This window comes from Agrobacterium sp. LY4 (genome assembly GCF_001526585.1).
Classification (GTDB): domain Bacteria; phylum Pseudomonadota; class Alphaproteobacteria; order Rhizobiales; family Rhizobiaceae; genus Agrobacterium; species Agrobacterium leguminum.
Map to the genome: position 1 here is coordinate 343785 of NZ_ASYA01000012.1, position 214170 is coordinate 557954.

General features: G+C 59.9%; 203 protein-coding genes, 3 tRNA genes, 10 pseudogenes and 1 other annotated feature (1 of these 217 cut by a window edge). Of the genes and pseudogenes, 104 read left to right on the forward strand and 112 right to left on the reverse strand.

Going from position 1 to position 214170, the window contains the following annotated elements:
• The 3 genes from uppF to L904_RS12620 form a co-directional block, all read left to right on the forward strand.
• Positions 1-716, forward strand: the 3' portion of a protein-coding gene (gene uppF / locus L904_RS12615; protein WP_035261763.1) for a polysaccharide biosynthesis O-antigen ligase family protein UppF. It extends 526 nt beyond the left edge of the window; only the last 716 of its 1242 coding nucleotides appear in the window; its start codon lies beyond the left edge, outside the window; it ends in the stop codon at positions 714-716.
• Between the two features lie 79 nt (positions 717-795).
• Positions 796-945: a hypothetical protein gene (locus tag L904_RS27755; RefSeq protein ID WP_003521552.1), complete on the forward strand. Its 150-nt coding sequence runs from the start codon at positions 796-798 to the stop codon at positions 943-945.
• 172 nt (positions 946-1117) lie between these two features.
• Positions 1118-1768, forward strand: a complete 651-nt coding sequence (locus L904_RS12620) for a hypothetical protein (protein WP_031234055.1) — start codon at positions 1118-1120, stop codon at positions 1766-1768.
• A 71-nt stretch (positions 1769-1839) separates the two neighbouring features.
• Here the strand turns inward: L904_RS12620 and L904_RS12625 are convergent, their stop codons facing one another.
• Positions 1840-2367: a DUF1269 domain-containing protein gene (locus L904_RS12625; RefSeq protein WP_020811147.1), complete on the reverse strand. Its 528-nt coding sequence runs from the start codon at positions 2365-2367 to the stop codon at positions 1840-1842.
• Positions 2368-2586: 219 nt separating this feature from the next.
• On the opposite strand from L904_RS12625, the gene L904_RS12630 reads away from it, so the two are divergent.
• The 3 genes from L904_RS12630 (at position 2587) to L904_RS12640 (ending at position 3369) form a co-directional block, all read left to right on the forward strand.
• A tRNA-Pro gene (locus L904_RS12630) sits at positions 2587-2663 on the forward strand.
• A gap of 138 nt (positions 2664-2801) precedes the next feature.
• Complete coding sequence (locus tag L904_RS12635) at positions 2802-3062, forward strand: hypothetical protein (RefSeq protein ID WP_020811146.1); 261 nt, start codon at positions 2802-2804, stop codon at positions 3060-3062.
• Positions 3063-3165: 103 nt separating this feature from the next.
• On the forward strand, positions 3166-3369 hold the full coding sequence (locus tag L904_RS12640) for a hypothetical protein (protein WP_020811145.1): 204 nt from the start codon (positions 3166-3168) through the stop codon (positions 3367-3369).
• A gap of 69 nt (positions 3370-3438) precedes the next feature.
• On the opposite strand, the gene L904_RS12645 is transcribed toward L904_RS12640, so the two are convergent.
• The 7 genes from L904_RS12645 to L904_RS12675 form a co-directional block, all read right to left on the reverse strand.
• Positions 3439-3936 carry a ferritin gene (locus L904_RS12645; protein ID WP_031234054.1) on the reverse strand — a complete coding sequence of 166 codons (498 nt, stop codon included), beginning with the start codon at positions 3934-3936 and terminating at the stop codon, positions 3439-3441.
• Positions 3937-4009: 73 nt separating this feature from the next.
• Entirely contained in the window at positions 4010-4465 is a 456-nt protein-coding gene (locus L904_RS12650; protein ID WP_020811143.1) for a pseudoazurin, read from the reverse strand.
• Positions 4462-5283, reverse strand: a complete 822-nt coding sequence (locus L904_RS12655; protein WP_020811142.1) for an ABC transporter ATP-binding protein — start codon at positions 5281-5283, stop codon at positions 4462-4464. Before L904_RS12655 ends, L904_RS12650 begins: the two co-directional genes overlap by 4 nt.
• Entirely contained in the window at positions 5280-6332 is a 1053-nt protein-coding gene (locus L904_RS12660) for an iron ABC transporter permease (RefSeq protein ID WP_020811141.1), read from the reverse strand. The genes L904_RS12655 and L904_RS12660 overlap by 4 nt, the downstream gene beginning before the upstream one ends.
• Before the next feature lie 112 nt (positions 6333-6444).
• Positions 6445-7557 (reverse strand): ABC transporter substrate-binding protein, encoded by a 1113-nt coding sequence (locus L904_RS12665; RefSeq protein WP_031234053.1) that lies wholly within the window; start codon positions 7555-7557, stop codon positions 6445-6447.
• 297 nt (positions 7558-7854) lie between these two features.
• The gene (locus L904_RS12670) at positions 7855-8409 is read right to left on the reverse strand and encodes a dual specificity protein phosphatase family protein (RefSeq protein ID WP_003521565.1); all 555 of its coding nucleotides are present in this window, start codon (positions 8407-8409) and stop codon (positions 7855-7857) included.
• 138 nt (positions 8410-8547) lie between these two features.
• Positions 8548-9135 carry a YqaA family protein gene (locus tag L904_RS12675; RefSeq protein WP_020811140.1) on the reverse strand — a complete coding sequence of 196 codons (588 nt, stop codon included), beginning with the start codon at positions 9133-9135 and terminating at the stop codon, positions 8548-8550.
• A gap of 511 nt (positions 9136-9646) precedes the next feature.
• Between L904_RS12675 and L904_RS12680 the strand changes: the two genes are divergently transcribed.
• Entirely contained in the window at positions 9647-10291 is a 645-nt protein-coding gene (locus L904_RS12680; RefSeq protein ID WP_003521567.1) for an exopolysaccharide biosynthesis protein, read from the forward strand.
• A gap of 3 nt (positions 10292-10294) precedes the next feature.
• On the opposite strand, the gene L904_RS12685 is transcribed toward L904_RS12680, so the two are convergent.
• Positions 10295-10573 (reverse strand): hypothetical protein, encoded by a 279-nt coding sequence (locus L904_RS12685; RefSeq protein WP_020811139.1) that lies wholly within the window; start codon positions 10571-10573, stop codon positions 10295-10297.
• A gap of 176 nt (positions 10574-10749) precedes the next feature.
• On the opposite strand from L904_RS12685, the gene L904_RS12690 reads away from it, so the two are divergent.
• Positions 10750-10824: transfer RNA gene (locus tag L904_RS12690), tRNA-Asn, on the forward strand.
• Between the two features lie 85 nt (positions 10825-10909).
• Here L904_RS12690 and L904_RS12695 read toward each other — a convergent pair.
• Entirely contained in the window at positions 10910-11269 is a 360-nt protein-coding gene (locus L904_RS12695) for a DUF2934 domain-containing protein (RefSeq protein WP_020811138.1), read from the reverse strand.
• A 168-nt stretch (positions 11270-11437) separates the two neighbouring features.
• Here L904_RS12695 and L904_RS12700 point away from each other — a divergent pair, with 168 nt between their 5' ends.
• Entirely contained in the window at positions 11438-11677 is a 240-nt protein-coding gene (locus L904_RS12700; protein WP_020811137.1) for a hypothetical protein, read from the forward strand.
• A gap of 69 nt (positions 11678-11746) precedes the next feature.
• On the opposite strand, the gene L904_RS12705 is transcribed toward L904_RS12700, so the two are convergent.
• The 3 genes from L904_RS12705 to L904_RS12715 all read right to left on the reverse strand — a co-directional run bounded on the left by L904_RS12705 (position 11747) and on the right by L904_RS12715 (position 13268).
• Positions 11747-12190 carry a TIGR02594 family protein gene (locus L904_RS12705; RefSeq protein WP_003521571.1) on the reverse strand — a complete coding sequence of 148 codons (444 nt, stop codon included), beginning with the start codon at positions 12188-12190 and terminating at the stop codon, positions 11747-11749.
• Between the two features lie 113 nt (positions 12191-12303).
• Positions 12304-12861: a methylated-DNA--[protein]-cysteine S-methyltransferase gene (locus L904_RS12710; protein ID WP_020811136.1), complete on the reverse strand. Its 558-nt coding sequence runs from the start codon at positions 12859-12861 to the stop codon at positions 12304-12306.
• Between the two features lie 137 nt (positions 12862-12998).
• A complete protein-coding gene (locus L904_RS12715) occupies positions 12999-13268 on the reverse strand; it encodes a DUF982 domain-containing protein (protein WP_003521573.1) in 270 nt (89 codons plus the stop codon).
• Between the two features lie 189 nt (positions 13269-13457).
• Here L904_RS12715 and L904_RS12720 point away from each other — a divergent pair, with 189 nt between their 5' ends.
• The 4 genes and pseudogenes from L904_RS12720 to sseA all read left to right on the forward strand — a co-directional run bounded on the left by L904_RS12720 (position 13458) and on the right by sseA (position 18244).
• Entirely contained in the window at positions 13458-14897 is a 1440-nt protein-coding gene (locus L904_RS12720) for a deoxyribodipyrimidine photo-lyase (RefSeq protein ID WP_020811134.1), read from the forward strand.
• Positions 14898-15019: 122 nt separating this feature from the next.
• Positions 15020-16057 (forward strand): cysteine synthase A, encoded by a 1038-nt coding sequence (locus tag L904_RS12725; RefSeq protein WP_003521575.1) that lies wholly within the window; start codon positions 15020-15022, stop codon positions 16055-16057.
• A gap of 12 nt (positions 16058-16069) precedes the next feature.
• Positions 16070-16806, forward strand: a pseudogene (locus tag L904_RS12730) (alanyl-tRNA editing protein).
• Positions 16807-16822: 16 nt separating this feature from the next.
• A complete protein-coding gene (sseA, locus tag L904_RS12735; protein WP_020811131.1) occupies positions 16823-18244 on the forward strand; it encodes a 3-mercaptopyruvate sulfurtransferase in 1422 nt (473 codons plus the stop codon).
• A gap of 163 nt (positions 18245-18407) precedes the next feature.
• Here the strand turns inward: sseA and L904_RS28125 are convergent.
• Positions 18408-18521, reverse strand: a pseudogene (locus L904_RS28125) (DNA-binding protein); the annotation flags it as partial.
• Between the two features lie 54 nt (positions 18522-18575).
• On the reverse strand, positions 18576-19463 hold the full coding sequence (locus L904_RS12745; RefSeq protein ID WP_020811129.1) for a DUF4344 domain-containing metallopeptidase: 888 nt from the start codon (positions 19461-19463) through the stop codon (positions 18576-18578).
• Positions 19464-19627: 164 nt separating this feature from the next.
• Between L904_RS12745 and L904_RS12750 the strand changes: the two genes are divergently transcribed.
• From L904_RS12750 to L904_RS12760, 3 genes are all read left to right on the forward strand, one after another.
• The gene (locus L904_RS12750) at positions 19628-20095 is read left to right on the forward strand and encodes a DUF1203 domain-containing protein (RefSeq protein ID WP_020811128.1); all 468 of its coding nucleotides are present in this window, start codon (positions 19628-19630) and stop codon (positions 20093-20095) included.
• A gap of 97 nt (positions 20096-20192) precedes the next feature.
• Positions 20193-20528, forward strand: a complete 336-nt coding sequence (locus L904_RS12755) for a PilZ domain-containing protein (RefSeq protein WP_003502271.1) — start codon at positions 20193-20195, stop codon at positions 20526-20528.
• Positions 20529-20735: 207 nt separating this feature from the next.
• Positions 20736-22724, forward strand: a complete 1989-nt coding sequence (locus tag L904_RS12760) for a bifunctional 2',3'-cyclic-nucleotide 2'-phosphodiesterase/3'-nucleotidase (protein WP_020811126.1) — start codon at positions 20736-20738, stop codon at positions 22722-22724.
• A 44-nt stretch (positions 22725-22768) separates the two neighbouring features.
• On the opposite strand, the gene L904_RS12765 is transcribed toward L904_RS12760, so the two are convergent.
• Both L904_RS12765 and L904_RS12770 read right to left on the reverse strand, forming a co-directional pair.
• Positions 22769-23311, reverse strand: a complete 543-nt coding sequence (locus tag L904_RS12765; protein WP_020811125.1) for a DUF2087 domain-containing protein — start codon at positions 23309-23311, stop codon at positions 22769-22771.
• Between the two features lie 272 nt (positions 23312-23583).
• Positions 23584-24552, reverse strand: a complete 969-nt coding sequence (locus L904_RS12770) for a LysR family transcriptional regulator (RefSeq protein WP_003521584.1) — start codon at positions 24550-24552, stop codon at positions 23584-23586.
• Between the two features lie 149 nt (positions 24553-24701).
• Here L904_RS12770 and L904_RS12775 point away from each other — a divergent pair, with 149 nt between their 5' ends.
• The gene (locus tag L904_RS12775; RefSeq protein ID WP_003521585.1) at positions 24702-25319 is read left to right on the forward strand and encodes an FMN-dependent NADH-azoreductase; all 618 of its coding nucleotides are present in this window, start codon (positions 24702-24704) and stop codon (positions 25317-25319) included.
• A gap of 43 nt (positions 25320-25362) precedes the next feature.
• Here the strand turns inward: L904_RS12775 and L904_RS12780 are convergent, their stop codons facing one another.
• The 3 genes from L904_RS12780 to ilvA all read right to left on the reverse strand — a co-directional run bounded on the left by L904_RS12780 (position 25363) and on the right by ilvA (position 28407).
• Positions 25363-26628 carry a diguanylate cyclase gene (locus tag L904_RS12780; protein ID WP_020811124.1) on the reverse strand — a complete coding sequence of 422 codons (1266 nt, stop codon included), beginning with the start codon at positions 26626-26628 and terminating at the stop codon, positions 25363-25365.
• Positions 26629-26745: 117 nt separating this feature from the next.
• Positions 26746-27057, reverse strand: a complete 312-nt coding sequence (locus tag L904_RS12785) for an HlyU family transcriptional regulator (protein WP_020811123.1) — start codon at positions 27055-27057, stop codon at positions 26746-26748.
• A gap of 75 nt (positions 27058-27132) precedes the next feature.
• Positions 27133-28407, reverse strand: coding sequence for a threonine ammonia-lyase (gene ilvA, locus L904_RS12790; RefSeq protein ID WP_020811122.1), 1275 nt, complete (start codon positions 28405-28407; stop codon positions 27133-27135).
• A gap of 80 nt (positions 28408-28487) precedes the next feature.
• Between ilvA and L904_RS12795 the strand changes: the two genes are divergently transcribed.
• Together L904_RS12795 and L904_RS12800 are read left to right on the forward strand one after the other, a co-directional pair.
• Positions 28488-29945 (forward strand): TrkH family potassium uptake protein, encoded by a 1458-nt coding sequence (locus L904_RS12795; protein WP_020811121.1) that lies wholly within the window; start codon positions 28488-28490, stop codon positions 29943-29945.
• 106 nt (positions 29946-30051) lie between these two features.
• On the forward strand, positions 30052-30306 hold the full coding sequence (locus L904_RS12800) for a heavy-metal-associated domain-containing protein (RefSeq protein ID WP_003521591.1): 255 nt from the start codon (positions 30052-30054) through the stop codon (positions 30304-30306).
• 430 nt (positions 30307-30736) lie between these two features.
• On the opposite strand, the gene L904_RS12805 is transcribed toward L904_RS12800, so the two are convergent.
• The 16 genes from L904_RS12805 to L904_RS12880 form a co-directional block, all read right to left on the reverse strand.
• Positions 30737-32230: an ABC transporter substrate-binding protein gene (locus L904_RS12805; RefSeq protein ID WP_020811120.1), complete on the reverse strand. Its 1494-nt coding sequence runs from the start codon at positions 32228-32230 to the stop codon at positions 30737-30739.
• A gap of 230 nt (positions 32231-32460) precedes the next feature.
• A complete protein-coding gene (locus tag L904_RS12810; RefSeq protein ID WP_003520823.1) occupies positions 32461-33471 on the reverse strand; it encodes an ABC transporter ATP-binding protein in 1011 nt (336 codons plus the stop codon).
• A gap of 12 nt (positions 33472-33483) precedes the next feature.
• Entirely contained in the window at positions 33484-34566 is a 1083-nt protein-coding gene (locus L904_RS12815; RefSeq protein WP_020810436.1) for an ABC transporter ATP-binding protein, read from the reverse strand.
• Positions 34567-34705: 139 nt separating this feature from the next.
• A complete protein-coding gene (locus L904_RS12820) occupies positions 34706-35611 on the reverse strand; it encodes an ABC transporter permease (protein WP_020810437.1) in 906 nt (301 codons plus the stop codon).
• On the reverse strand, positions 35601-36545 hold the full coding sequence (locus tag L904_RS12825; protein WP_020810438.1) for an ABC transporter permease: 945 nt from the start codon (positions 36543-36545) through the stop codon (positions 35601-35603). Before L904_RS12825 ends, L904_RS12820 begins: the two co-directional genes overlap by 11 nt.
• 73 nt (positions 36546-36618) lie before the next feature.
• The gene (gene cueR, locus L904_RS12830; protein WP_003520818.1) at positions 36619-37107 is read right to left on the reverse strand and encodes a Cu(I)-responsive transcriptional regulator; all 489 of its coding nucleotides are present in this window, start codon (positions 37105-37107) and stop codon (positions 36619-36621) included.
• A gap of 11 nt (positions 37108-37118) precedes the next feature.
• On the reverse strand, positions 37119-38129 hold the full coding sequence (locus L904_RS12835) for a 2Fe-2S iron-sulfur cluster-binding protein (protein ID WP_031233938.1): 1011 nt from the start codon (positions 38127-38129) through the stop codon (positions 37119-37121).
• 12 nt (positions 38130-38141) lie between these two features.
• Positions 38142-40646, reverse strand: coding sequence for a heavy metal translocating P-type ATPase (locus L904_RS12840; protein WP_020810440.1), 2505 nt, complete (start codon positions 40644-40646; stop codon positions 38142-38144).
• A 166-nt stretch (positions 40647-40812) separates the two neighbouring features.
• Positions 40813-40898, reverse strand: a tRNA-Leu gene (locus L904_RS12845).
• 234 nt (positions 40899-41132) lie between these two features.
• Positions 41133-41861 (reverse strand): hypothetical protein, encoded by a 729-nt coding sequence (locus L904_RS12850; RefSeq protein WP_020810441.1) that lies wholly within the window; start codon positions 41859-41861, stop codon positions 41133-41135.
• Positions 41862-42024: 163 nt separating this feature from the next.
• Complete coding sequence (locus tag L904_RS12855) at positions 42025-42558, reverse strand: MerR family transcriptional regulator (RefSeq protein ID WP_003520813.1); 534 nt, start codon at positions 42556-42558, stop codon at positions 42025-42027.
• A gap of 274 nt (positions 42559-42832) precedes the next feature.
• Positions 42833-43171 carry an integration host factor subunit alpha gene (locus tag L904_RS12860; protein ID WP_035260182.1) on the reverse strand — a complete coding sequence of 113 codons (339 nt, stop codon included), beginning with the start codon at positions 43169-43171 and terminating at the stop codon, positions 42833-42835.
• Between the two features lie 244 nt (positions 43172-43415).
• The gene (locus L904_RS12865) at positions 43416-44387 is read right to left on the reverse strand and encodes a beta-ketoacyl-ACP synthase III (RefSeq protein ID WP_059752548.1); all 972 of its coding nucleotides are present in this window, start codon (positions 44385-44387) and stop codon (positions 43416-43418) included.
• A 4-nt stretch (positions 44388-44391) separates the two neighbouring features.
• Positions 44392-45453, reverse strand: coding sequence for a phosphate acyltransferase PlsX (plsX, locus tag L904_RS12870; protein ID WP_035261625.1), 1062 nt, complete (start codon positions 45451-45453; stop codon positions 44392-44394).
• 98 nt (positions 45454-45551) lie between these two features.
• Positions 45552-46115, reverse strand: a complete 564-nt coding sequence (locus L904_RS12875) for a DUF177 domain-containing protein (RefSeq protein ID WP_035261636.1) — start codon at positions 46113-46115, stop codon at positions 45552-45554.
• 8 nt (positions 46116-46123) lie between these two features.
• Positions 46124-46663 carry a ubiquinol-cytochrome C chaperone family protein gene (locus L904_RS12880; protein ID WP_035261628.1) on the reverse strand — a complete coding sequence of 180 codons (540 nt, stop codon included), beginning with the start codon at positions 46661-46663 and terminating at the stop codon, positions 46124-46126.
• 271 nt (positions 46664-46934) lie between these two features.
• Here L904_RS12880 and L904_RS12885 point away from each other — a divergent pair, with 271 nt between their 5' ends.
• Positions 46935-47465 carry an outer membrane protein assembly factor BamE gene (locus tag L904_RS12885; RefSeq protein ID WP_003520808.1) on the forward strand — a complete coding sequence of 177 codons (531 nt, stop codon included), beginning with the start codon at positions 46935-46937 and terminating at the stop codon, positions 47463-47465.
• 76 nt (positions 47466-47541) lie between these two features.
• Here the strand turns inward: L904_RS12885 and L904_RS12890 are convergent.
• The 10 genes and pseudogenes from L904_RS12890 to L904_RS12935 all read right to left on the reverse strand — a co-directional run bounded on the left by L904_RS12890 (position 47542) and on the right by L904_RS12935 (position 58359).
• Positions 47542-49696 (reverse strand): annotated as a pseudogene (locus L904_RS12890) (sodium-translocating pyrophosphatase).
• A gap of 201 nt (positions 49697-49897) precedes the next feature.
• Positions 49898-51121, reverse strand: coding sequence for an MFS transporter (locus tag L904_RS12895; protein ID WP_020809941.1), 1224 nt, complete (start codon positions 51119-51121; stop codon positions 49898-49900).
• 21 nt (positions 51122-51142) lie between these two features.
• Entirely contained in the window at positions 51143-51640 is a 498-nt protein-coding gene (gene nusB / locus L904_RS12900) for a transcription antitermination factor NusB (RefSeq protein ID WP_004441180.1), read from the reverse strand.
• A gap of 4 nt (positions 51641-51644) precedes the next feature.
• A complete protein-coding gene (locus L904_RS12905) occupies positions 51645-52091 on the reverse strand; it encodes a 6,7-dimethyl-8-ribityllumazine synthase (protein ID WP_020809943.1) in 447 nt (148 codons plus the stop codon).
• 164 nt (positions 52092-52255) lie between these two features.
• Positions 52256-52888: a LysE family translocator gene (locus L904_RS12910; RefSeq protein WP_020809944.1), complete on the reverse strand. Its 633-nt coding sequence runs from the start codon at positions 52886-52888 to the stop codon at positions 52256-52258.
• A gap of 299 nt (positions 52889-53187) precedes the next feature.
• Complete coding sequence (locus L904_RS12915) at positions 53188-53799, reverse strand: riboflavin synthase (RefSeq protein ID WP_003520802.1); 612 nt, start codon at positions 53797-53799, stop codon at positions 53188-53190.
• Positions 53799-55043: a bifunctional diaminohydroxyphosphoribosylaminopyrimidine deaminase/5-amino-6-(5-phosphoribosylamino)uracil reductase RibD gene (gene ribD / locus L904_RS12920; RefSeq protein WP_020809945.1), complete on the reverse strand. Its 1245-nt coding sequence runs from the start codon at positions 55041-55043 to the stop codon at positions 53799-53801. The genes L904_RS12915 and ribD overlap by 1 nt, the downstream gene beginning before the upstream one ends.
• Before the next feature lie 2 nt (positions 55044-55045).
• Positions 55046-55525 (reverse strand): transcriptional regulator NrdR, encoded by a 480-nt coding sequence (nrdR, locus tag L904_RS12925; RefSeq protein ID WP_003496675.1) that lies wholly within the window; start codon positions 55523-55525, stop codon positions 55046-55048.
• 14 nt (positions 55526-55539) lie between these two features.
• Positions 55540-56829 carry a serine hydroxymethyltransferase gene (gene glyA, locus L904_RS12930; protein ID WP_020809946.1) on the reverse strand — a complete coding sequence of 430 codons (1290 nt, stop codon included), beginning with the start codon at positions 56827-56829 and terminating at the stop codon, positions 55540-55542.
• A 198-nt stretch (positions 56830-57027) separates the two neighbouring features.
• Complete coding sequence (locus L904_RS12935) at positions 57028-58359, reverse strand: murein L,D-transpeptidase (protein ID WP_003520799.1); 1332 nt, start codon at positions 58357-58359, stop codon at positions 57028-57030.
• Between the two features lie 295 nt (positions 58360-58654).
• On the opposite strand from L904_RS12935, the gene L904_RS12940 reads away from it, so the two are divergent.
• Complete coding sequence (locus L904_RS12940; RefSeq protein ID WP_020809947.1) at positions 58655-58870, forward strand: hypothetical protein; 216 nt, start codon at positions 58655-58657, stop codon at positions 58868-58870.
• Between the two features lie 8 nt (positions 58871-58878).
• Here the strand turns inward: L904_RS12940 and L904_RS12945 are convergent, their stop codons facing one another.
• From L904_RS12945 to L904_RS12955, 3 genes are all read right to left on the reverse strand, one after another.
• Positions 58879-59628, reverse strand: coding sequence for a hypothetical protein (locus tag L904_RS12945; RefSeq protein ID WP_155246251.1), 750 nt, complete (start codon positions 59626-59628; stop codon positions 58879-58881).
• Positions 59629-60668: 1040 nt separating this feature from the next.
• Entirely contained in the window at positions 60669-61178 is a 510-nt protein-coding gene (gene ldtR, locus L904_RS12950; RefSeq protein ID WP_026363448.1) for a transcriptional regulator LdtR, read from the reverse strand.
• A gap of 234 nt (positions 61179-61412) precedes the next feature.
• Positions 61413-61850 carry a DUF6163 family protein gene (locus L904_RS12955; RefSeq protein ID WP_003496683.1) on the reverse strand — a complete coding sequence of 146 codons (438 nt, stop codon included), beginning with the start codon at positions 61848-61850 and terminating at the stop codon, positions 61413-61415.
• Positions 61851-62023: 173 nt separating this feature from the next.
• On the opposite strand from L904_RS12955, the gene hemB reads away from it, so the two are divergent.
• From hemB to L904_RS12970, 3 genes are all read left to right on the forward strand, one after another.
• A complete protein-coding gene (gene hemB / locus L904_RS12960; protein WP_035260412.1) occupies positions 62024-63037 on the forward strand; it encodes a porphobilinogen synthase in 1014 nt (337 codons plus the stop codon).
• Between the two features lie 97 nt (positions 63038-63134).
• Complete coding sequence (locus tag L904_RS12965) at positions 63135-63593, forward strand: RDD family protein (protein WP_035260406.1); 459 nt, start codon at positions 63135-63137, stop codon at positions 63591-63593.
• A gap of 178 nt (positions 63594-63771) precedes the next feature.
• A complete protein-coding gene (locus L904_RS12970) occupies positions 63772-64530 on the forward strand; it encodes an arginyltransferase (RefSeq protein ID WP_003520795.1) in 759 nt (252 codons plus the stop codon).
• Between the two features lie 90 nt (positions 64531-64620).
• Here the strand turns inward: L904_RS12970 and parC are convergent, their stop codons facing one another.
• The gene (gene parC, locus L904_RS12975; protein ID WP_059752521.1) at positions 64621-66873 is read right to left on the reverse strand and encodes a DNA topoisomerase IV subunit A; all 2253 of its coding nucleotides are present in this window, start codon (positions 66871-66873) and stop codon (positions 64621-64623) included.
• A 229-nt stretch (positions 66874-67102) separates the two neighbouring features.
• Between parC and L904_RS12980 the strand changes: the two genes are divergently transcribed.
• A complete protein-coding gene (locus L904_RS12980) occupies positions 67103-68293 on the forward strand; it encodes a hypothetical protein (RefSeq protein ID WP_003520791.1) in 1191 nt (396 codons plus the stop codon).
• 42 nt (positions 68294-68335) lie between these two features.
• Here the strand turns inward: L904_RS12980 and L904_RS12985 are convergent, their stop codons facing one another.
• The 4 genes from L904_RS12985 to aspS form a co-directional block, all read right to left on the reverse strand.
• Positions 68336-69817 (reverse strand): SulP family inorganic anion transporter, encoded by a 1482-nt coding sequence (locus L904_RS12985; RefSeq protein ID WP_031233447.1) that lies wholly within the window; start codon positions 69815-69817, stop codon positions 68336-68338.
• 74 nt (positions 69818-69891) lie between these two features.
• Positions 69892-69947 (reverse strand) — a sequence feature (sul1 is cis-regulatory element that is thought to sense ions involved in sulfur or methionine metabolism; They are found in Alphaproteobacteria).
• Between the two features lie 78 nt (positions 69948-70025).
• Entirely contained in the window at positions 70026-72131 is a 2106-nt protein-coding gene (locus L904_RS12990) for a methyl-accepting chemotaxis protein (protein WP_020808971.1), read from the reverse strand.
• A gap of 312 nt (positions 72132-72443) precedes the next feature.
• On the reverse strand, positions 72444-73889 hold the full coding sequence (gene creD / locus L904_RS12995) for a cell envelope integrity protein CreD (RefSeq protein WP_020808972.1): 1446 nt from the start codon (positions 73887-73889) through the stop codon (positions 72444-72446).
• Between the two features lie 256 nt (positions 73890-74145).
• Positions 74146-75933, reverse strand: a complete 1788-nt coding sequence (gene aspS, locus L904_RS13000; protein ID WP_031233448.1) for an aspartate--tRNA ligase — start codon at positions 75931-75933, stop codon at positions 74146-74148.
• Positions 75934-76124: 191 nt separating this feature from the next.
• Here aspS and L904_RS13005 point away from each other — a divergent pair, with 191 nt between their 5' ends.
• The 8 genes and pseudogenes from L904_RS13005 (at position 76125) to L904_RS13040 (ending at position 83574) form a co-directional block, all read left to right on the forward strand.
• Entirely contained in the window at positions 76125-77396 is a 1272-nt protein-coding gene (locus L904_RS13005) for an MFS transporter (RefSeq protein WP_020808973.1), read from the forward strand.
• 81 nt (positions 77397-77477) lie between these two features.
• Complete coding sequence (rnd, locus tag L904_RS13010; protein ID WP_020808974.1) at positions 77478-78638, forward strand: ribonuclease D; 1161 nt, start codon at positions 77478-77480, stop codon at positions 78636-78638.
• A 30-nt stretch (positions 78639-78668) separates the two neighbouring features.
• Positions 78669-78929 (forward strand): annotated as a pseudogene (locus L904_RS13015) (hypothetical protein); the annotation flags it as partial.
• Between the two features lie 207 nt (positions 78930-79136).
• Positions 79137-80165 (forward strand): adenylate/guanylate cyclase domain-containing protein, encoded by a 1029-nt coding sequence (locus L904_RS13020; RefSeq protein ID WP_020808976.1) that lies wholly within the window; start codon positions 79137-79139, stop codon positions 80163-80165.
• A 153-nt stretch (positions 80166-80318) separates the two neighbouring features.
• Positions 80319-81677, forward strand: a complete 1359-nt coding sequence (locus L904_RS13025; protein ID WP_020808977.1) for an esterase-like activity of phytase family protein — start codon at positions 80319-80321, stop codon at positions 81675-81677.
• 240 nt (positions 81678-81917) lie between these two features.
• Positions 81918-82264 (forward strand): annotated as a pseudogene (locus L904_RS26995) (hypothetical protein).
• 174 nt (positions 82265-82438) lie between these two features.
• Complete coding sequence (locus L904_RS13035; protein WP_020808979.1) at positions 82439-82786, forward strand: hypothetical protein; 348 nt, start codon at positions 82439-82441, stop codon at positions 82784-82786.
• A gap of 155 nt (positions 82787-82941) precedes the next feature.
• Positions 82942-83574 (forward strand): DapH/DapD/GlmU-related protein, encoded by a 633-nt coding sequence (locus L904_RS13040; protein ID WP_020808980.1) that lies wholly within the window; start codon positions 82942-82944, stop codon positions 83572-83574.
• 47 nt (positions 83575-83621) lie between these two features.
• Here the strand turns inward: L904_RS13040 and ppx are convergent, their stop codons facing one another.
• From ppx to L904_RS13060, 4 genes are read right to left on the reverse strand one after another with little or no spacing between them, the layout of a single operon-like run.
• On the reverse strand, positions 83622-85145 hold the full coding sequence (gene ppx, locus L904_RS13045; RefSeq protein ID WP_003520777.1) for an exopolyphosphatase: 1524 nt from the start codon (positions 85143-85145) through the stop codon (positions 83622-83624).
• Positions 85142-87445, reverse strand: coding sequence for an RNA degradosome polyphosphate kinase (locus L904_RS13050; RefSeq protein ID WP_371259433.1), 2304 nt, complete (start codon positions 87443-87445; stop codon positions 85142-85144). The genes ppx and L904_RS13050 overlap by 4 nt, the downstream gene beginning before the upstream one ends.
• A complete protein-coding gene (gene hdaA / locus L904_RS13055; protein WP_020811530.1) occupies positions 87442-88170 on the reverse strand; it encodes a DnaA regulatory inactivator HdaA in 729 nt (242 codons plus the stop codon). The genes L904_RS13050 and hdaA overlap by 4 nt, the downstream gene beginning before the upstream one ends.
• Positions 88171-88172: 2 nt before the next feature.
• Positions 88173-89330: an AI-2E family transporter gene (locus tag L904_RS13060; RefSeq protein ID WP_003520774.1), complete on the reverse strand. Its 1158-nt coding sequence runs from the start codon at positions 89328-89330 to the stop codon at positions 88173-88175.
• A gap of 243 nt (positions 89331-89573) precedes the next feature.
• On the opposite strand from L904_RS13060, the gene L904_RS13065 reads away from it, so the two are divergent.
• The 6 genes from L904_RS13065 to L904_RS13090 all read left to right on the forward strand — a co-directional run bounded on the left by L904_RS13065 (position 89574) and on the right by L904_RS13090 (position 94053).
• The gene (locus tag L904_RS13065; protein WP_020811533.1) at positions 89574-90368 is read left to right on the forward strand and encodes a class I SAM-dependent methyltransferase; all 795 of its coding nucleotides are present in this window, start codon (positions 89574-89576) and stop codon (positions 90366-90368) included.
• 123 nt (positions 90369-90491) lie between these two features.
• Positions 90492-91565 carry a phosphoribosylformylglycinamidine cyclo-ligase gene (gene purM / locus L904_RS13070; protein ID WP_059762571.1) on the forward strand — a complete coding sequence of 358 codons (1074 nt, stop codon included), beginning with the start codon at positions 90492-90494 and terminating at the stop codon, positions 91563-91565.
• A complete protein-coding gene (gene purN, locus L904_RS13075) occupies positions 91562-92236 on the forward strand; it encodes a phosphoribosylglycinamide formyltransferase (RefSeq protein ID WP_059762573.1) in 675 nt (224 codons plus the stop codon). Before purM ends, purN begins: the two co-directional genes overlap by 4 nt.
• A gap of 131 nt (positions 92237-92367) precedes the next feature.
• Entirely contained in the window at positions 92368-93303 is a 936-nt protein-coding gene (locus L904_RS13080; RefSeq protein WP_035261644.1) for an omptin family outer membrane protease, read from the forward strand.
• A 112-nt stretch (positions 93304-93415) separates the two neighbouring features.
• The gene (locus tag L904_RS13085; RefSeq protein ID WP_035261672.1) at positions 93416-93655 is read left to right on the forward strand and encodes a type II toxin-antitoxin system Phd/YefM family antitoxin; all 240 of its coding nucleotides are present in this window, start codon (positions 93416-93418) and stop codon (positions 93653-93655) included.
• On the forward strand, positions 93655-94053 hold the full coding sequence (locus L904_RS13090) for a type II toxin-antitoxin system VapC family toxin (protein ID WP_035261647.1): 399 nt from the start codon (positions 93655-93657) through the stop codon (positions 94051-94053). Before L904_RS13085 ends, L904_RS13090 begins: the two co-directional genes overlap by 1 nt.
• 7 nt (positions 94054-94060) lie before the next feature.
• Here L904_RS13090 and L904_RS13095 read toward each other — a convergent pair whose 3' ends face one another.
• Together L904_RS13095 and L904_RS13100 are read right to left on the reverse strand one after the other, a co-directional pair.
• The gene (locus L904_RS13095; protein ID WP_035261649.1) at positions 94061-94678 is read right to left on the reverse strand and encodes an NUDIX domain-containing protein; all 618 of its coding nucleotides are present in this window, start codon (positions 94676-94678) and stop codon (positions 94061-94063) included.
• A gap of 55 nt (positions 94679-94733) precedes the next feature.
• Positions 94734-96956, reverse strand: coding sequence for a molybdopterin-dependent oxidoreductase (locus tag L904_RS13100; RefSeq protein ID WP_035261652.1), 2223 nt, complete (start codon positions 96954-96956; stop codon positions 94734-94736).
• A 41-nt stretch (positions 96957-96997) separates the two neighbouring features.
• Here L904_RS13100 and L904_RS13105 point away from each other — a divergent pair, with 41 nt between their 5' ends.
• A complete protein-coding gene (locus tag L904_RS13105; RefSeq protein ID WP_035261654.1) occupies positions 96998-97861 on the forward strand; it encodes a 23S rRNA (adenine(2030)-N(6))-methyltransferase RlmJ in 864 nt (287 codons plus the stop codon).
• 4 nt (positions 97862-97865) lie between these two features.
• Here the strand turns inward: L904_RS13105 and L904_RS13110 are convergent, their stop codons facing one another.
• Positions 97866-98813 (reverse strand): lysylphosphatidylglycerol synthase domain-containing protein, encoded by a 948-nt coding sequence (locus tag L904_RS13110; RefSeq protein ID WP_035261656.1) that lies wholly within the window; start codon positions 98811-98813, stop codon positions 97866-97868.
• Positions 98814-99020: 207 nt separating this feature from the next.
• On the opposite strand from L904_RS13110, the gene L904_RS13115 reads away from it, so the two are divergent.
• Positions 99021-99794 carry a ribonuclease gene (locus L904_RS13115; protein ID WP_035261659.1) on the forward strand — a complete coding sequence of 258 codons (774 nt, stop codon included), beginning with the start codon at positions 99021-99023 and terminating at the stop codon, positions 99792-99794.
• 112 nt (positions 99795-99906) lie between these two features.
• Positions 99907-100503 (forward strand): glutathione S-transferase, encoded by a 597-nt coding sequence (locus L904_RS13120; protein WP_035261662.1) that lies wholly within the window; start codon positions 99907-99909, stop codon positions 100501-100503.
• Positions 100504-100619: 116 nt separating this feature from the next.
• On the opposite strand, the gene L904_RS13125 is transcribed toward L904_RS13120, so the two are convergent.
• Complete coding sequence (locus tag L904_RS13125; RefSeq protein ID WP_035261664.1) at positions 100620-101276, reverse strand: outer membrane protein; 657 nt, start codon at positions 101274-101276, stop codon at positions 100620-100622.
• A 350-nt stretch (positions 101277-101626) separates the two neighbouring features.
• Between L904_RS13125 and L904_RS13130 the strand changes: the two genes are divergently transcribed.
• The 5 genes from L904_RS13130 (at position 101627) to L904_RS13150 (ending at position 105862) form a co-directional block, all read left to right on the forward strand.
• The gene (locus L904_RS13130; RefSeq protein WP_035261666.1) at positions 101627-102415 is read left to right on the forward strand and encodes an SDR family oxidoreductase; all 789 of its coding nucleotides are present in this window, start codon (positions 101627-101629) and stop codon (positions 102413-102415) included.
• The gene (gene uvrC / locus L904_RS13135; RefSeq protein WP_035261669.1) at positions 102412-104457 is read left to right on the forward strand and encodes an excinuclease ABC subunit UvrC; all 2046 of its coding nucleotides are present in this window, start codon (positions 102412-102414) and stop codon (positions 104455-104457) included. Before L904_RS13130 ends, uvrC begins: the two co-directional genes overlap by 4 nt.
• A 103-nt stretch (positions 104458-104560) precedes the next feature.
• The gene (pgsA, locus tag L904_RS13140; protein WP_003520759.1) at positions 104561-105148 is read left to right on the forward strand and encodes a CDP-diacylglycerol--glycerol-3-phosphate 3-phosphatidyltransferase; all 588 of its coding nucleotides are present in this window, start codon (positions 104561-104563) and stop codon (positions 105146-105148) included.
• Positions 105148-105402, forward strand: a complete 255-nt coding sequence (gene moaD, locus L904_RS13145; RefSeq protein ID WP_020813413.1) for a molybdopterin converting factor subunit 1 — start codon at positions 105148-105150, stop codon at positions 105400-105402. The genes pgsA and moaD overlap by 1 nt, the downstream gene beginning before the upstream one ends.
• Before the next feature lie 4 nt (positions 105403-105406).
• On the forward strand, positions 105407-105862 hold the full coding sequence (locus L904_RS13150; protein ID WP_020813412.1) for a molybdenum cofactor biosynthesis protein MoaE: 456 nt from the start codon (positions 105407-105409) through the stop codon (positions 105860-105862).
• A 111-nt stretch (positions 105863-105973) separates the two neighbouring features.
• Here the strand turns inward: L904_RS13150 and L904_RS13155 are convergent, their stop codons facing one another.
• Positions 105974-106870 carry a branched-chain amino acid ABC transporter permease gene (locus L904_RS13155; RefSeq protein WP_020813411.1) on the reverse strand — a complete coding sequence of 299 codons (897 nt, stop codon included), beginning with the start codon at positions 106868-106870 and terminating at the stop codon, positions 105974-105976.
• Positions 106871-106922: 52 nt separating this feature from the next.
• On the opposite strand from L904_RS13155, the gene L904_RS13160 reads away from it, so the two are divergent.
• Positions 106923-107483: a CGNR zinc finger domain-containing protein gene (locus L904_RS13160; RefSeq protein ID WP_020813410.1), complete on the forward strand. Its 561-nt coding sequence runs from the start codon at positions 106923-106925 to the stop codon at positions 107481-107483.
• Positions 107480-107992, forward strand: coding sequence for a hypothetical protein (locus L904_RS13165; protein WP_020813409.1), 513 nt, complete (start codon positions 107480-107482; stop codon positions 107990-107992). Before L904_RS13160 ends, L904_RS13165 begins: the two co-directional genes overlap by 4 nt.
• A 318-nt stretch (positions 107993-108310) precedes the next feature.
• Here the strand turns inward: L904_RS13165 and ndk are convergent, their stop codons facing one another.
• Entirely contained in the window at positions 108311-108733 is a 423-nt protein-coding gene (gene ndk / locus L904_RS13170; RefSeq protein ID WP_003496769.1) for a nucleoside-diphosphate kinase, read from the reverse strand.
• Between the two features lie 103 nt (positions 108734-108836).
• Positions 108837-109532 (reverse strand): glutathione S-transferase family protein, encoded by a 696-nt coding sequence (locus L904_RS13175; protein WP_020813408.1) that lies wholly within the window; start codon positions 109530-109532, stop codon positions 108837-108839.
• Positions 109533-109790: 258 nt separating this feature from the next.
• On the opposite strand from L904_RS13175, the gene L904_RS13180 reads away from it, so the two are divergent.
• Positions 109791-110837, forward strand: coding sequence for a GGDEF domain-containing protein (locus L904_RS13180; protein ID WP_020813407.1), 1047 nt, complete (start codon positions 109791-109793; stop codon positions 110835-110837).
• 69 nt (positions 110838-110906) lie between these two features.
• Positions 110907-112790, forward strand: a complete 1884-nt coding sequence (locus L904_RS13185; RefSeq protein WP_031234554.1) for an ABC-F family ATP-binding cassette domain-containing protein — start codon at positions 110907-110909, stop codon at positions 112788-112790.
• A 134-nt stretch (positions 112791-112924) separates the two neighbouring features.
• Here L904_RS13185 and L904_RS13190 read toward each other — a convergent pair whose 3' ends face one another.
• From L904_RS13190 to L904_RS13210, 5 genes and pseudogenes are all read right to left on the reverse strand, one after another.
• Positions 112925-113407, reverse strand: a complete 483-nt coding sequence (locus L904_RS13190; protein WP_020813405.1) for a heme-binding protein — start codon at positions 113405-113407, stop codon at positions 112925-112927.
• An 88-nt stretch (positions 113408-113495) separates the two neighbouring features.
• Positions 113496-114104: a response regulator transcription factor gene (locus L904_RS13195; protein WP_020813404.1), complete on the reverse strand. Its 609-nt coding sequence runs from the start codon at positions 114102-114104 to the stop codon at positions 113496-113498.
• Positions 114101-115809: pseudogene (locus L904_RS13200) on the reverse strand (sensor histidine kinase). Before L904_RS13200 ends, L904_RS13195 begins: the two are co-directional and overlap by 4 nt.
• A gap of 107 nt (positions 115810-115916) precedes the next feature.
• Complete coding sequence (locus L904_RS13205; protein ID WP_031234553.1) at positions 115917-117857, reverse strand: GGDEF domain-containing phosphodiesterase; 1941 nt, start codon at positions 117855-117857, stop codon at positions 115917-115919.
• A gap of 110 nt (positions 117858-117967) precedes the next feature.
• Entirely contained in the window at positions 117968-119026 is a 1059-nt protein-coding gene (locus L904_RS13210) for a GGDEF domain-containing protein (RefSeq protein ID WP_245267404.1), read from the reverse strand.
• Positions 119027-119492: 466 nt separating this feature from the next.
• On the opposite strand from L904_RS13210, the gene L904_RS13215 reads away from it, so the two are divergent.
• Complete coding sequence (locus tag L904_RS13215) at positions 119493-120419, forward strand: Gfo/Idh/MocA family protein (RefSeq protein ID WP_020813400.1); 927 nt, start codon at positions 119493-119495, stop codon at positions 120417-120419.
• A 31-nt stretch (positions 120420-120450) separates the two neighbouring features.
• Here the strand turns inward: L904_RS13215 and L904_RS13220 are convergent, their stop codons facing one another.
• The 3 genes from L904_RS13220 to L904_RS13230 form a co-directional block, all read right to left on the reverse strand.
• Positions 120451-121479, reverse strand: a complete 1029-nt coding sequence (locus tag L904_RS13220) for a sensor domain-containing diguanylate cyclase (protein ID WP_031234552.1) — start codon at positions 121477-121479, stop codon at positions 120451-120453.
• A 205-nt stretch (positions 121480-121684) separates the two neighbouring features.
• On the reverse strand, positions 121685-122134 hold the full coding sequence (locus L904_RS13225; protein WP_020813398.1) for a DNA polymerase III subunit chi: 450 nt from the start codon (positions 122132-122134) through the stop codon (positions 121685-121687).
• A gap of 25 nt (positions 122135-122159) precedes the next feature.
• Positions 122160-123653 carry a leucyl aminopeptidase gene (locus L904_RS13230; RefSeq protein WP_031234551.1) on the reverse strand — a complete coding sequence of 498 codons (1494 nt, stop codon included), beginning with the start codon at positions 123651-123653 and terminating at the stop codon, positions 122160-122162.
• Positions 123654-123951: 298 nt separating this feature from the next.
• On the opposite strand from L904_RS13230, the gene L904_RS13235 reads away from it, so the two are divergent.
• The 7 genes from L904_RS13235 (at position 123952) to L904_RS13265 (ending at position 132434) form a co-directional block, all read left to right on the forward strand.
• Complete coding sequence (locus tag L904_RS13235; RefSeq protein WP_035263025.1) at positions 123952-125121, forward strand: LptF/LptG family permease; 1170 nt, start codon at positions 123952-123954, stop codon at positions 125119-125121.
• Complete coding sequence (gene lptG, locus L904_RS13240) at positions 125118-126206, forward strand: LPS export ABC transporter permease LptG (protein WP_035263022.1); 1089 nt, start codon at positions 125118-125120, stop codon at positions 126204-126206. The genes L904_RS13235 and lptG overlap by 4 nt, the downstream gene beginning before the upstream one ends.
• Positions 126206-128587 carry an LPS-assembly protein LptD gene (locus L904_RS13245; RefSeq protein WP_035263019.1) on the forward strand — a complete coding sequence of 794 codons (2382 nt, stop codon included), beginning with the start codon at positions 126206-126208 and terminating at the stop codon, positions 128585-128587. The genes lptG and L904_RS13245 overlap by 1 nt, the downstream gene beginning before the upstream one ends.
• 297 nt (positions 128588-128884) lie before the next feature.
• Positions 128885-129832 carry a peptidylprolyl isomerase gene (locus L904_RS13250; RefSeq protein WP_003520739.1) on the forward strand — a complete coding sequence of 316 codons (948 nt, stop codon included), beginning with the start codon at positions 128885-128887 and terminating at the stop codon, positions 129830-129832.
• A 25-nt stretch (positions 129833-129857) separates the two neighbouring features.
• Positions 129858-130880, forward strand: coding sequence for a 4-hydroxythreonine-4-phosphate dehydrogenase PdxA (gene pdxA / locus L904_RS13255; protein WP_031233979.1), 1023 nt, complete (start codon positions 129858-129860; stop codon positions 130878-130880).
• Entirely contained in the window at positions 130880-131710 is an 831-nt protein-coding gene (rsmA, locus tag L904_RS13260; RefSeq protein ID WP_020810685.1) for a 16S rRNA (adenine(1518)-N(6)/adenine(1519)-N(6))-dimethyltransferase RsmA, read from the forward strand. The genes pdxA and rsmA overlap by 1 nt, the downstream gene beginning before the upstream one ends.
• Before the next feature lie 73 nt (positions 131711-131783).
• The gene (locus tag L904_RS13265) at positions 131784-132434 is read left to right on the forward strand and encodes an alpha/beta hydrolase (protein WP_020810686.1); all 651 of its coding nucleotides are present in this window, start codon (positions 131784-131786) and stop codon (positions 132432-132434) included.
• A 32-nt stretch (positions 132435-132466) separates the two neighbouring features.
• Here L904_RS13265 and L904_RS13270 read toward each other — a convergent pair whose 3' ends face one another.
• From L904_RS13270 to fabD, 9 genes are all read right to left on the reverse strand, one after another.
• Positions 132467-132865: a type II toxin-antitoxin system VapC family toxin gene (locus tag L904_RS13270; protein WP_020810687.1), complete on the reverse strand. Its 399-nt coding sequence runs from the start codon at positions 132863-132865 to the stop codon at positions 132467-132469.
• Positions 132865-133098 (reverse strand): type II toxin-antitoxin system VapB family antitoxin, encoded by a 234-nt coding sequence (gene vapB / locus L904_RS13275; protein ID WP_031233980.1) that lies wholly within the window; start codon positions 133096-133098, stop codon positions 132865-132867. The genes L904_RS13270 and vapB overlap by 1 nt, the downstream gene beginning before the upstream one ends.
• A gap of 93 nt (positions 133099-133191) precedes the next feature.
• Complete coding sequence (gene gmk / locus L904_RS13280) at positions 133192-133854, reverse strand: guanylate kinase (RefSeq protein ID WP_003502089.1); 663 nt, start codon at positions 133852-133854, stop codon at positions 133192-133194.
• Positions 133855-133859: 5 nt separating this feature from the next.
• Positions 133860-134747, reverse strand: a complete 888-nt coding sequence (locus tag L904_RS13285) for a YicC/YloC family endoribonuclease (protein ID WP_031233981.1) — start codon at positions 134745-134747, stop codon at positions 133860-133862.
• A gap of 68 nt (positions 134748-134815) precedes the next feature.
• A complete protein-coding gene (mltG, locus tag L904_RS13290; protein ID WP_020810689.1) occupies positions 134816-136036 on the reverse strand; it encodes an endolytic transglycosylase MltG in 1221 nt (406 codons plus the stop codon).
• A gap of 329 nt (positions 136037-136365) precedes the next feature.
• Positions 136366-137628 (reverse strand): beta-ketoacyl-ACP synthase II, encoded by a 1263-nt coding sequence (fabF, locus tag L904_RS13295; RefSeq protein ID WP_035261994.1) that lies wholly within the window; start codon positions 137626-137628, stop codon positions 136366-136368.
• A gap of 248 nt (positions 137629-137876) precedes the next feature.
• Complete coding sequence (locus tag L904_RS13300) at positions 137877-138113, reverse strand: acyl carrier protein (protein ID WP_003502080.1); 237 nt, start codon at positions 138111-138113, stop codon at positions 137877-137879.
• A 350-nt stretch (positions 138114-138463) separates the two neighbouring features.
• Positions 138464-139201 carry a 3-oxoacyl-[acyl-carrier-protein] reductase gene (gene fabG / locus L904_RS13305; protein WP_003520726.1) on the reverse strand — a complete coding sequence of 246 codons (738 nt, stop codon included), beginning with the start codon at positions 139199-139201 and terminating at the stop codon, positions 138464-138466.
• Positions 139202-139283: 82 nt separating this feature from the next.
• Positions 139284-140228, reverse strand: coding sequence for an ACP S-malonyltransferase (gene fabD / locus L904_RS13310; RefSeq protein ID WP_020811982.1), 945 nt, complete (start codon positions 140226-140228; stop codon positions 139284-139286).
• 224 nt (positions 140229-140452) lie between these two features.
• Here fabD and L904_RS13315 point away from each other — a divergent pair, with 224 nt between their 5' ends.
• The 5 genes from L904_RS13315 (at position 140453) to rplI (ending at position 144267) form a co-directional block, all read left to right on the forward strand.
• Positions 140453-141496, forward strand: coding sequence for an aldo/keto reductase (locus L904_RS13315; protein ID WP_031234235.1), 1044 nt, complete (start codon positions 140453-140455; stop codon positions 141494-141496).
• Between the two features lie 292 nt (positions 141497-141788).
• Positions 141789-142250 carry a 30S ribosomal protein S6 gene (gene rpsF / locus L904_RS13320; protein ID WP_003520723.1) on the forward strand — a complete coding sequence of 154 codons (462 nt, stop codon included), beginning with the start codon at positions 141789-141791 and terminating at the stop codon, positions 142248-142250.
• 16 nt (positions 142251-142266) lie between these two features.
• Complete coding sequence (gene rpsR / locus L904_RS13325) at positions 142267-142515, forward strand: 30S ribosomal protein S18 (RefSeq protein ID WP_003502063.1); 249 nt, start codon at positions 142267-142269, stop codon at positions 142513-142515.
• 187 nt (positions 142516-142702) lie between these two features.
• Positions 142703-143677: a membrane protein gene (locus L904_RS13330; RefSeq protein WP_031234311.1), complete on the forward strand. Its 975-nt coding sequence runs from the start codon at positions 142703-142705 to the stop codon at positions 143675-143677.
• 14 nt (positions 143678-143691) lie between these two features.
• A complete protein-coding gene (gene rplI / locus L904_RS13335) occupies positions 143692-144267 on the forward strand; it encodes a 50S ribosomal protein L9 (protein WP_035261991.1) in 576 nt (191 codons plus the stop codon).
• A gap of 260 nt (positions 144268-144527) precedes the next feature.
• Here the strand turns inward: rplI and L904_RS13340 are convergent, their stop codons facing one another.
• The 3 genes and pseudogenes from L904_RS13340 to L904_RS13350 form a co-directional block, all read right to left on the reverse strand.
• Positions 144528-145595: an HlyD family secretion protein gene (locus tag L904_RS13340; protein ID WP_059762576.1), complete on the reverse strand. Its 1068-nt coding sequence runs from the start codon at positions 145593-145595 to the stop codon at positions 144528-144530.
• A gap of 19 nt (positions 145596-145614) precedes the next feature.
• Complete coding sequence (locus tag L904_RS13345) at positions 145615-147360, reverse strand: MFS transporter (protein WP_035261828.1); 1746 nt, start codon at positions 147358-147360, stop codon at positions 145615-145617.
• Positions 147357-147811: pseudogene (locus tag L904_RS13350) on the reverse strand (MarR family winged helix-turn-helix transcriptional regulator). The gene L904_RS13345 and the pseudogene L904_RS13350 overlap by 4 nt, the downstream one beginning before the upstream one ends.
• 312 nt (positions 147812-148123) lie before the next feature.
• Between L904_RS13350 and L904_RS13355 the strand changes: the two are divergent.
• Positions 148124-149620: a replicative DNA helicase gene (locus tag L904_RS13355; RefSeq protein WP_003520716.1), complete on the forward strand. Its 1497-nt coding sequence runs from the start codon at positions 148124-148126 to the stop codon at positions 149618-149620.
• A gap of 67 nt (positions 149621-149687) precedes the next feature.
• Here L904_RS13355 and L904_RS28390 read toward each other — a convergent pair whose 3' ends face one another.
• The 6 genes and pseudogenes from L904_RS28390 to L904_RS13375 form a co-directional block, all read right to left on the reverse strand.
• Positions 149688-149837: a hypothetical protein gene (locus L904_RS28390; protein WP_020810630.1), complete on the reverse strand. Its 150-nt coding sequence runs from the start codon at positions 149835-149837 to the stop codon at positions 149688-149690.
• A gap of 75 nt (positions 149838-149912) precedes the next feature.
• Positions 149913-149960, reverse strand: a pseudogene (locus L904_RS28620) (hypothetical protein); the annotation flags it as partial.
• Positions 149957-151381: an ABC transporter ATP-binding protein gene (locus tag L904_RS13360; RefSeq protein WP_020810631.1), complete on the reverse strand. Its 1425-nt coding sequence runs from the start codon at positions 151379-151381 to the stop codon at positions 149957-149959. The gene L904_RS13360 and the pseudogene L904_RS28620, both read right to left, overlap by 4 nt.
• Positions 151382-151570: 189 nt before the next feature.
• Complete coding sequence (locus L904_RS13365; RefSeq protein WP_003520714.1) at positions 151571-151873, reverse strand: AzlD family protein; 303 nt, start codon at positions 151871-151873, stop codon at positions 151571-151573.
• Complete coding sequence (locus tag L904_RS13370) at positions 151870-152574, reverse strand: AzlC family ABC transporter permease (RefSeq protein ID WP_020810632.1); 705 nt, start codon at positions 152572-152574, stop codon at positions 151870-151872. The genes L904_RS13365 and L904_RS13370 overlap by 4 nt, the downstream gene beginning before the upstream one ends.
• A gap of 138 nt (positions 152575-152712) precedes the next feature.
• Positions 152713-153570: an AraC family transcriptional regulator gene (locus tag L904_RS13375; RefSeq protein ID WP_020810633.1), complete on the reverse strand. Its 858-nt coding sequence runs from the start codon at positions 153568-153570 to the stop codon at positions 152713-152715.
• Between the two features lie 195 nt (positions 153571-153765).
• Here L904_RS13375 and alr point away from each other — a divergent pair, with 195 nt between their 5' ends.
• The 15 genes from alr (at position 153766) to rarD (ending at position 166583) form a co-directional block, all read left to right on the forward strand.
• Positions 153766-154941 (forward strand): alanine racemase, encoded by a 1176-nt coding sequence (alr, locus tag L904_RS13380; protein ID WP_020810634.1) that lies wholly within the window; start codon positions 153766-153768, stop codon positions 154939-154941.
• Between the two features lie 65 nt (positions 154942-155006).
• Positions 155007-155318 (forward strand): type II toxin-antitoxin system ParD family antitoxin, encoded by a 312-nt coding sequence (locus L904_RS13385; protein ID WP_020810635.1) that lies wholly within the window; start codon positions 155007-155009, stop codon positions 155316-155318.
• Entirely contained in the window at positions 155275-155565 is a 291-nt protein-coding gene (locus tag L904_RS13390; RefSeq protein ID WP_020810636.1) for a type II toxin-antitoxin system RelE/ParE family toxin, read from the forward strand. Before L904_RS13385 ends, L904_RS13390 begins: the two co-directional genes overlap by 44 nt.
• A 6-nt stretch (positions 155566-155571) precedes the next feature.
• Positions 155572-156978 carry a DNA repair protein RadA gene (radA, locus tag L904_RS13395; RefSeq protein WP_003520708.1) on the forward strand — a complete coding sequence of 469 codons (1407 nt, stop codon included), beginning with the start codon at positions 155572-155574 and terminating at the stop codon, positions 156976-156978.
• 89 nt (positions 156979-157067) lie between these two features.
• Entirely contained in the window at positions 157068-157655 is a 588-nt protein-coding gene (locus L904_RS13400; protein ID WP_035261832.1) for a CvpA family protein, read from the forward strand.
• 138 nt (positions 157656-157793) lie between these two features.
• Positions 157794-159302: an amidophosphoribosyltransferase gene (gene purF, locus L904_RS13405; RefSeq protein WP_020809108.1), complete on the forward strand. Its 1509-nt coding sequence runs from the start codon at positions 157794-157796 to the stop codon at positions 159300-159302.
• 145 nt (positions 159303-159447) lie between these two features.
• Positions 159448-160188, forward strand: a complete 741-nt coding sequence (locus L904_RS13410) for an SDR family NAD(P)-dependent oxidoreductase (protein ID WP_020809110.1) — start codon at positions 159448-159450, stop codon at positions 160186-160188.
• A 321-nt stretch (positions 160189-160509) separates the two neighbouring features.
• Positions 160510-160890, forward strand: a complete 381-nt coding sequence (locus L904_RS13415; protein WP_020809111.1) for a hypothetical protein — start codon at positions 160510-160512, stop codon at positions 160888-160890.
• Between the two features lie 191 nt (positions 160891-161081).
• Positions 161082-162467 (forward strand): cysteine--tRNA ligase, encoded by a 1386-nt coding sequence (gene cysS, locus L904_RS13420; protein ID WP_020809112.1) that lies wholly within the window; start codon positions 161082-161084, stop codon positions 162465-162467.
• A gap of 313 nt (positions 162468-162780) precedes the next feature.
• Complete coding sequence (locus L904_RS13425; RefSeq protein WP_020809113.1) at positions 162781-163089, forward strand: endonuclease domain-containing protein; 309 nt, start codon at positions 162781-162783, stop codon at positions 163087-163089.
• Complete coding sequence (locus L904_RS13430) at positions 163086-163559, forward strand: GFA family protein (RefSeq protein ID WP_003520697.1); 474 nt, start codon at positions 163086-163088, stop codon at positions 163557-163559. Before L904_RS13425 ends, L904_RS13430 begins: the two co-directional genes overlap by 4 nt.
• A complete protein-coding gene (locus tag L904_RS13435) occupies positions 163559-164023 on the forward strand; it encodes a GFA family protein (RefSeq protein WP_020809114.1) in 465 nt (154 codons plus the stop codon). Before L904_RS13430 ends, L904_RS13435 begins: the two co-directional genes overlap by 1 nt.
• Positions 164020-164505 (forward strand): GFA family protein, encoded by a 486-nt coding sequence (locus L904_RS13440; RefSeq protein WP_020809115.1) that lies wholly within the window; start codon positions 164020-164022, stop codon positions 164503-164505. The genes L904_RS13435 and L904_RS13440 overlap by 4 nt, the downstream gene beginning before the upstream one ends.
• Positions 164502-165458, forward strand: a complete 957-nt coding sequence (gene pip / locus L904_RS13445) for a prolyl aminopeptidase (RefSeq protein WP_020809116.1) — start codon at positions 164502-164504, stop codon at positions 165456-165458. Before L904_RS13440 ends, pip begins: the two co-directional genes overlap by 4 nt.
• 216 nt (positions 165459-165674) lie before the next feature.
• The gene (gene rarD, locus L904_RS13450; protein WP_031233488.1) at positions 165675-166583 is read left to right on the forward strand and encodes an EamA family transporter RarD; all 909 of its coding nucleotides are present in this window, start codon (positions 165675-165677) and stop codon (positions 166581-166583) included.
• A gap of 54 nt (positions 166584-166637) precedes the next feature.
• Here rarD and L904_RS13455 read toward each other — a convergent pair whose 3' ends face one another.
• Complete coding sequence (locus tag L904_RS13455; RefSeq protein WP_020809118.1) at positions 166638-168398, reverse strand: penicillin-binding protein 2; 1761 nt, start codon at positions 168396-168398, stop codon at positions 166638-166640.
• 251 nt (positions 168399-168649) lie between these two features.
• Positions 168650-169270 carry a TIGR00730 family Rossman fold protein gene (locus L904_RS13460; protein WP_003520687.1) on the reverse strand — a complete coding sequence of 207 codons (621 nt, stop codon included), beginning with the start codon at positions 169268-169270 and terminating at the stop codon, positions 168650-168652.
• Between the two features lie 156 nt (positions 169271-169426).
• Between L904_RS13460 and L904_RS13465 the strand changes: the two genes are divergently transcribed.
• From L904_RS13465 to L904_RS13485, 6 genes are all read left to right on the forward strand, one after another.
• Positions 169427-171433: a LysM peptidoglycan-binding domain-containing protein gene (locus tag L904_RS13465; protein ID WP_020809119.1), complete on the forward strand. Its 2007-nt coding sequence runs from the start codon at positions 169427-169429 to the stop codon at positions 171431-171433.
• A 110-nt stretch (positions 171434-171543) separates the two neighbouring features.
• Positions 171544-173430 carry an ABC transporter ATP-binding protein/permease gene (locus L904_RS13470; RefSeq protein ID WP_020809120.1) on the forward strand — a complete coding sequence of 629 codons (1887 nt, stop codon included), beginning with the start codon at positions 171544-171546 and terminating at the stop codon, positions 173428-173430.
• Positions 173431-173593: 163 nt separating this feature from the next.
• Positions 173594-174292 (forward strand): phosphatidylserine decarboxylase, encoded by a 699-nt coding sequence (locus L904_RS13475; protein WP_003520681.1) that lies wholly within the window; start codon positions 173594-173596, stop codon positions 174290-174292.
• Between the two features lie 22 nt (positions 174293-174314).
• Positions 174315-175184: a CDP-diacylglycerol--serine O-phosphatidyltransferase gene (gene pssA / locus L904_RS13480; RefSeq protein ID WP_035237101.1), complete on the forward strand. Its 870-nt coding sequence runs from the start codon at positions 174315-174317 to the stop codon at positions 175182-175184.
• 172 nt (positions 175185-175356) lie between these two features.
• Positions 175357-175488, forward strand: a complete 132-nt coding sequence (locus L904_RS28530) for a hypothetical protein (protein WP_003496883.1) — start codon at positions 175357-175359, stop codon at positions 175486-175488.
• 388 nt (positions 175489-175876) lie between these two features.
• On the forward strand, positions 175877-177169 hold the full coding sequence (locus L904_RS13485; protein ID WP_020811513.1) for a PleD family two-component system response regulator: 1293 nt from the start codon (positions 175877-175879) through the stop codon (positions 177167-177169).
• Between the two features lie 225 nt (positions 177170-177394).
• Here the strand turns inward: L904_RS13485 and L904_RS13490 are convergent, their stop codons facing one another.
• Both L904_RS13490 and L904_RS13495 read right to left on the reverse strand, forming a co-directional pair.
• Positions 177395-178156, reverse strand: coding sequence for an SOS response-associated peptidase (locus L904_RS13490; RefSeq protein ID WP_020811514.1), 762 nt, complete (start codon positions 178154-178156; stop codon positions 177395-177397).
• Positions 178157-178191: 35 nt separating this feature from the next.
• A complete protein-coding gene (locus L904_RS13495; protein ID WP_031234127.1) occupies positions 178192-178515 on the reverse strand; it encodes a YnfA family protein in 324 nt (107 codons plus the stop codon).
• 132 nt (positions 178516-178647) lie between these two features.
• On the opposite strand from L904_RS13495, the gene L904_RS13500 reads away from it, so the two are divergent.
• From L904_RS13500 to L904_RS13540, 9 genes and pseudogenes are all read left to right on the forward strand, one after another.
• Positions 178648-179064, forward strand: coding sequence for an NUDIX hydrolase (locus L904_RS13500; RefSeq protein ID WP_003520673.1), 417 nt, complete (start codon positions 178648-178650; stop codon positions 179062-179064).
• A 113-nt stretch (positions 179065-179177) separates the two neighbouring features.
• Positions 179178-179615: a TIGR02301 family protein gene (locus L904_RS13505; protein ID WP_035260763.1), complete on the forward strand. Its 438-nt coding sequence runs from the start codon at positions 179178-179180 to the stop codon at positions 179613-179615.
• 105 nt (positions 179616-179720) lie between these two features.
• Positions 179721-179978, forward strand: coding sequence for a hypothetical protein (locus tag L904_RS13510; RefSeq protein WP_003501987.1), 258 nt, complete (start codon positions 179721-179723; stop codon positions 179976-179978).
• Between the two features lie 14 nt (positions 179979-179992).
• Positions 179993-180759: pseudogene (locus tag L904_RS13515) on the forward strand (hypothetical protein).
• 122 nt (positions 180760-180881) lie between these two features.
• On the forward strand, positions 180882-181730 hold the full coding sequence (locus tag L904_RS13520) for a folate-binding protein YgfZ (protein WP_035260759.1): 849 nt from the start codon (positions 180882-180884) through the stop codon (positions 181728-181730).
• Between the two features lie 2 nt (positions 181731-181732).
• Complete coding sequence (locus L904_RS13525) at positions 181733-182356, forward strand: YfbR-like 5'-deoxynucleotidase (protein WP_035260757.1); 624 nt, start codon at positions 181733-181735, stop codon at positions 182354-182356.
• Positions 182353-182871, forward strand: coding sequence for a tyrosine phosphatase family protein (locus tag L904_RS13530; RefSeq protein WP_035260753.1), 519 nt, complete (start codon positions 182353-182355; stop codon positions 182869-182871). Before L904_RS13525 ends, L904_RS13530 begins: the two co-directional genes overlap by 4 nt.
• Positions 182872-182946: 75 nt before the next feature.
• Positions 182947-183768 (forward strand): mechanosensitive ion channel family protein, encoded by an 822-nt coding sequence (locus L904_RS13535; protein ID WP_035260750.1) that lies wholly within the window; start codon positions 182947-182949, stop codon positions 183766-183768.
• A 165-nt stretch (positions 183769-183933) separates the two neighbouring features.
• Complete coding sequence (locus L904_RS13540) at positions 183934-184620, forward strand: metal-binding protein ZinT (protein ID WP_035260747.1); 687 nt, start codon at positions 183934-183936, stop codon at positions 184618-184620.
• A 52-nt stretch (positions 184621-184672) separates the two neighbouring features.
• Here the strand turns inward: L904_RS13540 and L904_RS13545 are convergent, their stop codons facing one another.
• The 3 genes from L904_RS13545 to L904_RS13555 form a co-directional block, all read right to left on the reverse strand.
• Entirely contained in the window at positions 184673-185491 is an 819-nt protein-coding gene (locus tag L904_RS13545; protein ID WP_035260745.1) for an ABC transporter permease, read from the reverse strand.
• Entirely contained in the window at positions 185488-186276 is a 789-nt protein-coding gene (locus L904_RS13550) for an ABC transporter ATP-binding protein (RefSeq protein ID WP_003520663.1), read from the reverse strand. Before L904_RS13550 ends, L904_RS13545 begins: the two co-directional genes overlap by 4 nt.
• A gap of 209 nt (positions 186277-186485) precedes the next feature.
• Positions 186486-187529 (reverse strand): ABC transporter substrate-binding protein, encoded by a 1044-nt coding sequence (locus L904_RS13555; RefSeq protein WP_035259422.1) that lies wholly within the window; start codon positions 187527-187529, stop codon positions 186486-186488.
• A gap of 290 nt (positions 187530-187819) precedes the next feature.
• Between L904_RS13555 and L904_RS13560 the strand changes: the two genes are divergently transcribed.
• The 6 genes from L904_RS13560 to L904_RS13585 all read left to right on the forward strand — a co-directional run bounded on the left by L904_RS13560 (position 187820) and on the right by L904_RS13585 (position 195858).
• On the forward strand, positions 187820-189379 hold the full coding sequence (locus tag L904_RS13560) for a VOC family protein (RefSeq protein WP_059762575.1): 1560 nt from the start codon (positions 187820-187822) through the stop codon (positions 189377-189379).
• A 264-nt stretch (positions 189380-189643) separates the two neighbouring features.
• Positions 189644-192415 carry a DUF2339 domain-containing protein gene (locus L904_RS13565; protein WP_035260331.1) on the forward strand — a complete coding sequence of 924 codons (2772 nt, stop codon included), beginning with the start codon at positions 189644-189646 and terminating at the stop codon, positions 192413-192415.
• Positions 192412-193056, forward strand: coding sequence for an HD domain-containing protein (locus L904_RS13570; RefSeq protein ID WP_035260329.1), 645 nt, complete (start codon positions 192412-192414; stop codon positions 193054-193056). The genes L904_RS13565 and L904_RS13570 overlap by 4 nt, the downstream gene beginning before the upstream one ends.
• An 11-nt stretch (positions 193057-193067) precedes the next feature.
• Positions 193068-193910, forward strand: coding sequence for an MOSC domain-containing protein (locus L904_RS13575; RefSeq protein WP_035260326.1), 843 nt, complete (start codon positions 193068-193070; stop codon positions 193908-193910).
• Positions 193911-193983: 73 nt separating this feature from the next.
• On the forward strand, positions 193984-194490 hold the full coding sequence (locus tag L904_RS13580; protein WP_035260323.1) for a hypothetical protein: 507 nt from the start codon (positions 193984-193986) through the stop codon (positions 194488-194490).
• 153 nt (positions 194491-194643) lie between these two features.
• The gene (locus tag L904_RS13585) at positions 194644-195858 is read left to right on the forward strand and encodes an MFS transporter (protein ID WP_003521135.1); all 1215 of its coding nucleotides are present in this window, start codon (positions 194644-194646) and stop codon (positions 195856-195858) included.
• Here the strand turns inward: L904_RS13585 and recO are convergent, their stop codons facing one another.
• The 11 genes from recO to rpoZ all read right to left on the reverse strand — a co-directional run bounded on the left by recO (position 195859) and on the right by rpoZ (position 205434).
• Positions 195859-196623 (reverse strand): DNA repair protein RecO, encoded by a 765-nt coding sequence (gene recO / locus L904_RS13590; RefSeq protein ID WP_035262666.1) that lies wholly within the window; start codon positions 196621-196623, stop codon positions 195859-195861.
• A gap of 56 nt (positions 196624-196679) precedes the next feature.
• Entirely contained in the window at positions 196680-197057 is a 378-nt protein-coding gene (locus tag L904_RS13595; RefSeq protein ID WP_035262668.1) for a response regulator, read from the reverse strand.
• A gap of 138 nt (positions 197058-197195) precedes the next feature.
• Positions 197196-197948, reverse strand: coding sequence for a Crp/Fnr family transcriptional regulator (locus L904_RS13600; protein WP_035262671.1), 753 nt, complete (start codon positions 197946-197948; stop codon positions 197196-197198).
• Between the two features lie 260 nt (positions 197949-198208).
• Positions 198209-199159, reverse strand: coding sequence for a GTPase Era (era, locus tag L904_RS13605; RefSeq protein WP_035262674.1), 951 nt, complete (start codon positions 199157-199159; stop codon positions 198209-198211).
• Between the two features lie 77 nt (positions 199160-199236).
• Complete coding sequence (gene rnc, locus L904_RS13610) at positions 199237-199956, reverse strand: ribonuclease III (RefSeq protein ID WP_035218055.1); 720 nt, start codon at positions 199954-199956, stop codon at positions 199237-199239.
• On the reverse strand, positions 199953-200699 hold the full coding sequence (lepB, locus tag L904_RS13615) for a signal peptidase I (RefSeq protein ID WP_003496938.1): 747 nt from the start codon (positions 200697-200699) through the stop codon (positions 199953-199955). Before lepB ends, rnc begins: the two co-directional genes overlap by 4 nt.
• 208 nt (positions 200700-200907) lie before the next feature.
• Entirely contained in the window at positions 200908-201312 is a 405-nt protein-coding gene (acpS, locus tag L904_RS13620) for a holo-ACP synthase (protein ID WP_003521129.1), read from the reverse strand.
• Positions 201309-201887, reverse strand: coding sequence for a DUF2062 domain-containing protein (locus L904_RS13625; RefSeq protein ID WP_035262677.1), 579 nt, complete (start codon positions 201885-201887; stop codon positions 201309-201311). The genes acpS and L904_RS13625 overlap by 4 nt, the downstream gene beginning before the upstream one ends.
• Before the next feature lie 443 nt (positions 201888-202330).
• On the reverse strand, positions 202331-202477 hold the full coding sequence (locus L904_RS13630; protein WP_003496944.1) for a hypothetical protein: 147 nt from the start codon (positions 202475-202477) through the stop codon (positions 202331-202333).
• A 197-nt stretch (positions 202478-202674) separates the two neighbouring features.
• Entirely contained in the window at positions 202675-204909 is a 2235-nt protein-coding gene (locus L904_RS13635) for a bifunctional (p)ppGpp synthetase/guanosine-3',5'-bis(diphosphate) 3'-pyrophosphohydrolase (RefSeq protein ID WP_003521127.1), read from the reverse strand.
• Positions 204910-205041: 132 nt separating this feature from the next.
• Positions 205042-205434 (reverse strand): DNA-directed RNA polymerase subunit omega, encoded by a 393-nt coding sequence (gene rpoZ, locus L904_RS13640; RefSeq protein ID WP_035262680.1) that lies wholly within the window; start codon positions 205432-205434, stop codon positions 205042-205044.
• Positions 205435-205826: 392 nt separating this feature from the next.
• On the opposite strand from rpoZ, the gene L904_RS13645 reads away from it, so the two are divergent.
• Both L904_RS13645 and L904_RS13650 read left to right on the forward strand, forming a co-directional pair.
• Positions 205827-206396: an NYN domain-containing protein gene (locus L904_RS13645; RefSeq protein WP_003521125.1), complete on the forward strand. Its 570-nt coding sequence runs from the start codon at positions 205827-205829 to the stop codon at positions 206394-206396.
• A 218-nt stretch (positions 206397-206614) separates the two neighbouring features.
• Positions 206615-208114 carry a methyl-accepting chemotaxis protein gene (locus L904_RS13650; RefSeq protein ID WP_035262683.1) on the forward strand — a complete coding sequence of 500 codons (1500 nt, stop codon included), beginning with the start codon at positions 206615-206617 and terminating at the stop codon, positions 208112-208114.
• 148 nt (positions 208115-208262) lie between these two features.
• Here L904_RS13650 and smpB read toward each other — a convergent pair whose 3' ends face one another.
• Positions 208263-208745, reverse strand: coding sequence for an SsrA-binding protein SmpB (gene smpB / locus L904_RS13655; RefSeq protein WP_003524122.1), 483 nt, complete (start codon positions 208743-208745; stop codon positions 208263-208265).
• 161 nt (positions 208746-208906) lie between these two features.
• A complete protein-coding gene (gene dapA, locus L904_RS13660; protein WP_003524121.1) occupies positions 208907-209791 on the reverse strand; it encodes a 4-hydroxy-tetrahydrodipicolinate synthase in 885 nt (294 codons plus the stop codon).
• Positions 209792-210153: 362 nt separating this feature from the next.
• Here dapA and L904_RS13665 point away from each other — a divergent pair, with 362 nt between their 5' ends.
• Positions 210154-212226, forward strand: coding sequence for a lytic transglycosylase domain-containing protein (locus L904_RS13665; protein ID WP_035262688.1), 2073 nt, complete (start codon positions 210154-210156; stop codon positions 212224-212226).
• A 326-nt stretch (positions 212227-212552) separates the two neighbouring features.
• Here L904_RS13665 and L904_RS13670 read toward each other — a convergent pair.
• A pseudogene (locus L904_RS13670) lies at positions 212553-213616 on the reverse strand (porin).
• Positions 213617-214170 lie beyond the last annotated feature (554 nt).

The window sequence follows — 214170 nt, forward strand, 5'->3', positions numbered from 1 at the left end:
CCTCGCTCTACCTCATTTACGGTCTTCTCACCGGCAAGGCGATGCATGCGCCCTGGCGGATCGCCGGGCTGCTCATCCTGTCGCTTGCTGTGTTCCTGTCGTTCTCGCGCGCGGCCTGGGGCCTGTTTCTGTTCGCCACCATCCTCCTCGTCTTCGTGATGCTGCTGAAGGAGCGGACGGCCGCGTTTCGCCTGAAGATCCTCGTGCTGTTTCTCGTCGCCGCCGGGCTGATGGTCGCGGCTGTCATCATTGCGCTGCAGTTCAAGCAGGTGGCGGATCTGTTCTCCAGCCGCGCTTCGGCGGTGCAATCTTATGATGGCGGCCATCTCGGGCGTTTTGCCCGCCACTATCTCGGCTTCCTGCTCGCCATGGAACACCCGCTCGGTATCGGCCCCATGGTGTTCGACAATATCTTTCCCGCCGCCGAACATAATATCTGGCTGAAGAGCCTGACGACGCATGGCTGGTTCGGTTTCGTGATCTATCTGGTTCTGATCTGCTGGACCATTGCCTCCGGGTTCAGGCACCTGCTGCGGCCACGGCCCTGGCAGCCGTTCCTCATCATTTCCTGGGTAACTTTCGTGGGACATGTGATGATCGGCGCCGTCATCGATACCGACCACTGGCGACACTTCTTCCTGCTGCTCGGCATATTGTGGGGATGCATGGCGCTTGAAAAACGCGAAAGCCTGCGCCGCCGCACGCGTGCCGCCTAAAACACTTGCCCTTACGGAACCTTACGCCATTTCATGCGTTTAGCCCCGGATTCTGATTGTCAAACGGGGAGACATCTTAATGACGCAGACCAATAATCTCTATCTCATCATCGGCGCGCTCATCGTGGTCATCGCAGGCCTCGGCATCTATGTCTGGCACGAGGAAAGCAAACCGAAGGGGATCGAGATGAATATCGGCCCGAACGGCGTCTCCGTTCAGGAGAACTGATCCGCAAGCGTCGCGCAAAGTCCGGCCATTAAGACCGGGTGCATCCCAAGCCGAACACGGCCGGGATTCGCCCGGTCTTCTTATGAGAGGAGACGAAAGGCGGGATCGATGCCCGCCGAGCCGGTTCGATACGAATGATGCGTATCGCCCGATCAAGGAAACAGCTAGCGCAATGGTCTCCTCCATCGACCTGTCCACACGCCTCACCGCCACCAGACTGGCCCTCAAGGCCATCAAGGAGCAGGAAGACAATTCCGCCGCCACATCCTCCTCCTCGACGCGGACATCTCTCCTCGATTCCTACGGGCTGGACACCTCCTCCTCGTCTTCCACCAACACGCGGCTCACGCAGCTTCTGGCGCAATATGCCCAGACCTCGAACGAGGATACGCAGACCGACGACACGGATACCCAGCTTTCTTCCGGCGATATTACCAAGGCCGATTTCATGAAGGCGCTGAAGGAGACGCTGGAAGACCTGACCGCGGATCCGGACAAGGCTTCGCAGGCCAAGGCCATGCTGGAGGCTTTGACGGCCGGTACGCTGACCGTCTCCGATCCCGCCGAGGGTGCGCAAATCAAGGCCTGGGATGTGGCCTCCGATACAGAAACCACCTCCAGACCGGCCACGGATATCGCCATGACGGGGTGGAGCGACTTTCTGAAAGACCATCTCAAGCGCGACGGCTCTGCCTATGCGAGAAGCGAGACCGGCGCCTATGTCGATACTATTTCCGGAGACAACGCGTTTTTCGGCAGCGTCGGCAGCCGCTATTATTATCTCACCTGGCCGCAGGCGAAAAACGGCACTTTGACCGTATAAGCCGAATTTCCCGATGCCCGAGCGGATGGCTGCGACATGGAACCTGCCGCAGCCTCGCTTTCATCGTCTGCTCAGACGGCAGCCGGTTCGGCTCCGCCGGAAAGCGCCTTTTGCAATTGCGCTTCCTGCGCCGGCGACAGCGACGTCTTGATAACCCGCCCGCGCAGGCCTTCGAATTCCGCCAGCACCTTTTCCGGCTGTACCTTGCGGATCAGCACGAACAGCGCCGAAGAACCGTTGGGAATGGTCTCGCCGAGCGATTTGATGAAATCGTCATCGATACCGAAATCCGTCAGCGAACCCGCAAGAGCGCCCGTGCCGGCACCGATGGCGCCGCCGATGGCAAATCCCGCCAGCGGATTGAGGAACAGCAGGCCGACGAGGCCGCCCCAGAGACCGCCGGACAGGAAACCGGAGCTTGCGCCGATCGCCGTCAGATTGACGCTCTGTTTCAGATGCACCTTGCCATCTTCATCGCGAACGACAACCACGGCATCTTCCAGATCGACCAGATATTCCTTTTTCAGGCCTGCAAGCTTCAGAAGCACCCTGTCGGCCACTTCCGTTCCGTCAAAACCAACAACGACGAGTTCGGACATAGTTCGTCTCCCTGAGTTTCAATTCCGCTGCGATTGAACGCCGAAGCGGGCGGCTTGTTCCGGCAATGATGGAAAGAGGATGTGTCATGCGTTTGACGGCCGCCCATCCGGGCTGCTTAGTCCCCTTCTGCGCCATCCACACCCTTTGCTCCTTTTTTTATGAAAAGACCATTTTCCGCTTGCGCCCTAACAGGCTTATATATAAACGGCTTTCAGGTTCGGAGCGTAGCGCAGCCCGGTAGCGCACTTGACTGGGGGTCAAGGGGTCGTGGGTTCGAATCCCGCCGCTCCGACCATTAAAATCAGATAGATAGCCAGTTCCCCCAGAGCTGGCTATATTTGTTTCAGCTATCTGGTAACCCGCGCCATGCGCGAATTTAAAAGCCCGGATTGGGCTATACGTTTGTCCAGGCCTGAGAATGAGGTGTGCCGCGATGGCCAAAAAAACGAAAATAGAACACTCAGAATTCTCGGGCGAGTTTGAAGACGACGGCATCACGGTTCTGGTTGATATCTACCGGCCCGCTGGCACCCAGCAGGATTGGACGCTCGAAGTCATCAGCGAGCACGACGATGTCACCACCTGGGACGAACCCTTCGCGACCGACAAAGACGCCTGGGAAGAATTCCTGGCCACGTGTGAGAAAGACGGGATTCGCAGCTTTCTGGATGGCGAGGATCCGTCGGTCCATTAACGTTCAATTCCGCAGTGCCGGACTGTAAAGGGCGACGCCCATTGCCTTGTTGACTCTCTGCTAAAATTAGAACATTTAGTGAACAAAAGAGAGGTCATCCACTATGTCCGACGCTGAAAAAATCACCCCCATACGGCCCGACGACATAGCCGGATATGTCATCCAGTGTCATGACGGCGATGCGAAGGCGGCTGTCGAAGCTCTTCTTGGCGAAATCGAGCATCTGCAGGAACAGCTTTCCCTGGCGGTCGCCATTATGGGAAAGGGATATACGCGCGGATGGACGCCGGATATCGGACGCGATTGAGCCGACGGCCTCCACTCCACAAGCCGTGTTCGATGCAGCTTGTGGAGCGCAAGAAAACTGGCGCAGCAATCAGCCCTTGTCCGCCAGCAGACCGATTTCGCGGTCGATCAGGTAAAGGGCATTGGGGCCGTCGCCGATCAGCTCGATCTTGCCGAGTATGGTGCGGCAAAGGCTGTCTTCCTCATGCTGTTCATCCACAAACCATTGCAGGAATGAGGTGGTAGCGTGGTCTTTTTCCACGTGGGCAAGATCGACTGCCGCGTTGATGGCGGCGGTGACACGGGATTCGTGCTCCGTCACGATGGTGAACAGCCCCTTGATGTCGTTTGCCGTGACCTGCGGCGCCGGCAGTTCGGAAAAGGTGACGCGCGCGCCGAGATCGTTCAGGAAGCCGAAGATGCGGTGCATGTGCTCCAGCTCTTCCGCCGCGTGGCCGAGCAGGAATTTATAGCAACCGTCGAGATTGCGTTCCGCCGCCCATGCGGCCGCCTGAAGATAGGCGTGATGGGCGCGCAGCTCGCCATTGAGGAGATCGTTCAACGTCGTTTCGATCACTTTGTTTGCCATGGTTTCATCCTTGGTTTCGGGGTTGAAGAAACGGGTTTGCGGTGCGGATTGGCGCAACCTGAAAGGCGGGGCGTTATTGTGCGAGCGTCACCTGTCCCAGCGCCGCCTCCAGCCTTTCGCCCTTCATGACGAGCTTGGGCCGCAGCTTCTCGGCCTTTTGTCTGACGGCTTCGAGATTGACGGGCTTGCCGACCTGAATGATGCCGATCATCGCCATCATCAGATGCGGCGGGCAATAATAGAGATAGACGCCCTCCTTCTCGACGGTGACGGTGAAAGCCTCATCGAGCTTGCTTTTCCAGGGGCTAACGCCTTCCGGAACCGCATAGGAATGCACATAGTGGCTGGAATTTTGCGGTACGAAGGTAATGGTGTCGCCCGGCTCCGCCTTCACATAGGAAGGCTCGAACACCATGCCGCCATCCTTGCCGTAATTGAGCATCAGGATATTGTGTTCGGCGGAAAGGGATGGCGTGACGGGCAGGATTACGGCCAAAGCCGTGGCAAACGCCATCAAAAATCGTTTCATGCAATTGTTCCTTCAAGGGTTTTGAAATGTTCGAGCGGTGGGTCGCCCGCCGGCTGGATGACGGGATTGCCGCGCCGGTCGCGCAACACCTCCACGGCAACGCCATAGGTTTCGGAAATGAGCTTCGGCGTGACGATATCGCCCGGTGCGCCGGTCGCCTTCAACGCGCCATCCGAAATCACCAGCAGGTTGTCGGCATATTGGCAGGCGAGGTTGAGATCATGCAGCACGACAAGCGTCACCCGGCCATTGGCGCGGGTTTCCTGCCGCACCAGATCGAGAAGCGCCACCTGATGCTTGAGGTCCAGCGCGCTGACCGGCTCATCGAGCAGCATTGCCTGCGGCTCTCGCATCAGAACCTGCGCGAAAAGCGCCATCTGCCGTTGCCCGCCGCTGAGCGAGGCGATCTCCCTGCCCGCCAGATGGGCTATTCCGGCCTGATGCAGGCGTGTCATGGCCAGATCGAGCGTTTCGTCGTCGATGTGCAGCGAAAGCCGGCCGAAGCGGCCGAGCGCGACCACCTCCAGCACGCTGAGCGCTATATCGGCCGCCGTATCCTGCGGCATATAGGCGAAACGATCCCGCCAGTCCCTTCTGTGCCGCGCTGCCCTTTCCCCGGCCTGAAGGCGACGATCGCCGAGGCTGATCGCGCCGGCGGCGAGCGGCAGGTCGCCGAAGATCGCTCTGAGAAGCGTCGTCTTGCCCGTTCCGTTCGGGCCGATGACGGCGTGGATTTTCCCCGCCTCTAGCCGCGCTGAAAGGTCTCTCACAATAGCCTGCCCGCCCCGTTGGACGGAAATTTTATCCAGAACCATCATCGGCCGCGCCTCTTCGGAGCGAAAATCAGCCACAGGAGAAACGGCACGCCGACAATGGCGGTGACGATGCCGACCGGAAACAGAGCGCCGGGAATGATCGATTTGGAGAGAATCGAGGCTGCCGAGAGCATCAGCGCGCCGCTCAGCACCGACATGGGCAAAAAGAAGCGCTGATCCTCGCCCACCGTCATGCGGGCGATATGCGGCGCGACCAGCCCGATGAAACCGATGACCCCGACAAAACTCGTGGCCGTCGCGGTCATGATGGCGACGATGATGAGAACCTTCATGCGCAGCCGGCGCACATTGATGCCGAGGCTGGCTGCCCGCATTTCTCCCATTCTGAGCGCCGTCAGTTTCCAGCAATCCGCCATAAGCAGGGCGCAGCAGAAGGCGGTGACGGTGGCTGTCAGGCCGAGCGTTGGCCAGGTCGCCTTGGTCAGGCTGCCGAACAGCCAGAAAAGAATCTGCTGCGACAGTTCGGGCGAGGACAGGAACTGGATGAGCGACAGCAGCGACTGAAACAGAAAAAGAAGTGCGATGCCGCCGAGAATGATGGTTTCGGCCGTCATCTGCCGCATGGAGGCCAGCATGAAAAGGAAAAGCGCGGCGAGCATGGAAAAGACGAAAGCGCCGAGCGGAACGGCAATCATGGCATCCAGCCCGAGACCGCCGAGCGCAAGCACCAGCGCGGCGCCAAAGCCCGCCGCAGCCGCCATGCCGAGCGTATAGGGGCTTGCCATGGGATTATTAAGCAAGGTCTGCATCTGCGCGCCGCCGGCGCCGAGCGCCGCCCCGACGGCGAGCGCCATCAGCGCCATGGGCAGGCGGAGGCCGCGCACGATGGAATCGGTCATCGCCGCCCGTTCGCCAAGGCCCGTCAGCGACTTCACCACTTCGGCGGGCGACAGCAGCGAGGGACCGGTGGCGATATCGAGAACGAGGCTTACCGCCATCAGCACGAAAAAGACCAAGACGACGCGCCAGCGACGACGTTCACGCAGCCGGTGCGCACCGATGGCTTCGGCATTGCGGGCGGCAATTGTCATGGAAAACCTGTTTGAAAAAGACGCTGAAAAGCGGACGCCGTGCAGTGGCGTCCGCAGAATTTAACCTTCAGCGGCAAGCAAATGTGCTTTTCCGCCGCCGGCAATAGAACCATCAATCCTTGACGGCGATGGCAAAGGTGCCTTCAGGCGTGACCGGCAGGTATTTCCTGTAATAGCCGAGATAGTTGGCGATCGGATCGACATCCTTGAACTGCTCGGGATAAAGCTGCTTGGCGATATATTGCACCATGGCGAAATCGGAGAGCGTGCGCGACGCGCCCTGATAGACACCGAACAGCTGCCCCTTCTTGATGGCCGGCAATTCGCTCCAGCCCTGACGGGTTTCGAAGGCCTTGAGCTTTTCGCGGGCATCCGCAGCCTTCACCGCCTGCCCCATCGGCAGCGCCGCGGGGTTCTTGTTGTTTTCACGGCCGGAAATGAAGATGGCGTCGGGCTTCGAAGCCAGAACCTGCTCGGGATTGATCGGTCCCCACCACTCGACGAAGGGTGCTGCGATATTGTCGCCGCCAGCGGCGGTGGACATGGCGCCCCACATGTTCTTGCCATAGGTGAAGGAATATTCGGCCGGTCCCTTATTGCCGAATTCGACATAGACCTTTGGTTTCGGCTGACCGGATTTCGCCACCCGTTCGGCGACATCCTTCAGCGAACCGGCGTAGAATTCGGCAATTTCCTTGCCGCGCTGTTGCTGGCCGGTGAGTTCGCCGAACAGCCGGGTGGAGACGACATGGCGCTCGACCGTCTGGGCGTTATAGTCGACGACAACGACGGGAATGCCCTCTTCTTCCAGACGGTCGGCATCGAGACCGAGCGCCTTGTATTGCCAATCCGCCAGGATCACCAGATCGGGATTGAGGCTCAGCACTTTTTCGACCGAGAAGGTCTGGGCTTCGACTTCGCCGACATCGGCAATATCTGCAAGCGAAGCGCGGTGGGCGAGATGCATTTTCCAGTTGGCGGGAACCCAGCCTTCCCACGCTTCGCGGGAAATGCCGACGACGGAATCATAGGCCTTTTCGCCACCGACCGCCATGTAGTCCTCGAAATAGAAACCGAGAACGACGCGTTTTGCAGGAAGATCAACCTTCACTTCGCGTCCGATGACGTCGGTGATGGTCTTCTCTGCGGCGGTGGCGGAAGGTGCGATAAAGAAAACGGATAAGAACGATACGGCAAGGCCGCCGATAAATGTTTTGCGGGTCATGATGCGATCCAGAAGTTGAAACAATGTCGCTGTATAAAAGGTGACACTATGAGTCAACTTAAATCGCAAGATCACATAAGTTGCTAATATAAAAATGAAAATTGTCATTTTCGGCAAAAATGCATGCCGTGAAATATTGCGCTGGGCGACGGCAATAGATGCTGCGCCGCCGCGCCCTCCGCCGGCCACGATCTGTGGGTTGCGCCCGTCCCGATAACCTCCGTCATCGAGACAGGACGCAAGATCCCATTCAGATCATGAAAGTGCTGCCCTGCGGGAAATGTGCCCGAGCCAACTTCAGAACTCGTTGGAGGCGATGGCGAAATCGTCGACGACGGGCATCTTTTCCGCGTTTTCCCAGGTCCGGTCCATGGCGTAGGTTTCGGAGAGATAGGGAATGCCGATATGGCCGAAGCGGAAGGAAAGCTGGCTTTCCGCCTGTTCCTCATCAAGCTTTGCCACGCGGCTGAGATAGAGCGCGGTGGCGAGGCCTGTCCTGTCCGCACCGGCCTTGCAATGAATGAGAATGGGCTTCGGCGCATCGCGCATGATGGCGACCAGCTCGTTGACCCTGTTCATGTCAAGCTCCTGGCTTGCCGACATGCCGAAATCGATATGATTCAGCCCGAGCTCGCGGGCGGTTTCGACCTCATCGCGATACCAGGCCTTGGATTCGTTCGCGCCGCGCAGATTGATGACCGTCCTGATACCGTGGTCCTTGGTATAGCGGACGAGCTGCTCATTGCTCGGCTGGTTGGAGCGATAGAGCTGCCCCGCGACAACCTCGTGAAAATTGCCCAGGAGCTGAATGGCGTAGAGGTAACCGCCTGCGGCAAGCACAGCAATACCCATGCCCCAAAAGGAGCACTTCCAGAATCTTCTCATAATAAAACGGTTCCCTCATTCGACGAGAGAACCGATACAGGCGGATTCTGACAGTAAGCTGAAAGTTATGCGACAGTATTGTAAGAGTAGAAAATTTGCGCTCGATCAACGCACGAAAACGTAAACCGCATAGACCGCGATGAGCGCGGCGGCCGCCGCTGCGGTGATGGCGCCAAGGCGTTTTTCGATGAAATGGCGCACCGATTCCCCGTATTTCTGCAGCAATCCGGCAAGGATGAAAAAGCGCGCGCCGCGCGTGGCGACCGCCGAAAGAATGAATAGGCCAAGGCTGATATTGGCCGCGCCGGAAAGGATAGTCACGACCTTGATCGGCGGCAGATGCGCAAGCCCCGATGTCACCAGCAGGAGAACGATGGTTTCGTAGTCGACCGAGTTCTTCAGATGCTCGAAGCTGTCGAGCTTGCCGTAGAATTCGAGAATGGGCCGCGCGATGCTTTCAAAGGCATAATGACCGAGGAACCAGCCGGCGATGCCGCCGAGAACCGAGGCGACAGTTGCCACGAGCGCATAAAACATCGCCTTTTTCGGCCTGGCCAGCACCATGGGCAGGAAAAGCACATCGGCAGGCACGACGAAGATGGAGCTTTCCACGAAAGCCACGATTGCCAGCCACCACACGGCGGTTTTGCGCGCGGCGAGCGCCATCGTCCAGGCATAGATGTTTTTCAGCATGTCGTGTCCCCGGGGAAGAGTGTTGCGGAGTGAAGGCAAGCGGGAGCCAAGGCATATCGGCGGTGATTCATGCGGTTGCCGGCGAGCCGGAGAGACCGGCCCCGAATGAGGATTAGAGACAACGCAAGAGAATGGCAAATGTTGGAAAATTTATTTTTGCATCGCAAAAAATCATAAAGACAAGCATTTCCAGCCCTCACCGCAAGCCGGTTGTTGCAATGCGAAATTTCACCCTGCGGTAGATGAACTCGCCTTTTTGCTGTAGAATAAGAGGTGGAGGAATGAGGAGGAAGTTATCATGGACTATGTAAACTTCGTTACATCGATCAATCCGGTCATACTTGTCATTCTGCTGGTGGTTCTTCTTGCAGGCGCCTACAGCAACTGGGTTTCGCACTGATCCAGGCGAACCGCACGACCAAATGTGATGAGGCTCCTTTTCTATCGGCGATAGGCATCGGGCCGGATGGATGTTATCAATCCCGGAGTTAAACAACTTCCGGGAAGCCGCATGACGAACGAATTCGCATTCACTGATACGTCTGAAAAGCTCAGCACGACGCTTGAGAAGCTGATAGGAAAGCTGCAGGGTCAGACGATCACGTTGCGCGAGTTGATGGAAGCAATCGGCGAACAGGGCCTTTTGCTTATCTGCGCAATCGCCTCCCTGCCCTTTCTCATCCCGGTTTCCATTCCCGGCGTCAGCACGGTCTTCGGTGCGGCGATCATCCTTGTCAGCCTGGCAATCACCCTCAACCGCCTGCCATGGCTGCCGGCAAAAATCCTCGACCGGCAGATGGAGACGGCAAAGCTCGTTCCAGCCCTTCAAAAAGGCGTCGCCATCGTCTCCAAGCTCGACGGTTTCATTCGCCCGCGCATTCCCGCGCTGACGACCGGCATTATCGCCAACCGCATAAACGGGCTTGCGCTGATGACGGCGGGCGTATTGCTGATGATGCCGCTCGGCTTCATTCCCTTCTCCAACACCCTTCCAGGCGTTGCGATCCTGCTTTTTTCAGCCGGGATGATTCAGAGGGATGGCGTCACCGTGCTCGGCGGCTACCTGTTTCTGGGGCTGACGGCGATTTATTTCGCGGCGCTCGCCTATGCGGCCTTCTGGGCCGGCCAGGGCATCAGCAGCTCCATCGGCGCATAAAACCTACTGCCGGCCGCCATTGCGGGTGTCGCGGCGGTTCTGCCGCGATGCCCACCAGACCGCCAGCCGTCGCCGCTGGCGGCGAACCGCCGGCAGATCGTGGGAAAGCACGACAAGACCGAGCGGAATCATCCAGAAGCCGAGAACGGGCAGGAAACCCAGCGTTCCGCCCACCACCAGCGCCGAGCCGGTCGCAATCCTGCCGACGCGCGAACGCGGCATGGCAAAGCTCCATTTTCCGACATGGAGGCGGTGCGTTCTGTGGTCGATACCGAATTTCATTCCATCCTGCCCTTTTGCATCTGGCCTGTGGATAATTTTTTCACCGGCGATAAGCCCGGAAAATCGGGACTCTGGAGGGATAAAACAAGAGGAATGCGTTTTTTTTGAAAAAACCGCTTGGCAAATCGGAAAAGCATTTGTATTACCCCGCTCACACCGCGCCAAGCGGTGGACGTTCCCTGGTAGCTCAGCGGTAGAGCATTCGACTGTTAATCGACAGGTCGCCGGTTCGAATCCGGCCCGGGGAGCCATTTCTCTCAAAACATGTGACGAAGAGCGTAAGACGGCTTTCTTCCCGGCCGGATTGACGTATCGCGCTTTTTGCGCCTGAAGACTTCAGGCTTTCTTCGGTGCGCGTTTCGTTGCCCGTGTTGTATTGGTGAGCGCCGGTGGATCGCTTGCGGGGAAACTTTCTTCAAGGCTCTCGGTCAAATCGTCATCCTTCTCGGGATGAGATGCTTTCTGCTCTTTCTGAAGCGACTTTACGGCTGGTGACTTCGGTTTTTTGGCCGGTGCTTTGGCGGCGGGGGATTTTTTTGTGCCGCTTTTGCTGGCCGATTTCGTCTTGCCTGCGTTACTGGAGACTTCCTGCTCCGCTTCCATCCAGTGCCGCTCGTGGTGTCCCTCCGGTCTTCCTTCCTTCTCCCATATTGCGCGGGCTCTTTCCCGGATTTTGGCTTCGCGATCGTGGTCCATAACGGCCTCCCTCTTTTCGTGGCACCGGCTTTATTCTGCCCATGGAAAACCCGAAAAAGCCAGAGTTTGTTCCGCCTTCGACAGCCGTAAATGCGGATTTCGCGAGGAGTGAAGGAACCGCCCCTGCCGGCCGATCGTTTGCTCCCCGACAACAGCAGGAGAATTCCGATGACCGGCACCAGGCACAGAAGTCCCGAACCTCTCGATATTCAACAAAAAGACGTGGCGGATTTTGAAACCGACAGCGAGCTGAAGTCCAAAGACAGTGAAATCTATCCGGATGAATCGATCAGCCTTCGGGCCAGCAGGCAGGCGGCGCGGCAGCATGAGGATGCCTTTATCGTGGCAACCGATCTGGAAGACGACGATCAGCGCGACGCAGCACCTGGCACCAGAGAGCAGTCCTAGGCCCAAAATGGAAAAGGCGGGTCCAAGCCCGCCTTTATCAAAAAAATGCCGTCAAAAATATCAGGAGATTTATCGGCGGACCGAAACGATGGCCTTGCGGTTGAAGTTCGACACCTGCACCCGGCCGGACTGGTTGCCGCCGAGGATTTGGGCGGTCTTGCCGCTCATGCTCTTCAAAATGCCGGCGTGGTAACCACGGCCGTTGCGAATGACGACGACATCGCCCGGCTTCGCCTGACTGACGGGCACTGCATAACCGAAGGATGTCCAGGACTTCGCAAATCCATAGGATTTGGGAGATTGCCGGCCGGCCTTGCTGGCGACCGCATGCAGGAAAAGGCCGCACCATGGGGTGCTGCGGGGATTTGCGCCAAGAATGTTCTTGAGGCTCTTGTTGTTCTTGGACTCGTGCAGCCCGGTGTATTTTTCTGCCTGGTTCAGCATGCCGGCAGAGGCCGATGCAGCAACTGTAAAAGACAAGGCAACCGATAGAATTAACGCGGATACTCTCAAACGTCTCGCCCTTATGTTAGAGGGCGCCCGTGTATTGTGACAATTTAGCGACAATTTGACGAGAAATGGGCAGAAATCAGACGCCTATTCATGTGCGCTGATCTGTCATTGCTTCAAAACAGGCTGCCCTGCGCCTCATCGACGCGGCTGCGGCCGGCATTTTCAAGATCCAGCATACGCAATTTGGTGGTGGTTCCGCCCGGTGCGGAGAAGCCGCCAAGCCTGCCGCCGGCGGCGAGAACCCGGTGGCAGGGAATGATCAGCGGCACCGGATTTTTCGCCATGGCCTGACCGACATCGCGGGCCTTTTCCATGCCGAGACCGAGGGTCTTTACGATGCCGCCATAGGTCGTCGTATCGCCCCAGCCGATCTGCCGCGCAACGGCGTAAACATCGAGAAAAAAACGCTCCTGCCCGGCGAGATCGAGTTCGACGGCGGTAAAATCGATCTCCTCGCCGCCGAAATAACGGGTGATCATCGCAATCACCTCACGCGTGCGTGTTTCGGGAACGGCGATTGAGGCGGATGGCAGGCGCTTCTGGAGAAGTTTTTCGGTCTCGCCGGCATCAGAACCGGGCAATTGCAGGCGCACAATGCCCCGCCCCGCCCATGCGAGGCCGCAATGGCCGAGGGCTGTGGGAAAAACAATATAGCCGTAGTGGTTGCTCATTGCCGTCGCTCATCCGCTTTTTCGCATGCACGATGCCATATCCCGCATTCGAAACAACCCGTTTCCTGCTCCTCAACAAACAAGGCCACCCGTTTTTTTGGCGGGTGGCCTTATACGCATCAGTTCCGAAAATCCGTTCAGGACGCGATTTTGCCCGGTTCTTCCACAAGGCACTGCGCCTGCCGGCTGGCGGCAACGAAGGCCGTGCGGGCAATTTCCCCCGCCACGTCGCCCATCAGCGAGGCGCGGCACAGACGCAGCGCCTGTTCATGCACCTTGTCGCCACGCTCAGGCCATTCGTGCTGGAGAAAATCGAAGGCTTCGTAAACGCCATTGAAAATCCTGGGAGCACCGTTTTCAAGGGAGATGGTAACGGGCTTTTCCCACTTAACGTCATTCAGCAACATTGATTGCACTTCCATGCTCTATTAACCCGCGACAAACGCCGGCTCCTCCAGTTGGTTCCCTTTATCAGCGGTTTCAAGGGCGAAAAAATAACCCTCGAAAAACCATGCGCCTCCATCTTTCCATTCTAGCCGATTTGCGGAACAAAGCGTTTCAACACTCGTTCAAGCGGAAGTGAACCGGGTCCTTTCATGCCGACAACAGCCTCCCCCGCCATCGTCTGGTTCCGCAAGGACCTGCGCCTTTCGGACAATCTCGCCCTGCTTGCCGCCGTGGAGCATGGCGGCCCCGTCATCCCCGTCTATATCAGGGAAAAATCATGCGGCCCGCTGGGCGGCGCACAGGAATGGTGGCTTCATCACTCCCTCACGTCCCTCACCGCCGCACTGGAGAAAATCGGCAGTCGCCTCGTGCTTCTCAGCGGCGACGCCGGCGAGACATTGCGCCATCTGATATCGGAAACCGGCGCGGAGGCGGTATTCTGGAACCGCCGATACGATCCCGCCGGTATGGCGACGGACAAGGCGCTGAAACAGACGCTTCGGGATGACGGCCTGACCGTTCACAGCTTCTCCGGCCATCTGCTGCATGAGCCATCGAGGCTGCAGACGAAATCCGGCGGTCCCTACCGGGTCTATACGCCCTTCTGGCGGGCGCTGGAGGGCGGCGAGGAGCCGCATGCGCCGGCGGATGCGCCGAAGGGTCTGAAGGCGCCGGAGACGTGGCCGAAATCGGAAAAGCCCGGCGATTGGAAACTGTTACCCACCAAGCCGGACTGGGCGAAACACTTCGGCGACATATGGTCTCCCGGCGAAAGCGGGGCGCGGGAAAAACTTGACGATTTCATCGATGGCGCTTTGAAGGGTTATGAAGAAGGCCGCGACTTTCCGGCAAAGGACGCCACCTCTTTGCTTTCGCCGCATCTGGCGTCCGGCGAAATATCGCCTTCTACCGTCTGGCACGCGACGAAGGGGCTTTCCCGCCATATCGCCTCAAACGATATCAGCCGTTTTCGCAAGGAAATCGTCTGGCGCGAATTCTGCTACCACCTGCTGTTTCATTTTCCCGAACTGGACGAAAAGAACTGGAACGACAGTTTCGACGCCTTCCGCTGGCGAGACGATGAAAAATCCTTCACGGCGTGGACGCGCGGCATGACAGGTTACCCCATCGTCGATGCCGGCATGCGGCAATTGTGGAAACACGGCACCATGCACAACCGGGTGCGTATGATCGTGGCCTCCTTCCTCATTAAACATCTGCTGATCGACTGGCGGAAGGGTGAGAAATGGTTCCGCGACACGCTTGTCGATGCGGACCCGGCCTCCAACGCCGCCAACTGGCAATGGGTGGCGGGTTCGGGCGCGGACGCCTCGCCGTTTTTCCGCATCTTCAACCCCATATTGCAGGGCGAAAAATTCGACGCCGATGGCGACTATGTGCGCCATTTCGTGCCGGAGTTGGAAAAGCTTGAGCGAAAATACATCCACAAGCCGTTCGAAGCGCCGAAAGAGGCCTTGAAGAAGGCGGGCATCGAACTTGGCAAGACCTATCCGCTGCCGATCGTCGACCATGGAAAAGCGCGGGAAAGAGCGCTTGCGGCCTATGCCGACGTCAAGAAGAACGCATAAAATTGGGTATCGGCAAAATTTTGCGTGGCTAAGCCAAAGCCGGGAAGATAATTTCTTGCCTTGAGGCGGTTGTAACGGGACATAACGGCACCTAATTTCCGCTCAGACAAGAAGGCTCAATCATGACCATTCACTCCTCTGCGCTCAGTGCTATCGGCAACACGCCGCTCATCCGTCTGAAAGCCGCCTCTGAAGCGACGGGGTGTGAAATCCTCGGCAAGGCGGAGTTCCTCAATCCCGGCCAGTCGGTGAAGGATCGCGCCGCACTCTATATCATCCGCGACGCCGAGCGGCGCGGTCAGCTGCGGCCGGGCGGCACCATCGTGGAGGGTACTGCGGGCAATACCGGCATCGGTCTTTCGCTGGTCGCCAATGCGCTGGGCTATAAGACGGTCATCGTCATTCCCGAGACGCAGAGCCAGGAAAAGAAGGACGCGCTGAAGCTTCTCGGCGCCAAACTGGTCGAAGTTCCGGCCGCTCCCTATTCCAACCCGAACAATTACGTGAAGGTCTCCGGGCGGTTGGCAAAACAGCTTGCAGCGACTGATGAGAACGGCGCGATCTGGGCCAACCAGTTCGACAATATCGCCAACCGTCAGGCCCATATCGAAACGACGGCCCCTGAGATCTGGGACCAGACGGATGGCAAGGTCGATGGCTTCATATGCTCGGTCGGTTCCGGCGGGACGCTTGCGGGCGTGGCCGATGGCCTTCGCGATTTCAACCCCGACATCAAGATCGGCCTTGCCGATCCCGAGGGTGCGGCTCTCTATGAATTTTACAAGCACGGCGTGCTGAAATCCGAAGGCTCGTCCATCACCGAAGGCATCGGACAGGGGCGCATCACCGCCAATCTGGAAGGTTTTACGCCTGACTTCTCCTATCGCATTTCGGATGCGGAAGCGCTGCCGGTTCTGTTCGACCTGGTGACGAAGGAAGGCCTTTGCCTTGGCGGCTCCTCCGGCATCAACATTGCCGGCGCAATCCGCCTTGCCCGCGAGCTCGGTCCGGGGCATACAATCGTGACGATACTGTGCGACTACGGCAATCGTTATCAGTCGAAGCTTTTCAATCCGGATTTCCTGCGCTCCAAGGGGCTTCCGATTCCGCAATGGCTGGCGACGAAAAGCGAGATTGCGGTTCCGTACGAAACCGTTTGAGGACATGCCGAAATGCCTGTGAATGCCCTGTTCCGTGACGATTTTTATCTTTCCACCGCAGAAGCGATCGTCACGGCGGTGCATGAGGATGGCGGCATAGAGCTTGACCAGACCTGCTTTTACGCCACTTCCGGCGGCCAGCCGGGCGATAGCGGTTTTCTCGAGCGGGCCGATGGTTCGCGCATCGAACTCGGCATCACCAAAAACGGTGCCGACAAGAGCGTGATCGTCCATGTGCCGCTTGAAGGCCAGTCTTCCCCCGAGATCGGCGAAAAACTGACCCTGCATGTGGACTGGCCGCGTCGCTACAAGCTGATGCGCATGCACACCGCCTGCCATCTGCTATCCGTCGTCTGCCAGTGGCCGATCACCGGAGCCGCCGTCGGCGAGGATGAATCGCGTGTCGATTTCGACATGTCAGAAACCATCGACAAGGACGAAGTGACGGCAAAGCTGATGGAGCTGGTAAAAGCCAACCATCCGGTCTTCCTTCAATGGATCACCGACGGGAATTGCAGGCCAATCCGGGCATCGTCAAATCCAAGAATGTGCGCCCGCCAATGGGCCTTGGCCGGGTCAGCCTCGTCTGCATCGGCGAAAATTCCAGCATCGACAGCCAGCCCTGCGGCGGCACCCATGTTTCCGAAACGCAGGAAGTGGGCGATATTCACATTGCCAAGATAGAAAAGAAGGGCAAGGAGAACAGGCGGTTCCGCATTCGTTTCGGCGCGCCTGAAGCTGTTGCCTGAGATTGGGAGAAACATCGTGAGCACGGATAAGAGCCGTTTCGTCGTTTCGGCGGACTGGGTGGAAAAGCAGCTCGGCACGGCCGGGTTTCGTGTCGTTGATGCCTCCTGGTATCTGCCGGCGCACAAGCGCAACGGTGCGGAAGAATTCGCAGCCGGCCATTTGCCCGGCGCGGTATTTTTCGATCAGGACAAAATCGCCGATCATACCACCGGCCTGCCGCATTCCCTGCCCTCGCCGGAATTCTTCGCGGAACAGGCTGGCGCGCTTGGCCTCAGCGACACCGATACGATCGTGGTTTACGATGGTCCCGGTTTCTTTTCCGCGCCGCGCGTGTGGTGGATGCTCCGGGTGATGGGCGTGCGCAAGGCCTATGTGCTGGATGGTGGTCTCGACGGCTGGAAGCGCGAAGGCCGGCCGCTTGAGGCGGGTACGCCGGAAATCGAGCCGGCAACCTTTACGCCTGACTTCAACGAGAAGCGCGTAACCTCGCTTGGCGCCATGCGCGGCATCGTCGACAGCGGTGAAAAGCAGATTGCCGACGCCCGTGGCGCCGGACGCTTTACCGGCGACGAGGCCGAACCGCGTGCCGGCATGCGTTCCGGCCACATGCCCGGCGCGCGCAGTCTGCCCGCGACAGCCTTTTCCGAAAACGGCCACTTCAAGGACCTCACCGCCATCCGCAAGATGGTGACCGATGCCGGTATCGATCTTTCGAAGCCCGTCGTCACCAGTTGCGGTTCGGGCGTCACCGCCGCCGTCATTACGCTGGCGCTGGAATCGCTCGGTCACAAGGATAATTCGCTTTACGACGGCTCATGGTCGGAATGGGGCGGATTGCAGGATACGCCGGTGGTTACCGGTCCGGCGGATGCAATCCCCACATTGTCGCACGGACCGCTGAAGGCGCATGTGACGCAGCTGGAAATGACGGCGCCGCCGAAGGTCAGCCTGCCGATCCCCGTGAACATCCAGACGGCGCTGATGCGGGTCAACAATATTCCCCTGCATTTCTACCGCTATCTTTACTGGCGGGTGGGGAAACGCTGGCACTGGCAGAAGCGCATGCGCATGAGCGATGCGGAGCTTTCCGCCATTCTGCGCGATCCGAAAAACAGCGTTACGGTTCTCTATATGAACGGTGCGCCCGCCGGTTTCTTCGAACTGAACAAGGCGAGCGACGAGGTGACCGAGCTTTCCTATTTCGGGCTGCTCGAAGAGGCGATCGGCGCAGGCGTCGGCAAATGGTTCCTGTTGCAGGCGCTTTACGCCGCCTGGCAGGACAATCCGCAACGGGTGACGGTGACCACCAACACGCTCGACCATCCGCGCGCGCTGCAGCTTTACCAGATGATGGGCTTTTCGCCCGTCGGCACCTATGAGGCCTGGGTAGAGCCGCTTGCCGATACAGAGCTTCTGGAGATATCGCTGCGCAACTGAGTAGCGCCATTGAGAGCAACGCGTGCCATTCTCCGATAAGGAGTGTCTGGTCCCCACCCCCTCATTCCTGTGCTCGTCACAGGAATCCAGTCAGCCCAAATCCTTGGGCTGAAAAGGACTCTCTCGCCGCGCAGACGCGCGTCGGCTAGATTCCTGTGACAAGCCATTGGTGCAGCTCTTCGCCGTTTACACCCAGCGGGTTCTGCAGGCTCTGGTCTGGCCCCGCGCCGTATCCGTCAAGCGAGATGGCGAAATTGCGAACGACAACCTTCGGCATGGCACTCTCCTCCCATATCGGGAAGCCAGATTGCCAGCGTCCGGCAATCCGGCCTCAGATTTCCCGTTCCAGATTAGCGGCGGCGGTCGGGATTTGCCCGCCGGCAGCGCCCTTGTCTTCCGTGACGGTGTTCAGCAGGTGATCGGCAATCAGTTCCGCCTGGAACTTGCCGAGTTCATAGCAATAGGTGATCTCGCGCTTTTCCGCCGACCAGTAGACATCGGGACGGCCGCAGGACTTGGCCGTCAACTTGACGTCCCCCTTCAGGCCATAGCTGCTGAAACTGCGGCTGATGAGATCGAGAACCTTCGATTCCTTGATCATGATGGCGTAGGGCTCAAGGTCCGGGTCGCGCGGCGGCACGTAGCTGACGGAAAATCTGGAAGGCGTCTGGCTGCGGTGGGGCGCGAGAAAACTCTCCCAGGCCGAAGCAACGCCCGGATAGGCGGCGGCGCATTTGTCGAATTCGGCATTGTTGAGCCCCATCATGGCGGCCAGATCGCCATAACCGTCCTTGTCACGGCCGACCATCAGGCAGGCCATGTTGCGATCGCGGCTCCTGTCGGGCACCAGCGCAGAGAAGACCGGGGCTTCGTGCTCAGGCAAGGTCTCCGCCTCACGCGCCAGATACCAGCTGTCCGTGGCATTGACGAGCGCGGTGTCGAGCCATTCCTCGTTGGCCTGGAGGATGAGCGTGCCAGCCAGTTGATCGGCCGGCGCCTGCACACTTGCCGTGTCCGCCGTTCCGAAATCCGAAATCAGCATGCGCGCGCCCTCGTGATATAGCGAGAAGATCGCATTGCCGATGACGAAATTGACCGCCTGCTGAAGCTGTTCGTCGGACAGGCCATCGAGACCGGAGACGACCTGCGCCTCGGCCTCAAGCGGAGCCGTCAACGAAACGAAAGCCAGCGGAACGGCGGCCAGAAAACGACGTAACATAAAATCAGACCTTCCGGGAACGAGGAGCGTCACTGATTCCCGAAGCTAACGAGTCACGCAATGGGCTGGTTGCATCGCCTGTCAAGAATCGGGTGGATAGTGATCCGTTTCGGGACCATAGCTGCAAAGAAGCAACGCCGATCCCAACCAAGGAGGTCTCCGCCATGACCGATCTCGTTTTCACTGCAATGCCGGCTAAGGAAGCCGAAGCCTACCGGGCGGGAGCCGCCGACGCCTATGGCAATCCGCCGGAGAAAGCCGTTTCTCCCGGCGGCATGCCCTGCCGCCACTGCCTTTGTCAGATCGGGGAAGGCGAAGGGATGCTGATCCTCGCCTACCGGCCCTTTCCCTCGCTGCAGCCCTATGCGGAAACAGGGCCGGTGTTTCTGCATGCCGACGCCTGTGAGCGCTATCCGCAGACGCAGGCCATTCCGCCGATACTGAACAGCCCGGATTACATCGTGCGCGGTTATGGAGCCGATGACCGCATCGTCTACGGCACCGGCGCGGTGACGGCGACAGGCGAGATCGTTTCGCGCGCGCGGCACCTTCTGGAGCGCGCGGATGTCGCTTATGTGCATGTGCGCTCCGCCCGCAATAATTGCTATCAGTGCCGTATCGACACAGCATAATCGGCAATTACATGCAATTTTAAGAGAAGAACTAAACGGCTCTCAAGTTTTCCGCGCCATGATGCAGGTATCGGAAACAATTGATTTGAGCAGCAAAATGACAAACAACCTCAATATGGCGACACGGACCGCGCCCCGCAGCAAGACCAGGATTTTTGCGACCGTGCATTATTTCAGCCAGTCGACCAGAGGGCGTGTGGTCGATCTTTCCGCCACCGGAATGGCGCTCGAGCTGGACGGGCCTTTCGCCGCCGCCAAGGGCAGCCGGGTCAAGGTGCAAAGTGAGGATCTGGGCTTCATCGAGGGCGTCGTGCAATGGCAGCACATGAACCGCCTCGGCCTGCAGCTTAAGCTTTCCACCAACACGCTGGCGCAGCTTTCCTCCTATTTCCGCTTCTTCCACGAAGAAGTGAAACCGACCCTCGCCCGCTGATCCAGGGCACGGGAATGCACAGAACGGAGGATGCGCATTCTCCGGTGCGGCGACACCTGCGCCGCACTCCCGTGATAAAAAATTTATCAAACGGTTGAAAACCGGCCCATCTGTCACGGGCCTGTCATTTTGGTGATGGACTCCTCTGCGATTGCTTCTACCCTGTCATTTTTCAAGACAGAGCAAGCTTCATCCGAAGGAGTTCCCATGTCGTCGCTTCTCGCTCTCCATCCCATTACCCGGCGTTCGCTTCTGGGCGGCATCGCAGCCTCCTCGGCGCTGGTGATGCTGCACCCTTTTGCTGCGCGTGCGGCGGCCAACCAGGCGCATCTGCGCATCATGGAAACGACCGATATCCATGTTCACGTCTTTCCCTATGACTATTATGCCGACAAGCCGAACGACACGATGGGACTGGCGCGCACCGCCTCGATCATAGACACCATCCGCGCCGAAGCCGGAAACTCGATGCTGGTGGACAATGGCGACTTCCTGCAGGGCAACCCGCTCGGCGACTATATCGCCTATGAGCGCGGCATGAAGGCCGGCGACAAGCACCCCGTGATCAACGCCATGAACGTGCTGGGTTACGATTGTGGCACGCTCGGCAACCACGAATTCAATTACGGTCTCGACTATATGTCGAACACGCTGGCGGGTGCGGGTTTCCCTTACGTCTGCGCCAATCTCACCAAGGGCCAGCTTGCTTCCGATCCGAAGAACGACGAGCTGTTCTTCAAGCCCTATGTCATTCTGGAAAAGCAGATCCGCGACGGCGGCGGCGTAACGAGCCCGGTCAAGGTCGGCATCATCGGCTTCGTGCCGCCGCAGATCATGATGTGGGATTCCAAGAACCTCGAGGGCAAGGCGCAGACGCGCGATATCGTCGAGGCGGCGAAAGCCTGGGTTCCGGTCATGAAGGAGGAAGGTGCGGATATCGTCATCGCCCTTTCCCATTCCGGTATCGACGGCAAGGGCCAGACCGAGCGCATGGAAAACGCCTCGCTTTATCTGGCGGGTGTCGAAGGCATCGACGCGATCTTCACCGGCCACCAGCATCTGGTCTTCCCCGGCCCGAAGACCTGGGACGGCATCGAGGGTGCGGATGCCGTCAAGGGCACGCTGATGGGCAAGCCGGCGGTAATGGCCGGTTTCTGGGGCTCGCATATGGGCCTCATCGACCTGCTGCTCGAAAAGGACGGCAAGAGCTGGAAGATCGTCGACTTCACCTCCGAAGCCCGGCCGATCTACCACCGCGACGAAAACCGCAAGGTCGTCGCCGATTTCACGGACAAGGCGGAAGTCCTCGCCGCCGCCAAGACCGATCACGAGGCTGCCCTTGCCTATGTGCGCCGTCCCGTCGGCAAGACCTCCGCGCCGCTCTATTCCTATTTCGCGCTGGTGGCCGACGACCCTTCCGTGCAGATCGTCTCCAATGCCCAGACCTGGTACATCAAGGACATGCTGAAGGAAGGGCAATATAAGGATCTGCCCGTGCTTTCGGCAGCAGCCCCCTTCAAGTCCGGCGGCCGCGGCGGTGCGGATTATTATACCGATGTCCCCGCCGGTGACATCGCCATCAAGAATGTCGCCGATCTTTACCTCTACCCCAACACGGTGCAGGCGGTGCTGATCAACGGCGCGCAGGTGAAGAACTGGCTGGAAATGTCGGCGGGCATGTTCAATACGGTCGAGGCCGGCGCAAAGGATGCGCCGCTGCTGAATGCGGACTTCCCGTCCTATAATTTCGATGTCATCGACGGTGTCACCTATCAGATCGACATTTCCAAACCGGCGAAATTCGACAAGGACGGCAAGGCCGTCAACCCGGACAGCAACCGCATCGTCAACCTGCAATTTGAAGGCAAGCCGATCGATCCCGAACAGAAATTCGTGGTGGCGACCAATAATTACCGGGCCAGCGGTGGCGGCAAATTCCCCGATATCGCAGGCGACAAGGTGATCTTCGTCGCCCCCGATACCAACCGCGACGTGATCGTGCGCTATATCATCGATCAGGGCACCATCAACCCGTCTGCGGATGCCAACTGGTCCTTCGCGCCGGTGGCCAATACCACGGCGATCTTCGAGACCGGCCCCAAGGGCCGCCACTATGCGGCCGATATCAAGGGCGCAAAGATCGAGGATGCCGGCGACGGCGCGGAAGGTTTCGCGAAGTTCCGTCTGGTTCTTTAACGATAGAGGCCCTCCCGCCGACTTGTCGTCGGGAGGGCATTTCCCTATTCGCGCCCACCGAGCGCTCGCAGCAGAAGCGGCAGTTCCAATGGCGGTTTCTGCTCGATGCGCCGATAATCGCTGCCGTCACGGTTACGGCGGATGAGCTTGAGGCCGACCATATCGCGCCTCAGCATGGCCGCATCCCCGAACAGGTGCAGACTATCCAGAAAGCTGCTGAATTCGCGCTCGGAAAAGCTCCGCCCGGCGGGAATTTTTGCCCATAGATACCAGAGGCACAGTTCCTGCTGGGAGCGGCGGGCCGGCCATTGCATCAGCCGGCCTGCGGCGTCGAAGACACGAACGGTCTTCAGCACCCTGCCCTCATTAGCTGCCGGCAGCATCTCAGGCCGGGATGGTCCGCTGTCATCGGATGGCTCGCGCGAGGCTCGCAAGTGCTGGAAATTTCGGAACCCGGCAGCCCGGCTCAGAAGATTGAGCATCTCCACATGGCTTGGCTTTCGGTCCAGCCTGCCGATCTGTTCGCGGACGGATTTGGCGAAAGTCGAGAGGTCGGCGATATCAATGGAAAGGATCGAACGTGGCATGACTTACCCTCAAGTGCCATTCCGAAAAGGTGTCGCTGATCGCCGGCTTCCGACATGGCACGGGATAAGTGCTGTCAAACTTTAAAAATGCAGGTTTAGCTTCCCTTGCGGGACGGCGATGCCTCGGTGAACTGCTGACCGTGATTTAGGTATAGGCAGGCGACCCGCCCACGTCAATTGGCCTTGCTGGCATAGCGCCGAGGTTGCCGCACGTTTCTTCTCCCCGCCGGGGAGAAGGTGGCCACGCTCGGTCCAGATATAATTTGACAATGTCACTCAGCGGCGACAGAAATGCTCCTCTGCTTGTGCGCCGCAAGCATCCCGTTGAAATCCTTGTGGTTCGGGCAGGCAGAGAGGCGTTGCTGAAATGCTTCGGCAAGCCATTGGCCGGCAGGGCCAGCAGGTGAATCGACCCGCCGCAGCGCAAAGAGCGGATATTCGCCCTGTTCATAGGCTTCGAGTTCAAGCGCCTTGAGGCTGCCATTGGTGATGTCGTTCCGCACGATCGATGCGGGCAGGCCGCCCCAACCCAGACCGCCCTTGATGAGCTGGTATTTTGTGGCGATATCGCTGACCCGCCATGTCTTGTAGGAAAGCACATTGAAATCGCGGCCCTTGGTCAGGCCGGATGCATCGGTGACGACAAGCTGAACCTCCTCGCGCACATCGGCAAGCCCCAGCGGCCGCTCGATCTGCGCCAACGGGTGATCCGACGCGACGACCGGCAACATGAAGGAATGGCCGACCTTTTCGACGACGAGTTCATCGTCCTGGCGCAGCATCGCCCCGCCAATGCCGATACCTGCCTTGCGGGAGAGCACCATCTCCATGACCATGCCCAGCTCGCCGACATTGAGGCTTAGGGTGACGGTTGGGAATTGCTGGCGAAAATCCCGCAGCACGGCCACCATGGCCTCCGCCGGCACCATGGTGCTGATGGCGACCGAGAGTTCCGCCTCAAGCCCCTGCTTCAGCCCCTTGGCGCGGGCGCGCATCTCCTGCAGGCCGGCGACGATGCGCCTTGCATCCTCCAGCATGGCGCGGCCTTCATCCGTCAGCTTCGGCTGGCGCACGCCGCTGCGCTCGAACAGCGTCACTTCAAGCTGCGCCTCGAGATTGGCGATGGTGTAGCTGACCACCGACTGGGCACGATTGAGCGCCCGTGACGCGGCGGAAAAACTGCCGGTCTCGGCAACCGTCAAAAACACCTGCAATTGATCGAGTGTTGGGTTCGCGTCCATGTCCCATCCATTTCATCGATAGATTGCTTCCACATTATCACAGTTTTCTTGATGGCAGTAATTTTTCATATAGAGCGCAAAGGAAGGGCATCGTGCTCTCCCGCCCTCCCAAGGCGCCCGTCAATTCATCGCATATGCAAGGAAAGACCATGTCCAACATTCTTCTCATCACCTCCAGCCCGCGTGGCGACGAATCGGTTTCGAACAAGTTTGCCGGTGAACTCGCAAACAAGCTGAAGGCCAAGTCGGCTTCCAACACCCTTGTCCACCGCGATCTCGCTGCTGACCCGATCCCGCATCTCGACACCGTCAAGACCGCCGCCATTCGCAAGGCGCCCGACCAGCGCACCGCCGAAGAAGCGGTTGCCGCCGATTATTCCGACAAGCTGGTGACCGAGCTTCTGGCAGCCGACACCGTCGTCATCGGCACCGGCCTCATCAATTTCAACATTTATTCCGGCCTGAAGTCGTGGATCGACAATGTCGCCCGCGCCGGCCAGACCTTCAAATACACCGAAACCGGCCCGGTCGGCCTCGCCACTGGCAAGAAGGTCTACATCGTTCTGGCCGCTGCCGGCGTTTACTCCGAAGGCCCGGCCGTATCGATGAACCATGCCGTTCCTTACCTGAAGACCGTTCTCGGCTTCATGGGCATGACGGATGTGGAAGTCATCTATGTCGAAGGCCTGGCATTCGGTCCGGAAGCCGTCGAAAAGGCTGTGGCTGCCGCTGAAGCCAAGGTTGCCGAGCTGGCGCAGGCCGCCTGAGGCACATCGAATGTCGGGCTGATGCCGGCCAGGATTGCCGGTATCAGCCGACCCACATTCCGTAACGGCCGTGGACCTGATCCCGGCCGTTATTTTTTGCCGCATAGAGCCGCGCATCGGCCTCCGACAAGAGCGCACGGAAAAGCTGTCCATCCTCGAAAGCGGTGGCGACGCCGATACTGACGGTCAGCGGCGAACCGTCCGGCCGCTGCAGGTCCGCAAGGATCGCGGCCCGGAGACTGTCCGAAAATGCCAGCGCCGTTTCATGCGTCATCGCCGGCAGGAGGGCCACGAATTCCTCGCCGCCGAAGCGGTAAAGATGCCCCAGCGGCTGCACGGCACGCTTCAGGACGGCGGCGAATTCCCGCAAGATCTCATCGCCCTGCAGGTGCCCGAACGTATCGTTGACGGTCTTGAAATGATCGATATCGACAATCAGCACGCTCACCGGCCGCTTTTTCTCCAAGCACTCCACGACGACGGACGGCGCATCGAGCTCCATGCGGGCGCGGTCCGATACGCCGGTCAGCATATCGCGTCCGGAGCGGGACAGCAGTTCCTCGTAACGTTCCCTGAAAGTGAGATCATTGAAGACATCGGCAACGCTGCGGCGTGTCAGAAAGCGGCCCTTGGCCGATGTTAGCCAGAGATAGGTGGCAAACAGCAGCGAATAGATGCCGACTGCCGCCATCTTCGCCTTCCAGCCATCGTAAAAGACATCGAGAGGTGCGTTGAACAACAATCGCAGCGCCCCATAAAAACCCGCCTGATCGAAGCTCAGGATAACGACGCCGCAGATCGCGAAGCGCAGCACGATATGGCGCTGCAGATAACGCCCCAGCTTTTCGTAAAACAGGATGATGGCGATGGCGTCGATATAAAGCAGGCTGGTTCCCCAGACCATCAGCACACCCATCTCATCCAGAAATGCGGTGCTGACCGATTGCCCGGGAACGATCGCCACCGTCTGATGGAAACGGATGATCTGCGCCATGGCGACTGTCACTATATTGCCGAGAAACAGCCCGTAGATCGGCTGTCGAACGACCGCCGCGTCCTCCCGCATATAGAGCATGAGGATCATCATCAGCTTGCCGGCAAAAAGGATCGAGGAGCCGGGCGACGCCACACCGAACGGCAGCTGCACGTAAAAGACGGCCGCCAGATAGGTCTCCAGAAAATGCATGACGCCCAGCGCGGTGAGAAAAACACCAATGCCGAGAATATGCCGGTAATGAAGGAATGCCGTCATTACCGAAAAATAGACGATGGCCTCCGTCAGAAAGAGGGCCAGATTTGCCCATTGCATCGGCACATGCCCTATCGATCCACATCGCGCGGGTTGATTGGCGCGACTCCATGCTCTCTAGAGACGATAGGCCGAAGCAAACAACGGAATCTTAATATCCGCGGCAAGAATGCGTCATCATTTTCCTGGGAAAAGCGAAGCGCCGTTCTGGTCGATGATGAGCTTCGCCTTGCGGATCGTGAACTCAACCGCATCGTCCATGCTGGTGAAGACGTCGGCGCGCACGAATTCATGCACCAGCACTTCATCGCCAGCCTTTTTTTCGATGCGGCCCGCCAGGCGGAACTGGCCGCCTTCCTTGATCGGCGTCGCATAGATCAGATAGTCGCCATGCGCATGCGGCTCCGCCTGGGCCGTCTTCTGCGGCGCGTCGGAGGACGGCTGGCCGGAGCCGAAGGCCGAGAGGATTTTGGAAAAAAACGATGCCATGGCTTTCACTCCCTCAATCTGTGTCACGTTTGAAGGGCGGAGGCGATCCGCCCTTCCCTGCCTTTCGCTCCCCGATCAGATGATCAGGTTCGACAGGATGTCGTTTTCGGTGATGTCCTCATAACCGAGACCGGCGGCTTCGAAGCGCTCCAGCAGCCCGGCGAAGTTTTCCTTCGCGCTGGTTTCGATGCCGATCAGGATCGAACCGAAATTGCGGGCCGATTTCTTCAGATATTCGAAACGGGCGATATCGTCATCCGGGCCGAGCAGGTTGAGGAAATCGCGCAGCGCGCCGGGGCGCTGCGGCAGGCGAAGGATGAAGTATTTCTTCACACCCGTATAACGCATGGCGCGTTCCTTCACATCCGGAAGACGCTCGAAATCGAAATTGCCACCGGAAACCACGGCGATGACCGTCTTGCCTTCCAGCCTCTCGCGGCCGAGCTTTTCCAGCGCGGCAATCGCCAGTGCGCCGGCCGGCTCCAGCACCACGCCTTCGAGGTTCAGCATCTCGATGATCGTCACGCAGATGGCGTTTTCCGGGATGAGCATGACCTGCTCGGCCGGAAAATCCTTCAGGGCCTTGAAGTTCAGGTCGCCGATGCGGGCGACGGCGGCGCCGTCGACGAAATTGTCGACCTTGGTGAGCGTCACCGGTTCGCCGCGTTCGAGGCTTTTCTTCAAGCTCGGCGCCCCTTCCGGCTCGCAGAACACGAAGTTCTCCTTGCGGACCGTGCCGGCGAGAAAGCCCGAAAGACCGGCAGAAAGACCGCCGCCGCCAACGGGCATGACGACGATATCCGGCTTCGTGCCTTCCGGAAGCTGATCCATGATCTCGGCGGCGACGGTCGCCTGGCCTTCGATGATGTCCTCATGATCGAAGGGCGGCACCATGTAGCCGTCATTGTCCTCAACATATTTGCGGGCGGCGGCATAACACTGGTCGAATATATCGCCCACCAGACGGATGCTGATGAATTCGCCGCCGAAGATGCGGGTCTTTTCGATCTTCTGCTGCGGTGTCGTCACCGGCATGAAAACAACGCCGTGAACACCGAAATGACGGCAGGCGAAAGCAAAGCCCTGAGCATGGTTGCCGGCCGAAGCACAGACGAAAACCTTGTTCTTGCCGGCCTTGGCCACCGCCTTGCGCAGGAAGTTGAATGCGCCTCTAATCTTGTAGGAACGAACCGGGGACAGATCCTCACGCTTCAGCCAAATCGACGCGCCATACCGACGGCTGAGATGTTCATTCAACTGCAACGGCGTTTCCGGGAATATTTCCCGCACTTCTCGCCGCGCTGCTTCCACAAGCTGCTTGTCCACGATAGTCAATCCATTGAAATTCATAATGGCACCCGCTATGCCATAGGAAGACGTCCGAGACAAAGACTCATTTCAGCGCGGCAACAAACTCCGGGTTTCATTTCTTGAACAGCAACCTTCTGCGCTCGGTCATATATGTGGCGTCCATCTTCGGGCTTTACATGGCGACGGCCATGTTCCTGCCGGCGCTCACCGATCTTTATTACGGCAATGACGACTGGATGGTGTTTGCGCTGTCGGGTTTCATGTGCGGGGGCTTTGCGCTTGCCTGCGCGCTGGCGACGCGCGGGCCGATTGCGGCCTTCAACAAACGTTTCGGCTTTCTGCTCGTCAACCTGCTCTGGCTGGTGTTTTCCATTGTCGGCGCGGTTCCGCTTTACCTGTCCGAACTCAACCTGACGCTCGGTCAGGCGCTGTTCGAATCCGTTTCCGCCATTACGACGACGGGATCGACAGCCATTGCCGGTCTCGACAACGCGCCGCAGGGCATCCTTCTCTGGCGTTCGCTGCTATGCTGGCTTGGCGGTATAGGTATCGTGGCGCTCGGCCTCTTCATCCTGCCGCTGCTGCGCGTCGGCGGCATGACCTTCTTCCGCATGGAATCTTCCGATACCGGCAACGACCGGCCTTTCGCGCGGCTGGCGAGCTTCACCCGGGCTTTCGTGGCCATTTACATCATCATGACGCTTGCCTGTACGATCGCTTACGATTTTGCCGGCATGTCGCATTTCGATGCGCTGAACCATGCCATGTCAACGGTCGCGACCGGCGGTTTCTCCACCCATGACGCTTCTTTCGCCTATTTCGACAATACGGCGCTCTTGTGGATCGCCACCATCTTCCTGATCTTCGGCAGCCTGCCCTTCTCGGTCATGATCCTGCTTGCGGTGCGCCGCCGGCTGGAAACGCTGCGCGACCCGCAAATCGCCGTCTTCCTCGGTTATCTCTGTGCGATCTCGATTGCGGTTGGCGTCTACCATCATTTCAGGAACGGCGTGCCGCTGGATGACGCGCTCAGCCATTCCTTCTTCAATATGACCTCGATCCTTTCGACCGGCGGCTTTGCCAGCGACGATTATACGCTCTGGGGGCCTTTCGTCGTCGTCGTCGCCTTTTTCGCAACCTTCATGGGCGGCTGTTCCGGCTCGACGGCAGGCGGTATCAAGGCCTATCGTTTTCTCATCATGTTCAACGTGGTGCGCGCCGGGCTGAAGAAGCTGATCTATCCGAACGCGGTCTATTCGGTGCGTTACGGCCAGCAGGTGGTCGATCCCGATACGATCCGGACGATCTTCCTGTTCGTCAGCTGCTTCATCGCCCTGTGGATCGCCGGCAGCCTTGCCATGAGCCTGATGGGTTACGATTTCCTGACCGCCACCTCGGCCGTTGCGACCTCGCTCGCCAATGTCGGACCCGGCATCGGCCCGATCATCGGCCCGGCGGGCAATTTCTCCACTATCAGCGATCCCGCCCTTTATCTCCTCTCGGTCCTGATGCTGCTCGGACGTCTGGAAATCCTGACGGTTCTGGTGCTGCTGATGCCGATCTTCTGGCGCAGCTGATGTCATGGCACACTTGTTGAGCGCCAGCGAATAAAGCGCTTGACCTTCCCACGTTGGAATAGTCCAGGCTGCTCCTGTTAGAATTCCAAACCATGGAGAACCGCCTATGTGCACCGCTCACCAGCATCACGCCGAAACCACCACGGCACCGGTTGATGCAGACCTTTCTTTTCACGTTGAAGACATGACCTGCGGTCACTGCGCCGGAGTGATCAAGGGTGCGATCGAAAAGACCGTTCCCGGCGCTGCCGTGCATGCCGATCCGGCAAGCCGCACGGTTGTGGTTGGCGGCGTCTCCGATGCAGCACGTATTGCCGAAATCATCACCGCTGCGGGCTATACGCCGGAAGCGCGCGCCTGATCCGAAGAGATACCGGCGGCGCTTCATCCCTGCAGCCGCCGGATCGCCCCACCTGCCCCGCTTCACGCTGCATTATGTGACGGGTTTTGGACGGCATCCGTCCCTGTTTCCTCCCCGATGGCGAATGCCCTCTCCCTTTCGATCAGGGATAACGGAGGAGATTTTTCCAGTTTAATAAAGCGAATCATCCACATGCCGTCACACCGGCCTTGTGAAGCTGTCTGTTCCCCTCCTCCGTCATTCCGGCCTTGAGCCGGAATCCAGCCAGCCCAAGTCCTTGGGTTTAAAGGAGTCTTCCCGCCGTACAGACGCACGTCGGCTGGATTCCGGCTCAGGGCCGGAATGACGGAGGAGAGGGTCAGGGGCTTTATCACAAAAAGACCCGGCTCTTGCGAGCCGGGTCCCTCTCAATCAGCACCATCACACCAACTTACTTCGTTGCCAGATCCTTGGTCATGACAAAATAGTTCAGCGGATGCGGCTTGTAGTTTTCGAGCTTTGCCGAATAGGCGTCGAACACGGTCTCGTGGATGAGGAAGACGGAGACGGCTTCGTCATAAATCTTCTTCGCCGCTTCGCCGTAAATGGCGTAACGCTTGGCGGGTTCACCCGCCGAATAGGCGGATTTGATCAGCTTGTCCGTCTCCGCATTGCAATAATGCGAAATGTTGTAGCTGCCGCCGCAGGTGTAGTCGGCATTCAGGAAACCGGCCGGTTCGGCGACATCGGTGGCGTAACCGCGAGACAGCAGCGCCATGTCGAAGTTGCCGGCCAGCATATCGGGCTCGATGGCGCTGTAATCGGCAACGCGGACATCGACCTTGATGCCGATTTCCTGCAACTGCGCCTGGATGATCGCCGCGACGTCCTTGAGTTCGGTCTTTGCGGTATAGGCAAGGAGCGTCACCTTCAGGCTGCCGGGTGCAACGCCCGCCTCTTTCAGCAGATCCTTGGCTTTTTCCACGTCATAGGCGGGTTTGGTTTCCTTTGCAGCCCATGGTTCGCCGGCCGCAAAAGGCATGGTCGCGCCCTTGACCACGCCTTCATAGATACTCTCGGCGATACCACCCGTATCGATGGCGGCCTGGATCGCCTGGCGCACCTTGATATTGTTGAAAGGCGGCTTTGAATTGTTCAGCAGCAACTCGGTGATACGCGGCGACGGGATTGGCGCGACCTTGACGCCATCGGTGGATTCGATGGTCTTGACCGTCCATGGCGGCACGAGCCGCGAAACCTGCGCTTCCCCGGTTCGAACCTGGGTGGCGCGTGTGTCGGCATCGGGCACGAAATTGACACGGCCGCCGGAAAGTTTCGGCATACCGCCCCAATAGTCGTGATTGGCCGTCAGAACCATATGCTGGCTGGGATCGACCTCGCTGATCTTGAAAGGTCCGGTGCAGGTTCCGATCGGATCGACCTTGCCGTCCTTATAGGCGGATGGAGCAAGGATGGAGGTGGCGGGGCTTGCCATCTGCGCCGGCAGCAGCACAGAGGGTTCGATCGTCGTGATCTTCACCACATCATCGCCGCCAGCTTCGACGGCGGCAATCAGCTTCGGAGAGAAGGCACGGGCGGGCACGGGTGCTTTTAAGAGATTGCTGAGTGCATTGACCGCGGCCTTGGCATCGAGCGGTTCGCCGTTCTGGAACTTGACGCCCTTGCGCAGCTTGAATTCCCACACCTTGGGATCAGTCTGCTTCCAGGACTCGGCGAGGCTTGGCTCCAGCTTCATGTCATAACCGACACGCACCAGGCTTTCGAAACAACCCGCACGCGAGCCGAGATAGGCGTCGTCGGAAGCCATCTGCCAGCCGGTCTTCACACCGAAATTATCGTCATAGGTAATCGTGGCGGCCTCTGCCGCATGCGTTCCAAACGAAACCACAATGGCGCATGACGCCAAAAGTGCGTGCTTCATCATAGAATATTCCCCTTTTATTTTTGATGACAACGCTCACAATTCGTATATTTTCACGAAATTTCACTCAATCATTACAAAGGCAATAAGAATACCCTATGGATATCTCTCGATTATCCATTCGAATATTATCTATTTTACGTTTTGTACTCGGAATTTTATTCCGATATTAATCCGCAAACACACAATTCATCTGTTTTTACGGCAACAGAAAACTGTAACTGCGTTGTCCGTCAGCCCCATTCCCGCCAGCGATGGCAGCGCGCGAAATGCTCGCCGGAAACGCCTTCCAGAACGGGTTCCACCTCGCCGCATATCTCGGTCGCATATTTGCAGCGGGTATGGAATTTGCAGCCGTTCGGAGGATTGAGAGGGCTCGGCAGATCGCCGTCCAGAAGCATCTCCGGTGCATATAACCCCGTCTCGTCCAGCATCGACGATGCTATGAGAGCCTTGGTATAGGGGTGCTTCGGCGCCCGGAAAAGTTCCTCCCGGTCGGCGATTTCAACGACGCGTCCGAGATACATCACGGCGATGCGATCGCAGAGATAACGCACCACGCGCAGATCGTGGGAAATCATCAGAACCGTCAAACCGTGACGGCGCTTCATGTCCATCAGAAGGTTCAGGATCTGCGTGCGCATCGAGGCGTCGAGCGCCGATGTCGGCTCGTCGCAGACAAGGAAGCTCGGATTGAGGAGCAGCGCACGGCCGATGACGACGCGCTGCAACTGGCCGCCGGAACACTGGCTCGGATACCGATCGTAAAAAGAGCCATCCAGGCCGACCTCTTCCAGCATCCGGAAAACCCGGGCCGTGCGCTCCTCACGCGTGCCGATGCCATGTTGGGCAAGCGGCGCTTCCATGCTCTGGCCGATACGCATGCGCGGATCGAGTGCGGAATAAGGGTCCTGAAACACCAGTTGCACGACCCGGCGCATACGCCGAAGCGCCTCGCCCTGCATGTGCAGCATATCGTTCTGCCCGATGCTGACCTCGCCTTTCGTTGCGTGGGTCAGCCGCGTAATCAGCCCGGCAACCGTGCTTTTGCCGCATCCGGATTCACCGACGAGACCAAGCACTTCCCCCTCGCCGATCGTCAGGGAAACATCGTCGACGGATTTCACCACACGGTGACCGAAGCCCGATATGGGATAATATTTGCAGAGGTTCTTCGCGACCACGAAGGGCCGCTTGCCGTTTTCCGCCGATGGCGGGGTCTGTGTCGTCGCTGTCGCTAGCATCGTCGCCCTCCCTCAGCAGACCGTGTGACCGGCATGATCGTGACCGGTATGATCGTGGTTGGCATGGTCGTGACCGACCGCCCAGCACCGCGCCTTGCGCCCTTCGGGCAAGGCATTCAGATCCGGTTCCGAGGCCATGCAGCGGCCGCTCATGCCTGCCGAATTGGCAAGCGCGCAGCGCGGATGAAACCGGCAGCCGCAGGACATGTCATGGGCCTGTGCACTGGAGCCGGGGATCGTCAGTAATTGCCCCTCGCTGTCGGTGGTCAAAAGCGAACAGCTGATGAGCGCCTTGGTATAGGGGTGCTGCGGCGCCTTGAGGATCGCCTGGGTCGGCCCCTCCTCGACGATGCGGCCGGCATACATGACCGCGATCCGGTCCGCGAAGGCGGCAACGACCGAGAGATCGTGCGTGATGAGCAGCGTGGCAAGCCGGCGCTTGCGGCGCTCGTCGTCGAGCAGGCGCAGGATTTGTGCCTGGACGGTGACATCAAGCGCCGTCGTCGGTTCGTCGGCGATCAAAAGCTGCGGATTGCCGGAGAGTGCGGCCGCAATCATCACACGTTGTGCCATGCCGCCGGAAAGCTCATGCGCAAAGCACTGCGCCCGCGCCGAAGGATCGGGAATGCCGACGTCCGACAGCAGACCGACGACCCGGTTAAGTGCGGCGTGCCGGCTCATTTTACGGTGAATCCAGAGCGGCTCCGCCACCTGCGTCCTCACCCGACTGGTCGGGTCGAGCATGGCCTGCGGCTGCTGGAACAGCATGCTGATATCTGCGCCGCGCAGCGCATCGAGTTCGGAAGATGAAAGAGCGAGAATATCGCGCCCGGCAAAGGAAATACGGCCGGAATTGATTTCCGCGCCCTGCGGCAAAAGCCGCATTAGCGACAGCGCCGTCATGCTCTTGCCCGACCCGGATTCGCCGACGAGAGCGACGACTTCTCCGGCGTTGACGGAAAGCGTCAGGCCCGAAATAACAAACTTGCGGCCATTTTGCGCCGGCACGGAAACGTGCAGGTCTTCTATCTCCAGAAGCGGTGCGCATTCAGGGGACATGGCCGTATTGGCAAGCGTTTGTCCTTCGATATTCATAAGAGTTCCCCTTATTTTTATTGAATCGGAGGCATTGCGTATTCTTCATGCGGCTTCAGACGATATTACTCTCCTTCCGGTTCCGTTGCGTCATCTATGTTTGACAATCGTCAAATCGACCATTGCCCGTTGGCAGGCGTCAATGACCGTTGGTTTTTTTCGTTTCCAGGTTAAGGCCATGGCCGATCCACGTCACGCTGAGCGCCGCCAGGAAAATCGCCAGACCCGGTGCGATGACGAGAACGGGCATCCGCTCCGCGTAAGCCTGCGCATCGGCCAGCATCAGCGCCCAGTCGGCGGCCGGCGGCTGTACGCCAAGGCCCAGAAACGACAATCCGCCCACCGTGATCAGCTTGTGGCCAAAGCGCAGGAACGCCACGGCCGCAATGGGCCAGATCGTGTTGGGAATGATATGCCGGAAGATGATGAAGCGCCGTGTGCAGCCGAGCACCTCTGCCGCGCGGATATATTCGCGGGAATTGATCGAGAGCGTCAGCCCCCGCGCCAGCCGCGCAAAAGGTGTCCAGCCAACGATGGTCAGCGACGCGATCAGCGTGCCATATCCCGGACCGAAAATGGCGACGAGGAAAATCGCGATCACCACGTCCGGTATGGCGATGAGCAGGTCCACGATGCGCATCAGCACTTCGTCGAGGATGCCACGGCTGCGGCCGCTGATGATGCCGATGAAGGTTCCGATCACGACCGACAGAATGACGGTGATGGCGGCAATCGTGACCGTGAAGCGGCCGCCGATCAACAGCCGGCTCAAGACATCGCGCCCGAGATGGTCCGTCCCAAGCCAATAGGCGGCGCTCGGCGCATTCAGCCTGAGCCGAAGGCTCTGCTTTGCCGGATCATAGGGCGAAATCCACGGTGCGATCACCAGCAGCAGGATGATGACGAGAAAAATCGCCGATCCCGCATAGAAGGTCCAGTGCCGACGTCGGATGAAATCCGTGAACCGGGCGAGGTTCGAAGGGCGCTTGGGCGTGGTCATCGGCATGGCGGCGGCAGACGCGCTCGGGAAGTGGCTAATGGTCATGGTGAGCTCGCATTGCTGGATTGATCAGGACATAAAAGCTGTCGGCCAGGGTATTGATCAGGATGGAGAGCGCCACGATGCAAATGAAACCGCCCTGCAGCATCGGAATATCGCGATTGACCACGGCGTCGTAGAGAAGCCGGCCCATGCCGGGAATGGCGAAGATCACCTCCACGACCACCGATCCGCCAAGCAGGCCGGCAAGCCACAGGGCGAAGAAGGTGACCACCGGCAGCGAGCCGTTGCGGATACCGTGGCGCATGACCGTGCCATGCATGCCGAGACCGCGGCTGCGGGCCGCCGTGATATAGGGCGCGCGCAGCACCTCGGCCATTGCCGCGCGCGTCACCTGGGTGAAATAGGCAAGCGGCCGCAACGTCAGGGTCAGGGCGGGAAGCACCAGCGAACGCCAGCTATCCCATCCGGCCGAGGGTAACCAGCCGAGATAGAGCGCGAAGACCAGCGCCGACATGGGCGCAAACCAGTATTCGGGCGTTGCAACGAAGGTCTGGATCATCAGCGTCGCAAAATTGTCCAGCCGACCGCCGGGACGCATCGCCGCCAGGGTGCCGAGCGGCAGGGCGACGGCCACCGCGACCGCCAGCGCCGTCAGCGCCAGCGTCACCGACACCCAGAGCGATCGCAAAAGCTCGGCGGCGACCGGCTGGCTGCTGGTGAAGGAAAATCCGAGGTCGCCCCGCAGCGCGCCCGACAACCATGCGAAATATTGCACATAGAGCGGGCGGTCCAGCCCGAGGCTGACCCTGAGCGCCTCGACCGCATGCGGATCGAGCGCCGTATCGCGCATGCGCGACATGAGAATGGTGCGGGCCGGATCGCCGCCCGCCATATAGGGCAAAAGAAACGCGATGACGGACACGATCGCCAGCATCAGGCACAGAATAAGGAAGCGCTGTATTATCTGTATCCACATGGCTTGGTCTCCTTCACCACAATTGGCGTCTGCACTGCAATCCACGCCCGTTTCCCAAACGGAAAACGGCCGCTTATTTCACCGGGCGCTGTAGATCCATCACCGGACCGGAGGTGCCCTTCAGCATTCCGGTGCGCTTGGGCACGATGGCCACGGTCGTAAAATCGATATCCTCGGCATGGGCGAGATCATGGATGATCGGGCAATCCGGCTCACCGTTGTCAGGGCAATAGGTTGCAAGATTTCGCAGCGTGTCGGCCATCTCGCGAAGCGTATGCATCTTTGCTTCCAGATCGACGACATGTTCCATGACGATGCGTTTGACATCGCAGGAGGCGCCGCCCGGATCGCGCCAGAGCGTCATGAGCTGCCTGATCTTTTCGATGGAAAAACCGAGATCTCGTCCGCGCCGGATGAAACGCAGCGTTTCCAGATCATTGGCCGTATAGACCCTGTATCCGGACTCCGTACGGTTTGCCGATTTGATCAGGCCGATTGTCTCGTAATGCCTGATCATCTTCGCAGAAACACCGGATGCGGTGGCGGCTGTGCCAATATTCATCGATCCTGCTCCTATCTTTCCGGGGTGAAAAACACGTCTGCATGAATGTCGGCGGTGCGCATGCCGCGCGCCAGAAGCTGCGGCACCGTCGCCTCGATCATGGCCGGCGGGCCTGCAATATAGGCTTTCCAGCCATCGAGATCGTCGAAATCATCCGCCACGGCCGCACCGACATAACCGCACCGGATATCGGCATGTTCCTCATGCGAGAGAACCGGAACGAAACTCAGATTGCCATGCCGCGCGACAAGATCGCCGAAGCGGTCGAGCATATAGAGATCACGCTCGGCGCGCGCGCCGAAATAGACATGAACCGGTCGTTCGCGGCCCGTTGCGAGCGCCGCCTCGACAACCGCTTTGACGGGAGCGAGCCCCGAACCGCCGGCAATACCGAGGATCGGCCCGCAATGTTTTTCCCGCAGGAACGAAGAGCCGAAAGGCCCGACTATCGTGACGGGATCACCCGCGCTTGCGAGCGAGAAGATGCGGCCGCTCGTCATGCCGCCGGGAACATGCCGGATGTGGAATTCAATCAGTTCCTCATCCACCCTGCTGGCAATGGAATAATCGCGCGGCGAACAGTCAGGATAAAGCAGGCGCACATATTGTCCGGGTTTGAAGGTAAACTGCCCGCGATCGTCAAGCCGGATGCGGATGAGCTTGATATCATGCGTGGCATCCACCGCCTCCGCAACCACGCCCTCAAAGCGGCCGGTCGGAATATCGGCGATCTCATCCGCCCCGTCGAGCCAGCTGATCGTCATGTCGCTCAACGGCACGGCCCGGCAGGCGAGCGTCAGGCCATCGGTTTTCTCCTCTTCGGTCAAGGAGAAGGGCGTATGCTTGAGAAGGTCGATTTCGCCGGAAATGAGATGCGACTTGCAGGCGCCGCAGCGGCCCATGCGACAGCCATGCGGATAAGTAACCCCTGCGGCCAATGCGGCCTGAAGCACGGTCTCACCCTGCGCCGCCATGATGCTGCGTCCGATCTGCGGCAGATAGATTGTGTTGCCAGGCGTCATCATGTCCGCCTCCTATTCGGCCGCTGCGAGCTGCATGCCGGACGATCTGTCCGTCAGCGGCGCGCGGAAGCTTTTCAGGCGCAGCGCATTCGTCAATACGAAGACGCTGGAAAGCGCCATGGCTCCGGCGGCAAGGACAGGCGACAGCAGAACGCCATTGACAGGATACAATATTCCGGCCGCCACGGGAACGAGAGCGGCATTGTAAGCGAAGGCCCAGAACAGGTTTTGGCCGATATTGCGGATCGTGGCCTTGGAGAGCGCGATGGCGTTGGCGACGCCGCGCAAATCGCCGGACATCAGCACCACATCGGCGCTTTCAATGGCGACATCCGTGCCCGTGCCGATGGCAAGGCCGACATCGGCGGCGGCCAGCGCCGGCGCATCGTTGATGCCATCGCCGACAAAGGCGACACGTCGCCCGCCGGCGGCAAGCCTCTTGACGGCCTCCACTTTGCCGTCGGGCAGCACTTCCGCAACAACCTCGTCAATGCCGAGGCGGCGGGCGATGGCTTCAGCGGTGCGGCGATTGTCACCCGTGATCATCGTGACCTTGAGGCCGAGCGCATGCAGCGCCGCAATCGCCTCCGGGGTCGTCTGCTTGACCGGATCGGCAACCGCGACGATCGCGGCCAGCCTGCCGTCGACGGCGGCATAAAGCGGCGACTGCCCTTCCCTGCCCAGCCGCTCGGCATCGTCTGCGAACATCGCGACATCGTAACCGAGCTTCGCCATGAACCGGTCCGCGCCCGCTTCCACCCTGCGGCCGTCGACCATGGCTGCAACACCAAAGCCGGGGGTCGCCTCGAAGCCTTCCGCATCGGCAAGCGTCAGGCCGCCATGTTTCGCAGCCTCGACGATCGCTTCGGCAATCGGATGTTCGGAATGGTTCTCCAGCGAGGCGACGAGGCGCAACACCTCATCCGCATCGAAGCCCTCTGTCGTGGTAAAATGCACCAGTTTCGGCTTGCCGAGCGTCAGGGTGCCGGTCTTGTCGACGGCGATCACATCGGCATCGCGGAGCGTCTGGAGCGCATCGCCACGGCGGAACAGCACGCCCATTTCGGCGGCGCGGCCGGTGCCGACCATGATCGAGGTCGGCGTGGCAAGGCCCATGGCGCAGGGACAGGCGATAATGAGCACCGCAACCGCATTGACGAGCGCAAAGGTCAAGGCCGGATCGGGCCCGAACATGAACCAGACGATGAAGGTGGCGAGCGCTGCCAGCATCACCGCCGGCACGAACCAGTTGGTCACCTTGTCCACCAGCGCCTGAATGGGCAGCTTGTCGGCCTGCGCCTCCTCGACCATGCGGATGATCTGGGCGATCAGCGTATCGGCGCCGACCTTGGTGGCGCGGAAGGTGAAAGAACCGTTGCGGTTGACCGTGCCGCCGACGACTTCGGAACCCGTCGCCTTGGTGACCGGCACCGGTTCGCCCGTGATCATCGATTCATCGACATAGGAAGAGCCGCTGAGGACCAGCCCATCGACCGGTACTTTTTCGCCGGGGCGAACGACGATCACATCGCCGGTGCGCACGTCCTGCAACGGCACATCGATGGTTTCGCCATCGCGCAGCACGCGGGCGGACTTGGCCTGCAGGCCGACGAGCCGCTTTATCGCCTCGCTGGTGCGGCCTTTGGCGCGGGCTTCGAGGAACCGTCCGAGAAGGATGAGCGTGACGATGACCGCCGCCGCCTCGTAATAGACATTGGCCGTGCCGCTCGGCAGGATTTTGGGCATGAAGGTTGCGACAACCGAAAATCCCCAGGCGGCGGCAGTGCCCAGCACGACGAGCGAATTCATGTCCGGCGCCAACCGCAGAAGTGCGGGTATGCCCTTTTTGAAGAAACGCAGGCCGGGCCCGAACAGAACCAGCGTCGTCAGCGCAAATTGCAGATACCAGCTTTCCTGCATGCCGACCGTTTCCATCACGAAATCATGGATGGCGGGCACCAGATGCGACCCCATTTCCAGCACGAAAACCGGTAGCGTCAGAACAACGGCGACGGCGAGGTTGATTTTGAGGCTGCGCAGTTCCGCCTCGCGCTTGTCCTGCTCTCCATCCGTGGCTTTGTCGGCGACAACCTCGTTCGCCCTATAGCCCGCCCGCTGGATGGCATCCGCCAGATTGGCCGCAGAGGCGGCGTTGCCGGCGACGCGGACGGTGGCGCGTTCCGTCGCCAGATTGACGCTTGCACCGGAAACACCGGATACGGCCTTCAACGCCTTTTCGACACGTCCGACACAGGAGGCGCAGGTCATGCCCTCAATATCGAGTTCGATGGTTTTCTCTTCGACGCTATAACCGGCCTGCCGCACCGCCTCGATAACGGCCGGCACATCCGGCGGCCCGGAAAAGGAAATGTCGGCACGTTCCGTTGCCAGATTGACCGATGCTTTCAGAACGCCCGGCACCTTGGCAATGGCCTTTTCCACGCGTCCGACACAGGAGGCGCATGTCATGCCATCGATCGCAATCTGATGGCTCGCCCGGATCTCCATTTGTGACATGCGTATGACCCCTCTTTTCTTGTGTTAAAAAAAAGATAGGGCTTCCCATCGTGGCAAGGTCAATAGGTTCTTTTTGATGATTTTCAAGTGACGATGCCGTGCACGTGAACGGGTGTTTTACGCCGGCTCAGGAGGTGGACACAGACGACAAGTCAGGGGAAAAAAGTGGTGCGGACGGCGGGACTTGAACCCGCAAGACCAATGGTCGGCAGATTTTAAGTCTGCTGCGTCTACCGATTTCGCCACGTCCGCATTGCCGCGCCGCGTACCGTTCTGGCCGGGGCGCTGCAAAAAATCGTCATGCTTCTGGCGCCCGGCACTGGGGCCGGTCCCAAACACGACTGAGCCTCATCTACACAGGCCGAACCGTTTCGGTCAACGGGGCCTCGGAGCATTTCCGGGAAAAGTGGGCCCGGTTTTCCGTCCGGAAATGCGGCGAACAAAGAGCTGGAGCGTTTTCGCGATTCGAAGAAAAGCGAGAACGCTTTAGCCACACCAGGACTGATTTTTTGCCGATGCCGGATGCGCGAGCCCTTCCCGCACGAGTTGATCGGCGAATGATACGCCCGAACGCGAAAGCCGTTTGCGGTCCGTGGCTTGGCCGCCCGCAGCACCGGAGGACGCCACATCGAAGGCGCCGGCATTCAGCATGTCGCGAAGCCTTACCTTCGCTACGAAACCGCGCTGGCGCTCTTCCATGCAGCGCGCCCGGTCGATCTGCGGCACTTCTATGCCGGCAAGCTGCATTTTCACGCCCTTCATCCAGAAAGTGTTGCCATCGGCCACGCAATTGTTGAGGCCGGAACGACCGCAAAAGGCAAAAGTACCGCTTTTTTCAGCGAGCGAGATTTTTTCGACCGAAGGGCGCGTTTCCGGCAGGATAGCAGCGACCTGGCTCGGTTGCGAAGCGGACGGCATGGCGATCGGGCGCGGCGGCACCGGGCCATTGCCGGGCAGAGCCGGCGATGCGGGGCGAATGGACGCCACTTTTTCCGGCGTGACGGAATCGCGCTTGGCCGCTGTCGCGACTTTCGAAGAACTCGTGGCCGGAGATGTCGCCTTTGCAACATGCCGCTGCGGCAAAAGACTGTCGCGATGTTCGTAAGCCTGAATGCCGCCGGCAACGACGCCCAGCATCAGCACCCATGGCCAAACGCTGCCGCCACCCGATTTCTTCGCCGTGCGGCGTCGTGCTGTCGATTTTCGATTGCTCACGATCGGACTCCTTTTTACGGAGCCGCATTATCGGCCAAAGGAGTTTCCGAAAGGTTGGCATTGCCGGGCGTTTTCGTTTTTCAGAGAAGCGGGAAAACGCCCTAACCCCTTGTTTTCCCGATTTTCCGAATGGAACGCACGCAAATGAGCTGTGGATAAACCCTCAGCGAACCTGATCGAGAAGGCGCTTGCATTCGAGGAGATCGAACAGGGCTTCCTGCAAAAGCGCCTGATCGTCCTTGCCGATGCTCGACTTGCCGACCGATATTTCCGCATCGCCGCCGCCACCGCCGAAGCCGAAAAAACGGCCGCTTGGCTTGGCCTTCGGGCGACCGACGACCTCGTCCCCATCGGTATCGACGACACGCGGTTCGGCGACTTCCTTTTCACCGCTCGCCGCCATGATGGCTTCCATGGTCGCAAGATCACCGGAGGCGATTGCCGCCACGAAGCGGTTGCCATTGGCTTTCAGCAGCTTCTGCACGCCCTTGATGGTGTAGCCATGGTCATAAAGAAGATGACGAATGCCCTTCAGGAGATCGATATCGTCAGGGCGGTAATAACGGCGGCCCCCGCCCCGTTTCATCGGCTTGATCTGCGGAAAGCGTGTTTCCCAGAAACGCAGCACATGCTGCGGCAGGTTCAGCTCATCCGCCACTTCACTGATCGTCCGAAACGCGTCGGGGCTTTTATCCAAATTTCCACTCCCATCCGAACCGGAGCGCCATGCATCCGGCCGGACACTGAACGAGAACGCTTTTCACCCGCCGGTCAAACACCGCGCAAAGTCGGTTACGACCCCGCGCCGACGCCGTTGCGGCGAGATACAAATCACTAAAATTGATTATGATGTGAGTCGACCGGATTTCAACGGCTTGCACGTTGAAATTCAAGTATGTTCACAAGAAGAATGGGGAAAAAGGCTTGCGATACGGCAAAAAAGGCGTCTCGCTTAGACCTTGAGAGCGGGATTACGTCCCGGCCTTCTGGCCCTTCTGCTTGGCTTTGCGGGCCGTATGGGCCTTCAGAATGCGCTGCTTCAGCACGTTCGAGGCCTTGAAGGTCATGACGCGACGTGGGGAAATCGGAACTTCCTCACCCGTCTTCGGGTTGCGGCCGATACGCTCGTTCTTTTCCCGTATCTGGAATGTCGCGAAGGACGAAAGCTTGACGACTTCGCCGCGGGTGATCGCGTTGCATATTTCGTCGATGATCGTTTCGACCAGTTCGGCGGATTCGGTGCGGGACAGCCCGACTTTACGAAACACAGATTCTGCAAGATCTGCGCGTGTCACTGTCTTCCCGGCCATTTTTCCCCGCAAACCGTGTCTGAACTCTTCTCTAGGAGCCGCCGAGATTATTTCCCTTGTGGCGACCGGTCAAGGGATTGTTCCAGATTCATTTGAGGCTTTCGGCAATCAGTGCAAGGGCTTAGAGCGAGTGATACGGTTTTGACACAGGCTCGGGCCGCTCCGGCGCTTCCGATCGGGGCGTGAGCGCGAAAATCACAACCGATTTCGCGCCATCGCCCCGGCAAACGCGGAAATCAGGCCTTTACCAGCGCAGCAGCACAGCGCCCCAGGTGAAGCCGCCGCCCATGGCCTCCAGCATGACCAGATCGCCCTTCTTGATGCGTCCGTCACCGGCGGCAACGGCGAGCGCCAGCGGAATGGAGGCTGCCGAGGTATTGCCGTGCTGATCGACGGTGATCACGACCTTTTCCGGGTCGATGTTGAGCTTCTTTGCCGAACCGTCGATGATGCGCTTGTTGGCCTGATGCGGAACCAGCCAGTCGAGATCGTCGGACGTCGTGCCCGTCGCCTCGAAGGCCTGTTCGATGACATCGGTGATCATGCCGACGGCGTGCTTGAACACTTCCCGGCCTTCCATGCGCAGATGACCGACGGTGCCTGTGGTGGAAGGTCCGCCATCGACATAGAGCTTTTCCTTGTGCGAGCCGTCGGAGCGAAGCTGCGCCGTCAGAATGCCGCGATCGGCGGAGGTGCCCTCGCCTTCACCGGCCTCCAGAACCAGCGCACCGGCGCCGTCGCCGAAGAGAACGCAGGTGGTGCGGTCCTTCCAGTCGAGGATGCGCGAGAAGGTCTCGGAACCGATCACCAGAACGCGCTTGGCCATGCCGCCGCGAATATAAAGATCGGCGGTCGATACGGCATAAACGAAACCGGAGCAGACGGCCTGCATGTCGAAGGCGAAACCATGGGTCATGCCAAGACGGTTCTGGATGTTCACCGCCGTTGCCGGAAAGGTGTTATCCGGGGTCGAGGTGGCCAGAATGATGAGGTCGATATCGTCGGGCGTCAGGCCGGCATTATCGAGCGCGGCGCGCGCCGCCGCTTCGCCGAGAGACGCGGTGGTTTCACCTTCGCCGGCGATATAGCGCTGCTTGATGCCCGTGCGCTGCACGATCCATTCGTCGGAAGTCTCGACGACCCCTTCGATTTCGCTGTTGGTCATGACACGCTTCGGAAGCGCTGCCCCGAAACCACGGACTATAGAGCGGATCATTCCCTTATTCCTCGTCAGCCACGAGAGCTTCGGGCGCCGGGGGCGGAAGCCGTCTTGCGTGGTAAATCTTCAGATCATTTTCAATCTTGGCCGTCAGACCGTTGTGGACCATGTCGTAGCCGACATCGACGGCGGAGGCAAAACCGATGGCATCCGTGCCGCCATGGCTCTTGATGACAATGCCGTTCAGGCCGAGAAACACACCGCCATTGACCTTGCGCGGGTCCATCTTTTCACGAAGCACATCGAAGGCGCTTTTCGCCAGGATATAACCGATCTTGGCGAAGAAGCTGCGGGAGATCGCCTCACGCAGCAGCGTGGTGATCTGGCGGGCGGTGCCTTCGGCGGCCTTGAGCGCAATGTTGCCGGTGAAACCTTCGGTCACCACCACATCCACCGTGCCCTTGCCGATATCGTCGCCTTCGACGAAACCGCGATAATCGATGGTGGCGAGATCGGCCTCGCGAATGAGACGCCCGGCCTCACGCACCTCTTCCTGACCCTTGACCTCCTCGACGCCGACATTGAGCAGGCCGACGGTCGGACGGTCGATATCGAAAAGCGCACGCGCCATGGCGCCGCCCATCAGGGCGAAATCCAGAAGCTGCTGGGAATCGGCGCCGATGGTCGCGCCGATGTCGAGCACGATGCTTTCGCCCTTCAGCGTCGGCCAGATGCCGGCGATTGCCGGGCGTTCCACCCGCGCCATGGTGCGCAAACAGAATTTCGCCATGGCCATCAACGCGCCGGTATTGCCGGCGGAAACGGCGACATCCGCCTCGCCGAGCTTCACGGCTTCGATGGCACGCCACATGCTGGAGACGTAGCGGCCACGGCGCAGCGCCTGGCTCGGCTTCTCATCCATGCTGACCGAGACTTCACAATCGTGAAAGACCGACTTTTCCCGAAGTGCGGGATATTGTGCCAGAATGGGGTCGCATTTGCTCTTCTGCCCGTAGAGCAGAAAAGTTACATCGTTGTGCCGTTCAAGCGCCTTGGCGGCACCGGGTATGGCAACATCTGGGCCGAAATCGCCACCCATGACGTCAATTGCAATTCTGATCACTCGTCCCTTATCCTTCTTCCCGCCAATCAGCGGTTTTGCGCGAAAATACCTTTTCCGGCCTTCGTTACAATAAAATTATTTCAGCCCGGCTGGGCCATTCAGTCTTTTTTCCAATCTTTCAGCACGGCAAAAGGCGATGGACGCTTCTCTTCCCCAGGCTGCCTGTCGGCCGTTTCGGGAAATTCCGCATCCGGTTTGCGCGGATAGGGATCGATCGCGAGCGCCGCAAATTCGGCAACCACAGCACCGACATCGATGCTGTCGCCGGTGAACTGGTCGGGAATATCCGGGCCGTCGGGGTCGAGCACGATCTCGCCTTCCTCATTGGTCACCATCCGCGCCAGTTTCGAACCTTCCGGAACGAAAATCTGCTCGACTGGCTCGTCGATCTTGCTCGAGATCGGCTCCAGCGTGACGACGCAGGATTGCGTTACCGCCGCATGCACTTCGCCCTTGATCTTAACGCCATCCTTCTTCCAGCGGGAAACCTGCAGCTCCGCCTTCAGATATTCGACGGAAACCACATTCCAGAATTTCGCCAGCGCCTTCAGTTCCTCGGCACTGGCTTCGAGACCAATCCTGACCGGATTGGCGGAAATATGGCCTACCTTTACGGGATAGGAAAAAGGCAGGTCGTCATTTGCAGGGTGTCGCGCGTTCATCGTGAACCTCATCGTCCAGGCAAGGGCAGCGTCAGGCTTCCGGTTGCTATTGTGTCTTCGGACTGGGCGGCAAGTTGCGTGGATGCGTCCATCATCCAGCCTGCCAGCCCCTCCATCTCGGGCGCCTTCTCATCTACCTGCGGATATATATTGCGCCGGAGCGCCGCGGCAAGGGCAACGCGGTCGGAAGCATCCAGCGCCGCCGCATAGGATTCGAGCCGCCCATAGAACATGCCGGCGAATTTCTTCATGCGCTTCGGCACGCCCTGATCGCCGATTCCCAGTTCGCGGATGGAATGATCGAGGTCCTGAAAAAAGGCGTCGACGATCTCCTGGGCAATTTCCTGCCCGCTGACATCGGAGGATTTGGTGCGGCGGAAATAGAGAATCATGATGACCGACAGCATCTCGAAGCGGCCCATGACCGTATCGGGAACACCGAGATCGAGATAGAAAGCGGGCGTCCGGGCAGCGGCGGTCAAAGTCGCATATTGCCGGTCGACAATGGCGCGATTGTTGTTTTTCTTCTTGAACAGCCCGAATATCATCGTTTTTTTTCCGAACGGGACGGGTGAATTCGCTTACCGCCCATCGCACTTGTTGCATGATCGTCAAAGCTGGTTTACCGAAGCATCCACGAATTGCAATGCTGTCGCGGTCACGTTCGTCTTTCGCCTGAAACAGTCGAAGAGAACCGGAGGAGTTCCAAAAGACCGGGAAAGCATTGAATTTGGGGAGTGACCGGGATTTTCCGTCCCCGGATTGACACAATCATGTGCACAGACACTGTGCACCACGCAATGCCGGAAGGTGCCATTCATGATCGCAGTCGGGGAAAAGCAGTTGAGCAAGCAGAAATCCGCAAGTCACGGCAATGTTCTGAGCAAGACCGCCATCGCAATCGTGCTCGCATCCGGCCTGCTTTCCGCCTGCAGCAGCACGACCGATGTGTTCCATAACGGCTACGTCATGGACGAGCAGTCGCTCCAGCTGATCCCGGAAGGTTCGAGCCGCGAGCAGGTTCTGCTGACCATGGGCACGCCCTCCACCACCGCGACCTTCGGCAACGAGGTTTTCTATTACATCTCGCAGAAGCGTGTGCGCCGCGCGGCCTTCATGAAGCCGGCGCTGGTCGAGCAGAACATTCTCGCGATCTACTTCAACAAGGACGGCGTGATCGAGCGCAAGGCCAACTATACGCTGCAGGACGGCAAGGTCTTCGACACGATTTCGCGCACCACACCGACGGGCGGCAAGGACCTCACCTTCCTGCAGCAGCTGCTTTCCGGCGGCACCTCCGGCGCCAATATCGCCAAGAGCATTCTGGGTCAGGGCAACAACACCCCCTGATCGGAAGAAGAAACGGAAAATTCAAAGGCCCGGGGATCGCTCCCCGGGCCTTTTTCATTTGTCGGAACCTAAGCCCTCAGTGGGCAAGAACCGCCAGCAGCAGCAGCGCCACGATATTGGTGATCTTGATCGCCGGGTTGACGGCTGGACCGGCGGTATCCTTGTAGGGATCGCCGACCGTATCGCCCGTCACCGACGCCTTGTGGGCGTCCGAACCCTTGACGTGGCGCACGCCGTCCTTATCGATGAAACCGTCTTCGAAGCTCTTTTTGGCATTGTCCCATGCGCCGCCACCGGAGGTCATAGAAATCGCCACGAAGAGGCCATTGATGATGACGCCAAGCAGCGATGCGCCAAGTGCTGCGAAGGCCGACGCCTTGGAGCCGGAAATGGCCAGCACGCCGAAATAAACGACAAGCGGCGCCAGAACCGGCAGGAGCGACGGGATGACCATTTCCTTGATCGCCGCCCGTGTCAGCAGATCCACGGCCTTGCCGTAATCAGGCTTTTCCGTTCCGGCCATGATGCCGGGCTTTTCGCGGAACTGGCGGCGTACTTCCTCGACGATCGAGCTTGCCGCCTTGCCCACCGCCGTCATGGCGATGCCGCCGAAGAGATAGGGGATGAGGCCGCCGAACAGCAGGCCCGCAACGACGTAAGGATTGGCGAGGCTGAAGGAAATCTCGCCCATATCCTTGAAGTAGGGATAGGTGTCGCCATTGGCGGCGAAATAGGAGAGGTCATTGGCATAGGCGGCGAACAGCACCAGTGCGCCGAGACCGGCAGAACCGATGGCGTAACCCTTTGTGACGGCTTTGGTGGTGTTGCCGACAGCGTCCAGGGCATCGGTCGCCTTGCGCACGTCAGGATCGAGACCGGCCATTTCGGCGATACCGCCAGCATTGTCCGTGACCGGGCCGAAGGCGTCGAGGGCCACGATCATGCCGGCGAGGCCGAGCATGGCGGTGACCGCGATGCCAGTGCCGAACAGGCCGCCGAGCTGGTAGGTTCCGATGATGCCGCCAACGATGACGATGGCCGGCAGCGCCGTCGATTCCAGCGAGACCGCAAGGCCCTGGATGACGTTGGTGCCATGGCCGGTGACAGACGCCTGGGCGATGGAGTTGACCGGCCGCTTGTTGGTGCCGGTATAATATTCGGTGATGACGACGATCAGCGCCGTCACGACGAGGCCGACCAATCCGCAGAAGAAGAGATTGGTGCCGGTGATTTCCATGCCGGCTACCGTGCCCACCACTCCCCAGCCGACCGTGGCATGAGTGGCGACCGCAAGACCCGCAACCGAGAAGACACCGGTGGCGATCAGGCCCTTGTAGAGCGCCCCCATGATGGAATTGTTGGTGCCGAGCTTCACGAAGAAGGTGCCGGCAATCGAGGTCAGGATGCAGGCGCCGCAGATCGCCAGCGGATAGACCATGGCGCTTTCCAGTATCGGCGTTCCGGCAAAGAATATCGCGGCGAGAACCATGGTCGCGACGACAGATACGGCATAGGTCTCGAAGAGGTCGGCGGCCATGCCGGCGCAATCGCCGACGTTGTCGCCGACATTGTCGGCGATGGTTGCCGGGTTGCGCGGATCGTCCTCGGGAATACCGGCCTCCACCTTGCCGACGAGATCGCCGCCGACATCCGCACCCTTGGTGAAGATGCCGCCGCCGAGGCGGGCGAAGATGGAGATCAGCGATGCGCCGAAGCCGAGCGACACCAGCGCATCGATCACCTCACGCGAGCCGGCCGGATGGCCCATCACCGAGGTGAGGATGAAATAATAGATGGAGACGCCGAGCAGCGCGAGACCCGCCACCAGCATGCCGGTGATGGCGCCCGACTTGAAGGCGTATCGAGACCGGCGGAAAGGCTGTGCGAGGCGGCCTGCGCGGTGCGCAGATTGGCGCGCACGGAGACATGCATGCCGACGAAGCCGGCGACGCCTGAAAGCACCGCGCCGACGAGGAAGCCGATGGCCGCCATGGATGACAGAAGATACCAGGCCAGAATGGCGACGATCAGTCCGACGATGGCGATGGTGAGATATTGACGGGTGAGATAAGCCTGCGCACCTTCACGGATAAAACCTGCTATTTCACGCATACGCTCGTTGCCCTGATCGGCATCGAGAACGCTTTTGGTGGCCCATACCGCGTAAACCACGGACAGGACACCGCATAAAATTACTATGGGTATTACGGTCATGCGCACTTACCTCCCAAAAGGCCGGGTCTCACTCCCTCCCCGGCGTGGCGAAACCTTGTGCAGGGAGATGCGGACGGCCTGTCCCAAATCCCGTCTTGGGCATTTGTTCCCCTCCCAAGGAAAAATGTCCTCGGAGCGGAGATTGCGTTGGCGCGAGGTGCCGCGTCAAGCCCACAAATTTGCCTGAAACTTGAAAGGAGTAGAGTGCGGCGCGCGACTCAGGCTGCTTTTTTGCGGCTTGTCAGGACAAGTGACAGGACAAGCAGGAGGCAAAGCCCGGCAACCGGCCAGATGACGAGGTTCATCACCGACCAGCCCCAGGCCGTAAACACCTTGCCGGAAGAGAAGGATGACAGCGCCACGGTGCCAAATAGCACGATATCGTGGAAACCCTGCACCTTGTCCGCCTCATGCGGGCGGTAGCTGGAGGTGATGATGGCGGTTGCGCCGATGAAGCCGAAATTCCAGCCTAGGCCGAGCAGGATGAGCGCCGCCCAGAAATTCCACAGCTCTATGCCCATATGGGCGACGATGGCGCAGGCCATCAGCACGATGAGGCCCGCCGCGACGATTTTTTCCGAACCGAATCGGGAAATCAGCATGCCGGTGAAGAAGCTCGGGCCGAACATGGCGAGCACGTGCCACTGGATGCCGAGCGTGGCGAGTTCGGTGGGGAAACCGCAGCCGACCACCATGGCGAGCGGTGCGCCGGTCATCATGAAGGTCATCAGGGCATAGGAACCGATGCCGCAGATCATGCCGGTGACGAAACGCTGCGTGCGGACGATTTCCGACAGCGGCCTTACCGATTCGACATGGGCGGCAGCCGCCTTGGGATCGGGCAATTTCAGAAACGCCAGAATGGCGATCGAAACGAGGCCGAGCGGAACGAGCGCCAGAAAAGCGCCGGCAAAGGTGACCGGCGCAAGCAAATCCTTGCCGAAGATGGCGAGTTGAGGCCCGACGATAGCGGAAATGATGCCGCCCGCCAGAATCCAGGAGATCGCCTTCGGCTTGTAGAAGGATGGAGAGGCGTCGGCCGCTGCGAAGCGGATCTTCTGGGTAAAACCGCCGGAAATGCCGATCAGCAGCAGGCCGACGGCAAACAGCCAGAAATCCGAACGGAAAAGCGCCACGGCGGCAATGCCGCCGCCGATGGAGCACATCAGCGCGCCGACCATGAAGCCTGCCTTGCGGCCAAGGAAGCGGGATGCAGCCGCCACGCAGATCGCGCCGAGCGCAACGCCGATATTGAAACCGGTGAGAGGCGCGGTCGCCAGCGACTTATCCGCGCCGAGCAGCTGATAGCCGGCAAGAGCGCCGACCGAAAAGCTCAGGGGCGCAGCCGATCCCATGATCGCCTGCGCGATGGTGAGGAGAAAGACGTTGCGCTTCGCCTCGTCCAGTTGAACTTCAAGTCCGGGGACGGAAACGGCGCTCATGTCTTCCTCACCTAAGTTTTTTTAGCGTTTTGCCTCGCCGCGCACCTGCTTGGCAATGCGGTCAAGTACCGCATTCACCAGCTTCGGCTCGTCGTGTTCAAAGAAAGCACGGGCGATTTCGACATATTCCGTGACGATGACGGCGACCGGCACGTCCTTGCGCTCCAGAATCTCGAAAGTGCCTGCACGCAGGATGGCGCGCACGGTGGCATCGAGGCGCGACAGCGGCCAGTCTTCCAGAAGGGCGGAGCGAACCAGCGGGTCGATCTTCGTCTGATCGCGGACGACGCCGGAAACGATGGAACGGAACCAGGACGGGTCGGCCTTCAGATAGGTATCGCCGTCGACTTCCTGCCCGAGACGGTGCGCCTCGTATTCGGCCACGACTTCCATAACGCCGGTTCCGCCGACATCCATCTGGTAAAGCGCCTGCACGGCCGCAAGGCGGGCCGCGCCGCGCTGGTTGGCGGGCTTTACCGAAGGCTGGCGCGGTTCGCCGCCATTTTCAACATTCGACATGCGTTCAGCCACCCAGTTTTTTCTTCAGCTCGATCATCGTCAGCGCCGCACGCGCCGCGAAACCGCCCTTGTCCTTGTCGGAACGGCGCACGCGCGCCCATGCCTGTTCGTCATTCTCGACGGTGAGGATGCCGTTGCCGATCGGCAGCGATTCGCTGACGGCGAGATCCATCAGGGCGCGGGAGGATTCGTTGGAGACGATGTCGAAGTGGTAGGTCTCGCCGCGGATTACCATGCCGAGCGCAACGAAACCGTCATATTCCGTGCCGTCATTGTCAGCACCGTCAAGCGCCATGGCGATGGCGGCGGGGATTTCCAGCGCGCCGGGAACGGTGATGACATCATAGGTGGCGCCAGCCTCATCGAGCGCGAATTTCGCGCCTTCGAGAAGGGCATCCGCCATATCGTCGTAAAAACGTGCTTCCACGATAAGAAGATGGGGTTTGGACATGATATTTTCCTGAAAAGCTTAATGCCGGATCATACCGGCTTTTGCGGCGGTCAAACCACGGCTGGCCATTTTTGGCAAGTAATTTCATGTGTCAGCGGCGCAAGAGGCCGCGTTTGCGGGGCATTTGGCCGGGTTTCACGCCTCCCGGCGCGGCTTCGCGACAATCAGGTTTTCTGGAAGGCGAGATGGACGCCAAGCCCCATCAGCACCGTTCCGGCAGCGCGTCGAGCGAGCACCTGCACCGCCCCGGAACGCTTCAAACGCCCAACCATGGCGCCTGCGAGAAGCACGCCGACAAGATCGGCCGAGGAAAAAATGAAATTGACGGCGATGCCGAGGATCAGCAATTGCAGCCAGACCGGAAAGGCCGCCGCAGGGTCCACGAATTGCGGCAGGAAGGCCAGAAAGAACAGCGCTGTCTTCGGATTGAGCACATCGACAATGATGCTGTCGATAAAGGCGCGGCGGGCCGATTTCGGCTCGATGGTCAGATTGACCGCCTCGCCTTCAAGCTTGCTGCGCAGCATCGAGAAGCCGAGCCAGACGAGATAAAGCGCGCCGCAGAGCTTCACAGCGAGATAAAGCCACGGGACGGCCTGAAACAGCACCGAAAGCCCTGCCGCAGAGGCGAAAATGTGGAAATAGCAGCCGACATGGATTCCAAGCACCGCCATCAGCCCGGCAAACCGTCCGCGCGCCATGGTCTGCGCCGCCGCATAAAGCATGGCCGGACCGGGGATATAGGCGAACAAGGCGGTGGTTATGAAAAAGGCTGTCAGCAATTCGAAGGACGGCATGATGTATTTCCCCTACCCCGTTTGGCTCGCGGTCGATATCAAACGGCCTAAAAAGTCTTATAGCGTTTCCAGCTTCATCGGAAGCGGGGTGCTTGAGAACAATTGCAATATGCCGCGATTTCAGGTGTTGACCACTCCCCTTTCCGTCATTCCGGCCTTGAGCCGGAATCCAGTCGACGCGCGTCTGCGCGGCGGGAAAAGTTCTTTCAGCCCAAAGACTTGGGCTGGCTGGATTCCGGCTCAAGGCCGGAATGACGGAGGAGGCGTCGGTGCGTCATCCTCTCCAAAGCATCGTCACATTACGCCGAGGGAAATTCCGCAAGCCTTGCGGCATAACGCGCCATGGTATCGACTTCGAAATTGACGAAATCGCCCGGCTGGCGTTCGCCCCAGGTGGTGACAGTTAGCGTGTGGCGGATCAGCAGCACGTCGAAATCCGTGCCTTCGACGGCATTGACGGTGAGCGACGTGCCGTCGAGCGCCACGGAACCCTTGGGCGCCACGAATTTCGCCAGATGCTCCGGCGCGCGCAGGCGGATGCGCACCGCCTCACCTTCCGATTCCACCGAAAGGATTTCCGCCCTGCCATCCACATGCCCGGAAACGATGTGGCCGCCAAGCTCATCGCCGATCTTGAGCGCCCGCTCCAGATTGACGTGGGTGCCCTTTTGCCAGCCGGCAATCGTCGTCAGGCGCAGCGCCTCTTCCCATGCCTCGACCTCGTACCAGCGCTCATTGCTGCCGTCTTCCGGCAATCTCGTCACCGTCAGGCAGACGCCGCCATGGGAGATGGACGCGCCCATATCGATGGTCTTGGGGTCGTAATTGGTCGCCACCCGCAGACGCACGCCTTCGGCCAGAGCTTCCAGCTCGGAAACGGTTCCGACGTCGGTGACAATTCCGGTAAACATCAAATCGGCCTTTCATAATCGAAGCAGCGATCCCGCCCATAGGCGGTCTCGCTGACCAGAGCATAGTCGCCCGGAATATCGGCACGGTTGAGCGGCGTTTCAATGCCGCCCTCACCGATCACGACCGGGCTTTCGAACAGCATGATACGGTCCACCAGCCCGGCTTCAAGGAATGATTTTGCGGCAAAGGCGCCGCCTTCGACCAGAAGTTCCGACATGCCGCTTTCGGCGAGAATGTGGAGGAGGTTTTCGAGCGTTGAGGCTTCGAGGATCTGGACGCCGGCGTTTTCCAGAAGTTGGCGGCGGCGGTCGCGGCTACCCCCCTCTGCCCTGCCGGGCATCTCCCCCTCAAGGGGGGAGATCGGCAAGGGGCTGTCCGCTCGGTCAAATTGCGCTTGTGGTGCACCCTCTCTGGCCGTCGATGCGGGGCGGAGCGGCGCTCCATCGATCTCCCCCCTTGAGGGGGAGATGCCCGGCAGGGCAGAGGGGGGTATAGCCGCGACGACCACCGGCACCTCCCGCGTAGTCCTCACCAGCTTCGATGTCAGCGGCAACTCAAAATGCCGGTCCAGCACGATCCGCACCGGGGAACGCTGCTCCATGCCGGCAATTCGCACCGTCAGTTCCGGATCGTCAGCAATCGCCGTGCCAATCCCCACAAGAATGCAATCGCAACGCGCCCGAAGTTCATGCACGGCATGGCGTGCCTCGGGACCGGTAATCGCCACCTGCCCTTCGCCTTTGCTGCCAATCATGCCATCGGCGGAAATGGCAAGCTTCAGAATCACATGCGGGCGTTTTTTCACCTGACGCGTGAGGTAACCGGCCAGCGCTCTCTTACCTTCATCCCGCAACAGGCCGGTTTCCACGACAATGCCGGCATCCCGTAAAATCGCATAACCACGGCCGGAAACACGCTCGTCCGGATCATCCACCGCCACCACGACGCGGGTGACGCCGTATTCCACCAGGGCATTGGCGCAGGGCGGGGTCTTGCCCCAGTGGGAACAGGGTTCGAGCGTCACATAGGCGGTCGCGCCGCGCGCCGCCTCGCCGGCGATTTCCAGCGCCTGCCGTTCGGCATGCGGGCGGCCGCCGATGGCGGTCACGGCTTCGGCGATGATTTTCCCGTCTTTGACGAGCACACAGCCGACGGAGGGATTGGTGAGCGTCTGGCCCTGATGGCGAAGCGAAACCTCGATTGCCCGAGCCATGAATCTTTCGTCATCGGCGCGGGTGGTCACAGCTAGACTCCGGCGTCCGTATCGCGGGCGATCTTGGCGTTGATTTCGGCAATCACGTTCTCGAAATCCTCGGCATGGCTGAAATCGCGATAGACCGAGGCGTAACGCACGAAGGCCACGTCATCGAGGCTTTTCAGCGCTTCGAGAACCTGAAGGCCGATTTCTTCCGAGGGGATTTCCGTCTCGCCGGAACTTTCCAGACGGCGGACGATGCCGGAGACGGCACGCTCTATCCGGTCGCGATCGACCGGGCGCTTGCGCAGGGCGATCTCGAAGGATCGCACCAGCTTTTCCCGGTCGAAGGGCAGCTTGCGGCCGCTTTTCTTGATGACCATCAGCTCGCGCAGTTGCACGCGCTCATAGGTCGTGAAGCGGCCGCCGCAATCGGGGCAGATGCGCCGCCGGCGGATGGAGGTATTGTCCTCCGCCGGACGCGAGTCCTTGACCTGCGTGTCTTCAGAACCGCAAAAAGGGCAGCGCATCTTCGTCCTTTCTCTTACATGTACGGATACATGGGGAAACGGTCCGTCAGGCCGACGACCTTTTCACGCACCGCAGCTTCGACGGCGGCGTTGCCCTCATCCGAATTGGCAACCTTCAGACCATCGAGAACCTCGACGATCAGCTTGCCGATTTCGCGGAATTCCGCTTCCTTGAAACCGCGCGTCGTGCCGGCTGGCGTGCCGAGACGGACACCGGAGGTGACGAAGGGCTTTTCCGGATCGAAAGGAATGCCGTTCTTGTTGCAGGTGATGTAAGCGCGGCCGAGCGCTGCTTCCGCGCGCTTGCCGGTGGCGTTCTTCTTGCGAAGATCGACCAGCATCAGGTGGTTATCGGTGCCGCCGGAGACGACATCCAGACCGCCTTCGACCAGCGTTTCGGCCAGCGCCTTGGCGTTCTTGACGACCTGAGCGGCATAGTCCTTGAACTCGGGCTTCAGCGCTTCACCGAAGGCGACGGCCTTGGCGGCGATGACATGCATCAGCGGGCCGCCCTGCAGACCGGGGAAGACGGCCGAGTTGAACTTCTTGGCCAGATCCTCGTCATTGGTGAGGATCATGCCGCCGCGCGGGCCGCGCAGCGATTTGTGCGTGGTGGTGGTGGCGACATGGCAGTGCGGGAACGGCGACGGATGCTGGCCACCGGCGACGAGGCCGGCGATGTGCGCCATGTCGACCATCAGGTAGGCGCCGACTTCATCGGCGATCTCGCGGAAGCGCTTCCAGTCCCAGACACGCGAATAGGCGGTGCCGCCGGCGAGAATGAGCTTCGGCTTGTGTTCCTTGGCCTTGCGCTCCACCTCGTCCATGTCGAGCAGGTTGTCGCCTTCACGCACGCCGTAGGAGACGACATTGAACCACTTGCCGGACATGTTGACCGGCGAACCATGCGTCAGGTGGCCTCCCGAGTTCAGATCGAGACCCATGAAGGTATCGCCCGGCTGCAACAGCGCGAGGAACACGGCCTGGTTCATCTGCGAACCGGAGTTCGGCTGGACGTTGGCGAAGTTGACGCCGAACAGCTTCTTGGCGCGTTCGATGGCGAGTTCTTCAGCGATGTCAACGAACTGGCAGCCGCCGTAATAACGCTTGCCCGGATAACCTTCCGCATATTTGTTGGTCATGATCGAACCCTGCGCTTCGAGCACGGCGCGGGAAACGATGTTTTCCGAGGCGATCAGTTCGATCTCGTGGCGCTGGCGACCCAGTTCCTTCTCGATCGCGCCGAAAATTTCCGGATCGACATCGGCAAGCGGACGGGAGAAGAAAGCATCTGTGTTCGACATGGTGAAGGCTCCTGAAACAGTAATGCGATGGCGTCTTAGCGCCCTGCCCCGACAAGAGCAATACGGGCAGCGAGATTTGCCCGTCAAACTGCGACGTTGCGACAAAAAACGACAGATGTTTTCAGAAAATCGCCAAGAAAAAAGCCGCACCCGAAGGTGCGGCTCATGGTGATGGAATGAAATGGCGGCGATGCCGGATCAGTTGCGCGGCAACAGATCGTCATCCACCGGGCCGGCGGGCTGTTCCATGCCGCTCGTGGTGTTGAGCGCCAGTTCGGCGTTGCCGTCCTTTTCATAGATATCATCGCGGAACTGCACCACGCCGTCCTTCGCCGACCAGGCGGTGATGTAGACGAAATAGACCGGGATTTCCTGCGCCAGCTTGATCGGCGTGTTGACGCGGGTGGCGATGACGCGCTCCATTTCCTGACGCGACCAGCCGGGCGTGTCGCGCAGCAGCCAGCTCGTCAGGTCGCGCACGTTCTGCACGCGCACGCAGCCGGAGGATTCGAAACGCATCAGCTTGTTGAACAGGCCCTGCTGCGGCGTGTCGTGCATATATTCATTGTTCGGATTGTGGAAGTTGATCTTCGTGGACGACATGGCGTTGATCTTGCCGGGGTCCTGACGGAACATCAGGTTCGGCGCCTTGGGCGCAAACCAGTCGACCGCGGTTGGCGAAACTTCCTGCCCCTTGCCGTCGATGAGGCGGATGTTGTTCCGCTCCAGATAGGTCGGGTCCTTCTGCATCAGCGGCACGATGTCCTTTTCGACGATCGAGCGCGGCGCGGTCCAGTAAGGGTTGAGGATGACCTCGTAAATCTTGGAATTGATCACATGGGTCGGGCGGCTGGCGCGGCCGACGACGGCCGTGTTGCGCAGCACGACGCGTTCATTTTCAACGGCTTCGATGGCGGCGGCCGGGATATTCACCATCAGGTGACGCTGACCGAGATCGCCGGACATGGACTGGATGCGAACGAGGTTGGTCTGCAGCTGCGCCAGACGGATTTGCGCGGAAACATTGAGCGCCTTCGTGGTGTATTCGCCGCTGACACCATCGGCCGGAAGGCCATGACGGGCCTGGAAACGCTTCAGCGCGCCATCGACGTAACTATCGAAGGCGCTGGAAATGCCGGCTTCACGCGGCAGGTCGCCGGACACCATCAGTCGCTGGCGCAGCGCCTGTACGGAAGGATCCGAGACGCCGATCTGGAGACGCTGCTGGGACGCGGGCACTTCCGGCCAGCCGCCATTCTGCACGATCTGCTGATATTGCATGATCGCCTGCTGCATGTAGACCGGCGCTTCGCGTCCGAGAACCGGATTGTTGGAAACCACGCCCACGGCCGAACGCGACGTATTGGCGTCGAACTGGTCATCCCAGTTGCCGCGGCGCGAAGAGCCCATGAGATCGTTGAGCGCGTTCTGCGCAAAGGCCGGCGCGGCAAGCGCGGCGGCACCAACGGAAACGGCCGAACGCAGAAGCGCGCGGCGCGATACGGAATCGGAAACGGATTTCTTTGTCATTCTACCTACCAGCCACTCTCTTCGGCATTCTCAACAATGCCTAAATCAATATGATTAACAAACACGTACAACGTGTCTGCCGGCTGGTAATACTCGACACCCATCCATTGGGCGCCATTGTCTGGCAGAACGGTCGGGACTTGCCGCGACAGCAGGAGAAACAGCCGGCTCCTTCACCCTTGCCGGTCCCATATCAATATGGCCGATTCGTGTCACGGCTCTCATCTCACGAAGCTTTGTTCGCCTGAGAAATAGGGCAAAGGCGGTCTAGCAAGTCCGCCTCGGCACGCAAAAGATGAAACAGTTTCAACGCGAATCCATAAGCCGGGGAAAAACCGATGCCCTCGACCTTAACCGTGAAACCGCCGCAGAAATTACAGACGGCATGAATCGAGTCGTCCTGATGATCGTTGAGCTGGCTGTTACATGGTGGGTGGATGGCTTTGAGGGAAAGCGATTGCCAATCTCGATGCTGTTTAAACACGCACAGGAAAATCAAACTAAATCATGAATACTGCGCTAGGCTGCAAAATAGGTTGCCAGTGCTTGAAGTATTCCGACAAAAATCACGACCAAAGTCAATTTGCCGACAAGCTTCTGCTGGCCGATACTCTCTTTGAATCTGCGTTCCTCAAGCTCATATTGGGCGAGCGTTGCAACACCTTGTCCGGTTAGGGAATATTTCCCGTTGGTGAAGGCTAAATCACCCGTTTCAGAGAAAGATTTGAGGATTAAGCGATAGTGATTTGTGACTGACTGCCGCTGAGGATGTCCGAACCCCCTGTAGCTGTAGAGGTCTTGAAGCAGAGAAATTGTATCGACCGCGTAATTGCGGTTGTCGGTCGTCTTCTGAACGAAAACCCTGAGAAGTTCAATCCGATCATAGCGAACCAGGGTCTTTCGGTTGAATAGATATTGACGAGCCTTGTCCTTCGTTACCGCCCAGAATGGATACCTGACGGATTGCTGCAGAATGAATAGAAGGGCCGAGTGCGTGGAAATTTCATATCCATGGTAATAATGCCGGACTTTAAACCGTAGGCGGCTCACTTGCGGCTTGAGAATGCTGCAGTGATGTCCACCGCCGAACGCCTCGTTGAAAAATATGCCTTTGTAAGCGTGACCCAAGTCAGCCTCAACCAAAGCATGCCTTCTATCTGTTTCGTCATAGAAAAGCTCGACTGCAAAATAGTTGTTAGCACGGGAAGCTGGAGGCGATGTCGGAATCATGCGCGGCAAAGGATGCCGTAGAGCAATCTTGATTGCCATTCTATAGATGAAATTCCTCAGCATGCCTTACCCCGTCCAACTGTTCACTTCATATCAGAGGTTGTTGCCGAGATTCGAGGGTACGCCGTCAAAATCATCAGTCGTAGCAAGTCAGATTGAATTCTAAATCTTCCTTCGTGATGCCCCTCCCTTTGAGGACGCAGCTCCGACCATTGCTCCCAATGATATTCGCGGAACGTCCTTCCTGTACGATTACATCCTTGCCATCCACCTGAACTGTTGCGGAGGCGGGCCTGCTATGAACCTTCGCGTATGTCGTGTACCAGAATCCGATCCCTCTTATGTTAATTCGGCCCTCACGCGAAAGAGGAATCCATTCTTCTGGCTTTAATTCAGGGGTCTGAGCCACAGGAGTGGAAAGTGGCGCCGTGACGGCAGAGGCTTGCGGTGTTGTTACGGACCCCGACTTCTCATGAGCGGTAGCTGCTGGCGGATTTGCCGGAGGTTGTGGGGCGTCAGAAGGCAGTGCTCGGTAAGCAATATACAGGGTCAAGACGGCACCGATGAACCCTACTATCGTTTTCACTGTTTTATGGTGAATGAAGGCTTCAAAAACCCTCAAAATCGCGCTTAAAAATGCTCTCATGAATGCCACCGTGGTCCCAATGCTGCGCGGTACTTAACAGCTTCCGGTTGCCAACCGGTAAAAGCTGCGGCTTGATTCGAGTGTGAGTAAGACTAGCAGTCAGGCAGCAGCTACTAGGCTGAGGAAAAGCAACCGTTCGGAACATACGAGAATGGCGAATTTATCGACCTCACGCTTCATGATCGCAATTTGGTCAACGCGATTACGCTAGACATACAGAGAGAGGATAGATCTAAACGGAACAAGGTCCGCTATATAGGGCGCATCGTGGAGTGGATACCACGGTACGCAAAGAAACTGGCGGTCAATTGATCTTTCAGGCACGTACCTGCAACGCAAACAGGCGCAACGAAATGCATTCTAGTGCCCCGTTGCGCATCTGCGTGCCATTCAGTCAACTCTAATATCGCAGCGGAAACAATCCGCTAAGATACTAGAGACGGTAAGCGATCGAGTCGTTCCAGAAGCGATCGAGGCGCTGCAGCAGCTTGTTCATTTCGGAGAACTCGCCGGTGCCGATGCCGCCGACCTTTTCGATCGAACCGACGTGGCGTTCATAAAGGCGGGCAACCGTTTCGGCGATTTCCTGGCCCTTTTCGGTCAGGCTGATGCGGACCGAACGGCGGTCGACACGCGAGCGCTGGTGGTTGATGAGGCCGAGATCGACCAGCTTCTTGACGTTGTAGGAGACGTTCGAGCCGAGGTAATAACCGCGGGAACGAAGCTCGCCGGCCGTCAGTTCGGAATTGCCGATGTTGAACAGCAGCAGGGCCTGAACGGCGTTGACGTCATCGCGACCCTGACGGTCGAACTCATCCTTGATGACATCGAGGAGGCGGCGGTGGAGACGTTCCACCAGGTGCAGCGACTCCATGTAGAGCGAGCGGATGGTATCTTCATGTGCATCGGCAACAACGGCCTGGGGCTTAACTTTGCTATTGATCATGACTGCCTCACTGTTTTGTTTGGCGGTGTGTTTGTTTGTCTCCCGCCTTGAGTGAGAACCTAATCAATGCGCATAAAATTCTACTTAAAAGCTACGATTAACAAATGGTTACCTGCATTTTCCCCGGAGGGCCCAACTTGTGGCGAAGCGGGAACGGTCCAAAGTCATCTATTATAAATCAATGACTTAGCCATGAAATACGGCCCAAAATCAGGCCGAATTGCTTTATTCTTATGGTAAATCAATTCTTGCGCGTTCTTCATTCTGGCGCTGATCCAGCCAGAAAGCGACCAGGAATAGTATATAAATGGTTGCCACAAGGCCGTGCATGACGGGTACGAGCGTGTTGGCGCCGAAGATATGCGGCCACACCTTATACATGGCGATCTGCGCGCCCGCGCCCATGACCCACATGACCGCGCCCCAAGAGGCCCCGAGCCACAGACCGAGTGCCGCGACAGGAAAAATAACCGCCAGCGCGCTGCCGGCCACGCGCCAGGGCAGGTTCAGCATATCGAACCGCCCATGGCCCCCAAGCGAATAGCCCGTCAGCATCGCCCAATATTGCAGGCCGAACCAGAAACAGGAAACCGCGACCAGCCTCATGAAGACCAGAAAGAGGATTTCCGTAAGCGGGCGTTTCGGCAGAGGTTGAGAATCAGGTTCCATGGCCGGAAGATACGGTCTCGACGAACGGGCGACCAGCCCATATTGAATCCCGCCGCCTGCCTTGTCAAAGCATCATCGTCATCGCAGGACGCCGATGAGGGAAGATTGTCGCATTCGCATGGGCCAAGCTTCATGCTATGCAGCTTTCAAATTTGATCGAAGGACATTCTTACATGCAGGACAAAACGCATCTGGTCGACGAGATCACCGGCCATCGTCGCATGCGGCGCAATCGCAAAGCGGATTGGACGCGCCGTCTGGTGCAGGAAAGCCGCCTCACCGTCGACGATCTCATCTGGCCGGTCTTCATCGTGCCGGGCAGCAATATTCTCGATCCCATTCCGGCGATGCCGGGCGTCAACCGCATGAGCGTCGACAACCTGGTCGAAGCCGCGAAAGAAGCAGCCGATCTCGGCATTCCGGCAATCGCGACCTTCCCGAACATCGAAATGGAGCTGCGCGACGAGACCGGTTCCAACGCGCTCGAGGCGAATAACCTCATCAATCAGGCAACCATCGCCGTCAAGAAAGCCGTTCCCAATATCGGCATGATCACCGATGTCGCGCTCGATCCCTTCACCAGCCACGGTCATGACGGCATTCTGCGCGGCGACGAGATCGTCAATGACGAGACCGTGGAACAGATTATCAAGGCGGCGATCCTTCAGGCGGAAGCCGGATCGGACATTATTTCTCCATCGGAGATGATGGATGGCCGGATCGGCGCCATCCGTCGCGGCCTCGATGCCGCCGGACACCAGAATGTCGGCATCATGTCCTATGCGACGAAATTCGCTTCCGGTTATTACGGTCCCTATCGCGAGGCCATCTCCACGGCCGGCCTGTTGAAGGGCGACAAGAACAGCTATTACATCAGCCCTGCCAACGGCATGGAGGCGATCCGCGATGCGGCGCTCGATGTGGAAGAAGGCGCGGATATGCTGATGGTCAAGCCCGGCCTGCCCTATCTCGACATCTGCTGGCGGCTGAAGGAAAATTTCGGCCTGCCGACCTTCGCCTATCAGGTGTCCGGCGAATATACCCAGATCAAGGCAGCCGCCATGAATGGCTGGATCGACGGCGAGCGGGTGATGATGGAAACGCTTCTCTGTTTCAAGCGCGCGGGTTGCGATGGCGTTCTGACCTATTTCGCCATCGAGGCCGCACGCAAACTGGCAAAGGGCTGAGACCCGCACTTATTGTATTCGGTCGTTTTCTTCCCATATTGTCTGCTGACACGGCACTCATGCCGCGCTGTCATGTCCTCTCAGGAGAAAACGACCGATGAGCCTCGACCAGAACCCCACTTATGCCGCACCGGATGACTGGCGCGCCTATAGCGGCGTCCTGAGCCGGCGGATTTTCGCATTCCTGATCGATTATGCGATCGTTCTCCTGCTGTGCATTCCGGCGGCGGTCATCGTCTTCTTTCTTGGCGTGATTACCCTTGGCCTTGGCTGGTTCCTCTATCCGGCGCTGTTCGTCATCGTTGCGGTACTTTATTTCGGCATGACGCTCGGCGGCCCCTCGCAGGCCACCCCCGGCATGCGGGCGATGGGGATCGCCATGGCGCGGATGGACGGACGGCGAATCGATTTCCTGCTGTCGACCGTTCACATCGTGCTTTTCTGGGTCATCAACTCGGTTTTGACGCCGCTGATCCTGCTTGCAGGCCTGTTTACCGAGCGCTCGCGCCTCGTTCACGACTTCCTGCTCGGCACCGTCATCGTCAGAACGCGCTGATATTGCGGAAAGCTACGCAAACGTAGCTTTCAACCCCCGCAAATGCCGCATCTCGCAGTTGACGTTTTCCGGCATTTTGCCATTCTGTGACATTATGCATGTCGCTTGAAGCGCCGCCGCCAACCCCGTGAAATCGCGGCGCGCTTTCATAACAGACGCAGGAGGCGATCACGGTTCGATGAACACGCAGGCGACGCCCTCTCCCCAATTCTATCTTACGGCGCCGGCCACCTGCCCCTATCTGCCGAACCAGATGGAGCGGAAGGTCTTCACCCATCTGGTCGGCCCGCGCGCTTCGGAAATGAACGATCTGCTGACTCAGGGCGGTTTCAGGCGCTCGCAGAACATCGCCTATCGCCCGGCCTGCGAAAACTGCCGCGCCTGCGTCTCCGTGCGCATCCTGACCGAGCAGTTCCAGCCGACGAAATCGATGCGGCGCGTTCTTGCCGCCAACAGGGATGTCGTCGCCACCGTTCACGCCGCCGAGCCCTCCACCGAACAATTCGCCCTGTTTCGTCGCTATCTCGACCACCGCCACCAGTCGGGCGGCATGTCCGACATGTCGGCGCTGGACTATGCGATCATGGTGGAAGACACGCATGTGAACACCCGCATCATCGAATACCGCGTACGCGAACCCGGCTCCGGCATCGATTCCAGCAAGCGCGGCGAACTGCTGGCCGTGGCGCTCAGCGATGTGATGAGCGACGGCCTGTCGATGGTCTATTCCTTCTTCAATCCCGATCTTGAAAAGCGCTCGCTCGGCACCTTCATGATCATCGATCACATCACCCGCACCCGCGCCCTTGGCCTGCCGCATGTCTATCTCGGCTACTGGGTCGATGGTTCGGAGAAGATGGGCTACAAGACCCGCTACCATCCGCAGGAGCATCTGACGCCGCGCGGGTGGGAAGTTTATACGCCGGAAGAAAAATGAGCTGTCGTCAACGCCTCAGCGAATGCCGAGCTCTTGTAAGTAAGGCAGGAAAGACATCCCGGCTTTGCCGCCGGGAACGTCATTCACATATTACCCACCAAACTTCCCGCTACGCGGAAAGCCCTTCGGCACGGTGCGGCCCGCTGTTGCGCGGTCGGCCAGCCATTCGCGCAGTTCTTCGCCCACCTTGTTGAAGAGACGCCCGGCCGTGTCGGACCATGACAAGCCTTCGGCAAGCGCGAAACATTTAACGTCGACAACGCCGCCATCCTTGTAGCGCTGCAGGCGCACGCCCTTGCCGCGCGACATTTCCGGCACCTGCGCCAGCGGGAAGGCCAGGAGCTTGCGGTTTTCGCCGACGACGGCGACATGGTCGCCCGTGACCGGCACGGCAAGCTTGGCTTCATCCGGCATCGAGACGTTCATGATCTGCTTGCCCTTGCGGGTATTCGCGACCATTTCGCTCTCGGGTACGATGAAACCGTTGCCGGCCGTGGAGACGAGCAGCAGCTTGCGCGACGGATCATGCACGAAGGCGGTCAGGATGTCCTGATCGTTCTCCATATCGACCATGATGCGGATCGGCTCGCCATGGCCGCGACCGCCCGGCAGCTTGTCAGCGCCGAGCGTATAGGCCTTGCCGCCTGTCGTCAGCAACAGCAGCTTGTCGGTCGTCTGCGCCGGGAAGGCCAGCTTCGGGCCATCGCCTTCCTTGAAAGTGAGCGACGAGGTGTCGGACATATGCCCCTTCAGCGCCCGGATCCAGCCCTTCTGCGAGATGACGATGGTGACCGGTTCCTTTTCGATCATCGCCTGCTGGATGGCCTCGATATCGGCATCCGGCGCATCGGCGAACTGCGTGCGGCGGCGACCGATCTCGGTTGCCTTGGCATATTTCTTTTTGACCTCGCCGATTTCCCAGGCGACGGTCTGCCATTGCTTGTCATCGGAAGCGAGCAGCGCCTCGATCTCGGCCTTTTCGTTGCTGAGGTCGTCGAACTCCTTGCGGATTTCGAATTCCTCGAGCTTGCGCAGGTTGCGCAGCCGCATGTTGAGGATGGCTTCGGCCTGATTGTCGGTGAGCGACCACTTGGCCATCATCACCTGTTTCGGCTCATCCTCCTCGCGGATGATGCGGATGACCTCATCGAGATTGAGATAGGCGACGAGCAGGCCGCCCAGAATTTCCAGCCTGCGGTCGATGGCCGCCAGACGATGGCGGGAACGGCGGACCAGCACGTCCTTGCGGTGCGCCAGCCACTCGCTCAGCACCTCGTTCAGCGCCATCACCTTCGGCACCTTGCCGAGCGACAGCACGTTCATGTTGAGCGGCAGGCGGCTTTCGAGGTCGGACAGGCGGAACAGCGATTCCATCAGCAGCGTCGCATCGACGGTGCGGCTCTTCGGCACCAGCACGATGCGCACATCTTCGGCCGATTCGTCGCGAATATCCTCGAGAAGCGGCAGCTTGCGGGCAATCAGCAGCTCGGCGATCTTCTCGATCAGGCGCGATTTCTGCACCTGGAAGGGAATTTCGGTGATGACGATCTGGTAACCGCCACGGCCGAGATCTTCCGTCTCCCATTTGGCACGCACGCGGAAACCGCCACGACCGGTCTTATAGGCATCGAGAATATTCTCACGGCTTTCGACAATCACGCCGCCGGTCGGCAGGTCGGGGCCGGGAATGAATTCCACCAGCTTTTCCACCGTCGCATCGGGATGCTTGATGAGGTAAAGCGCCGCGTCGCAAAGTTCATGCGCGTTGTGCGGCGGGATCGAGGTCGCCATGCCCACCGCGATGCCGGAGGCGCCGTTGGCGAGCAGATTGGGGAAAGCGCCCGGCAGGACGACGGGTTCCTCGTCTTCCTCGTTATAGGTGGCACGGAAATCCACCGCATCCTCGCCGATGCCCTCGAGCAGCAGTGCCGCAACCTCGGTCATGCGCGCTTCGGTGTAACGATAGGCGGCGGCGCCGTCGCCATCGATATTGCCGAAATTGCCCTGCCCGTCGACGATCGGATAACGCTGCGAGAAATCCTGCGCGAGACGCACCAGCGCATCATAGACAGACTGGTCGCCATGCGGGTGGAATTTACCGATCACGTCACCGACGATACGGGCGCATTTCTTGAAGGCCGAGTTGGGGCGAATGCCCATTTCACTCATGGCGTGAATGATGCGGCGGTGAACCGGCTTCAGGCCGTCGCGCACATCCGGCAGCGCACGATGCATGATCGTGGACAAGGCGTAAGCGAGGTAGCGCTCTTCAAGCGCCGCCTTCAAATCGACCGGATGAATGTTATCGTCTCCGCCGGACGGAGGTACAAGATTTTTTCCCATGGTGCTTGACTAGCGGAAATGCCGATTCCCGGCAAGAAATTCGGGGGTCGCGCCTGTGGATGAACGCAACCCTTTCATGCGATTTTTTGTTAACCGCGTTGCAAATGCCGCAATGCCGCCGTCATGGGAATCGATCTAAATCCTATAGACCTTTGAATAATCGCGAATATAAGTATCAGCATTCGAATTCGAACACGGTACACAGCCGTACGTTGAGGGAAGAAACATCATGAGACTGAAATCCACCCGGCAGGTTCTTTTCGCGAGCGCCGCGCTTCTTACGCTTTCGGCGCCGGCTTTCGCGCTGGATGGCGGGGATGTGCTGAAGAAGATCAATGCGGCCTATGCCGCGCAGGGCGGCGAAATCGCCGCCGGTTCCGTCGCCGTCAACGGCTCGACGGTGACCCTGAACAGCGTGACCTTCAACGCGGTCGCCGATCCGGCCAAGAAGATCCCGGTCGGCAATGTGACGCTCGAAGGCGTCGAGGAAAACAACGGCGGCTACAAGATCAAGAACGCCCGCTTCGACAATATCGACTACAAGCAGGAAAATGTAGAGATCAAGGCAAGCGACATTTACATGTCCGGTCTCGTCATTCCCGCAGACTCCACCACCGGCACCGTCGATGCGCTGATGTTCTACGACGAAGCGCATAGCGGTCCGGTTTCCGTTTCCATCGACGGCAAGCCGGCTTTCTCGCTTGAGGAAACCAGCGCGACGATGTCGGTCAGCGATGACAAGAACTCTATCGGCTTCGAACTCGACGCATCCGGCTTCAAGGCCGATCTCAGCGAAGTGACCGATCCTGCGACCAAGGACGCGATCGAAAAGCTGAAGCTGCAGGCGCTCTCCGGCGACATGACCATGAGCGGCAGCTGGGAAGTGGCCTCCGGTACTATCGATGTTGAAGAATACGCCATCGACCTCGATGATGTCGGCCGCCTGAACATGTCGTTCGGTTTCTCCGGCTACACGCTCGCCTTCATCAAGTCGATGCAGGAGACGGTGAAGGCGCAGGCCGCCAATCCGAACAAGGAACAGGCGGACCAGGCGGCAAGCCTCGCCATGCTCGGCCTGATGCAGCAGCTCTCCTTCATCAACGCTGAAATCAGCTTCGAAGACGCCAGCATCACCAAGCGCGCCATCGACTATGCCGCAAGCCAGCAGGGCATGACGGGCGATCAGCTTGCCCAGACCATCAAGGGCATGGCCCCGATCATGATGGCCTCGCTCAATGTGCCAGAACTGCAGAACATGGTGTCGGCGGCCGTCAACGCCTATGTCGACAATCCGAAGAACTTCTCGATCACGGCGGAGCCGGAAAAGCCGGTTCCGTTCCCGATGATCATGGGCGCTGCCATGGGTGCGCCGAACACCCTGCCGAAAATGCTCGGCGTCACGGTGACGGCAAACGAATAAAACTAAAAAAGCCCCGGTCATGCCGGGGCTTTTCTTTTGCACTCAGTGCAGCGGCGCGACAGCACCATCCTGTTTATCGTGCAGGGCGAAGCGGTCGATCATGTGGGCGCTCGCCTCGTTGACGCCGATCACCTCGACCCGCCTGCCGGCCTTGCGGAATTTCAGCACCACCTTGTCCAGTGCACCGACCGCGGAAATGTCCCACAGATGCGCCTGCGTGACATCGATTGTCACCGCCTCAACCTCCTCGGCGAAATCGAAGGCGGCGATGAAGCTTTCCGTCGAGGCGAAGAAAATCTGGCCATCGACGCGATAGATCCGCTCCCGGCCATCGGCCGAAAGCTCCGGCCGGACATGGAAAAGCTTTGAGACCTTGCCCGCGAAAAACACGCCGGAGAGAAGGACGCCGGCCAACACGCCCTTTGCGAGATCATGGGTCGCAAGCACCGTGCCGACCGTCACCAGCATGACGATGCTGGAGGATGGCGGGTTGCGGCGCAGATCGAGGATGGAGCGCCACGAGAATGTGCCGATGGAGACCATGATCATCACCGCCACCAGCGCGGCCATGGGAATGATGCGCACGAGATCATCCAGCACCAGTATGAGGAACAGCAGAAACGCACCCGCCACGAAGGTGGACAAGCGGCCCCGACCACCCGAACTGACATTGATGACGGACTGGCCGATCATGGCGCAGCCGCCCATGCCGCCGATGAGGGCGGAGGCGATGTTGCTCGTCCCCTGCCCGATGCATTCCCGGCTCTTGTTGCTGCCCGTATCCGTCATATCGTCGACGATCTGCGCCGTCAGCAGCGATTCCAAAAGACCGACGGCGGCGAGCGCGACGGAATAGGGAAAGATGATCTGCAGCGTCTCGAAGGTCAGCGGCACCTGCGGCAGGGCGAATATCGGCAGCGTCGAGGGCAACTCACCGAGATCGCCGACCGTACGGATATCCATGCCGGAGAAGACGGCGACACAGGTGAGAACGATGATGGCGACCAGCGGCGATGGCACGATCTTCGTGACCAGCGGGAAGAGATAGATGATCGCAAGACCGGCCGCAATCATGACGTAGGTTTCGACCGGCACGCCGATCAGCTCGGGCAATTGCGCCATGAAGATCAGGATCGCCAGAGCATTGACGAAGCCGGTCATGACCGAACGCGAGACGAAGCGCATCACCCGGCCGAGTTTTACAAGGCCCGCCAGAATTTGCAGCACGCCCATGAGAATGGTGGCGGCAAAGAGATATTGCAGCCCGTGTTCCTTGACGAGCGTGACCATCAGGACGGCGGTGGCGGCGGTGGCCGCCGAGATCATGCCCGGTCTGCCGCCGGTAAAGGCGGAAACGCAGGCAATGGCGAAGGAGGCGAACAATCCCACCTTCGGATCGACGCCGGCGATGACGGAAAAGCCGATGGCTTCGGGAATGAGGGCGAGTGCCACGACGATGCCGGAAAGGAGATCGCCGCGAATATTGGAAAACCACTCACGTCTGTAAGTTTGAAATCTGTTCATTTGATTTTTTCGCAAAGAATGACGCACCGGCCGGAGCCATGTCCGGTAGATTGAAATGAAATGTCGGTGCTTTGCGTTGTCTGGCGGATCGGCGGCCAGAAGAGCCACCCGGAATTTCACCGGGTCCGTGGTGAGTAACTCACCTATAAACAGCAAAAAAGCGGGCCGCAAGTTGCACGCCCGCTTTCGATGTCTGCGATCGTATGCCTCAGGCCGCTTCGCGCCCGCCATACTCCCGCATTTCTGCATCGCCCAGACGGAACTGATGGACCAGTTGCTTGAGACGCGCCGTCTCGCCCGCCAGCATGGCGCTGGCGGCATTGTTTTCCTCGACCATGGCGGCGTTCTGCTGCGTGCCCTGATCGAGATGATTGACCGCGGTGTTGATCTCGGAGAGCCCCAGCGACTGCTCTTTCGTCGCGGCGGCGATGGCTTCGATATGGTCGTTGATCGTCTTTACAGAGCCGCCAATGCGCGACAGGGCCGCGCCGGTTTCCCGCACGAAGCGCGCGCCGTCCTTCACCTCTGTACCGGAGGCATGGATAAGCAGCTTGATTTCGGCAGCGGCCTTCGCAGAGCGCTGCGCGAGTTCCCTGACCTCCTGCGCGACGACGGCAAAACCGCGCCCCGCCTCGCCTGCGCGCGCCGCCTCCACGCCGGCATTGAGCGCAAGAAGGTTGGTCTGGAAGGCAATCTCGTCGATGACGCCGATGATATTGCCGATCCGGCCTGACGATTGCTCGATCTTCTCCATCGCCATGATCGTATCGACAACGAGGTCGGCCGTGCGGCTGGCGTCCTCGTCGGTCGAATGGGCGACCGCGCGGGCTTCCACCGCACGTTCCGCCGAAATGCGGATATTCGCCGTCAGTTCATCCAGCGCGGCGGCGGTTTCCTCCAGCGAGGCGGCCTGCTGCTCGGTGCGGCGCGCGAGATCGGCGGCACTCTGGCTGATTTCCTGACTGCCGCCATCGATGGCCACGCTCGACCGCACGACGCCGGACATGGCGGCATCGAGCTGGCGGATCGTCCGGTTGAGATCGTGACGCAGGGCTTCGAAATCCGGGGCGAAAGGCTCGTTCAGTTCGAAGGAGAGATCGCCGTCGGCAAGGTGGCGAAGTGCGGCCGCAAGGCCGGTCGTCGCCTGCATCAGCCTTGCCTGCGCTTCGGTTTCCGCCTCGCGCTGGAACCGCGCCTTTTCGGCTTCGGCCTGCTGTCGGGCCGCAAGCGCCTGCGTCTCCAGTTCGATTTTTGCGATTGCCGCCTGCCGGAAGATTTCCAGTGCATGGGCCATGGCGCCGAATTCGTCCCGGCGGTGCAGACCGGGAACGGCAAATTCCGTTTCGCCGTCGGCCAGACGGCGCATCGCTCCGGTAATCGCGGTCGCCGGGCGGGTTATCGAACGGCCGATGAGATAGACCCCGGCAAAAAGGCTCGCGACGGTGAGCGCGATAAGGGCGACGACAATCGAAACCGTTCTATCCGCTGCGGCGCTGTTCTCGAGAGCGCTTGCTTCCCGCTCCTGCCGGTAAATGGTGGAAATCTCCGCGACCACGGGCAGCAGCGCATTATAGGCGGAGGCGACGGTTTCGCGCGCCTTCTCCTCCTCCAGCACGGCCTGAGCATAAAAGCGGAAGGAGGCGGTATATATTTCCAGTGCATCCATGATGCGCTGACGCTCGGCACCCGGCCGATATTCCAGCTTCACCAGCGCCTTGAAGGTCTCTACCTCGGCTGCGTGTTTTGCGACATAGGCCTCATCCCGCCGCAGGATGAAATCCTTTTCGTGCCGGCGCATCATCAGCATGCTGGCGCGGATTTCGGCATTGGCGACGACGTCGATCAGTTTTTCGATGGAATGCACGCCGTTGCGCATGGCGCGCTCAAGGCCTTCGGCAGGCGTGAGGCCAAGCTCCGCGTTTTTGGCGACCAGCGCCTTCATGCGATCATCATAGGCAACGACACCCTGCGCCAGCACGTCGAGTTTCGCACGCGTCTGCGGTGCGGCACCGCCGTCAAGGGAAGCGACGGACCGCTCGACCTTCCCCATCGTCTGGTCGAACTGCGCGACGGAATTCATATCTTTCGACAGCAGGAAATCCTTCTGGTTCAGGCGGCTTTCATGCAGGGCATCCACCAGTGTGATCAACACGCCGTCCCTCTGGATCAATGCATCTTCAGCGACGCGATAACGCGCCTCCATCTGTCTTTGCCAGAGCAGCATGCCCGCGATGACGGCGATACCGCACAGCGCGGCCAGCGCCAGCATAGACACGCGATGCGCTATTTTGAACGTCGAGACCAGCGAAAACATTCAACCCTCGTTTGTGAAATTTCATGAGGGCGATGAATGATCGACAAGACTTAAGAAGTCCTCTACCGGATTTGTCAGTTTGATTAAGTTTTTGTGACAACCCGCAGATCAAATGGAAGAAGCTTACGACACTTGCAAGCAACAGGCCTGCGCGAGCAAGATGTCTGCAATAGAAAAGAACGGATAAGAGGTGGGAAAGCAATGCTTTCCCACCTCGCCCCATGCTCCCCGCTCTTCACCCCGGATACCAAGCCGGATAAGGAAAAGCCGGCGTTTTGGCCGTCCGGACGGTCCCTTCGGAGCGAACGGAAACTATGCCATATTGTCCGAGGTATTGCCTGCGCGTGAGGATGCGGTGCCCGACCAGTCGACCTGCCTGGTGGCGTACATGGTTGCTGCAATGGCAATGAAGGAAATCACCGCACCGGCCAGCAGCGCATATTCATCTTCATTTAGAACCAGATACATGACGCCATAGGCGACCGCCAAAACCGTAAACAGCGCCACGCCACTCTTGCGACTATTGGTTGCGCTTCCGAGATAGGAGGCGATCAGCGCCGCCGTCGACATCGATGCCGCGGCATAGGCGATCGCAAAGCCCGTATGCTCGGAGAGTGCAAGCAGCAGAACATAGAATATGACCAGAGCCAGCCCCGTCAGCACGTATTGTATCCAGTGCACGACATTGCCGCCCTTGAGTTCGACGATGAAGACGGCGAGGAAAACCAGCGAGATAAAACCGATCGAATATTTCAGCGTCCGCGCAATGATCTGGTAGAACTTGACGGGTTCGACGAGATTGATCGTCATCAGGCTGCTCGACAGCGGTAGGCGCGTCCCCTCCACCACGCGGTCTATGCCCCTTGCAAGATAGGGAATTGTCCAGCTGGCCTTGAAATCCGTGGCAGTGACAGTCTTTTGCTCGGGCAGGAACAGGCCTTCGAAACCCGGATGCGGCCAATCGGCGTTCGCTGCAAAACTCGTCGTCTGGCCCGCCGGCGCAACGGCGAAACTGCCCGAGCCATTCAGGGAAAAGGCGATGTCGAAGGCGAAGCCCGTTTCGATGAGGTTTTTCTCAATCGGCCTGTGCACACCGGCATCGGACCGGATCGATACTTCCGGACCGGCGCGGTTGGTCATGACCGAGATATCCCGCATACCGGGATCAAAGGGCAGAACCGGGCCGCCATCGATTTTGACGCCGGCGCTGGACCGGATGCCGGTAATATCCTGAATGCTGAGAACGAGAATGGCGTTGTCCAGTCGCGGCGTGCCGGAGAAGCGCGCAAGGTCCTGCAGGATACCGGAACCGAAGCGGCCTTTCAGCAAGAGGTTGCCGTTATAGACCGGCAGGCTGTAGATCGACAGTTGCTTCTCCTCCGTCTTCAGGTCGGCCGTGACATCAAGCGTTTCCGGCATGACCAGCACCCACTCGGTGACGCGGTCGACGATGCTGCGACCGTCCACCTCGCGGCGGCGCTCCACATCGAAGGGCACGGCAAGATAGGGACCGTTCACGACCTGATCGCCGCCCCAGCCATTCGCGATCCGTCCGGAAACCTCTTCCGCTCGCGAGGCACGCTCTTCCGTCAGCCCCCAGACCAGCAGGAGCGGCACGAGCAGAACCATCGATATGAAGCCGATCATCAGGAACTTTGCGCCCGGCGAGCGCAGACTGACAGCGAAATTGCCGCGCGGATGGGCTGGAGGAACCTGCCCGCTCGCCGGGGCATTATCTTTTCCCGTTTCATGTACCATTCTGAAATCCTTCTAAATATGATCGCACCGGAACCGAAAGCGAAGTTCGGCCGGCGCTGTCCCAAGTTTAAAACCCCTGATAGTCTTGCGTCCCCCAAGTGAACGCGGGACCTATACTGGGATCGGATTTCGGCTGATTATGTGCGGAATTCGGTTCGACTCGCGGTAAAATTGTGGCTTTGCCGCGTTCGTTGTAAAAAACGCAAAGGGCCGGCGTTGCCGCCAGCCCTTTGTTCGAAACCTGAATAGTTCCAGATCAGTCCTTCTTGGACGGAACGACGCGCAGCGCCAGCTCACGAAGCTGGGTCGGCGTTGCCGGCGACGGCGCGTTCATCAGGAGGTCCTGCGCCTGCTGGTTCATCGGGAACAGCGTGATTTCGCGCAGGTTCTTGGCGCCGACCAGCAACATGACCACGCGGTCGATGCCGAAAGCGCAACCGCCATGCGGAGGCGCGCCATACTGGAAGGCGCGGTAGAGACCGCCGAAGCGCTCTTCCACATCGTTCTGCGACAGGCCCACCTTTTCGAAGGCCTTGACCATCAGCTCGGGCGACTGGTTACGGATCGAGCCGGAGGCGATTTCGAAGCCGTTGCAGACCGCGTCATACTGGAACGCCTTGATGGAGAGCGGATCCTGCCCTTCCAGCGCTTCCAGACCGCCCTGCGGCATGGAGAAGGGGTTGTGGGCGAAGTCGATCTTCTTTTCTTCCTCGTTATATTCGAAGAAGGGGAAATCGACGATCCAGCACATTTCGAAACGGTCGCGGTCGATCAGGTTCAGCTCGTCGGCAGCGCGGGTGCGCGCCTCACCGGCGAATTTGTAGAACTTGGCGGGATCGCCGGCGACAAAGAAGCAGGCATCGCCCGCCTCAAGACCGAGCTGCTGGCGCAGCGCCTCGGTGCGTTCCTCGCCGATATTCTTGGCGAGCGGGCCGGAACCGCCGACCTTGCCGTCCTCTTCCTTCCAGAAGATGTAGCCGAGGCCGGGCTGGCCCTGAGACTGCGCCCATGCGTTCATGCGGTCGCAGAAAGCGCGCGAGCCGCCGGTCTTGGCCGGGATGGCCCAGACCTGAACCTTGGGGTTGGAAGCGATCATGTTGGCGAAGACCTTGAAGCCCGAACCGTCGAAATGTTCTGTCACGGCTTCCATGACGATCGGGTTGCGCAGGTCCGGCTTGTCGGAACCATATTTGCGGATCGCCTCGTCATAGGGAATGCGCGGCCACTGTTTCGTAACCGGCTTGCCTTCGGCGAATTTCTCGAACACGGCCGTCATCATCGGCTCCATCGTGGTCCAGACATCTTCCTGGGTCACGAAGCTCATTTCGACGTCGAGCTGGTAGAATTCGCCCGGCAGGCGGTCGGCGCGCGGGTCTTCATCGCGGAAGCACGGCGCGATCTGGAAATAACGGTCGAAACCGGCCACCATCAGAAGCTGCTTATATTGCTGCGGCGCCTGCGGCAGGGCGAAGAACTTGCCTTCATGGATACGCGAGGGCACGAGGAAGTCGCGCGCGCCTTCCGGCGAGGAAGCGGTGAGGATCGGCGTCGTATATTCGGCGAAACCGGCATCGGCCATGCCGGTGCGCATGGCGGAGATGATCTGCGTGCGCTTGACGATGTTCTTGTGCAGCGTTTCGCGGCGAAGATCGAGGAAGCGGTATTTCAGGCGAACGTCTTCAGGATAGTCAGGCTCGCCGAAGACCGGCAGCGGCAGTTCCTTGGCAACGCCGAGAACCTCGATTTCCTGCGCATAAAGCTCGATCTCGCCGGTCGCCATGCCCTTGTTGACGGTGTCTTCCGAACGCGCCTTGACGAGGCCGTCGATGCGGATGACCCATTCGCCGCGCACGGTTTCGGCAACCTTGAAGGCCGGGCTGTCCGGATCGGCGACGACCTGGGTGATGCCGTAATGGTCGCGAAGGTCGATGAAGAGAACGCCGCCATGATCTCGCACGCGATGAACCCAACCGGAAAGGCGAACGGTTTCGCCGACGTCGGACTTGCGGAGAGCGGCACAGGTGTGGCTGCGGTAACGATGCATTTTTTTATCCTGGAACGTGTCGTGGGCCTGATGGAGGCCAGATGGGCGGCACTGTCGAAATTTGCCGGAAAAGCGCATGGCCAGCCTGATTTGTCAAGGCAAAGCACAACAATGTCGCCTTCAGCCTGTCCTTTCCCCTGCCTTCGCTTTAGATAGGACTAATCCAGCCCGCCAAACCGAGTCGGCCCGCAATGAGCCAGATCAGACCTCTTATCCCGCTTCTCGTCACCGCCGGTATCCTGATCGGCGGCAACGGCCTGCAGGGAACCTATATAGCGCTGCGCGGTCTCTCCGAAGGGTTTTCCGCCAGCACCATCGGCCTCATCAGCGCCGCCTACAGCTTCGGTTTCGCGCTTGGCTGCATTTCGGTGACGCGCCTTCTGCGCAAGATCGGCCATATCCGCACCTTCGCCACCATGGCGGCCGTCGCATCCGCCGCAGCGATCGCCATGCCGCTCCTCATCCATCCCCTGTTCTGGATGCTGATGCGCTTCGTCACCGGCATTGCCGTCGCCTGTCTTTTCGCGGCCATCGAAAGCTGGATCAACGCGCAGGTCACCAATTCCAATCGGGCGCGCACGCTCTCCATCTATCGTTTCGTCGATCTCGGCTCCGTCACGCTTGCGCAATATATCATTCCCGTCGCGGGCATCGACGGACCGGTGGTGTTTTCGCTGATTGCCATGGCGCTGACGCTATCGCTGGTGCCGATCTCGCTTGCCGACAAATCCAACCCTGCGCCGCCGAAACAGATACCCTTCAATCTCTTCGCGGTGTGGCGCATCTCGCCACTTGCCGTCGTCGGCTGCGTGGCCGTCGGCCTCAGCATGGCGGCGTTTCGCAATATCGGCCCGATCTATGCCGAACAGATCGGCCTTTCCGTCACCGCCATCGCCACCTTCATGAGCGCCGGCATCATCGGCGGCGTGGTGCTGCAATATCCGCTCGGCGTCTATTCCGACCGTTATGACCGGCGCATCATCATTCTCGCCACCACGGCGGGCTCCGTCGTCGTCGGCCTGTTTCTCGCCTTCTTCGCCGGCACGGATGAATGGAGCAACATCATCGGCGTCTTCATCTTCGGCGCCTTCGCCCTGCCGCTCTATTCGCTGAGTTCCGCCCATGGCAACGACCATGCCAGGGAAGGCGAACACGCCATGATGTCGGCCGGACTGCTGTTCTTCTGGTCGGTGGGCGCAACCGTCGGGCCGCTGCTCGCTTCCGTGCTGATCGACCAGTTCGGCCCGAAGGCACTGTTCAGCTATACGGCCGCGATCCAGATCGTTTTCATCGCCTATACAATCTACCGGCTGCAGGTGCGCGAAGGTGTGCCCGTGGAGGAGCGGAACTGGCGGTTCAGCTCGCTTTTGCGCACCTCAGCCTATTTCCAGAAGCTCGCCGCGGCTCCGCCACTCAAAAAGGATGAAGCGGAGCCCCATCCGCCCGAGAAAAACGATCCTTGAGCCTTCAAAAGCGGGCTTGTATTGACATGCGCCCGGCAAAGGGAAAGTAAGACGGATAATTTTCACGATTGGCCAATAACAATGATTGAAACGACTGCCGCCCTCGCCGAAGCCTGCACGGAACTGGCGAAATCGGAATTCATCACCATCGACACCGAATTTCTGCGGGAAACGACCTTCTGGCCGGAACTCTGCCTCGTGCAGATGGCAAGCCCGACGCTCGAAGTACTGGTCGATCCGCTGGCCAAGGGTCTCGATCTGACCCCTCTTTTCGAACTGATGGCCAATCCTGCTGTCGTGAAGGTTTTCCATGCGGCGCGACAGGATATCGAGATCATCTACCATCTCGGCGGGCTTATTCCGCACCCGATCTTCGACACGCAGGTCGCAGCCATGGTCTGCGGTTTCGGCGATTCGATCTCCTACGACCAGCTGGTGCAGAAGATCAAAAACGTGCAGATCGACAAATCCTCGCGTTTCACCGACTGGAGCCGTCGTCCGCTGACCGAAAAGCAGCTGGATTACGCGCTGGCCGACGTGACCCATCTGCGCGATGTCTATCTCTCGCTGAAAGCCCAGCTCGAGCGCGAAGGCCGCTCGCTGTGGCTGACCGAAGAGATGGATATTCTCGAGTCTCGCGACACCTATGACATGCATCCCGACGATGCCTGGCTGCGGCTGAAATCGCGTCTGCGCAAGCCGACGGAACTCGCCATCCTCAAATTCATCGCCGCCTGGCGCGAGCGTGAGGCACGCTCCCGCAACGTGCCGCGGTCGCGCGTCCTGAAGGACGATGCGATCTTCGAAATCGCCCAGCAGCAGCCGAAGGACGCCGAGGCGCTGTCGCGGCTTCGCACCATTCCCAAGGGCTGGGAGCGCTCCGCCTCCGGCACCGCCATCGTCGAAACGGTGAATGCGGCGCTGGCGCTGCCGAAAGAGGAAATGCCGAAGGCGCCGCGTCACAGCCACGCACCGGAAGGCTCCGGCGCTGCCGTGGAACTTTTGAAAGTTCTGCTGAAGCTGACGGCGGACAAGCATGGCGTCGCCGCCAAGGTCATCGCCAATAGCGACGATCTGGACAAGATTGCCGCCGAGGGCGAAAAGGCAACCGTGGCGGCGCTGACCGGCTGGCGGCGGGAACTCTTCGGCGATGTGGCCCTGAAGCTCATCAATGGCGAAGTGGCCCTGCGTTTCGCCGGCAAGAAGGTCGAGGCCGTGGAGGTTGCGGCAAGCGAGCCGTAACGGCCCGCCGTTTTCCACCCCAACGGCGACGTCGTCGACCGCTATAATCGCGATCCGAAAGGCATGGGTTGCGGATTGAGCGGCTGGAAGGAGAACATTCCCTTCGATGTCGACGGCCGCACCTGCGCCGCCATCACCTTCTCCCGCAAGGGAGAAACCCTGTTCGACCGGGCTTGGATCGACGGCAACCGGCTGCGTTTTTCCGCCTTCCCTGTCAAATGGTCGAACCGCTCGCCGGACGACCGGCCGCAATCCCCGCTTGAAACCGTCTATTACAGAACATCCTATTAGGCGTATAAGGGCGGCAACGCCGATTTTGCGGCAACAGCGCAACAGCCTTACCAATCCTTCATGCAACCTTACCGATTGCTCACTTTTTGCGGCGCTTTTTCCACATTAATGTCGCATATGACCTGAACAGAAGCTTCGCCCGAAGGGAGCGGCCTGCCCTTCTTTCCCGAGACCAAAGCCTTCCCTTCCCGAGACCCAAGAACCGACATGAGAAAATTGCTGCCCATTCTGGATTACGTGGTGCTCTTCGTTGCCGTGGCCGGCAGTGGCGTGGCCTACGCCTTTCTGGAATATGGCGGCGGTGCATTGATCGGCGCGACCTATGCGCTGTTTGCATGCGCACCCATCCTCGCCTTCGAGCGCGGTTACATCATGCCCGGCCTGTCGCGGCAGGTGAGCGCCCTGCCGACGCCGGCCTATATCGCTGTCGGCCTCGTCATCTATGCCATCCTCGTCTTTTGCGGCTTCGGGCTTGGCGGCACGATCCTGTGGTTGAGCGGGATATTTCCCGGCACCTGGAAACGCGCCGTCCATGCCGAGGTGCAGACGCTGATCTTCACCCTCATTGTCTGCGGCATCATCGTCTTCATCATGCGAGTGCGCGAGCTTCTCGGCCGCGATATCTTCATCGACCTCATCCTGGGGCGTTATCGCCGGCCGGTCAGCGAAGACCGCGTCTTCATCTTCATCGATCTCGTCGGCTCCACCTCCTTCGCCGAAACCCATGGCGACCTGAAGGCCCAGGAGTTTCTCGGCGAAATCTTTGCAAGTTATGCCGCACCGGTCAGAAAACACGGCGGCGTCATCGACGACTATATCGGCGACGCCGCCATCATCACCTGGCCCTATCACATGGCGATAAGGCGGGCGGCCTGCGTGCGCTGCGTCTTCGATATTCAGGCGACCATTGAAAACACCCGCGACATGTGGCTTTCCCGCTTCGGCGAGGTGCCGCGCCTGCGCTTCGCCATTCATGGCGGGCCGGTCATCACCGCGGAAATCGGTGTCGATCACCACAAGATCACCTATTTCGGCGATACGGTGAACACAACCTCACGGCTCGAATCGTTGAGCAAGATGCTCGGCCACCCGGTGCTGATTTCCGCCGATCTCGCCCATCAGCTGGTGCTTCCGAAGGGCGTGCGCAGCGAATATCTGGGCGAACATGCGGTGAAGGGCCGCGGACAGACGCTCGGCGTCTGCATGCTCAGCCAATATCAGGCGCCCGCCGCATAAGGGCAATCGGCGGCAAAAAGCCGTGCGGCCCATCTGCGGATGATGGCCGTCATCAAAATTCATCAAAGCTTCAAACGGCAATCACCTGCCTGTCATGCGACGCCCCTATCGCGTCAATCCTGTCTTCAACAGGTATTGAGAGGGGTCTCCATCATGAAGCACATTCTTTTTGCACCTTTCGCGGTTCTCGCGCTCGCCGCCGCGGCGCATGCGGCGGAAAAGGAGTTTCCGGCAAAGCTGGTTTCGCACGCCATTCTGCCTGCCAACACCATGATCGCCGCACCTGCCGACGCGCCGGAGCACCTCAAGACCTCCGCCAAATTCACCACGGCCGACCGCAAGCGCGCCGAGGGCCTCGGTACCGTGCCCGGCAAGGACGGCGTGCGTCTGACCGGCCTTTCCATGCCGTTCAACGGCCAGCCGATGCAGGGCTTTTCCGGCATCAGGGCGATGCCGGACGGCAGCTTCTGGAGCCTTTCCGACAACGGTTTCGGTTCCAAGCTCAATTCCAGCGACGCCATGCTGATGCTTCACCATCTGAAGTTCGACTGGGACGCCGGCAAGGTCAACGCGCTTGAAACCGTGTTCCTCTCCGATCCCGACATGAAGGCGCCCTTCCCCATCGTTCTGGAAGGCTCGAGCAAGCGTTACCTGACGGGTGCGGATTTCGACGTCGAATCCATTCAGCCGGTCGCTGACGGTTTCTGGGTCGGCGAGGAATTCGGCCCCTACATCCTGAAATTCACCCGCGACGGCAAGCTGACCGATGTGATCTCGACCAAGGCCGGCGACATCGAGGTGAAATCTCCCGACCATCCGGCTCTTGCCCTGCCCGGCAATCCCACGCAGAAAATGCCCGCTTTCAACCTGAAACGTTCCGGCGGTTATGAGGGCATGGCGCTCTCCAAGGACGGCTCGAAACTCTACGGCCTGCTGGAAGGCCCGCTCTACATGGCCGACGGCCAGGTGGAAAAAACCGAAGACGGCGCGACCGCGCTGCGCATCATCGAACTCGACACCGCCAAGAAGGCGTGGACCGGCCGCAGTTGGCTTTATCCGCTGGCGGAAGGCGGCGAGGCAATCGGCGACTTCAACATGCTGGATGACACCACCGCCCTCGTCATCGAGCGCGACAACGGCGCCGGCACGGCCGACAAGGCCTGCGCCGACCCCAAGGCTCCGGCTGCGGACTGCTTCGCCCGCGCTGCCAAGCTGAAGCGCATCTACAAGATCGAATTCAACGACGCCAATGTCGGCAAGGCCGCCCGCAAGATCGGCTATGTCGACCTGATGAAGATTTCCGACCCGGATAACAAGAAGCGTCAGGGCGGCGGCAACGGCTATTACGACATGCCTTTCGTCACCATCGAGAATGTCGACCGCGTCGATGCCACCCATATCGTCGTCGGCAACGACAACAACCTGCCCTTCTCGGCCGGCCGTGCGCTGGACAAGGCTGACGACAACGAATTCGTCCTGCTGGACGTCAAGGACCTGCTCGAGGCGAAGTAAGACCACGGCTGCTGTCACTTGCTTTGACGGCCGCGAATGATCCGGACGGAGCGCCCGGCAGACACAAATGTCTGCATGGCGCTCCGTTCCGATTTTCCAGAGCTAGAGCAATTCCGGTGAGAACCGGTTCACCTACATTGCTCTAACTCTTTGTTTTTACGCATTTCCGGACGCAAAACCGAGCGCACTTTCGCTGGAAATGCTTTAACCGAAACATGCTTGCGGAAAAGAAGACGTTTCATGCAGGACCATGCAGAAAGACTTTATTACGCCCTGAAGAAAAGCTGGTCGGGCGAGACGAGCGGCCTCTGGTCGCGCGAAAACCCCGCCAAGGGCCAAGGCAGCGTCACCGCGCTGGTGGTGCAGGATATTTTCGGCGGAGAGCTTGCCAAAACCGCTGTCAGCGTACCGACCATTTTTACAATATCGTCGAAGGCACCCGCTGGGATTTCACCTTCAGCCAGTTCGATATTCCGGTCGGCTATCAGGACAGGCTTGCCAGCCGCACCGAAGCCATGGCGACGATAACGCCGTTGCAATATGCCTATCTCAGCGCCTGCATCCGCAAGGCGCTCGGGCACGGCTGAGCCATTTGCAAAGCAGTGCCAGCCCATTACCGTTTGGATCCGCGCATCGCGGCACGGTGGCCAGCCAGGCTGTTGCGTTTCAAGACCACGATTTCAATCTTTCCCGCAAAGCGGACACAATCCTTGCGATAATATCGCCCGGTGGAATGGTTGCACCGACAGGAGAGATATTCGATGAGTGAGAGTTGCCCGGTCCTGACACCGGCGGAACGGCAGGTACAGTCCATATTGGAGCGCACGGAAGCAGCGATGATGGCCACCATTCACGCAGCGCTCGAGCGTGCCAGCAAAGAGGTCGATGAGGCATTCCGGGCCGTCGATTCAGACATGCAGCCGCCGCCCCGCGACTATTTTGCCGCTGTCGCCCATCAGCAGCTCTTCCTGATGTTATGCGGAGCCGACCCAAAAACCTTCGAGGGCGGAGACCCCGAAATCGCCGGCCACATCATTCGGAACGCGCAAAACATATCCGACCACTACTGGAAGAAAACGCCTGCCGCGGCGGATGTCCCCGGCAAGTGATACATTCCGCGTGAAGACAGGATTTCGCGTCACGTGGCATCGCGCGCGACCTGCGTTTTAGAAAGGAGGCCCGGCCCGGCCGGACTCCTTTGGCCATTCCACGTCACAGCACCTTCATCATCGCCGGTTAAGCAGGCGCAAATCCGGAGGCAGGAATGGATTCGACCGCACAGATCAAGCGCCCGAAAATCGCAGAGACCGTCATCCATGCGACGGCGAGCATAAGAGATTCCAATATCGGCGAATGCTGCGAAATTCTGGCTGACACCTCCCTGCACAATGCCGAACTCGGCAACTACTCCTACCTTGGACCCCGTTGCATGGTGGGCGATGCAACGATCGGAAAATTCTGCGCCATCGCCGCAGAGGTCAGGATAGGCGCTCCGAACCATCCGATGGACCGGCCATCCATGCACCGTTTCAGCTATTGCCCTGAATATTATTCTGCGGATGCCGTGCGCGATGACGCCTTTTTCGACCGGCGCAGGGAGAACCGCGCCGTCATCGGTCACGATGTCTGGATCGGTCACGGGGTTATCGTCTTGCCGGGTGTCACGGTTGGAGATGGGGCAGTGCTCGCCGCCGGCGCGGTCGTCACCAAAGATGTGCCGCCCTACACCATCGTCGGCGGCGTTCCCGCAAAGATCATTCGCGAACGATTTTCGCGGACCCTCGCGGAAAAGCTTGCATCAATCGCATGGTGGGACTGGCCATTCGAAACGATCATGGCGCGGCTTTCCGACTTTCAGTCGAGCGACATAGAAGCCTTTTGCGAGCGCTGGTCCTAGAGGACGCAAAAACCGTTCCTGCCACAAAACGGAAACGTCGCCGTTCGTTATTCGAACACGAACGCCAGCCGCTTGCCCGTCAGCTTCGCCAATTGCTGCAGGCGGCCATCCAGTCGCTCGCCGGCGAAATCGCAATAATCGTGCGGCACGACGAATTCCAGATCGAGATCGGGATTGCCGGATTTGCGGAATTTGAGGTGGTCGACGACGCCCGGCATCGAAGCCGAGAAGAGATAGACGACGCGCAGCAGCCCGCCGAGCAATTTACCAAGCTCCTGCAACCGGTCGCCCGCCATGGCGGCGAGCGGCTGCGTGGTGCCGTTGTCGTTCAGACCTTCGAAGCGATAATAATTGGCGAGCGCAATATAGGCGCGGCCGGGATGGGTGATCGCCACGAAAGAAGAGTGGGCGATGATGTTGAGCGCCTGCAATCCGCGATAATCGGGATGGGCGCGCCAGCTGATATCGGCGAGAAGGCAGGCCGCCTGCCGGTAACGGCTTTCCTCTTCGGTCTCGTCAACGCCGAAGACCGGGAAGGTGCGGCCGCTCCAGTCCGCCAGTTCGCGCGCATGTTCCGGCGAGCGGGCGCGCAGAATGGCAAGTTCATCGGCGGCAACCAGCAGCGGATCGGAATCCCGCTCTTCTTCCGTCAACAGCGAATAGAGATAACCTTCGCGCACGCCCTGCGCCGAGAAGGCGATCCTGGCCGGCTTCATCATTTTCAGAACTTCGCGCATGGCGATGGCGCCGAAGGGCAGAAGCGAGCGGCGGTTCTTGGAGACCGCCTGCCAGGCTGGATCCTTGCTATCCCGGGAGACGATGACCTCCTCGAGAAAATTCAGCATTTCCTCCAGCGGCAATTCATAGCCCTGCATCATATGCAGCGGATAGCCCGATATCTCCATATGCAGTTTGGCGATGTTTCGCCAGGTGCCGCCCACCGCGTAAAAGGTGCGCCCCTCACCCGCCGCCAGAAGCTTGGCGAAGGATTTGACGTGTTTTCTGGCAATCGTCGCCGCTTTTTCTAGCGAGCCGTCCGACTGCTCCGACAGCCGCAGGCCGCCGAGCGGCAGGGTGATGCCCTCGCCGCAGCTCTTACCCTTGATGTCGATGAGTTCGAGCGAACCGCCGCCCAAATCGCCGGCAATGCCGTCTGGATCATGGAAACCGCTGATCACGCCATAGGCGGAATAAAGCGCTTCCTTTTCGCCTGACAGCACCTCGATCTCGCAGCCGAGAATGGCTTCGGCCTCGCGGATGAAATCCGGGCCGTTTTCCGCCTCACGCGCCGCAGCCGTCGCCAGCACATAGAGCTTCTGCGCCTGCGCCTGCTCGGAAAGGACATGGAAACGCCGAAGCGCCATCAGCGCCCGGCTGACGCCTTCCTCATGCATACGGCCCGTCAGCGCCAGTCCCTTGCCAAGGCCGCACAGGACCTTTTCATTGAACAGCACCGCAGGCGCGCGGGAAAGACCTTCATATACGACGAGACGAACGGAGTTCGAACCAATATCTATGACGGAAACGGGGGCAAGGCCGGTCAGCCGCCCCTGTGCTTCTGATCGAGTCATTCAGCCTGTTTCTTGCGGGACGAAATCAACCCGGCAATCAATTTGGGCGCACTGGATTTCAAGGCTTCACCACGTCCGGAAAGGCTGGGATTGGTCATGAAATAGTGCTGCGCGTTGAACGGTTCTTCGCCTTTACGCACCTCGATGCGCCTCGACGTTCCGTCCGCAAGTATCTCGTAGCTCTGCTGGTTGTCAATGAGATTGCCCAGCATAATCTGTGAAAGAACCTGCTCATGCACGGTGGGATTGGTGAGCGGAACCAGCGTTTCCACGCGCCGATCAAGGTTGCGCGGCATCATGTCGGCCGAGCCGATATAGACCAGCGCCTTGTCCGATGGCAGGCCGAAACCATTGCCGAAGCAGAAGATGCGGCTATGTTCGAGGAAGCGGCCGACGATGGATTTGACGCGGATATTATCCGACAGACCGGGCACCTGCGGGCGCAGGCAGCAGATGCCGCGCACGACGAGATCGACCTCCACGCCCGCAGCACTTGCGCGGTAAAGAGAATCGATGATTTCAGGGTCGACCAGCGAATTCATCTTCATCCAGATCGCCGCCGGCGCACCGCGCTTGGCGTGCTCGATCTCTTCATTGATGTGCTTTACGATGCGGGCGCGCAGCGTATAGGGCGAAATGGCAAGCTTCATGCCCTCTTCCGGCTCGCCGTAACCCGTGATGAAGTTGAAGATATTCGCCATGTCATGGGCGATCTTCGGGTTGCAGGTGAAGAAGGACAGGTCGGTATAGATCTTGGCCGTGATCGGGTGATAGTTGCCGGTGCCGAGGTGGCAATAGGTTCTGAGCTTGCCGTCCTCGCGGCGCACCACCATCGACATCTTGGCGTGGGTCTTGAGTTCGATGAAGCCGAAGACGACCTGCACGCCGGCCCGCTCCAGATCGCGCGCCCAGCGGATGTTTGCCTCTTCATCGAAACGCGCTTTAAGTTCCACCAGCGCGGTCACGGATTTACCGGCTTCCGCCGCATCGATCAGCGCGCGAACGATCGGGCTGTCATTGGAGGTGCGGTAAAGCGTCTGCTTGATGGCGAGCACTTCGGGATCGCGCGCCGCCTGCAGCAGGAACTGCACGACCACGTCGAAGCTTTCATAGGGGTGGTGAACCACCATGTCCTTTTCGCGGATGGCGGCGAGGCAATCGCCGGCATGTTCGCGCACGCGCTCGGGGAAACGGGCGTTGTATGGTTCGAATTTCAGGTCGTCGCGCGGCGCGCGGACGATTTCCGAGATGGTGTTGAGCGCGAGAAGGCCGGGCAGAACGGCGACGCGATTATCAGGCACGCCAAGCTCATGCACCACGAACTGGCGCAGCGACTGCGGCATTTCGCTGTCGGTCTCGATGCGGATAACGGAACCGCGGCGGCGGCGCTTCAGCGCGCTTTCGAAGAAACGGACCAGATCTTCCGCCTCTTCTTCGACTTCGATATCGCTGTCGCGGATGATGCGGAACGTGCCGAATCCCTTGACGCTATAGCCGGGATAAAGCCGGTGAATGAACAGGCCGACCACATCTTCCAGCGTGATGTAACGGATGGCGTTCTTGTCATCCGGCAGGCGCACGAAACGGTCGAGCGCCGGCGGCAGGCGCAGGAGCGCCGTCATCGGCTCGCGGCCGTTGACGCTGTCGAGCTGCAGGCCCATCGAGAAACCGAGGTTCGGAATGAAGGGGAACGGATGCGCCGGATCGATGGACAGCGGCGTCAGCACCGGGAAAATGCGTTCCTCGAATTCGGTGCCCAGCCAGGTGCGGTCCGCATCCGAAAGTGCGGCCGGCCGCACGATGAAGATTTCTTCCTTGGCGAGATATTGCTGCAGAACGGCAAGCGAGGCCTGCTGCTCCATCTGCAAATTGTCGATTTCCTTCAGAATATCTTCGAGCTGCTCGGCCGGCGTCTTGCCGTCCGGCGTTTTGACGGTGATCTTCTGGCGCACCTGCCCTTCGAGGCCGGCAACGCGGACCATGAAGAATTCATCGAGGTTGGCGGCCGAAATGGAGAGGAAGCGCAGCCGCTCCAGCAGCGGATGATCCGTGTTCAGCGTTTCTTCGAGAACGCGGCGGTTGAACTGGAGCCAGGAAAATTCGCGGTTGATGAAACGCGCCGGGCTGTCCCACAGGCTCTCGCCTTCGGTCACCGGCTGAACCTTGTTGAAGTCTTCCTGCGCGATAGCGTCCATTCCCTGTTCCATCCCCTGACCGATTTCCGTCCCGTGATCCTGCTGCATCGCGCGATCGTCCTTCTTGCCCGTATAACAGTTTGACGACGGAACTGTGACAGTCAATCGATGTCCAGTCCGCTGCCCGCTGCTGCGTTGTCCATCGCGTTGAGGACCTCCGCCACCAGCGGCCGTGTAATTCTCGTTCCACGCGAAAGCGCCAGCCGGTCGATCCGGTCCACGATCGTCTGCGCCGTATCGAGCGAACGCTCCATTCTATTGACGATGTAACCTATGAGTTTGTCATCCATGTAAAGCTGCCGGTCGGCGAAGAGTTTCACCAGCACCTGCGCCAGCAGCCCCTCGTCCGGCTCGCCGGTTTCCACCACCGTTACGGCTTTGAGGCGCGAGCGCAGGTCTGGCAGCGTCACCGGCCATGCGGCGGGCCATTGCCGGCTCGTCATCAAAAGCGTCGTGCCGTGCTGGCGCACGCTGTTGATGACATGGAAGAGTTCCGTTTCGTTAAAACCGCGCCGGTCGGCGTCCTCGAAAAGAACCGGTCCCGTTTCGGCAGCACGCGCGGCATCGGAGCCCGTCTCGGGGTGAATGTCGCGCGCATCGCTGATATTTTTCCAGATATTGGCGAGATGCGATTTTCCCGAACCCGGCGGCCCGGCCAGCACGACAACAGGCGAGCGCCAATTCGGCCATTCATCGATGAGGCTGACGGCAGCCGCAAGCGAGGCGGAGACGAGGAGATCATCCCTGCCGGAAGCGGACTGGTGTGAGAATGCGAGCGGCAGCTGCTCGGCCTTCGACCGGGCGTTGTCGGTTTTGATTTGGTCAGTCATCGTCAGCTCTGAGAGTCAACCTTGCCGGAGGACGTTTCCCCTTCTTCCAGGGCAGGGTTTGTGTCCCAGGGAAGGTTGGCGGCATGCCCGTGGTAAAGATCGCTTTCAAGATACCGCGACAGGGCGAAGCGGACAAGCACGCCGACCGCCGCCGCCGCCGGCACCGCGACGAGAAGCCCGACGAAACCGAAAAGCGCACCGAAGGCGAAAAGGGCGAACATGAGCCAGACCGGATGCAGGCCGACGCTTTTGCCGACAAGCTTCGGTTGCAGGATGTTGCCTTCGATGAACTGGCCGGAGAAGAACACAACGAGCGTCAGAAACACATAGATGTAATCCGGCCAGAACTGCACGATGGCGACGCCGACGGCAAGGATGAGGCCGACCATGGAGCCGATATAGGGAATGAAGCTGATGAGGCCTGAGAAAAGGCCGATCAGCAGGCCGAAATTCAAGCCCACCAGCGACAGGCCGACGGCGTAATAAACGCCGAGAATGATGCAGAGCGACCCCTGCCCGCGCACGAAACCGGCAATGGTCTTATCCATGTCGCGGGCGATCTGGCGGACGGTATGGACATAATCGCGCGGTATCCAGCTGTCGACCTTGTCGATCATCCGGTCCCAGTCGAGCAGCAGATAGAAGGCGACCACGGGCGTGACGACCAGCAGCGACATGACATCGACCAGCGATTTGCCGGAATTCCATATCTGCGTCAAAAGCGTGCCGATGAAACCGGCGCCTTCGGTCAAAAGCTTCGAAAAATTCTCCTTCACGGCGTCGATCTGGCTGCTCACCCAATCCGGCAGGAGATTGGTGTCGGCGCCGGCAATCAGCTGCTGCAATGACGAGATATATTGCGGGATGCGCGTGATGAATTCCGAGGCCTGGGCGACGATCAGCGGAATGATGATAATGAGCGACAGCGCGAAGAGCAGCACGAAGGAGACGAGGATGACGACGGTGGCCATCAACCGGCTAAGGCCGCGCCGTTCCAGCCAGTCGGCAACCGGGTCGAGAAAATAGGCAAGCGCCATGCCCGCCACGAAAGGCAGGAGAATGGAGCTGAAGACCATCAGGAAAAGGACAAAGACGGCAAGCACGCCGATCCAGAAAAATACCTGCCGGCGCAGGCTCGTACCGCTTACATGGGGTTGCATCCGTTCATCCTTTATCGCCGCACCGTCACCGCCCATGATGGAGATAGGATGCGCATATGCACATGGTCAAGACCGGCGCTTTCGCGCGTGGGCAGAAGGAGACTGCCCGCACAGCGGTAAAATCCCTCATTTCCGGCCAACCCATCGCAACGGCAGGTTGACCGTAGATAAATATTAGACAACTATCAAATATTGCCGGGCGGGCCAGCGGCGCTCCTTCATGTCCGGCGGCCGGGGGGCACGATGCAGAGCACCAGTGAAAATGGCATCGCGGAATATAATGCCGGTCTCTTCGATAATCCCGAAGTTGCCGAATGGTATGACAACCAGCAGCTTTACCCGGCCGAACGCATCATTCTCGATCAGTTCCGCCATGCCTATGCGGGCAAGCGGCTGCTTGACCTCGGCGTCGGCACCGGCCGAACGACGAAGCCGCTTTTGCCGCTGGTGGGAGACTATATCGGCATTGACCGCTCGCAGCCGATGCTTGCGCTGGCGCGGCGCAATTTTCCAGCCGCCACGTTTCTCGACATGGATGTGCGGGCGATCGGCCAGTTCGGCGCGGAGCGTTTCGATTGCGTGCTCGGCGCGCTCGCGATTCTAAGCGCCTTCGACCATGAGGACCGGCTTGCCATCATCCATGCCGTGCGAAGCATTCTCGCACCCGGCGGATATTTTATCTTTTCGTTTCACAATCGCCAATGGAAACGGGCCGGCGGCATGCCGCTGCACCGACGCTCCTGGCACCCGCGCGAGGTGGTGAATTCGCTGCATCCGCAAAGCTGGATCAACTATCTGCGCCTGCAACCTTCGACACGGCGGACGCCGGAATATGCCATTCTCGCGGATCAGGCGCATCGCTGGAGCGGCCTGTTTTATTTCATCGACCTTGCCGCCCAGACCCGCCAGCTGGAAGCGGCGGGCTTTGAGATCGCCGCACGTTATGGCGAGAACGGGCGGCCGATAGAGGAAAATTCCGATACGTCCAATGACGGCCTGCTCAATCTCGTCTGTCGCGCCGCGCCGCAGCCATCGTGAGCACCCAATCCGGCTAGCCCCGCCAAAGCCGTTAAAAACCGGAGCTTTTGCCACTCAAACCCTTGCATCAGGCCCCGTCCCGTGCGAATGGCGACGCCAAAGGAACCAGCGGAGACGAGAGCCATGAGCCAGTCGGGCAAGAACGGTCTTACCTATAGTGATGCAGGTGTGGATATCGACGCCGGCAACCTGATGGTCGAAAAGATCAAACCGGCGGTGCGTTCTACGCGGCGTCCCGGCGCGGATGGCGAAATCGGCGGCTTCGGCGGCCTGTTCGATCTGAAAGCCGCGGGCTTCACCGATCCGGTTCTGGTGGCCGCCAATGACGGCGTCGGCACCAAGCTGAAGATCGCCATCGATGCTGACTATCACGACACCGTCGGCATCGATCTCGTAGCCATGTGCGTCAACGATCTCGTCGTCCAGGGCGCAGAACCGCTGTTCTTCCTCGATTATTTCGCCACCGGCAAGCTGGATCCGGACCAGGGTGCGGCCATCGTTTCCGGCATTGCCGCCGGCTGCCGCGAATCCGGCTGTGCGCTGATCGGCGGCGAAACCGCTGAAATGCCCGGCATGTATTCCGATGGCGACTATGATCTCGCGGGCTTTGCCGTGGGTGCGGCCGAACGCGGCCAGCTTCTGCCGGCCGGCGACATTTCCGAAGGCGACGTCATTCTCGGCCTCTCCTCTTCCGGCGTTCACTCCAACGGCTTTTCGCTGGTGCGCAAGATCGTGTCGATCTCCGGTCTCGACTGGAGCGCGCCTTCCCCCTTCGCGGACGGCAAGAAGCTCGGCGAAGCGCTGCTGACGCCGACCCGCATCTATGTGAAGCCGCTTTTGAAGGCGATCCGCGAGACCGGCGCGCTGAAGGCGCTGGCGCATATTACCGGCGGCGGTTTCCCGGAGAATATTCCGCGCGTTCTGCCAAAGCATCTCGCCGCCGAAATCGATCTCGACGCGATCGAGGTTCCCGCCGTCTTCTCGTGGCTGGCGCAAACCGGCGGCGTTGAAGCGAAGGAAATGCTGCGCACTTTCAATTGCGGCGTTGGCATGATCGTCGTCGTTTCGGCTGAAAATGCCGAAAAGGTCACGGAGGTTCTGACCGCCGAAGGCGAGACCGTCTTCCCGCTCGGCCGCATGGTCGCCCGCGAAGAAGGCGCGCATGGCACCATCTACAAGGGCGCTCTCGGCCTATGATGAGCGCCGCCTTCCCGTCCGGCCGCAAACGCGTCGTCGTTTTCATTTCCGGCAGCGGCTCCAACATGGTGTCGCTGGCCAAGGCCTGTCAGGCGGCGGATTTTCCGGCGGAAATCGTCTGCGTCATCTCGGACAAGGCGTCTGCGGGCGGGCTGGAAAAGGCACGGGGCATGGGCATTCCCACGTTGGTCTTCGAGCGCAAGACCTATGCCAGCAAGGCCGAGCATGAGGGCGCCATTCTGGCCGCACTTGGTGAAATCGCGCCCGATATCATTTGTCTCGCCGGTTACATGCGGCTGATATCGGGGAATTTCATTGCTCCCTATGAAGGGCGCATCATCAATATCCACCCTTCCCTGCTGCCGCTTTTCCCCGGCCTGCACACCCATCAGCGCGCCATCGACAGCGGCATGAAGATTTCCGGCTGCACCGTGCATTTCGTCACCGAAGGCATGGATGAAGGCCCGACCATCGCGCAGGGTGCGGTGCCGGTCGTTTCCGGCGATACGGCCGACACGCTGGCGGCGCGGATACTGACAGTCGAGCACCAGCTCTACCCGCTTACCCTGAAGCGGCTTGCCGAAGGCAAGGTTCGAATGGAAGACGGCAAGGCAGTTTCCACGGATGACGAAAGTAATACTGAGTATTCCAACCTCATCTCCGCCTCCTGATAAAGCTATAACTAAAGTACAAAAACACCAATAATGGTATTTTTCGGAAAATAAACCGATCGTTTACCATAATCATCTTTAATGCCCGCAACGACCCTTATTTCGGGCCCTCCGGTCATTCAGGAGCGATTATGCCATTTTCGAGATTTTCCCTGCCGCTTTCGGTTGTCCTGCTGGCGGGCGCCAGCCTGCCCGTCGCGGCTGAGCAAAGCGGCATTACAGCCTCAGTGGATGCCGGCGTTCTCAATCTTCGAGCGACGGAAACCGTCCATATCGGTGGGCGCAAGCTGAGCGAACTCGAATGGGAAACCAAAAACGCCGTGGCATTGCGCGGCTCGCTCGGGCTTGAACTTGCGCCCGGCTGGCGCGTGAAGGCGGAAGGCCGCGTCGGCTTCGAGGGCGACGGCTATATGACCGACTATGACTGGGTTTGGCCTTTTTCCAGAGATAGCTCCAAGGACAATTGGAGCCACCGTTCCCAGCATGACGACACGCGGCTCGACCATTATTTTTCGGGAAGCCTCGAACTCAATCGCATGTTGCTGGACGATCCGCAGCAATATCTCAGCGCCGGCGTCGGTTTTCGTTATACGGATGTTCAATGGTCGGCTTATGGCGGCAACGCCGTTTACAGCGTTTTCTCCCCCCGCGATTTCTCCGGCAAATTCAAGGATGGCCTCAAGGGGATCACCTATCGCCAGCAAATCCCGGTTTTCTACGGCAACCTGACGGGCGGCCAGAGGTTCGGCAACTGGTCGCTCAATCTGGGCCTCGAAGGCGGCGCCATGGTCTATGGCAAGGCAACGGACGATCACTGGCTGCGCGACATGCGCTTTACCGACAAATTCGACGTCGCCGGCATGTTCGGGGTGAAGGCCGGCGTCGCCTATGACCTGACCGAGAATGCCTCGATCTATCTCGACGGCGCATATGACTATACCAGCCTCGGGCGCGGAGACACCCACTACAGCGGCGCAGGCGCCGGAAACCTGTCATCGGAAAAGAATGCCGGCGGCGGTGACTTGCAGTCGATTTTCGTGGGGATGGGTGTGCGAGGACGCTTCTGATTTCGATGGCGACCGTCGAAAAGAGATCGGCCTGACGTGCTTGGCCAACCACTTGACCAAGTACGATGGCACTCCTAATATCATCTTGAATATGAGCGAGGCCATGGCTGCCATGACAATTACGATCAAAGTCGGTGAAGCAAAAACGCACCTTTCAGAGCTTCTGGCCAAGGTCGAGGCGGGAGAAGAGGTCGTTATTGCGCGTGGAAATGAGCCTGTGGCGCGTCTCGTCAGGGCGAACGATTTCCAGTCCCGCCAACAGCTCGTCGCCGCGATACGCGCAGAGAGGTCGCAACGAGCCAAGACGACGGCGGATGAAATCAGAGCGTGGAAAGAAGAAGGCCGCAAATAATGGCCTTCGTTGTGGATGCATCGGTTGTCGCGGCCTGGTTCCTGCCTGACGAGGATGGCGCAGTTGCCGACGACGCTCTGGCGCGACTGGAAACGCAGGACGCTTTCGCACCCGATCTTCTGTCACACGAGTTGCGCAACATATTGCTTTCGGCCGAACGCCGAAAGCGTATTTCCGCGGATGACATCTTTGCAATTCTCATGCGTTTCGCCAGCCTGCCGGTTACGCTTTCATCAAGCGCCGATCACGTGTCGATTATTCGTCTGGCGCAAAAACATGCCCTTTCCGCTTATGACGCTGCCTATCTGTCGCTCGCGATTTCGCACAACGCGCCTCTGGCAACACAGGACAGAAAGCTTGCGGCTGCCGCAAAGCTGGAAAACGTCGCATTCGTCTAAGGTTTGCTCAGAGCCGGGTGCGATTCAACATCGCCCATTGCAGCAGAATGATCGTCTTGGAATCGGTGATTTCACCCGATGCGATCATCGCGAAGGCTTCATCCAGCCCATAGGTCAGAACCTCGATATCCTCGCCTTCGTCCTCCAGTCCGCCGCCGCTGCCGGCCTGCACGTCAAGATCGATGCGGGCGACGAAGAGGCTGACCTTTTCCGTCAGCGTGCCGGGGCTGGCATACATATCGAACAGATAGTCGACCTTTTCGACCGCGTAGCCGGATTCTTCCATCGCCTCGCGGCGGATGGCGACGGCCGCGTCGTCGTCGTCGAGAAGCCCCGCCGGCACCTCGATCATGAAGCTTTGATCGCCGTTCACGAAGGCGGCGGGGCGGAACTGGCGCACCATCACCACACTGTCGCGCTTCGGGTCATAAAGAAGAATGGCGGCGGCGCTGCCATGGTCGTGGACTTCCCGGACGATGCGGATGGTTTTGCCATCCGGCATGCGCTGGTCGAAAACGAGCTTCTGCATATGCACGAAGCCCTTCCAGACGGTTTCTTTTTCCACCAGCCGGATTCTGCCCGCATCCGTGTCGGCCGGAATGTTTTTCGCCTGCGTCTGTGTCACCGGATATGTCCTTGCCTGTCGTGGGATTTCAGCCTGCCCGTGTTGCGGCGCAATATCAAGCCTCGCGGGGCCCGTCATCGCGGCGGAGCCACACCTTGTTGTCGTGAAAAGCCGCACCGCCATAGGGGGCGACGGCATCGGCGCCGGTCAGCACATTGATGCCTTCGCCATCCAGATGCGCCCTGTTTGGCCACAGCCCTTCGGCGATCAACACACCCGGTCTTGCACCCTCCACGATTTTCGCATGGAGACGCACTTCGCCGCGCGCATTGCCGATACGGACGATGTCGCCATCGGCGATGCCGTTGCCGCTCGCATCCTCGGGACAGATCATCAGTTCCGGGCGGCCTTCCTTCTGCACGGAGGTCTTCGTTTCCGCGAAGGTGGAGTTCAGGAAGTTGCGCGCCGGCGATGTCGCCAGCCGGAAGGGATGGTCACCGTCCACGGTTTCGATGACGTCGACCTGATCCGGGAATTTCGGAAATTGCGCAACAGGCCCCATCACACCGATATTTTTCGGCGGCTTGTTCGGAGAGGGTCCGGTTGCCCATTCGGGACTGAAGCGGAATTTGCCATCACCGTAACCGAATCCTTCGAGATAATGCGCCACCTCGAAGGACGGCTGCGCATCGATCCACTTTTCTTCAGCCAGCGTGTCGAAATCGCCCCAGCCGCTGACTTTGAGCATACGGTCGACATGATCGCGGGCCGAAAGGCCGAAGCCCGGCATATGGTCGACGCCGAGGCGTTTTGCCAGTTCCTCGATGACGAAGAGATTGGTGCGCACCGTTTCCGGCGGCTCCACCAGTTTGGGCCCAAGCAGAATGTGGTTCTGGCCACCGGCGCGGTAGATGTCGTCATGTTCGAGGAACATGGTGGCGGGCATCACGATATCGGCCACATCGGCCGTCTCGGTCATGAACTGCTCATGCACGGCGACGAAGAGATCGTCGCGCAGGAAACCCTGTTTCACCAGCCGCTGTTCGGGCGCGACATTGACGGGATTGGTGTTCTGGATGAGTAAGGCCGTCACCGGGCCGCCGTGGCGCAGCGCCTCGGCGTTCCCCGTCAGCACACGGCCGATCTGCGACTGGTCGAGCTGGCGCACCTCTGGGTCGGCGTAAGAACTGCCCATCAGCTCCGCCTTGTTGAGCCGGAAGATGTCGCCATTGTTGTGGAACGCGCCGCCGCCCTCATATTGCCAGGAGCCGAGAACCGTGGCGATGGAAAGCGCCGCATGCATGGCGACCGCGCCGTTGCGCTGGCGGGCAAAACCATATCCGAGCCGGAAGAACGTCTTCTTGGTGGCGCCGACCAGCCTTGCGAAATCCTCGATCTCATCGACGGAAAGGCCGGTGATTTCGGATGCCCATTGCGGCGTTTTCGTCTTCAGATGCGCCTCGAGCCCGGCCGGATCGTCAGCGAAGCGCGCCATATAATCACGGTCGGCGTAACCGTCGCGGAAGGCAATGTGCATGACGGCGCAGGCAAGTGCGGCATCCGTGCCGGGGCGGACGACGATGCGCATATCCGCCTGCTTCATGGTCGGATTGTCGTAGATATCGACAACGACGATCTTCGCGCCGCGTTCCTTGCGGGCTTTCACCGCATGGGTCATGACATTGACCTGCGTGGCGACCGCATTGGTGCCCCAGATGACGACGACATCGGCCTTGGCGATCTCGCGCGGATCAGGGCCGCGCAGTGCGCCGGTGCCCATCACATAACCGGTCCAGGCCATGTTGGTGCAGATCGAACCGAAGAAGCCGGAATATTTCTTGGCGTGGCGCAGGCGCTCAATGGAGTCCCGCTGCACCTGCCCCATGGTGCCGGCATAGAAATAGGGCCAGATGGCCTCAGTACCATGCCGCGCTTCGGCCTTGACGAAAGCGTCCGCCACCTCGTCCAAAGCCGCTTCCCAGGAAATCTCCTGCCAGTCGCCCGCGCCCTTCGCACCCTTGCGGCGCTTCGGGGTCAGAAGACGGCCGGGATGATAGATGCGCTCGGAGTAACGCGCCACCTTGGCGCAGATCACGCCGGCGGTGTACGTATTGGCGTTAGCCCCGCGCACGCGGCCGATGCGGCCATCCGCATTGATGTCGACCTCGAGCGCGCAGGCGCTCGGACAGTCATGCGGGCAGACCGTGTGTCCGATACGGACTTCGGACTTCGGGGCGGCTTTTTCAGCGGAAATCGGGGTCGCAACGTTCATGTCTTTTGTATATTGCATCAACGATGCGGCAAAAAGGCCGAAGTGACGTCCATCAAGAATATTCATCCTGACCATTCATCCGGATAAACGGCAAGCGAGACACATCCATGAACTACCGCCACATCTATCACGCCGGCAATTTCGCGGATGTCCTCAAACATGCCGTTCTCGCCCGCCTCGTGCGTTACCTGCAGAACAAGGACAAGGCCTTTCGGGTGCTGGACACCCATGCCGGCATCGGGCTTTACGACCTGACCTCGGAAGAAGCGCAGAAGACCGGCGAATGGCAGACCGGTATCGGCAAGCTGATGGAGGCCGATCTGCCCGCCCCCATCGCCGAACTGCTGGAGCCCTATCTTGACGCCGTGAAGGAACTCAATCCGGAAGGTGGCGTGAAATTCTACCCCGGCTCACCGAAACTCGCGCGCATGCTGTTTCGCCCGCAGGACCGGCTTTCGGCCATGGAACTGCACCCGGATGACAGCCGGGCGCTCGCACGCCTGTTCGAGGGGGACTACCAGGTGCGTGTCACCGAGCTGGATGGCTGGCTGTCGCTCGGCGCGCATCTGCCACCGAAGGAAAAGCGCGGCCTCATCCTCGTCGATCCGCCTTTCGAGCTTGAGAATGAATATCAGCGTCTGGCCGATGGCTTGAACAAGGCCTATCGGCGTTTTTCCACCGGCACCTATTGCCTTTGGTATCCCTTGAAGAAAGGCGCACCGATCAGGGACTTCCACGAGCGGCTGCAATCCTTCGACATTCCGAAGATGCTGTGCGCGGAGCTTTCCGTCAGAAGCGACCGGCTGGATGGCCTGAGCGGCTCCGGCCTCATCATCGTCAATCCGCCCTATACGCTGAAGGACGAGTTGCATACGCTGCTGCCCTACCTGAAGACAACGCTGGCGCAGGACAGGTTCGCCTCGCAGCGCGCCTTCTGGCTGCGCGGCGAGGAAAAATCGGAAGATAATTGAGGGGCTATCTCAGCCCTTCCCGCCTCTGCGCCTGCGCAAGCTGTGACCGTTCGAAGAACAGGATCACGAACAGGGCCATGATGAAGGGAATGATGAGGTAGAACAGCCTGAAGACCAGAAGCGCCGCGATGACGTCCGCCGGGTTCATGTCCGGCAGGCCGGTGACGAAGACCAGTTCCAGCACCCCAAGACCGCCCGGCGCATGCGAGATGAGCGCCGCCGAGAAGGAAACCAGAAATATGCCGAGAATGACCATATAACCGGGATTTCCGGCTTCCGGCAGCGCGAAATAGATGATGCCCGCCGCGCCGATCAGCTCGATCGGGCCGATGACGAGTTGCTGCGCAACAAGCTTCGGCGCGGGATACGGCAGCACGAAGGAACCGATTTTCAGGGGTTTCAGCCTGAGCAGGCTGCCAAGAATATAAAGGCCGACGAAAAGGAGCAGCAGCACGCCTGTGGTGGTGGAGGCTTCGACGGGCAGAATGCCGGTAAACCGTTCGGTGATGTCAGGCTCGTAAAGCAGCACCAGCCCGATCAGCATGATCGTGCCGATGAGGAAGGTGAAGGAGCAGAGGCCGACGAGGACGCCCACTTCCGCCACACTCAGCCCCTTTGACGTATAGGCCCGATATCGCACCACGGCGCCGGAGAATACCGAGGCCCCGACATTGTGGGACAGCGCATAGGTGGTGAAAGAGGTGAGCGTGATGAAGAACCAGTTCACTTTGCGGCCAAGATGCTGCAACGCGATGCGGTCGTAACCGGCGAGCGCGGCATAGGCCAGCAGGGTTGCAAGGCCCGAACACAGCCAGTCCAGCACGCGAATGGCTTTCAGACTGTCCCAGAGATCATCGAGCGACAGGCCGCGCAGTTCGTGAAAGAGCAACCATGCGGAAAAACCGATCGTCGCGAAGCCAACGACGGGCCAGATATATTTCTTGAATTTCATGCGGTCATGCCCGCCTATTTCCTCCAGCCTCACCCCAGCCCTGTTCCGTCTTTGCGGAAGATTCGTTCGACTTTATTCGTTATGCGGCAAAGCTTTCAACCTTTTCATCAAAGATTGGCGGTTTGCCCCGTTCACAAGTTGATGTAAGACCGGATCGTCGCCCGCCGGCGATGTGAGGTCGTCCATTTTCCGGAGAACGTACACGGAATGAAGCGTTATGCCGGTTTCATCGCTCTGGGCCTTCTGTCGCTCGGCGCATTGTGGTTCGCGTGGGAAAATCCGGCACCGACCGACCCCGCCGGCAACCGGCAGACGCAATCCCAATCGCGGACCGCCGATAACTCCCGGCCGGACGCTCCAGGGCGTAACGTTTCCCGACAGGAGACGGGCAAAAACCCTGCGCCCCGCGGAAACGGGTTCGATTTTTACGTGCTGTCGCTCTCCTGGTCACCGGCGTTCTGCGCCAGTTCCGAAGGCTCGGGCAACCGCCAGCAATGCGGCAGCGACAGGCGTTACGGTTTCGTGGTGCACGGGCTGTGGCCGCAGAACGAAAACGGCTATCCCGAATTCTGCCAAAGCGGCGAGCCCGACCGTGTTCCGGACGCAATCGGCCGCACCATGTTCGATATCATGCCGTCGATGGGCCTGATCGGCCACCAGTGGCGCAAGCACGGCTCCTGCTCGGGCCTGTCGCAGAGGGACTATTTCTCGGCGACACGGGCCGCCTTCGAAGCCATCCGGCTGCCGGGAAAGATCGCCTCAGGCACCGAAGCCGCCACTCTCTCCGCCGACGCCATAGAAACCGCCTTCACCGACGCCAATCCCGGCCTGTCGAAACGCGGCATCTCCATCAGCTGCGACGGCAGGCGCCTTGAGGAAGTGCGCATCTGCCTCAACAGGGACATGACATTCCGCGACTGCCCCGAGCTTGACCGCAAGGGCTGCCGCGCCAACGCCACGGAAATCATCCCCATTCGCTAGAGCGCGTCGAATGCGCTCTATTTCTCGTCTCTACACATTTTCCAGACATAAAACCGCTATGCAGTTTTATTGACTATTCCAGTCCCCAGACGACAACCCACAGGACCCGACCATGGAACTGCTCTACTCGCCCGCCTCCCCCTACTCCGCCAAGGTACGTATGGCCGCGCGCCATCTCGGCATCGACATTACCTCCGTGCGCGTCGATACCAGTGCCGAGCCCGCAACGCTGATGGACAACAATCCGCTCGGCAAAATTCCGGTCCTGCTTCTGGATGAAGGCGGCTCGGTCTATGACAGCGTGGCGATCATGCATTATCTCGACCGTCTTTCGGGCGGCAAGCTCTACCCGAAAAAGAACGGCAAGCGCACGGATGTGGAAATTCTCGAAGCGCTGTGCGACGGCATCATGGATTGCCTGCTCGCCATCGTTTACGAGCGTCGTTTTCGCCCGGAAGACAAGATCCACCAGCCATGGATCGACAAGCAGTGGAGCAAGGTGGTCCGCGGGCTTGATTATCTCAACACCAACCTGCCGAAAACCGGCAAGAAGCTGCATGGCGGCCATTTCGCCCTTGCCGCGATGATCGGTTATCTCGACCTGCGCTTTGCCGGCGAATGGGCCGAAGGGCGCGATGCGCTGGCCGCCTGGCCTGAAACCTTCGGCAAGCGTTTCGAAGCCTATGCGGAAATGAAGGCCGCCGCCTGAGGCGGATGCAGAAGGACGCCTGGCCGGAAGGCCGGGCATTCATGCCGACGCTTGAGAGCGAAAAACAAAAAAGCCGGGGCAAAACCCCGGCTTTTCCAATAGCGATCCTTGAGGGATCAGAACTTGACGCCGATACCGGCCTTGACGGAGTGGTCGTCATAACCACGCGAGAAGGCGTCGTTGCCGAGCGTGTAGTCCTTCTTCTGGTAGTCGCTGTAGCGATATTCCAGACGAGCGGTGATGTTGTCGGTAACCATGGCTTCAACACCGGCACCAACCGTGTAACCGAGAGCCGTGGCGCTGTCCTTGTTGACGCCGTCACGAACCTTGTTGTCGGAAACAGCAAGACCGGCCGTACCATAGAGCAGGAACGGGTTCATGTCGTAACCGACACGGCCACGCAGCGAGCCGTTGACGCCCTGCTTGCCTTCGACGGCGCGACCTGCGACCGTACCGGCGGAACCGCGCTCGTCACCGAGGTTGACGTCTGCTTCCGCACCGTAAACCAGCTGGCCGTTCTGCCAGTTGTAACCGCCGTAGAGACCGCCGCCAGCGCCCTTGGCGTCACGACCGTCGTTGCTGGAGCTGAAACGGCCCCAATCGTAGTTGACCGTACCACCGAGGTAGGCACCGGACCAATCCTTGACCGGCGCGGGCTGGTCGTAGGAAACCGGTGCCTGCGGCACTTCATTTACGGCGTCAGCGGCGTGAGCAGCCGAAAAGCCGGCGGCTGCCATGGTCGAAGCCATAAGGGTTGCTACGAAAATACGCATGCTATTCTCCTTTCAGGACCGCTCTGTACTCAAAACTATTGTTCTCAGACGCGGTGTAAACTCGTCGGGTTAATCGCCCCTCTGGAAACTGAATTTGATAGGAGAATGCGGAGATCAAAGAGCCAAAATGTGAATTGTTTGGGGCAGCGACGTGACTAGAATTAGACGTTGCCTAATTGCCACAAGGGGTTTATTAACCCTAACAGAAGCCTAACCAGCAATAGATCGCCTTTAAACTTAGTTATATTCAAATTAAACCGAAATTGCATTGTGAATAAAAAATCGCCCAATTCTTTTGGGGCCGATGGACAGCTTGCGATTTGCATTTATATCCAGCAAATAGGACGGATATGAGCAAATGCAGGTCAGCCGTGAAAGAAAATATACAAAAGACAGTCTTGATAACGGGAGCCGCCCGGCGGCTCGGACGGGCAATCGCCACCGATCTGGCCGCCCATGGCTTCGCCATCGCCGTCCATGCCAATGCATCCATGGCCAGCGCCGAGGAATTCGCTAACGAAATAAGGCAGAAAGGTGGCAAGGCCGTTGCCGTTCAGGCGGATCTGACACAATCCGGCCCTGCTTCGGGGCTCATCGAACAGGCTGCGTCAGTGCTGGGGCCTATCGGCGTCGTTATCAACAATGCGTCGGTTTTTCTCGACGACTCGGCGGACAAGCCCGATCCGGCGATCTTCGACACACATTTCGCCGTGCATGTGCGGGCGCCCTCCCTCATCGCCGCCGCCTTTGTCGAGCAACTGCCCGCCGATAAATCCGGGCTGATCGTCAATATCATCGACCAGCGCGTGCTTGCGCTCACGCCACGGTTTTATTCCTATACGCTTTCGAAATCGGCGCTCTGGACGGCCACGCGGACGATGGCGCAGAGCTTTGCGCCGCGTGTGCGGGTCAACGCCATCGGGCCGGGTCCCACCTTCAAAAGCGAAAGACAGGCGCCCGAGGACTTTCAGGCGCAGATCGACGGCCTTATATTAAAGCGTGGTCCCGCACCGGACGAGTTCGGGCGGACGATTCGCTTTCTTTTCGACACGCCGTCGGTCACCGGACAAATGATCGCGCTCGACGGCGGCCAGCATCTTGGCTGGGAAACCCCTGACGTGGCGGAGATAAATGAATGAACGGAAAGAAGCTGCCTGATGGCGGTATTCTCTTCGATGAAACCGACGACGAAGACGACGATGCAAACCTTGCCGCGACCGATGCGGCCGAGGCATCGAGCGACGTTGCCGGCATGGACTGGAATGCGGGCTGGAAGAACGAATCCGGCCTGAAGGGCATGGATCTGATCGGCGAATTCGTCAAACACCTGCCGAATGCGCCGGGCGTCTATCGCATGTTCAACGAGGCGAACGACGTTCTTTATGTCGGCAAGGCGCGCTCGCTGAAGAAGCGTGTCGGCAATTACGCGCAGGGCCGCGTGCATTCCAACCGCATTGCCCAGATGGTGCGGCTGACCGCCCATATGGAATTCGTCACCACCCGTACGGAAACAGAGGCGCTTCTGCTGGAAGCGAATCTCATCAAGCGCTTGCGGCCGCGCTTTAATGTGCTTTTGCGCGACGACAAGTCTTTTCCCTATATTCTCATTACCGCAGACAACCGCGCGCCGGCGATTTTCAAGCACCGTGGAGCGCGGGCGCGCAAGGGCGATTATTTCGGCCCCTTTGCGTCGGCCGGCGCGGTCGGGCGCACGATCAATTCGCTGCAACGCGCCTTTTTGATCCGCACCTGCACCGACAGCGTGTTCGAAACCCGCACGCGTCCCTGTCTTCTTTACCAGATCAAGCGCTGTTCCGGCCCCTGCACGCATGAGATCAGCGATCAGGGGTATGAAGAACTCGTCAAGGAAGCCAAGGATTTCCTGTCCGGCAAGAGCCAGAGCGTCAAGACCGCGATTGCGCGGCAGATGAACGAGGCAGCCGAGGACCTCGATTTCGAGCGCGCCGCCGTCTATCGCGACCGGCTGGCCGCACTTTCGCATGTCCAGAGCCATCAGGGCATCAATCCAGCCGGCATCGAGGAAGCGGATGTCTTCGCCATTCATCACGAGGGCGGCATCTCCTGCATTCAGGTGTTCTTTTTCCGCACCGGCCAGAACTGGGGCAACCGCGCCTATTTCCCCAAGGCCGACCCTTCCCTGCCCGGCTCGGAAATCCTCAATGCATTCCTGGCGCAATTTTACGACGACAAGCCGGTGCCGAAGCAAATCCTGCTTTCCGAAACGGTGGAGGAGCAGGAACTGCTGGCCGCAGCACTCGGCGAAAAGGCCGGGCACAAGGTGACAATCAGCGTGCCGCAGCGCGGCGAGAAGAAGGACATCACCGACCATGTGCTTGCCAATGCCCGCGAGGCGCATGGCCGCAAGCTGGCGGAAACCTCGTCTCAGGCGCGGCTGCTGAAAGGTTTTGCGGAAACCTTCGGTCTTTCCTATGTGCCGCGCCGGATCGAGATTTACGATAACTCCCATATCATGGGCACCAATGCCGTCGGCGGCATGGTGGTGGCGGGGCCGGAAGGTTTCGTGAAGAACCAGTACCGCAAGTTCAACATCAAATCGACCGACATCACCCCCGGCGATGACTTCGGCATGATGCGCGAGGTGATGACCCGTCGCTTCTCGCGTCTGTTGAAGGAAGAGGGCAAGCCCGACCGTGGGCAGACGCAGACGCCGGAGGAAGCCGCCGACATGCCCTTCCCGACCTGGCCCGATGTGATCCTGATTGATGGCGGTCAGGGCCAGATGACGGCGGTACGGGCCATTCTCGACGAACTCGGCATTCGCGACTGTGTGACCGCCATCGGCGTCGCCAAGGGTGTGGACCGCGAGGCGGGCCGCGAACGCTTCTTTGCGGATGGGCGCAGCGATTTTTCGCTGCCGCCGCGCGATCCCGTGCTCTATTTCATTCAGCGTATGCGCGACGAAGCGCACCGCTTCGCCATCGGCTCGCACCGGGCGCGGCGCAAGAAGGAAATGGTGCGCAATCCGCTCGACGAAATCTCGGGAATCGGTCCGGGCCGCAAGCGCTCCCTGCTGCAGCATTTCGGCACGGCCAAGGCGGTTTCCCGCGCCGGCCTCAACGATCTGATGGCTGTCAGCGGCATTTCGGAGACGGTTGCGCGGCAAATCTACAATCACTTCCACGAGAGCGGCAGCGATTGATGCCGCGCCGTCGTGGCGAACTGCTAAAAAAACATAATCACATGTTGACGCTATGCCCTGGCGGCGGCATCAAGGCAGCTAATCTTAGACTGACAGGTTTCCCATGGCTTCGCGCGCATACAGCATTCCCAACCTACTCACCTATGGCCGCATCCTCGCGGTTCCTGTCATCGTTTTGTGCTTTTACATCGAAGGGAAACTGGAAAGCTCGGATTTCGCGCGCTGGACGGCATTGTGGCTGTTCATCATCGCCTCGCTGACCGATTTCCTCGATGGTTATCTCGCGCGTATCTGGAACCAGACGTCGAATATCGGCCGCATGCTGGACCCAATCGCCGACAAGCTTCTGGTCGCCTCCGTCCTGCTTCTGATGGCGGCGGATGGCACCATTGCCGGCTGGTCGCTCTGGGCGGCCATCACCATTCTCTGCCGCGAAATTCTGGTCTCGGGCCTGCGCGAATATCTGGCAGCGCTGAAGGTCAGCGTTCCCGTCACCCGCATCGCCAAATGGAAGACCACAATCCAGATGGTCGCCATCGCCTTCCTGCTCGCGGGTCCTGCGGGCGACAAGGTTCTGCCCTACACGACCGAAATGGGCATTACCCTGCTGTGGATCGCGGCGGCGCTGACCATGTATACCGGCTATGATTACTTCAAGGCTGGCCTGAAGCACATCGTGGACGAAGACTGATGACACGGATCGTTTATTTCGCCTGGGTTCGCGAGAAGATCGGCACGGACGAAGAAGAGCTGGACATCCCCTCCTTCGTCACCACCGCCGGCGAGCTGATCGTCTGGCTTGCGACGCGCGGCGAGAATTACGAAGCTGCCTTCGAATTCCCCAATGTGATCCGCGTCGCCGTCAATCAGGAACATGTCGAGCATGATGAAAGCATCGTCGGCGCGCGCGAGATCGGCATCTTCCCGCCGATGACGGGGGGATGAGCGGATGCAGCCGACGGTCCGCGTGCAGGCAGAGGATTTCGACGCTGCGGAAGAAACCCGTCGGCTGACGGAAGGTGACAGGAGCATCGGCGCGGTCGTAGCCTTCACCGGGCTCTGCCGGGATGATGGCGGCACGCTTGCGGCACTGGAGCTTGAACACTATCCCGGCATGGCGGAGGCGGAAATAACCCGCATCGCCAAACTTGCCATGGAGCGTTTCGGCCTTCTCGGCCTCACCGCCATCCACCGCCACGGCAAGATCGCCACCGGCGAAAATATCGTCCTCGTCATCGTAGCTTCATCGCATCGACAGGCCGCCTTCGATGGCGCCAATTTCGTGATGGACTACCTGAAAACATCCGCGCCGTTCTGGAAAAAGGAACATGGCAAGGATGGCTCGGCGGGCGACTGGGTTGCGGCGAAGACGACCGATGACACGGCGAAGGACAAGTGGCGATAGAGCATTTCCAGGAAAAGTGGAGCCCGGTTTTCCGTCCGGAAATGCGACGAAACAAAGAGTTAGAGCGCTTTCGCGATTCGAAGAAACGCGAAAGCGCTCTAGGGGCCAGACTCAGGGCGCTTCCACTCTGCTTCGCATGACAATCAGCCAGCCGACCAGCATCGCCAGAACCACCGCATCGCGCCAGGCGGCCGGTCCGTAACCGACCCAGAAAGTTTCCGCAAAGCCGACGGCGGCGGCCCCAAGGCCGCAGATGAGCGGACTGGCATAACCGCCCGCCGCCGAAATCAGCACCACCTTCAGCCCAAAGACCAGACCGGCCCCGAAATCCATGGTGCCGTAATAGAATGTGGCCAGCACGCCGGCGATGGCGGCGACGAGGCCCGCCGCACAATAGGAGACGAGAAATATCCGGCCCGCATTCACCCCGCATAAAGCGGCGGCGAGAGCATCGTCCGAGACCGCCTTCCAGCGCCTGCCGAAAGCGGAACGGCCAAGATAAAACGACCCTGCGAGAATGAGCAGGCAGAAGGCCGCCGTGTTCAGCATCTGCATCGGCGTCAGGGTCACGGCAAAGCCGCCATCGGCCCAGAAGCGCACCGGCTGAGATAAAAGCGGCGGCAGCCATAATTGCCTTGTGTCGGCGGCCAGCCTCGCGCTTTCGGTCAGCGCGATCAGCACGCCGACGGAGGCGACGGTCACGGCATTGGGAGAGGCTTTCGCCAGCGGCCGCATCACCGCCCTGCCGACAAAACCCGCCGCCCACAGCCCACCGAACAGGCCCGCCCCTGCCCCGAACGCCAATGTTGCCGGCAGAACCAGCCACAGCCGGTTCCAGCCGAAATCGGCAAATAACAGGCAGGTCTGGCCGGCAAAGGCGAATATGGCGCCATAGGTGACATCGGCGCGTTTGGTGACCGAAAAGGCGATGGCATAACCAAAGGCCAGAACCGCATAGAGTGAGGCGACCGGCACGGCATTCAGCAATTGTTGCAGGAAATAGGCCAAGCGCGTCCTCCCGCCGTGATTATAACTGTTAAAACCTATTTTGACAGTTATAATGTGCGGCATGACCTTTCGCTGGACAGAACATCGTTTCGCAGGCGGCGCATTGGCGCTGGATGTCGCCAATAGCGTGATCCTGCGCTCGGATGCGGCAAAATCAGTCGACCGTTTTGCCGCGCCGGCGCAGATCGCGGCCTTTGCCGAAGCGGCCACAAGGCTCGGTGCGGAACGTGACAGGTTTCCCGCGCTCATCGCGCCCAAGGCGGAAAAGCAGGCGGTTTTTCTCGATCTTCGCGAGGCTGTCGACGATTATTTCCGCGCCGCCATTGCCGGCGGCGACGATGACGACGACAGGCTGGCCAGGCTTCTCTTCGCCTGCGGCACGGCGCTGCGGACGTTTCCGCTTGCCGAAAGCCTCGGCAACGCCACCGCCCATTCCGCCCTCTCGCTGCTTGCCGGTGAGACAAAGGAGCGGCTGCGGATCTGCGGCAATTGCGGCTGGCTTTTCATCGACCGCAGCAAGAACAGAAGCCGGATCTGGTGCGATATGGCGGTTTGCGGCAACCGGCAGAAAGCCAGCCGGCACTATCACCGGAAGAAGGACGTGCGATCATGAGAAGAATTGCCCTTCCCTTGCTGGCGATTGCGGGGATGCTCGCTCTTTCAGGCTGCCAGCGGGACGAACCGCGCGAAGTGGCGAAGGTTTCCGGCCGGATGTTCGTTTTCAACTATCGCGTCGCCATCGCCACCTATCTGGTAACGCTTCAGCGCATCGCCCCCGTTCGCGATGGCAGCACGGTGGAAGCGACGTTCGAAAACCCGCGCGGCGGTCCAGACCTCACCAGCCGCGAGAAGATTTTCCCGAAAGACGAAAAGATCACGGTTCAGAGCCCACCGGTGGAATGCGTGAAGCAGGACCGGCCCTATAAGGTCACCATCCGCATCAAGGGGCCGGAAGGCGACATTCTCCAGACCATCGAAACCACGATCCGCTCCGACACCGACCAGTCGCTTCTTCCCGCCAAGCCGCTGGTGGTCGGCCCGCTTTATACGCCCAATCCGGAGGTGTTCAAACCGGATGGCACGACGGATATGCGGCCGGCTCAGGGGTGTCCGGCGTCCTAACAAAAAATTGCAGCCTTAGGCTCAGTTCTCTGTAGGGGGTGGCAAACCTCTCTTCCGTCATGCCGGGCTTGACCCGGCATCCAGCCGCCGCGCGTCTGCGTGGCGTAAGAGTCTTTGCGATCAAGGACTTGATCGCGCTGGACCCCGGATCCAGTCCGGGGTGACGGAGTATGAAGCGAGGTCTCCGCAGAAACGCACCGTCTTGCAGGCAGCGCTCCAAAACAAAAAAACGGAGCCTTTCGGCTCCGTTTCTTCGAGTCTTTTCAGCAGCTTCGTGTAATCGCCTGCAACAGCGATTCAAGCCGTTGAGATTTTGAATCAGCCGACGATTTCGGTTTCGGCGAACCAGTAGGCGATTTCCTGTGCGGCGGTTTCCGGAGCGTCGGAACCGTGAACGGAGTTTTCGCCGATGGAGAGCGCGAAGGTCTTGCGGATGGTGCCTTCAGCGGCCTGGGCCGGGTTGGTGGCGCCCATGATTTCGCGGTTCTTGAGGATGGCATTTTCGCCTTCCAGAACCTGAACGATGGTCGGGCCAGAGGTCATGCCTTCAACGAGTTCGCCAAAGAAGGGACGCTCTTTGTGAACGGCGTAGAAGCCTTCGGCTTCGCGCTTGCTCATCCAGACGCGCTTGGAGGCGACGACGCGCAGGCCGTTGTCTTCAAATACCTTGGTGATCGCGCCCGTCAGGTTACGCTTGGTTGCGTCCGGCTTGATCATCGAAAATGTGCGTTCAATCGCCATATGTCCGTTTCCTTTTCCTTCAGAGAAAGTGGGCGGTCTTTACCCGCCCAAAGGCCCGAAAACAAGGGGGATCGACGAGATTGCGGCGATCATGCCAGACATTTCACGCCGCTGTCACACTGCGGCCTCTCGCATCGTAGAGATCGAGGCAGCCTTCGAACCAGTCCCGCACGGGGTCGTTATCGGCGAACAAATCCGCCCCGGTGGTAATCCGCGCCCATTGCAGCGCGCCGAACACGATGTAATCCGCAAAAAGCGGCGATGTGCCGCCGATGAAAGGCTGGAAGCTCAACATACGCCGGATCGGCGCAAGCAATGCCGGAAAGGCTGCGATTTCCGCCTCGCGGTTCGCCACCACATCCTCGAGCGGACGACCTAGCGCTTTCGTGCGGCTGTCGCGGAAATAACGGCGGTCCGGCTCGTCCAGCATATTGTGGATATCGAGCACGGCAATGCGGACGATGGCCGGGTGAAGCACCGTCTGCGACCAGCTTTCGACGAAACGGGCCATAGCCTTGCCGCCCTCGCCATTGAACAGCGACGGGCGCTCCGGGTAAGCCTCGTCCAGATAAAGCGCGATTTCGAAACTGTCGCTCACCAGCTCGTCACCGTCGCGCAGGATCGGCACGGTCTTCGAAAACCCATCCTCCACCGTCGGGATCACCGTGAAGGGTAAAGGCCGCTCCTCGAAATCCAGCCCCTTATGCGCCAGCGAAAGCACGGTTTTCCAGCAATGGGGAGAAAATGGCCGGGAAGTATCGCTTCCGCATAGCGAATAGAGCGTTCTGGAAGTCGTCATGGGCTGCCCCTCTTCTGCAACATCGATGGAGCGATATAAAAACGGTCGCCGCCCGAAATCAAATCAGGATTTGTCATATTATCGATCAAGGAACGCTTGGGGCACACCCGCCTTCCGCAACACGGAACTTATGCTTCGTGACGGCAAAATTCTTCGTGGATTTATTCTATTTTAAACCGTCGCTTGTAAGAATAACGCCGTTCAACAATCGGTTATCGCCGGTCCATTCATAATAATCCATTGCTATTGGGGCTGTCAGTGACGACATCGGCGGGCGATAAAAAACGCGAACAGGCAAGAAGCGCTCTTGTCGTTACCAAGATCACGCAGTTCATCGCCAAGATGAACATTGCACCTTTGCCGCGCAATTATGAATTGATCTATGAAATATTGTCCGGACACAATCCGGCCATGGGCCGTGACATTCTCGCGCTCGGCAATGCCCCGCAGCAGCATGAAATCGACCTCATCGGCCAGCGGCACAATCTGCCCGGCTTTTCCCGCATCGAAGCCGAACAGATGGCAAGCGAGGCCTTCGATACACTGACGCAGATTTCCGCGCGGCTGGATGCAAGCCTTCAGCGCACCGAGACTTTCCTGGCCAGCCTTGAGCAGGATGAGGATGGCGAGCCGCCCGCAACGGAGCGCTTCGTGGAGTTGCTGGGCGATATCCACGAAGAACAGACGAGCCTTCGGCATTTCATCGCCATGGGGCTGGTGAAAATCCGCGAGGTTGAAAGAAACCGGGGGGAGCTTCAGGCCGCCTCGCTGCGCGATGCGCTAACCGCGCTTCCCAACCGGGCTGCCTTTCTTGAAAAACTGGGCGGCCTGTTTTCAAAGGACCGCGCCGCCTCCGCCACCACGCTCGCGCTGCTGGATATCGACCATTTCCGGGAAATCAACGGCAAATACGGCTCCGCCGCCGGCAACAAGGCGCTCAGAAGGCTTGCCGCCCTGTTTCGCAAGACCATCAAGAAGGACGATTTCGTCGCCCGTATCGGTGGCGATGAATTCGCCTTCCTGTTTGCCGGCGTGCCGCAGAACACGGCCGAGGCCATTGCCGAGCGGTTGCGGCAAAGCGTGGAGGCGCTGCGTTTCGTGACGCAGGAAGGAGACGGCGAACATCTGACCGTTTCAATCGGCGTCGCCGCGGTGGATGGAACCGCAACGCCCGCCGAATTTTTCAGCCATGCCGAACTCGCTCTGCTTTCGGCCCGCTGCGGCACCCGCAACTGCGTCGTCGGTTATTCGCGGGAGGTGGCGCAGCATAGCCGCAGCAGCTATCTGGCGCAGCTCGGCGATTGACACTTTAATCTCGCCCGATGTGGCGCAGGCGCTCTTGCCTTGGCCAAACAGTTCGGCCAAAACGGCGCCATGATTACGATTACCGATCTTTCCGCCCGTATCGCCGGGCGTCTGCTTCTCGACCATGCCAGCGTGACGCTTCCCGCCGGTGTGAAGGCGGGCCTTGTTGGCCGCAACGGCGCCGGCAAATCCACCCTGTTCCGGGTCATCACCGGCGATTTCTCGGCGGAAAGCGGTTCGGTGACGATCCCGAAACAGGCGCGCATCGGCCAGGTGGCGCAGGAAGCCCCAGGCACCGAAGAATCGCTGATTTCCATCGTGCTTTCGGCCGACAAGGAGCGCAGCGCGCTTTTGGCCGAGGCGGAAACCGCAACCGATCCGCACCGTATCGCGGAAATCCAGATGCGGCTCGTCGATATCGACGCCCATTCGGCGGAAGCGCGCGCCTCCAGCATTCTTGCCGGCCTCGGTTTCGATCACGAAGCGCAGCTTCGTCCGGCCTCCTCCTTCTCCGGCGGCTGGCGCATGCGCGTGGCGCTTGCCTCCGTGCTGTTTGCCGAACCCGACCTTTTGCTGCTCGACGAGCCGACCAACTATCTCGACCTCGAAGGCACGCTCTGGCTGGAAGACTATATCCGGCGTTATCCGCATACCGTCATCATCATCAGCCACGACCGAGATCTTCTCAACAATGCCGTCAACTCCATCGTGCACCTGGACCAGAAGAAGCTGACCTTCTATCGCGGCGGTTACGACCAGTTCGAGCGGCAGAAGGCCGAGGCCGACGAACTGCAGATGAAGGCGAAGGCGAAGAACGACGCCGCGCGCAAACACCTGCAAAGCTTCATCGACCGTTTCCGCGCCAAGGCCACCAAGGCGCGGCAGGCGCAGAGCCGCATCAAGGCGCTGGAGCGCATGGGCACCGTCGCCGCCGTGATCGAGGATCACGTCCAGCCGATCACCTTCCCGGAGCCGGAAAAGCAGCCCGCCTCCCCCATCGTTGCCATCAATGGCGGGGCTGTGGGTTACGAGCCGGGCAAATCGATCCTGAAGCAGCTCAATCTCAGGATCGACAATGACGACCGCATTGCGCTGCTCGGCTCCAACGGCAACGGCAAATCCACCTTCGCGAAATTCATTTCCGGCCGGCTTGCACCACAGGCGGGCGATCTTCGCGTCGCCCCTGGCCTCAAGATCGGTTTCTTCGCGCAGCATCAGCTCGATGACCTCGTGCCGGATGAAACCCCGGTCGAACATGTGCGCAAGCTGATGCCGCTGGCCCCGGAGGCGCAGGTGCGCTCCCGCGTGGCGCAGATGGGTCTTGCGACGGAAAAGATGGCGACAGCGGCAAAGGACCTTTCCGGTGGCGAAAAGGCCCGGCTTCTGATGGGACTTGCGGCCTTCCATGCGCCGAACCTGCTCATCCTCGACGAACCGACCAACCATCTCGACATCGACAGCCGCAGGGCGCTGATCGAGGCGCTGAACGACTACAGCGGCGCGGTCATCCTCATCTCGCACGACCGCCATCTCATCGAGGCGACAGTGGACCGGCTGTGGCTGGTGGCTGACGGCACGGTCAAGACCTTCGAAGGCGACATGGAGGAATATCGCGATCTCGTCGTTTCCTCCGGTAAGAAGAAGGAAGACAAGACCGACGCTGTGGCCGATCAGGCTTCCAAAGCCGATCAACGCAAGGCAAGCGCGGAAAAGCGCGCCCAGCTTGCGCCGCTCAAGAAAAAGATCAACGAAATCGAATCCCTGACGGCGAAGCTTGAGAAACTGATTCAGTCGCTCGACACGGAACTTGCCGACCCGGCGCTATATGAAAAAGCCCCCGCCAAAGCCGCGCAGAAAGTCAAAGAGCGCGGTGAGGCCGCCAGCAAACTTTCCGACGCGGAGGAGCAATGGCTGCTGCTTTCCAGCGAGTATGAGGAAGCAATGGCGGGGTGATGCGCGGCGAGAAGGGTCTTTTCAGCCCAAGGACTTGGGCTGGCTGGATTCCGGCTCAAGGCCGGAATGACGGAGATTGACAACCCAAGGCATACGGCGACCCCCCATGAAGCCGCCGGACCCTATTGACAATCTTACTTGGCGCCGATGGCGTTGAGGCCTTCACGGGCGCATTCGGTATCGATCGCGCCCGACGGCGCGCCGCCGACGCCGATGCCGCCGACCAGCGCTTCGCCGATCTTGATGGGCAGACCGCCAGCCTGAACGACCAGACGGTCATCCATGGTGCGCAGCCCTTCATTGGCGGGCTTGGAGGCGACGAATTCGGCGATTTCGCCGGTATCGCGGCCGAGCGATGCGGCAGCAAAGGCCTTGCCGGTTGCGCTGGAGACCGTGTGCGGGCCGGAGCCGTCCGCCTTCAGCACCATCTTGGTGGCGCCGTCGCGGGCGACGATGGCGACGGTGACGGCGTTGCCCTTGGTAGAGCAGGCCTGAAGCGCAGCCTTGGCCGCCTTTTCCGCCATTTCGAGCGGCAGATAAGGCGCGGTCGGCAGCGTCTGCGCCAATGCAGCCGAAGGAGCGATCAGAGCGGAAGCGATGAGAAGGGTGCGGATCATTGAGAGTCCTCTTGCTTGATGAGGACTGCACCTTAAGCGGATGGCGTTCCGCCGCGAATCCGTAAGACTTGCCGGCGGATCGGTAGTTCTACCGATCCGCACCGGTTTCCAGCCACAGCCTTGTCATTTCCGCCTGCGAGGTGGTGCCGAGCTTGAGGCCGATGGCGGCACGATGGCTATCCACCGTGCGCGGCGACAGGCCAAGCCCGTCAGCGATCTGGCGCGTGGTGAAACCAAGTGCGATGCGCTCGAGTATCTCCCTCTCCCGCGCGGTCAGCAGCGATAAAAGCGCCATGGTCTCGGCCTGCAGCGCTTTTGCATCGAGCGTGCGGGCCAATATCCGATGCGCCTTCTGGATCGCGTCGATGAGATCCTGCTCATCCACGGGCTTGGAGAGAAAATCCACCGCGCCATTGTGAAAGGCCCGGCGGCAGGCTTCGATATTGCCGTGACCGGAAATGATGATGACAGGCCAGTCGACCCCTTCTTCCGTCAGCTTTTCCTGCAGCTTCAATCCGGTAATGGCTGGCATACGGATATCGAAGATAAGGCAACCCGGTTCGAGCCCGGATAGCTGACCGAGAAATACCACCGGATCGGCAAAGCCCTTCGCCTTGATGCCGACGGTGGACAGGAGCAGGATCAGCGCCTTGCGCACGGCGTCATCGTCATCGACGAGATAGACGGGCAGCGTCATGCGGTCTGTGCCTCCGCTGCAATCGGCAGGACAACGCGGAAAAGCGCGCCATTCTCACACTCGACATAGCGGATTTCGCCGCCGGCGCGCTCCACCAGCCGCTGGCTGAGGGCAAGTCCCAGCCCCATGCCATTCGTTTTCGTGGTGGCGAAGGGCGTAAACAGCCGATCGCGCAGGCCCGGTGCGACGCCGGGGCCGTTATCGGCAACTTCGAGAAGGGCCAAATCACCGCTCCGGCTCAATCTGGCGGTAATCGCGCGTCTACCTTCGATGGCAGTGAGCGCATCGAGCGCGTTGCGCAGCAGATTGAACATGACCTGCTCTATTTCAACGGGATCGACCCGCACCAATAGCGGAGCATCAGGCATCTCGATGTCGATGCTGGCCTCATGACGGGCCGCCTCGCCGGCAAGCAGCGCATCGACGTTGCGCAGAGCGGCGCGCAGATCATGCGCCGCCACCGGTTGACGGTGCGGCAGCGACCAGTTGCGAAACCGGTCGAGCATATTGGCGGCGCATCGCGCCTGATCGATCATATCGTCGAGGGCACCGGAAAGGGCCGCGACATCCTGACGGGCCAGCAGCCGCCGCCCGGCCTGCGCCTGCGCCAATATCGCCGTCAAGGGCTGGGTCAGTTCATGGGCAAGGCCGCTTGCCATCTCTCCGAGTGCATTGACCCGCGAAGCATGGGTGAGCCTCGCCTCCATGCCACTCAGTTCGGCCCGTCTTTCGGCGGCGGCATGCGCGTCCTCTGTCTCGCCATGACAGTGCCGAGCAGGAAAACGATGCTCGCCCCAGCCATGCCCGCCAACAGGGCACGGCCCGGCAAGAGATCGCGCCAGGTGATGGACAGCGCGATTTCCAGCGTAAGGGGCTGGGTGGCGCTGCTGAGCTGCCGGACATATTGCGGTGCTTCCGGCATCGAGGGCGGGCCGAACAGGAGCGTACCGTCAGGCATTTTGAGGCGGATCACCGCCTGTTTCGCCGACCAGAACGGAGTATCGGACGCCAGAAGCCGCGCGGCATCGACGGCAAGCACCAGCACTTGCGAGGCCGTCTCGCTATTGGGGCTGCGCTTGACGATCATGTAGTGGCCGGGCCTGAGATCGCTCGCCACCAGGGCGGGCCGGCCGGTAAAGACTGACGCCGCCTTGCGGATCGCCGCTGCCAACTCGTTTTCCAGCGGCCGGGTGCCGATAACAGGCCCCGCCTCATTGAGGGAAACCAGCTGAACCTCATCGATGCGCGGGTAAAATTGCAGAATGGGTGCCGCGACATCGAGCAGCAGGCCGTAGTCCGCCCCCTGCTCCGCCTGCGCCACCGCCGAAAGCGCCGTCACATGGGCATCATGCTGATCGGCCCGGCGGGATGCCTCGGCCTGCAATGCATCGCTCTGCCGACCCAACTCGCCGAGCAGGCTGACATATTGATAAGCCGCCAGAGCGCAAATGACGGCCGCCATGAGTAATGCCCAGGCCAGAAACAACCTGAGAAAATTCCATCCTGTCAGCAGCCGAGGATTGTCCGCCGTGCGTCGGTCGCCTGATACGGCATGGGCGGCTGCGCGAAACGAGCGGCCGGCGGCGCTGTCCGCGCCCCTGGCCGCCTCATTCGGCAGGTGCTTGGCCGGCTTTCCGGGCATGTCGTTCCATGCATCGTTGTTTTCAAGCATCGGCTCGCCCGCATGACCGGTAAAGAGGGTCATAACATTCGTTCATCAAAGGACTTTTCTCAGCACAGACCGGGAAAACATTCAATCCGGCCCCAGCCGAATTTACCCCTGATCAGGAAGACCCAAAGGGTCCCCTCGCGTTAGGCGCACGCCCTTTGAGGCTGCAACCGGTCGAGCGGTACGGCGGGGGAATAAAGATAACCCTGCCCGAAGCGAATGCCCATCTGCATGAGGAGCCGGCTCTGTTCCTCGGTTTCTATGCCTTCCGTCACCAGCTTTGCGCCGTAACGCTCCGCACTCTCGAAGGCGAGCGCGATGGCCTCCCTGAACCGCGACTGGTCGAGCCTCGATGTCATCCAGTGATCGATCTTGACCTCTTCGAACGGGAACCGCGCCAGCAAAGTGAGGGCGGCATAACCGGTGCCGAAATCATCGAGCGCCAGCCGGACGCCTGCGGCAATCAGCGTATCGAAATTCTGCTGCACAACATCGGTGGTCGGTATCCTGCTCATCTCCGTCACTTCGATCGAGAGGCGATGCGCCGGCACCGCCATTTCGTGCAGCAGCGCCACGACCCGGTCTGCGAAATGCGCGCTCGCAAAGGACGAAGCGGAAATATTCACCGCCAGATGAAAATCCGCCTCGAGGCCGTGCAGGTCGCGAAGATCGCGCACGACGGCTTCGATCGTCGACCATTCGAATTCCACCAGCAGCCGATGGCGTTCGGCGATCTCCAGCACATAATAAGGCGAAAGCGCCTGCCCCCGCGCATCGACCGCACGCAGCAGCGCTTCGGCGCCGATCATCCGGCGAGTGCGCATTTCGTATTTCGGCTGGTAGCAAATGGGCGGCGTGCTGGATTTGATCCAGTTGACCAGCATCTGCCGCACCGCCTCGTCCCGCGTCGCTTTCTCGGCAAAGGAGAAGGGGAAAATCTGCACCGGATGATCGCTTCCCTTCAGCGCAAGGCTCAGGTGCCTGAGGAAGGAAGCGACGTTCTGCCGGGACAGCCTGTCCAGATTCGCCGCACCGATTTTGAGATGCGGCACCGGCCCCGCCTCCGCCGAGCGGCAAAATGCGCTCAACCCGTCATGCAGATGCATCATGAGTTTCGCACTTTCAGACTTCTCCAGCGAAATCCCCCGCATGACGACCGCAAGTGTCGTATCGCCGAACATGAAACTGCAGGGCGTATTGGATCTGCATAATAAGCCGTCTTCCCGGTCGCAGATTTCCCGCGCCAGCCTCGGCCAGAAAAGATCGCTCCAGTCCTCGCCCTCGCAGGCGGCGACATCGGCAATATTGACGATCTCGATCAGAATAAGGGCGTGCGGAACGGCCGGCTCCTGCCGCATCGTCGTTTCTATATGGTCCTTGAGGGCGCGCCGGTTGGGCAGGCCGGTCAAGGAATCCGTCCGCGCCGCCACCTCGCGTTGCCTTGTCTCTTCCCGCGCCCGTGCCTCGCTGCGCAGAAGGATGAACAGGCAGAAGATCATCGGCAGGCCGACGGCGACCGCGCCCAGTGTTCGGCGGCCCACTGCACTCAAAAACAGTGCCTGGTCGACCAGCCCAAGGGCGAATGAGATCGAGATGGCGAGCAGCACGGCAATGAACCTGACCGCGAAGACGGTGAGAATATCCCGAATTCCCAGATCGGCGAGGCGGCGCTTGCGCATCCAGCCATACATGATGATGCCGCAGGCCGAAATGACGACCATGTCCTGCAGGGCCGCAAAGAACAGCACGGGACCGCCGAACACGAAACGCCCGGCCGCCACAAGAGACAGGCTGATCAGCCCCCCCTGCCAGGACCCCAGCACCCCGGCCAGGAACAGCAGGTCGGAGCGGATGTAGGGCTTGGAGGGCAGCTTGATGAACTCGGACACCAGCAGCGTCAGCAGAAAGCCCGCCATTCCGAAGACGATGCCATAATAGACTTTGTAGCGAGGGTCCTCGAGAGCGATGTTTCGCCGCAGGAGGATCAGCACGGACACCATGCCAACTACGGCGGCCGCCTGAAGCAGCAGGAATGGAAGCTCGGCAGCCGATGCTGCCGCTTGTGCGGCGATCAATTCCATCATCTGCATTCCCCGGTTATTATGTGTTCTGGCGCCGGAATTCCGGCACATGGCTCAAAAATCCCACGTCCCGCGGGACAGAATTTATAGCGCGCCGCCAAACCCTCAGTATCCTATGCCGACATCGCGGCTTCGACGCCGTAAAGTTCTGCTGGCCCGACAATCGTTCCGATATGCCCGGAGGCGAGCACCAGCCGGTCACGGCCCTGACGCTTCGCTTCGTAGAGCGCCATATCGGCCCGGTTCACCATCTCGTATATGATTTCCCTGCCGTCACCGGAAACGGCAATGCCGAGACTGACGGTAACGATTTCCCGCCCATCGGGACGGTTGAGATGGGGTATGGCCTCGTCGATCACGGCCAATCTCAGCCTTTCGCCGATGGCGAGCGCGGCGGAAACAACGCAATTGTCGAGCAGAACCACAAATTCCTCCCCACCATAACGCGCGACGAAACTTCTGTCGCCATCATCCTTGCGAAGCGCGCTGCGCAGCCTGCCGGCGATCCTGCGCAGGCAGTCATCACCGGCTACATGACCCTCCGAGTCATTGTAGTTCTTGAAATAGTCGACATCGAGAAGGATGAGCGCCCGCGGCCTGCCGCTGCCACCCGAAGCCTCGCTCGCCGCCTCGTCAAAGCTGCGGCGGTTGCGAATGCCGGTGAGCTGGTCGGTATTGGAAAGCTGCTGAAGTTCGTGATTTGCGGTTTGAATCCGCTGCAGCAACGTCTTTTCGCGCAGCGACGCTAGATAATCCCGTCTTTCCACCTGCTCGATACGATAGGCCGCAAACAGCGAGACGGCGCTGATTCCGACGGAACACATGATCGCCGGCAGCTTGGCCACCTGGCTCGTTACGGTGACATATTCCATGCCGACGATGAAAACCGCCATGCAGCCGACCGTTCCGAGGACAGCGAGCGGAAACGGCTTGCGATGTATCGTATTCATATAAAGGACGACGGTGACGATGCCCATGTAATATTCGCTCGCCGACGAGGTTTGCGCATTGGCATAGATGAACATGATCGATGCGACGACCAACATGCAGCCCAGCCCGTGCAGGACCTCATGCGCCACGGCATCCGGCCGCATCCTGATCGCGTAATATCGCGCGGGAAAATAAAGAAACAGAAGCGGCGTGATGACAAAAAGGCGGACGGTCAGATCCAACCAGATGATCTCCGGGACCAGACTTATGTCCACAAACACGTAGAGATTGTAGAGGATGGCACCGAAAATCAATCCGTATGTATTGAATTGCCGGCTGCTTTCGTTGACTTTCTGAACGAAGCCAGACAAACGGTCGTCTTTAATTAAAATCACCCCGCACCTGTCATTCAAAAATATATTAAAGTAAAATACGAAATTAATGCCAACAATTATGGAATTTACACGAAAAAAATTAATATTAAAACCACCGATTAACAAAAAATATCACTTAGATATTCAAAATAGTATTTTTATATCTCAAATACTATACAATATGAGAATACACATGTCGAAATTTGTAATGACGTTACAGCTTGAAAAAAGACGTGCCACGTGGAGACGATCACCTTGCTCCTTCGGTCGTTTCTGCTAAAAACTTGTAAAAATCACACTTTATCCCATGCAGCACTCACACGGGTTCCACTTCATGTCAGCCACCAAGCTTGCCATCGTCGGCGTCGGCAAAATCGTTCGCGACCAGCATCTTCCCGCCATTGCAGGCAATCCGGATTTTGAATTGATCTGCACCGCAAGCCGTCACGGCACCGTGGACGGCGTCGCTTCCTATGGCACCATCGAGACCATGCTGGAGGCTGTGCCCGATATCGATGCGGTGTCGCTGTGCATGCCGCCGCAATATCGTTACGAGGCGGCTTACGCGGCGCTGAATGCCGACAAGCACGTTTTCCTCGAAAAGCCGCCGGGCGCCACCCTTTCGGAAGTGCAGGATCTCGTCCGGCTGGCGGATTCGAAGGGCCTTTCGCTGTTTGCAAGCTGGCATTCGCGTTATGCGCCGGCGGTCGAGGCTGCGAAGGCCTTTCTGGCTTCCACCAAAATCGACAGCGTGCATGTCATCTGGAAAGAGGATGTGCGCCACTGGCACCCGAACCAGGCCTGGATCTGGCAGGCGGGCGGTCTTGGCGTGTTCGACCCCGGCATCAACGCGCTTTCGATCATCACCCATATCTTGCCGCGCGCCCTGTTCCTGACCAAGGCGACGCTCGAATTCCCGGAAAACCGCGACGCCCCGATTGCCGCCGACCTGCATTTTTCCGATGTGACGAAAACGCCCGTCCATGCCGAATTCGACTGGCGTCAGACCGGCAAGCAGAGTTGGGATATCGTTGCCGAAACGGCAGCGGGACGGATGGTGCTTTCGGAAGGCGGCGCAAAGCTCTCGATCAACGGCGAAGAAAAACTCTCCCAGCCGGAACGGGAATATCCGGCCCTTTACGAGCGTTTCTCGGAAATCATCAAGGCAGGCCGCTCAGATGTCGATCTTGCGCCGCTGACCCATGTGGCCGACGCCTTCCTGCTCGGCCGCCACAAATTCGTGGATTCCTTCTACGACTGAGAAGCAGAAACGCTTCCCGAAGGACAATGCCTCAAAGGGCGCGACTGACGAAACGGTCGCGCCCTGATTTTTTGGCCTGATACAGCGCTTCGTCGACGCTGCATAGCAGCGTTGCCCGGTCGGCACCCGCCTGCGGAGCAAGCGCGCCGCCGATGCTGAGGCGGGCGTCCACCTCCTGCCCGTCCACGTCAAAGGGGTTCCGGAAAGCGGCCAGAAGCCGGTCCGCCAACCCGTTCATGACATCGGGAGCGTCGGGCCGCGGTATAAAGATCGCGAATTCATCGCCGCCCATGCGCACGACGATGTCGTCCTTGCGGATTGCCTTGCGGATACGTCCGGCGGCGGCGGTCAGAACGCGGTCGCCGGCAGGATGGCCGAACGTGTCGTTGATGGTCTTGAAACCGTCCAGATCAAGATAGAGGACACCGAAGGCCTCGTTTGCACGCAGGGCCGCGCCGAGCTGGCCATCGACAATCGCCTCCAGCGCCTTGCGATTATAAAAACCGGTCAGCGGATCGGTCATCGCCGCATCACGCAATTCGCGTTCGGCCAGACTCATGGTGAAATTGGCTTTTTGAAGCCGCAGCAATGCAGCCGCCAGCAACGCGAAGTGTCTGAGATTGTCGATTTCGACGCGGGAAAAATTTCTCGGCACCGTATCGACCAAACAAAAGGCGCCAACAACAAGACCGGGCTCAAGTTCGATCGGCGCACCCGCATAGGAACGCAGCTCCGGCCCCCCTTTGACATAGGACATGAAGCGGAAATGCGGATGCTCGGTCAGATCGGAAATCACCACCACATCCTGCTTGGCGATGACGCGATTGCAGATCGACAGATCGCGCGGGCATTCCGACAGTTCCATTCCCGCCTGCTCGGCGATATGAAGCCAATCCTCATCGACAATATTGACCGCCGCACGCGCCACGCCAAAAACCCCCTGCCCCAGTTGCGACAGCACTTTCAGCTCCGGCATTTCGGCATTCTTGAAAGACATGATCGACCGCACCGCGACCAGACGCTCGGTTTCTCCCTCCGGTCGCGATATCGCCTGTCCCATACTCATGTCCTTCTGCTGTTGCGTTACAGGAAGCCGCCCGAAGCAGAGCAGGTCAAACCAACCGCCTCGCTCGAAGCGGAAGCCCATTCCGCTGCGTTTCCTTTCGGCGCATAATGCAAAAACCGGCAATTGACGCCACGTGCGAATTTTTGCCGGTCTGTTTGCGTATGGAACCAATCGTGGGGACGCCCAATCGGCGGTGAGATCAGGCCTTCTTCTGCCAGCGGCCTTCAGGCGACTGCTGCCAGTAGGTCAGGGAATGCCCCTCTGTTTTCAGCCTTTTCCAGTGATTCCGCGCCATTTCGAGCTGGTAGGCATCGTATCCGTCGAACATGAACACGATACGTTCATAGGCTTCCACCGCCGGCGGCTCTGCGCCATCGACGAGAAAGCGGACACTTGCCGCATTAGTATTCTCGTCCGACGCCGTCAGGAGAATCGGCTGGTTTTGCGGTGCGGGCGAAGTATCGGTGGCGTGCGGCAGGAAACTGTCGTCACGAAAGGTCCACAGATGCGTGTCGAGAAAATCGCGGCGCTCCTCGCCCACCGTCTGGATCGCGACCTTCCAGCCGCGTTCCAGCGATTTCTCGAGCAAGGGCGGCAACGCATCCTCCAGCTTCGATTCCGTCAGATGGTAAAACAGAATTTCAGTCATCCGCAGACGTGCCGCTCCGCTCGTTTCAATCTTCGTAATGGGCACGAACGAGTTCGTTCAGCAGCCTGACGCCGTAGCCCGATCCCCAGGACTGGTTGATCTCGGTCAGCGGCGACCCCATGGCGGTGCCGGCGATATCGAGATGCGCCCAGGAGGTTTCGCCCACGAAACGCTTGAGGAACTGCGCGGCCGTGACGGAACCCGCCAGACGGCCCGAGCTGTTCTTCATATCGGCGAATTTGGAATCGATGATCTTGTCGTAATCCTTGCCGAGCGGCATGCGCCACAGTTTTTCGGCCGTCACATCGCCCGCCTGCGTGAGGCGTGCTGCAAGCTCGTCGTCATTGGAGAAAAGACCGGCCTGAAGATTGCCGAGCGCCACTGTGATCGCGCCCGTCAGCGTGGCGAGGTTCACCATGAATTTCGGGTTGAAGCGATCCTTGGTGTACCAGAGCGCGTCGGCCAGAACCAGCCGGCCTTCGGCATCGGTATTGATGATCTCGATGGTCTGGCCGGACATGGAGGTGACGATATCGCCCGGACGCTGGGCATTGCCGTCAGGCATGTTTTCCACAAGGCCGATGACGCCGATCACATTCGCCTTGGCCTTGCGGGCGGCCAGCGCATGCATCAGGCCGGTCACGGCGGCGGCCCCGCCCATGTCGCCCTTCATATCCTCCATATTGAGGCCGGGCTTCAGCGAAATGCCGCCGGTATCGAAAACGACGCCCTTGCCGACGAAGGCAATCGGCTCATCCTTCTTGTTGCCGCCGTTCCACTGCATGACCGCAAGTCTGGGCGGACGCGCCGACCCCTGCGCCACACCGAGAAGCGCATTCATGCCGAGCTTCTTCAGCTCCTTCTCGCCGAGGACTTCCACCTCGACGCCGAGCTTGCGCAGCTCCTCCGCCTTCTCGGCAAATTCGACGGGACCGAGAGCGTTCGGCGGCAGGTTGACGAGATCGCGCGCCAGGGTAACACCGCCCGCAACGGCCTCGGACACGGCAAAAGCCTTTTCCGCTTCCTGATGGGCGGCCGTGACGATGACGATCTCCACCTTCTTCGGCGTCTTCTCTTCGTCGGACTTTTTCTTGGTCTTGTAGGCATCGAAGCTATAGGCGCGCAGCAGCAGGCCAAGCGCAAAATCCGCAGCAGCCTGCGCACCGACCTCTACGCCCGGCGCATCGAGATAGATGACGACCCTGTCCGCCTTCTTGAAACTGGCGGCGGCGGTGCCGCCGGCGCGCAGCCAGTCATGGGCGACCAGCTTCGAGGGCTTGCCGAGGCCGATGACGAGCAGCCGGTCGGCGGCGGAACCCTGCGGCGCGATCACGTCGAGCGTCGTCATGGACTTTGCGGAAAAGCCCGAAATCTTCGCCGCCCTTTCGATCACACCGCCCGGATCGGCCTCGGAGGCGACGGCGACGGCCTGCGCCTCACCCGAGGCCTGCAGCACAACGGCGAGCGCGTTTTCAAGCGCGGCGGAATTGGCGAAAGAAATATCGAATTTGGCGGACATGTTTTCCTGCTCTTCTTCTACGACTTGCACGATGCGCATGATCATGGCCTTTTCGGCCCCGGGCGCAACCCCGCATTCTTTAAAGGCCTACAGTCGTTAAAGGAAAGGCATTTTTGTGGAATGCGAAATCGCGTCATGAAACCGACAGCTTGTTCCACAAAAAGACACAGGCGATGGAAAAATCATCGCGCAAAACATATTTGTGAGCACGCCGGAATAGCCAATTGCAAACGATGCGATTAGATAGGCGGAAATTCGGCGAGCGATCGCACGGAAAAACAATGTCGAACAGGGCCGTATGAAGCTTCTCGAGAACTATATCCTGCGGCGGACAACGCAGATGTTTCTGGTCGCGCTGCTGCCGGTGCTGGCCATCATCTGGACCATCCAGGTTCTCCAGAGAATCAATCTCGTCACCGATACCGGCCAGTCGATGGGTTCCTTCATGGCGCTCGCGACGATGATCCTGCCGACGCTGATCCCCGTCGTCCTGCCTTTCGCGCTGGTGATCGGCATCACCCAGATCTTCACGACGATGAACAACGATTCCGAGCTTGCCATCATCGATGCGGCCGGATCGCCCCGGTCGATCATGTATCGCCCGGTTCTCATTCTGGCCGCCATTCTGAGCGCGTTTTCATTCACCATCACCAATTTCATCGAGCCGCCCGCCCGCAGCTCCGCCCGGCAGATGGTGGCGGCCGCCTATGCCGACCTTCTGTCCTCCGTGATCGAAGAAAAGACTTTCCGCACCATTCAGGACGGTCTTTACGTGCAGATCGCCCAGCGGCAGGGTCGCATCCTCAAGGGCCTGTTCGTCGCCGACCGCCGCGATCCGAATTTCGATCTCATCTATTATGCCAAGGAAGGCATGATCGATGAAAGCGGCACGTCGCTGACCATGCGCGACGGCGAAGTGCAGCAGAAGACGCCGGACGGCAAGGTCTCGATCGTCAAGTTCCTGTCCTATGCCTTCGACCTTTCGACCATGTCGGAAAAGCAGGATTCCGAGCCGTCGCTCTCGCCGGGCGATGCCAGCCTCGGTTTCCTTCTTTCGCCCGACGAGAACAATGCGAGCTACAAGCGCTCGCCGGAAGCCTTCCGCAGCGAGCTGCACAAGCGCCTGTCGGACTGGATGTTCGCTTTCTCCTTCGCGCTGATTTCGCTGGTCATCGCCGCCGATGCCCGTTCGCACCGCGAGGCGCGCCTGCATCCGATGGTCGCCGCGCTGGTGACGGCCTTCATGCTGCGGTGGCTTGGTTTTTACGTCACCAATCAGATCAAGCAGAGCGCGGCCTTCATTCCGCTGGTCTATGCCGTGCCGGGCCTCAGCGGCGGCGCCGCCGCCTTCATTCTGCTGACTGGCCGCAAGCCGAAAATGCCGAAAATCATCGCCGATGCGATGGGTCGTCTGCGCCGTCTCTTCTCCAGCCGGATGGCGAAAAGCTCTGGGAGCGGCAACGCATGATTTTCAACACGCTCTCCCGCTATTTCCTGAAGCGATATCTGATCACCGCCATCTGGTTCGTGCTCGGCGTATCCTCGATCATTTACCTTGCCGATTTCAGCGAAACGGCACGGCGCATGTCCGGCCTGCCCGGCTATTCCGTTCCGGCCGCCCTTGGCCTGACGGCGCTTCGCCTGCCGCTGATCCTGCAACAGACCGTGCCCTTCATCGCGCTTTTCGTCGGCATGACGACGCTGATCTCGCTCAACCGGCGTTACGAACTGGTGGTGACGCGCGCCGCCGGCATTTCCGCCTGGCAGTTCATCCTTCCCTTCGTGCTCGGCGCGGTTTTCATCGGCATCCTGTCGGTCACCATCCTGAACCCCATCGCGGCATGGGGCCAGAACAAGTCGCTGGCGATGGAAGCCGGCCTGCGCAACGAAGCGGGCGGCGGTCGCCAGCAGGAGATCATTCCGTGGATGCGCCAGGCAAGCGGCGGCCAGGATACGATCATCGGCGCCAAGAGCTTCGAGGACAATGGAACGCTGCTTCTTGACGTGGTTCTGATCGACATCGACAAGGACGGAAACATCGTCTCGCGTAAGGATGCGAAGTCGGCTAAATTGGAAGATGGTTACTGGCTTCTTAACGGCGTTTCGGAAACCCGCGCCGGGCATGTGCCAGTTCGGCAAGAAAGCACGCGGATCAGTACCAATCTGAGACGGGAATTCGTTCAGGAGCGCATGACGCAGACGGAAACCGTTGCTTTCTTTGACCTTTCTCACAAGATCGAAGTTGCAAAGTCCTTTGGACTATCTTCGAAGGCGCTTGAGACGCAGTATCATTTCCTGCTATCGACGCCCCTGCTTCTGGTTGCGATGACCTTGATCGCCGCGACCGTTTCATTAAAGTTCAGCCGCTTCGCCCAATCGCGCTCCGTGATTCTGGGTGGAATCGTTTCCGGCTTCGTGCTTTATGTAGTAACCGTGCTCGTAAGGGCATTCGGGAGTGGTGGCGTTGTCCCTCCCACCGTCGCGGTCTGGGTTCCAGTCATCGTGGCGTTGGCTTTGGGGGCAACCATTCTGCTTCATCAGGAGGACGGCTAGTGGCGGTATATGACCGCGGGAATATCAGGCGGCTTTGGACGGCCCTTCTGACAGGTGCCGCTGTGTGCGCGTATTTGGCATCCAGCCCGGTCGCTTTCGGCCAGGATGGTTTGCTTGCGTCGGCAAGCCAAGACGATTCGAAACTCCTGCTTACAGCAAATGAACTGACCTATAATCGCGATTCCCAGCGCGTGATCGCGAAGGGCGTGGTTCGCATGAAATATTCGGGCTACCGCATGGTGGCCCAGCAAGTGGAATATAACCAGCAGACCGGCCGCGTGATCGCCCATGGCAACATCGAGCTGATCGAGCCGGGCGGCAACAAGATTTATGCCGACGAGATGGACGTGACCGACGATTTCGGTCAGGGCTTCGTCAATGCGCTGCGCGTCGAGACCACGGACAATACCCGTATTGCCGGTGAAAGCGCCGAGCGTCTCGAAGGCGACCTGATGGTGCTCAACAACGGTGTCTACACCGCGTGTCTGCCCTGCGCCGAGCGGCCCGAAAAGGCGCCGCTATGGCAGGTCAAGGCCGAGCGCGTCGTTCAGGACGGCAAGACCCATACGGTGCGGCTGGAAAAGGCCCGCCTGCAGCTTTTCGGCCATTCGATCGCCTATCTGCCGTTCCTTACGGTTCCGGACAATACGGTGAAGCGTAAATCCGGCTTCCTGTTCCCGCAGATGAGCATTACCGACAATCTCGGTTTCGGTATCGGCGTCCCCTATTTCCACGTCCTGTCCGACACCTCAGACGTGACAGTCACGCCGACCTATTACACGACGCAGGGGCTGCTGCTGCAGGCGGAATTGCGCCAGCGCTTCGAAACCGGCATGCACACGGTCACGATCGCTGGCATCAGCCAGCAGAAGTCCGAAACCTTCACGGCCGGCACCAGCGACGCCCTCAACGACAATCGCGGCATGATCGCAAGCAAGGGTGATTTCTCGATCAACCCGCGCTGGGCGTTCGGCTGGGATGCCATGGTGCAGACCGACAATAACTTTTCGCGCACCTATGGGCTGAAGGGTTATAAAAACGACGTTCAGACCAACCAGATTTATCTGAGCGGTGCGAGTGAGCGTAACAGCTTCGAAGCCCGCGGTTATTATTTCAACGTTCAGGATACGGACAATACCGAAGCCAAGGAACGCAAGCAGGCAATCGTCCATCCGGTCGTCGACTACCGGTATTTCGTGCCGGATCCGGTTTATGGCGGCGAACTTTCGCTGACCACCAACCTGACGAGCATCACGCGCCTGCGTCAGGATGCTTACGCGCTTGGCGGTTATCCGCGTTTCAGCGGGCTTGAGGGCGACTATACGCGCCTTTCCACCGAAGCCGAGTGGAAGCGCACCTTCACGATGGACAGCGGCCTGCAGATCACGCCGATCCTTGCTGCGCGCGGCGACGCGCTCTGGACGGACATGTCTCCTGCGGCCTTCACCTCGGGCGGGACCTCCTATGCCTATGAGGGCATGATGCATGACGGCGCAGCTTTCCGCGGCATGGTCACCGGTGGCCTGGAAGTGCGTTATCCCTGGCTGTTCACCGCGCTCAACAGCAGCCATGTGATCGAGCCCATTGCACAGATTTTCGTGCGCCCGAACGAACAATATGCCGGCCGCCTTCCGAACGAGGACGCACAGGCATTCGTCTTCGACGCGACCAATCTGTTCGAACGCGACAAATTCTCCGGTTTCGACCGGATCGAAGGCGGCACGCGCGCCAATATCGGCTTCCGCTACAACGGTACGTTCGACAACGGCTACGGCGTTCGCGCCATTGCCGGCCAGTCCTTCCATCTGGCGGGCGACAATTCCTTCGCCTCCTACGACCTCGTCAATGCGGGCGCCAATTCGGGCCTCGAATCCGACCGTTCGGATTACGTCGCCATGGCCGCTTTCGATGCGCCGATCGGACTTTCGCTGTCGTCGAGCCTGCGTCTCGACAAGGACGATTTCGACATCAACCGCTCGGAGACGGGCATCAGCTATTCGGACCGCCGCCTTACCGGCAAGCTCAGCTATACGCAGGTCAAGGCGCAGCCGAAATACGGCTATAACGAAGACCGCGATATCATCCAGGCGTCCGGTTCGCTGCGCATGGACGACAATTGGTCGCTATTCGGTTCGATCAATTACGATCTGAACGGGAAGTTTGCCGCCGAACGCCGCATCGGCATTGCCTATCAGGATGAATGCACGATCCTGACGGTCAGCTATTCCGACGAAGGCAATATCAATTCCAGCCGCCAGGCCGCCAATGATTGGTCGATCAACGCCCGTCTGGCCTTCCGTACGCTCGGCGATATCAGTGTCGGCTCGGCCAATGATGACTGGAACGACATGGATATCGGCTGGAAGCCAAACAACTACTGAGTTTAGAGGCAGGTTACGCAGCATCGTGACCTGCCTTTTTACCATTTGGCCAGTAAAGCCACGGTTTCGCCGCAACAACACGCCAATGTCGGCCGCACATGGAACCTATCGGGTTTTCTTTCAACAAACCGACACATTGCCGTCTTGCGGATCGCGATGATATATACGTGGCAAATTCGCGGTGCGGATGCACAGGTGCAGGTCTGAAAAGTGGGAGAGTTCAATATTTCCCTCACCAGGCAGAACAGATTGGCGGGACAGGGCAACAGGACCCTGCTCGACGAAAGGGAGAAGGATATGATGAATTTCGGAAAGACGGCTTTGCGTGGCGCTGCTTTCGCCTTTGCGATATTCGCCGTTCCCATGGCCGTTGTGCCCTATGCCGGCCAGGCCTTCGCCGATAGCACCGTCAAGATCGTCGTCAACAAGACCCCCATCACCAATGACGATATCGCCAAGCGCGTCGCCTTCCTCAAGCTGCAGCGCCAGTCCGGTAATCTCAATGAAAAGGCGCGTGAGCAGCTTGTCGACGAAGCGCTGAAGCGCGAGGAAATCGGCCGCGTTAAGATGTCGGTCAGCACCGACGATGTCGATGCGGCCTTCGCACGCTTTGCCGGCAACAACAAGATGACCCCGCAGCAATTGACGAAGGTGCTTGCGCAGGCGGGTGTCGGAGCCGATCATTTCAAGGCCTTCATCGCCGTTCAGATGAGCTGGCCGCGCCTTGTCAACGCCCGTTATGGCGCACGCGGCAAGATGTCGACGCAGGATCTCGTTACCCGACTGAAGGAACGCGGCGACAAGCCTGTCACCACGGAATATTTCCTGCAGCAGGTCATCTTCGTTATCCCGGAATCGAAACGCAACGCCATTACCGGCAAGCGCAAGGCCGAGGCTGAAGCCTCGCGCAAGCGTTATCCCGGCTGCGACCAGGCCATGAGCTTCGCCGCAACCATGCGCGACGTGGCGATCAAGGACCTTGGCCGCATTCTGGCGCCAGAGCTACCGGAAGACTGGAAGGCGCTGGTGGAGAAGACCAAGGAGGGCGGCACCACTGGCACCCGCGTCACCGAAAAGGGCGTCGAATATCTGGCCATCTGCAAGCAGCGCCAGGTTTCTGACGACTATGCGGCGGAAATGGTGTTCAAGTCCGAAGACCTGATGAAGGCCAAAGACGGCGAAAACCCGAACGAAAAGAAATATATGGATGAGCTGCGCAAGAAGGCGCAGATCGTCAACACCTGATATTGATACGAGAGCCGGTCTTTCCGTGACATATGCATCCCTGCCGCTTGCCCTGACACAGGGAGATCCAGCCGGTATCGGCCCCGACATCGCTATCACCGCCTGGGCTAAGCGCCGGGAGAACGGCGTGCCGCCCTTCATCTTCATCGGTGACCCCGATGTGGTGGCGAGCCGTGCGGCGCTGATCGGCGTGCCGGTCAATATCGGGACCTGCGATGCGGAAAGCGCCGTCGGCCTGTTCGAACAGGCTTTCCCCATCCTCTCCCTTCCTGTCGGCTTCGAAGTGCAGGCGGGTCAGCCGCATGTCGGCGCGGCGCACGCGACGATCAAGGCCATCGAGACGGCCGTTTCGTTGACGGTCGAGGGCAAGGCTGCGGCCGTCGTCACCAATCCGATCGCGAAATCGGTGCTTTATGAGGCAGGTTTCGGCTTTCCCGGTCATACGGAATTTCTGGCCGATCTCGCCCTGCGCCAGACCGGCGAGCAAGTCATCCCCGTGATGATGATTGCCGGCCCCAAGGTCCGTGTCGTCCCGGTGACGATCCATATCCCCGTGAAAGATGTGCCGGCCGCTCTCACCGAAGAGCTGATCGTCACGACCTGCCGGATCATCGATGCCGATCTCCGGCGGAAATTCGGCATCGAGGCGCCGCGTCTGGCGGTTGCCGGCCTCAACCCGCATGCGGGTGAAGATGGCGCACTCGGCACCGAGGATCGCGATATCGTTCACCCGGCAACCATGCGGTTGCGGAAGGACGGGATCGATGCCTTCGGCCCCCTGCCCGCCGACACCATGTTCCACGATGCCGCCCGCAAGCGTTATGACGTGGCGGTGTGCATGTATCACGATCAGGCGCTCATTCCGGCCAAGGCGCTCGGCTTTGACGATTCCGTCAATGTCACGCTCGGCCTGCCCTTCATCCGCACCTCGCCCGACCATGGCACCGCCTTCGGCATTGCCGGCCAGGGCATAGCCAATGAGGCGAGCCTCGTGGCGGCGCTGAAGATGGCGGCGGACATTTCCCTCCGCAGCCGGGCCAACGCATAATGGCGGCCATCGACGGACTACCGCCGCTGCGCGATGTCATCCAGCGCCACGGGCTCGACGCGAAGAAATCGCTCGGCCAGAACTTCCTGTTCGACCTCAACCTCACCCAGAAGATCGCAAGGACAGCAGGGCCGCTGGACGGCGTGACGGTGATAGAGGTCGGCCCCGGTCCCGGCGGCCTCACCCGCGCCATTCTTTCGCTCGGGGCGAAAAAGGTCATCGCCGTCGAACGCGACAGCCGCTGCCTGCCGGCGCTGGCGGAAATCGAAGCGCATTATCCCGGACGGCTCGAAGTCATCGAGGGCGACGCCCTCAAGACCGATTTCGAGGCTCTGGTTCCCGCCGGCGAACCGGTGCGCATCATCGCCAACCTGCCCTACAATGTCGGCACGCAATTGCTGGTCAACTGGCTGTTGCCGAAACAATGGCCACCCTTCTGGCTCTCCATGACGCTGATGTTCCAGAAGGAAGTCGGCCAGCGCATCGTGGCCGAAGAAGGCGATAACCATTATGGCCGGCTGGGCGTTCTTGCCGGCTGGCGCACGGTTTCCGAAATGGCCTTCGACGTTCCGCCACAGGCCTTCAGCCCGCCGCCGAAGGTAACCTCCACCGTCGTGCACCTGCTGCCGAAGGACAAGCCGCTGCCCTGCGATGTCGCAAAGCTTGAAAAGGTCACGGAAGCCGCCTTCGGCCAGCGTCGCAAAATGCTGCGCCAGAGCGTGAAAAGCCTTGGCGGCGAAACGCTGCTGGAAAAAGCGGGGATCGATCCCACACGGCGAGCGGAGACGCTATCGGTGGAGGAGTTCGTCACTTTGGCGAACTGCCTGTAAATCCGTCATGTAATGTGCCATTCCGAGCGGCGGGACACGGGTTCGTGGAGACTGCAAATAAAGGAACAAGCGCGTGGAGAGTGCCGGTTTTCACTACAAGCTCGACATTCCCGCTGAAACGCCCGACTGCGCAGTTGTCTTGCTGCATGGATCGGGGCGAACGGAAGACGACCTCGTTTCTTTTGGCCGTGCCGTCTTTCCCAAGAGCGTTCTATATGCTCCGAGAGGCACTGTTCCTTGGGAGAATGGATTCGCGTTTTTCCGCCGAAAGCCCGACAGACAGCTTGATATTGACGACCTCAAACATCGAGCGACCAGCCTCTGCCAGTTCATCGACTTTGTGTTTCATGAGACCGGGCAGAGACCCCTTCTCGTTGGATATTCGAACGGCGCGATCATAGCGGCTGAAACCATATGCCTGAATCGGAATCTGTCGAGGGGAGCCATTCTGCTTCGCCCGCTTTCTCCAAGAACGCATCAGGCCCTCCCAAACCTCGCAGGATACCCCATACTCCTGCTCGCCGGCGCCTACGACGAAAGGCGTCACCCCACCGATGCGCCGCATTTGGCCAACCAACTGGCATCGGCCGGTGCGGATGTTGTTCAGCAGACAGTTGATACGGGCCACGGCTGGGCCGAAGACGCCGCAGACGAGCGGCTATCTCGCCAATGGGCGGCAAGTGAACCTATCGCCCAGATAACAGCAGCGACTCCCATCGGTTAGCCGAACGTTTTGGAATAGGACGAGGCCGAGGACTAAACCCAGTTTTCAACTCGCAAACCGGGCATCCGGACAAACTCGCGCATATTATTGGTTACGACGATCAGCCCCTCGCTACGGGCGTGACCACCAATCTGCATATCATGAACGCCGCATGGCGTTCCAGCCTTGGCAAGTTCGGCCCTGATCTGTCCGTAATGTGCGGCGCCTTTGTCGGCGAAAGGCAGAACGTCCAAACGCGCGGTAAAATTTTCAATGGCGTTGATGTTTTCCTGGCGCCGGACGGATTTTTCAGCACCATAATAAAGCTCGCCAAGTGTGATGCTCGAAATACACAGTTGATCTGCCAGAGCGTTGAATTTCTCCCGCAGCTCCGGAGGATAAGTCTTCATCACATAGATACATATGTTGGTATCGAGCATATATGTGAGCATCAGAAGGGCTCGCGCTCATCCAATGCAGGCTCTTCGCGAACGGAAAGAAAATCATCCGTTGCGCGTGGGCCGGTCAGAAAGAGGTCGTCCCAGCGCTTTCCCTGCGGCACTATAACACGCGCGAGGCCGATCTTCAGAACATCGACCTTATGCACGTCATCAGGAAAAGCCACGGCCTTCGGTAGCCTTACAGCTTGACTGCGATTGCTTATAAAAACCGTTGACGTAGCCATTGTCGGAGCCTCGTATATCCTGCTGGGATATACATAACGCCTAACCGCTTTGATTTCAAGATTTTGGGGCCGGTAGCCAGACGCTACCTTCCATCAGAGCTTCGGCTCTTCCTCGAGCAACGCCCGCACGAAATCGAACATGCCGTGGCGGCGGTCGCGGCGGACGCGTTCGGCCTTCACGATGGCTTCGACGGCCTCGAAGGCGGCCTGCAGGTCATCATTGAGGATGACATAGTCATAGTCGCGCCAGTGCTCGATCTCGGCACGGGAATTGAGGAGCCGGGTCTTGATGACCTCTTCGGTGTCTTCGGCGCGGCGATGCAGGCGCGATTGAAGTTCAGTCATGGTCGGCGGCAGGATGAAGATCGAAACGACGTCCGCCTTCATCTTGTCCTGAAGCTGCTCGGCGCCCTGCCAGTCGATATCGAACAGCATGTCGCGGCCGGCAGCCATGGCATCTTCCACCGGTCCACGCGGGGTGCCGTAAAAATTGCCGTGAACCTCCGCCCATTCCAGCAGCGCATCGCTATCCCGCAGGCGCTCGAAGTCCCGCTTGGAAATGAAATGGTAGTGGATGCCGTCAATCTCGCTCTGGCGGCGCGGGCGCGTCGTGACGCTGACGGACAGGCCGATATTCTTGTCCTTGTCGAGCAGGTTGCGCGCAATCGTGGATTTGCCCGCGCCGGATGGCGAAGAAATCACCAGCATCAACCCTCTGCGGGCAATCGTGACGGGAGAATTATTCACCGGGACCATGGGGTCTACTCCAGATTTTGGACCTGCTCGCGGAACTGGTCGATCACCACTTTCAGCTCTATGCCTGCTGCGGTTACCGCACTGGCGTTCGATTTGGAACAGATTGTATTCGACTCGCGGTTAAATTCCTGTGCAAGAAAATCGAGCTTGCGTCCTACCGGCCCGCCATTGGCCAAAAGCTCCCGCGACGCCTGAACATGGGCGTGCAGCCGGTCGATCTCTTCGCGCAGATCCGCCTTGGTGGCGAGCAGCGCCGCCTCGGCATGCAGCCGGTCACGGTCGAGACCATGCAAGCCGTCGCCGATGAGGGCGATCTGCTGGGCGAGCCGTGCCGCGATCTGTTCCGGCTGGCGGGAAGGATCGTTTTCAATGATGTCCGCGAGTTGCTCGATCCGATTGACATGACCGGACAGGATCGCAAACAGCGACGCCCCTTCCCGCTCGCGCATATCCTTCAGCTTCTCGACGGCGGCGGCGAAGCCGGCAAGCACATCGCCGTTGCGCGCGGCCTGCGCCTCCGCGTCATCTTCCGCCTCGCGAAAATCGACGAGCCCGCGCAGCGTGAGCAGCGTGTCGAAGCTCAGCGGCTTGTCTTCCACGACATCGCCAAGCTCCTTCTTCAGCGCCAGAACCGCCGCCAAAGCATCGCGGTTGATCACCGCCTCCAGCCGGTTTTCCGCAATCGCCAGCGTCAGACCCGCCTGGATATTGCCGCGGGAAAGATGCTCGCCTGCGATTTCGCGCAGGGCCGTTTCCAGCGCTTCAAGACCTGTGGGCAGACGCAGGCGCACATCGAGCCCCTTGCCGTTTACCGAGCGCAATTCCCACGCCCAACGGTAACGGCCGGAGGTTCCTTCGCTGCGTGCGAAGCCGGTCATCGATTGCAATGTCATATCTGGAAGCCCCCCGTCATGCTGTGCAAAACCGGGCCCGTGCGGATCGCAGGGCCCGGTCAGGATTATCAATTGTTGGCCGGCTTTTCCGCCTCGGCCCCGCCCGGCTGGCCATCCACGACAACATCGGGATTGGCGCCGGAGGCCGCCTTTTCGGCCTCTATCTTGCGCCAGCGGCGCACATTGGCGTTATGCTCTTCAAGCGTCTTCGCAAACACATGGCCGCCCGTGCCATCGGCAACGAAATAAAGGTCATCCGTGCGCCATGGATTAGCCACGGCCTCAAGCGCCGCCCGGCCCGGATTGGCGATGGGCGACGGCGGCAGGCCCTTGATGACATAGGTGTTGAACGGCGTCTGCTTCTGCAGATCCGACTGGTAGATCGGGCGGTCCGACGGTTTGCCGTCACCGCCGAACAGGCCATAGATGATCGTCGGGTCGGATTGCAGGCGCATGCCCTTCTTCAGACGGTTGTAGAACACCGAAGCGACATGGGCGCGCTCGTCATCCTTGCCGGTTTCCTTCTCGACAATCGAGGCGAGCGTCACGAATTCCTCGACGGTCTTGATCGGCAGGTCCGGATCGCGCCGTTCCCAGATCATGTCGATCAGCTTGTCCTGCGCCGCACTCATCTGGTTGATGATTTCTTCGCGCTTGGTGCCGCGGGTAAAGCGGTAGGTATCGGGGCGCAGACTGCCTTCCGGCGGCAGGGCCGAAGGCAATTCGCCGTCCAGCACTTCATCCGCTCCAAGGCGCGCGAACATCTGCTTCACGGTCAGGCCTTCCGGCAACGACACCGAATAAAGGATCGACTTGCCGGACTCCAGCAGCATCATGATATCCTTCATCGATGCGCCGGCCTTGATCTCGTATTCACCGGCCTTCAGCGTCTGGTCCTTTTGCAGGTAGCTGCCGGTCATAAGGCGGAAGACACGGGCGTTGGAGATCACCTCGTTACGCTCGAGATTATTGGCGATCTCGATGATGCCGGCGCCGTTGCGCACCGTGAAATGTGTGTTCGTCTGAAGCGGACCGGGCTCCTGGAACGCATCGATCATGTAGTAGAAAGCGGCAATGGCCAGCACACAGACGGCAACCGCGAGCGTCATCAGAAAATTCAGAAAGATCACAAGCTGGCCATGGGCCTTGCGGGAGCGCTTGGGCGGAGCCGGCACTTTTTCCGGCCGCAGGGCTTCCGTCGGGGATTTCGGAATGATCGGGCCGCGATTGCCTTCGCCCGCGCCGTTTTGTCCGTATGGTCCCTGGCTGTTCTGGTTCGTGTCGCTCACCGTCGGTCCTTTTCAGTTCGGCGTTGTCAGCGCTTTTTGCGCAGGTAATGCGGCAAAAACAGGTTCGGAATGTCTTCCTGCACCACATAGAGATATCGTGAAGCCTTGCTATTCCGCTTCACGAACATCGTTTCGGACAAAGCCGATGGAGGAAGCAGCCTGCGGCCGGAAATCATCCCGAACCGGCAAACGCTTCCCATAAACGACTACAATATCGGCGCGAAAACCGGAATGGCTTTCGCAAGCCGCAATGCGTTCTTCAAAGGAAAGAACGTCCTTTGTCAGCACCCGGTTGGAGGGCGCCAGCGGCGGCAGAGCCGCCGCCGCAATTATGCTTCGTAACGACGCAGCACGAGGGAGGCGTTGGTGCCGCCGAAGCCGAAGGAGTTCGAGAGCGCCACATCGACCTTCCGCTTGCGCGCCTTGTGCGGCACGAGATCGATCTTCGTCTCCACATCGGGATTGTCGAGGTTCAGCGTCGGCGGAACGATGTTGTCGCGGATCGCAAGCGTCGCGAAGATCGCCTCGATAGCGCCCGCCGCGCCGAGAAGATGGCCGGTGGCCGACTTGGTGGAAGACATGGAAATCTTCGAGGCCGATTCGCCGACAAGCCGCTCGACCGCGCCAAGCTCGATCGTATCGGCCATGGTCGAGGTGCCATGGGCGTTGATGTAGTCGATATCGTCAGGCGTGAGACCTGCACGCTTCAGCGCCATCGACATGCAGCGATAGGCGCCTTCACCATCCTCGGACGGTGCGGTGATGTGATAGGCATCGCCCGAAAGGCCGTAACCGACGACTTCCGCATAAATCTTCGCACCGCGCGCCTTGGCATGTTCCAGCTCTTCCAGAACGACGATGCCCGCACCTTCACCCATGACGAAACCGTCGCGATCACGGTCATAGGGGCGCGAGGCCTTTTCCGGATTGTCATTGTGCTGGGTGGAGAGCGCCTTGCAGGCGGCGAAGCCGGCAAGCGCGATGCGGCAGACCGGCGATTCAGCGCCACCGGCGACCATGACGTCGGCATCGCCAAGCGCGATCAGACGGGCGGCGTCGCCAATGGCGTGCGCGCCGGTCGAGCAGGCCGTCACCACGGCATGGTTCGGTCCGCGCAGCTTGTGGCGGATGGAAACCTGGCCGGATACGAGGTTGATCAGGCGGCCGGGAATGAAGAATGGAGAAATGCGCCGCGGGCCCTTGTCGCGCAGCGTATAGCCCGCCTCGACAATGCCCTCAAGGCCGCCGATGCCGGAGCCGATCAGAACGCCGGTGGCGATCTGGTCCTCGTCCGTTTCCGGATGCCAGTCCGCGTCGGCAAGCGCCATGTCGGCGGCAGCCATGCCATACAGGATGAAAGGATCGATCTTGCGCTGTTCCTTGGGTTCCATCCAGTCGTCGGCATTGAAGGTGCCGTTGGAACCATCGCCCACGGGAATACGGCAGGCGATCTTTGCCGGAAGGTCTTCGACTTCGAATTCAGTCACGAGACGGGCGCCGTTCTGGCCGGCCAGCAGCCGCTCCCAGGTCACTTCCGTCCCACATCCAAGAGGAGATACCATGCCGGTACCGGTGATAACGACACGCCTCATCGCCAATGCTCCGCCCTTATCCAAATCATCGGTCTTCATGCAACGCCGGACATCAGGAGATGTTCATCGGATGCTGCAGTATTTCAAATCTCAGCATGACGGTTGTGGGCGCCGTTTCCGGCCCATGACCCCATGCATTGCCCGGAACAAGCACCGTCAGGGGCATGTTACCGTCTGCCTATAAAACATTGGCCCGGACGAGCCGGGCCAAGGACGGGAGGATATTGCACCTCCCCCATCAAGGTCGATCAGGCCTGGGCCTTCTCGATGAACTTTACGGCGTCGCCGACGGTCAGGATCGAGTCAGCTGCGTCGTCGGGGATTTCAACGCCGAATTCTTCTTCGAAAGCCATGACCAGTTCAACGGTGTCGAGCGAATCAGCGCCCAGATCGTCAATGAAGCTGGCGCCTTCGACAACCTTGTCGGCGTCAACGCCAAGATGATCAATTACAATTTTCTTTACGCGTTCTGCGATATCGCTCATGTCGGTTTCCTCGACCTTTATTTTGAAGGGAATGCCTTGCGGCACCCTGCCCTGTTAGAAGCCCTCATGCGCCGTTCAAATCCGGCACTGCTGGCAAACCCGTTCAACCCGGTCCAAGCTAGACATCGTCACGCAAAATCGCAACGGCTTCCTGTCTCTCCGGGACGACTGTTCACAGTCTTGGCCCGCTTAACATGGTTTCAATCGGTCGAAAAGCCTGAAAACGCGCTAAGCACAGCGTATGACAGGCAATTTCGCCGAAAACCAGTCGGCGGGGCCTTGCGGCGCCAGCTACCCAAGAAGGTGCTTAAACAGCGCCGCAATCCTTTTCATGACGGCCTTAAGTGCCGTCAGATCATCGCCATGCCGCCGTTGACGTGCAGGGTCTGGCCGGTCATGTAGCCCGCCTCGTTGGAGGCGAGGTAAAGAACGGCCGAGGCGACCTCAGCACCGGTTCCCATGCGCTTCATGGGAATGGCGCCCATGATGGCGTCTTTCTGCTTGTCGTTCAGTTTGCCGGTCATCGCGCTTTCGATGAAGCCCGGCGCCACGCAGTTGACGGTGACGTTGCGCGTGGCGATTTCCTGGGCCAGCGACTTCGAAAAACCGATCATGCCGGCCTTGGAAGCGCAGTAGTTGGCCTGGCCGGGATTACCGGTAACGCCGACGATGGAGGTGATGTTGATGATGCGGCCGAAACGGCGGCGCATCATCGGATGCGTCAGCTCGCGTGTCAGGCGGAACATTGCCGTCAGGTTCACTTCGATGACGTTATCCCAGTCCTCGTCGCTCATGCGCACGAAGAGGCCGTCCTTGGTGATGCCGGCATTGTTGACGAGGATATCGACGCCTTCCAGCTCGGCTTCGGCCTTTTCACCGAGCGCCTTGACCTCGGCGCGGTCGGCAAGGTTGGCCGGGAAAATCTTGACGCGTTCGCCAAGTTCCGCCGCCAGCGCTTCGAGCTTTTCAACGCGGGTGCCGTGCAGGCCAACGGTTGCGCCCTGGCTGTGCAGAAGGCGGGCGATTTCTTCGCCGATGCCGCCGGTCGCGCCGGTTACGAGAGCCTTGCGGCCTGTCAGATCAAACATGTCCTATTCCTTCTTTAGAGCTTCGGACTGAAAATGTTCAGCGCAGTTGCGCCCGATGAATGCGGCAGCCGGAGTATCCGTCTCAGCCGATGAGGGTGGCAAGAAGCTGGTCGATATCGGCAGCGCCGTTGACGGCAACGCCGTTCACCGTCTTGTCGATGCGGCGGGCAAGGCCCGTCAGCACCTTGCCGGAGCCGATCTCATAGAGCTGCGTGACATTGTTGGCGGCGAACCATTCCACCGTCTCGCGCCAGCGCACCTGACCCGTCACCTGCTCGACCAGCAGGGCGGCGATCTCATCGGCATCGGAAACGGGGGCGGCGCGCACATTGGCGATAACCGGCACGACCGGGTTGTGCTTTTCGACGGCCGCCAGCGCCTCGCGCATGGCTTCCGCCGCCGGCGCCATCAGCGCGGAGTGGAAGGGGGCGGAAACCGGCAGCATGATGGCGCGCTTGGCGCCCTTTTCGGAAGCGATCGCCGCAGCCTTTTCGACGGCGGCCTTGCCGCCGGAGATGACGAGCTGACCGCCGCCATTGTCGTTGGCGATCTGGCAGACGCCGAGAATGGCCGCTTCTTCGCAGATTGCCGAAACGGCGTCATGCTCAAGCCCGATGATCGCCGCCATGGCGCCCTCGCCCACCGGCACGGCGGCCTGCATGGCGTTGCCGCGAATACGCAGAAGGCGGGCGGTATCGGCTACCGAGAAGGTGCCGGCCGCACAGAGCGCCGAATATTCGCCGAGCGAGTGGCCCGCGACATAAGAAACCGTATCGGACAGTTTGAAACCGCGCGCTTCGAGAACCCGCATGACCGCCATGGACACCGCCATGAGGGCCGGCTGGGCGTTGGCGGTCAGCGTCAGCGTCTCCTCCGGGCCGTTCCACATAATATCGGAAAGCTTCTGGTCGAGCGCCTCATCGACTTCCTGAAACACGGCGCGCGCTTCCGGATAGGTATCCGCCAGCTCCTTGCCCATGCCGACGGCCTGGCTTCCCTGTCCGGGAAATGTGAATGCAATACCCATGGGATGTCGTCCTTCTTGTCTGGCCTTGCCTTTATTCTTTCGGACTTCCATTCACATTCCCGCCAGCGAAGTCAAGGCTTGAAGCCCCATGGCAGGCCCATGTCAGGGGTTTTGCCGTCCTGTTTTCCCCTTTCTTTTCATCATATTTTTTCTTGCACTGCGGCAATTCCCCATTACTTTCACACCACCTTCCAAACTATCTGGCCAAGCACCGGGACATTTCCATGAAACAGAGACTATTGGGCCGCACGGGTATTTCCGTGTCTGAAATCTGCCTCGGCACGATGACGTGGGGCACGCAGAACACCGAAGCCGACGCGCATGCGCAGATGGATTACGCCGTCGAAAACGGCGTCAATTTCTTCGATACGGCAGAACTTTACCCCACCACCCCCGTTTCCGCCGAGACCCAGGGCCGGACGGAAGATTATATCGGCACATGGTTCGAAAAGACCGGCAAGCGCGATCAGGTCGTGCTCGCCACCAAGGTCGCCGGTTCGGGACGCGATTATATTCGCGGCGGCCGCGATATCGACGCCGCCGCCATCCGCGAGGCTGTGGATACCAGCCTCAAGCGCCTGAAGACGGATTATATCGACCTCTACCAGATTCACTGGCCGAACCGCGGCACCTATCATTTCCGCGGCGTCTGGAGCTTCGACGCCTCCGGTCAGGAAAAGCAGCGCACGCTCGCCGAAATCACCGAAAAGCTTGAAACGCTCGGCGAACTGGTGAAGGCCGGCAAGATCCGCGCCATCGGCCTTTCCAACGAGAGCGCCTGGGGCACGCAGAAATATATCGACATCGCCGAGGCCAACGGCCTGCCGCGCGTCGCCACCATCCAGAACGAATATAACCTGCTCTACCGCAGCTTCGATCTCGACATGGCGGAAGTCGCCCATCACGAGGATGTCGGCCTGCTCGCCTATTCGCCGCTGGCAGCGGGTCTTCTGACCGGCAAATACCAGAACGGCGCGCGCCCGGCGGGATCGCGCGGCACCATCAACAGAGACCTCGGCGGCCGCCTGCAGCCGCTTCAGGAAGCGCCGGTCAAGGCCTATCTGGAGCTCGCCGCACAGCATGGAATCGATCCGGCAAAGCTCGCCATCGCCTTCTGCCTGACACGTCCCTTCATGGCCTCGGCCATCATCGGCGCAACGACGATGGAACAGTTGAAGGTGGATATTGCGGCTGCGGATGTGACGCTGTCGGAAGAGGTACTAAAAGGGATTGCGGCGATCCATCGCCAATATCCGATGGCGATCTGACGGCTTTACAGCGCGCTTTTTCACCGCTTGCCCTTGCATTCCGGGCAAAATTGCGTATAAGCGCGCTGTTCACAACACCCGGTCCAATTGGCTGGTGGCTGAACGGAGGGCTGGTTCCGGTAACGGAACAGCAGGAACCATAAGGTTTTTCCGGCCTCCCGTGTCTCCGCTCTCGACCGTCTCGAACAACGCTTTTCTTGCTTCAAGGCCTTACCGCCTTACCCAAGAGCAGTCGTTGAGGCTTAGCGCCGTTGCCGGGTGAAGGACGAAACGCAAGAAAGGCAAAGCTTAAATGGCTCTTTACGAACACATCTTCCTTGCCCGGCAGGATATTTCTGCCCAGCAGGTCGACGCACTTGTCGAGCAGTACAAGGGCGTTATCGAATCGTTCGGCGGCAAAGTCGGACGCATCGAGAACTGGGGTCTGAAGTCCCTCACCTACCGCATCAAGAAGAACCGCAAGGCTCACTACGCTCTCATGGACATCGACGCTCCGGCGGCCGCCATCCATGAAGTCGAGCGCCAGATGCGCATCAACGAAGACGTTCTTCGCTACATGACCATCGCCGTCGAAGCCCACGAAGAAGGCCCGTCCGCGATGATGCAGAAGCGCGACCGTGACGACCGTCCGCGCCGCGATGGCGACCGTCCGGACCGTGGCCCGCGTGAAGATCGTGGCCCGCGCGCACCGCGCGAAGGTGGCTTCGGCGACCGCGAAGACCGTCCGCGCCGTCCGCGCGAAGACCGTGCATAAGAAGGAGTTTTGACCAATGGCTGACGCATCCTCTTCCCAGGCACGCCGCCCGTTCCACCGCCGTCGCAAGACGTGCCCCTTCTCCGGCGCAAACGCTCCGAAGATCGACTACAAGGACGTACGTCTGCTGCAGCGCTACATTTCCGAGCGCGGCAAGATCGTTCCGTCCCGCATCACGGCCGTTTCCCAGAAGAAGCAGCGCGAACTCGCCCAGGCGATCAAGCGCGCCCGCTTCCTCGGCCTGCTGCCCTACGTCGTAGCGTAATGAATTGAAGCGAGGCTGCGTTTCGGCGCGGCCTCGCTTTTTCCTCGAAGCAGCTGACTCTTAATCAGCGAGTCGAGAAATACTCATCCTTCCGCGTTGGGCGCGGATCGATACCATAAAACCCATGTTGGGGATGAGGCTCCAAGGAGCGATCCTCTAACTGCTTTCGTTTCAGCAGGACAGCGAAGTGCAAAAGTTGAACCAGACAGTGCTGATCACCGGCGTTCTCGCCGGCATATGCGCCGCGTTTTTGACGCTTGGCGCAACGGCACAGTCGTCCTTTTCCTTCCTGCTCTATGCCGGTTCCGCCATGCCGATCCTGATCGCCGGCATGGGCTGGGGCAATCGCGCCGCCATCGTCGCAATCATCACCACGGCCATCATCGGCGCTCTCGTCATGTCACCGCTGTTTGCGCTGACCATCGCGATCTTCACGCTGATCCCGGCGGGCTGGCTTTCGCATCTCGCCAATCTGGCGCGCCCGGCTTCCGAACTCGGCGGCCCGGATGATCTGCTCGCCTGGTATCCGCTCTCCGGCATCGTCCTGCACCTGTGCATTGTGGTCTCCATCGCCGTCGTCATTCTCGGCTGGATGATCGGTTACGGTCCCGATCTCGTCGCCCGCATGGTCGATATCATGATGACCTCGGTGCAGAACCGTGAGCCGCTGTTCGAACCCAATGCCGAGGCGCTCGCCCAGACGAAATCGCTGCTGGTGCTGATGCTGCCGATCGTGCAGGGCGGCCTGTGGGTTATCCTTCTGTTCGCGGCCTATTATTTCGCAACCCGGCTGGTCGGTTCCTTCGGCAAGGGCCTCCGCCCGCGTGAGGATATCGCTTCCGCGCTGCGCATGCACCGCAACGCCATCTTCATTTTTCTGGCCGGCATTGTCGCCATGTTCCTCGGCGGCGTCGCGGCCATGGTCGGCGCGGTCATCTGCGGCACCTTCGGCGCGGGCTTCCTGATGGCGGGTTACGCCTCGCTGCACAAGCGCGCCCGCGGCAAGGACTGGCGGCTGCCGGTTCTTATCCTCGCTTATCTCTCGGCGGTCTTTGTCTTTCCGCTGTTCATCATTCTCGTGTTCGGCCTGAGCGACGTGCGCAGCACGATCTCTCTTACTCCGACGCGGAAAACCGACAATACGAACGAAACCAAACCATAGAAAGGATCAAGAAGATGGACGTCATTCTTCTCGAACGCATCAACAAGCTCGGCCAGATGGGCGAAACCGTAAAGGTTCGCGATGGCTACGCCCGTAACTTCCTGCTGCCGCAGGGCAAGGCGCTGCGCGCCAACGCTGCCAACAAGGCACGTTTCGAAACCGAGCGCGCAACGCTCGAAGCCCGTAACCTCGAGCGCAAGTCGGAAGCCCAGAAGGTTGCCGAGGCTCTGGAAGGCAAGTCCTTCATCGTCGTCCGTTCGGCTGGCGAAACCGGCCAGCTCTACGGCTCTGTCGCCGCTCGCGACGTCGTTGAAATCCTGGCTGCCGAAGGCTTCAACATCGGCCGTAACCAGGTTGAACTGAACACGCCGATCAAGACCATCGGCCTGCACAACGTTACCCTTCACCTGCATGCCGAAGTCGAGCTGCAGGTTGAGCTGAACGTTGCCCGTTCGGCTGAAGAAGCTGAGCGTCAGGCCAAGGGCGAAAGCCTCACCTCCGCTGACGCCATCTACGGCGTTGACGAAGACGCGCTGCGTCCGGAAGACTTCTTCGATCCGGAAGCCGATCGCGACGGCGACGACGAATAAGATTTGGCTTAACGGTCAAAAGAAAACCCCGGATGGAGACATCCGGGGTTTTTTGTTGGGTTGAATACGCGGAGGAATACCCCCCTCTGCCCTGCCGGGCATCTCCCCCTCAAGGGGGGAGATCGGCAGGAAGCGCTACCACCGCTTCATTCGCAAACGTTGAGATGGGCGAGACCTAACCGCGAGTCGATCTCCCCCCTTGAGGGGGAGATGTCCGGCAGGACAGAGGGGGGTGCCTCTCGGCAAACTCCACCGCCCGACTACTTCTCCGCCGTCTCCGCCCCCTCCGGTGCCACGCTCTTGTCCACATGCACCACCACCGACATGCCGGGCGACAGATCCGCCGCCAGCGGCTGATCGGCATCGATGGCGATACGCACGCCGAGGCGCTGGGCGATTTTCACGAAATTGCCCGTCGCATTGTCCGGCTTGATGACGGCGAATTCCGAGCCGGTGGCGGGCGAGAACCGTTCCACATGGCCGGTAAGCTTGCGGCGATGCAGGGCATCCACGGCGATCGTCACCGGCTGGCCGACCTGCATGCCCGCAAGCTGGGTTTCCTTGAAATTGGCGATGACCCAGACATCGTGCGGCACGACGGCCATCAGTTGCGTTCCGGCCGTGACATATTGGCCGGTGCGAACGCCGACTTCGCCGAGCCTGCCATCCACGGGCGCGTGGATTTCGGTATTGGCGAGGTCGATCCGGGCAAGCTCGACGGCCGCTTCAGCATTAGCGACGGCCGCCTGCAGCGAGCTGCGGTTGACGATGATGGTTTGCAGATCCTGCCGCGAAACCTCAAGCGCCGCCTTGGCCTGCGAGAGCGAAGCCCGCGCCTTTTCGAGCGCGGCATGGGCCTCTTCCTGAAGGCTGGAGGTTCCCGCACCGCTCTTGATGAGGTTATCCTGACGGTCGGATGCGAGCTGCGCCTGTTTCAGCGAGGCCTGCGCGCTGTCGACCGCCGCCTGACTGGAAAGAATATTGGCATTGGCCGCATTTTCCTGCTGGCGGGAATTATCGAGCGCCGCCTTCTGCGTATCGAGCGTCGCTTCCGCCTGCGCCTGCTTCTGGCGGTAGATGCGGTCATCGATCTTCGCCAGGAGCGCGCCCTGCTTGACCTCCTGATAGTCCTTCACCGGCACATCCACGACATAGCCGCTCACCTGCGGGCTCATCGTCGTGACATAACCACGCACGAAGGCGTTGTCGGTCATTTCGACGGTGGAAAGGAACGGCGGCAGCCGCCAGGCGTAAAGCACCAGCGCCACACCGGCGAGACCGCCGAGCAGCACGAGAATGGAAACGGGGGTAAAAAACTTCTTCAGCATTTTGTCACTCTTGGAATGTTCAAGACTGTGGTGCCGGTGCGGCATCGATTTCTTCCCGGAAAAGGAAAGGACGGATGCGCAACCATGCAAGGTGGATCAAAAGCGTGGCCAGCGCCAGCGCAGAGACGACGGAGATCAGCAGGAACGTATCATTATAGGCAAGCACATAGGCCTCCTTGCTGACCTGCTGGCCAAGCAGCGACAGCCCCTCGGCCTTCAGCAATGCCGGATCGGTGATGACATGGCTGTAAGCGCCGGAAAGCTGCGAGACGCGCTGGGCGACCACGGGATTGGTGAGCAGGATATTCTCCACCAGAATATTGGAGTGGAATTTCTCCCGCAGCGTTACGAAACTGCCGAGCAGGCCGGTCATCAGCATCGATCCGGTGATCTGCGTAAACAGGAAGATTGTGATGAAATTCACGAGATAGGGCGCACCCCGGGCCAGAGCGGCGGCAAAACCCTTGGCCATGACGGGCGGCAGGAACATGGCCGCGCCAAAGGCGATCATCATCTGGCTGAGATACATCTCACCCGGCCGCGTCAGATTGTTGGACTGGCTATCCATGAACGAACCGGCGGCGATCAGCGCCAGCGCAATCACGTGGGCAGTATCGACGTATTTCGTGAGCATCAGCCACGCACAAGCCGCACCGCCGAGAATAGTCGCCAACAGCACAAGTGCATAAAGTGTCGTTGTCTGTTCGTTCAGCAGGCCGAGTTGCTGGTAAAAGCTGACCGCCGTTGAAGATTGCTCGGAGGAAACCGCACGGTAGACGAGCAGGACCGCAATAATGTGCAGGTTGGTTTTCGAGAAAATCCAGCGCAGGTCGAGCAGCGGGTTCTTGCGCGGCAATTCGATGAAAGCCATGAGGGTCAGAAGTGCGATCGACGTCGCCAGAAGAACGCCCAGCCACCAGGTTTCGAACCACCAGTAGAACCGGCCGAGCGTAAGCATGACCGCCAGACAGCCGAGACCGCCTGCAAACAGGAGATAGCTCAGAATATCCATGCGCTCGATAACTTTCGCGCGCGGCGGTGGGGTGACTTTCAGCACATAGATCATGGCGAAAGCGACCAGCGCAAAGCCCACTTCCATGGAATAGAGCGCATTCCAGCCGTCGATTTCCAGCAGGGATGGCGAGACGATGCGCGCGAGCGGCGCCGACAGCAACGTACCGGTCAGCGCTATGCTGAAACCGAGCGAGAATTTCCGCGCAGGCGGAAAGGCCTCCAGAATATAGAGAAAGCCGAGCGACGAGATCGGCGCGGCGGCCATGCCACTGACAAAACGGATAACGATTGCCGAATGCAGGTCTGTCACGAACAGGTTGAGACAGGAAGCGACGACAAACACGATAATCGAAACTTCGGCGAAAGGCCGCAGGCCATATTGCGCCCGGACCTTGAACAGCGCGATGGAAAAGGTGGCATAGGGCGCCATATAGGCGGCGGAGAGCCAGGCGACCTCGGCCACGGTGGCGGAAAACTCGCCCTGCAGCTGGTAGATATTGGCCATGACGAGGTTCATGCCCAGACCCTGGGTAATGAAGAACGACAGGCCCGCGAAGATGAAACACAGCCGCAGCCATAGCGGCCGCTCGACCGGCTGAAGTGCGGCGGCGGCAGGCTCTGGCACGGTTTCACCCGCGCCCGAAGCACTCATCGGCGTCACGGCCTCTTCCGGAAGGTCGGCGGGTTTGGAGACCGCTTCGGTATTTCGGGCAGCGGCCTCATCCGTGGTTTGTGGCACCGGGGTACTCACGACTGCGCCCTCCCCGCCGCCAGATTTTGCAGATTGGCCGAAAGCCGGCGCATGACATCGAGCGCCATGGCCAGTTCCTGCGAAGAAATATCGGCGGCAATCTCGGAGCGCAGCGACTTCGCCATCGCCTGCACCGTCTCGGAGGTTTTCTCCCCTTCCGCCGTCATGTGGATGCGTTTGGCGCGGCGGTCGTTCTCATCGGAACGGCGTTCGATGAGGTTCTGTTTCTCCATGCCATCGACACCCGCACCAGCGTCGGCGTTTCGATTTCCATTTCCTCGGCAAGCTCGGTCTGCGTCAGCGGTCCACGACGCGAGAGCGCAAAGAGCGCCCGCGCTCTCGCAAGCGTCAGCCCGCTCTCCCCCACCCGCGCATCGAAAAAAGCGCGCAGTTTGCGGGTGAAAGCGGAGACTTCATCCAGAAGCTGTTCCTTGTCGGTCTCGCGGGACATGTCAGCAAGCCTTATAATTAGCACACTACTTATTTTCTGCCTATTTATTCGTAAGACTGACGATTTTCAAGTTTCTTTCGCGCCGGGTCTGCCATGCGATAAACTCATGGCAGCGAATCACCTTGCCGGAAGGATCCGGCGCCTTGTCCCCAACCCGCCTGTGGATTGCTGGGGACAACTGAAGAAGTGATCGAGCTTCGCAGAGCGGACGTCAGCCTGCCATAGAGTGTTGCAACATTATCATTGACTGCCATGCCCCAGGAAGCCAAACCCGAGGTTCAAGGACAAAGGCAAAGGGAGATCGCGCAAACCATGAACGACGCTGTGAGAAAGATCACCCCCGCGCAACCGGCGGAACCGCATTACCGCGAAGCGCCGAACAACATCGAGGCCGAACAGGCGCTGCTCGGCGCCATCCTCGTCAATAACGACGCCTATTACCGCGTATCGGACTTCCTGAAGCCCGTGCATCTTTACGAACCGCTGCACCGCAAGATTTTCGAGGTGGCGGGCGATATCATCCGCATGGGCAAGACCGCCAATCCGGTAACGATCAAGACCTTCCTGCCCGCCGACGACAAGATCGGCGATCTGACGGTGGCGCAGTATCTCGCACGTCTGGCAGCGGAAGCCGTATCGATCATCAACGCGGAAGATTACGGCCGCGCGATCTACGATCTGGCGCTGCGCCGCGCGCTGATCCAGATCGGCGAGGATGTCGTCAATATCGCCTATGACGCGCCGCTCGACATGCCGCCGCAGGCGCAGATCGAAGACACCGAACGCCGCCTGTTCGAACTGGCGGAAACCGGCCGTTACGATGGCGGTTTCCAGTCCTTCAACGATGCCGTGGCATTGGCGATCGACATGGCCGGCGCCGCCTTCGAACGCGACGGCAATCTCTCCGGCATTTCCACCGGCATTCATTCGCTCGACGCCCGCATGGGCGGGTTGCAGCGTTCCGACCTTATCGTGCTTGCCGGTCGTCCGGGTATGGGCAAGACCTCGCTTGCGACCAACATCGCCTACAATATCGCCGCATCCTATGAGCAGGAAGTGCAGCCGGACGGGTCGTACAAGGCCAAAAACGGCGGCGTCGTCGGCTTCTACTCGCTCGAAATGTCGTCCGAACAGCTTGCCACCCGTATCATTTCCGAGCAGACCGAAGTGTCTTCCTCGAAAATCCGCCGCGGTGACATTACCGAGGCCGATTTCGAAAAGCTCGTCGCCTGCTCCCAGATGATGCAGAAGGTGCCGCTTTATATCGACCAGACCGGTGGTATCTCGATTGCCCAGCTTTCCGCCCGCGCCCGCCGCCTGAAGCGCCAGCGCGGCCTTGATGTTCTGGTGGTCGACTACGTTCAGCTGATGACCGGCTCCGGCAAGAGCGGCGAAAACCGCGTGCAGGAAATCACCCAGATCACCACGGGTCTGAAAGCGCTCGGCAAGGAACTCAACGTTCCGATCATCGCGCTGTCACAGCTCTCCCGTGCGGTGGAAAGCCGCGAAGACAAACGCCCGCAGCTTTCCGACCTTCGTGAATCCGGCTCCATCGAGCAGGACGCCGACGTGGTGCTTTTCGTGTTCCGCGAGGAGTATTACGTCAAGAACATGGAGCCGCGCGATATTTCCGATCCCAAATACGCCGAATGGGAAGCGCTGTTCGACAAGGTGAAAGGTACGGCCGACGTCATCATCGCCAAGCAGCGTCACGGACCGACCGGCACGGTGAAGCTCGCCTTCCAGTCCGAATTCACCCGCTTTACGGATCTGGCCGATCCGAGCTTCAGCCAGTACGAAGAACATTGAGGCGCAGCCACGCCGGCTATCGGTAGAACATCCGCCCCGTCCTGCTGCAGGATGGGGCGGAATCTTTTCAATGGCTTGGGACTGACACCTCAGAAGCCGATTCATCGATTGTCCCGCTCGGCAATGCAATGACCTGATCGCCCGCGCGGATGCTGCTCTGGCGGTGGGTGATGGCGATGATGGTGATATCGCTGTCGACCCTTCTTAGCTGGTCCATGATTTCCCGCTCCGTCTCCTCGTCCAGCGCCGAGCTTGCCTCATCGAGCAGCAGAATGGAGGGTTCACCGTAAAGCGCACGGGCAATGGCAACCCGCTGACGCTCGCCGCCGGAAAGCTTCAGCCCCTTTCCCCGACAATCGTATCGAAACCCTCCGGCATCGCCTTTATCCTGTCGAGTATCGCGGCGCGCTCGGCCGAGCGGCGCAGTTTTTCCTCATCCAGCACCCGCCCGAGCACGACATTGCTGCGCAACGTATCGTTCAGCAATTGCACCTCCTGCGGAACGATGCCGGCAACGGCAAACCAGTCGTCCCGGCCGATTGCGGTCAGATCGGTGCCATCGATGGTGATACGACCCGATTGCGGCGCCATGGTTTTCAGCAGAAGCCGGAAGAGTGTCGATTTGCCGGAACCGGTCTCGCCGGTAATGAAGGTCAGACGTCCCGGCGTTGCAGTGAAAGAAACACCTTCGACGCCGCGACCGTTTTCGTAGCGAAAACCCAAATCGTCGAATTCTACCGCTTTGCCCGATAGCCGCAGCGGGTTGGCATGGGGCGGTTCCTCCTCTTCCGGCGCGTTCCACATGCGGGCATAGGGCGCGAAGTGAGCGAAGGAACGGACCGCCTCGCTGATCGACTGCCCGATCAGTTCAAAAGGCATGTTGAGCTGAAGCAGAAGCGTGTTGAAGAGAACGATATCGCCTATCGACAGGGCTCCCGCCTCGTAGCGAGGCAACAGGAGATAAAAGCCGATGACCATCTGCATGGCGAGTGCGAGCGAGATGGTGAAGACGAAGCCGATCCGGCGCAGGGAATAAAGCCGCCAGTTGCGATAGATCGAGCCCGCATTATCCGCAAAACGACGCTTCATCCACGCCGTGCTGCCCGTGTGCCGCAAAGGCTCGATCATGCCGATGGCGTTTCCGACAAAACCGGCATTCTCCTGCCCGGCTTCGATGGCCTTTTCCAGAAAAGGCGTGGTCAGGCGGTTTGAGGCAAGCGTGAGCGCAATGAAGGCCGCGCCGTAAACGACGACGATGGCGACCAGATCCGCACTGAGGACCGTTCCCAGCAACAGAGTGCTGAACAGGAACGTCGCGATGCCCGGCACGAAATAAATAAGGCCGATCTGCATGATCGCCGAGACGGCCGAAGCGCCCCTTGTCTGCGCAGCCTGAATTTCCGCCGGGTTGTGATCGTTGAAGAACGACGGTTTTTTATGGACGATGCGCTCGAAAAAGCGCGTCGTCGCGACATATTCCAGCCGCTCCGAATGGATGACCGACATATATTGCGTGGAGCGCTGAATACCCGTCGCCAGTGCCGTCAGGCCCGCATAGAGCGAAAAACCGAGCATCCATTGCAGCGGCGCATCCGGCAGATCGTCGATCAGGCGGGAAAACACGTAAGGCCCGGCGGTGGCGAGAACAGACCCGAGCAGGATCGTCAGCAGCAAAAAGGTGATGGACGGCCATGACGTCTTCAGGTCTTCGGCATAGATTCGGGAAAGCGGTCCGAATGCGACTTCGCGATTGCCTGTCATCACTCTCTCCCGCCCCGGCGCTGCTTGAAAGATACGGCAGGCATTGGATAACGGCTTGCAAGCGCTTGCTCAAGTCCGGACTATCGTTCTGCGTTCACATTCAATATTCCGCATGCAACGGGTCTCAGCCCTATCCCGCCCGTTCTGTTCCCAAGGGCGGAATCTTTTCAACGGTTTGACCGGATTGTCTCACAATCCGATTCCGCGCAGCAGCGCCACGGCGGCAACACCGAGCGTTGCGGCCGGCAGAAGGCTGAGGCGTAGCGCGGCGATGGCGGTTATCGCGCAGGCGATGGTTTCCGCCGGTCCGCTGGCGAGCGCCGTCGGCGTCACCACGGCCATCAGGACAGCAGGCGGGACCACACCGAGCGCCTTTTTCAGGCGCGGTGTCAGCGTAAAATGAGTGACCAGCAACAGGCCGCCAAGGCGCGTGGCGACGGTTGCCGCCATCATGGCAAGGATTGTCAGCAGCGTATTCGGGTCGAGCGTCATGCCGGCTGCTCCGCCTGTTCCTCGTGGCCGAAGGCGGCGACGGCCAGACCCGCCAGCGCGCCGGCGGCGATATACCAGGCACCGGGAACCAGCGCGTGGGTAAGACAGGCAGCGGCAGCGCTTGCCAGAAGCACGAAACCGGTTTCCCTGCCCTTCCAGAACCCCATGAGCAGCACGATGAAGACGGCGGGAAAAGCGAAATCCAGACCGATGACCGACATGTCCCCCACCACCGAACCGAGCAGCGCGCCGGCAAGGGTTGCAAGGTTCCAGACGAGATAGATCGAGAGCGCAGCACCGGTGAAGAAGGCCGCCGTCAACCGGCTGGCGATGACACGAAATTCCGACAATGCCCAGGATTCATCCGTCAGCACCAGCATGGCGGCATATTTGCGCCAGCCCCTGAAATCATCCAGCTTGCCGGCTATGGAGGCGCTCATCAACACATGGCGCAGATTGACCAGCAGCGCCGCAAAGCCGAGTGCGTTCCAGCTTGCCGGATGCGCCCATAAATCCATCGCCACGAATTGCGAACCGCCGGCAAAGACCAGCAGCGACATCAGCGAGGCTTCGAGCGGTGACAGGCCCTTGCCGATGGCGACCGCGCCGAACACCACGCCAATCGGCACCATGGCGACCAGCAATGGCGCGGCGGCCCGCAATCCAGCGCTGAATTCCGCGCCTTTTCCCGATATCGACATCGCATTCTCCCTTTCGAAAGAGAGGGATTACGCTTGCGACATTCTTCGGTCTTGAACGAAAGTGACGTCAGGCGGTTTTCTGCTGAAGCGTCGCTTTTTCTTTTGTCGCATTTCCGAACGGAAATGCGGGCTTTGAACTCAGGCCAACCGGAACTGCCCCGGTGTGACACCGGTGCGGGCCTTGAAATGCCGGGTGAAATGCGCCTGGTCGGCAAAACCGCACATTGCCGCCACCTCGGCCGGCATCTCGCCAGCGCGCAGAAGCCGGCGCGCCCTGCGGATGCGCACATCCGTCAGATAGGCATGCGGGGTGATGTGAAACTCTTTCCTGAAAGCGCGAATGAGGTGCGCGCGGCTGAGACCGGCGATGGAAGCCAGCTCCTCAAGGCCGATATCGGTCTCGTAATTGTCGGAAAGATAATCGCGGGCGGTATAAACCGCCGTTTTCTCGCGTGTTTCGACGGGCAGGATAATGGCGCTGCCGTGCCTGCCGAACAGAGCGGCGAGAACCGAGAACATGCCCTCATCCGCCTCCAGAGCGCCGGATTTCTCCTCCAGCCGCCGATGCGCCATCTGGAAAGCCGCCGCCATCTGCGGATCGCGCGGCAGGAATCTTGGAAAGGACGGCGTGCCGTGAAAGGCCCTGCCCGTCACATCCTCGATAATATCGCGCAACAAGACGATATCGGGATAGATCATCCGATAGCGATAACCGCCGCCGCCCGGTGCGCCATCGTGAACCTCATCCGGATTGATGAGATAAAGATGCCCCGGCCCCGTCTGCTCGGTGGTGCCCTGAATGGTGGAAATCTGCGAACCGCTTTCGATCGCGCCGATCGAGAAGGTATCATGCGCGTGCGGCGAATATTCATGGGTCAGAAAAGTCGCGCTCAGGCACTCCATGCCGCCAAAACGCCTGTCACGCCAGAAACGCGTGGTTTCCGTCGTCGCAATCGGCATGACATCTATGGCCTGTTCCTGCGAAACATTGTGCATGGAACGAGTTTAAACCAATCGACCGTTACCGTCTTGAACAAAAGTGCCCGCGCTTCATGCCCGCACATTTCCACAAATGTGCGGGCATGAAGCTCTAACGCTTTGAATCTACGCATCGTGCTTTGCAAAAATCGATAACGATTCTTGCGCCGATGCTGTAGGGTCCGCGAGGTTCCAATCAACCGGACGCATGGCATGACAGACGACTTCGAAGACAGCTTTCCCGAAAACGAAACCGACACTTTCGAGCACGCGCCGCTGAGGCTGACCGTCGATCTCGGCGCGCTCGCCGATAATTGGCGGGACATGAAGAAGCGTTCCGGCGGGGCGCGGACGGCGGCGGTCGTCAAGGCCGATGCCTATGGTCTCGGGATCGAGGATTGCGGGGCGACGCTTTACCATGCCGGCGCGCGCGATTTCTTCGTGGCCACGGTGGCCGAGGGTGCAACCCTGCGCTCCTATGCCCCGGAAGCGCGCATCTTCGTGCTGTCAGGCATATGGCAAGGCCAGGAACGGCAGGTCTTCGACAATGATCTGGTGCCGGTTCTGGCCTCAGAGGAGCAGCTTTCCTTCTGGATGGCGACGGTTGCCGAGCGGGGCGACCACCCCTGCGCGCTGCATGTCGATACCGGTTTCAACCGCCTCGGACTGCCGCTCGAGGACGCGCTGTTTCTGGCCGACGACGTGACGCGGCCGGCAAGTTTCGACCCGGTTCTGGTGCTGTCGCATCTCGCCTGCGCCGACACGCCCTCCTCGCCAATGAACAGGGTTCAACTCGAATCATTCCGAAAGGTTAGCGCCGCTTTCGAAGGCATCGAATCAAGCCTTTCGGCTTCCGCCGGGATTTTCCTCGGCTCGGACTATCATTTCGACCTCACCCGCCCCGGCATCGCCCTTTATGGCGGCGAAGCGGTCAACGGCATGGCGAACCCGATGCGGCCCGTCGCCACAGCCGAAGCGCGGATCATCCAGATTCGCGAAGCGGGCGAAGGCCAGACCGTGAGTTATGGCGGCACCTTCCTGCTGAAACGTGCAAGCCGCCTTGCCATCGCTTCCGTGGGTTATGCGGATGGATATCAGCGTTCGCTTTCCGGTTCCGGCATTCCGCTGCGCGAAATGGGCCATGGCGGCGCCTATGGCGTCGTCAACGGCCACAGGGTGCCGGTGGCCGGCCGCGTGACCATGGACCTCACCATTTTCGACGTGACGGATATTCCGGCCAATGCCATCCGTGCCGGCGACTATATCGAGCTTTTCGGTCCCAATGTGCCTGTCGACGAGACCGCGCGGGCGGCCGGCACCATCGGTTACGAGATGCTGACGGGGCTTGGCCTGCGTTACGAGCGGCAATATCTGATGGCCGACGACTGAGCCACGCCTTTAGCCCTTGGAAAGCTGCGGTGACCTGTGCTAGAAGAGAACAAAAGGAGATCGAAATGCCCGAAATCCATTTGAGCGAACAGGACGAGAAGTTCATCGAAGAACAGGTGGCGGCGGGCGTCTTTAAGGACGCGGATTCGGTCGTCTCAGCTGGTCTGCGTTTGCTGGGCAGCAGGGAAGGCAAGCTTGTAGAGCTTCAACGACTGATTCAGGAAGGGCTTGATGATGTGGAGGCTGGCCGGGTTATGGAGTTCTCCAGTGCAGATGATTTTACCGCACACATTATGAAGCTGGCGGAGGAGCAGAATGAAGCGAAGGCGTCTAGTGGTCACCGCACAGGCGCTGAACGATCTTCTGGCCGATCATAATTACATTGCCCAATTCAATCCCGTTGCTGCCAGACGCTTTCTAGACGACATCAACGGCAAAATGATCTCGCTGGCGCGATATGGGATAACGGGCGTACCTCGAAGTTTCGCGCCGAATTTGCGGGCTTTCCCTTATCGTGAGCGATGCATCTATTTCATTGTCGATGATAATACAATGTATGTGCTGCGCGTGCTTCACGGCCACCAAGACATCTCCGCCGACCATTTCAAACAAGAAGAAAACTGACATAACATGGCCAAAGCCAAGACCCAATTCGTGTGCCAGAACTGCGGCACGGTTCACACCCGCTGGGCGGGAAAATGCGAAGGCTGCGGCGAGTGGAATACCATCGTCGAGGAAGACCCGATGGGCGGCATCGGCTCCGGACCGGGCAAGACACCCAAGAAGGGCCGGCCTGTCACCCTCACCTCGCTTTCCGGCGAGATCGAGGAGGCGCCGCGTATCCCGACCGGTATCAGCGAACTCGACCGTGCGACCGGCGGCGGCTTCGTGCGCGGTTCGGCGGTTTTGATCGGCGGCGACCCGGGCATCGGCAAGTCGACGTTGCTGATGCAGGCCGCAGCGGCTCTTTCGCGGCGCGGGCATCGCATCATCTATGTCTCGGGCGAAGAGGCGGTGGCGCAGGTGCGCCTGCGCGCCCAGCGTCTCGGGGCTGCGGAAACCGATGTGCTGCTGGCGGCGGAAACCAATGTCGAGGATATTCTCGCCACAATTTCCGAAGGCAAGCGGCCCGATCTCGTCATCATCGATTCCATTCAGACGCTGTGGAGCGATACGGCCGATTCCGCCCCCGGCACGGTGACGCAGGTGCGCACCGGCGTGCAGGCGATGATCCGCTTCGCCAAGCAGACCGGCGCAACCATGGTGCTGGTCGGCCATGTGACCAAGGAAGGCCAGATCGCCGGTCCGCGCGTGGTCGAGCACATGGTCGATGCCGTGCTTTATTTCGAAGGCGACCGCGGACATCATCATCGCATCCTGCGCACCGTCAAGAATCGCTTCGGGCCGACCGATGAAATCGGCGTGTTCGAAATGTCGGATCGCGGCCTCCGGGAAGTCTCCAACCCCTCCGAACTGTTTCTCGGCGAACGCAACGAAAAGTCGCCGGGTGCTGCGGTTTTTGCCGGCATCGAGGGCACGCGGCCCGTGCTTGTCGAGGTGCAGGCGCTGGTCGCTGCCACTTCGCTGGGTACGCCGCGCCGCGCCGTGGTCGGCTGGGACAGTTCCCGCCTCGCCATGATTCTGGCCGTGCTGGAGGCCCATTGCGGCGTGAAGCTCGGCCAGCATGATGTCTATCTGAATGTCGCCGGCGGCTACCGTATTTCCGAACCGGCCGCCGATATGGCGATTGCCTCGGCGCTGGTTTCCTCGCTTGCCGGTCTTGCCCTGCCCGCCGATTGTGTTTATTTCGGCGAAATCAGCCTGTCGGGTGCGGTGCGGCCGGTTTCGCATACGGGCCAGCGATTGAAAGAAGCTGAAAAACTTGGCTTTTCCGCCGCACTTCTGCCTTCTGCTTCGGCTGAATTGCCGAAAGGCGGCAAGGGACGCTGGACGGAAATCGAAAGCCTTCCGGACCTCGTGGCCCGCATCGCCGGCTCCGGCAACCGGTTCAAACAGGTTGAGGACGACGAATATTGATCCTTTCGCCAAGGGAAACAGTGGTGTAAGAGGATCGCAAAATTGGCAAGGCAGCGTCTGACGAGGCGTCGCACCTCCGGAGTTAGTATATGCCCATTACAATTTTCGACGGCATCGTCATCGCCGTTGTTCTTTTCTCCGCCCTTCTTGCAATGGTGCGCGGTTTTTCACGCGAGATTCTGTCGATTGCGAGCTGGGGCGGCTCGGTCGCCGCCGCCTATTATCTTTATCCGGTCCTGCTGCCCTATGCGCGCAACTATACCGATGACGACAAGATCGCCATTGCCGGTTCGGCAGGCGTGGTCTTCCTCGTCTCGCTGATCGTGATTTCCTTCATCACCTCGCGCATTGCCGATTTCATCATCGACAGCCGCATCGGCGCGCTGGACCGCACGCTTGGTTTCCTGTTCGGCGCGGCGCGCGGCATTCTGCTGCTTGTCGTCGCGGTCGCCTTCTGGAACTGGCTGGTGGATGTGAAGACGCAGCCGGAATGGGTGACGCAGGCGAAGTCCAAGCCCTTCCTTGACGGGCTGGTGGGCAAGCTGGAGGCGGTTCTGCCTGACGATATCGAACCGCAGATCCGCGCCCGTATTCTCGGAAAACCACAGGAGCCGGCGGCCACACAGGCGCCTGCGGAAGATGTGCCGGCAACAAATCCGCCGGCAACAAATAATTGACACAGTGTCGCGCCTTGCAATGCATGCAAGGCGCGCTATTTGTGCTAAATATCAAGCACGACACAGACGGACCGACCGGGGGAAATACTCACCGGAGAGGTCTTTCTTTTTTCTCGGTAGAGAGCAAGGGCAAGCCGGATGATTGAGCCGCTTTCGCATTCCCCGTTCCCTCGGGCCACTTTCAAGGAAGAGATCGACGGCGACACGCTGCATGAAGAATGCGGCGTGTTCGGCATTCTCGGCCATGCCGACGCCTCGGCGCTGACCGCTCTCGGCCTGCATGCGCTTCAGCATCGCGGCCAGGAAGCGGCGGGCATCGTCTCCTTCGATGGCAAGCGCTTCCATCAGGAACGCCATATGGGCCTCGTCGGCGATCATTATACCGATCCGGCAACCCTTGCCCGCCTGCCCGGCTCCATCGCCATTGGCCACACCCGTTATTCCACAACCGGCGAAGTGGCGATGCGCAACGTGCAGCCGCTGTTTGCCGAACTGGAAGAAGGCGGTATTTCCATTGCCCATAACGGCAATTTCACCAACGGCCTGACGCTTCGCCGCCAGATCATCGCCACCGGCGCCATCTGTCAGTCTACCTCCGATACCGAAGTCGTCCTTCACCTCATCGCCCGCTCGCGCCACTCCTCCACCGCCGATCGCTTCATCGACGCCATCAGGCAGATGGAAGGCGGTTATTCGATGCTGGCAATGACGCGCACCAAGCTGATTGCCGCCCGCGACCCGATCGGCATCCGCCCGCTGGTCATGGGCGAGCTTGATGGCAAGCCGATCTTCTGCTCGGAAACCTGCGCTCTCGATATCATCGGCGCAAAGTTCGTTCGCGACGTCGAGAACGGCGAAGTCATCATCTGCGAAATCCAGCCTGATGGTTCGATCACCATCGATGCGCGCAAGCCCTCGAAGCCGCAGCCGGAGCGTCTCTGCCTGTTCGAATATGTCTATTTCGCCCGTCCCGATTCTGTTGTCGGCGGCCGAAACGTCTATACGACGCGCAAGAACATGGGCATGAACCTGGCCAAGGAAGCGCCGCTGGAAGCCGATGTGGTGGTTCCGGTTCCCGATGGCGGCACGCCGGCAGCACTTGGTTTTGCGCAGGAAAGCGGTATTCCCTTCGAATACGGCATCATCCGCAACCACTATGTCGGGCGCACCTTCATCGAGCCGACGCAGCAGATCCGCGCTTTCGGCGTCAAGCTCAAGCATTCCGCCAACCGGGCGATGATCGAAGGCAAGCGTGTGGTGCTGGTGGATGATTCCATCGTGCGTGGCACGACCTCGGTAAAGATCGTGCAGATGATCCGCGAGGCGGGCGCCAAGGAAGTTCATATCCGAGTCGCGAGCCCGATGATCTTCCATCCGGATTTCTACGGCATCGACACGCCTGATGCCGACAAGCTGCTCGCCAACCAATATGCCGATGTCGAGGCGATGGCGAAATATATCGGCGCCGATTCGCTGGCTTTCCTGTCCATCGACGGGCTTTACCGCGCGGTAGGCGGGGAAAACCGCAATCCGGCCCGTCCGCAATTCACGGACCATTATTTCACCGGCGATTATCCGACCCGTCTTCTCGACCAGAATGGCGAGGCGATGGGCAGCAAGATTTCTATGCTGGCCAGCAACGGCTGATATGCGTCACACAAAGCGGCCATCCGGCTTCCGGTGGCCGCTTTTTTCTTGCCTTTTGTTCAGGCCCTCGCATGCGACGATATGATCGCTTGCGAAAGGCCAGCGGCGCTTCGTAGAAGGAAGCGCAATCAATTCGGGGGAGACCATGACTATCGATCTCAAGGGCCGCATCGCTCTCGTTACCGGCGCGTCGCGCGGCATCGGCTATTTCACGGCGCTGGAACTCGCCAAGGCCGGCGCGCATGTCATCGCCTGCGCCCGCACGGTGGGCGGCCTTGAGGAGCTGGACGACGCCATCAAGGCCGTCGGCGGCACGGCGACGCTGGTTCCCTTCGATCTCTCCGACATGAAGGCCATCGATGCGCTGGGCGCGAATATCTTCGAGCGCTGGGGCAAGCTCGATATTCTGGTTGCCAATGCCGGCGTTCTCGGCGTCATCTCGCCGGTCGGACATATCGAGGCGAAAGTCTTCGAAAGGGTCATGAACATCAACGTCACCGCCACCTGGCGGCTGATCCGCTCGGTCGAACCGTTGCTTCTGAAATCGGACGCCGGCCGCGCGCTGATCCTGTCTTCGGGCGCCGCCCATAGCTGTCGCCCCTTCTGGGGTGTCTATTCCACCTCCAAGGCGGCAGTCGAAGCGCTGGCCCGCACCTGGGCGGCGGAAACGCAAAAGAGCGCGCTTCGCGTCAACAGCATCAATCCCGGCGCCACGCGCACGGCGATGCGCGCCCAGGCCATGCCCGGCGAAGACCCGGCCACCGTGCCGCATCCATCGGAGGTGGCCGCGGCTATTCTTCCGCTCGCCTCACCCGATCTCAAAGAAACCGGCAAGCTCTTCGTGGTGCGGGAAAAGCGCTTCGTGGATTACCGCCAGCCAGAATGAGCGCGACCGGTCCGATGTAGAATTGCCGGCAGCAAAGCCGGCGATCCTGCCTGTCTGTGAAAGAAGGAAAGCGCTTCTTCGGTTGCGCGGCGGCATGCTGCAAAAAACGTCGTACAGATCTGCTACGAAGACTCCGGATCGTTTTTACCAACGGCAAATAAATCCGCACCCTTGCCCAGACAGGGCACAATTATTTCAGACGCATATATCAAACAATACATTCAAATTTCCTGATTTTACCGCCGCATTTCCAAAGCTTCATCTCCACGGCGCCGCAGATCTGTCATCGCATGCGGGTCTCTTTTCAATGGGAATATCCGGATGAAAAATGTTGCTTTCTATTTCTTCACCGCAGCCGTGCTCTGTGCGGCGGCCGGGATGATCTGGGGTGTCCAGATGTCGATCTCCAGGGACCACTCACTGTCCATGGCCCACGCCCATCTCAGCCTCGTCGGCTGGACGACGCTTGGCCTGTTCAGCCTTTATTACACCGTGACGCCGGACGCCGATGGCACCGTGCTTTCCAGGATACATCTCGCCATCGCCGTTGCCGGCGTTGTCAGTCTCGTACCCGGCATCGCCCTCGTCCTGACCGGCGGCACACCGCTTCTGGCGGTGGCAGGTTCGCTCCTGACCGTCACGTCCATGCTGATCTTCCTTGTCACCGTGACGCGAAACGGCATCGGCCCCAAGCCTGCCTGACACAGCCGGGCAGGCTCTTGACCAACGGCCTGCCCCGCGCCATAACGCAAGTCATGAAAACGACGATCTGCACCTGCTGCTGAAATAATTTTTGCTGGTTTACCGCCGGCCAGATCGTTTTCGTCTCCCCGCAAGGTCCAACAGACAAACGGTCCGGCCAGGATAATATTCTGCCTTTAGGGAACTGCCGCATGTCCTTGCGCCTGAAATTTCACAATACACTCACACGCGAAAAAGCGGAATTTGCACCGATCGACGCTGACAATGTGCGCATGTATGTCTGCGGCCCGACGGTTTATGATTTTGCCCATATCGGCAATGCGCGCCCGGTCATTGTGTTCGATGTTCTCTACCGGCTGCTGCGCCACGTCTTTGGCGAAGACCATGTGACCTATGCCCGCAACATCACCGACCTCGACGACAAGATCAACGCGCGGGCGCTGCGCGACTATCCGCATCTGCCGCTGAACGACGCCATCCATGCGGTGACGAAAAAGACCGCGGACCAGTTCCATGAGGATGTGGCCACGCTCGGCTGCCTTCCGCCGACCGTCGAACCGCGCGCCACCGACTACATCGCGGAAATGATCGACCTCATCGAGAAGCTGATCGCCCGCGGCCATGCCTATACGGCTGGCGGAGAGGTGCTGTTCGATACCCGCTCGATGGCCGATTATGGCCAGCTTTCCAAGCGCCCGCTGGACGAGCAGCAGGCCGGCGCGCGCGTGGCGGTGGAAGCCCACAAGAAGACCCCCGGCGATTTCGTGCTGTGGAAACTGTCCTCGGATAATGAACCGGGCTGGGAAAGCCCCTGGGGTCGCGGCCGTCCGGGCTGGCACATCGAATGCTCGGCCATGGCCGGTCGCTACCTCGGCGAGGTCTTCGATATTCATGGCGGCGGGCTCGACCTCATCTTCCCGCATCATGAGAACGAAATCGCGCAATCGCGCTGCGCCAACGGCACGCATGTCATGGCCAATGTGTGGATGCATAACGGCTTCGTGCAGGTGGAAGGCCGCAAGATGTCGAAGTCCGAGGGCAACTTCGTGACGATCTACGAATTGCTGCACACGGAGAAATTCGGCGGCCGGAAATGGCCGGGCGAGGTTCTGCGCCTTGCCATGCTGATGACGCATTATCGCGAGCCGATCGATTTTTCGGTGAAGCGTCTGGAAGAGGCCGAACGCCTGCTCGCAAAGTGGCCGGCGGCGGAAGCCTCCGATGCCGCACCGGACGAAACCGTGCTCGAAGCGCTTGCCGACGATCTCAACACGGTTGCCGCCGTTCAGGCGCTGCATGCGCTGGCGCACGCCGCCAACACCGATCCATCCAGGCTGCCCGCCTTTGCGGCCAGTGCTGCCCTGCTGGGTGTCTTGCCGAAGAAAGCGGAAATGGACGAGGCCATCGTTTCGGCCGTCGATGCGCTGGTGCAGCTGCGCCTGGAAATGTTGAAGGCGAGGAACTTTGCGGAAGCGGATCGTTTGCGTGATGAGCTTTCCGAAAAGGGCATTCAGCTGAAGGATGGCAAGGACAAGGAGACCGGGGAGCGGACGACGACGTGGGAGTTGAAGCGGTAGGCTCCGCATTCGGGGTTCACCCCCCTCTGCCCTGCCGGGCATCTCCCCCTCAAGGGGGGAGATCAGCTAGAAGCACTACCTCAACTTCACTCGCAAACTGCGAGAGAGTCGAGAGCTCGCCACAGATCGATCTCCCCCCTTGAGGGGGAGATGCCCGGCAGGGCAGAGGGGGGGGTAAACCCCACGGCACGCCCTTGCTTTCGACCACGCCATACTCCAATCTCGCCGCACCCCTTCAAGCCGCGAGCATCCCGTGCCCCACGCCAAGGTCAATCCTCAACATCGGTCACATGCCCGGTAGATGCGAAAGGCCATGACCGGCGCAGAACTGAAGTTCTGGAACGCCGTCCGCGCTCACCGCCTTGAGGGCCTGTCTTTCAGACGCCAGCTGCCGGTCGCCGGATATATCGTTGATTTCGCTTGCCCCTTGCATAAGATCATTTTCGAACTGGACGGGTTTCAGCACGCGGACGACGCTGCGGCAGCCTATGACCGAGAGAGAACACGGACGTTTGAGGAACTCGGCTGGACAGTCCTCCGTTTCTGGAACGAGGATATCCTCGGAGACATCGACAATGTCTCTCTCCACATTATCCGAACGGTGAAGGAGGACCGACCATGACGACATATACCGGCGGATGCCAGTGCGGCGCGATCCGTTTTCGCGCCTCCGGTGAACTGAAAGACAGTTCCATATGCCATTGCCGCATGTGCCAGAAGGCTTTCGGGGCCTATTACGCGCCGCTGGTTTCGGTGCGCGGCGTGGAATTCGAATGGACGCGGGGAGAGCCGAAACGTTTCCAGTCCTCCAGCGTCGTCAAGCGCGGTTTCTGCCCTGAATGCGGAACGCCGCTGACCTATGAGGCACCGGATGGTGTGGCGGTGGCGGCCGGAGCTTTTGACGATCCCGCCGCGCTGCCGCCGACCATTCAGTGGGGCGTGGAACGCAAGATCGATTTCGTCGACACGCTTCACACGCTGCCTGCCGTCGCCACCGAGGACGACCTGACGCAGGTGGATTACCTCGCCGATCTCGTTTCCTACCAGCACCCCGACCACGACACCGAAAACTGGCCACCGGAGAACAGATGATGAGCGAAACGGGATTTTCCGGCGGATGCCAGTGCGGCGCCGTGCGTTTCCATGCGGGCAAGCTCGGCCGGGCCTCCATCTGCCATTGCCGCATGTGCCAGAAACATTTCGGCAATTTCTTCGGCGCGCTGGTCAGCGCCGATCAGGCGCATCTGACCTGGACGCGCGGCCAGCCGTCCCTCTTCCGCTCCTCGGGAAAAATCCATCGCGGTTTCTGCAACAAATGCGGCACGCCGCTGACCTATCATTATCCCGGCGGCGTGGAGATCGCCATCGGTGCCTTCGATGAGCCCGAGCGGATCGAGCCGCAGGTGCAGGTCAATTTTCATAAGCGCATGCCGTGGATCGAGCAGCTCTTCGGCAAACCGGCCGTGGAACAGGGCGTGGACGAGGCGGAGATCACCTCCTATCAGCACCCGGATCACGACACGCAGGTCTGGCCGCCGGAAGACAAGCGCGCATGAGCGGAGCCGAGGGTTTCAGCGGCGGATGCCAGTGCGGCGCGGTGCGTTATCGGATAGGGGGCGGTCTTCGTTATCCGCATCTGTGCCATTGCCGCATGTGCCAGAAGGCATCGGGCAATTATTTCATGCCGCTTGCCGCAAGTGCGCTTACGCAGTTTGAAATGACCCGCGGCGAAGCAGCGTGGTTCCAGTCCTCCGATCACGTGCGTCGCGGCTTCTGCGGCCGATGCGGCACGCCGCTTTTCTACGACATGCCGGGAGCCGATTTCATCAATATCACCCTCGGTTCGCTGGACGAGCCGCAGCGGGTAAGGCCCGAGGCGCAATCCAATCTCGCCGGCAAAATGCACTGGTTCGGCGCGCTCGATGGCTTGCCGGTCGAGCCGGAACCTGCAACGGATAGCCCTCCCCCTCGGGTGAACAATTGCCAGCACCCGGACCATGATACGGCCGAATGGCCAGCGAAGGATGATGACCCATGACCGAAGAATTGCGCGGCCTTTACCCCGAGATCGAACCCTTCGAGACCGGCATGCTCGATGTCGGCGACGGCCACACGATCTATTGGGAAAGGGTGGGCAAGCGCGGTGGAAAACCGGCGGTATTCCTGCATGGCGGTCCCGGCGGCGGGGTGAACCCCACGCATCGCCGCGTTTTCGATCCCGCCCTTTACGACGTCATCCTGTTCGATCAGCGCGGCTGCGGCCGCTCCACGCCGCATGCGGAGCTTGAAGCGAACACCACATGGCATCTCGTTGCCGATATCGAAAGGCTGCGCGAACTCTGCGGCTTCGAAAAATGGCTGGTTTTCGGCGGCTCCTGGGGCTCGACGCTGGCGCTCGCCTATGCCGAGACCCATCCCGACCGCGTCAGCGAACTTGTCCTGCGCGGCATTTATACCGTCACCAGACCGGAACTGGACTGGTACTACCAGTTCGGCGTTTCCGAAATGTATCCGGATCAGTGGGAAAAATTCATCGCGCCCATCCCGCAAGCCGAACGCGGCGAGATGATGCAGGCCTATAACCGCTATCTCACCGGCGCCAACGAGGCGAAGAAGCTCGAATGCGCCAAGGCATGGAGCCAGTGGGAAGGGGCGACCATCTCGCTCGTCAGCGATCCCGACCGGGTCGAGGATTTCGGCGAGGATAAATACGCCATCGCTTTCGCCCGCATCGAGAACCACTTCTTCGTCAATGGCAGCTGGCTGGAGGAAGGGCAATTGCTGCGCGACGCCGGCAAACTGAAAGATATCCCCGGCGTCATCGTGCATGGGCGTTATGATATGCCCTGCCCGCTGAAATATGCCTGGCAGCTGGCCAAGGCCTGGCCGAAGGCGGATTTCCACATCATCGAGGCGGCCGGGCACGCGATGAGCGAGCCGGGCATTCTTGACCAACTGATCCGCGCCAACGACCGTTTTGCCGGGAAATAACCAGTCCTTTCATCAGCTTGCAACGGCCGGATGAGATAATGATTCACGCAGGGCTCCCTGCGTGAATCATTTCCTCCCGTCGCGGGGCAGCCCATTTCAAGGGCAGCGCGCCTTTTATTCATGCAGTTTTTCTCATGAACCCTTCACGGAAATGAATTGGCCGCCACTTTCGCGATCCGTTATAAAACGCCATCCGAACAATTGGCGGTACTCCCCATGGCACTCGACAAATCGCTCCCGGCCCAGGAGGGCGGCGACAGCGCGCGCGGTTTTGCTTTCGCGCTTTCCGCTTATCTGCTCTGGGGGTTCCTTCCCTTTTACATGAAGGCGGTTGCGCATATTTCGCCGATCGAGGTCATCGTCCATCGCGTCGTCTGGTCGGTGCCGATTGCGGCGGTCGTGCTGATTGCGCTGGGGCGCACGGCGGAAATCAGAACCGCGCTCAGAACCCCCAAGATGCTGGCAATGGCCAGCCTGACGGCCATCCTCATCAGCATCAACTGGGGCGTCTATATCTGGGCGATCGGCGCAGGCCGCGCGCTCGATGCCGCACTTGGCTACTTCATCAATCCGCTGTTCAGCATTTTCCTCGGTGCGGTTCTGCTCAAGGAAAAGCTTTATCCGGCGCAGATCGCCGCCATCGGCCTCGTGGCGCTGGCGGTGGCCATCCTCACCTGGCATGCGGGCAGCCTGCCCTGGGTGTCCATCGCCCTCACCGTGTCCTGGGGTTTTTACGCCTTTTTCCGCAAGACTTTGCCGATTGGCGCGACGCAGGGCTTTCTGCTGGAAGTCATGCTTTTATCCATCCCCGCCGTGCTGGTGATGATCTGGCTTGCCTTCAGCGGACAGGCGCATTTCATGGGCGGCAATTCCGCCGATACCTGGCTTCTGGCAACAAGCGGGCTCATCACGGCCGTGCCGCTCATCCTCTATGGCAATGGCGCGAAACTGCTGCGGCTGTCGACCATCGGCATCATGCAATATATCGCGCCGACGATGATCTTCCTCATCGCCATCTTCGTCTTCAAGGAGCCGTTCGACATGGTGCGCATGGCCGCCTTTGCGATGATCTGGGTGGCGCTGGCGATCTATACCGGCTCCAGCCTGCTGCGGCTCAAGCGGTAATCCGGGCTGCTTCCCTCATTCCTTTGCTCATCACGGGAATGGGGAGAAGTGGCGTCAATAATCCACCAGCAATTGCGGGTTGGCATCGTAACCGAAACGCGGTTTGACGCCGAGAAGACCTGCCGTCTGGGCGATGATTTCGCGGGTCATGGGGGCTGCGGTGGAGGCCGCGGTGCGCCCGCCGTTCACGCCGGTTCTCGGGGCGTCGATCATCGTCAGCACGACATATTTCGGCTTGTGCATGGGAAAACCGGCCACGAAGGCGTTGAAATTGATATCCTTGGCGTAACGGCCATTGATCACCTTGTCGGCGGTTCCGGTCTTGCCGCCCACATGAAATCCCTCCACCTGCGCGCCACGGCCGGAACCCTTGATGCCGTTCCAGTTGAACAGGTAGCGCATATCGGCGCTCGTCCTGTCGTTGATGACGGTGCGCGCAACCGATGCGGCAGCTTCTTTCGAACGCGGCAGGAAGGTCGGCGAAATCAGGTTGCCGCCATTGATCAGCGCGGCAGCGGCCACCGCCGTCTGCAACGGGGTGGTGGCGACGCCGTGGCCGAAGGAGATGGTGACGGAATTGATCTTCTTCCAGTTTCTCGGCTGGGTGGGCGTGGCAACGCCCGGCATTTCCGTGTCCATTCTGGTAAGCAGCCCGAGCTTCGTCAGGAACTGCTGATGGCCTTCGACGCCGACCTTGTCGGCCACCGCCGCCGTGCCGATATTCGATGAATATTGAAACACTTCCGGAATGGAGAGCGGCCGGTTCCGGCCCTTGAAATCCTTGATGGTGAAGCCGCCCATGCGGATCGGCCGCGACGCATCCACCACCGAACCCAGTGTGATCGCCCCGGCATCCAGCCCCATGGCGAGCGTAAAGCTCTTGAAGGTGGAGCCCATTTCGAAGGTGGCGTTGCTCATCCGGTTGAACCAGCCCTTTTCATACTCCCTGTCTATGCTGCCATCGGCAAGGGTGCGGGAAGGCTCGTTCGGATCGTAATCCGGCACGGAGGCCATGGCCAGCACTTCGCCCGTCTCCACATCGAGGATCACAGAGCCTGCCGCTTCGGCCTGATAGGCGCTTTTCGCCTTCACGACCACTTCGCGGACGATGTTCTGTACCCTCAGATCGATGGAGAGCCGCACCGGCTCCAGCGGCGCGCCGCTGGCAAGACCCACGGCACGCAGATCGGCCAGCCCCTGCTGGTCGAGATAACGCTCCATGCCGGCAAGCCCCTGATTGTCGACATTGACGTGGCCGATAATATGCGAAGCGGTTGGGCCGCCCGGATAAAACCTCCGCTTTTCCGGCCGGAAGCCGATGCCCGGTATGCCGAGATTGAGAATATCCGCCTGCTGCCGGGGCGTCAGCTGGCGTCGCAGCCATTGAAAGCCGGTATCCGAGCGCAACCGGCGGTGCGTTTCGCGCCAGTCGAGATTGGGAATGACGGTCGCGAGTTTCTCCACCACCTCATCCGGATCGACGATCCTGCGCGGATCCGCATAAAGCGAGACCATGTTGAGATCGGTCGCCAGAAGCGTGCCGTTGCGATCGACAATATCCGGCCGGGAGGCGACGGCGTTTGCGCCGGTATTGATCCATGCGGTCGCCACCGGTTCGGCAAGACCGTATTGGACGAGACGCGCGGCGACGACGCCATATATGACAGCGAAGACGGCGATCACGATGCCGAGCCTCATGCGCGCATCGGCCCTGCGGCGGGCGGCGGAACCGAGGAGCGCTTCCCTGCCCTGCGCGGAATTTCTCTGAATAATAAAATGCGCCCGGCTTTTGAGCCGCACCACAAAAGCAATCATTTCCCGATGACACCCACTCTCATGGCGGCGAAACGAATTCCGCGACAACCAACGCCTTATTGAGGCTGGCACAGGATCAGTCGCTGGGCCATGAAAAGAGAGGGCGGAGCGATGCCGCCGTTAAATCTGTATTAATATACATTTAAAATTGTAACGAGCCGCCCGGGTGGCCGTTAACAATCGTCGCGCCGATCAGGATGAACAGACCGGGATTCAAGGCGAAAACCGCTTACGCTTTTCGCCATCCCGGCCTAGAGGCGGGAGATAACCGAAGGGTCGCCTTCCGGATTCTGCTGCGCCAGCGCCCGGTCGATGATGGCGGGCACGATATCCTTCACCTCGTCGATGACGAGCGGGTTGAGAAGATGCGCGCGGTGGATGAAACCCTGGTCGCGCATGTGCTGCACCAGTTCCAGCATCGGGTTCCAGAAACCGTTGATATTGGCGAAGACCATCGGCTTGGCATGGCGGCCGAGCTGCGCCCAGGTCATGATCTCGACGATCTCCTCCAGCGTGCCGACACCGCCCGGCAATGTCACGAAGGCATCGGAGCGCTCGAACATCATATGTTTGCGCTCATGCATGTCCTTGGTGATGACAAGCTCGTTCAATTGTCCGAGAGAATGGCGCGTCGCCTCCATATCGACCAGAAATTCCGGTATGATGCCGGTCACTTCGCCGCCATTGGAAAGAACGCCGCTGGCAACTGCGCCCATGATGCCCTTGGTGCCGCCGCCGTAGACGAGGCGAATGCCGTTTTCGGCAATGGATTTCCCAAGCGCGCGGCCCGCTTCCATATGGGCCGGATCACGTCCGGGCTGGGAGCCGCAATAAACGCAGATGGATCGAATCGCTGTATTTTTGTCCGTCATGAAGGGAAGGAACTATGTGCGATGCGGCACGTCAAGAAAATTTGGGAAATCCCTTGCAAATATGGCCTTTTGGCCACTCGCCGCTTGTCTGGCGCAAGGTAAGACGCTAGCAATCTCAACTCGTGTGAAAAGCTTGAAATACCCGGAGATTCCAGGATGAAAAACAATAAGGCCGGTTTGCTGGCGCTGATCGTGCTGGGCGTTGCGTCCCTGCTCATGATCTTTTTCGTCCTGCCGCGGATTTCAAACGACGGCAAACCGATCGGCGACGCCATCAACGAGGCCGGCAACGCCGTGAAGAACAGCGTTGAAATGGGCGCAGACAAGGCGGGCGACATTCTCTCCGACGCGGCCGAGGAAACCGCCAATATCGCCGACAAGGTCGGGCGGCGGGCGGCTTCCGCCACCCAGTCGATCAAGGATCTGACGACGCTTTTCGCCGATAGCAAGGTTCCCTCCGACGCCGATTTCGCGGCGGCGCGCAAGAAGGTCGAGACCTCGCTCAAGGAACTGACGAATATTGAAATTCCAGAGTCGCTGGATGAAACGACGTCGCGCCTTATCACCACCGCCCGCACGGCCGCCGAACGCACCACGGCGTTCCTGCGCAGCCTGCCCGACAATGCGGCGGCGGCGGCGGCACAGGTGCGTCGTCTGGCAGGCGTTTTCGCCGGCACCGACGATGGCGCGCCCGAACCGGCAAAACCAGCCGCAGCACCCGCCGATGCGGCACAATCGTCTGCCGCCACGCCGACTTTCGACGTGCTGCGCGTCGAGCCGGACGGTTCGGCCGTGATTGCCGGCAAGGCACAGCCCGGCGCAAAGCTCGAAATCTTGAGCAACGGCAAGGTGGTCGCCCAGACGACCATCGACGGCACCGGCGATTTCGCCGCCGTTTTCGACAATCCGCTTCCCCCGGGCGATCACGAGCTGGTGCTGCGTTCGACCGATGCCAGCGGCAAGGCGACGCAATCCGAAGAAGTGGCCACGGTTTCCGTGCCTGACGGCAAGACGGGCGAGCTTCTGGCCATGGTTTCCAAACCAGGCAAGGCAAGCCGCGTGCTGGCCATGCCGGAGGCGGCTCCTCCGGCGCTTCAGCCGCAAGCCGCGCCGTCGCAACAGCCTGCGGCAACGTCCGAAACCAGCGCCAACACCGCTTCCGCACCGCTCGCCGGTACTGCGGTTCCGTCCGCTACGGCCCCGCTGACGTCGAGCGTTCAGGTCACCGCCGTCGAGTTCGAGGGATCGAAGATTTTCGTCGCGGGTTCCGCACCCGCCGGTTCGACGGTGCGCGCGCTGGTCGATGACAGGGAAATCGGCAAGAGCATCACGGAAGCCTCCGGCCATTTCGTCGTCGAAGGCGATGTCGATCTTAGCGTCGGCAGCCACATCATCACCGTCGAAGAACTGAATGCCGACGGCACCGCGAAGGTGCGTGTGCGCGTTCCCTTCGAGCGGCCGCAGACCGATCAGGCAACCGTCGCCATGCAGACACCGTCCGCTTCGTCGTCAGCGACCACGACTGCGGCGTCGGCCGAAAACCAGAGCACGGCAAGCGACCGCGCCGCTTTCGAAAAGCTGCGCACCGATGTCGCCAAGGCCTTCGGCATTCTTTCCAATCTTTACAAGGATCAGGCCACGCCGGCGCTCGATCAGGCCATTGCCGGCCGCTCCGCCGTCGTCATCGGCCTCAAGTCGCTTTCGGAATTCCGCACCGCAGCCGCGACCGAACCCGCCTTCACCGCTTTTGCAGGCGATATCACCGCAAAGGCGCGTCAGTTGCTGACATCCGTTGAAGCATGGCCGAACGATGTGGCGGCAATCGGCAAGGGTATCGCCTCGCTGGCAAGCCGGTTGGCTGAACTCCACATCACGGCGCCCGCTGCTCCCGCGCCACAGGCGCCCGCCGGCCCGCAGACCTTCGAGCAGGCGCCACTGGCCGAGAGCCAGAACAGCGTCATCATCCGCCGTGGCGATACGCTCTGGCAGATTTCCCGTCGCGTCTACGGTCAGGGCGTGCGTTACACCACGATCTACCTTGCCAACGAAGATCAGATCAAAAACCCCGATCTGATCGAGCCCGGCCAGATTTTCGGCGTGCCGAAAGAGGCGCTGCCGAATGCGGAAGAACTTCACCGCAAGCGGCTGAAGGGCGGCTCCTGAGCATTTGAAGCGTTGCGGTGAACCCGCAACGACCCTATCTGTGACACGCGCGGCGGCTTGACCAAAGCCGCCGCCCTGCTGTCGGCTTCCGGCAGTGACCGGAGCGAATGATGGCCACGAAGAAAAAAACCATTTCGGCGGATTCCAGCAATCCCACCCAGACGCTGATCAATCTCTGGCCCTATATGTGGCCGGAGGGGCGGTGGGACCTGAAGATGCGGGTGATCTGGGCTACCGTGTACCTGATCGTCGCCAAGCTGGTGCTGATCTCCGTTCCCTATTTCTTCAAATGGGCGACCGATGCGCTGAACGGCCGGCTGGACATGGCCGGGCTTGTTCCCGCCTTCCTGCTCGGCGCCGTCGCGCTGGTAATCGCCTATAATCTGACGCGGCTGATCCAGGTGGGGCTCAACCAGCTGCGCGATTCGCTTTTCGCCAGCGTCGGCCAGCATGCGGTGCGCCAGCTCGCCTACAGGACCTTCGTGCACATGCACCGGCTTTCTTTGCGGTTCCATCTGGAGCGCAAGACCGGCGGGCTGTCGCGGGTCATCGAGCGTGGCACCAAGGGCATCGAAACCATTGTCCGCTTCACCATTCTCAACACCGCGCCGACCTTCATCGAATTCCTGCTGACGGCGATCATCTTCTGGGCCTCCTACGGTTTTTCCTATGTGCTCGTCACGGTCATCACGGTCTGGGCCTATATCTGGTTCACCGTGCGGGCCAGCAACTGGCGTATCGGCATTCGCCGGGCCATGAACGATAGCGACACCGACGCCAATACCAAGGCGATCGACTCGCTCCTCAATTTCGAGACCGTCAAATATTTCGGCAACGAGGAGATGGAGGCGCGGCGTTTCGACGTCGCCATGGAGCGTTACGAAAAATCGGCGATTTCGATCTGGACCTCGCTCGGCTGGCTGAACTTCGGCCAGGGCGTGATCTTCGGCATCGGCTCCACCGTCATGATGGTAATGTCGGCGCTTGCCGTGCAGCGCGGCGAGCAGACCATCGGCGATTTCGTCTTCGTCAATGCGCTGCTGCTCCAGCTTTCGGTGCCGCTCAATTTCATCGGTTTCGTCTATCGCGAAATCCGCCAGGGCCTGACCGATATCGAACAGATGTTCGATCTTCTGGAAGTGGAGGCGGAAGTCACCGACAGGCCGGATGCAAAGCCGCTCGCAGCCGGACCGGGCGCGATCTCCTTCCGCGACGTGCATTTCGCCTATGACCCCGAAAGACCGATCCTGAAGGGTGTTTCCTTCGACGTGCCGGCCGGCAAGACGGTGGCCATCGTCGGCCCTTCGGGTGCGGGAAAATCGACGATCTCGCGGCTGCTTTATCGTTTCTACGATATTCAGGAAGGCTCCGTCACCGTCGACGGGCAGGATATTCGCGATGTGACGCAGAAGAGCCTGCGCTCGGTGATCGGCATGGTGCCGCAGGATACGGTGCTCTTCAACGACACACTCGCCTATAACATCCGTTATGGCCGTCCCTCGGCCACCGATGAGGAACTGAGGGCGGCGGCGGATGCGGCGCAGATCAGCGCCTTCATCGGCAAGCTGCCGGAAGGTTATGCCACCATGGTCGGCGAACGCGGTCTGAAGCTTTCCGGCGGGGAAAAACAGCGCGTGGCGATTGCCCGCACCATCCTCAAAGCTCCGCCGATCCTCATTCTCGACGAGGCCACCTCGGCGCTCGATACGCATACGGAACAGGAAATCCAGAGCGCGCTCGACATCGTCTCGAAGAACCGCACCACGCTGGTTATCGCCCACCGCCTTTCCACCGTCATCGGCGCGGATGAGATCATCGTGTTGAAGGAAGGGCAGATCGCCGAACGCGGCACGCACAGCTCGCTGATGGGGCAGAACGGTCTCTACGCTTCGATGTGGAGCCGCCAGCGCGAGGCGATCCGGGCGGAGGAAATGCTGCGCCATGTGCGCGAAACCGACGATCTGGGTGTCATCGACCGCGGGGAACCCGCCCATTGATGGGTATAGCCGGGGTAACAGGGCTGACGGGCGAACCCCACCATTGCCGGACGGCCCTTTTGGCTGTAACCAGCTAGGCAAAATTTGTCGCATTGCCGTTTGGATCGTGTCGTATCACGACCACATATAGACGCGACAGACGGAAACCGGAGCAAGGAATCTCATGAATCTGTTCGACACCATTCGCAACACCATCGTACCGATCCACAAGGAAGGTTATGTCTTTGTGGCGGCCTTCTTCGTCGCATCGCTGGTGCTCGGCTGGATCGCCGAACCGCTGTTCTGGGTCGGTCTGGTGCTGACGGCCTGGTGCGCCTATTTCTTCCGCGATCCCGAGCGCGTCACGCCGCAGGATGACGACCTCATCATCAGCCCGGCCGATGGCAAGGTTTCCGCCGTGCAGAGCGTCGTTCCGCCGCTGGAACTGGAACTCGGCAAGGAGCCGCTGGTGCGCATCTCGGTGTTCATGAACGTGTTCAACTGCCATGTGAACCGTTCGCCGGTGCGCGGCCGTATCGTCAATGTCGCCTACCGTCCCGGCCTCTTCCTCAATGCCGAAGTGGACAAGGCTTCCGAAGACAATGAGCGCAACGGCCTCGTCATCGAGACGTCGCACGGCAAGGTCGGCGTGGTGCAGATCGCCGGCATGGTTGCACGCCGCATCGTCTGCTGGGTAAAGCCGAATGAACCAGTCGATGCCGGTGAGCGTTTCGGTCTTATCCGTTTCGGTTCGCGCCTCGATATCTTCCTTCCCGCAGGTTTCGAGCCGCGTGTATCGGTCGGCCAGACGGCGATTGCCGGTGAAACCGTGCTTGCCGAATTCGGCTCCGCCAAGGGTCCGGTCGTCAGCCGTCGCGGCTGACGGAAACAGGAAGGGCATGCGCATGGAAACGCCGATCGCCGAGCCGCAACAGAACGGCAAACCCGAGGGCCGCAGCGACAGCGGCCGTGGACCGCGGCTGAGGGAAATTCCCTTTCGTCTCGTCGTTCCCAATCTCATCACCGTTCTGGCCATCTGTGCGGGCCTGAGCGGCGTGCGTCTCGCCATCGAGGGTCGCTTCGAGCTGGCCGTCGGCATGGTGCTGCTCGCCGCCTTCCTCGACGGCATAGACGGACGCATCGCCCGCATGATGAAAGCGACGTCCAAATTCGGCGAGCAGATGGATTCGCTGGCCGATATCGTCAATTTCGGCGTCGCCCCTGCGCTGGTGGTCTATGCCTACCTTCTCGATCAGGCACGCTCCATCGGCTGGATCGCCGCCCTGATTTACGTCATCGCCGCCGGCCTGCGTCTGGCGCGTTTCAACGTCATGATCGAGCGGCCGGTGAAGGCGCCCTGGCAGAATGAGTTCTTCGTGGGCGTTCCCGCCCCGATGGGCGCCATGCTGGTGCTGCTGCCGGTTTATCTCGGTTTCCTCGGCGTCGAGCCGGACAAGCCCTTCGCCTATGTCGCCGCCGCCTATACCGTGCTGATCGGTTATCTCCTCATCAGCCGCCTGCCGGTCTGGTCGGGGAAATCGGGCACCAGCCGCATTCGCCGCGATCTGGTGCTGCCGATGATCCTCGTCGTCGTGCTCTATGTAGCGATGCTGATGAGCTTCACCTGGGAAGTTCTGGTTCTGACGGTTGCCGCCTATCTCGTCTTCATTCCCATCAGCGCCCGCCTCTGGCATCGCCGCTACGGCACGCTGACCATCGAGGAAGACGTGCATGACGACGCCAATGGCGGCAACGGCCTCGATCGCGGCATTTAAAACCGCAGGTTTATTTTTTCTTGCACAAGCCGGCGCAGGATGTGACGCAAAATGTCGCAGCCTGAAAAGCCGGCTTCGTTTTTCTTCGCCTCGAATCCGTCAAGATTAGCCGCGAAAGAAGTGGCTCACACGCATCGCAACGGCGATTGGCGTGAATTGTGGAGAGAGAGAAATGACGAACGAGACGAAGGCGCAGCCGCAGGCGAAGCCCGACCTCAACAGCCACTACCGCCCGCTCGGACTGAAGGCCGTTGCGGCCGCAGCCCTGATGCTGAAGCGCAAGCCCGCCGCCAAAACCGCCTGAAAACATTCGATTTTTTGATTTTTCGAATTTTGCGGACTGCCCGGAAAACGGAACGTTCCCAACGGAAAATCGTCAATCACGCGGCGCCTTTTCCGGGCGCCGTTTTTGTTTCAAGCACTGCCGCTAAACTGCAGAGCGTCAGTCTTTCATAAAATCGGCAGCCTTCTGTAACGAAGCTGCAACGAAAGTGTAGTAAAAAGCTCGCCTTCCACAAGAAGGCTATACGAACACCGACGTATAGATTAGTGAATACAAAAGAACTTTTCTATTCCGCATTTTTTTCCACAACAATGCATAAGCCGGCTTTCGAATCCGCAGACACGCGGATGACGAATATTCGGCGTTGAGGGAAGATTGTGAAGACAGGCCAGGGGGGCTTGGGACGGCCATGCAGGATAAAATCCTTCTGATTGAAGATTCCGTTGCTCTTTCCATGCTGCTGAAGACGCGGCTTTCGGAAGAAACGGAAGCCGAGGTCGTCCATTGCGACAGCATGGCCGCGGCCGATACTCTCATGCAGGCCCATAATTTCACGCTGGCGCTGACAGGCCTCAACCTGCCCGATGCGCCGAAGGGCGAGATTCTCGCACTTCTATCCGAGCGCAAGGTGCCGGCCATCGTTTTCACCGCCACGGTGGATGAGGAGGCGCGCAAGCGCTACGCTGAAAAGAAGATCATCGATTACATCGTCAAGGACGGCCATCGCACCGTCGATGCGGTGGTCAGAACGGTCCAGCGGATTTTGAGCAACAAGCTCTTCTCCGTTCTGGTCGTGGATGATGTGCGCACAGCCCGTTCCGGTCTCGTGGAAATTCTGGAGCGGCAAAATTTCAGGGTCAGCGAGGCCCATTCGGGCAAGCAGGCGCTGGAAATTCTGTCGCAGGATCCGACGATCCAGCTTGTCATCACCGACTACCATATGCCCGACATGGACGGTTATGAGCTGACGCGCCGCATCCGCGACAGCCGCTCATCCGAAGATTTGCGGGTGATCGGCATATCGTCCTCCACAGACCGGTTGCTTTCGGCAAGCTTCCTGAAGGCTGGCGCTTCGGATTTCGTCTACCGCCCCTTCGTGCCGGAAGAATTGCAGTGCCGCATCGATAACAATATCGAGACGTTGAAGCAGCTCAAACGCCTGCGCGAACTGGCCGAACGCGACCATCTCACCGGCCTGCCGAACCGCCGCTCCTTCTTCGAGCGCACGCGGGCGCTGATGGATGTCATCAACGGCAATGACGAGAGCGGCGCAGTCGCCATTCTCGACATCGACCATTTCAAGAAGATCAACGACACGCTGGGCCACGATGCCGGCGACAGGGCGCTGAAAAAACTGGCCGAACTGCTGCATGACATGTGCGGCGAGCAACGCCACATTCCCGCCCGCCTTGGCGGCGAGGAGTTTGCCGTGTTCCTGCGCGGGCTGGATGCGCGCGCTGCCTATCAGTTCTGCGAGGAGCTGCGCGGACAGGTGGAAAAGAACGGCCGGCAGCTGAGCGGCAGCAGCCTCGCCCTGACGATCTCGCTCGGCGTCGTGGAGATCGAAAAGGGCGAACCCTTCGACAACCAGCTGAATGCCGCAGACCAGCTGCTCTATCTCGCCAAGGCGAATGGCCGCAACCGCGTTTATTCCGACATCATGATCCAGGAAGGCCTGCAGAAGATCGGGCGGAACGGCTGAGTTTTCTGAACAAGATAGTCTTGTGTGGGATCGAGCGCGTGCCGCTTGTTTCTTCTCCCCGCCGGGGGAGAAGGTCGCGGCAGCGGGATGAGGGGGCAAGCTCTCCGCATGTCTGTTCCGTAGCCCCCTCATCTGACCCTTCAGGCCATCTTCTCCCCGGCGGGGAGAAGAAATATGCGGCGACTTCCAGCTCAAACGATTATGCGCAAATGCGCAGACCATTCTTCAGAACAGCGACATCTGCCCTTCGTCCTTTGCCGGCTTGATCTTCGCCAGCGGCGCGCTTTCCGGCACCGGCTCGATGAGATCCGCGCCGACATTGGCGACCTTGTTGACCTTGTCCGATACCGGGATCATCTCGAAAAAATCATCCTGAACCGGCCGCATCAGATCGGCGACCTCGCGTGGTTCCTGGGTCTTGCAATCCAGCCAGCGGCTGAAATCCTCGGGCGCGATGACAACAGGCATGCGGTCGTGAATACGGCCAATCGCGGCATTGGCGGCGGTGGTGAGGATCGCGCCGGTATCGACCTCCGAGCCATCGGCGGAAGACCAGGTTTCCATGAGACCGGCGAAGGCGACGATGCCGCCGCTTTTCGGGCGGATGAAATAGGGCTGCGGTTTGCCGCCCTCCTCCTTCGGCGGGCGTCGCCATTCGTAAAAGCCGGTTGCCGGAACGAGAACGCGGCGATGGCGCATGGCGGCGCGGAAGGAGGCCTTGCCGATGGCGGTTTCCGACCGCGCATTGATGAGCAGCGGAAAATCCTTCGGATCCTTCACCCAGCCCGGCAGAAAACCCCAGCGGACCAGCACGGCCCGGCGATTGGGCAGGTTGCTGCCGCGCTCCTGCCGCTCCCCCTCCATCACGACCAGAATGGGCTGCGTCGGCGCGATGTTGAAACGGGCGGGAAAATCCTCAAGGCCGATCAGATCGAGATAATCGGCGATCTCTTCCGGCGTCGCCTTCAGCACGAAACGTCCGCACATGGCCTTCTCCTTGAGCATTGTTCACCGGAAATGTTCTAGGCCCTTGGCCCGAACAGGATGATGGCGGTACCGGCAAGGCAGACCGCGCCGCCGGCAATATCCCACCGGTCCGGCGCATGGCCTTCCACGCCCCAGAGCCAGAAGAGCGAAGCGGCAATGTAAATCCCGCCATAGGCGGCATAGGCCCTGCCCGCCGCCTCTGTCGGCACCAGCGTCAGAAGCCACGCGAAAGCGGCCAGCGCCACCATGCCAGGCAGCAATATCCACCCGGTCTTGCCGAGTTTCAGCCAGGCCCAGAAGGAAAAGCAGCCGGCAATTTCGGCAAGAGCCGCCAGAACATAGATAAGATAGACCTTCATTCCACCGTCTTTAACATGCACAATCGCACCAGTTCCGGACTATAAGCATCAGCACGGAAACCGGAATCGATTTTTCCGAGAGACGTACCACTATAGACAGGCCGGCAACGGCCGAAACAAGCGAAACAATTCATGACACTCCGTATCAAGCCCCGCCCCGCCTCCTCCGCCATTGTCAGGAACGGCGACCGGCTGCTTCTCGTGCGCCGCATCAACCCGCCTTCGAAGGACATGTTCGCCTTTCCGGGCGGTCGCGGCGAAGACGGCGAAACGCCGGCCGAAACGGCGCTGCGCGAATTGCACGAGGAAACCGGCATCGTGGCGCGCCGGCCGCAGCTTTTCGCGACATACGATCTTCCCTCCCGCGACGCCGAAGGGGTGCTGACGAGCCACTATTTCCTGTCGGTCTTCACCGTGGAAACCGATGCCGATCCGCTCGTGACTGTCGGTGACGATGCGGCGGATGCGGGCTGGTACACATTGGCGGAAATCCGCCTTCTGCCGGCGCCCGAAAGCGTCGTCGAATGCGCCGAACGCCTGCTTGCATGATTGCCAGCCAGCCAGAATCGCTATTATCTAGGGCCGATCCGCCCGCCGGATGGTCGCGAGCCAACAGTTCACGAGCCAATAGTTCACGAGTATGTGTGGGGCAGAATAGAATTTTGATACGGCCAACCATCTTCCTGTCTCTTTTTCTGACAATGCTTGCCACTGCCGGGCATGAGGGCATCGCTTATGCGCAGCCTTCAAAACCCGGTTCCGAGGTGCGTCCGGCGGAAGCCGCGCCGCCCAAACCGGCCCCTTATGACGACAAGCTCGCACGGCTGTCGGAGATACTGGGCGCGGTGCAATATCTCAGAACCCTGTGCCCTTCTTCCGGACCGGAGGACTGGCGCAGATCGATGAGCGACCTTCTGGCTGCGGACACGGCCAACGAACCTGAACGACGTCAGCGCATGACGGCTGCATTCAACCGTGGATACCGCTCCTTTGCGGCCATCCACACCAGTTGCACACGCGCCGCCATCATGGCAGAAGAGAACTACCGTAACGAAGGGGCAACACTCGCGCAGGAAATCGCGTCCCGGTTCGGAAATTAGAGGATTATTAACCTCTTTTCGCCGCAGGCCGTGCCGTTTTGATAAAAGGCTGCTAGTGTTGTTAACAGGGTGGTAAGGACTTGCCCGCCCTGTCGAGGATGAAAAATGCAGACAAGCCGTAACGAAATCGACGATATGATCGTGCATGAAAAGATGCAGGTCGCTCTGGAACACCAGAACGAGGCATGGGCTGACGGCATGGCCGACGGCATCGAGCCGGAGATCATCGCCGATGCCGCCATCGCTCTGGCCATGCGCGAAACCATCCGTATCCATGGCGAGGCCGGCGCTGAAGCAATGCTGGAATCGCTGCGCCAGCGCATGCTTCAGGGCGAATTTTCGCCGCAGCGGGTAATACAGTAAAGCCGGGGTCTATCATGTCTTGCCTGAGCAAGGGGCTTTTGCGCTCTTCCGCCCTGCTGTCCATCCTGCTTGCCCTGACCGCCGGGCCGATTGGCATGCCAGGCCGCGCCTTTGCCCTTTCCGAGCTGAAGCCGGCACAGAACACCGAAAGCGAGCCGAAGGCTGAGAATGGCGGTGAGCCGCAGCAGGCCCAGCCTGCGGAGCCGGACGAAATCGAAGGCGATTCGGAAGGCATTCCCCTGCCCGACCCGCTGGTGGACCGTTCCGCCAATCAGTCGAACCAGCAATCCTCCAAGCCCGACAACACGCCTGAAATGTCCGTTGTGATCGAGCACGACATTTCCAAGGCGCCGGAACCCGTGCGCAAGCTGCGCCAGCAGATATCGATGCCGCCGCCTCCGGCGATATCGAAAAGCTGCGGCCCTTCATCGCCGCCGGCCAGAAAGAATTCCGCATCGACGGCAATGACGGCGAAGACCCGATTGCGGCGCTGAAAAGCTATTCAGGCGATCCTGACGGGCTGGAAGTGCTGGCGATCATCATCGACCTGCTGTCGACCGGATATGCCCATATCGATGCCGGCACGCCTGACGAAGCCTATGTTTTCCCCTATTTCGCCGGAAAGCCGCTGAATACGTTGACTGCGCCGGAAAAGGTGGAGCTTCTGCGCATCATCACGGCGGGCGATCTGGCGGACATGCAGGAATATGGCAATTACAGCTTCTACCGAGTCGGCATTTCGCCCGATGGCAAGTGGAAGTTCTTCACCGCCGGCGATTGATCGCATCGCGGTGCTTGCCGTTCTCTGGCAAAAATCCTAACTGTGCGGAATGAGCATTCCGGCAAAGCGCATCTGCTTTTTGCCGGAGATCACAGAGTCTCGACGAACCGAACGGTGACGCCATGCCTTCCGCCCTTCTTGCCGACCGCCGCCTGATCCGGGTTTCCGGCACCGGCGCCGAGGAATTTCTGAACAACCTCATCACCGCAGATGTTGAAAACCTGCCGGAAGGCGAAGCACGGGCCGCAGCCCTTCTGACGCCGCAGGGCAAGATCCTGTTCGATTTCATGATCTGGCGCGATGGTGGCGATTATCTGATCGAGACGGGCGTCGCCGAACAGGACGCGCTGCTGCGCCGCCTGACCATGTACAAGCTGCGTGCACCGGTCGATCTCAAAGCCGAGACGGTCGAAGGCGTGAGCGTTTTCTGGAACGAGACTGCGCCGACGGCAGGCATTCGGGATGGTCGTATCGGCAAGGCTGGCATCGATCTTTACCGTATACCGGGCGCGTCCGCATCCGGCGACATCGCGGCCTATGATGCGCTCCGTGTCGAGCATGGCATTGCCGAATCCGGCCGGGACTATGCGCTGCAGGATGCTTTTCCCCATGATGTGCTGATGGATGTGAATGACGGCGTTTCCTTTAAAAAGGGCTGCTTTGTCGGTCAGGAAGTCGTCTCGCGCATGAAACATCGCGGCACGGCAAGACGCCGCGTCGTCACCGTTTCGGCCGAAGGCGCGCTTCCCGCCAGTGGGACGGAGATTACCGCCGATGGAAAACCGGTCGGCGCGCTCGGAACCGTTTGCGGCAACAGGTCGCTTGCCATCGTTCGGATCGACCGCATTGCCGATGCGCTCGCTTCCGGCACGCCGCTTCTGGCGGAGACTGTCCCCGTGACCGTGGCCCTACCGGCCTGGAGCGGCCTTTCCTTCCCCGCGGCCGATCCGGCGGCGCGGGCGGAGGACTGAGAGTGGCTCCTGCAAAAAGCCCGCGCGCCTGGCAGCGCATGCTGTCCGGCCGGCGGCTCGATCTGCTCGACCCGTCGCCGCTCGATGTGGAAATCGCCGATATAGCCCATGGCCTTGCCCGTGTGGCCCGCTGGAACGGCCAGACACGCGGCGACCACGCCTTTTCCGTCGCCCAGCATTGCCTCATCGTCGAGACCATCTTCTGCCGCATGTGCACAGGCGCGACGCCTGACGACATGCAGATGGCGCTTCTGCACGATGCGCCGGAATATGTCATCGGCGACATGATCTCGCCGTTCAAATCCGTGGTCGGCGGTGGTTACAAGACCGTGGAAAAACGGCTTGAAGCGGCCGTGCATCTGCGTTTCGGCCTGCCGCCGCATGCATCGCGCGAATTGAAGGACCGCATCAAGAAGGCCGATACGGTCGCCGCCTTTTTCGAGGCGACGGAGCTTGCCGGTTTTTCAACCGCGGAGGCGCAGAAGTTCTTCGGCCTGCCGCGCGGCATTACCCGCGACATGTTCGACATGACGCCCCTGCCCTCAACCGAAGCGCAAAAGCTGTTCATCGAACGTTTCGAGGCCATCGAGGCGATGCGTGCGGTCAAGACGGGGAGTGCGACATGACGGCCATTGTCGTATCGCCGCTGTCGCGGATCGCGGAGATGGCCGTCAAACACAAGGCCCGCGAAATGGTGACGCTGATCGCCAAAGAGCAGTCCTTTCACCGTCCCGCCGTCATTGCCGCAGGCCGGCATCTGACGCTCGCCATGAACGACATCGCATTCAAGGGCACCGCCGATCTCATCGCGCCTGACGATGCACATGTGCTGAAGCTGATCGATTTCGCCCGGCAATGGGACCAGTCAGCACCACTGCTCATCCATTGCTGGATGGGCGTTTCCCGCTCACCCGCAGCCGCCGTCATCGCCGCGCTCAGCCTTTATCCGGACCAGGATGAGATGGAACTTGCGCTGCGCCTGCGCGCCGTCTCACCCTATGCCACGCCCAATGCCCGTATCATCGCCATCGGCGACCGTCTGCTCGGGCGCGATGGACGGCTGGTGGCGGCGATCAAAAAAATCGGCAGGGGCGCGGATACGGATGGTAACGTGCCCTTCGTGCTGCCGCTTGGCAACTGAGGTGGTTTTGGCGGAACCCTCACGGCGTCCAGTCGTTACCAACCCTGAAGAGCAATGAAAATCACGGGATAATTCATGGAACAACAGGCAACGGATATCATCGTCGCATCGCAGGCGGCGTTGCAGCAGGCAAGCGCGCTTGCGGTGCAATATTCCTTCTCGGTCGTCGGTGCGCTTCTGCTGCTGATCATCGGCTGGCTGGCCGCCACTTTCCTGCAACGCTGGGCTTTTCAGGGCCTGTCGCGCATTCGCGGCTTCGATGCGACACTCGCCGGTTTCTTCGCCGGCGCCATCCGCTATGTGGTTCTCATTCTGGTGCTGGTCATGGTGCTTGGCCAGTTCGGGGTGCAGACCGCCTCCATCCTCGCCGCCCTTGGCGCCGCCGGTCTGGCCATCGGCCTTGCGTTGCAGGGCACGCTGCAGAATATTGCCGCCGGCATCATGCTTCTGGTGCTGCGCCCCTTCCGCGTCGGCGAATATATCGAGACCAGCACGGTCAGCGGCACGGTGATCGAGATCGGGCTGTTTGCGACCGAGCTGAAGACCAGCGATGGACTTTACCGTCTCGCGCCCAACTCCACGCTCTGGAACGTGCCCATCACCAATTACAGCCGCTTTCCCTCGCGCCGTCACGAACTCAGCCTGACGGTCAAGAATGATGAGGATCTGGCGGCCGCACAGGATATGCTGATGAAAGTCGTGCGCTCGGAGAGCCGGGTTTTGCTGGACCCCGCCCCCGTCACCTTCGTCGATTCGGTCAGCGCCGACAGCGCCACCGTCAAATTGCGCTACTGGGTGCGCAGCGACACTTATTTCGCGACGACCCGCGATGTGACGAAAGCCATGAAACTCGCCTTCGACGAGCGCAAGGCGCAAGTGAGCGCCCAGCCGGCCTGAGACCTCACGTCTCCCCTCTTTTCAAGCGCGGTGGCTGCAACAGCCATCGCGCTTTTTCGTTGCGCCACGTTGGAGCGCGCACTTGCATCCCGCGAATGCGGCCTCTATAGGTCGATACGTAATGTTATTACGTAACTATCTTTGTGGATATGAGAGGCCGAAACAATGCAGAAGATACTTACCCGCGTCACGGGCGCAGTCGCACTTGGTTCCATGCTGCTGGCGGCAACCGCGGCAATGGCTGCCGGTGGCGACAAATCCGCAGCCCACAGCCACGACCATGGGCACGATCACGGCCATCAGATGACCGAGGCTGAAAAGCAGATCTACAAGGGTTATTTCGAGGATGCGCAGGTGAAGACGCGCACGCTTTCCGACTGGGAAGGCGACTGGCAGTCGGTCTATCCCTACCTGCTGAACGGCTCGCTCGATTCCGTCATGGCCGAAAAGGCGGCGCATGGCGACAAGACGGCGGCGGAATACCGCGCCTATTACGAAATCGGTTACAAGACCGATGTGAACCGCATCGTCATCAAGAGCGACAGCGTGGCGTTTTATAAGGACGGCAAACCCGCTGAAGGCACCTATGTCAGCGATGGCCATGAAATCCTGACCTACAAGAAGGGCAATCGCGGTGTCCGTTACATCTTCAAGAAAACCGGCGGCGATGAGGCCGCACCGCAATTCATCCAGTTCAGCGACCACTCCATCGCCCCGGTCAAGGCGGGCCATTACCATCTCTACTGGGGCAACGACCGCAAGGCATTGCTGGACGAAGTGACCAATTGGCCGACCTATTACCCGTTCCTGATGGACGGCGGCGATATCGTGGAAGAAATGGCGGCGCATTAACTTCGCACGACATTCCGGCACGGGCATATTCTTCATGCCCGTGCTGCATTCCTTATTGCCCCATGGTGGAGCGATGCGCCCAGCCGGTCATGCGCTTTTCAAGCCAGGCCATGATCGCATACATGACGATGCCTTCCACCGCGAGCATCAGCAGGCCGGCAAAGACGAGCGGCACGTTGAACTGGCTCTGCGCCGAACTCATCATGTTGCCGAGGCCGTAATTGGAGGCGACGGTTTCCGACACGACCGAGCCGACAAAGGCGAGCGTGATGGCGATTTTGAGCGAGCCGAAGAAATAGGGCATGGAGCGCGGAATGCCGACCTTCAGCATGATGTCCATTTTTTTCGCACCGAGCGCCCGCAGCACATCTTCCGTTTCCGGCTCTATGGTGGCAAGCCCGGTCGCGACGTTGACGACGATGGGGAAGAAAGAGATCAGGAAGGCGGTCAACACGGCAGGCACCGTGCCGATGCCGAACCAGATGACGAGGATCGGCACCAGCGCCACTTTCGGGATGGCGTTGAAGCCGATCATCAGCGGATAAAGCCCGGCATAGATGGTTTTGGACCAGCCGATGAAAAGGCCGATGCCGAGACCGGCGGCCACCGCAATGGCGAAACCCAGCGTCGTGGTATAAAGCGTCTGCAGCGAATTCTTCCAGATCGGCGACCAATATTGCGCAATGGCCTGTCCGACCCTTACTGGTGACGGCAGAATGGTGGGCGGCATTTTCAGCGCGTAGACCAACAGTTCCCACAACACGAAAAGCGCCAGCGTATAAAGCCAGGGGGCGGCTTTCACCCAGTTGACGCGGGCAATCAGCGGCTTGCGCGGCTCGGCCGCAACGGTGCCTTCCATGATCGCGCTCATGCCGCCACCCTCGCCTGCGCGATCTCGCCATGCAGCTCCTGCACCATGTCGTTGAAACCCTTGTCATACATGATATCGAGCTGGCGCGGGCGGGCAAACGGCACGCGATGTTCCGCCAGCACCCGGCCTGGCCTTGCGCTCATCACGAAAATCTTGTCGGCCAGAAATGTCGCCTCGCGCAGATCATGGGTCACGAGGATGATGGTGACGCGCTGCGCGGCGTGCAGGTCGCGGATGACGCACCATAATTCCTCGCGGGTGAAGGCATCGAGCGCGCCGAAAGGCTCGTCCAGCATCAGCAGTTCCGGTTCGTGGATCAAGGCCCGGCAAAGATTGGCGCGCTGCTGCATGCCACCGGAAAGCTGCCACGGATACTTCGAACCAAAACCCTTCAGGCCAACGATTTCCAGGAGACGCTCGGCTTTCGCGACATATTCAGCCTTGTGGGCGCGCAGGCGCCGGCGATGTTTCTCAACGATCTCCAGCGGCAGCAGGATGTTTTCCAGTGTGGTGCGCCAGGGCAGCATCGTCGGGTTCTGAAACGCCATGCCGACAATGGAAACCGGCTCCGTGACCTGCCGCCCGGCAACGATGACATTGCCCTTCTGCGGAATGTGCAGTCCCGTCACCAGCTTCATCAGGGTCGACTTGCCGCAGCCGGAGGGTCCGACCACGGCCGCGAATTCGCCCTTGTCGACCGTCAGGTTCAAACCGGATACGGCCAGCGTGCCGGCGGAGCCGCCATAGCGCATGTCCACACTGTCTATTTCCACGAGATGTGACATTGCTGTTCCCGTTTTAAGTTGCTGATCGGGCGGTTGAACCCTTCAGCGTTTCGGCTTGTTTCTTCTCCCCGCCGGGGAGAAGGTGGCCCGAAGGGTCGGATGAGGGGGCAGCGCCAGCGATAGACCGAGAGCTTGCCCCTCATCCCGCTGCCGCGGACTTCTCCCCGCCGGGGGGAGAAGAAGCATGCCGCACCCGCTCACTCCGTCCATTACGGAAGCATGCGCTCTTCCTTGGCCGGCAGGTAGGTCGCGTCAAAGACCTGCTCCGCCTTGACGTTGCCCTTCAGGCCGAGGGAAACTTTCAGCGTCTCGATGGAGGCGGAAAGCCGGGCCGGATCGACGCCGCCCATGCCGTTTTCCACCACATAGGGCGTCTTGATATTCATGCTGTTGGCCATATTGAGGCGTTCAAGCTCGATGGCGCTGTCGAGCGTCTCGTTACGCTTGAGCACGGCCGCCACGCCCTCTTCGGGGTTCTTGACGGAATCGGCGAAGCCCTTGGCCAGCGCTTTCAGGAAGCCCTTCACGGCATCCGGGTTTTTCTCTGCGAAATCAGTGTTTACCAGCACCGCATTGCCATAGAGATTCAAGCCGTGCTCGGCCATCAGGATGGTCGAGATATCGTCATCGGCGATGCCCTGCTTCTTGAGGTTGAGGATCACCGAAAAGGCAAAGCCGAAAACGGCGTCGACATCGCCCTTGGCCAGCATCGGTTCACGCACCGGAAAACCGATCGATTCGATCTTGATCTTGCTGTCATCGAGACCTGCGACCTGCTTGAAAGCGGGCCATTGCGCAAAGGCGCCATCCGGCGGCGGCGCGCCGAGCTTCTTGCCTTCCAGCGACTTCGGATCGCCGGTGACACCGAGCGACTTGCGGCCCACCACGGCAAAAGTCGGGCGCTCATAGACCATATAAACGGCCTTGATCTTCTGGCTCGGATCTTCGTCGAGGAACTTCATCACCGAATTGATGTCGCCGAAACCCATCTGGTAGGCGCCGGTCGCCACGCGCGGAATGGCTTCCACCGAGCCGTTGCCGCTGTCGATGGTGACATCGAGGCCTTCAGCCTTGAAGTAACCCTTGTCGAGCGCCAGCAGGAAACCGGCGGCGGGGCCTTCGAACTTCCAGTCGAGCGTGAATTTCACCGGCGTTTCGGCCCGTGCCTCGACGACCGGCAGCGAAAAACCAGCGGTTACACCGATGGCGGCAATGGCCAGAGCCCTGGTCAACAACCTGCGCGTTAAAATCATCTATTCCCCCTGATGGTTTTGTTGGATTGGTTGCATAAGACCCAATTCCAGCCCTCAAGGCAAGATAAAATTGCATACAAAATAGCCGTTATTTTGTATGCTTATTTTATATGCACAAACACGCACAAGGCAGGCAAAAAGCCGGCATTTTGCCCATCGCGCATGCAACGAAGCGAAAGCGGGATCGTTCACGCAGAGAACACAGCGTTCTCATTTGCCGGGGTTGCGGATCAGGGGCAGCGTGCGACAAATAGGGCCACGAACAGCAGGCGAAACAGCGGGACGGCAAGATGAATTCTGCACTGGGCATACACCACATCACCATGATTACCCGGAAGGTGCAGGCGAATGTGGATTTTTACGCCGGCTTTCTGGGCCTGAGGCTTGCCAAACGCACGGCCGGCTTCGAAGACGCCATGCAGCTTCACCTGCTTTATGGCGACGATATCGCCTCGCCCGGCTCCCTTCTGACATTTCTCGTCTGGGAAGATGGCGGCCAGGGCCGTGTCGGTTACGGCCAGACGCTGGAGATTTCCGTGGCCATCGATCCCGCCGCCATCGGCTTCTGGCTGACGCGGGCGCTGAAATTCGGCATCCGGGCGGAAGGCCCCTCCGATGAGTTCGGCGCTCCGGTCATCCGGCTGAAGGATCCTGACGGCCTGATCGTCAAGCTGGTCGGCACCCACGCCTTTGCCGATGCCACGCCGCATGTGACGGACGATATTTCCGCGGAGGACGCCATTCGCCGCATCTATGGCGCGACGGTGCTAAGCGAAGTGCCGGAAGAAACCGTGGCGTTTCTGGAGAAACATTTCGGTTACCGGCAGGAAAGCCAGGCAGGCGCAATCCGCCGGCTCGTTTCCGACAGCGGCGACATTATCGATGTGCGCGACGCCACCGGCTTCTGGTCGAGCGCGCCGGGCACCGGCACCGTCGATCATATCGCCTTCCGTGCAAAGGACATGGATGAGCTGAACGCGGTTCATACCGGGCTGAAATCGCTGAATTCCAGCACCACCAATGCCCATGACCGCAAATATTTCCACTCGCTCTATGTCCGCGAACCGGGCGGCGTGCTGATCGAAATGGCAACCGACGGGCCGGGCATGACCGTGGACGAACCGTTGGAATCGCTCGGGGAAAAACTGTTCATCCCACCGCTCTTTATGAAGGATGAGGCGGATGTGCGTGTCGCCCTGCCGCAATTTGCAATGCCGGGCGAAGAGCGCATCGTCTATCGCGACCTGCCCTTCGTGCACCGTTTCTATACGCCCGAGGAGCCTGACGGCAGCACCATCATCCTGCTGCACGGTTCCGGCGGCAGCGAAACGAGCCTGATGCCGCTGGCGCACCGGGCAGCGCCGCGCGCCACGCTTCTCGGCGTACGCGGCCGCAGCACGGAAGAAGACATCGCCCGCTGGTTCCGCCGCAATCCCGATTTCAGCTTCGACCAGAAGGATATCGCCTCGGAAACGGAAGCATTCGCCGCCTTCGTCGAGGGGGCGATACGGTCCTATGGTCTCGACCGTTCGAAACTGCGGTTTATCGGCCATTCCAATGGCGCAAATTTTTACACGGCCTTTGCCGCGCTTTATCCGGAACTTGCCGGAGACGCCCTGCTCTATCGCCCGATGCCGGTTCTGGAAACATGGCCGCAGACCGATCTTTCCGGCCGCAATGTCCTGCTTGTGGCGGGAGAGCGCGACAAATATCTCGACAGGGCACAAGAGTTGCAGGGCCGGCTGGCGGCGAGCGGTGCAAGAGCCGAGATGGAAACGGTCGAAGACGGGCATGAGCTCGGGCTTGCCGATATCGAAGCGGCGCGGCGCTGGCTGGCGGATGTTTCCTGATTTTCGAGCGATACGCATGAGCCGAGCCGGTGCCGCCAATTTCTTCTCCCCGTCGGGGAAAAGGTGGCCCGAAGGGTCGGACGAGGGAGCGACGTCAGCAATAAACTGAGAGCTTGCCCCCTCATCCCGCTGCCGCGGACTTCTCCCCGGCGAGGAGAAGAAACAAGCGGCTTACTCCCTCGCCAGCCGCATCCGTCATCAACCGGGCCTTGCATAAATTCACCAAAAGGGCTTTAAAAACAGCTTCGTAATTGGAGAGTCCGTTTGGAAATCCCGCTGTTTATCCTCGCCCTCGTCGCGGCCTTCATCTACACGCTTGTCGCGAGCATCCGCAATTCAAGTCGAATCAAGTCGCTGGAACGGGAAGTTCTCAGTCTCAAGCGGCTGATGGCTGCGGGCGTGACGTCGCCTGTGGCGGCGCAGGCGAAGAGCGCGGAATCCACGGCAAAACCGGATTTCGAGACGGAAGGGGAAAGCAGGACGCCTGCGGAAGACGCAGCCTTCCAGGCTGAATACGCCTCCGAACCCCAGCAAGCCGCCGCCATGGCGCAGGCGGAAGACGCCGTCCGCGAGGAAGCACCTTCCGCTCCTGCGAGCGATACGGCATCCGCACCGGCAACGAAGGAAAGCTTCGAAAGCCTGCTCGGCGCGCGTTGGGCCGTCTGGGCCGGCGGGCTGGCGCTGGCGCTTGGCGGTATTTTCCTCGTCAAATATTCGATCGAATCGGGGCTGCTCAGCCCGGCGGTCAGGCTGTCGCTCGCCGCCATTTTCGGCCTCGTCCTCGGGCTTGCCGGCGAGGCTGTCCGCCGCAAGGCGGTGCCGGGCATCGCCGCCACCTATTCCAACGCCATGATACCGGGCGTGCTGACGGCGGCCGGCGCCTTGACGCTGTTCGGCGTCGTTTACGCCGCCTATGGCATTTATGGCTATATCGGCCCCGGCATGGCTTTTGGCCTGCTTGGGCTGGTCGCCTTCGCCACCATCGGGCTTTCGCTGCTGCACGGGCAGGCGCTGGCCGGTCTAGGCCTTCTCGGTTCGATGCTGACGCCGGCGCTGATTTCCACCGAAACGCCGAATATCTGGGCGCTCTTCGTGTTCCTCACCATCTCCTGGCTGGCAACGGCGGCCGCGGCGCGCAGGCAGGGCTGGACCGTGGTTCCCTCTCTCGCCAATGCCGGCCTCGGCCTCTGGGCGCTCGGCTATATCGGCTTTTCCGAAACGATCCGCGCCGAACCGCCAACGCTTGCCCTGCTCGTCATGCTGGCGGGAACCATATTCCTCTGGCCGGGCAAGACATTCGACACGCCGTCTGCCGAGGCCGGCGAAACCGCCGCTCCCGAGCGGCGCGCCATCCGCGCCATGCGGCTTCTGCTGCGCCCGTCGCTCGCCCTCAATCTCACCGTGTCGATGGCCGTGATCCTGCCGGCCATCGGTTTCCTCTTTGCCGATGGCGGTATCGACACCCATCCGGCGCTCATCGTTTCAGCGCTCGTCGCCGCCCTTGCGGCCCTTGGCGCCGCCCGCCACTATGCGGTCTGGCCCGCCATTATCGCAGCGCTCGGTGCGCAGGCTGCCGTGTCGCTGATGTCGCGGCAGGGCATCGATTTTATCGGCCTCATCAACGATACGTCCGTGTCCCTTCCGCCCGTATCGGTCGGCTACACGGCGGAAATCGCCATGGCGCTCGGCCTCGGAGCCGTCTTCGTGCTCTGCGCCTTCTCCTTCCTGAAACGCAAGGGCGCTGACGATGCGGATTTCGGCCAGCTCTGGGCCGGTATCGCAGCACTTTTCCCCGTCTGGCTCGCCACCGCAAGCTTTGTCGAATACGGCAATCTCGGCCGCGACTGGCTGCACGCCGCCTATGGCCTTGGCCTCGGGCTGGTGTTGCTTGCAGGCGCCGAGTGGCTGCACCGGCAGAACGACGAGGCCTATCGCAAGCCGCTGAACATCCTCGTGCTCGGCTCCTTCGCCGCCTTCGCGCTTTGCCTGCACACGCTGACGGAGGGGCTCGCGACGACCATGCTGCTCTCCGTCATCGGTTTCGTTTACGTGCTCGCGACACGTTACCGCAACTGGGATGTGCTGCCATGGGTGATGGCGGTGGCAAGCGTTGCCGTTCTCGGTCGCATCGCCTGGGAACCCACCATTGTCGGGCCGCAAAATCTTGGGCTCACGCCGGTCTTCAACGCGCTTCTGCCGGGTTACGGCATTCCCGCCCTGCTGGCCGTCGCCTCGGCATGGCTGCTGCGCGACTGGCCGGGGGTCAGGGCGAAGAACTTCCTGCAGGCGATCGCCAGCGTCATGGGCCTTCTCGCCGTCGCCATCCTCATCCGCCACGCGATGAATGGCGGCACGCTGGATGACAGCGTGCCGACGCTTGGCGAACAGTCGATCTACACGCTGCTGACCATCGGCTTCTCGGGCGTCTTGATGACGCTGGACCTGAAGAGCCCCAGCCCTGTCTTCCGTTACGGCTCGATGATTGCCGGCGTGATTGCCGTCATCAACGTGCTGACCATGCATTTCTTCACGCTCAACCCCTATTTCACCGGCGAAAATACCGGCGGCATCCCGTTCCTCAACCTGCTGCTGATCGGCTACCTGTTGCCGGCGCTCGCCTATGGCGGTCTTGCCTATTATGCGCGCGGAAAACGTCCGCCGCCCTATGTCAGCATGCTGGCGGTGGCCGGTGCCGCACTCGGCTTTGCCTGGGCCACGCTTTCGGTGCGCCGCTTCTGGCAGGGCGAGAACATCGCCGACTGGAAGGGCTTCCTGCAGGGAGAGACCTATAGCTATTCGGTGGTCTGGCTGCTGATCGGCGTCTTGCTGCTCGTGCTCGGCTCGCGCTTCAATGCCCGCAGCCTGCGTCTTGCATCGGCCGCCTTCGTGCTGATCTCTGTCGCCAAGGCCTTCCTGATCGACATGAGCAATCTCGAAGGCGTGCTCAGGGCGCTGTCCTTCATCGGTCTCGGCGCGGTGCTGATCGGCATCGGCCTGTTCTACCAGAAAATCCTCACCCGGAAGCCGCAGGCATGATCGCGGCCGAGGCTTTCGCGCCCTTTGCGGCGCTTGCGCAGGATTTGATACCGCACGCCGCCGATACGGGCGACGGCTCGCATGATCTTGCCCATATTCACCGCGTCTTCCGCAATGCCATGCGCATCCATGCGGGCGAAGGCGGCGATGGCACCGTGCTGGCCGCCAGCGTGCTGTTGCATGATTGCGTGGCGGTGGAGAAGAATTCGCCGCTCCGCGCGCAGGCCTCACGGCTTGCGGCGGAAAAAGCCTCGGGCATTCTCGGGTCTCTCGGCTGGCAACGGCAGGATATCGACGCCGCCGCCCATGCCATCACCACCCACAGCTTTTCCGCCAATATCGAGCCGCAGACGCTGGAGGCGAAAATCCTTCAGGATGCCGACCGGCTGGACGCCATCGGCATGGTGGGGGCGGCGCGCTGCTTTTATATTGCCGGACGCATGGGCTCGGCGCTTTACGACCCGGCCGACCCGCTGGCGAAGGAGCGGCCGCTTGACGACCGCGCCTTTGCCATCGACCATTTCGAAACCAAGCTGTTCAAGCTGGCCGACGGCTTTCGCACCGAGACGGGCCGGCAGATGGCCAAGGCCCGCCATGAGCGGCTGAAACAGGTGCTGGACCTGTTTCTCGACGAGATTTGAGGAGACCCGAGATGCGTGTGACCGAACTCAACATCTATCCGCTGAAAAGCGCGCGCGGCATTCCCCTCTCCGAAAGCACTGTTTCGGCCGAAGGCCTGCCGGGCGACCGTCGCGCCATGCTCATCGATCCCACCGGTCATTTCATCACCCAGCGCGAATTGCCGGCCATCGCCACGGTTCTGGCCCGGCATGAGGATGGCGGCATGGTGCTTTCGCGAGAAGCGAATGGCGAGGTTCTCGCAAGACCTTCCGGGGAGCGCATGGATGTGGCGGTGTGGAAATCGATCGTCAGCGCCAATATCGCCGATGACGAGACCAACGATACGCTCTCGGCATGGCTGGGGCGCGAGGTGAAGCTGGTATTCTTCGACGACGCCTCGAAACGCATTGCAAGCCTCGAATGGACCGGCAACGAAACGCCCGTCACCTTTGCGGACGGTTACCAGATCCTCGTCACCACCACCGCTTCGCTTGCCGCGCTGAACGACAATATGCGCGCCAATGGTGAGGACGCGGTCGGCATGGAACGCTTCCGGCCCAATATCGTGCTTGATACGGACGAGCCATGGGCCGAGGACCGCTGGGCGGCCATCGAGATCGGCGGCATTCGTTTCGATCTGGTCAAACCCTGCGCCCGCTGCATCATGACCACGCAGGACCAGACGACCGGCTCCCGCGATGTGCCCTCCCCCATGAAAGCCATGGGCCGTATCCGCATGTCCGGAGACCGGCGCGTGCCCGGCCCGCTGTTCGGCTGGAACGTGACGCCGCGCGGCGAAGGCAGGCTGTCGGTTGGCGATATGGCGAAGGTGATCGAGGAAAGGCCGGAAGGCTGGGCGATCAAGCGGCGTTAGTTGGAGACTGTAGTTTTAAGTTGATTTTCGAATAACAAAAATCAATCATGGGTTTATTTTCAGGAGATGTTCCATGGTCGATTTTTTCAATGTCATTTCAAATAATCATATATCCGTCGTAGCAACGATAGGTATATTGATGTGCGTGTCGGGTTTGCTTCTGTGCTTCTTTTCCGGCGGCAAAACACATGGGCTCCTGCTTGCTCTTGTCGGCGCCGTTTTTACCGCTCTGCCCTTCATCACCAGCATGAAGGTCAATAGGGACGGATTGGAGATTTTGACCAATAGCCAGAAGGCCAATATTGAACTGGCGACGACCGTAGCCAAGCAAACGCAAGCCATCGAGGAAGTGAAACAGGGGCTGGCGGCACTCAACACCGTGGTGCAAACATTTGCCAGCACGCCTGCCGCCGGGTCGGATAATTCCTTTACGCCAAAGATAAATTGGCTTCAAATCCAGAAGAATCTGAGCTCGTCGATAGACAAATCAGACTCGCTCCTGGGCGATATTCAGCAGCGGCAGCAGAGCGTTGAGGATATTCTCGGCAAAAACGAGGCTCTGATAGGCAAGATGCGCTGACAGCGTCTTATCAATCCCATGAATAGTGGCCGTCAAGAAAAGTCGCTAGTGGGACCGGCTGACAAAAGATAATATTCATCCCATCGTAGCGGAATCCGCGGCAAGCCATGCCACTCTTTTTTGGGGGTGAGGCACCGCGATGGGGGAATATTCATGTCGCAAGCCACACGCCAGACCATGCCCTGGCTGATTATCGCCGCCGGGTCGCTGATCGCGGTCATGACCTTCGGCCCCCGGTCGGCCATGGGCTTTTTCCAGCTGCCGATGCTCGCCGATACCGGCTGGGACCGCTCCACTTTCGGCCTCGCCATGGCCCTGCAGAACCTCTTCTGGGGGCTCGGCCAGCCCTTCTTCGGCGCCATCGCCGATAAATACGGCACGGGCCGCGTACTCGTGCTTTCCGGCCTGCTTTATGCCGCCGGCCTCATCTGCATGTCCTTCGGCACCTCACCCTTCTGGCTGCATTTCGGCGGCGGCGTTCTCGTCGGGCTCGGCATTGCCGCCGGCTCCTTCAGCGTCATCCTTTCGGCCTTTGCGCGTCATGTCACGCCGCAGCAGCGTTCGCTCGCCTTCGGCATCGGCACCGCGGCGGGCTCGGCCGGCATGTTCCTGTTCGCGCCGATCAGCCAGGGCCTGATTTCCACCTATGGCTGGTCGGACAGCCTCGTCTGGCTTGCCGTGATGATGATGCTCGTGCCGCTGCTCGCCTTTCCGATGCGCGGCAATTCCTCTTCCGGCAGCCAGTCGCAGGCGCAGTTCCAGCAGACGGCGGGCGAAGCGCTGAAAGAAGCGCTCGGCCATAAAAGCTACCTGCTTTTGACCACGGGCTTTTTCGTCTGCGGTTTTCAGGTGGCCTTCATCACCGCGCATTTCCCGGCCTATCTCGGCGATATCGGCATCGAACCGCGCTACGCCGTCATCGCCATGGCGCTGATCGGCTTCTTCAACATCATCGGGTCGCTTGCCGCCGGCGTCATCGCCCAGCGTTATTCTAAGCCCTATCTGCTGGCCTATATCTATCTCGCCCGTTCGGTTGCAGTCACCGCTTTCCTGCTTCTGCCGCAATCGCCGCTTTCGGTCATCATCTTCGCCGCCGTCATGGGCATCCTCTGGCTTTCCACCGTACCGCCGACCAATGCGCTGGTGGCGATCATGTTCGGCACGCGCCATCTCGGCATGCTCGGCGGCGTCGTGTTCCTGTCGCACCAGATCGGCTCGTTCCTCGGCGTCTGGCTCGGCGGCTTCCTTTACGACAGGCTGGGTTCCTATGATCTCGTCTGGTGGCTGGGCGTCGGCATGGGGATTTTCGCAGCCATCGTGCATTGGCCCATTCAGGAGCGACCGGCTCCGCGGCCTGCAATGGCCTAGTCAGACAGCCTTATCGAGGGTGGGCGGCATCGCCCTGCGCTCAAGCGCCTTCAGCGCCGCCTGCACGAAACCGTCGCGGGCGGCGTTTTCGTTGAGGCCACGCGGATCGTAGACATGCCGGTTGAGGAAATGAGCGGTGAGGCGGAAAGCAGCCGCAAGACTGTCAGGATCGGCGGCCTTCGACTGGCCTTCGCTCAAGAAAGCCGGAAGCGAAAGCATCCGCTCCGCATAGGGCGCACCTGCCGTGCGGCAAACCGCCCTGCCCGTTTTCGGAGATACATAGATGAGGTCGGTGCGCAGCCCCGTCGCCGCGCATGCGGTAAGATCGAGCCCGAAACCGAGTTCGTTCAGCACCGCCAGTTCGAAGCGCACGAATAATTCCCCGGCATCGACGGGGTCATGCAGATTGTCGAGAATGATATCCAGCGCCTGATAGAGATGCGGGTGCGGATCGCGCTCCGGCAGAAGCCTGAGCAGAGCGCCCATGGCCTGCACGCCATAAACGGCGGTCGCCGTTTCCATCAACTGCGCAGCGCGCAATTGCAGCGGCTCGATGCGGAATTCACCCAGATGATCGTGAAGGCGCGCCCGCCAGATGACATCTACCCGGTTGCCCGCCTGTAGCACAGGCTGCATGCTGCGGGAACGGCCAGAACGCACCAGCCCCAGATGGCGGCCACGCGAAGGGGTCATCACCTCGGCGATGACACTCGTCTCGCCATGGCGTTTGACGCCGAGAATGATTGCCTCTTCCTGCCACTGCATGAAACGCGTCCGAATTTCGATTCAGGCCCGATCATACCCGATCTGGCGGCAAAACGTTATTCTTTTACGGCATCGTCGACCGCGCCGACGAGGTTGAGAACGAAATCGATAATTTCGTTTTCCCCGAAGGGTTTGCCGAGCAACGGCGCGTGCATGAGATCTTCCGGAAAACCCGTCGTGTCGCCATAACCGCTGACGAAACCGAAGGGAATGCCCGCATCGCGCAGCCCGCGCGCGAAATCGTAGCTCTTGCCGTCGGTGAGGCTGACATCGAGAAGCACGCAATCGGCGCCATCCTCTTCGACGGCCTGCCTCGCCTGCGCAAGCGTGGTGGCGATGGCGACGGATTCCACCCCCATGGACTGGAGAACCGCTTCGACATCGAGCGCCACCAGATATTCATCCTCAACGATGATAACCCGTTGTGGCACCATATGTTTTCTTCTTCCCAAAAAAAGACGACCGCACGGCTCGAAGCTGCGGTCTCCGACATGATTCTCCCGTGAGATATCACGACAGGAGTCGCAAATTACGGCTCCACCGTCATTTAAAAAAGACATGTCAAAGGAAGATCAGATGAAGGGTCTTTGACGCTTTTCATCGCTTTCCCAGCCCGCCACGTTCGTCAAACCGGCATCGTCCAGCACCAGACAGCCCTTGTCCGTCCAGCGGATGAGACCGCGATCGACGAGCTTTCTCAAGGTCTTGTTGGTGTGAACGATGGACAGGCCAAGCGTATCTGCAACGTGTTGCTGGGTGACCGGGATCGGTGTTTCGCCGGGAATGAGATTGACCGCTTTCGCCTTGCGGTAAAGAAACGCGATCAGATAGGCGGCGCGTTCCAGCGCGGTGCGGCGGCCGATGCTGAGGAGGTGACTGTCGAGCATGCGTTCCTCGCTCGCCGCGATCCAGGTCAGGTCATAGGCAAGCGTCGGATGATCGGTGAAGAGGTTGTTGAGGCGGGACCGCTCGAAGACGCAGAGCGTCACCGGCGACAGCGCTTCCACCGAATGCTGCATTTCCCCCATCACCGTGCCCTGAAGACCGACGAGATCGCCGGGCATGACATAGTTGAGGATTTGCCGCCGGCCGTCCTCCAGCGTCTTGTAACGAAAAGCCCAGCCCTGCAAAACGGTGTAAAGATGGGCGCTGTGCGAGCCTTCCATCAGGATGACGGAGCCGCTTTCCACCGCAAGTTCCCCCGTCTTGAAACGCGAGACGAAATCCAGTTCGGAAGAGGAAAAATCCCGGAAATGCGGCAGGTCGCGCAGGGGACATTGCTGGCACGGGGTGGTGGAAATTCCGTTCGGTTTTTTTGGCGACATGAATATCCGTCATCGAAAAAGGTTGCGCCCAATTGTTTTGGAACAACCCGCCCGAACGTATTCGGTTCCCGATGGTGAGTGAAGATATTCAGTTCGTGCTTTGTGCGTCGCTCCGTTTCCCCCACTCTCCCTCATTCCTGTGCTCATCACAGGAATCCAGCCGACGCGCGTCTGCGCGGCGAGAGAGTCTTTCCAGCCCAAGGACTTGGGTTGGCTGGATCCCTGTGACAGGCACAGGGATGAGGTAGGATGCCTGGTAACTAGCCCCGCGGGAACTCCAGTCCCATTTCACGGAAGCGCTCGGGGTCGTCGCCCCAGTTCTCGCGCACCTTGACGAACAGGAAGAGATGCACCGGCTGCTCGAGGATTTCCGACAGCTCCTTGCGCGAGGCGGTGGAGATGGCCTTGATCGCATCGCCGTTCTTGCCGAGCGCGATCTTCTTCTGGCTGTCGCGCTCGACATAGATCACCTGCTCGATGCGCACGGAGCCGTCCTTGCGTTCTTCCCACTTTTCGGTTTCGACGTGTGAGGCGTAGGGAAGCTCCTGATGCAAGCGCAGGAACAGTTTTTCGCGGGTGATTTCGGCGGCGAGCTGGCGCATCGGCAGATCGGAAATCTGGTCTTCCGGATAATACCACGGGCCTTCCGGCAGCTCGGCAGCCAGATAGTTCATCAGGTCCTCGCAGCCCGAACCGTTGGTCGCCGAGATCATGAAGGTGCGGTCGAAGGCGACCGTCTCATTGGCGGCGGCGGCGAGCTTCAGCAGGTCTTCGCGCTTTACCTGATCGATCTTGTTGAGGCAGAGGATTTTCTTCTGCGGAACATCCTTCAGACCTTCGAGGATGGTTTCCGCATCGCCCTTCAGGCCGCGTTCGCTGTCGATCAGCAGCAGGATGAGGTCTGCGTCCTTCGCGCCGCCCCAGGCGGAGGTGACCATGGCGCGGTCCAGCCGGCGGCGCGGCTTGAAGATGCCGGGCGTGTCCATGAAAACGATCTGGGCATTGTCGTGAATGGCGATGCCGCGCATCACAGCGCGCGTCGTCTGCACCTTGTGGCTGACGATCGAAACCTTGGCGCCCACCAGACGGTTCACCAGCGTCGACTTGCCGGCATTTGTGGGGCCGATGAGGGCGACAAAGCCGGAGCGGGTCGGAAGGGTTGCATCTTCGCCAGTCATGGCGGGGTTTTCGTGATCGGTCATGATATCCATTCAAGGTCAGAGGTATTCAACATGCGGCCAAAGGGTCCGCCATGCGCTCGATGTTCAGCACCCGGTTCGCCGGGCGCTCAGTTCCGGGTGGAGGTCTTCTGCCAGACGCCTTCGCGTTCCAGCAATCTTGTTGCCGCCACCTGCTCGGCCGCGCGCTTGGAGCGCTCGACGCCGGTTTCCGGCTTCACGCCGGGAATTTCGACAGTCACCGTAAAGCGGGGATCGTGATCCGGTCCGGAGCGATCGTCAACCCGGTAAGAGGGCGTGGTCGCAAATCTGGCATGCGCCCATTCCTGCAACTCGGTCTTGGCGTCGCGCCGCCCGGCATCCACGCTGGTGGCGCGGCCCTGCCAGTATTTCAGAATGAATTTGCGCGATGCTTCCAGCCCGCCATCCAGATAGATGGTGGCGATCAGGCTTTCGACCACATCGGCGCGGACGTTCAGCATCGCCTTGCCGGTCAGCTTCTTCACATCCGAGCCGGTGCGGATGAAATTATGCAGGCCCATCTCGTCGCCGATCGCGGCGCAGGATTCGGCGCTGACGAGCTGGTTCAGACGAACCGAAAGCTCGCCTTCGGTGGCGTTGCGGAAGGTGGAGAACAGCAATTCGGCGACGCAGAGACCGAGAACACGGTCGCCAAGAAATTCCAGCCGCTCGTAATTGCCGGCCGCCGCCGAGCGGGCGCTGGCATGGGTCAAGGCCCGGTCGAGCCGGGCCTTTTCCTTGAACTCATATCCGATCAACGCTTCCAGACGGGAAATCTCGTCCGCCGAAAGCGGCTTGGTCTTGCTCATTCCACAACCTTGAAGAGGCGGTCCCAACGCATGTTGGCCGGCCATTCCCAAATGCGGCTGAACGGCGTGTCATTGCCCAGCGAGAAGAAGATAACGCTGGCGCGGCCGATCAGGTTTTCTTCCGGTACGAAACCGACATCGAAACGGCTATCGAGCGAATTGTCGCGATTGTCGCCCATCATGAAATAATGGCCTTCCGGCACCACGAATTCGCGGGTGTTGTCGCCGCGCGAGTCGGGCGATTGATCGAGCGTGTCGTAGGTGACGCCATTATCCAGCGTTTCGCGGAAGACAGGCACGTTAGCGCCCGGATCGGCGCGGTAATCGGAGGTGAAGGTGCCATCGGGCTGCTTCGGCACCGGCTGGCCGTTGATGAACAGCACGCCGTTCGTCACCTGGATACGGTCACCGGGCAAGCCGACGAGACGCTTGATATAATCGACCTCAGGATTGGGCGGCAGGCGGAAGACCACGACATCGCCGCGCTTCGGCTTGCTGAATTCGAGAATGCGGCCCGAAAACAGGTTCGGCGAAAAGGGCAGCGAATATTTCGAATAGCCGTAGGAGAACTTGTTGACGAAAAGATAGTCGCCGACCAGAAGCGTCGGCATCATCGAGCCGGAGGGGATGGTGAAGGGCTGAAACAGCACGGTGCGGATGACCATGGCCAGCAGCAGCGCCTGAATGATGACCTTGACGTTCTCCCAGAGGGCGTTCTGCTTCTTTTCAGCTTTTTCCGACACTTAAAGACCTGCCTGATTGTTTCCCAGCTTCTTCGGCTTCACGAAGGCTTCCGGGCCGTTGTTTGTCGCGCCTGCGGCGGGTGAAGCGGTTTCACGCAGCCGGCAACGCTTTCATATTTCTGCGACTTCTCTAGAACCTTTCCAGCCCGAAGGGAAGCGCTTCTGTGACACGTCCGCAAATAGGACGCCAATGCGGCTTCACCGGGTCTTACCCGTTCACGGGAAGCGCCTCGATAATCACAAATGCCTGAGCGTAAGGAAAATCGTCCGTGATCGTCAGGTGAATATTGGCGCGGTGGCCGGCAGGCAGCAGCGCCGCCAGCCTTTCCCCTGCCCCATTGGTCAACACCATGGTCGGCTTGCCGCCCGGCAGATTGACGACGCCCATATCCTTCCAGAAAACGCCGTTCGCAAGGCCGGTCCCCAGCGCCTTGGAACAGGCTTCCTTGGCGGCGAAACGCTTGGCATAGGAAGCGGCGCGGTTCTTGCGGCCATCGGATTTGGCGCGCTCGATATCGGTGAAACAGCGATGAGTGAAGCGCTCGCCGAAACGTTCGATCGATTTTTCAACGCGGCGGATGTCGATCAGGTCGCTACCCAATCCAATGATCATTTCAACATCTCCAGAGAAGCATTCTTGTTGGCGGCGCGATGCGCGAGATTTTCCATCTTGCGGCGCTGGAAACCGCTGATGAGACCATAGACGGCGATATAGGCGATGACCGCGCTGATAACGGCAGGAAGCAGCGCGCCGATGGTCATGGGCTCCAGCACCGGCGTCCATATCTGCCGGAATTCTAGATGGCTGAACAGCGCCACGAAATCCACATGCGCAGCGCTTTCCGTCTTCTGCCGGCCGAGGATGAAGTGCCCCAGCTCCCAGGTGGATGCCCAGATGAAGGGAAATGTCAGTGGATTGGCAAAGGTGGTGCCGAGCGCCGCCGCCACGAGATTGACGCGCATGAGAAAACCGAGCGCCATGGCGATGATGATATGAACGCCGAGAAACGGCGTCCACGCCACGCCGACACCGAGAGCGACACCGGCGGCAACCGAATGCGGAGAGGCGGAAAGCCGCAGAAGGCGCAGCTTCATATAGCGCAACGAACGGGAAAAACCCGTGCGCGGCCAGAAGAGGTCGCGAATCTTCTCTGAAAAACCAACGGGTTCACGGCGGCGAAACGGCATGGGGGCAGTCTATTTCATCGCCCCGGCCGCGCCAAGAGCATCATAGACGGCACGGAGATCTTTTGCAGGCGTATTTCTTCCGTCATTTCGGCCTTGAGCTGGCGGCAATGCCGCGCGGCTTCACCAGATGAGTACGAACCTTGCCGGACACTCTGACGTCATCCTCGGGCTTGTCCCGAGGATCTGCAACCGATTGATTTAATTCGACGTGATTAGATCCTTGGGACAAGCCCAAGGATGACGTCGGGGAAATACGCACCCTCTCGCCTTCAACTTCGCTTCAAAAGCAAAGTGTCCTGTCATTTAGACCGAGCACCGGTGGACGCCCGCTTGAAGCGCGCATTCACATAGTTTTGCAGGATACAGGGGCGAGCGTGCCAACAACGACCATGCACCCTCCGAGTCTCATACGCATGGCGATGGGCTGCCATGCGCTGAGTGCATTACCGGCGGAACAGGCCGCGGTCGATTTCGCGCTGGCGGAATTCCAGGTCGACATTCGATACCGAGCCGCTGAGATATTCGAATTCGCGTTCCTGGGTGGTCTTGCCACGAACGGCGCGGGCGATCTTGCGAAGCGGAGTAAACATGATTTTCGGTCCTTTCGGTTTGGAACTGGCGTTTCTCATCGGTGTTCATCCACCGGCACGCCGCGTTTCCTTCTCTTCAATTTCTGAGAAGAAAATAGTTGCAAACCGCCTCCACCACCAGAGACAGGAAAAGGCCGCTGCCATGCACAAAACGCATAACAGCGGCCTTTTAGTATTCGCGAAGGATCAAAAATGCCTCAATCGAAGGCACGCGTCACGGTCGAGACGCAATCGAGATCCTTGAGCTGCGACAGAAGCTGGTTCAGCTGCCTGAGATCCCAGACTTCGACATCCAGCGCCAGCTCGGAGAAATCCGTGCCGATGCGGACCATGTTGAGGCCGCGAATATTGACATCCAGCGTGGCGATGGACTGCGCCACGGAGGCGAGCGTGCCCGGCTCGTTCAGCGCATTGATCATCACCCGCGCCATGAAGCGCGACTTGTTCGCCTCATCGAGATCCCAGCGCACATCGATCCACCGCTCCGGTTCATCGTCGAAGCGTTGCAGCGCCGGCGCCTGAATGGGATAGATGGTGATGCCCTTGCCTTTTTCCATGATGCCGACGATGCGGTCACCCGGAACGGCGCCGGCCGCACCGAAATGCACGTCGACATTGCCGGAGAGACCACGGATGGGCAGCGGGTCCGGTCCGTCCAGCATCTCGGCCGCACCGTCGTCCTCGAGAACCGAGCGCGACTTGCCGGGGATCTTGAAGACCATGCCGGAGGCGCTGCGCATGTTGAACCAGCCGTCGTCGCCGGTCATCTTCACCGTGACGCGCTCGTCCTGATAATCCGGATAGACCGCCCGCAGCACATCGAGCGAGGAGACCTCACCGCGACCGACGGCGGCGATGGCGTCTTCGACATCCTTCTGCGCCAGGCGATGCAGCACGGGCTTCAGCGCTTCCCGCGAGAAAGCCTTGCCGGCGCGCTCGAAGGTGCGTTCCAGAATGCGATAACCGAGACCGGAATATTGCTTGCGGATGGCCATGCGGGTGGCGCGGCGGATGGCCGAGCGGGCCTTGCCCGTCACCACCACCTCTTCCCATGCGGCCGGCGGCACCTGCACGCCGGAACGGATAATCTCCACCTCGTCGCCGTTGTTCAGGCGGGTGACGAGCGGCATGATCCGGCCGTTGATCTTCGCGCCGACGGTGGTGTCGCCGATATTGGTGTGCACCGCATAGGCGAAATCGATGGGCGTTGCGCCGCGCGGCAGGGCAATCAGCTTACCCTTCGGCGTGAAGCAGAACACCTGATCCTGGAAGAGTTCGAGCTTGGTGTGCTCGAGGAATTCTTCCGGGCTGTCGCCTTCGGCCAGCGATTCGATGGTGTGGCGCAGCCAGGAATAGGCGTTCGATTCTGGCGAGAGCAGATCGCCCTCCCCGTTTTCGCCATCCTTGTAAAGCGCATGGGCGGCGATGCCGAATTCGGCGATCTCATGCATGCGCTTGGTGCGGATCTGCAGCTCGATACGCTGGCGCGATGGGCCAACGATGGTGGTGTGGATGGAGCGATAGTCGTTCTGCTTCGGCGTGGAGATGTAATCCTTGAAGCGGCCCGGCACCACGCGCCAGCGGGTGTGGACGATGCCCAGCGCCCGGTAGCAGGAGGGAATGTCGTCCACCAGAATGCGGAACCCGTAGACATCGGAAAGCTGCTCGAAGGAGAGCGACTTCGACTGCATCTTGCGGAACACCGAATAGGGCTTCTTCTGACGCCCTTTGACGTTGGCCCCGATCAGACCATTCGCCACCAGAAGCTCGCGCAACTCGTCCTCGATCTTCTTGATCAGTCCTTCATTGCGCGTTTCCAGTTCCTGAAGGCGGTTGGTCACCGTCTCGTAGGCTTCCGGGTTGAGATAACGGAAGGACAGGTCCTCCAGCTCATCTCGCATGTCCTGCATGCCCATGCGGCCGGCGAGCGGCGCATAGATTTCCATGGTTTCTTCGGAAATGCGGCTGCGCTTGTCGGCCGGCATATATTCCATGGTACGCATGTTGTGCAGGCGGTCGGCGAGCTTCACCAGCAGAACGCGCACATCGTCGGAAATGGCAAGCAGCAGCTTGCGCAGGTTTTCGGCCTGCTTGGCCTTGCGGGTAACGAGATCGAGCTTCTTGAGCTTGGTCAGCCCCTCCACCAGCCGGCCGATATCCTCGCCGAACAACTCATCGATTTCGGCGCGGGTGGCGGTGGTGTCCTCGATCGTATCGTGCAGCAACGCCACCGCGATGGTCGATTCGTCGAGATGCATTTCGGTAAGGATCGCGGCAACTTCCAGCGGATGCGAGATATAGGGGTCGCCATTGGCCCGCTTCTGCTGGCCATGTTTCTGCATGGCGTAAACATAGGCCTTGTTCAGCAGGGCCTCATTCGCATCCGGTTTATATTTTTGAACCCGCTCAACGAGTTCGTATTGCCGCATCATGCGATATTCCACAAAAAGAAAGCGCGCCAACCTGAGGGTCGGCGCACAATGCTGCATCAATAAGGATCAGATTATGACGGCAACTATTGACAGACGGTAACCGCCGCCTGCCAAAGGCATCATAAAATCCTATCAATAGTCGTCATTTTTTTCCGGCGGCACAAGGCCTTCGATACCGGCCAGCAGTTCTTCTTCCGACATCTGGTCGAAAGTAACGGTTTCCGGCTGGTCGTCTTCTTCGCCATCGGCAATGGCGGAGGCGGCGAGCGTGACCGGATCGGGCTCGGGCTCGTCCACTTCCACGTGCTTCTGCAGCGAATGGATCAGGTCTTCCTTCAGATCGTCGGGAGACAGCGTCTCGTCGGCGATTTCGCGCAGCGCCACAACCGGGTTCTTGTCGTTGTCGCGGTCAACCGTGATGGAGGACCCTTGAGAAATCTGGCGCGCACGGTGGCTGGCGAGAAGCACCAGCTCGAAACGGTTGTCTACTTTATCAATGCAATCTTCAACTGTGACGCGGGCCATTGCCTGTCCTTTGCGGGTCGTAATGTCGTGGATCAGAGCGCCGTGCGATGTTCGGGGTGCACAAGGGTTGCTCTAACCTATTGAATCTGCGCTTCGTGCCTTGCGAAAAACATTCAAGATTTCTCGCGACGATGCTTTCCAGCTTCCGATACAGCCATTGGCCGCGGAATTCAAGTTTTTCCTGTCTTTGGCGTCTTTTGGCACCTTATTGCCCACCTTTGGCGTCTGATGAACAAAATGTCTAGAAGAATTGTCTTGGAATAAGGGGGAAGGTAGCTTACTTAAAACGCAACGGCGATACGCAAAGCTCGTTGATACGACATGTTTTTTTGCGTTATCGACCGGATATAAAAGCCAGATAATGGCCTTTCCAAAAAAAGGAATGGGATGGAATGTTCGATCCACGGGAGAAAATTGCGCTCTTCATAGACGGAGCCAATCTTTATGCAGCATCGAAAAGCCTGGGATTCGATATCGACTACCGCAAGCTCCTGAAGGCGTTTCAAAAGCGTGGATACCTGCTGCGCGCCTATTATTACACCGCGCTCATCGAGGATCAGGAATATTCCTCGATCCGCCCGCTGATCGACTGGCTGGATTATAACGGCTACAAGGTCGTGACGAAGCCGGCGAAGGAATTCACCGACGCTCTCGGCCGCCGCAAGATCAAGGGCAACATGGATATCGAACTGGCAGTCGATGCCATGGAACAGTCCGAGACGGTGGATCATCTGGTGCTCTTTTCCGGCGACGGCGATTTCACCACGCTGGTGGACGCGCTGCAGCGCAAGGGCCGCAAGGTTTCCGTGGTTTCCACCATGGCCACGCAGCCCGCCATGATCGCCGATGACCTGCGTCGCCAGGCCGATCACTTCATCGATCTGATGACGCTGAAGGCCGAGATCGGGCGCGACCCGAACGAGCGCCCTGCCCGGCACGCCGAAAGCCCGGAAACGATCTGATCCCGGCTTTCGCATCGCTTGATATTTCAGAAACGCGCCCGTCGCAAAGACGGGCGCGTTTTTGTTTGACACCCTGTCGGCAGGGCAAAAATTCCCCCTGGAATTAACAACCGTCAAATCCGGCCAGTCGAAATTATATCTTGGTTAATTTTAGACGTGTCTAAATCACGCAACGGCACCAGCGACGTGATTTGGGTGTCAAAGCAGGATGACTAGACATGCATGGCCAGACAAAAACCGACCGACAGCTCGATGAAAGACTGAATTTTCTGGGGCTCGGCCACGAGCAGCGGCAAAATCTTTCAGACATGAAGGGCGTCATCACCGGCTCTCTCGATGCGTCTCTGGATCGTTTTTACGCGAAGGTTCGCTCAGTGCCGGAGACGGCGAAATTCTTCGCCAACGACGCGCATGTGCAGCACGCCAAGGGCATGCAGCTCAAACACTGGGCAAGGATAGCCTCCGGCACATTCAATGCGGATTATACCGATGCCGTAACCGCCATCGGCCGCACCCATGCGAGGCTGGGGCTGGAGCCGAGATGGTACATCGGCGGTTATGCCCTGATGCTCGACGGCATCGTCAAGGCCCTGATCGAGTCCGAGTTGAAGGGCTTTTTCATGGAAAAGAAGGCCAAGAAGGTGAAGGACGCTTTGTCGGCCACCATCAAGGCCGCCCTTCTCGACATGGATTATTCGATCTCCGTCTATCTCGACGTGCTGGCCGCCGAGCGGCAGAAGGTGGAAGCCGAACAGGCGCAGATGAAGAAGGAACAGGAGCACGTTCTCGCACTGCTCAACAGCGCCCTCGACAGGCTGGCGAATGGCGACCTCACCTCCAGCATCGGCGAAAAGACCGCACCGCAATTCGAAGGGCTGGTCGCCAATTTCAACGCGGCGATCGGCAATCTCTCCGGCGCATTTGCGCAGATCGTCGAAGAGGCGAACAAGATTTCCGGCAATACGCGCGAACTGACTTCCGCGACCGACGACATGGCCCGCCGCACGGAGCAGCAGGCCGCCGCCCTTGAGGAAACCGCCGCCGCCGTCGAGGAAATCACCACCATTTCCAAATTGTCGGCGCAGCGTTCCGAAGAGGCGAAGGCCATTGTCGAAAGCTCGGCCGTTGAAGCCGCGCGCTCGCGCGATGTGGTAACGGAAGCGGTGAAGGCGATGGGGGCCATCGAGGGCTCATCGCAGAAGATCACCCAGATCATCTCCGTCATCGACGAGATTTCGTTCCAGACCAACCTTCTGGCGCTGAATGCAGGCGTCGAGGCCGCGCGCGCCGGCGAAGCCGGCAAGGGTTTCGCCGTCGTCGCCCAGGAAGTGCGTGAACTCGCACAGCGCTCCGCCACCGCCGCGAAAGAAATCAAGACGCTGATCGCCAAGTCTTCCGAAGACGTGATGCAGGGTGTTTCGCTGGTCAACAAGACGGGCGAATCCTTGAATACGATCGGCAACAAGGTGGATCACATCCAGGAACATATCGCCTCGCTGACCAAGGCGGCGCAGGAACAGTCCGTCGGCATTCAGGAAATCAATGCCGCCATCAACAGCATGGACAACCTGACCCAGAAGAATGCGGCCATGGTGGAAGAGACGAATGCGGCGACGCATAATCTGAGCGATGTCAGCGCCAATCTGGCGGCGCTTGTCAGCCGGTTCAGCGTTTCGACGACGAAGGCGCATGTGGAGCGGACGTACCGGGCCGCTTGAGGGGCATCAGGCACCTCCCTCTCCTCATTCCTGTGCTTGTCACAGGAATCCAGCCGACACGCGTCTGCGTGGCGAAAAGAGTCCTTTCAGCCCAAGGACTTGGGCTGACTGGATTCCTGTGACAAGCACAGGAATGAGGGAGGAGGCTTTACGCGTTGCCACCCTTCAGCAACCGCGATTTCTGCCGGTTCCAGTCGCGTTCCTTCTCCGTCTCGCGCTTGTCGTGCAACTTCTTGCCCTTGGCGAGCGCCAGCTCCAGCTTCGCGCGGCCCCTGTCGTTGAAATAGATCTTCAAGGGTACCAGCGTCATGCCTTCACGGTTGATGCCGGCGCGCAGACGGTTGATCTCGCGCTTGCTCAAAAGCAGCTTGCGGCGGCGACGCGGCTCGTGGTTGAAGCGGTTGGCCTGCAGATATTCCGGCAGGTGGGAATTGATGAGCCAGATTTCATCGCCCTCGTCCGAGGCGTAAGATTCGGCGATATTCGCCTTGCCTTCGCGTAGCGACTTGACCTCGGTGCCGGTCAGCACGAGCCCTGCCTCATAGGTGTCGATGATTTCGTAGTTGAAACGAGCCTTGCGGTTTTCCGCAACGATCTTGTTCACCACGCGCTGGCTGCCTTTGGGGGCCATGATATTTCAATTCCTTGTTTTTCTTATTGCGCCTTCGGCTTACCGCCGAGAGCGGTTTTCGAACCCCTATTTAATGTTGTCGCCGCGAAAAGAAAAGGCGCGCCGAACGGCTTCTGTTGCGAAGCGGTTCATGGCGCGCCTTAAACGCTTTCAGGCCTGTCTCAGTTCATCAGGCCGGCGTGCTTCAGCGCCGCATCGATGGCCGCTTCCGTCGCCGGTTCCAGCGTGCTCATCAAGGGCGAGCGGACCCGGCGGTTGCCACCGCGCGTCTTCGACAACGCATATTTGGTGCCGCAGACGCCGGGCTCCATGAAGATCGCCTTGTGCAGCGGCATCAGGCGATCCTGATAATCCAGCGCCTTGGCATAATCGCCGGCGAGCATCGCCGCCTGGAACTCCGAACAGAGGCGCGGCGCGACATTGGCGGTGACGGAAATGCAGCCGACACCGCCATGGGCGTTGAAACCGAGCGCCGTGCCATCCTCGCCCGAAAGCTGGATGAAGTCCTTGCCGCAGGAAATGCGCTGTTCGGAAACGCGGTCGATCTTGCCCGTCGCATCCTTCACACCGACGATGTTCCTGTGTGCCTTGACCAGCGCACCCATGGTTTCCGGCGACATATCCACCACCGAGCGCGGCGGGATATTGTAGATGACGATAGGCAGCTTCACCGCTTCGGCGACAGCGGAGAAATGGGCAAACAGGCCCTTCTGGGTCGGCTTGTTGTAATAGGGGGTGACCACCAGCAGCGCATCCGCGCCGGCTTCCTGCGCGTGCAGCGCAAGCTCGATCGCCTCATCGGTATTGTTGGAGCCAGCGCCCGCAATGACCGGAACCCGTTTCGCCGCTACCTCGATGCACAGCTCGACGACACGTTTGTGCTCGTCGTGGGACAGGGTTGGAGATTCCCCCGTCGTGCCCACGGGCACAAGTCCGTTGCTGCCTTCGGCGATCTGCCATTCCACATGGGCGGCAAATGCCTGTTCGTCCACGGCGCCATTGTCCGTGAACGGGGTAATGAGGGCGGGAATTGATCCCTTGAACATGCAAAGCTCCTGGCGCCGAGCCGGTTCATGCTTCGGCCGCATTCGATGGTTAAAACCGGCACACATTAGTGCCAGCCCTTGGCGCCGACAAGCGCAAAGGCAGGGTATTTTGTCCGAAATTGTCGGAAGTGTGACAGTCTCCGGGCTGCAATCGGCAAGCATAAAAAGCAGGCGTCGAAATGAGACGCCGCTCGCAGGGCGGTGAATAAAAGTTGATTGAATTGCAGGGCGGCGATTAACATTTCATTAAGCCTGAAATCCCAAGATTTCCAGGTGGGACATCAGACCGTTTTCGGCAATCCCGCTGCAATGAAATGATATTACAAGAAAGTCGGCAACTCCGTTACACGATGAAGAACGGCATGAAAAAGACAGTCTGGGGATTGATGGCGGCGGGCCTTGCCGCAACCGTTTGGAACGCATTGGCCGGGCCGCTGCCGGAAGGTGCGGCGCCGCTTCCCTATGACAAGCCGAATGCGCCGACCGTTCCGGCCTTCATGCCGGCCTCGCCCGAGATCACCGGCGCCATACCGCGACTCGACCGCCCCGACGATACAAGCCAGTTGAAGGCCGGCCTCGACGCGCTCTCCAGCCGCGATGCGGCCCGGGCGATTGCGTTGCGCAACACCATGCCGACCGGCAGTCTCGACCGCCATATCCTCACCTGGGCAATCGCCGTTTCCGGCCAGAAGGACGTGGCTTCGGCCGAAATCGCCGCCGCCCAGCGCGAGCTCTCCGGCTGGCCGGGTGCCGCTACCCTGCGCGCCAATTCCGAAAAAGCGCTTTACCGCGAAGATCCGCCGGCGTCGCAGGTGCTTGCCGCCTTCGGCAATAGCCGGCCGGAAACCGCAGAAGGCAGCGTCGTGCTCGCCAAGGCGCTCGCTTCCTCCGGTAAGGGTGCGGAATCGCAGCGTCTAATTCGCCAGCTCTGGGTGAGCGAAGGCATGGACAAGGACATGGAAGACCGTGTTCTTGCCGAGTTTCCCACCTATCTGACGCCCGCCGATCACAAGGCGCGCATGGATTATCTGATGTATCGCAGCCGCATCGGCCAGGCGAAGCGTTTCGGCGATCTCGGCAAGGCGCAATCGCTTTACAATGCCTGGGCGGCCGTACTGCAGCGATCCACTACTGCGACTGCGCTGCTCGGCAAGGTCGACGCCTCCTGGCGCAGCGACCCCGCCTATCTTTTCGCGCGGGTGGAAAACCTGCGCAACCAGCAGAAATATTCCGAAGCCGCCGTGCTTTTGCGGCAGGCGCCGAAGGAAACGGCCAAGCTCGTCAATCCGGGAGAATGGTGGAACGAGCGGCGCATCATTGCGCGCGGCGTCGCCGATCTCGGCGATTTCGCCGAGGCCTATCGCATCGTCGCCAATCATTCGGCCACCTCCGCCGTCGATACCGCCGATGCGGAATTCCATGCCGGCTGGTATGCGCTAAGAGCGCTGCGCGATCCGGCCACGGCTTCGCGCCACTTCAACACGCTGCTGCAGACTTCGAACCGGCCCCTTTCGGCGTCGCGCGCCTATTATTGGCTCGGGCGGGCGGCGGAAGCGGGCGGACCGGGGGATGCCCGTGATTTCTTCACCAAAGCCGCCGCTCATCCCGGCACGTTTTACGGTCAGCTCGCCGCCGCGCGAATCGGCGCCAAGACACTGAATGTCACCTATCCTAGCCCCAGCAGCGGCGACCGCGAACGTTTCGCCGGCCGCGAAGCCGTGCGCGCCATCGACCGGCTGGAGGCCGCCGGTTACGGCTGGCGGGCCGACAGCCTTTACCGGTCGCTGGCCGAACAACTCGACAGTCCCGGCGAGCTTGCCATTCTGGCGGCAAGGGCGGAGGGCAACGGCAATCATCAGGTCTCGCTGCAAATCGGCAAGACGGCTTTCAGCCGCGGCATCGATGCGGCCGCACTCGCCTATCCGCTCGGCGTCATTCCCGCCAGCGCCAATATTGCCGGCTCCGGCAAGGCGCTTGCTTACGCGATTGCGCGGCAGGAAAGCGCCTTCAACCCGGCCGCGGTCTCCGCCGCCAATGCGCGCGGCCTGCTGCAACTGCTGCCCGGAACCGCCAAGGGCGTAGCCGGACGCCATGGCCTGCCCTACACCCAGGCACGGCTGACCACCGATGCCGGCTATAACGCCACGCTCGGCGCGCATTATCTCGGTGAGCAGATCGACAGTTTCGGCGGCTCCTACATCCTCACCTTCATCGCCTATAATGCCGGGCCAAAGCGCGTGCCGGAATGGATCGCCCGCTATGGCGACCCGCGCGGCAAGCCGATCGACGAGGTGGTCGACTGGATCGAGCGCATCCCCTTCCCCGAAACCCGCAATTACGTGCAGCGGGTGATGGAGAATTATCAGGTCTACAAAACGAGGCTCGGGCAACAGGCCGATATCGTTGACGACCTGCGCCATGGGCGTGCGGGGTAAAGCCGGATTCCCCGGCTGACGAGCGGAGCATTCAAGCACTGGCCGGCGAGCGCTCCAGACCGTTGCGAAGCCTAAAGTTCCCTTGCATCATGCTCGAGCCTGTCCCGAGCAGCTGCATTAGATTTCATGCGACGTGATTGGATCACTGGGACAAGCCCAGGAATGACACCGACGGCTTGGGAAGATTTGCCGATAAGCAAGAGGCCGGCTGGTCTATGCTTCAAAGCCGACGCGGTGTCCGACGACCTATAGTCCCAGCTAGTCTTCCAAAAGAAAAACCCCGGCATTTCTGCCGGGGTTTCCATCACTGACAATGTCAGATCAGATTAGAACGTGCGCTGAAGGCGAACGAAACCGGTCCAGCTGTCGCCAGCGCCGTTAACACCATCGGTGCCGTCGACGTCCTGGTAGTTAACAGCAACCTTGGCATCCAGACCCTGGGTGATCTTGTAGTCAACCGTTACACCAGCGCGCCATGCATCGCGGTCGCCAGTGAAGTCGTTGTCAGGAGCGATGTCGATCGTGCCGAGGTACTGAGCAGCAGGGGTGATGGTCAGCTTGTCAGTTGCCTTGATTGCGTATTCAGCAGCAACTGCCCATTCGGATTCTTCGTAGTAGTAGTTTGCGCCAGAAGCCCAAACGCCGGAGAGGCCGAAGGTGCCGGGACCGATGTCAGCATACACGATAGCGCGGATTGCGCCGTTTTCCTGGTCGGTGTCGTAAGAGCCGAGCAGGTTAGCAGTGACTGCACCGAACTTGGCGCCGATGATACCGCTTACGCCAACGTTGTTCGGGCCTTCGAACGAACCGCCCTTTGTGATTTCAGCGGAGATGTTGGAAACATCACGGCCGGCATCCAGTTCTTCAACGCTGATACCTGCGTAGAACGAACCGCGTCGTAGGTGTAACGCAGAGCGTTGCCACGGGTGGTGTTCGAAGACAGGATATCGGTTTCGCCGGAGAGATCGTCATCCCACCAGGTGTACATGTAACCGACCTTCAGGCCGCCGAGTTCGATGAACGCCTGGTCGACGTTGACGCCACGGCTGGAGTCGTTGTTAGCCTGACCACGCAGACCAATGTAGCCGCGCAGAGCGCCGAGCTCGGTGTCGGTGCGGGTGTCGATGTTGAACTGGGCGCGCGTGAACGAGTTCCAGTCAGACGTGCCGGACTGGTCGCGGCCGAAGTCGGTCTGGAAACGGATGTAACCGTCGAACTTCAGGCAGGTCTCGGTGCCGGGGATGTAGAAGAAGCCGGTGCCGAAAGCGTCGCAGACGCGAACATATTCCAGGGGCTCGGGCTCGGCAGCGACGATAGCGTCAGCGGCCTGTGCGCCGGATACTGCTGCGAGAGCTGCAGCGGAGCCGATGAGAAGGCTCTTGATGTTCATGGTTGACCTCCAGTCAAACGCTTAATCTTCTAAGCAGCGGGTGGGAAAGCACTTCAGAAATGCGTGCCGCTTATGGAGATGATTAGAGCTAAAACCGGTCGCTCAGGCAATCGCAATCGTGACAGAAGCAAGACAGTAAGGTGTCCTTAGTTTTTCATTGTTGCGAAATAGCTACAATTCTAACCGACGGGACCCCATTCGTTAAAAAATCATTAATAACTTATGCTTTTCAGTCACTTAACAAGAGGCTCGAAAAATCCGCCGTGAGAAAACCCACGAGATCACCTGAATCTGGACACGATCAGGCCACCGGAAATTGTTCAAAAGACGATTGCAATGTGCAGATGGCCCTACTTCTGCAAGAAAAAAACTGACCGAAAAGCAAAAGCCTACAGCTTCGGATTACTTAAACGACTCAAGGCTCCCGATACCGAGCGAATCGATGGGCATGTGTAGCGCTCTGTTCCGAGGATAAAGCTGCAGAAATCGGAACGCCGCCACGATCTCGCCACCCGCCGCGATGTCCGTGACCTGCCACTGAGAATTTCCTCCAG

Coding starts and splice junctions, on each gene's coding strand:
- L904_RS13490 (WP_020811514.1), bottom strand. CDS start 178,156: ATGTGCGGACGTTTCGTGCTGAAGGCGACGCCGGAAGAGATCGCCGAT.
- L904_RS12780 (WP_020811124.1), bottom strand. CDS start 26,628: ATGCAATGGGCAAATCTGGCCCTCTTTCTGACGGAGGCCATCGTCTAT.
- L904_RS12750 (WP_020811128.1), top strand. CDS start 19,628: ATGACCGATCTCGTTTTCACTGCAATGCCGGCTAAGGAAGCCGAAGCC.
- L904_RS13035 (WP_020808979.1), top strand. CDS start 82,439: ATGAGTGAGAGTTGCCCGGTCCTGACACCGGCGGAACGGCAGGTACAG.
- L904_RS12935 (WP_003520799.1), bottom strand. CDS start 58,359: ATGACAAAGAAATCCGTTTCCGATTCCGTATCGCGCCGCGCGCTTCTG.
- L904_RS13465 (WP_020809119.1), top strand. CDS start 169,427: ATGAAAAACAATAAGGCCGGTTTGCTGGCGCTGATCGTGCTGGGCGTT.
- L904_RS12940 (WP_020809947.1), top strand. CDS start 58,655: ATGAAACAGTTTCAACGCGAATCCATAAGCCGGGGAAAAACCGATGCC.
- L904_RS13545 (WP_035260745.1), bottom strand. CDS start 185,491: ATGAGCGCGATCATGGAAGGCACCGTTGCGGCCGAGCCGCGCAAGCCG.
- purF (WP_020809108.1), top strand. CDS start 157,794: ATGATTGAGCCGCTTTCGCATTCCCCGTTCCCTCGGGCCACTTTCAAG.
- L904_RS13215 (WP_020813400.1), top strand. CDS start 119,493: ATGTCAGCCACCAAGCTTGCCATCGTCGGCGTCGGCAAAATCGTTCGC.
- recO (WP_035262666.1), bottom strand. CDS start 196,623: ATGCAGTGGCAGGAAGAGGCAATCATTCTCGGCGTCAAACGCCATGGC.
- L904_RS12840 (WP_020810440.1), bottom strand. CDS start 40,646: ATGTCACAAATGGAGATCCGGGCGAGCCATCAGATTGCGATCGATGGC.
- L904_RS12725 (WP_003521575.1), top strand. CDS start 15,020: ATGACCATTCACTCCTCTGCGCTCAGTGCTATCGGCAACACGCCGCTC.
- L904_RS12785 (WP_020811123.1), bottom strand. CDS start 27,057: ATGGCATCGTTTTTTTCCAAAATCCTCTCGGCCTTCGGCTCCGGCCAG.
- L904_RS12765 (WP_020811125.1), bottom strand. CDS start 23,311: ATGCCACGTTCGATCCTTTCCATTGATATCGCCGACCTCTCGACTTTC.
- L904_RS12695 (WP_020811138.1), bottom strand. CDS start 11,269: ATGGACCACGATCGCGAAGCCAAAATCCGGGAAAGAGCCCGCGCAATA.
- L904_RS13190 (WP_020813405.1), bottom strand. CDS start 113,407: ATGATCCGCACCCTTCTCATCGCTTCCGCTCTGATCGCTCCTTCGGCT.
- hdaA (WP_020811530.1), bottom strand. CDS start 88,170: ATGACTGACCAAATCAAAACCGACAACGCCCGGTCGAAGGCCGAGCAG.
- L904_RS12970 (WP_003520795.1), top strand. CDS start 63,772: ATGAACACGCAGGCGACGCCCTCTCCCCAATTCTATCTTACGGCGCCG.
- L904_RS12655 (WP_020811142.1), bottom strand. CDS start 5,283: ATGATGGTTCTGGATAAAATTTCCGTCCAACGGGGCGGGCAGGCTATT.
- L904_RS12810 (WP_003520823.1), bottom strand. CDS start 33,471: ATGCTAGCGACAGCGACGACACAGACCCCGCCATCGGCGGAAAACGGC.
- L904_RS12865 (WP_059752548.1), bottom strand. CDS start 44,387: ATGATCCGCTCTATAGTCCGTGGTTTCGGGGCAGCGCTTCCGAAGCGT.
- L904_RS12700 (WP_020811137.1), top strand. CDS start 11,438: ATGACCGGCACCAGGCACAGAAGTCCCGAACCTCTCGATATTCAACAA.
- L904_RS13125 (WP_035261664.1), bottom strand. CDS start 101,276: ATGCGTATTTTCGTAGCAACCCTTATGGCTTCGACCATGGCAGCCGCC.
- L904_RS13540 (WP_035260747.1), top strand. CDS start 183,934: ATGCAGAAGATACTTACCCGCGTCACGGGCGCAGTCGCACTTGGTTCC.
- purM (WP_059762571.1), top strand. CDS start 90,492: ATGAGCCAGTCGGGCAAGAACGGTCTTACCTATAGTGATGCAGGTGTG.
- L904_RS12980 (WP_003520791.1), top strand. CDS start 67,103: ATGAGACTGAAATCCACCCGGCAGGTTCTTTTCGCGAGCGCCGCGCTT.
- L904_RS12815 (WP_020810436.1), bottom strand. CDS start 34,566: ATGAATATCGAAGGACAAACGCTTGCCAATACGGCCATGTCCCCTGAA.
- creD (WP_020808972.1), bottom strand. CDS start 73,889: ATGGTACATGAAACGGGAAAAGATAATGCCCCGGCGAGCGGGCAGGTT.
- L904_RS13080 (WP_035261644.1), top strand. CDS start 92,368: ATGCCATTTTCGAGATTTTCCCTGCCGCTTTCGGTTGTCCTGCTGGCG.
- L904_RS13575 (WP_035260326.1), top strand. CDS start 193,068: ATGCGTGTGACCGAACTCAACATCTATCCGCTGAAAAGCGCGCGCGGC.
- L904_RS12875 (WP_035261636.1), bottom strand. CDS start 46,115: ATGAACGCGCGACACCCTGCAAATGACGACCTGCCTTTTTCCTATCCC.
- L904_RS13100 (WP_035261652.1), bottom strand. CDS start 96,956: ATGAATATTCTTGATGGACGTCACTTCGGCCTTTTTGCCGCATCGTTG.
- vapB (WP_031233980.1), bottom strand. CDS start 133,098: ATGGCTACGTCAACGGTTTTTATAAGCAATCGCAGTCAAGCTGTAAGG.
- L904_RS13005 (WP_020808973.1), top strand. CDS start 76,125: ATGAGCCAGATCAGACCTCTTATCCCGCTTCTCGTCACCGCCGGTATC.
- L904_RS12990 (WP_020808971.1), bottom strand. CDS start 72,131: ATGTTTTCGCTGGTCTCGACGTTCAAAATAGCGCATCGCGTGTCTATG.
- L904_RS13580 (WP_035260323.1), top strand. CDS start 193,984: ATGGTCGATTTTTTCAATGTCATTTCAAATAATCATATATCCGTCGTA.
- L904_RS13645 (WP_003521125.1), top strand. CDS start 205,827: ATGTTCGATCCACGGGAGAAAATTGCGCTCTTCATAGACGGAGCCAAT.
- L904_RS12680 (WP_003521567.1), top strand. CDS start 9,647: ATGACGAACGAATTCGCATTCACTGATACGTCTGAAAAGCTCAGCACG.
- L904_RS13440 (WP_020809115.1), top strand. CDS start 164,020: ATGAGCGGAGCCGAGGGTTTCAGCGGCGGATGCCAGTGCGGCGCGGTG.
- L904_RS13340 (WP_059762576.1), bottom strand. CDS start 145,595: ATGCTGAAGAAGTTTTTTACCCCCGTTTCCATTCTCGTGCTGCTCGGC.
- L904_RS13370 (WP_020810632.1), bottom strand. CDS start 152,574: ATGTCGATATCGGGAAAAGGCGCGGAATTCAGCGCTGGATTGCGGGCC.
- rpoZ (WP_035262680.1), bottom strand. CDS start 205,434: ATGGCCCGCGTCACAGTTGAAGATTGCATTGATAAAGTAGACAACCGT.
- pip (WP_020809116.1), top strand. CDS start 164,502: ATGACCGAAGAATTGCGCGGCCTTTACCCCGAGATCGAACCCTTCGAG.
- L904_RS13650 (WP_035262683.1), top strand. CDS start 206,615: ATGCATGGCCAGACAAAAACCGACCGACAGCTCGATGAAAGACTGAAT.
- L904_RS12715 (WP_003521573.1), bottom strand. CDS start 13,268: ATGTTGCTGAATGACGTTAAGTGGGAAAAGCCCGTTACCATCTCCCTT.
- ilvA (WP_020811122.1), bottom strand. CDS start 28,407: ATGAATTTCAATGGATTGACTATCGTGGACAAGCAGCTTGTGGAAGCA.
- L904_RS12625 (WP_020811147.1), bottom strand. CDS start 2,367: ATGTCCGAACTCGTCGTTGTTGGTTTTGACGGAACGGAAGTGGCCGAC.
- acpS (WP_003521129.1), bottom strand. CDS start 201,312: ATGATCATTGGATTGGGTAGCGACCTGATCGACATCCGCCGCGTTGAA.
- L904_RS13120 (WP_035261662.1), top strand. CDS start 99,907: ATGGAACTGCTCTACTCGCCCGCCTCCCCCTACTCCGCCAAGGTACGT.
- L904_RS12720 (WP_020811134.1), top strand. CDS start 13,458: ATGCCGACAACAGCCTCCCCCGCCATCGTCTGGTTCCGCAAGGACCTG.
- L904_RS12820 (WP_020810437.1), bottom strand. CDS start 35,611: ATGACCATTAGCCACTTCCCGAGCGCGTCTGCCGCCGCCATGCCGATG.
- L904_RS13250 (WP_003520739.1), top strand. CDS start 128,885: ATGATGAATTTCGGAAAGACGGCTTTGCGTGGCGCTGCTTTCGCCTTT.
- lptG (WP_035263022.1), top strand. CDS start 125,118: ATGATTTTCAACACGCTCTCCCGCTATTTCCTGAAGCGATATCTGATC.
- L904_RS12710 (WP_020811136.1), bottom strand. CDS start 12,861: ATGAGCAACCACTACGGCTATATTGTTTTTCCCACAGCCCTCGGCCAT.
- L904_RS12905 (WP_020809943.1), bottom strand. CDS start 52,091: ATGTCCAAACCCCATCTTCTTATCGTGGAAGCACGTTTTTACGACGAT.
- L904_RS13205 (WP_031234553.1), bottom strand. CDS start 117,857: ATGATGGAATTGATCGCCGCACAAGCGGCAGCATCGGCTGCCGAGCTT.
- L904_RS13470 (WP_020809120.1), top strand. CDS start 171,544: ATGGCCACGAAGAAAAAAACCATTTCGGCGGATTCCAGCAATCCCACC.
- L904_RS12915 (WP_003520802.1), bottom strand. CDS start 53,799: ATGTTTACCGGAATTGTCACCGACGTCGGAACCGTTTCCGAGCTGGAA.
- L904_RS12755 (WP_003502271.1), top strand. CDS start 20,193: ATGACAAACAACCTCAATATGGCGACACGGACCGCGCCCCGCAGCAAG.
- L904_RS13160 (WP_020813410.1), top strand. CDS start 106,923: ATGTGCGGCATGACCTTTCGCTGGACAGAACATCGTTTCGCAGGCGGC.
- L904_RS27755 (WP_003521552.1), top strand. CDS start 796: ATGACGCAGACCAATAATCTCTATCTCATCATCGGCGCGCTCATCGTG.
- L904_RS12670 (WP_003521565.1), bottom strand. CDS start 8,409: ATGGGTATTGCTGTGCTTGCCGCAGGCGGTTACCTCTACGCCATTCAG.
- L904_RS12825 (WP_020810438.1), bottom strand. CDS start 36,545: ATGTGGATACAGATAATACAGCGCTTCCTTATTCTGTGCCTGATGCTG.
- L904_RS13625 (WP_035262677.1), bottom strand. CDS start 201,887: ATGCCGTTTCGCCGCCGTGAACCCGTTGGTTTTTCAGAGAAGATTCGC.
- L904_RS13665 (WP_035262688.1), top strand. CDS start 210,154: ATGAAAAAGACAGTCTGGGGATTGATGGCGGCGGGCCTTGCCGCAACC.
- L904_RS13400 (WP_035261832.1), top strand. CDS start 157,068: ATGCCCATTACAATTTTCGACGGCATCGTCATCGCCGTTGTTCTTTTC.
- L904_RS13355 (WP_003520716.1), top strand. CDS start 148,124: ATGAACGACGCTGTGAGAAAGATCACCCCCGCGCAACCGGCGGAACCG.
- L904_RS13040 (WP_020808980.1), top strand. CDS start 82,942: ATGGATTCGACCGCACAGATCAAGCGCCCGAAAATCGCAGAGACCGTC.
- L904_RS12760 (WP_020811126.1), top strand. CDS start 20,736: ATGTCGTCGCTTCTCGCTCTCCATCCCATTACCCGGCGTTCGCTTCTG.
- L904_RS12895 (WP_020809941.1), bottom strand. CDS start 51,121: ATGAGCGCCGTTTCCGTCCCCGGACTTGAAGTTCAACTGGACGAGGCG.
- rnc (WP_035218055.1), bottom strand. CDS start 199,956: ATGAGCAAGACCAAGCCGCTTTCGGCGGACGAGATTTCCCGTCTGGAA.
- L904_RS13285 (WP_031233981.1), bottom strand. CDS start 134,747: ATGACATTGCAATCGATGACCGGCTTCGCACGCAGCGAAGGAACCTCC.
- nrdR (WP_003496675.1), bottom strand. CDS start 55,525: ATGCGCTGCCCTTTTTGCGGTTCTGAAGACACGCAGGTCAAGGACTCG.
- L904_RS13020 (WP_020808976.1), top strand. CDS start 79,137: ATGAGAAAATTGCTGCCCATTCTGGATTACGTGGTGCTCTTCGTTGCC.
- L904_RS13485 (WP_020811513.1), top strand. CDS start 175,877: ATGCAGGATAAAATCCTTCTGATTGAAGATTCCGTTGCTCTTTCCATG.
- L904_RS13560 (WP_059762575.1), top strand. CDS start 187,820: ATGAATTCTGCACTGGGCATACACCACATCACCATGATTACCCGGAAG.
- L904_RS12800 (WP_003521591.1), top strand. CDS start 30,052: ATGTGCACCGCTCACCAGCATCACGCCGAAACCACCACGGCACCGGTT.
- uvrC (WP_035261669.1), top strand. CDS start 102,412: ATGAACGGAAAGAAGCTGCCTGATGGCGGTATTCTCTTCGATGAAACC.
- L904_RS13520 (WP_035260759.1), top strand. CDS start 180,882: ATGCCTTCCGCCCTTCTTGCCGACCGCCGCCTGATCCGGGTTTCCGGC.
- L904_RS12770 (WP_003521584.1), bottom strand. CDS start 24,552: ATGGACGCGAACCCAACACTCGATCAATTGCAGGTGTTTTTGACGGTT.
- rpsF (WP_003520723.1), top strand. CDS start 141,789: ATGGCTCTTTACGAACACATCTTCCTTGCCCGGCAGGATATTTCTGCC.
- L904_RS12745 (WP_020811129.1), bottom strand. CDS start 19,463: ATGTTACGTCGTTTTCTGGCCGCCGTTCCGCTGGCTTTCGTTTCGTTG.
- L904_RS13175 (WP_020813408.1), bottom strand. CDS start 109,532: ATGACGACTTCCAGAACGCTCTATTCGCTATGCGGAAGCGATACTTCC.
- L904_RS13315 (WP_031234235.1), top strand. CDS start 140,453: ATGAAACAGAGACTATTGGGCCGCACGGGTATTTCCGTGTCTGAAATC.
- L904_RS13455 (WP_020809118.1), bottom strand. CDS start 168,398: ATGATTGCTTTTGTGGTGCGGCTCAAAAGCCGGGCGCATTTTATTATT.
- L904_RS12805 (WP_020811120.1), bottom strand. CDS start 32,230: ATGATGAAGCACGCACTTTTGGCGTCATGCGCCATTGTGGTTTCGTTT.
- L904_RS13230 (WP_031234551.1), bottom strand. CDS start 123,653: ATGTCCGCCAAATTCGATATTTCTTTCGCCAATTCCGCCGCGCTTGAA.
- rsmA (WP_020810685.1), top strand. CDS start 130,880: ATGGCGGCCATCGACGGACTACCGCCGCTGCGCGATGTCATCCAGCGC.
- rpsR (WP_003502063.1), top strand. CDS start 142,267: ATGGCTGACGCATCCTCTTCCCAGGCACGCCGCCCGTTCCACCGCCGT.
- L904_RS13570 (WP_035260329.1), top strand. CDS start 192,412: ATGATCGCGGCCGAGGCTTTCGCGCCCTTTGCGGCGCTTGCGCAGGAT.
- L904_RS13475 (WP_003520681.1), top strand. CDS start 173,594: ATGAATCTGTTCGACACCATTCGCAACACCATCGTACCGATCCACAAG.
- L904_RS12675 (WP_020811140.1), bottom strand. CDS start 9,135: ATGCTGAAAAACATCTATGCCTGGACGATGGCGCTCGCCGCGCGCAAA.
- L904_RS13410 (WP_020809110.1), top strand. CDS start 159,448: ATGACTATCGATCTCAAGGGCCGCATCGCTCTCGTTACCGGCGCGTCG.
- L904_RS12955 (WP_003496683.1), bottom strand. CDS start 61,850: ATGGAACCTGATTCTCAACCTCTGCCGAAACGCCCGCTTACGGAAATC.
- fabG (WP_003520726.1), bottom strand. CDS start 139,201: ATGTTTGATCTGACAGGCCGCAAGGCTCTCGTAACCGGCGCGACCGGC.
- L904_RS13585 (WP_003521135.1), top strand. CDS start 194,644: ATGTCGCAAGCCACACGCCAGACCATGCCCTGGCTGATTATCGCCGCC.
- L904_RS12635 (WP_020811146.1), top strand. CDS start 2,802: ATGGCCAAAAAAACGAAAATAGAACACTCAGAATTCTCGGGCGAGTTT.
- L904_RS13595 (WP_035262668.1), bottom strand. CDS start 197,057: ATGGTGCCACAACGGGTTATCATCGTTGAGGATGAATATCTGGTGGCG.
- L904_RS12775 (WP_003521585.1), top strand. CDS start 24,702: ATGTCCAACATTCTTCTCATCACCTCCAGCCCGCGTGGCGACGAATCG.
- L904_RS12835 (WP_031233938.1), bottom strand. CDS start 38,129: ATGACGCCTGGCAACACAATCTATCTGCCGCAGATCGGACGCAGCATC.
- L904_RS13435 (WP_020809114.1), top strand. CDS start 163,559: ATGAGCGAAACGGGATTTTCCGGCGGATGCCAGTGCGGCGCCGTGCGT.
- alr (WP_020810634.1), top strand. CDS start 153,766: ATGACAGACGACTTCGAAGACAGCTTTCCCGAAAACGAAACCGACACT.
- L904_RS13165 (WP_020813409.1), top strand. CDS start 107,480: ATGAGAAGAATTGCCCTTCCCTTGCTGGCGATTGCGGGGATGCTCGCT.
- L904_RS12885 (WP_003520808.1), top strand. CDS start 46,935: ATGATCGCAGTCGGGGAAAAGCAGTTGAGCAAGCAGAAATCCGCAAGT.
- pssA (WP_035237101.1), top strand. CDS start 174,315: ATGGAAACGCCGATCGCCGAGCCGCAACAGAACGGCAAACCCGAGGGC.
- nusB (WP_004441180.1), bottom strand. CDS start 51,640: ATGTCGAATGTTGAAAATGGCGGCGAACCGCGCCAGCCTTCGGTAAAG.
- L904_RS12660 (WP_020811141.1), bottom strand. CDS start 6,332: ATGACAATTGCCGCCCGCAATGCCGAAGCCATCGGTGCGCACCGGCTG.
- moaD (WP_020813413.1), top strand. CDS start 105,148: ATGACACGGATCGTTTATTTCGCCTGGGTTCGCGAGAAGATCGGCACG.
- L904_RS13630 (WP_003496944.1), bottom strand. CDS start 202,477: ATGTTTACTCCGCTTCGCAAGATCGCCCGCGCCGTTCGTGGCAAGACC.
- parC (WP_059752521.1), bottom strand. CDS start 66,873: ATGGGAAAAAATCTTGTACCTCCGTCCGGCGGAGACGATAACATTCAT.
- L904_RS13500 (WP_003520673.1), top strand. CDS start 178,648: ATGACACTCCGTATCAAGCCCCGCCCCGCCTCCTCCGCCATTGTCAGG.
- L904_RS12860 (WP_035260182.1), bottom strand. CDS start 43,171: ATGGCCGGGAAGACAGTGACACGCGCAGATCTTGCAGAATCTGTGTTT.
- L904_RS13530 (WP_035260753.1), top strand. CDS start 182,353: ATGACGGCCATTGTCGTATCGCCGCTGTCGCGGATCGCGGAGATGGCC.
- L904_RS12880 (WP_035261628.1), bottom strand. CDS start 46,663: ATGATATTCGGGCTGTTCAAGAAGAAAAACAACAATCGCGCCATTGTC.
- ppx (WP_003520777.1), bottom strand. CDS start 85,145: ATGACTCGATCAGAAGCACAGGGGCGGCTGACCGGCCTTGCCCCCGTT.
- L904_RS13225 (WP_020813398.1), bottom strand. CDS start 122,134: ATGACTGAAATTCTGTTTTACCATCTGACGGAATCGAAGCTGGAGGAT.
- L904_RS13185 (WP_031234554.1), top strand. CDS start 110,907: ATGATTACGATTACCGATCTTTCCGCCCGTATCGCCGGGCGTCTGCTT.
- pgsA (WP_003520759.1), top strand. CDS start 104,561: ATGGCTTCGCGCGCATACAGCATTCCCAACCTACTCACCTATGGCCGC.
- L904_RS13025 (WP_020808977.1), top strand. CDS start 80,319: ATGAAGCACATTCTTTTTGCACCTTTCGCGGTTCTCGCGCTCGCCGCC.
- L904_RS13460 (WP_003520687.1), bottom strand. CDS start 169,270: ATGACGGACAAAAATACAGCGATTCGATCCATCTGCGTTTATTGCGGC.
- era (WP_035262674.1), bottom strand. CDS start 199,159: ATGGATATCATGACCGATCACGAAAACCCCGCCATGACTGGCGAAGAT.
- L904_RS28530 (WP_003496883.1), top strand. CDS start 175,357: ATGACGAACGAGACGAAGGCGCAGCCGCAGGCGAAGCCCGACCTCAAC.
- L904_RS12620 (WP_031234055.1), top strand. CDS start 1,118: ATGGTCTCCTCCATCGACCTGTCCACACGCCTCACCGCCACCAGACTG.
- gmk (WP_003502089.1), bottom strand. CDS start 133,854: ATGGTCCCGGTGAATAATTCTCCCGTCACGATTGCCCGCAGAGGGTTG.
- ndk (WP_003496769.1), bottom strand. CDS start 108,733: ATGGCGATTGAACGCACATTTTCGATGATCAAGCCGGACGCAACCAAG.
- dapA (WP_003524121.1), bottom strand. CDS start 209,791: ATGTTCAAGGGATCAATTCCCGCCCTCATTACCCCGTTCACGGACAAT.
- L904_RS12665 (WP_031234053.1), bottom strand. CDS start 7,557: ATGACCCGCAAAACATTTATCGGCGGCCTTGCCGTATCGTTCTTATCC.
- L904_RS12910 (WP_020809944.1), bottom strand. CDS start 52,888: ATGCCGTCCTTCGAATTGCTGACAGCCTTTTTCATAACCACCGCCTTG.
- L904_RS12650 (WP_020811143.1), bottom strand. CDS start 4,465: ATGAAACGATTTTTGATGGCGTTTGCCACGGCTTTGGCCGTAATCCTG.
- hemB (WP_035260412.1), top strand. CDS start 62,024: ATGCAGGACAAAACGCATCTGGTCGACGAGATCACCGGCCATCGTCGC.
- L904_RS13060 (WP_003520774.1), bottom strand. CDS start 89,330: ATGCAACCCCATGTAAGCGGTACGAGCCTGCGCCGGCAGGTATTTTTC.
- L904_RS12685 (WP_020811139.1), bottom strand. CDS start 10,573: ATGAAATTCGGTATCGACCACAGAACGCACCGCCTCCATGTCGGAAAA.
- L904_RS13065 (WP_020811533.1), top strand. CDS start 89,574: ATGCAGAGCACCAGTGAAAATGGCATCGCGGAATATAATGCCGGTCTC.
- L904_RS13220 (WP_031234552.1), bottom strand. CDS start 121,479: ATGGGACAGGCGATATCGCGACCGGAGGGAGAAACCGAGCGTCTGGTC.
- L904_RS13090 (WP_035261647.1), top strand. CDS start 93,655: ATGGCCTTCGTTGTGGATGCATCGGTTGTCGCGGCCTGGTTCCTGCCT.
- L904_RS13365 (WP_003520714.1), bottom strand. CDS start 151,873: ATGACGCTCGACCCGAATACGCTGCTGACAATCCTTGCCATGATGGCG.
- L904_RS13235 (WP_035263025.1), top strand. CDS start 123,952: ATGAAGCTTCTCGAGAACTATATCCTGCGGCGGACAACGCAGATGTTT.
- L904_RS13130 (WP_035261666.1), top strand. CDS start 101,627: ATGAGCAAATGCAGGTCAGCCGTGAAAGAAAATATACAAAAGACAGTC.
- L904_RS13555 (WP_035259422.1), bottom strand. CDS start 187,529: ATGATTTTAACGCGCAGGTTGTTGACCAGGGCTCTGGCCATTGCCGCC.
- L904_RS12965 (WP_035260406.1), top strand. CDS start 63,135: ATGAGCCTCGACCAGAACCCCACTTATGCCGCACCGGATGACTGGCGC.
- radA (WP_003520708.1), top strand. CDS start 155,572: ATGGCCAAAGCCAAGACCCAATTCGTGTGCCAGAACTGCGGCACGGTT.
- L904_RS12645 (WP_031234054.1), bottom strand. CDS start 3,936: ATGGCAAACAAAGTGATCGAAACGACGTTGAACGATCTCCTCAATGGC.
- L904_RS13360 (WP_020810631.1), bottom strand. CDS start 151,381: ATGACAGGCAATCGCGAAGTCGCATTCGGACCGCTTTCCCGAATCTAT.
- aspS (WP_031233448.1), bottom strand. CDS start 75,933: ATGCATCGTTACCGCAGCCACACCTGTGCCGCTCTCCGCAAGTCCGAC.
- rnd (WP_020808974.1), top strand. CDS start 77,478: ATGATTGAAACGACTGCCGCCCTCGCCGAAGCCTGCACGGAACTGGCG.
- L904_RS12985 (WP_031233447.1), bottom strand. CDS start 69,817: ATGAACAGATTTCAAACTTACAGACGTGAGTGGTTTTCCAATATTCGC.
- rplI (WP_035261991.1), top strand. CDS start 143,692: ATGGACGTCATTCTTCTCGAACGCATCAACAAGCTCGGCCAGATGGGC.
- L904_RS13550 (WP_003520663.1), bottom strand. CDS start 186,276: ATGTCACATCTCGTGGAAATAGACAGTGTGGACATGCGCTATGGCGGC.
- L904_RS13270 (WP_020810687.1), bottom strand. CDS start 132,865: ATGCTCACATATATGCTCGATACCAACATATGTATCTATGTGATGAAG.
- L904_RS13375 (WP_020810633.1), bottom strand. CDS start 153,570: ATGCACAATGTTTCGCAGGAACAGGCCATAGATGTCATGCCGATTGCG.
- L904_RS12945 (WP_155246251.1), bottom strand. CDS start 59,628: ATGGCAATCAAGATTGCTCTACGGCATCCTTTGCCGCGCATGATTCCG.
- cysS (WP_020809112.1), top strand. CDS start 161,082: ATGTCCTTGCGCCTGAAATTTCACAATACACTCACACGCGAAAAAGCG.
- L904_RS13430 (WP_003520697.1), top strand. CDS start 163,086: ATGACGACATATACCGGCGGATGCCAGTGCGGCGCGATCCGTTTTCGC.
- L904_RS12640 (WP_020811145.1), top strand. CDS start 3,166: ATGTCCGACGCTGAAAAAATCACCCCCATACGGCCCGACGACATAGCC.
- L904_RS13195 (WP_020813404.1), bottom strand. CDS start 114,104: ATGACGCTGCCCGTCTATCTCGTCGATGACGATGACGCCGTGCGCAAG.
- L904_RS13600 (WP_035262671.1), bottom strand. CDS start 197,948: ATGTCGCCAAAAAAACCGAACGGAATTTCCACCACCCCGTGCCAGCAA.
- cueR (WP_003520818.1), bottom strand. CDS start 37,107: ATGAATATTGGCACAGCCGCCACCGCATCCGGTGTTTCTGCGAAGATG.
- L904_RS13495 (WP_031234127.1), bottom strand. CDS start 178,515: ATGAAGGTCTATCTTATCTATGTTCTGGCGGCTCTTGCCGAAATTGCC.
- L904_RS13385 (WP_020810635.1), top strand. CDS start 155,007: ATGCCCGAAATCCATTTGAGCGAACAGGACGAGAAGTTCATCGAAGAA.
- L904_RS13415 (WP_020809111.1), top strand. CDS start 160,510: ATGAAAAATGTTGCTTTCTATTTCTTCACCGCAGCCGTGCTCTGTGCG.
- L904_RS13300 (WP_003502080.1), bottom strand. CDS start 138,113: ATGAGCGATATCGCAGAACGCGTAAAGAAAATTGTAATTGATCATCTT.
- L904_RS13110 (WP_035261656.1), bottom strand. CDS start 98,813: ATGAAATTCAAGAAATATATCTGGCCCGTCGTTGGCTTCGCGACGATC.
- L904_RS13085 (WP_035261672.1), top strand. CDS start 93,416: ATGACAATTACGATCAAAGTCGGTGAAGCAAAAACGCACCTTTCAGAG.
- L904_RS13510 (WP_003501987.1), top strand. CDS start 179,721: ATGCAGACAAGCCGTAACGAAATCGACGATATGATCGTGCATGAAAAG.
- L904_RS13635 (WP_003521127.1), bottom strand. CDS start 204,909: ATGATGCGGCAATACGAACTCGTTGAGCGGGTTCAAAAATATAAACCG.
- L904_RS28390 (WP_020810630.1), bottom strand. CDS start 149,837: ATGGACCAGCTAAGAAGGGTCGACAGCGATATCACCATCATCGCCATC.
- L904_RS13535 (WP_035260750.1), top strand. CDS start 182,947: ATGGAACAACAGGCAACGGATATCATCGTCGCATCGCAGGCGGCGTTG.
- L904_RS13425 (WP_020809113.1), top strand. CDS start 162,781: ATGACCGGCGCAGAACTGAAGTTCTGGAACGCCGTCCGCGCTCACCGC.
- glyA (WP_020809946.1), bottom strand. CDS start 56,829: ATGTCGAACACAGATGCTTTCTTCTCCCGTCCGCTTGCCGATGTCGAT.
- L904_RS13150 (WP_020813412.1), top strand. CDS start 105,407: ATGCAGCCGACGGTCCGCGTGCAGGCAGAGGATTTCGACGCTGCGGAA.
- rarD (WP_031233488.1), top strand. CDS start 165,675: ATGGCACTCGACAAATCGCTCCCGGCCCAGGAGGGCGGCGACAGCGCG.
- L904_RS13105 (WP_035261654.1), top strand. CDS start 96,998: ATGAACTACCGCCACATCTATCACGCCGGCAATTTCGCGGATGTCCTC.
- smpB (WP_003524122.1), bottom strand. CDS start 208,745: ATGGCCCCCAAAGGCAGCCAGCGCGTGGTGAACAAGATCGTTGCGGAA.
- purN (WP_059762573.1), top strand. CDS start 91,562: ATGATGAGCGCCGCCTTCCCGTCCGGCCGCAAACGCGTCGTCGTTTTC.
- L904_RS13115 (WP_035261659.1), top strand. CDS start 99,021: ATGAAGCGTTATGCCGGTTTCATCGCTCTGGGCCTTCTGTCGCTCGGC.
- fabD (WP_020811982.1), bottom strand. CDS start 140,228: ATGGGTATTGCATTCACATTTCCCGGACAGGGAAGCCAGGCCGTCGGC.
- fabF (WP_035261994.1), bottom strand. CDS start 137,628: ATGAGGCGTGTCGTTATCACCGGTACCGGCATGGTATCTCCTCTTGGA.